General features: G+C 36.9%; 222 protein-coding genes, 4 tRNA genes and 1 pseudogene (2 of these 227 running past the window's edge). 120 read left to right on the plus strand and 107 right to left on the minus strand.

The genetic code is table 11. The features are described from left to right. From V9G42_02930 to folB, 3 genes are all read right to left on the minus strand, one after another. A protein-coding gene (locus V9G42_02930; protein MEI2758373.1) for a response regulator crosses the window boundary here: on the minus strand, positions 1 to 2459 show its 5' portion. Its footprint begins 901 nt before the window's first position; the window shows 2459 of its 3360 coding nt (coding positions 1-2459); its start codon is at positions 2457 to 2459; its stop codon lies beyond the left edge, outside the window. Between the two features lie 103 nt (positions 2460 to 2562). After that, positions 2563 to 2633: transfer RNA gene (locus V9G42_02935), tRNA-Cys, on the minus strand. Positions 2634 to 2735: 102 nt separating this feature from the next. Next, a complete protein-coding gene (gene folB / locus V9G42_02940) occupies positions 2736 to 3086 on the minus strand; it encodes a dihydroneopterin aldolase (protein ID MEI2758374.1) in 351 nt (116 codons plus the stop codon). 84 nt (positions 3087 to 3170) lie between these two features. On the opposite strand from folB, the gene V9G42_02945 reads away from it, so the two are divergent. Further along, on the plus strand, positions 3171 to 4706 hold the full coding sequence (locus tag V9G42_02945; GenBank protein MEI2758375.1) for an alpha-amylase family glycosyl hydrolase: 1536 nt from the start codon (positions 3171 to 3173) through the stop codon (positions 4704 to 4706). Between the two features lie 108 nt (positions 4707 to 4814). Here the strand turns inward: V9G42_02945 and gltX are convergent, their stop codons facing one another. From gltX to V9G42_02960, 3 genes are all read right to left on the minus strand, one after another. Further along, positions 4815 to 6353, minus strand: a complete 1539-nt coding sequence (gene gltX / locus V9G42_02950) for a glutamate--tRNA ligase (GenBank protein MEI2758376.1) — start codon at positions 6351 to 6353, stop codon at positions 4815 to 4817. 46 nt (positions 6354 to 6399) lie between these two features. Continuing rightward, complete coding sequence (locus V9G42_02955; GenBank protein ID MEI2758377.1) at positions 6400 to 8943, minus strand: M1 family metallopeptidase; 2544 nt, start codon at positions 8941 to 8943, stop codon at positions 6400 to 6402. A gap of 483 nt (positions 8944 to 9426) precedes the next feature. Then, the gene (locus V9G42_02960; GenBank protein MEI2758378.1) at positions 9427 to 9756 is read right to left on the minus strand and encodes a helix-turn-helix transcriptional regulator; all 330 of its coding nucleotides are present in this window, start codon (positions 9754 to 9756) and stop codon (positions 9427 to 9429) included. Between the two features lie 195 nt (positions 9757 to 9951). On the opposite strand from V9G42_02960, the gene V9G42_02965 reads away from it, so the two are divergent. Genes V9G42_02965 through V9G42_02975 form a run of 3 tightly spaced genes read left to right on the plus strand, consistent with a single transcriptional unit; the run spans position 9952 to position 11288 of the window. After that, complete coding sequence (locus V9G42_02965; GenBank protein MEI2758379.1) at positions 9952 to 10488, plus strand: hypothetical protein; 537 nt, start codon at positions 9952 to 9954, stop codon at positions 10486 to 10488. 35 nt (positions 10489 to 10523) lie between these two features. Next, a complete protein-coding gene (locus V9G42_02970; protein ID MEI2758380.1) occupies positions 10524 to 10772 on the plus strand; it encodes a hypothetical protein in 249 nt (82 codons plus the stop codon). Positions 10773 to 10793: 21 nt separating this feature from the next. Then, the gene (locus V9G42_02975; protein MEI2758381.1) at positions 10794 to 11288 is read left to right on the plus strand and encodes a hypothetical protein; all 495 of its coding nucleotides are present in this window, start codon (positions 10794 to 10796) and stop codon (positions 11286 to 11288) included. 22 nt (positions 11289 to 11310) lie between these two features. Here the strand turns inward: V9G42_02975 and V9G42_02980 are convergent, their stop codons facing one another. The 6 genes from V9G42_02980 to V9G42_03005 all read right to left on the minus strand — a co-directional run bounded on the left by V9G42_02980 (position 11311) and on the right by V9G42_03005 (position 15994). Continuing rightward, complete coding sequence (locus tag V9G42_02980; protein MEI2758382.1) at positions 11311 to 11958, minus strand: sigma-70 family RNA polymerase sigma factor; 648 nt, start codon at positions 11956 to 11958, stop codon at positions 11311 to 11313. Position 11959: 1 nt separating this feature from the next. After that, positions 11960 to 12340 (minus strand): hypothetical protein, encoded by a 381-nt coding sequence (locus V9G42_02985; protein MEI2758383.1) that lies wholly within the window; start codon positions 12338 to 12340, stop codon positions 11960 to 11962. A gap of 19 nt (positions 12341 to 12359) precedes the next feature. Beyond that, on the minus strand, positions 12360 to 13067 hold the full coding sequence (locus tag V9G42_02990; GenBank protein MEI2758384.1) for a hypothetical protein: 708 nt from the start codon (positions 13065 to 13067) through the stop codon (positions 12360 to 12362). Positions 13068 to 13251: 184 nt separating this feature from the next. Next, positions 13252 to 14691, minus strand: coding sequence for an aminotransferase class V-fold PLP-dependent enzyme (locus V9G42_02995; protein ID MEI2758385.1), 1440 nt, complete (start codon positions 14689 to 14691; stop codon positions 13252 to 13254). A 58-nt stretch (positions 14692 to 14749) separates the two neighbouring features. Continuing rightward, positions 14750 to 15187 (minus strand): carboxymuconolactone decarboxylase family protein, encoded by a 438-nt coding sequence (locus V9G42_03000; protein ID MEI2758386.1) that lies wholly within the window; start codon positions 15185 to 15187, stop codon positions 14750 to 14752. 288 nt (positions 15188 to 15475) lie between these two features. Continuing rightward, positions 15476 to 15994, minus strand: coding sequence for a hypothetical protein (locus V9G42_03005; protein MEI2758387.1), 519 nt, complete (start codon positions 15992 to 15994; stop codon positions 15476 to 15478). 207 nt (positions 15995 to 16201) lie between these two features. Here V9G42_03005 and V9G42_03010 point away from each other — a divergent pair. From V9G42_03010 to V9G42_03020, 3 genes are all read left to right on the plus strand, one after another. After that, positions 16202 to 16274 (plus strand) — tRNA-Phe (locus V9G42_03010). Further along, positions 16251 to 16709, plus strand: a complete 459-nt coding sequence (locus V9G42_03015; protein ID MEI2758388.1) for a response regulator — start codon at positions 16251 to 16253, stop codon at positions 16707 to 16709. Before V9G42_03010 ends, V9G42_03015 begins: the two co-directional genes overlap by 24 nt. Before the next feature lie 94 nt (positions 16710 to 16803). After that, positions 16804 to 18342: a glycine--tRNA ligase gene (locus tag V9G42_03020; protein MEI2758389.1), complete on the plus strand. Its 1539-nt coding sequence runs from the start codon at positions 16804 to 16806 to the stop codon at positions 18340 to 18342. Between the two features lie 10 nt (positions 18343 to 18352). On the opposite strand, the gene V9G42_03025 is transcribed toward V9G42_03020, so the two are convergent. Further along, the gene (locus V9G42_03025; GenBank protein MEI2758390.1) at positions 18353 to 18721 is read right to left on the minus strand and encodes a DUF2255 family protein; all 369 of its coding nucleotides are present in this window, start codon (positions 18719 to 18721) and stop codon (positions 18353 to 18355) included. Positions 18722 to 18822: 101 nt separating this feature from the next. On the opposite strand from V9G42_03025, the gene V9G42_03030 reads away from it, so the two are divergent. After that, positions 18823 to 20955 (plus strand): YfhO family protein, encoded by a 2133-nt coding sequence (locus V9G42_03030; GenBank protein MEI2758391.1) that lies wholly within the window; start codon positions 18823 to 18825, stop codon positions 20953 to 20955. Here the strand turns inward: V9G42_03030 and V9G42_03035 are convergent. Next, a complete protein-coding gene (locus tag V9G42_03035; GenBank protein MEI2758392.1) occupies positions 20905 to 22047 on the minus strand; it encodes a glycosyltransferase family 1 protein in 1143 nt (380 codons plus the stop codon). The two genes, V9G42_03030 and V9G42_03035, sit on opposite strands and share 51 nt — an antisense overlap. Positions 22048 to 22156: 109 nt before the next feature. Between V9G42_03035 and V9G42_03040 the strand changes: the two genes are divergently transcribed. Next, positions 22157 to 24463, plus strand: coding sequence for a two-component regulator propeller domain-containing protein (locus V9G42_03040; GenBank protein MEI2758393.1), 2307 nt, complete (start codon positions 22157 to 22159; stop codon positions 24461 to 24463). Here V9G42_03040 and V9G42_03045 read toward each other — a convergent pair. The 7 genes from V9G42_03045 to V9G42_03075 all read right to left on the minus strand — a co-directional run bounded on the left by V9G42_03045 (position 24441) and on the right by V9G42_03075 (position 34547). Continuing rightward, positions 24441 to 25088 carry a hypothetical protein gene (locus V9G42_03045; GenBank protein ID MEI2758394.1) on the minus strand — a complete coding sequence of 216 codons (648 nt, stop codon included), beginning with the start codon at positions 25086 to 25088 and terminating at the stop codon, positions 24441 to 24443. The two genes, V9G42_03040 and V9G42_03045, sit on opposite strands and share 23 nt — an antisense overlap. A gap of 25 nt (positions 25089 to 25113) precedes the next feature. After that, entirely contained in the window at positions 25114 to 25959 is an 846-nt protein-coding gene (locus V9G42_03050; protein ID MEI2758395.1) for a hypothetical protein, read from the minus strand. Between the two features lie 267 nt (positions 25960 to 26226). Further along, positions 26227 to 27603: a tyrosine phenol-lyase gene (locus tag V9G42_03055; protein MEI2758396.1), complete on the minus strand. Its 1377-nt coding sequence runs from the start codon at positions 27601 to 27603 to the stop codon at positions 26227 to 26229. Positions 27604 to 27977: 374 nt separating this feature from the next. Beyond that, positions 27978 to 28544 (minus strand): gliding motility lipoprotein GldD, encoded by a 567-nt coding sequence (gene gldD / locus V9G42_03060; GenBank protein MEI2758397.1) that lies wholly within the window; start codon positions 28542 to 28544, stop codon positions 27978 to 27980. Beyond that, entirely contained in the window at positions 28541 to 29851 is a 1311-nt protein-coding gene (gldE, locus tag V9G42_03065; GenBank protein ID MEI2758398.1) for a gliding motility-associated protein GldE, read from the minus strand. The genes gldD and gldE overlap by 4 nt, the downstream gene beginning before the upstream one ends. An 82-nt stretch (positions 29852 to 29933) precedes the next feature. Continuing rightward, positions 29934 to 30374 carry a single-stranded DNA-binding protein gene (ssb, locus tag V9G42_03070; protein MEI2758399.1) on the minus strand — a complete coding sequence of 147 codons (441 nt, stop codon included), beginning with the start codon at positions 30372 to 30374 and terminating at the stop codon, positions 29934 to 29936. Positions 30375 to 30488: 114 nt separating this feature from the next. Beyond that, the gene (locus V9G42_03075) at positions 30489 to 34547 is read right to left on the minus strand and encodes a fibronectin type III domain-containing protein (protein ID MEI2758400.1); all 4059 of its coding nucleotides are present in this window, start codon (positions 34545 to 34547) and stop codon (positions 30489 to 30491) included. 80 nt (positions 34548 to 34627) lie between these two features. On the opposite strand from V9G42_03075, the gene V9G42_03080 reads away from it, so the two are divergent. Next, on the plus strand, positions 34628 to 35938 hold the full coding sequence (locus V9G42_03080) for a serine hydrolase (GenBank protein MEI2758401.1): 1311 nt from the start codon (positions 34628 to 34630) through the stop codon (positions 35936 to 35938). A 3-nt stretch (positions 35939 to 35941) separates the two neighbouring features. Here V9G42_03080 and V9G42_03085 read toward each other — a convergent pair whose 3' ends face one another. Together V9G42_03085 and V9G42_03090 are read right to left on the minus strand one after the other, a co-directional pair. Continuing rightward, entirely contained in the window at positions 35942 to 36121 is a 180-nt protein-coding gene (locus V9G42_03085; protein ID MEI2758402.1) for a hypothetical protein, read from the minus strand. A gap of 501 nt (positions 36122 to 36622) precedes the next feature. Next, positions 36623 to 37405, minus strand: a complete 783-nt coding sequence (locus tag V9G42_03090; GenBank protein ID MEI2758403.1) for a hypothetical protein — start codon at positions 37403 to 37405, stop codon at positions 36623 to 36625. 75 nt (positions 37406 to 37480) lie between these two features. On the opposite strand from V9G42_03090, the gene hemW reads away from it, so the two are divergent. From hemW to V9G42_03120, 6 genes are all read left to right on the plus strand, one after another. Further along, positions 37481 to 38608: a radical SAM family heme chaperone HemW gene (gene hemW, locus V9G42_03095; protein ID MEI2758404.1), complete on the plus strand. Its 1128-nt coding sequence runs from the start codon at positions 37481 to 37483 to the stop codon at positions 38606 to 38608. 5 nt (positions 38609 to 38613) lie between these two features. Beyond that, positions 38614 to 39366 carry a cyclase family protein gene (locus V9G42_03100; protein MEI2758405.1) on the plus strand — a complete coding sequence of 251 codons (753 nt, stop codon included), beginning with the start codon at positions 38614 to 38616 and terminating at the stop codon, positions 39364 to 39366. 11 nt (positions 39367 to 39377) lie between these two features. Beyond that, complete coding sequence (locus tag V9G42_03105; protein MEI2758406.1) at positions 39378 to 39962, plus strand: DUF502 domain-containing protein; 585 nt, start codon at positions 39378 to 39380, stop codon at positions 39960 to 39962. A 10-nt stretch (positions 39963 to 39972) separates the two neighbouring features. After that, positions 39973 to 41571, plus strand: coding sequence for a hypothetical protein (locus V9G42_03110; GenBank protein ID MEI2758407.1), 1599 nt, complete (start codon positions 39973 to 39975; stop codon positions 41569 to 41571). Positions 41572 to 41679: 108 nt separating this feature from the next. Next, positions 41680 to 42750: an MraY family glycosyltransferase gene (locus tag V9G42_03115; GenBank protein ID MEI2758408.1), complete on the plus strand. Its 1071-nt coding sequence runs from the start codon at positions 41680 to 41682 to the stop codon at positions 42748 to 42750. Positions 42751 to 42897: 147 nt separating this feature from the next. Continuing rightward, on the plus strand, positions 42898 to 44457 hold the full coding sequence (locus V9G42_03120) for a transglycosylase SLT domain-containing protein (GenBank protein MEI2758409.1): 1560 nt from the start codon (positions 42898 to 42900) through the stop codon (positions 44455 to 44457). Positions 44458 to 44475: 18 nt separating this feature from the next. On the opposite strand, the gene V9G42_03125 is transcribed toward V9G42_03120, so the two are convergent. Then, on the minus strand, positions 44476 to 45018 hold the full coding sequence (locus tag V9G42_03125) for a CvpA family protein (protein MEI2758410.1): 543 nt from the start codon (positions 45016 to 45018) through the stop codon (positions 44476 to 44478). A gap of 75 nt (positions 45019 to 45093) precedes the next feature. After that, positions 45094 to 46017 carry a PfkB family carbohydrate kinase gene (locus tag V9G42_03130; protein MEI2758411.1) on the minus strand — a complete coding sequence of 308 codons (924 nt, stop codon included), beginning with the start codon at positions 46015 to 46017 and terminating at the stop codon, positions 45094 to 45096. A 168-nt stretch (positions 46018 to 46185) separates the two neighbouring features. Between V9G42_03130 and V9G42_03135 the strand changes: the two genes are divergently transcribed. Further along, a complete protein-coding gene (locus V9G42_03135) occupies positions 46186 to 46728 on the plus strand; it encodes a DUF937 domain-containing protein (protein ID MEI2758412.1) in 543 nt (180 codons plus the stop codon). 157 nt (positions 46729 to 46885) lie between these two features. Here the strand turns inward: V9G42_03135 and V9G42_03140 are convergent, their stop codons facing one another. Together V9G42_03140 and V9G42_03145 are read right to left on the minus strand one after the other, a co-directional pair. Next, a complete protein-coding gene (locus V9G42_03140; protein MEI2758413.1) occupies positions 46886 to 47320 on the minus strand; it encodes a hotdog fold thioesterase in 435 nt (144 codons plus the stop codon). Further along, positions 47320 to 47976: a hypothetical protein gene (locus V9G42_03145; GenBank protein MEI2758414.1), complete on the minus strand. Its 657-nt coding sequence runs from the start codon at positions 47974 to 47976 to the stop codon at positions 47320 to 47322. Before V9G42_03145 ends, V9G42_03140 begins: the two co-directional genes overlap by 1 nt. A gap of 199 nt (positions 47977 to 48175) precedes the next feature. On the opposite strand from V9G42_03145, the gene odhB reads away from it, so the two are divergent. After that, positions 48176 to 49399: a 2-oxoglutarate dehydrogenase complex dihydrolipoyllysine-residue succinyltransferase gene (odhB, locus tag V9G42_03150; GenBank protein MEI2758415.1), complete on the plus strand. Its 1224-nt coding sequence runs from the start codon at positions 48176 to 48178 to the stop codon at positions 49397 to 49399. Between the two features lie 76 nt (positions 49400 to 49475). Here odhB and V9G42_03155 read toward each other — a convergent pair whose 3' ends face one another. After that, positions 49476 to 51635 (minus strand): S46 family peptidase, encoded by a 2160-nt coding sequence (locus V9G42_03155; GenBank protein MEI2758416.1) that lies wholly within the window; start codon positions 51633 to 51635, stop codon positions 49476 to 49478. Positions 51636 to 51932: 297 nt separating this feature from the next. On the opposite strand from V9G42_03155, the gene V9G42_03160 reads away from it, so the two are divergent. Both V9G42_03160 and V9G42_03165 read left to right on the plus strand, forming a co-directional pair. After that, a complete protein-coding gene (locus tag V9G42_03160; GenBank protein MEI2758417.1) occupies positions 51933 to 52403 on the plus strand; it encodes a hypothetical protein in 471 nt (156 codons plus the stop codon). Between the two features lie 105 nt (positions 52404 to 52508). Further along, positions 52509 to 54665, plus strand: a complete 2157-nt coding sequence (locus V9G42_03165) for a cation:proton antiporter (protein MEI2758418.1) — start codon at positions 52509 to 52511, stop codon at positions 54663 to 54665. Positions 54666 to 54679: 14 nt separating this feature from the next. On the opposite strand, the gene V9G42_03170 is transcribed toward V9G42_03165, so the two are convergent. Continuing rightward, on the minus strand, positions 54680 to 55186 hold the full coding sequence (locus tag V9G42_03170) for a DUF2480 family protein (GenBank protein MEI2758419.1): 507 nt from the start codon (positions 55184 to 55186) through the stop codon (positions 54680 to 54682). 2 nt (positions 55187 to 55188) lie between these two features. Then, positions 55189 to 55503 carry an SUF system Fe-S cluster assembly protein gene (locus tag V9G42_03175; protein ID MEI2758420.1) on the minus strand — a complete coding sequence of 105 codons (315 nt, stop codon included), beginning with the start codon at positions 55501 to 55503 and terminating at the stop codon, positions 55189 to 55191. A 162-nt stretch (positions 55504 to 55665) separates the two neighbouring features. Here V9G42_03175 and V9G42_03180 point away from each other — a divergent pair, with 162 nt between their 5' ends. Continuing rightward, positions 55666 to 56070: a DUF1573 domain-containing protein gene (locus V9G42_03180; GenBank protein ID MEI2758421.1), complete on the plus strand. Its 405-nt coding sequence runs from the start codon at positions 55666 to 55668 to the stop codon at positions 56068 to 56070. A gap of 15 nt (positions 56071 to 56085) precedes the next feature. Here V9G42_03180 and prfB read toward each other — a convergent pair. The 5 genes from prfB to V9G42_03205 all read right to left on the minus strand — a co-directional run bounded on the left by prfB (position 56086) and on the right by V9G42_03205 (position 60954). Beyond that, positions 56086 to 57175 (minus strand): peptide chain release factor 2 gene (gene prfB, locus V9G42_03185; protein MEI2758422.1). Its coding sequence is split into 2 segments (ribosomal slippage): positions 56086 to 57114 and positions 57116 to 57175, totalling 1089 coding nucleotides; the frame shifts between segments, so codons are not numbered across the junction. Between the two features lie 44 nt (positions 57176 to 57219). Next, the gene (locus tag V9G42_03190) at positions 57220 to 57594 is read right to left on the minus strand and encodes a hypothetical protein (GenBank protein MEI2758423.1); all 375 of its coding nucleotides are present in this window, start codon (positions 57592 to 57594) and stop codon (positions 57220 to 57222) included. After that, positions 57591 to 57824: an AtpZ/AtpI family protein gene (locus V9G42_03195; GenBank protein MEI2758424.1), complete on the minus strand. Its 234-nt coding sequence runs from the start codon at positions 57822 to 57824 to the stop codon at positions 57591 to 57593. The genes V9G42_03190 and V9G42_03195 overlap by 4 nt, the downstream gene beginning before the upstream one ends. Next, positions 57781 to 58212, minus strand: a complete 432-nt coding sequence (locus tag V9G42_03200; protein ID MEI2758425.1) for a polymer-forming cytoskeletal protein — start codon at positions 58210 to 58212, stop codon at positions 57781 to 57783. Before V9G42_03200 ends, V9G42_03195 begins: the two co-directional genes overlap by 44 nt. Positions 58213 to 58278: 66 nt before the next feature. Further along, positions 58279 to 60954: a hypothetical protein gene (locus tag V9G42_03205; protein MEI2758426.1), complete on the minus strand. Its 2676-nt coding sequence runs from the start codon at positions 60952 to 60954 to the stop codon at positions 58279 to 58281. Positions 60955 to 61077: 123 nt separating this feature from the next. On the opposite strand from V9G42_03205, the gene V9G42_03210 reads away from it, so the two are divergent. Next, entirely contained in the window at positions 61078 to 61956 is an 879-nt protein-coding gene (locus V9G42_03210) for a M23 family metallopeptidase (GenBank protein ID MEI2758427.1), read from the plus strand. On the opposite strand, the gene mutY is transcribed toward V9G42_03210, so the two are convergent. Beyond that, positions 61957 to 63009 carry an A/G-specific adenine glycosylase gene (gene mutY / locus V9G42_03215; protein ID MEI2758428.1) on the minus strand — a complete coding sequence of 351 codons (1053 nt, stop codon included), beginning with the start codon at positions 63007 to 63009 and terminating at the stop codon, positions 61957 to 61959. Between the two features lie 103 nt (positions 63010 to 63112). Here mutY and panC point away from each other — a divergent pair, with 103 nt between their 5' ends. Further along, on the plus strand, positions 63113 to 63955 hold the full coding sequence (gene panC, locus V9G42_03220) for a pantoate--beta-alanine ligase (protein ID MEI2758429.1): 843 nt from the start codon (positions 63113 to 63115) through the stop codon (positions 63953 to 63955). Positions 63956 to 63959: 4 nt separating this feature from the next. Here panC and V9G42_03225 read toward each other — a convergent pair whose 3' ends face one another. Continuing rightward, positions 63960 to 64835 (minus strand): class I SAM-dependent methyltransferase, encoded by an 876-nt coding sequence (locus V9G42_03225; GenBank protein MEI2758430.1) that lies wholly within the window; start codon positions 64833 to 64835, stop codon positions 63960 to 63962. An 89-nt stretch (positions 64836 to 64924) separates the two neighbouring features. On the opposite strand from V9G42_03225, the gene V9G42_03230 reads away from it, so the two are divergent. Next, complete coding sequence (locus V9G42_03230; protein MEI2758431.1) at positions 64925 to 66058, plus strand: hybrid sensor histidine kinase/response regulator; 1134 nt, start codon at positions 64925 to 64927, stop codon at positions 66056 to 66058. A 3-nt stretch (positions 66059 to 66061) separates the two neighbouring features. Here V9G42_03230 and V9G42_03235 read toward each other — a convergent pair whose 3' ends face one another. Continuing rightward, positions 66062 to 68455, minus strand: coding sequence for a heavy metal translocating P-type ATPase metal-binding domain-containing protein (locus V9G42_03235; GenBank protein ID MEI2758432.1), 2394 nt, complete (start codon positions 68453 to 68455; stop codon positions 66062 to 66064). Positions 68456 to 68590: 135 nt separating this feature from the next. Between V9G42_03235 and V9G42_03240 the strand changes: the two genes are divergently transcribed. The 3 genes from V9G42_03240 (at position 68591) to V9G42_03250 (ending at position 71572) form a co-directional block, all read left to right on the plus strand. Then, on the plus strand, positions 68591 to 69967 hold the full coding sequence (locus V9G42_03240) for an MBL fold metallo-hydrolase (protein ID MEI2758433.1): 1377 nt from the start codon (positions 68591 to 68593) through the stop codon (positions 69965 to 69967). A 293-nt stretch (positions 69968 to 70260) separates the two neighbouring features. Further along, on the plus strand, positions 70261 to 71082 hold the full coding sequence (locus V9G42_03245; GenBank protein MEI2758434.1) for a universal stress protein: 822 nt from the start codon (positions 70261 to 70263) through the stop codon (positions 71080 to 71082). Between the two features lie 76 nt (positions 71083 to 71158). Then, positions 71159 to 71572, plus strand: coding sequence for a hypothetical protein (locus tag V9G42_03250; GenBank protein MEI2758435.1), 414 nt, complete (start codon positions 71159 to 71161; stop codon positions 71570 to 71572). A gap of 119 nt (positions 71573 to 71691) precedes the next feature. Here V9G42_03250 and V9G42_03255 read toward each other — a convergent pair whose 3' ends face one another. Genes V9G42_03255 through V9G42_03270 form a run of 4 tightly spaced genes read right to left on the minus strand, consistent with a single transcriptional unit; the run spans position 71692 to position 74386 of the window. Then, positions 71692 to 72687: a beta-ketoacyl-ACP synthase III gene (locus V9G42_03255; GenBank protein MEI2758436.1), complete on the minus strand. Its 996-nt coding sequence runs from the start codon at positions 72685 to 72687 to the stop codon at positions 71692 to 71694. Between the two features lie 9 nt (positions 72688 to 72696). Then, on the minus strand, positions 72697 to 73662 hold the full coding sequence (gene plsX, locus V9G42_03260) for a phosphate acyltransferase PlsX (protein MEI2758437.1): 966 nt from the start codon (positions 73660 to 73662) through the stop codon (positions 72697 to 72699). A gap of 18 nt (positions 73663 to 73680) precedes the next feature. Further along, a complete protein-coding gene (rpmF, locus tag V9G42_03265; protein ID MEI2758438.1) occupies positions 73681 to 73866 on the minus strand; it encodes a 50S ribosomal protein L32 in 186 nt (61 codons plus the stop codon). Between the two features lie 19 nt (positions 73867 to 73885). Beyond that, complete coding sequence (locus V9G42_03270; GenBank protein MEI2758439.1) at positions 73886 to 74386, minus strand: DUF177 domain-containing protein; 501 nt, start codon at positions 74384 to 74386, stop codon at positions 73886 to 73888. A gap of 388 nt (positions 74387 to 74774) precedes the next feature. Between V9G42_03270 and V9G42_03275 the strand changes: the two genes are divergently transcribed. The 3 genes from V9G42_03275 (at position 74775) to V9G42_03285 (ending at position 77722) form a co-directional block, all read left to right on the plus strand. After that, the gene (locus tag V9G42_03275; GenBank protein ID MEI2758440.1) at positions 74775 to 76136 is read left to right on the plus strand and encodes a 7TM diverse intracellular signaling domain-containing protein; all 1362 of its coding nucleotides are present in this window, start codon (positions 74775 to 74777) and stop codon (positions 76134 to 76136) included. A gap of 9 nt (positions 76137 to 76145) precedes the next feature. Beyond that, positions 76146 to 76811: a response regulator transcription factor gene (locus V9G42_03280; protein MEI2758441.1), complete on the plus strand. Its 666-nt coding sequence runs from the start codon at positions 76146 to 76148 to the stop codon at positions 76809 to 76811. 290 nt (positions 76812 to 77101) lie between these two features. Next, complete coding sequence (locus tag V9G42_03285) at positions 77102 to 77722, plus strand: hypothetical protein (protein ID MEI2758442.1); 621 nt, start codon at positions 77102 to 77104, stop codon at positions 77720 to 77722. A gap of 396 nt (positions 77723 to 78118) precedes the next feature. On the opposite strand, the gene V9G42_03290 is transcribed toward V9G42_03285, so the two are convergent. After that, on the minus strand, positions 78119 to 78361 hold the full coding sequence (locus V9G42_03290; GenBank protein ID MEI2758443.1) for a hypothetical protein: 243 nt from the start codon (positions 78359 to 78361) through the stop codon (positions 78119 to 78121). Positions 78362 to 78721: 360 nt separating this feature from the next. Between V9G42_03290 and V9G42_03295 the strand changes: the two genes are divergently transcribed. The 5 genes from V9G42_03295 (at position 78722) to V9G42_03315 (ending at position 87202) form a co-directional block, all read left to right on the plus strand. Continuing rightward, positions 78722 to 78895, plus strand: a complete 174-nt coding sequence (locus tag V9G42_03295) for a hypothetical protein (GenBank protein ID MEI2758444.1) — start codon at positions 78722 to 78724, stop codon at positions 78893 to 78895. Positions 78896 to 79272: 377 nt separating this feature from the next. Further along, complete coding sequence (locus V9G42_03300; protein MEI2758445.1) at positions 79273 to 80688, plus strand: T9SS type A sorting domain-containing protein; 1416 nt, start codon at positions 79273 to 79275, stop codon at positions 80686 to 80688. 12 nt (positions 80689 to 80700) lie between these two features. Beyond that, on the plus strand, positions 80701 to 84321 hold the full coding sequence (locus tag V9G42_03305; protein MEI2758446.1) for a tail fiber domain-containing protein: 3621 nt from the start codon (positions 80701 to 80703) through the stop codon (positions 84319 to 84321). A 222-nt stretch (positions 84322 to 84543) separates the two neighbouring features. After that, positions 84544 to 85980 (plus strand): DUF1800 domain-containing protein, encoded by a 1437-nt coding sequence (locus tag V9G42_03310; protein MEI2758447.1) that lies wholly within the window; start codon positions 84544 to 84546, stop codon positions 85978 to 85980. Between the two features lie 22 nt (positions 85981 to 86002). Next, positions 86003 to 87202 (plus strand): DUF1501 domain-containing protein, encoded by a 1200-nt coding sequence (locus V9G42_03315; protein ID MEI2758448.1) that lies wholly within the window; start codon positions 86003 to 86005, stop codon positions 87200 to 87202. A 55-nt stretch (positions 87203 to 87257) separates the two neighbouring features. On the opposite strand, the gene V9G42_03320 is transcribed toward V9G42_03315, so the two are convergent. The 3 genes from V9G42_03320 to rfbA are packed head-to-tail and all read right to left on the minus strand — an operon-like array spanning position 87258 to position 90070. Next, on the minus strand, positions 87258 to 88232 hold the full coding sequence (locus V9G42_03320) for a polyprenyl synthetase family protein (protein MEI2758449.1): 975 nt from the start codon (positions 88230 to 88232) through the stop codon (positions 87258 to 87260). A gap of 9 nt (positions 88233 to 88241) precedes the next feature. Further along, positions 88242 to 89186 carry an NAD-dependent epimerase/dehydratase family protein gene (locus V9G42_03325; protein MEI2758450.1) on the minus strand — a complete coding sequence of 315 codons (945 nt, stop codon included), beginning with the start codon at positions 89184 to 89186 and terminating at the stop codon, positions 88242 to 88244. 14 nt (positions 89187 to 89200) lie between these two features. Further along, entirely contained in the window at positions 89201 to 90070 is an 870-nt protein-coding gene (rfbA, locus tag V9G42_03330; protein ID MEI2758451.1) for a glucose-1-phosphate thymidylyltransferase RfbA, read from the minus strand. A gap of 260 nt (positions 90071 to 90330) precedes the next feature. Between rfbA and V9G42_03335 the strand changes: the two genes are divergently transcribed. Further along, positions 90331 to 90471, plus strand: coding sequence for a hypothetical protein (locus V9G42_03335; GenBank protein ID MEI2758452.1), 141 nt, complete (start codon positions 90331 to 90333; stop codon positions 90469 to 90471). A gap of 10 nt (positions 90472 to 90481) precedes the next feature. Here the strand turns inward: V9G42_03335 and V9G42_03340 are convergent, their stop codons facing one another. The 3 genes from V9G42_03340 to V9G42_03350 are packed head-to-tail and all read right to left on the minus strand — an operon-like array spanning position 90482 to position 92792. Continuing rightward, on the minus strand, positions 90482 to 90934 hold the full coding sequence (locus tag V9G42_03340; GenBank protein ID MEI2758453.1) for a regulatory protein RecX: 453 nt from the start codon (positions 90932 to 90934) through the stop codon (positions 90482 to 90484). 2 nt (positions 90935 to 90936) lie between these two features. Continuing rightward, entirely contained in the window at positions 90937 to 92364 is a 1428-nt protein-coding gene (pyk, locus tag V9G42_03345; protein ID MEI2758454.1) for a pyruvate kinase, read from the minus strand. Between the two features lie 2 nt (positions 92365 to 92366). Further along, positions 92367 to 92792, minus strand: a complete 426-nt coding sequence (locus V9G42_03350; protein MEI2758455.1) for an IPExxxVDY family protein — start codon at positions 92790 to 92792, stop codon at positions 92367 to 92369. Between the two features lie 61 nt (positions 92793 to 92853). Here V9G42_03350 and V9G42_03355 point away from each other — a divergent pair, with 61 nt between their 5' ends. Continuing rightward, a complete protein-coding gene (locus V9G42_03355) occupies positions 92854 to 93303 on the plus strand; it encodes a nucleoside deaminase (protein ID MEI2758456.1) in 450 nt (149 codons plus the stop codon). Here V9G42_03355 and V9G42_03360 read toward each other — a convergent pair. From V9G42_03360 to V9G42_03370, 3 genes are read right to left on the minus strand one after another with little or no spacing between them, the layout of a single operon-like run. Beyond that, positions 93300 to 93689 carry a response regulator gene (locus V9G42_03360; GenBank protein ID MEI2758457.1) on the minus strand — a complete coding sequence of 130 codons (390 nt, stop codon included), beginning with the start codon at positions 93687 to 93689 and terminating at the stop codon, positions 93300 to 93302. The two genes, V9G42_03355 and V9G42_03360, sit on opposite strands and share 4 nt — an antisense overlap. A 4-nt stretch (positions 93690 to 93693) precedes the next feature. Next, positions 93694 to 94215 carry a HAMP domain-containing sensor histidine kinase gene (locus V9G42_03365; protein MEI2758458.1) on the minus strand — a complete coding sequence of 174 codons (522 nt, stop codon included), beginning with the start codon at positions 94213 to 94215 and terminating at the stop codon, positions 93694 to 93696. Beyond that, the gene (locus V9G42_03370; protein ID MEI2758459.1) at positions 94212 to 94565 is read right to left on the minus strand and encodes a hypothetical protein; all 354 of its coding nucleotides are present in this window, start codon (positions 94563 to 94565) and stop codon (positions 94212 to 94214) included. Before V9G42_03370 ends, V9G42_03365 begins: the two co-directional genes overlap by 4 nt. Positions 94566 to 94842: 277 nt before the next feature. Here V9G42_03370 and V9G42_03375 point away from each other — a divergent pair, with 277 nt between their 5' ends. From V9G42_03375 to V9G42_03415, 9 genes are all read left to right on the plus strand, one after another. After that, on the plus strand, positions 94843 to 95259 hold the full coding sequence (locus V9G42_03375) for a BrxA/BrxB family bacilliredoxin (protein ID MEI2758460.1): 417 nt from the start codon (positions 94843 to 94845) through the stop codon (positions 95257 to 95259). A 111-nt stretch (positions 95260 to 95370) separates the two neighbouring features. Next, positions 95371 to 96909: a YifB family Mg chelatase-like AAA ATPase gene (locus tag V9G42_03380; GenBank protein ID MEI2758461.1), complete on the plus strand. Its 1539-nt coding sequence runs from the start codon at positions 95371 to 95373 to the stop codon at positions 96907 to 96909. Between the two features lie 163 nt (positions 96910 to 97072). Continuing rightward, positions 97073 to 97146 (plus strand) — tRNA-Asn (locus tag V9G42_03385). Positions 97147 to 97574: 428 nt separating this feature from the next. Further along, positions 97575 to 99128 (plus strand): Fic family protein, encoded by a 1554-nt coding sequence (locus tag V9G42_03390; protein ID MEI2758462.1) that lies wholly within the window; start codon positions 97575 to 97577, stop codon positions 99126 to 99128. 208 nt (positions 99129 to 99336) lie between these two features. Further along, complete coding sequence (locus V9G42_03395) at positions 99337 to 99888, plus strand: LemA family protein (protein ID MEI2758463.1); 552 nt, start codon at positions 99337 to 99339, stop codon at positions 99886 to 99888. Positions 99889 to 99899: 11 nt separating this feature from the next. After that, positions 99900 to 102014, plus strand: coding sequence for a DUF2207 domain-containing protein (locus V9G42_03400; GenBank protein MEI2758464.1), 2115 nt, complete (start codon positions 99900 to 99902; stop codon positions 102012 to 102014). A 167-nt stretch (positions 102015 to 102181) separates the two neighbouring features. Next, positions 102182 to 102982 (plus strand): T9SS type A sorting domain-containing protein, encoded by an 801-nt coding sequence (locus V9G42_03405; protein MEI2758465.1) that lies wholly within the window; start codon positions 102182 to 102184, stop codon positions 102980 to 102982. A 58-nt stretch (positions 102983 to 103040) separates the two neighbouring features. Further along, positions 103041 to 103268: a zf-TFIIB domain-containing protein gene (locus V9G42_03410; GenBank protein ID MEI2758466.1), complete on the plus strand. Its 228-nt coding sequence runs from the start codon at positions 103041 to 103043 to the stop codon at positions 103266 to 103268. Positions 103269 to 103374: 106 nt separating this feature from the next. Next, positions 103375 to 103782 carry a hypothetical protein gene (locus V9G42_03415; protein ID MEI2758467.1) on the plus strand — a complete coding sequence of 136 codons (408 nt, stop codon included), beginning with the start codon at positions 103375 to 103377 and terminating at the stop codon, positions 103780 to 103782. An 11-nt stretch (positions 103783 to 103793) separates the two neighbouring features. On the opposite strand, the gene V9G42_03420 is transcribed toward V9G42_03415, so the two are convergent. Next, entirely contained in the window at positions 103794 to 104780 is a 987-nt protein-coding gene (locus V9G42_03420) for an OmpA family protein (GenBank protein ID MEI2758468.1), read from the minus strand. Positions 104781 to 104943: 163 nt separating this feature from the next. On the opposite strand from V9G42_03420, the gene V9G42_03425 reads away from it, so the two are divergent. Together V9G42_03425 and V9G42_03430 are read left to right on the plus strand one after the other, a co-directional pair. Continuing rightward, positions 104944 to 105657, plus strand: a complete 714-nt coding sequence (locus V9G42_03425) for a hypothetical protein (protein ID MEI2758469.1) — start codon at positions 104944 to 104946, stop codon at positions 105655 to 105657. 141 nt (positions 105658 to 105798) lie between these two features. Next, positions 105799 to 109266 carry a hypothetical protein gene (locus V9G42_03430; protein ID MEI2758470.1) on the plus strand — a complete coding sequence of 1156 codons (3468 nt, stop codon included), beginning with the start codon at positions 105799 to 105801 and terminating at the stop codon, positions 109264 to 109266. Positions 109267 to 109271: 5 nt separating this feature from the next. On the opposite strand, the gene V9G42_03435 is transcribed toward V9G42_03430, so the two are convergent. Further along, positions 109272 to 110207 (minus strand): hypothetical protein, encoded by a 936-nt coding sequence (locus tag V9G42_03435; protein MEI2758471.1) that lies wholly within the window; start codon positions 110205 to 110207, stop codon positions 109272 to 109274. 206 nt (positions 110208 to 110413) lie between these two features. Between V9G42_03435 and V9G42_03440 the strand changes: the two genes are divergently transcribed. The 5 genes from V9G42_03440 to V9G42_03460 are packed head-to-tail and all read left to right on the plus strand — an operon-like array spanning position 110414 to position 114657. After that, positions 110414 to 111097 (plus strand): ComF family protein, encoded by a 684-nt coding sequence (locus V9G42_03440; protein ID MEI2758472.1) that lies wholly within the window; start codon positions 110414 to 110416, stop codon positions 111095 to 111097. 30 nt (positions 111098 to 111127) lie between these two features. Continuing rightward, positions 111128 to 111637, plus strand: a complete 510-nt coding sequence (locus V9G42_03445; protein MEI2758473.1) for a GAF domain-containing protein — start codon at positions 111128 to 111130, stop codon at positions 111635 to 111637. Further along, positions 111624 to 113243, plus strand: coding sequence for an Ig-like domain-containing domain (locus V9G42_03450; protein MEI2758474.1), 1620 nt, complete (start codon positions 111624 to 111626; stop codon positions 113241 to 113243). The genes V9G42_03445 and V9G42_03450 overlap by 14 nt, the downstream gene beginning before the upstream one ends. Continuing rightward, on the plus strand, positions 113240 to 113659 hold the full coding sequence (locus V9G42_03455; GenBank protein ID MEI2758475.1) for a RidA family protein: 420 nt from the start codon (positions 113240 to 113242) through the stop codon (positions 113657 to 113659). Before V9G42_03450 ends, V9G42_03455 begins: the two co-directional genes overlap by 4 nt. 2 nt (positions 113660 to 113661) lie before the next feature. Beyond that, complete coding sequence (locus V9G42_03460) at positions 113662 to 114657, plus strand: NAD-dependent epimerase/dehydratase family protein (GenBank protein MEI2758476.1); 996 nt, start codon at positions 113662 to 113664, stop codon at positions 114655 to 114657. Here V9G42_03460 and V9G42_03465 read toward each other — a convergent pair. Beyond that, on the minus strand, positions 114638 to 115126 hold the full coding sequence (locus V9G42_03465; GenBank protein MEI2758477.1) for a DinB family protein: 489 nt from the start codon (positions 115124 to 115126) through the stop codon (positions 114638 to 114640). The two genes, V9G42_03460 and V9G42_03465, sit on opposite strands and share 20 nt — an antisense overlap. Positions 115127 to 115202: 76 nt before the next feature. Here V9G42_03465 and V9G42_03470 point away from each other — a divergent pair, with 76 nt between their 5' ends. After that, a complete protein-coding gene (locus V9G42_03470) occupies positions 115203 to 115721 on the plus strand; it encodes a DinB family protein (GenBank protein ID MEI2758478.1) in 519 nt (172 codons plus the stop codon). Between the two features lie 8 nt (positions 115722 to 115729). On the opposite strand, the gene V9G42_03475 is transcribed toward V9G42_03470, so the two are convergent. Next, positions 115730 to 116887 carry a HAMP domain-containing sensor histidine kinase gene (locus V9G42_03475; GenBank protein ID MEI2758479.1) on the minus strand — a complete coding sequence of 386 codons (1158 nt, stop codon included), beginning with the start codon at positions 116885 to 116887 and terminating at the stop codon, positions 115730 to 115732. A 181-nt stretch (positions 116888 to 117068) separates the two neighbouring features. Between V9G42_03475 and V9G42_03480 the strand changes: the two genes are divergently transcribed. From V9G42_03480 to V9G42_03530, 11 genes are all read left to right on the plus strand, one after another. Beyond that, the gene (locus tag V9G42_03480; GenBank protein ID MEI2758480.1) at positions 117069 to 117596 is read left to right on the plus strand and encodes a sigma-70 family RNA polymerase sigma factor; all 528 of its coding nucleotides are present in this window, start codon (positions 117069 to 117071) and stop codon (positions 117594 to 117596) included. A 21-nt stretch (positions 117597 to 117617) separates the two neighbouring features. Further along, positions 117618 to 118532, plus strand: coding sequence for a gliding motility-associated C-terminal domain-containing protein (locus tag V9G42_03485; protein ID MEI2758481.1), 915 nt, complete (start codon positions 117618 to 117620; stop codon positions 118530 to 118532). Positions 118533 to 118568: 36 nt separating this feature from the next. Next, entirely contained in the window at positions 118569 to 121856 is a 3288-nt protein-coding gene (locus V9G42_03490; GenBank protein ID MEI2758482.1) for a gliding motility-associated C-terminal domain-containing protein, read from the plus strand. 79 nt (positions 121857 to 121935) lie between these two features. Beyond that, positions 121936 to 122889 (plus strand): methylenetetrahydrofolate reductase [NAD(P)H], encoded by a 954-nt coding sequence (gene metF / locus V9G42_03495; GenBank protein MEI2758483.1) that lies wholly within the window; start codon positions 121936 to 121938, stop codon positions 122887 to 122889. A 72-nt stretch (positions 122890 to 122961) separates the two neighbouring features. Next, the gene (locus V9G42_03500) at positions 122962 to 123849 is read left to right on the plus strand and encodes a MerR family transcriptional regulator (protein ID MEI2758484.1); all 888 of its coding nucleotides are present in this window, start codon (positions 122962 to 122964) and stop codon (positions 123847 to 123849) included. Between the two features lie 63 nt (positions 123850 to 123912). Next, positions 123913 to 125304, plus strand: a complete 1392-nt coding sequence (locus V9G42_03505; GenBank protein ID MEI2758485.1) for an MBL fold metallo-hydrolase — start codon at positions 123913 to 123915, stop codon at positions 125302 to 125304. Beyond that, positions 125301 to 125600, plus strand: coding sequence for a thioredoxin family protein (locus V9G42_03510; GenBank protein ID MEI2758486.1), 300 nt, complete (start codon positions 125301 to 125303; stop codon positions 125598 to 125600). Before V9G42_03505 ends, V9G42_03510 begins: the two co-directional genes overlap by 4 nt. 97 nt (positions 125601 to 125697) lie before the next feature. Further along, entirely contained in the window at positions 125698 to 127992 is a 2295-nt protein-coding gene (rnr, locus tag V9G42_03515) for a ribonuclease R (GenBank protein MEI2758487.1), read from the plus strand. 71 nt (positions 127993 to 128063) lie between these two features. Next, a complete protein-coding gene (locus tag V9G42_03520) occupies positions 128064 to 129110 on the plus strand; it encodes a hypothetical protein (GenBank protein MEI2758488.1) in 1047 nt (348 codons plus the stop codon). A 24-nt stretch (positions 129111 to 129134) separates the two neighbouring features. After that, positions 129135 to 129878, plus strand: coding sequence for an ABC transporter permease (locus V9G42_03525; GenBank protein ID MEI2758489.1), 744 nt, complete (start codon positions 129135 to 129137; stop codon positions 129876 to 129878). After that, positions 129875 to 130627 carry an ATP-binding cassette domain-containing protein gene (locus tag V9G42_03530; protein ID MEI2758490.1) on the plus strand — a complete coding sequence of 251 codons (753 nt, stop codon included), beginning with the start codon at positions 129875 to 129877 and terminating at the stop codon, positions 130625 to 130627. Before V9G42_03525 ends, V9G42_03530 begins: the two co-directional genes overlap by 4 nt. A 9-nt stretch (positions 130628 to 130636) precedes the next feature. Here V9G42_03530 and V9G42_03535 read toward each other — a convergent pair whose 3' ends face one another. Next, positions 130637 to 131935 (minus strand): hypothetical protein, encoded by a 1299-nt coding sequence (locus V9G42_03535; GenBank protein MEI2758491.1) that lies wholly within the window; start codon positions 131933 to 131935, stop codon positions 130637 to 130639. Between the two features lie 1001 nt (positions 131936 to 132936). Between V9G42_03535 and V9G42_03540 the strand changes: the two genes are divergently transcribed. The 9 genes from V9G42_03540 (at position 132937) to V9G42_03580 (ending at position 140614) form a co-directional block, all read left to right on the plus strand. Beyond that, positions 132937 to 133134, plus strand: coding sequence for a T9SS type A sorting domain-containing protein (locus tag V9G42_03540; protein ID MEI2758492.1), 198 nt, complete (start codon positions 132937 to 132939; stop codon positions 133132 to 133134). A gap of 100 nt (positions 133135 to 133234) precedes the next feature. Then, positions 133235 to 134674 (plus strand): aldehyde dehydrogenase, encoded by a 1440-nt coding sequence (locus V9G42_03545; protein MEI2758493.1) that lies wholly within the window; start codon positions 133235 to 133237, stop codon positions 134672 to 134674. Between the two features lie 21 nt (positions 134675 to 134695). Beyond that, positions 134696 to 135046, plus strand: a complete 351-nt coding sequence (gene panD, locus V9G42_03550) for an aspartate 1-decarboxylase (protein MEI2758494.1) — start codon at positions 134696 to 134698, stop codon at positions 135044 to 135046. A gap of 13 nt (positions 135047 to 135059) precedes the next feature. Beyond that, a complete protein-coding gene (locus tag V9G42_03555; GenBank protein ID MEI2758495.1) occupies positions 135060 to 136073 on the plus strand; it encodes a lysylphosphatidylglycerol synthase transmembrane domain-containing protein in 1014 nt (337 codons plus the stop codon). Beyond that, positions 136063 to 136551, plus strand: coding sequence for a D-glycero-beta-D-manno-heptose 1-phosphate adenylyltransferase (gene rfaE2 / locus V9G42_03560; GenBank protein ID MEI2758496.1), 489 nt, complete (start codon positions 136063 to 136065; stop codon positions 136549 to 136551). The genes V9G42_03555 and rfaE2 overlap by 11 nt, the downstream gene beginning before the upstream one ends. 68 nt (positions 136552 to 136619) lie before the next feature. Then, the gene (locus V9G42_03565; GenBank protein MEI2758497.1) at positions 136620 to 137039 is read left to right on the plus strand and encodes a hypothetical protein; all 420 of its coding nucleotides are present in this window, start codon (positions 136620 to 136622) and stop codon (positions 137037 to 137039) included. 35 nt (positions 137040 to 137074) lie between these two features. Next, complete coding sequence (gene radA, locus V9G42_03570; protein MEI2758498.1) at positions 137075 to 138439, plus strand: DNA repair protein RadA; 1365 nt, start codon at positions 137075 to 137077, stop codon at positions 138437 to 138439. A gap of 81 nt (positions 138440 to 138520) precedes the next feature. Further along, entirely contained in the window at positions 138521 to 139531 is a 1011-nt protein-coding gene (locus V9G42_03575) for a hypothetical protein (protein ID MEI2758499.1), read from the plus strand. A gap of 54 nt (positions 139532 to 139585) precedes the next feature. Beyond that, positions 139586 to 140614, plus strand: a complete 1029-nt coding sequence (locus V9G42_03580; protein ID MEI2758500.1) for a dipeptide epimerase — start codon at positions 139586 to 139588, stop codon at positions 140612 to 140614. On the opposite strand, the gene V9G42_03585 is transcribed toward V9G42_03580, so the two are convergent. After that, complete coding sequence (locus V9G42_03585) at positions 140595 to 141098, minus strand: N-acetyltransferase family protein (GenBank protein MEI2758501.1); 504 nt, start codon at positions 141096 to 141098, stop codon at positions 140595 to 140597. The two genes, V9G42_03580 and V9G42_03585, sit on opposite strands and share 20 nt — an antisense overlap. Before the next feature lie 290 nt (positions 141099 to 141388). On the opposite strand from V9G42_03585, the gene V9G42_03590 reads away from it, so the two are divergent. Next, complete coding sequence (locus tag V9G42_03590; GenBank protein MEI2758502.1) at positions 141389 to 141589, plus strand: hypothetical protein; 201 nt, start codon at positions 141389 to 141391, stop codon at positions 141587 to 141589. A gap of 155 nt (positions 141590 to 141744) precedes the next feature. On the opposite strand, the gene V9G42_03595 is transcribed toward V9G42_03590, so the two are convergent. Then, on the minus strand, positions 141745 to 141984 hold the full coding sequence (locus tag V9G42_03595) for an SBBP repeat-containing protein (GenBank protein MEI2758503.1): 240 nt from the start codon (positions 141982 to 141984) through the stop codon (positions 141745 to 141747). Between the two features lie 17 nt (positions 141985 to 142001). Beyond that, positions 142002 to 142820, minus strand: coding sequence for a T9SS type A sorting domain-containing protein (locus V9G42_03600; protein ID MEI2758504.1), 819 nt, complete (start codon positions 142818 to 142820; stop codon positions 142002 to 142004). Between the two features lie 208 nt (positions 142821 to 143028). On the opposite strand from V9G42_03600, the gene V9G42_03605 reads away from it, so the two are divergent. Continuing rightward, positions 143029 to 143388, plus strand: a complete 360-nt coding sequence (locus V9G42_03605; GenBank protein ID MEI2758505.1) for a helix-turn-helix domain-containing protein — start codon at positions 143029 to 143031, stop codon at positions 143386 to 143388. A 100-nt stretch (positions 143389 to 143488) separates the two neighbouring features. Here the strand turns inward: V9G42_03605 and V9G42_03610 are convergent, their stop codons facing one another. The 9 genes from V9G42_03610 to V9G42_03650 all read right to left on the minus strand — a co-directional run bounded on the left by V9G42_03610 (position 143489) and on the right by V9G42_03650 (position 149902). Next, positions 143489 to 143752 (minus strand): T9SS type A sorting domain-containing protein, encoded by a 264-nt coding sequence (locus tag V9G42_03610; GenBank protein MEI2758506.1) that lies wholly within the window; start codon positions 143750 to 143752, stop codon positions 143489 to 143491. After that, positions 143719 to 144384 (minus strand): hypothetical protein, encoded by a 666-nt coding sequence (locus V9G42_03615; GenBank protein ID MEI2758507.1) that lies wholly within the window; start codon positions 144382 to 144384, stop codon positions 143719 to 143721. Before V9G42_03615 ends, V9G42_03610 begins: the two co-directional genes overlap by 34 nt. A gap of 331 nt (positions 144385 to 144715) precedes the next feature. Continuing rightward, the gene (locus tag V9G42_03620) at positions 144716 to 144877 is read right to left on the minus strand and encodes a hypothetical protein (protein ID MEI2758508.1); all 162 of its coding nucleotides are present in this window, start codon (positions 144875 to 144877) and stop codon (positions 144716 to 144718) included. A 69-nt stretch (positions 144878 to 144946) separates the two neighbouring features. Next, positions 144947 to 145885 (minus strand): T9SS type A sorting domain-containing protein, encoded by a 939-nt coding sequence (locus tag V9G42_03625; protein ID MEI2758509.1) that lies wholly within the window; start codon positions 145883 to 145885, stop codon positions 144947 to 144949. Then, entirely contained in the window at positions 145885 to 146103 is a 219-nt protein-coding gene (locus tag V9G42_03630; protein MEI2758510.1) for a hypothetical protein, read from the minus strand. The genes V9G42_03625 and V9G42_03630 overlap by 1 nt, the downstream gene beginning before the upstream one ends. A 40-nt stretch (positions 146104 to 146143) precedes the next feature. Then, positions 146144 to 146872 carry a T9SS type A sorting domain-containing protein gene (locus V9G42_03635; GenBank protein ID MEI2758511.1) on the minus strand — a complete coding sequence of 243 codons (729 nt, stop codon included), beginning with the start codon at positions 146870 to 146872 and terminating at the stop codon, positions 146144 to 146146. 50 nt (positions 146873 to 146922) lie between these two features. Further along, positions 146923 to 147780: an SBBP repeat-containing protein gene (locus V9G42_03640; protein ID MEI2758512.1), complete on the minus strand. Its 858-nt coding sequence runs from the start codon at positions 147778 to 147780 to the stop codon at positions 146923 to 146925. 247 nt (positions 147781 to 148027) lie between these two features. Then, the gene (locus tag V9G42_03645) at positions 148028 to 148216 is read right to left on the minus strand and encodes a hypothetical protein (GenBank protein MEI2758513.1); all 189 of its coding nucleotides are present in this window, start codon (positions 148214 to 148216) and stop codon (positions 148028 to 148030) included. Positions 148217 to 148255: 39 nt separating this feature from the next. After that, entirely contained in the window at positions 148256 to 149902 is a 1647-nt protein-coding gene (locus V9G42_03650; GenBank protein MEI2758514.1) for an SBBP repeat-containing protein, read from the minus strand. 616 nt (positions 149903 to 150518) lie between these two features. Here V9G42_03650 and V9G42_03655 point away from each other — a divergent pair. Further along, positions 150519 to 150695, plus strand: coding sequence for a hypothetical protein (locus V9G42_03655; protein ID MEI2758515.1), 177 nt, complete (start codon positions 150519 to 150521; stop codon positions 150693 to 150695). A 43-nt stretch (positions 150696 to 150738) separates the two neighbouring features. Here the strand turns inward: V9G42_03655 and V9G42_03660 are convergent, their stop codons facing one another. The 5 genes from V9G42_03660 to trpS form a co-directional block, all read right to left on the minus strand. After that, the gene (locus V9G42_03660; protein ID MEI2758516.1) at positions 150739 to 152241 is read right to left on the minus strand and encodes a hypothetical protein; all 1503 of its coding nucleotides are present in this window, start codon (positions 152239 to 152241) and stop codon (positions 150739 to 150741) included. A 110-nt stretch (positions 152242 to 152351) separates the two neighbouring features. Continuing rightward, a complete protein-coding gene (gene rnc, locus V9G42_03665) occupies positions 152352 to 153071 on the minus strand; it encodes a ribonuclease III (protein MEI2758517.1) in 720 nt (239 codons plus the stop codon). 6 nt (positions 153072 to 153077) lie between these two features. Beyond that, complete coding sequence (gene fabF, locus V9G42_03670) at positions 153078 to 154331, minus strand: beta-ketoacyl-ACP synthase II (GenBank protein ID MEI2758518.1); 1254 nt, start codon at positions 154329 to 154331, stop codon at positions 153078 to 153080. Between the two features lie 11 nt (positions 154332 to 154342). Further along, entirely contained in the window at positions 154343 to 154579 is a 237-nt protein-coding gene (locus tag V9G42_03675) for an acyl carrier protein (protein ID MEI2758519.1), read from the minus strand. 157 nt (positions 154580 to 154736) lie between these two features. After that, positions 154737 to 155732: a tryptophan--tRNA ligase gene (gene trpS, locus V9G42_03680; protein ID MEI2758520.1), complete on the minus strand. Its 996-nt coding sequence runs from the start codon at positions 155730 to 155732 to the stop codon at positions 154737 to 154739. A gap of 94 nt (positions 155733 to 155826) precedes the next feature. On the opposite strand from trpS, the gene V9G42_03685 reads away from it, so the two are divergent. From V9G42_03685 to V9G42_03695, 3 genes are all read left to right on the plus strand, one after another. Beyond that, positions 155827 to 157098 (plus strand): replication-associated recombination protein A, encoded by a 1272-nt coding sequence (locus V9G42_03685; protein ID MEI2758521.1) that lies wholly within the window; start codon positions 155827 to 155829, stop codon positions 157096 to 157098. Between the two features lie 202 nt (positions 157099 to 157300). Next, positions 157301 to 158575 carry a cell envelope integrity protein CreD gene (creD, locus tag V9G42_03690; GenBank protein ID MEI2758522.1) on the plus strand — a complete coding sequence of 425 codons (1275 nt, stop codon included), beginning with the start codon at positions 157301 to 157303 and terminating at the stop codon, positions 158573 to 158575. Beyond that, positions 158559 to 158936 (plus strand): YraN family protein, encoded by a 378-nt coding sequence (locus V9G42_03695; GenBank protein ID MEI2758523.1) that lies wholly within the window; start codon positions 158559 to 158561, stop codon positions 158934 to 158936. Before creD ends, V9G42_03695 begins: the two co-directional genes overlap by 17 nt. 1 nt (position 158937) lies before the next feature. Here the strand turns inward: V9G42_03695 and V9G42_03700 are convergent, their stop codons facing one another. Then, positions 158938 to 159564 (minus strand): Crp/Fnr family transcriptional regulator, encoded by a 627-nt coding sequence (locus tag V9G42_03700; GenBank protein ID MEI2758524.1) that lies wholly within the window; start codon positions 159562 to 159564, stop codon positions 158938 to 158940. A 32-nt stretch (positions 159565 to 159596) separates the two neighbouring features. Further along, positions 159597 to 159929, minus strand: coding sequence for a hypothetical protein (locus V9G42_03705; protein MEI2758525.1), 333 nt, complete (start codon positions 159927 to 159929; stop codon positions 159597 to 159599). Positions 159930 to 160061: 132 nt separating this feature from the next. Between V9G42_03705 and V9G42_03710 the strand changes: the two genes are divergently transcribed. From V9G42_03710 to V9G42_03730, 5 genes are all read left to right on the plus strand, one after another. Then, positions 160062 to 161003, plus strand: a complete 942-nt coding sequence (locus tag V9G42_03710; protein MEI2758526.1) for a DNRLRE domain-containing protein — start codon at positions 160062 to 160064, stop codon at positions 161001 to 161003. A gap of 278 nt (positions 161004 to 161281) precedes the next feature. After that, on the plus strand, positions 161282 to 162061 hold the full coding sequence (locus V9G42_03715; GenBank protein ID MEI2758527.1) for a segregation/condensation protein A: 780 nt from the start codon (positions 161282 to 161284) through the stop codon (positions 162059 to 162061). Further along, entirely contained in the window at positions 162045 to 163106 is a 1062-nt protein-coding gene (locus V9G42_03720) for a lysylphosphatidylglycerol synthase transmembrane domain-containing protein (protein ID MEI2758528.1), read from the plus strand. Before V9G42_03715 ends, V9G42_03720 begins: the two co-directional genes overlap by 17 nt. A gap of 4 nt (positions 163107 to 163110) precedes the next feature. Next, positions 163111 to 163323 carry a hypothetical protein gene (locus V9G42_03725; protein MEI2758529.1) on the plus strand — a complete coding sequence of 71 codons (213 nt, stop codon included), beginning with the start codon at positions 163111 to 163113 and terminating at the stop codon, positions 163321 to 163323. Positions 163324 to 163351: 28 nt separating this feature from the next. Further along, positions 163352 to 164143 (plus strand): dienelactone hydrolase family protein, encoded by a 792-nt coding sequence (locus tag V9G42_03730; protein MEI2758530.1) that lies wholly within the window; start codon positions 163352 to 163354, stop codon positions 164141 to 164143. A 1-nt stretch (position 164144) separates the two neighbouring features. Here V9G42_03730 and V9G42_03735 read toward each other — a convergent pair whose 3' ends face one another. After that, complete coding sequence (locus tag V9G42_03735; GenBank protein ID MEI2758531.1) at positions 164145 to 164933, minus strand: class I SAM-dependent methyltransferase; 789 nt, start codon at positions 164931 to 164933, stop codon at positions 164145 to 164147. 85 nt (positions 164934 to 165018) lie between these two features. Between V9G42_03735 and V9G42_03740 the strand changes: the two genes are divergently transcribed. Beyond that, complete coding sequence (locus tag V9G42_03740; protein ID MEI2758532.1) at positions 165019 to 166077, plus strand: response regulator; 1059 nt, start codon at positions 165019 to 165021, stop codon at positions 166075 to 166077. Positions 166078 to 166111: 34 nt separating this feature from the next. Here the strand turns inward: V9G42_03740 and V9G42_03745 are convergent, their stop codons facing one another. Continuing rightward, entirely contained in the window at positions 166112 to 166816 is a 705-nt protein-coding gene (locus V9G42_03745) for a toxin-antitoxin system YwqK family antitoxin (protein MEI2758533.1), read from the minus strand. Between the two features lie 108 nt (positions 166817 to 166924). Here V9G42_03745 and prfA point away from each other — a divergent pair, with 108 nt between their 5' ends. The 11 genes and pseudogenes from prfA (at position 166925) to katG (ending at position 176942) form a co-directional block, all read left to right on the plus strand. Beyond that, positions 166925 to 167998 carry a peptide chain release factor 1 gene (gene prfA / locus V9G42_03750; GenBank protein MEI2758534.1) on the plus strand — a complete coding sequence of 358 codons (1074 nt, stop codon included), beginning with the start codon at positions 166925 to 166927 and terminating at the stop codon, positions 167996 to 167998. Positions 167999 to 168001: 3 nt separating this feature from the next. Continuing rightward, complete coding sequence (gene pyrF / locus V9G42_03755) at positions 168002 to 168823, plus strand: orotidine-5'-phosphate decarboxylase (protein ID MEI2758535.1); 822 nt, start codon at positions 168002 to 168004, stop codon at positions 168821 to 168823. Next, a pseudogene (locus tag V9G42_03760) lies at positions 168823 to 169556 on the plus strand (DUF4184 family protein). Before pyrF ends, V9G42_03760 begins: the two are co-directional and overlap by 1 nt. Next, positions 169553 to 170827 carry a DUF2851 family protein gene (locus V9G42_03765; protein ID MEI2758536.1) on the plus strand — a complete coding sequence of 425 codons (1275 nt, stop codon included), beginning with the start codon at positions 169553 to 169555 and terminating at the stop codon, positions 170825 to 170827. Before V9G42_03760 ends, V9G42_03765 begins: the two are co-directional and overlap by 4 nt. Beyond that, the gene (locus V9G42_03770; GenBank protein MEI2758537.1) at positions 170817 to 171041 is read left to right on the plus strand and encodes a PspC domain-containing protein; all 225 of its coding nucleotides are present in this window, start codon (positions 170817 to 170819) and stop codon (positions 171039 to 171041) included. The genes V9G42_03765 and V9G42_03770 overlap by 11 nt, the downstream gene beginning before the upstream one ends. 35 nt (positions 171042 to 171076) lie before the next feature. After that, the gene (locus tag V9G42_03775) at positions 171077 to 171451 is read left to right on the plus strand and encodes an ArsC/Spx/MgsR family protein (GenBank protein ID MEI2758538.1); all 375 of its coding nucleotides are present in this window, start codon (positions 171077 to 171079) and stop codon (positions 171449 to 171451) included. A 71-nt stretch (positions 171452 to 171522) separates the two neighbouring features. Next, the gene (locus V9G42_03780) at positions 171523 to 173367 is read left to right on the plus strand and encodes a M1 family metallopeptidase (protein MEI2758539.1); all 1845 of its coding nucleotides are present in this window, start codon (positions 171523 to 171525) and stop codon (positions 173365 to 173367) included. Between the two features lie 178 nt (positions 173368 to 173545). Beyond that, a tRNA-Arg gene (locus V9G42_03785) sits at positions 173546 to 173617 on the plus strand. Positions 173618 to 173703: 86 nt separating this feature from the next. Beyond that, complete coding sequence (locus V9G42_03790; GenBank protein ID MEI2758540.1) at positions 173704 to 173946, plus strand: GIY-YIG nuclease family protein; 243 nt, start codon at positions 173704 to 173706, stop codon at positions 173944 to 173946. A gap of 378 nt (positions 173947 to 174324) precedes the next feature. Then, positions 174325 to 174738, plus strand: a complete 414-nt coding sequence (locus tag V9G42_03795; GenBank protein MEI2758541.1) for a Fur family transcriptional regulator — start codon at positions 174325 to 174327, stop codon at positions 174736 to 174738. Positions 174739 to 174758: 20 nt separating this feature from the next. Continuing rightward, a complete protein-coding gene (gene katG, locus V9G42_03800; protein ID MEI2758542.1) occupies positions 174759 to 176942 on the plus strand; it encodes a catalase/peroxidase HPI in 2184 nt (727 codons plus the stop codon). An 81-nt stretch (positions 176943 to 177023) separates the two neighbouring features. Here the strand turns inward: katG and V9G42_03805 are convergent, their stop codons facing one another. Next, positions 177024 to 179621 carry a lamin tail domain-containing protein gene (locus V9G42_03805; GenBank protein MEI2758543.1) on the minus strand — a complete coding sequence of 866 codons (2598 nt, stop codon included), beginning with the start codon at positions 179619 to 179621 and terminating at the stop codon, positions 177024 to 177026. Between the two features lie 117 nt (positions 179622 to 179738). Here V9G42_03805 and V9G42_03810 point away from each other — a divergent pair, with 117 nt between their 5' ends. Beyond that, positions 179739 to 180728, plus strand: coding sequence for an aspartate-semialdehyde dehydrogenase (locus V9G42_03810; protein MEI2758544.1), 990 nt, complete (start codon positions 179739 to 179741; stop codon positions 180726 to 180728). Between the two features lie 48 nt (positions 180729 to 180776). Here the strand turns inward: V9G42_03810 and V9G42_03815 are convergent, their stop codons facing one another. Next, a complete protein-coding gene (locus V9G42_03815; GenBank protein MEI2758545.1) occupies positions 180777 to 181457 on the minus strand; it encodes a zinc metallopeptidase in 681 nt (226 codons plus the stop codon). Between the two features lie 127 nt (positions 181458 to 181584). Then, positions 181585 to 182676 (minus strand): ABC transporter permease, encoded by a 1092-nt coding sequence (locus V9G42_03820; GenBank protein ID MEI2758546.1) that lies wholly within the window; start codon positions 182674 to 182676, stop codon positions 181585 to 181587. Between the two features lie 100 nt (positions 182677 to 182776). On the opposite strand from V9G42_03820, the gene V9G42_03825 reads away from it, so the two are divergent. Then, positions 182777 to 183328: a SiaB family protein kinase gene (locus tag V9G42_03825; GenBank protein MEI2758547.1), complete on the plus strand. Its 552-nt coding sequence runs from the start codon at positions 182777 to 182779 to the stop codon at positions 183326 to 183328. A 10-nt stretch (positions 183329 to 183338) separates the two neighbouring features. Beyond that, complete coding sequence (locus tag V9G42_03830) at positions 183339 to 183722, plus strand: DUF1987 domain-containing protein (GenBank protein ID MEI2758548.1); 384 nt, start codon at positions 183339 to 183341, stop codon at positions 183720 to 183722. On the opposite strand, the gene V9G42_03835 is transcribed toward V9G42_03830, so the two are convergent. Together V9G42_03835 and V9G42_03840 are read right to left on the minus strand one after the other, a co-directional pair. Beyond that, positions 183723 to 185567, minus strand: a complete 1845-nt coding sequence (locus tag V9G42_03835) for a M1 family metallopeptidase (protein ID MEI2758549.1) — start codon at positions 185565 to 185567, stop codon at positions 183723 to 183725. A gap of 7 nt (positions 185568 to 185574) precedes the next feature. Beyond that, on the minus strand, positions 185575 to 186024 hold the full coding sequence (locus V9G42_03840; GenBank protein ID MEI2758550.1) for a GNAT family N-acetyltransferase: 450 nt from the start codon (positions 186022 to 186024) through the stop codon (positions 185575 to 185577). A 139-nt stretch (positions 186025 to 186163) separates the two neighbouring features. Here V9G42_03840 and V9G42_03845 point away from each other — a divergent pair, with 139 nt between their 5' ends. Beyond that, positions 186164 to 187192, plus strand: coding sequence for a DUF4271 domain-containing protein (locus tag V9G42_03845; GenBank protein ID MEI2758551.1), 1029 nt, complete (start codon positions 186164 to 186166; stop codon positions 187190 to 187192). Positions 187193 to 187215: 23 nt separating this feature from the next. Continuing rightward, entirely contained in the window at positions 187216 to 187971 is a 756-nt protein-coding gene (locus V9G42_03850; protein ID MEI2758552.1) for a uroporphyrinogen-III synthase, read from the plus strand. A gap of 6 nt (positions 187972 to 187977) precedes the next feature. Here V9G42_03850 and V9G42_03855 read toward each other — a convergent pair whose 3' ends face one another. The 4 genes from V9G42_03855 to V9G42_03870 form a co-directional block, all read right to left on the minus strand. Then, positions 187978 to 189201 (minus strand): tetratricopeptide repeat protein, encoded by a 1224-nt coding sequence (locus tag V9G42_03855; GenBank protein ID MEI2758553.1) that lies wholly within the window; start codon positions 189199 to 189201, stop codon positions 187978 to 187980. Beyond that, positions 189146 to 189742 carry a sigma-70 family RNA polymerase sigma factor gene (locus V9G42_03860; protein ID MEI2758554.1) on the minus strand — a complete coding sequence of 199 codons (597 nt, stop codon included), beginning with the start codon at positions 189740 to 189742 and terminating at the stop codon, positions 189146 to 189148. The genes V9G42_03855 and V9G42_03860 overlap by 56 nt, the downstream gene beginning before the upstream one ends. A gap of 83 nt (positions 189743 to 189825) precedes the next feature. Continuing rightward, positions 189826 to 190104 (minus strand): hypothetical protein, encoded by a 279-nt coding sequence (locus tag V9G42_03865; protein ID MEI2758555.1) that lies wholly within the window; start codon positions 190102 to 190104, stop codon positions 189826 to 189828. A gap of 66 nt (positions 190105 to 190170) precedes the next feature. Then, positions 190171 to 191205, minus strand: coding sequence for a hypothetical protein (locus V9G42_03870; protein MEI2758556.1), 1035 nt, complete (start codon positions 191203 to 191205; stop codon positions 190171 to 190173). Between the two features lie 163 nt (positions 191206 to 191368). On the opposite strand from V9G42_03870, the gene dinB reads away from it, so the two are divergent. From dinB to secDF, 4 genes are all read left to right on the plus strand, one after another. After that, complete coding sequence (dinB, locus tag V9G42_03875; protein MEI2758557.1) at positions 191369 to 192577, plus strand: DNA polymerase IV; 1209 nt, start codon at positions 191369 to 191371, stop codon at positions 192575 to 192577. A 261-nt stretch (positions 192578 to 192838) separates the two neighbouring features. After that, complete coding sequence (locus tag V9G42_03880) at positions 192839 to 195019, plus strand: PHP domain-containing protein (protein MEI2758558.1); 2181 nt, start codon at positions 192839 to 192841, stop codon at positions 195017 to 195019. After that, positions 194988 to 195761 (plus strand): hypothetical protein, encoded by a 774-nt coding sequence (locus V9G42_03885; GenBank protein MEI2758559.1) that lies wholly within the window; start codon positions 194988 to 194990, stop codon positions 195759 to 195761. The genes V9G42_03880 and V9G42_03885 overlap by 32 nt, the downstream gene beginning before the upstream one ends. 370 nt (positions 195762 to 196131) lie before the next feature. Then, positions 196132 to 199149 carry a protein translocase subunit SecDF gene (secDF, locus tag V9G42_03890; protein ID MEI2758560.1) on the plus strand — a complete coding sequence of 1006 codons (3018 nt, stop codon included), beginning with the start codon at positions 196132 to 196134 and terminating at the stop codon, positions 199147 to 199149. 179 nt (positions 199150 to 199328) lie between these two features. Here the strand turns inward: secDF and V9G42_03895 are convergent, their stop codons facing one another. Next, on the minus strand, positions 199329 to 200561 hold the full coding sequence (locus V9G42_03895; protein ID MEI2758561.1) for an FtsX-like permease family protein: 1233 nt from the start codon (positions 200559 to 200561) through the stop codon (positions 199329 to 199331). A 141-nt stretch (positions 200562 to 200702) separates the two neighbouring features. Here V9G42_03895 and V9G42_03900 point away from each other — a divergent pair, with 141 nt between their 5' ends. Genes V9G42_03900 through V9G42_03910 form a run of 3 tightly spaced genes read left to right on the plus strand, consistent with a single transcriptional unit; the run spans position 200703 to position 204142 of the window. After that, the gene (locus V9G42_03900) at positions 200703 to 201830 is read left to right on the plus strand and encodes a DegT/DnrJ/EryC1/StrS family aminotransferase (protein ID MEI2758562.1); all 1128 of its coding nucleotides are present in this window, start codon (positions 200703 to 200705) and stop codon (positions 201828 to 201830) included. Between the two features lie 30 nt (positions 201831 to 201860). Beyond that, entirely contained in the window at positions 201861 to 203174 is a 1314-nt protein-coding gene (locus tag V9G42_03905; GenBank protein ID MEI2758563.1) for a UDP-glucose/GDP-mannose dehydrogenase family protein, read from the plus strand. Then, positions 203171 to 204142, plus strand: a complete 972-nt coding sequence (locus tag V9G42_03910; GenBank protein MEI2758564.1) for a UDP-glucuronic acid decarboxylase family protein — start codon at positions 203171 to 203173, stop codon at positions 204140 to 204142. Before V9G42_03905 ends, V9G42_03910 begins: the two co-directional genes overlap by 4 nt. Before the next feature lie 90 nt (positions 204143 to 204232). On the opposite strand, the gene V9G42_03915 is transcribed toward V9G42_03910, so the two are convergent. Genes V9G42_03915 through V9G42_03925 form a run of 3 tightly spaced genes read right to left on the minus strand, consistent with a single transcriptional unit; the run spans position 204233 to position 206708 of the window. Continuing rightward, positions 204233 to 205192, minus strand: coding sequence for an MlaD family protein (locus tag V9G42_03915; GenBank protein ID MEI2758565.1), 960 nt, complete (start codon positions 205190 to 205192; stop codon positions 204233 to 204235). Beyond that, positions 205189 to 205938, minus strand: coding sequence for an ATP-binding cassette domain-containing protein (locus tag V9G42_03920; GenBank protein MEI2758566.1), 750 nt, complete (start codon positions 205936 to 205938; stop codon positions 205189 to 205191). The genes V9G42_03915 and V9G42_03920 overlap by 4 nt, the downstream gene beginning before the upstream one ends. After that, complete coding sequence (locus tag V9G42_03925) at positions 205938 to 206708, minus strand: ABC transporter permease (GenBank protein MEI2758567.1); 771 nt, start codon at positions 206706 to 206708, stop codon at positions 205938 to 205940. Before V9G42_03925 ends, V9G42_03920 begins: the two co-directional genes overlap by 1 nt. Before the next feature lie 150 nt (positions 206709 to 206858). Here V9G42_03925 and V9G42_03930 point away from each other — a divergent pair, with 150 nt between their 5' ends. The 7 genes from V9G42_03930 (at position 206859) to V9G42_03960 (ending at position 212935) form a co-directional block, all read left to right on the plus strand. Next, on the plus strand, positions 206859 to 208421 hold the full coding sequence (locus V9G42_03930) for a methylmalonyl-CoA mutase family protein (protein MEI2758568.1): 1563 nt from the start codon (positions 206859 to 206861) through the stop codon (positions 208419 to 208421). Positions 208422 to 208686: 265 nt separating this feature from the next. Next, entirely contained in the window at positions 208687 to 208893 is a 207-nt protein-coding gene (locus V9G42_03935; GenBank protein MEI2758569.1) for a hypothetical protein, read from the plus strand. Positions 208894 to 208972: 79 nt separating this feature from the next. After that, positions 208973 to 209935, plus strand: coding sequence for a transporter (locus V9G42_03940; GenBank protein ID MEI2758570.1), 963 nt, complete (start codon positions 208973 to 208975; stop codon positions 209933 to 209935). 28 nt (positions 209936 to 209963) lie between these two features. Next, positions 209964 to 210716 carry an MbnP family protein gene (locus tag V9G42_03945; protein MEI2758571.1) on the plus strand — a complete coding sequence of 251 codons (753 nt, stop codon included), beginning with the start codon at positions 209964 to 209966 and terminating at the stop codon, positions 210714 to 210716. Between the two features lie 32 nt (positions 210717 to 210748). Beyond that, the gene (locus V9G42_03950; GenBank protein ID MEI2758572.1) at positions 210749 to 211504 is read left to right on the plus strand and encodes an MbnP family protein; all 756 of its coding nucleotides are present in this window, start codon (positions 210749 to 210751) and stop codon (positions 211502 to 211504) included. Then, entirely contained in the window at positions 211501 to 212511 is a 1011-nt protein-coding gene (locus tag V9G42_03955; GenBank protein MEI2758573.1) for a cytochrome c peroxidase, read from the plus strand. The genes V9G42_03950 and V9G42_03955 overlap by 4 nt, the downstream gene beginning before the upstream one ends. A 10-nt stretch (positions 212512 to 212521) precedes the next feature. Next, positions 212522 to 212935 (plus strand): hypothetical protein, encoded by a 414-nt coding sequence (locus tag V9G42_03960; protein MEI2758574.1) that lies wholly within the window; start codon positions 212522 to 212524, stop codon positions 212933 to 212935. Between the two features lie 10 nt (positions 212936 to 212945). Here the strand turns inward: V9G42_03960 and V9G42_03965 are convergent, their stop codons facing one another. Together V9G42_03965 and V9G42_03970 are read right to left on the minus strand one after the other, a co-directional pair. After that, on the minus strand, positions 212946 to 214571 hold the full coding sequence (locus tag V9G42_03965; GenBank protein MEI2758575.1) for an NAD+ synthase: 1626 nt from the start codon (positions 214569 to 214571) through the stop codon (positions 212946 to 212948). Positions 214572 to 214676: 105 nt separating this feature from the next. After that, on the minus strand, positions 214677 to 215267 hold the full coding sequence (locus V9G42_03970) for a porin family protein (protein ID MEI2758576.1): 591 nt from the start codon (positions 215265 to 215267) through the stop codon (positions 214677 to 214679). A gap of 32 nt (positions 215268 to 215299) precedes the next feature. Here V9G42_03970 and V9G42_03975 point away from each other — a divergent pair, with 32 nt between their 5' ends. Both V9G42_03975 and gldC read left to right on the plus strand, forming a co-directional pair. After that, positions 215300 to 216319: a hypothetical protein gene (locus V9G42_03975; GenBank protein ID MEI2758577.1), complete on the plus strand. Its 1020-nt coding sequence runs from the start codon at positions 215300 to 215302 to the stop codon at positions 216317 to 216319. A 29-nt stretch (positions 216320 to 216348) separates the two neighbouring features. After that, positions 216349 to 216678: a gliding motility protein GldC gene (gldC, locus tag V9G42_03980; protein MEI2758578.1), complete on the plus strand. Its 330-nt coding sequence runs from the start codon at positions 216349 to 216351 to the stop codon at positions 216676 to 216678. Between the two features lie 321 nt (positions 216679 to 216999). Here the strand turns inward: gldC and V9G42_03985 are convergent, their stop codons facing one another. From V9G42_03985 to V9G42_04020, 8 genes are all read right to left on the minus strand, one after another. Next, positions 217000 to 217407 (minus strand): VOC family protein, encoded by a 408-nt coding sequence (locus tag V9G42_03985; protein ID MEI2758579.1) that lies wholly within the window; start codon positions 217405 to 217407, stop codon positions 217000 to 217002. 89 nt (positions 217408 to 217496) lie between these two features. Next, on the minus strand, positions 217497 to 217907 hold the full coding sequence (gene arfB, locus V9G42_03990) for an alternative ribosome rescue aminoacyl-tRNA hydrolase ArfB (GenBank protein ID MEI2758580.1): 411 nt from the start codon (positions 217905 to 217907) through the stop codon (positions 217497 to 217499). Then, complete coding sequence (locus V9G42_03995; protein ID MEI2758581.1) at positions 217907 to 218689, minus strand: amidohydrolase; 783 nt, start codon at positions 218687 to 218689, stop codon at positions 217907 to 217909. Before V9G42_03995 ends, arfB begins: the two co-directional genes overlap by 1 nt. Positions 218690 to 218740: 51 nt before the next feature. Beyond that, positions 218741 to 219910: a methionine aminotransferase gene (locus V9G42_04000; protein ID MEI2758582.1), complete on the minus strand. Its 1170-nt coding sequence runs from the start codon at positions 219908 to 219910 to the stop codon at positions 218741 to 218743. Between the two features lie 562 nt (positions 219911 to 220472). Then, entirely contained in the window at positions 220473 to 221021 is a 549-nt protein-coding gene (locus V9G42_04005; protein ID MEI2758583.1) for a zinc ribbon domain-containing protein, read from the minus strand. A gap of 181 nt (positions 221022 to 221202) precedes the next feature. Further along, a complete protein-coding gene (locus tag V9G42_04010) occupies positions 221203 to 222108 on the minus strand; it encodes a hypothetical protein (GenBank protein MEI2758584.1) in 906 nt (301 codons plus the stop codon). 1 nt (position 222109) lies between these two features. Beyond that, the gene (locus V9G42_04015) at positions 222110 to 223360 is read right to left on the minus strand and encodes a hypothetical protein (protein MEI2758585.1); all 1251 of its coding nucleotides are present in this window, start codon (positions 223358 to 223360) and stop codon (positions 222110 to 222112) included. Between the two features lie 2 nt (positions 223361 to 223362). Next, complete coding sequence (locus tag V9G42_04020) at positions 223363 to 223761, minus strand: hypothetical protein (GenBank protein MEI2758586.1); 399 nt, start codon at positions 223759 to 223761, stop codon at positions 223363 to 223365. A 216-nt stretch (positions 223762 to 223977) separates the two neighbouring features. Here V9G42_04020 and V9G42_04025 point away from each other — a divergent pair, with 216 nt between their 5' ends. Together V9G42_04025 and V9G42_04030 are read left to right on the plus strand one after the other, a co-directional pair. Beyond that, positions 223978 to 224181, plus strand: coding sequence for a hypothetical protein (locus V9G42_04025; protein ID MEI2758587.1), 204 nt, complete (start codon positions 223978 to 223980; stop codon positions 224179 to 224181). Positions 224182 to 224253: 72 nt separating this feature from the next. After that, complete coding sequence (locus tag V9G42_04030) at positions 224254 to 226008, plus strand: chloride channel protein (GenBank protein ID MEI2758588.1); 1755 nt, start codon at positions 224254 to 224256, stop codon at positions 226006 to 226008. Between the two features lie 58 nt (positions 226009 to 226066). On the opposite strand, the gene V9G42_04035 is transcribed toward V9G42_04030, so the two are convergent. From V9G42_04035 to purD, 6 genes are all read right to left on the minus strand, one after another. Beyond that, positions 226067 to 226450, minus strand: a complete 384-nt coding sequence (locus tag V9G42_04035) for a hypothetical protein (protein MEI2758589.1) — start codon at positions 226448 to 226450, stop codon at positions 226067 to 226069. 64 nt (positions 226451 to 226514) lie between these two features. After that, a complete protein-coding gene (locus tag V9G42_04040; protein ID MEI2758590.1) occupies positions 226515 to 227762 on the minus strand; it encodes an aminotransferase class I/II-fold pyridoxal phosphate-dependent enzyme in 1248 nt (415 codons plus the stop codon). 577 nt (positions 227763 to 228339) lie between these two features. After that, a complete protein-coding gene (gene raiA, locus V9G42_04045) occupies positions 228340 to 228639 on the minus strand; it encodes a ribosome-associated translation inhibitor RaiA (GenBank protein ID MEI2758591.1) in 300 nt (99 codons plus the stop codon). A 114-nt stretch (positions 228640 to 228753) separates the two neighbouring features. Continuing rightward, entirely contained in the window at positions 228754 to 229641 is an 888-nt protein-coding gene (locus V9G42_04050; protein ID MEI2758592.1) for a tyrosine-type recombinase/integrase, read from the minus strand. A gap of 95 nt (positions 229642 to 229736) precedes the next feature. Beyond that, positions 229737 to 229940: a 30S ribosomal protein S21 gene (gene rpsU, locus V9G42_04055; protein MEI2758593.1), complete on the minus strand. Its 204-nt coding sequence runs from the start codon at positions 229938 to 229940 to the stop codon at positions 229737 to 229739. A gap of 175 nt (positions 229941 to 230115) precedes the next feature. After that, positions 230116 to 230686, minus strand: the final stretch of a protein-coding gene (gene purD / locus V9G42_04060) for a phosphoribosylamine--glycine ligase (GenBank protein MEI2758594.1). The gene runs 704 nt beyond the window's last position; only the last 571 of its 1275 coding nucleotides appear in the window; its start codon lies beyond the right edge, outside the window; the stop codon is at positions 230116 to 230118.

Below are 230686 nucleotides of genomic sequence, written 5' to 3' on the forward strand. Positions count from 1 at the left end.
TCTGCTTGTGTGATGACTTTCTTTACAGGATTGTCATTTGTACTTTCACAGGATGCAAAAAATGGAATAAACACAGTAAACGTACTTCCTTTACCCGGGGTACTCTGTAAAACAATTTCACCACCGAGAATTTGAACAATTTCGCGACTGATGGTTAGACCCAACCCTGTTCCACCATATTTTCTACTTGTACTGTTATCAACCTGCTTAAATGATTCAAATACCTGTTTCTGTTTATCAACAGGAATTCCAATTCCTGTATCTGTTACACTTATTGCAATAATATCTTCTTCAAATTGGAGATTATGAATCCTGCAATCTTCTGTTGTTGCTTTTCTGAAATCAAGACTAACCAGCCCGTTTTTATCGGTAAACTTCAAAGCATTGGAAATAAGATTTTTTATTACCTGCTCCAAACGCAACTTGTCGCTAACCATTTCCGGATAGCAGTCATCCCACACTTTTACCTCAAAGTTTATCTGCTTTTCGTTTGCATACTCTTTAAATAACAGGTTAATATCGTTAGCAACAGTTTCGATATTCATTTTTTCAAATACAAACTCCAGTTTACCGCTTTCAATTTTTGAAATGTCAAGAATATCATTGATAAGCATTAATAAATCGGCCCCCGACTTGTGTATGACACTTGCATGTTCAATTTGTTTGTCGGTGAGATTTTTATTTTTATTTCCTGCAAGTAGTTTTGCAAGAATCAAAATGCTATTTAGTGGTGTGCGAAGCTCATGCGACATATTTGCAAGAAATGCCGATTTAAACTTATTGGTTTGCTCAAGCTGTGTTGCTTTAAAGGCAAGGGATTGACGTGCTTCTTCAACGGCAAGGCTTCTTTCTTCGAGCAGATGTGCTTTAATTTCAAGATTTGCATTGGCAGCTTTCAGTTCTTCCTGTTGCTTTTCCAATTCTTTTTGTGACACTTCCAGCTCTTCAGATTTAATTCTCAGGTTATGATTTACCTGTGCCAACTCTTGTTTTTGTGTCACCAACTCTTCTGATTGAATGATACTTTCTTCAAGCAATTCTCGAGTGAGAGCATTGGAGTACACGGCATAGATACTTGCTGATACGGGTTCAATAAGACGATGTAAATAGTTTATTCCTGAAGCACTGAGTTTGTTTAACGAAGCAATTTCCATAGCACCAATTACACGACCGGATGCAAATAGTGGCATGACAAAAACAGAACAAGGCATGGACTTGTTTTGGTTGTCTTTACCAACTTCAAAAAGTAAACTGGTTTCTAATTTTTCGTTATTTTCAATACATTTCTTTACCAACTGATGTTTGATCCATTCTAAATGCAAATCGCTAAGGTTTTGGCTCCTGCAATACATTCCTTTTAAATCAACCTCAGGCAGAAACTCTTCTTTAAGTTCTATAAGAAAAACGGTTCCATGACATGCTCCTGCATATTCAACCACCTCTTTAATCAGGTTGTTGCAAAGTACATGCATGTCGAAGGTATAATCTTTATTTAAAACACTAATTCGCTCAAGACCTTCTGAAATCCATTTTTGCGAAGCATCTTCATCACTGGCAGCCTTTAATTTGCAACGCATGTCAAGAAGTGCTTTCCCCTGAACATCATTTTCGCTTAAGGGCACAAAGTGATAATCAAAATTTCCATGACCAATATTGTTGGCAAACTCTGCTGTACGATTTAATCCGCTTACATGTGCTTTAAGTGCATCTATCATTTCGCCAACAGCATTTTTTGGTGTTTTAATATTCAATTCAGGAAGTTCGCCTTTTCCTAATTGCAACAAATAGCGTCTGATTTTCATCAGTGGGTTTACAACTTGTTTGTTCAAAAACAAAGTAATAATGATGATGAAGTTGATAATTACCATTGCCAACCCTAAAACAACAGCCATCAGTATTATAAAAGACTGAATCATTTCTTTTTGCTTAGCAGTAGTTTCAGCACGCTTTTTTATGTTGAAGTCGCTAAGTAAGGCAGTAATTTCCTGTACTTGTGGAGTAATTTGTGTTTCTAAAATCTCTACATTATTTTCTGTACTAAAACGAGCCTTTTCTATCAACTGAGATTCAAAATAAATTAAGCGGTCGTATTTTTCGAATAGGCCGATTAATGCAAGCTGTTCTTTTTGTTGCCACGATTCTGAAAGGCGTTTAAGTTCCTTTTTTAGTGCAGGATATTGTGTTTCGTTAATAAACAGAAGCTCACTGATGGCAGAGGTTTTGTTTTTGCGAAAAGCCACATTGGTTGCCTGAAGCCATGAATTATTTACTAATTGTGCAAGATCGGAAATTGCTGATTGAGATGGGGTGGTTACTTCTGCAATTTCAATAGTGATATTTTTGCTTTTGTCAATAATATAGGTGCTAATAAAGGCGTTGGCTAAGGTGATAACAATAAGCATGATAAAAATGAAATAAAGCTTTTTATCAATTTTAAAAGACCATTTATTGGATTGCATTGCTCCGGTTATAAAAAATATTTAAAAATTATACGAGGAGGAGGTGCAAATGGTTACCCTAATGAATCAAAAAATCCCGCTGACAAAGGCGGGATTTTGAGTGAGGTCGCGAGCAGATTCGAACTGCTGTACAAGGTTTTGCAGACCTCTGCCTAGCCACTCGGCCACGCGACCATATTTACTGGCGGCAAATGTAAAAATATTTTGCTTGCAGCAACAGGAATGAAAATAATGAAATAAATGGTCTTAAACGATAAAAGAGATAAACCGGTTACATTAAATTTCAATAACAAATATAGCCTCACGTATAAAACCCTGTACAGGAGGATTGTATTTGGTTATAGCCACTTTTATTTTACTGCAGATTGTAAAACGCTCTTTCATTTTTTGTGCAATGCGGTTGCCAACATGTTCTATAAGTTTTGAAGGAATTGACATTTGTGTTTTAACCATTTCATTGACTTCGACATAATCAATTGTCTGTGTCAGATTATCGGAGTTTGCGGCATTACTCAGGTCGGCATAAAAAGTTATATCCACACAATAACGGCTGCCAATTGCTGTTTCTTGCGGAAGGCAGCCATGATAGGCATAACATTCAATTCCGGATAAAATAAGCTGGTACATAATACAAAATTTTGGGTACAAAAGTAAGTCATTGATAAATGATTCTTTTTATTTAATATCGCCTTTTATTTATGAAATATAAAAATGAAAATTCGTCTTGTTTTATTATTCACCATTATAAACCTTAATCTGCTAATGGCTCAGCAGCCCATAACTTTAAATGTGTCTCAGCCTGATCAAAACTGGCCTAATAGTGTTACTTACCATATTTTTGTCCGTTCGTTTTCTGATGGCAACGGTGACGGAATTGGCGACCTAAAAGGTATTACAGCCAGATGGGAGTATCTTAGAAAATTAGGTGCAGAAGCAATTTTAATCAGCCCTATATTTGCTTCACCATCGTACCATAAATATGATGTAACAGATTACTATAAATTATCACCGGAATATGGGAATATTGAATCGTTTCAATATTTTATTAAAGATGCCCATGCCGAAGGATTTAAGGTGATTTTAGATATACCGCTAAATCATTGCAGCAGCAAACACCCCTGGTTTTTAGAAGCAGCAAAAAACCCGGCAAGTGCAATGCGAAACTATTTTGTGTGGAGTAACAATCCACCTGCAACCGAAAAAGATAAATGGTATTTGCCAAAAGATGAAAAAGGTAATATCATTGGAAAAACATACTACTATGGTTTTTTCAGCCCTGAAATGCCTGACTGGAACTACGACAATGCACAGGTAGTTGAAGAGTCTCAAAAAATATTAAAATTTTGGATTGATTTGGGAGTAGATGGATTCAGGTTGGATGCCGCACAGCATATTTTTAAAGATCACAATAAAAATATTGGCTTTTGGAATATGATTTCGGCTTATATAAAAAGTATTAACAAGCACGCCTTTTTAGTAGGCGAAGTGGACAACTCCTCTGATGTGGTAGCACCATATCTTAAGCCACTCGATGCATGTTTTGATTTTGATTTGTCACGTGAGATTGTACAGTCATTGAAGAATGAGAATGCAAGCAATTTTCCTGTGAGAATGGAAAAAATAATCACACACTATAGTGTTGCAAACAAAGATTATAGAGATGTTATTTTTCTTACCAATCACGATCAGAACAGATTGATGAGTGAAGTTGGAAATAATTTAGACAAGGCAAAACTAGCTGCCAATATTTTATTTACACTCCCGGGAATTCCATACATTTATTATGGAGAAGAAATAGGGATGAAAGGAGAAAAGCCAGATGAGTTTATTCGGGAGCCCATGTTATTTGCTCCTGAAAAAGAAGATGAAATGCGGCCAAATTGGATGAAACCAAAATACAGCACAGATAAAACAGTTGAACCGGCAATTGTACAGATAAAAGAAGATCAGTCGCTATGGAATCATTATTCAAGACTCATTTCTTTGCGCAAAGACAACAGAGCATTGTATTTTGGTCAATTTGAAAACTCATCTTTGAGCAGTAAAAGTATAATAGCATATTACCGCATTTATAATCAAATGCGTGTTTTAATTATTAACAATGTAAGTGCCACAGCCGTTACGCTCACTAAAGAAGAGAAAGACAACTCGCTTGTAAATTCAATTTATCAGACTTCAAAACAAACAATTGTTAAAGGTAACAAAATAACACTGGCACCATACAGTACAATCATACTCACCAATTGAAAGCTAATTAAAACCAATATAAACCCGTGAATTGAAGTAGTATGTAGAGGGTATAGTGAAGTCAAACCTTTCAAAACTATGCTGATGTTTTACAGGTAGAATCGGGTACTAAACCAACTTCAATGCAGATTCTAATCTTTTAATCACCTCGTTTTTACCTAACAGGTCAATCATTGGAAAAAGATCTACGCCTTGTGCTTGTCCGCTAATAAAAACACGAAAGAGTTGAAGCACTTCACCGGGTTTGATATTGTTTTTTTCTGCAGTAGCTTTAAAAATCTGCTCGGTATGCTGACTGCTCCAGTCCTGTAAAGCCATAAATTCATCAGAAAGTGTTTTGAAAAAGGAAATAAAATCCGGTTTCCATTTTTTAGCAATAACGGCCTGATCAAATTCTACCGGTGCTATAAAAAGATAAATCCCTTTTTCGAGCATTTCTTTCTCAAACTGAACACGAGGTTTTAGTAATGCCACACATGCTGAAAGAAAATTATCTGACAGACGCACATCATCAGCACTGAATCCGGTGCGTGATGCAACTGAGGGTTTAATACGTTTTACAATGGCTTCGACAGGTTGTTGCAATAACCATTGTGTGTTGTACCATTTTGCTTTTTCAGGATCGAAACGAGCACCTGCTTTGTGAACATGATCTATAGAAAATGCAGCAATGAGTTGGTTAATATTAAAAATTTCCTGCTCGGTTCCGGGATTCCATCCCAACATGGCAAGCATGTTAACAAATGCTTCGGGGTAGTAGCCATTTTCGCGGTAACCACTCGAAACTTCACCTGTTACAGGATCTTTCCATTCAAGAGGAAAGACTGGAAATCCTAACCTGTCTCCATCGCGCTTACTTAGTTTTCCTTTACCATCAGGTTTCAGCAACAAAGGCAGGTGCGCATAGTGGGGCATTTGCGCAGTTAGACCAAGATAACGATAAATTAAAATATGAGCAGGTGCAGAAGGCAACCACTCTTCACCTCTTATGGCATGGGTTATTTCCATCAGGTAGTCATCTACAATATGTGCTAAATGATAAGTAGGCATACCATCACTTTTAAGCAGCACTTTATCATCTACTAAATTAGAATCAAAACTAACTTCACCACGAATGAGGTCGGTAAAAGTTATAGTTTCATTTTCCGGAACTTTTAGTCTTATAACATAAGGAACATTGTTTGATAGTCGTTCATTAACTTCTTTGATTGTTAGAGCCAATGAATTATTAAGTTTCATTCTTGTTGCACTGCCATAAGAAAATGTTTCTTTTTTTTGTTCGGCAGTTTGACGTTGTTGTTCTAACTGTTCTGCAGTATCAAAAGCATAATAGGCTTTGCCCGATTCAACAAGTTGTAAAGCGTAGCTTCTGTAAATTTCTTTCCGCTCACTCTGTCTGTAGGGTTCATGTTTTCCACCAACAGAAACACCTTCGTCAATAGTAATGCCACACCAGTTCAGTGCATCAATGATATATTGTTCGGCACCGGAAACAAAACGATTCTGATCGGTATCTTCTATTCGTAATAAAAAATCGCCTCCATGTTTCTTAGCAAAAAGCCAGGCATAAAGCGCTGTGCGTACACCACCCATGTGTAACGGGCCGGTTGGGCTGGGGGCAAATCGTGTTCTTATTCTTCGCTGCATAAACTAAATTCTGCTGCAAAGATAATCGAGTAAAAGATTGTGTAGTTTATTTCTTTAGTGAAGTTATACTTGAAGTGAGTTTTTCTTCAATTTTTTTGTAACGACTTAACTGATCAAAATATTCGGGCTTTGTTTCTAACTCTTTTATCTTGTTGGTAACAAATTTTCTGAGTTTACTCAGTGTGTTGGAAGTTTGCATATTCACAAACTTTGAGTTGCTGTTTTTTGCAGCGTCAGTCAAAGCGTCAACCCCTTTTTCAGTTACAACTGGTGAACTGTGTTCGAGGAAGATTCCAAGGTTTTGAATTATTCCCATCTTGCCAAATCCCGAAGCTTTATTTAAGGCTTTTAACATGTAATCGTAATTTTCATCGCTGCCATACTGAGCATAAAGTCCTGAAAGTGTATAAAGAAGGTTATTATTAATATCGTACTCATATTTTTTTAGTGTGGACAACTGCTTAGGATTTTTAGTGATGTAATGTTCTAATGCAGTAGTCATTACATTGTATGAAGAATCGTTTATGGCAATATTATCTAACGAAGAATCATCAAAATATTTATATAAAGTTGACAGTGCAGATTCTCTGACATGTGCTTTGGCATCATTAGTTACCATTTGTTGTAACTTGCTTTTTACTGCACTATCGGCTTTAGCTGCTGCACCTATATTTCTCAAAGCAAGTGTTCTGATGGAAGGGCTTTTATCGTCTAATGCACGGATAATAATTTTTGCTTCTGCGCTATTGCCTTCATATCCTTTTACCAATGCATCAATTGCTTCGTAACGATCAAGAAACAATGGTGCATGTTGGTACTGATACATCCATTCATTATTGGTGTGATTGTCTTTTTTTGCACATAGCAATTGTTTTTCTGCATCAACATTAATCAATTGTGGCTTGCTGTCACAATCAAAAAATAAATATTCTTTTTGTTGAGTAAGTGTCACAGATTCATGTCTTACTTTTCCATTTTCATAAATATCAATAATCAAAGGCAGTTTATATAGCGGTGTTTCCTGTAGGTCTTGTTTCTGTTCGATGATGACGGTTTGTTTTTTCAGTGTATCGTTCCATTGATAGCTGATGTCAAGAATAGGGTGACCCTTAGCAAAAAACCACTGATTGAAAAACCAGTTGAGGTCTTGGCCTGTAACAGATTCAAATGCCAAGCGTAGATTATGAGCTTCAACAGGACTGAACTTATTGTCGTTTAAATATTTTTTTAAAGAAGCAAAAAATGCATCATCTCCAACATATTTACGAAGCATGTGCAGCACACTACCCCCCTTGGAATAGCTGTGCCTGTCAAACATATCTTCACGCGAATTGTAATGAAAGCGAATAAGATTTACCTGTTTGTATTTTGCTTCGGAGAGATACTGGTTTAAATCATCCATGCCGCCTTTATCAGCTTCTTCTCGGCCATATTTATACTCATCCCACAAGTATTCACCATATGTGGCAAAAGATTCGTTTAATGGAATATTGCTCCATGATTCGCAGGTAACATAATCGCCAAACCAGTGATGAAAAATTTCATGTGCTATTGTACCTTCATTAGTGCCATCAAGCAGTTCGCGTTTGGTGCGGTGTAAATACTCACCATAAAGAATGGCAGAAGTGTTTTCCATGGCACCGCTAACGTAATCGTGAACAACAACATTCGATAGTTTTTCCCAGGGATAGTCAACGCCTAATTTGCGAGAGTAGAAATCGAGTATTTCAGGGGTGTTTCCAAAAATGTCCCTTGCATATTTTTCATATTCTGGATCTACATAATAGTTAACATCAATATTGCGCCAGCGATCTTTAACCACCTTAAAATTACTCACAGCCATCATGGTCAGATAGGGTGCAGCAGGCAATGATTGCTTCCAGGTATCAGTTCGTGTACCGTCTGCATTTTTAACGGAGGAGGTCATCAATCCATTGCTTAGTGTTACCAATGAACTGTCAACCGTAATGCTGATTTCCTGCGTCATATTTTGGTTAGGAGAATCAATTGTAGGAAACCAAACGGAGTTGCTTTGTGTTTCGCCTTGTGTCCATACCTGCCGTGGTTTGTTGGGGTCTTTGCCATCGGCATTGATAAAATAAAGCCCTTTATCACTCATAATGGCAGCGCTGCCTCCAATGCTTTTCAACTCATCTGGCTTTGATATGTAGTCAACATATACGGTGTAGGTTTCTGCTCTGTTGTAAAAGCGGTCGAGGTTGATGGTTAAAGAATCGTTTTGATAGGAATAGTTTAATTTTTTTCTCCCGGTGTCTGTTATCAAACTAACATCATTAATGTCCATACCACGGGCATTTAGTATCAATGTGTTTACGTTGGCAAAATAAGGTTTGGCAGTTACTTCGGCAATGCCATATAGGTATTTCTTTTGCCAGTCGAAGCGCACATTAAGTTTGGTATGCTGAAGATCGTTAACTATGGTGTTGCTGGCACGATAACCCTCAAAAGCAGGTTTAACTTCTATCTTAGGCAGGTTGTGTACTTCGGAGGCAGACTTTTGAGTAGTTTTGCAGGAGGATAAGACAGCGAGGGTCATTACCCAAACCCATAGTTTTTTAATTGAAGTCATTGAATATAAAAAATTTTCGGTGTAAAACAATAAAAATTTTAGTGCGAATATGGTTAATTTTGAGTTAAAGCAAAAATGACTTTTTTAGGGAAGCAAATGTTAAAAAAGAATAAGCACAATAGAATGTTCTATTTGTTGGTTGATTTTTACAAAAATATGTTGAAGATTTAACAGACTATGATGTAGGATGTAAAAGCATTGATTGTATTTTTATGAATCTTAAATCAAAAGAACTAAATAGCAATGTCTATTTTTAAAAAGAAGGAACAACGTTTTTCAAAATAATTTTAGAAAACCTGTTTGGTGTTTAAGTAATAAAAATATAACTTGATGCAAAAGAATTCTTTCTACTAAAATTAAAAAATGGAAGTGAGTATTTTTTATTTTAAACTTTCGAAATCAAATAGGGGTATCTTTAATTATCAATGATATTAATTTCAATTAAAAAAAATTGATAATCTTGAAACATCTTAAAAACAGGCTTTAAAATGGTTGCTTCTTATTAAGTTTCTTCAAATCTTCTGTATCAACGGTAATGTGTAAAGTGCCATTATTGAAGTTAGCCATTACAATACTATTATGATTATGGGCGATGCTTTTAATAGGTAAAAAAAGTAGTTCTCCTACTTCCACATTTAAAACTTCTGCAATAATAAATAGAACATTTAAAGTAATTTGTGTTTTATTGTTTTCTATGCGGTTATAAGCAGTTGGAGTAAGTGATAATGCTTTTGCAACTTCAGCTTGTGAAATTTGCTTGGCAACACGTATTGCCTTTATGTTGTTGGCAACCAATTTGTTTTTATCTTTCATGATTAGCGCAAAAATATGCAAATAATTCATTTTATTGCAAATAATGCAGCATTATAGTTAATTGAAATTTTTAGCACGTATGTTTGTTGATAGCTACTGATAAAAGAAAAAATTTCATCGTTTTAAATATGTATGATGGAGTCAAACAAAATCAGATAGAATAATTAATATAGAAAATCAAGTAATAAATAAAATATGAAAAAAATCACATCGTATACTTTTGTAACAGTTTGTTTTTTGTTTTTGACTTTCTCTTGTAATAAGGAAAATAACGATATCAATATATCTAAGAAAGAATGCTTAAAATATATTAGACAAGATATATCTAATGGAAAATACTACCCTAATGAAAAGAATAAATATGATTACAGTTCTGCTAATTATTTTAACTTTTTAACTGAAAATCGCGAATTAATTAATGGAAAGAAAAGTAATGACCCAAGCAACAGAGATGGTATAACTTTGGATGACTATAAAAATGCTATAATTGAGTTTTATGCAGATAAAGGACATGATGCAAATGAAATAAATGAGAGGTTTGTTTATAGTGAAACTCTATTAAGTCAATATCCAAGTTTTAACTATTCAGAAATGTTGGAATCTTATGTTGAACAGAATATTATTCCGTCAGAAGAAAAGGATATCATCATTGATTATGTTGATTATTTTTTTAGTCAAGATGATTATGAAACTCTTCTAAATGTTACAAGCACATATATTTATATTATGTAAACAACAGCGACTTTTCGGAATTTCAGAAAAGAGGAATGTTAACAATTTTTGATATCTTTGTTGAAAATCAAAGATTATATTCAGCAAATGAGCAATTCTCATTTTTACCATTAGTTAATGGAAATCCTCCTATACCAGGTGGGAGACCTAGTAAGGATACAGAATGTGGTGGGCGTATAATTTTAGGTATAGTGGGTGGAGCTATTACAGGAAATGGCATTGGAGCTGTAATTGGTTTTGGTTATGCTTTATTTGAAGATTGGGTGAGTGGTTGTATGGATTAAGTTAATTAATTGAGCACAAAAATGAAATCAATAGTATTTTTATTTCTTAAAAGTTTTATTTTTCTTTCAATACTTTATTTAATTGGTTATTTTTTAGTTTTTCCTGTTTCTTCAATTAACAAAATAGAATTAATGAAGTGGGTATTTTTACCTACAACTTTTCTTTCAACCATTTTGCTATTATTTCATATTTTAATATCAAAAAGAGTGGGAATTACAAATAACTTTTCTTCAAAACAAGAAGGTGTATTATATAAGGAAGTTAATTTGAAAGAATTGTCAGACAAAATCCAAAACAAAACAAATTGGAAATTAATTCATATCGATGGAGGGAAACTTATTTTTAAAAGCCGATTTGATTCATTTAAATCATTTGGCGAATTAATTGTTATTAGTAAAACTCAAAATAAAACTAATATATCCAGTAAACCATTATTCTGGACTACATTGTTTGATATGGGAAAAAATTTTCAAAATGTTGAGCAGATTAAAACATTTGCGCATATACAGGATTAAAATTAACGGCCCAAAAAAACGGTTACAACTCATCAATAATTTTCATCACGCGGTCTGTCATGGCATTACAGTAAACGGCATTAAACTCAAACAACTCTTCTGCTGCATACGATTTTTCAATTTCAGCACGCAGCATAGATTTTGAACGATTGAGTCGTACCTTTACATTGGCAGCACTGATTTGCAACAGTGCAGCAGTTTCTGCAACGTTGAGTCCGTTAATCTCGCGCAAAGCAAAAACCATTCTGTAATCTTCAGGAAGTTTTTTCAATGCTTCTTCTATAATGTTTCCCAGTTCGTGGTTTAGTATTTTTTGAGTAGTGTCGTTGTTGGAATGAGTAAACATTGGTTTTGAATTATCGTTCACGTCTTGTTGTATTTCGTTTTTAAATCCAGCTTTTTCTTTTTTGCGAAAACAGTTGTTCAGCATAATGCGGATTATCCAGGTCTTAAAATTCGAACGTCCTTCAAACAGAGACAGATTTTTATATGCATCTACAAATGTATCCTGCATAAGATCTTCCGTATCTTCGTGATTATAATTGTAGGAGCGTCCAATTTTATAAAGTGTGGGATTAAATCGCCTTACAATAATTTCGTAAAGCGATTTCTCTCCTTTTAATATACGTTCCGCAATTTGTGTTTCGGATAGTTCATTATAAAGTTCCATATTATTGTTTTACAAATTTAGCTAGTTGAGCCATTGAGAAAGCCGATATTGCCATGACCAAATCTCGTACGGCAACATCTACATAATTGAAACCTAAAAGCAAGGTTAGTGCAATAAGTGTTAGCCATGCTGCTACTATTTGCCCACCAATAGCAGGCTTTTTAAATACAATAATACCTGCTACTATTTCAATTACACCTACAATCATCATAAAAGCAGCAGGTGTTAGAGGCAGCATTCCGGCTATTGTTGGGTTGATATATTGTGGCCAATTGGTAAGCAGGTTTGTAAATTTATCTGCACCGGCTACTATCGGAACAACTACAAAGGTGTATTTAAGCAAATTGAAAGTTTGTGTGAGCGATGAATTATTAGTTGTCATAATGATTGTTTTTTAATGATTAGAATTTCTCAGGAAATTGTAATGCTATTCCTTTTGCCAGGTCATCTGCCATATCAAGCATGTGTTGGTTGGCCTGGTCATAGTGAATGATGGCATTGTTGTAGTCTTTATTGAGTAGGTCAACAGCATAGGTAGTAGTTTGTTCAATATGCATTTCCATCATGTGTTGCATATCATGCGGAGGCCAGTTGGCCGGATTGGCGGTAGAAAGAAAGTTGGCAATATCATTAGCATTGACTTTCCAGTTGGCAATAGCTTTGTTAAGGGCAGGCTGGTCATTATTATTTGCGGCTTCAAGAACAGGAACAGCTAAGTTTATGTGTGTTGTAAGCAAAGCGGAAAGTGAGTCACCGGCAGCCTGACCATAATATGGAACAATTGCAGCACCAATTTCTTTTTGATTTTCTAATAAACGATTCAAAGTGGAAGATAGCCCGGAAGGATTGTTGTAGTAGGCATCAACGGTTGCATAGGTAAATTGCATATGGTCATTCCAAAGTTTGCGCATACCATCTTGAAGGCTGTAGTATTGCGTGCTTTCTAAAGGATTGGAATCGTTATCTTTTTTACAAGACGTAAGCATAGTGCCAAGGCAAAGAAAGAGTAGAAATATAGCGTTTGTTTTTAAATTAAACCTTGTTTTGTTCTTCTGTGAAGCCTTCACAATTTCAAGGGAGTTCTTTTGTTGTAATGATGTTTTTTTCATTTTTTACTATTTTTTAATGTTTATACTCTATTAGAGTAAATGAAAAAACAAAAGGTTACAAAAAATTACAGAAAAGCAGATTTATAGTGAATGAAGAACAAAACTCTTCTTTATGCAAAGGCGTTTTTCTTTGCAATTTTAGTGTTATTCTTTCTTTACGTATTTACATGAAAAATGCGTTTTTTCACGCAGAGTTTGATAGCATATTTTCTAAACACCGGTCAATCATAGCAAGTGCTTCGTCAACAGTTTCTTTTTTTGTTCGGAATGCTAAAATTGCAATTCTAATTACAAAGTGGTTGTCAATCATTGACGAACTTAAAAACACAGAACCGTCTTTATGTATTGCTTCCATCAGCAGTTTGTTCTTTTCATCAGTATCAGATGTAAATGGATACCAAAAATAACTTACAGATAAATCCGGTTCTGGGCCCAAACAAAATCCTCTTTCTGCTAATTTTATTCTAAAGTATTGTACTAGAAAAAGTTTCTCTTCAAGACAGGCTATAAAAGGTTCTATACCGTGAAACTTTAACGGCAGCCAAACCCTGAGGCCCCGAAAATGTTTGGTGAGTTCCGGTGATAAGTTTGCTGGACTTTGAATAAGCTCTTCGTTTTGCCCATCTTGCATATAGTTTGCAGTGTAGTAATGTGAGTGTAAAACAGAAAGACTGTTTTTTACCAAAACCGCACCAACACCATAAGGAAGAAACAAACCTTTATGCGGGTCAACAATTAATGAATCGGCACGTTCTATTCCTTTAAATAATTTTTTCTTAGACGTTAGTATAAAAAAACCACCATAGGCAGCATCAACATGAAACCATAATCTGTGATTGCTTGCAATATCTGCAATACTATTCAACGGGTCTATAGTACCTGTATCGGTAGTTCCAGCAGTGGCAACAATTAAAAAAGGGTTGAGTCCATCAGCTTTATCTTTTTCAATCAATAAATTAAGTTCATCAGGAATAATCCTGAACATGTCATCTAAAGGGAGATAACGAATAATTACATCTTCAAGTCCAATAATGCGTAATGCTTTTTGTGTGGAATGATGTACTTGTTCGCTTAGGTAAACCACACTTTTATAAACAATTTCGTTTTTAATTTTAAACTGATCTCTTGCTGCAGTAAATGCAATTAAAGTAGAGACGGAGCCACCTGAAGACAAACATCCAACTGCATTTTCGGGAAATGAAAAAACATTTTTTATCCAATTAATTACTTCATTTTCCATTGTAGCTGCACCGGGCGAAGCAAAATAGGCGCTGGCAAATGGATTGGTAACTGCTGCAATAAAATCTGCTAAGGCAGAAGTATAAATTCCTCCACCGGGAATGTAGCCCAAATGTTTGGGCGATGCAGCATTGATGCCACTTTCTGCAACTTCACTCTGATAAAGGTTCAGTAAATTTTGCAAAGTTGATGGTTGGTTATTGATGGATAAATCTCCAACAGTTTTTTCCTGATAACCTTTTATGGTATGCAGTGTTGAAATAAAATTATTAGTATATTCTGCAGTCTGATTTAATAACGATGCTCTTTCTGCTTCAGAAATATCAAGTTGGCTGCTGATTTTATTAAGTTTGTTTAATTCATCAATAATAGATTGGGTGCTCATCTGAAACAGGAAATGTTAAGTTGTTTTAATCAGGTATCAATTGTGGTTTAAAAAATACTTAGTCCAAAGCTGTTCTTGACGTTATTGCAATTCTGTTCCATGCATTAATGGTTACAATGGTCATTATTACTGCGGCCATTTCTTTATCTGTTAAATGTTTTTTTGCTTCTTCAAAAACAGAATCGCTTACAGGATGATTTGCTATTAAAGTCATGGCTTCTGTAAGTGCTAAAACGGCACGTTCTTTTTTAGTAAATAAATCGGTTTCGTGCCAACTATTGAGTAGAAACAATCGTTGTGCACTTTCACCGTATTTCAAGGCATCGCGCACATGCATGTTAATGCAATAAGCACAACCATTGATTTGTGAGGCACGTGTTTTTATTAACTCAAAAAGTATTTTATCTAATCCACTTGCTGCCAGATATTTTTCAAGGTTAAGCATTGCATCAAATGCTTTCGGGTCGGCTTTTGATAAGTTGAAACGTTCTTTCATTGTATTATGATTTTAACTGTAAAAATTATGAATAAGGTTTAACAAATTTTTTTATAGTTTGGTTTTTATTATTATCGCTAACACAAAAATAATAAACACCTTTTTAAAGATATCTTATAACTATTTCCATTGAATCGGTTTCGTTAGTTTGTCTTGCTAAAATACCACAACTGCAATAGTTATAAGCAAACAATGTTTTTTTATCATCTTGAAGGGAGTAATCAGCGATATAAATCTGTCTCTTCCTTTACAAACCAAAGTTAGTTTAGGCATGCATTTACTGCTTGTTTATTCAATCAATTTTCCAATCCCAATGCCCAAGTGCAGTCCAATACTGAAATGAACATCATGCCTGTCAAGCGCACATTCAACTATTGGCCCAAGGTGAATGTTTTTAATATCGAAATGATAGCCTGCTTCTAAATGCAGAGAAACATCGGCATGGTTGGGCTCAGAGTCTTCAAATAAAACTCCCGGTGTAATACTGAGTTCAACACGATGTGCCGGACTGTATCCTGCAACAATACCAATCATATTATGTCCATGGCGGTCAAATATTCTTTCGTATTCGGCACCAATGGAAAAATTTGAATGTTTGATGTTGCGGCTGAAATGAAAATGAAAGCCATAGTTTAAAGTTTTGTCTTTAGTAAAGTAAACGGCAGAATTACCAATACCTATTTCCGCTTTGTGAGGTTGATGCTCATGTTCAGGCTCAGTAGAAATGCAAAATCCGGGTAACGCCATTATTATAAAAACTAATAAAGTCAATAGGGTAAAAAGTCGCTCTTTCTTAAAAAAAATCATGCATGGTTTTGTTTGTGTGGGATAAAAATCTGCTGCAAAAATATATTAAAAGCAAAGTAATTTTTATCGGGCACCTCCTTGAGGAAAATCAGGTTCAAAGTTAATAGTTCTACAAAATTTTAATTCAAATACCATTGAAATGGATGTGAACAAAAAAACAAAAATTTTTTCTATTCATTATTTTTTTACTTTTGCGCACTTATTAACGGTGACATAGCTCAGTTGGTAGAGCAAAGGACTGAAAATCCTTGTGTCGGTGGTTCGATTCCACCTGTCACCACTAACATTTTCAGGAAAAGATTCAATGAAATCATCTTCTCCTTCTAGATTGCAACACGTTCTGTTGATTGATGATAATGAAATAGATAATTTCATCAACGAGCGTATTATCACCTCTTCAGGGTTTAGCGAGGTATGTACTGTAAAAACCTCTGCCGATGAAGCTATTGAATACCTGAATATCATTGCCAAAGACAGTAAGGTACCGTTGCCACAGGTAATTTTCCTTGATTTGAACATGCCTGTAAAAGACGGTTTTGCTTTTCTTGACGAGTTTAATTCGCTTGCAGAAAATATCCGTCAGTCATGTCGCATCATAGTGCTGTCATCATCCATTAGCCCGGACGATATTAACCGCGCCTCTGCCAACCCTTATGTCATCCGTTATCTGAATAAGCCATTGGCTGAAAAATATCTTGAAGCAATAGACCTTTAGGATTTTTTATTACAGAATTTACCTCATTCAGTATTGCGTTTAAAATTTTCCGATAAAGTTTTACAATAATCTATTCCATGTACCTTTGCCGCCTATGGCTACAACTGACGAATTATTCAAAAATATCATATCACATGCCAAGGAGTATGGATTTATTTTTCCCTCAAGTGAAATCTATGACGGACTGAGTGCCGTTTATGATTATGGTCAATATGGCGTGGAGCTGAAAAAAAATCTGCGCGACTACTGGTGGAAAGCTATGGTGCAGACAAACCCTGATATTGTTGGAATAGATGCAGCCATTTTTATGCATCCTACAATATGGAAAGCTTCGGGACACGTTGATGCATTTAATGATCCGTTGATTGACAATAAAGATTCTAAAAAACGCTACCGTGCCGATGTGCTGATTGAAGAATATGTTGCAAAAATTGAAGATAAAATACGTAAGGAGGTAGAAAAAGCAGCTAAGCGTTTTGAAAATTTTGATGAGGCCATGTTTCTGTCAACCAATGCACGTGTACTAGAATACCGTCAGCAGGTTGATAAGATAAATGCCCGTTTTAAAGAAGCCTTAGAAGCCGGTAATCTTACAGAGGTTAGGCAGATTATTATTGATTTAGAGATTGTTTGTCCTGTCAGCGGATCGCGTAACTGGACAGAAGTGCGACAGTTTAACCTGATGTTCTCAACACAATTGGGAAGTGTAACAGACGATTCTGCAACCATTTATCTGCGACCTGAAACAGCACAGGGAATTTTTGTAAACTTTTTAAATGTTCAGAAAACGGGCAGGATGAAAATTCCTTTCGGTATAGCACAAACAGGTAAGGCTTTTAGAAATGAAATTGTAGCAAGACAGTTTATTTTCCGTATGCGTGAATTTGAGCAAATGGAAATGCAGTACTTCGTAAAGCCCGGCACCGAAATGGAATGGTACAACTACTGGAAAGAAAAGCGGTTTAACTGGCATCTTTCTCTTGGCCTTGGTGCTAATCGCTTTCGCTTTCATGACCATCTCAAGTTGGCACACTATGCTAATGCTGCCTGTGATATAGAGTTTTGTTTTCCTTTTGGTTTCAAAGAACTTGAAGGTATTCACTCACGTACGGATTTTGACTTGTCTAATCATGAAAAATATTCCGGAAAAAAATTACGATACTTCGATACAGAGCAAAACACATCGTTTGTTCCTTACGTGGTGGAAACCAGTATTGGGCTCGACAGACTGTTTCTTGCGATGCTTAGTACAGCGTACAATGAAGAAACACTTGCTGATGGTTCGCAACGTACAGTATTAAACTTCCCACCATTTTTAGCCCCCATAAAATGTGCTGTTTTACCTCTGTTGAAGAAAGACGGACTGCCCGAAGTGGCTCAAAAAATATTTAATACACTCAGACTTTCTTATCAATGTCATTACGATGAAAAAGATGCTATTGGTAAACGTTACCGCAGACACGATGCCATTGGAACACCTTTCTGCATTACGGTTGACCATCAGACATTAACTGATAGTACAGTTACACTTCGTCACCGCGATAGTATGGCGCAGGAACGTATTGGAATTAATGAATTGAAAGCGATTTTAGATAAAGAACTTGCTTTGGAAAATATTCTGGCTAAACTGTAAGTCTGTTTTTTTATTCTATTAAAAACTCAACTGTAAAGTCATGATAATCGGGTTGTGAAATACCATGAGCATAAGAAGTATTTTCAGGTTGTGTGTATTTTGAAAGATAAGCCAAATCAATTTTCTGATGAATGTCATCATCTTTTTCAATTTTTTTGACTGTAACATTCAGGATGGTGTTGTTAAGGTTTAATTGACCTGCACCATTCTTTAAAATTTCATTAAACCATCCAGTTTTACTTTTGTTCCAACTGCGTGAAAAGAAACGGCCTGCTACTGTTACCATCCAAATGTCTGTAAATGACTTTCTGTTAATACCACTTTTAATTCCTATTAAGGTATAATGCTGGAGGTAATCGGTAAGAAGTTTGACAGACATGTACAAAGTTTGATGACAAACGTAATTTTTTAAATCGGAAAAATAGCTGCTATTATCAATTTATCTTTTTAACATCACTAATTCCTTTTATTTTTACGCCCGTGATAAATTTTTTAAAGAAGTATCCTTTTGTGTTGCTGTTGCTGATAGCCCTTGTGGGTTACTATCAGGTTGCATTTTTTCAGAATACGTTGAAGTGGGATGTCACCGATCAGTATTATCCGTGGCGCATGTTTGTGGTGCAGTGTCTGCGAAATGGTATTTTACCTTTTTGGAATCCATACGAACAGTTTGGTTACCCGATGCATGCTGACCCGCAAAGTGGGGTATGGTATCCTGTTGTCTGGCTTATGTCGTTGTTTGGACCCTATACACTTTACAGTGTGCAAATAGAATTTATGTTGCATATCATTGGTGGAGGCATTGGTATGTTGTTTTTATTACAACGTTTCCATATCAATCCGTTTATCGCATTCATCAATTCCATTGCTTATATGTTTTGTGGTTTGTTTGTAGGCAATGCGCAACATCTGACTTTTACCATTGCTGCCTGTTGGTTACCTTTTGTCATTCTTGCTTTTAAGAACATGGCAGAGCATAATCACTGGCGTTTTGCATTGCATTTTGCTTTGTTTGGCTACTTGTTGGTGTCGGGAGGATATCCTGCTTTTGCCATCATTTTATTTTATATTCTGTTAACCGTATCAGTATTTCTTTTTATTCGTAATCGTCAGAGCAAACATTGGATGAAACGCTTTCTCCTGCATAGCATACTTGCTGTTGTTCTGTTATTGTTGTGTTCATCGGGTATTTTGTACAGTGTTTTTCAAAGTTCAGATTATCTTGCGCGTGCAGAAGGGCTCTCATTTAAAGTAGCATCGTTTGGTCCTTTTTCACCTCAGTCACTCATATCTCTTATGTTTCCACTGGCATCTGCACGCGACAGCGAATTTTTCGGAACAGACATCAGTATGTCTTCAGTTTTTATTGGGATGTTGCCGTTGGCAGGATTTTTACTTTTTATCATCAGACCTAAATCGCGCTCTGCATGGCTTATTCTTGCAGCAACTATTATCATGCTGTTGGCTTCTTTTGGAAGTTATACGCCTGTTTTTGGCTGGCTTTACAATACTTTTCCCATGCTTGATTTATTCCGGTTCCCCTCGGTTTATAGATTATTTTTTATTATAGGAATTATGTTGCTTTCTGGCATGGCACTCTCTGCACCCGATGCTTTCAGCCGCCTTAAACTACCATTAGCCACCTTAGGAGGCATTGCCGCAGTAACAACTGTTTTTTTCTGGATAAAGAATACGCAGGACTGGAACTTTAAACCTTGGCATGATGCTTTCAACAACATTTCGTTTACGCAGGCAATAGCACTTCAGGGTTTTATTCAATTGCTGTTTATTGTGATGATGTTGCTGGCATTATTAATTAAAGATAGGGCAAAAATTTTGATGTCCATGATAATATTGTCTGCCGCCAATGTAATTGCTGCTGCACAATTAAACATTCCAGTGACGGTGACCTACAATCTAAAAACCTCCGAAGTAGCAAAAGAAGTAAAAGAAAAAGCAGTTGCAGACTTTCCTGTTCCTGAAGTGCGACCTGTTTTACTCAACAACGACTCAGGAGGGTGGGTAAGTCCTTTTTGGCGAAACTTAAATCTATTTAAAAAACAACCTGCATGGGATGGATATAATTCTTTTCAGTTGAAAAATTATGTAAACTTTGTTGATGATGAATCGCTCAGGCAAAGGCAGATTGCCAACAACTGGATTTATTTTTCAGACACAGTTATTGCTTATTCAGAAGAACCCATTATAGTTGCTCCTGCATCTTTGCATAATGTTAGTTATGTACCTGCAAACAAAGCAGGCTACTTGAATATTCAACCAACATCTGACAAGAAAATTTCTGTAAAAAAATTTATTCCCGGAAAGATAATTGTTGATGCAGAGGCCAAGGCGCCCTCGGCTTTAACACTGATGCAGCAGTACTATCACGGATGGAAAATTTATGACAATGGAAAAGAAGTTAAGCCCATTATTACCGATTATTTGTTTATGACCATTCCTTTAACACAAGGTAGTCATCAGATAGAATACTGCTATGAAAACAAACCGATATATTATACTTTGTTGCTTTCGGGAGTTACACTTTTTGCATTAATAGGTTTTTCACTTTTTGCCTTTTTCAGCAAGAACAAGTTGCAGACTATGCCAAGTTAGTGCAGCAGTTTTATCCCATGAAAACTCTTGTTGCCTGATTTCACCTTTTTGCCTTAGTTGTTCGGCAACTTCCTGATGTTGCAATACCTGCTCCAAAGCACCGGTAATGGCATTTACGTTGTGTGGGTCAACGCATATTGCTGCATTACCTGCAATTTCAGGAAGACAACTTACATTGGAAGTAATTACAGGAACACCACAGCGCATGGCTTCAATCATCGGAATGCCAAAACCTTCAAAAAACGAAACATACATCATTGCTTCTGCAGATGCAGTAAGTTGTGCCAAGGCTTTTGCCGAAAGTCGTCCGGTAAAAATTATATCGTCTTCAATTTTTGTTTCAGAAAGTGCCAGTTGCAAATCACTTTCCATTTTATTTCTATCGGAGACAAACACAAACTTTAATTCTCCGCCAAACTGTTTTTTGTATTGTCCAAAGGCACGCACCATGTTCGCTGTGTTTTTACGTTGATGCAGCGAGCCTGTATATAATATAAAGCGGCATCCTGTGGTATATTGGTTACGCACCAGCTCTTGTTCTTTTGCTGAAAGCGGCTTGTACATGTCATGAATGCCGTTATAGAGCACGTCTGTTTTTTCAATGTTAATATTATAGGTGTTTACAATATCCTGACGTGAAAATTCAGATACAGTACCTACTCTCTGCGCTTGTTGTGCTGCTATGCGCGACCACTTACTGTAATAACGTGCTACCTGTGCCGGCATATATTGTGGAAAATGTTCAAAGTTTAAATCGTGAATTACTGCTACCTGTGGTACAGTTGCTTTGCTGCAAATAAAACTCTCGGGGCTGAAGAATAAATCCGGTTTATACTTTTTAAGTGCTCTGTGAAGGCTTATTTCAAACCAAGTGTACCATAACCATGGATGCCGGGCCTGTGGATAAACAACAACAGGCAGAATGTTATTGCTGAAGACAAATTCAGAATGGAACTTACGATCGAAAAAAAAGATAAAATGATGCTCCGGGTGCTGTGTGACAATACGCTTCAGGGTCTCGAATGCAAACCATCCTGTTCCATCCAACTTTTCTTTAAGCAACATTCTGGTGTTTACCGCTATCAGCGCCATTACGATTATTTATATTTTTGTAGTGCAAAAGTATTTTAAATAGAAACTCATAGCAGGCCATAAAATAAATTCCCTCATGTTGAGTTATATATTCCGTATCCCGAACCATATGTACAAACAGCTGTCTATTGTCCTTTTTCTGCTACTATCAGCAATACAATCCCATTCGCAAAATCTGCCTTTAGGCTCATGGCGCGAGCACCTTTCTTTCACACAGTCACAGTTTGTGGCGAATACAGCCCAGCGTGTTTATTGTGCCACCGATCAGGCTGTGTATTTTATTGATAAATCAGATAACAGTGTTCAACGCTATTCAAAAATAAATGGACTTTCTGATGTCGGCATCAGACTGATGGATTACAGCCATTCAGAAAATGTGGTTTTTGTGGGCTATGTAAATTCCAATATTGACCTGATATCAAGTACGGGCATCATAAATGTTTCTGATGTTGAAAGAAGAACAGCTACCGGTGATAAAACCATTAACGATGTAACGTTTAATTCAAAGTTTGCATACCTGGCAACAGGTTTTGGTGTTCTGGCTCTCGATTTAATAAAGGCTGAAATAAAAGAGACCTACGTTGTTGGAACCACCGGAAATGAAGTTCCTGTTTATTCGGTTACTACTGATGGTACCTATATTTATGCTGCCATTGCAGGCGGAATTCTCAGAGGAGAAATAAGCAATCCATCACTCAATAATTTTGCAGAATGGCAAATGGTTTATCCAAATACTTTTACCGGAGTTACATTTAATAAGATGTGCTGGCTCAATGGTAATCTGGCTGTTAATTTTCATTCTGCCACAGCGGATAGTGTAGTTATCGTTAACACAACAACTTTTGCAACAGGAACCACATTGCTTAGTGGAGGCTTTGAGCTGCGACAGTTAAAAACCGAAAATAACCGCCTTTATGCAGTGAATAATTATTCTGTTAATGAATGGGATAATAATTTTCAATCATTACGACAGATATATGGTAGTGCTAACTATCAGAACACAGATATGTTTGGCATAGCTACAGGAAGTGGCAATCAACTTTACATTGCTGATCGTAACAATGGGTTGGTAAACTATACAGACAATAACAACATAACATTTACCGTTCCAAACAGCCCGGCATCGCCCAATGCAAGTTTTGTATTTCACAATGGCACATCATTGGTGACTACACATGGCACCAACCGCTGGAGCGACAGTTATGGTACTGATGGATATTCAACTTTTGATGGTGTACAGTGGAAAACATGGAATGTAAAAACTATTACCAATTCAAATGTTGATCTCAATCAAATGCTCGATTTGCAATCCGTAGTCAGGGAGCCCGGAAATCCAGGGCACTTTTTTCTGGGTTCGCGCATCAATGGTGTTTTTGAATTTGATAATAATGTTCCGGTGAAGATGTACAATAAAGACAATAGCAGTTTAAAAGGAGCATTTGGAAATCCGGGACAAACAAAAATTGGCGGTTTAGCGTATGATGCTGCTGGAAATCTTTGGGTAGTTAATTCAGGGGTAAACACACCATTAAATGTAATGAGTAAAGATGGTGTTTGGCAGGCAATCAATCTACAGGCTGTTATTCCATCAGGAGTAAATATATTTTTTGGAGATATTTTATGCGATTCTTATGGTCAGATATGGACAACCTTAATCAGCAATGGTTTGATTGTATATGATCCTGTGGCGCAAGCCTCAGCAAGAATTTCTCAGGAGACCGGTGGATTAAATGTAAATGATGTTCGTTGTATAGTAGAAGATAAAGAAGGGCAGATCTGGCTTGGAACATCAGAGGGTATTGCTGTTATTTATTCTCCCGGAAATGCAACAGGGAGCACAGCTGTTAAAGCACAAAAAATTCTGATAACTATTGATGGTATTACACAGTATCTTTTAGACAAAGAAATTATTACTGCAATTGCAGTTGATGGAGCCAACAGAAAATGGATTGGCACCAATGGTGGAGGCGTCTTTTTGCTTTCTGCTGATGGCACAAAGCAAATTCAGAACTTTAATACTTCAAACAGCCCTTTGTTTTCAAACACAATTACTTCAATTGCCATTGATCCGGTTACAGGCGAAGTTTTTATCGGTACCGATAAAGGATTGATTTCTTATGTTGGCGATGCAACACAAGGTGCAGAATCGTGCTCAGGATTAAAAGTATTTCCCAACCCGGTGAAAGAAAATTATAATGGTCCTATTGCAGTGCGTGGCGTTACAGCAAATGGTAATATTAAAATTACTGATATTGCAGGAAATGTAGTTTATGAAACAACAGCTAAAGGTGGAATTGCTACTTGGGATGGTAACAACTTTGAAGGCAAGCGGGCACATACAGGAGTGTATTTGGTTTTTGCCACCGATGAAAAAGGTGACAACACGTGTGTAACTAAACTTTTTTTGGTGAATTAATTACCGATTTTTCTGTTGTTGTGGACTTTTTAATAAGGAAAAAACAATAAGCAAAAATCAGATATGCAGTTATGTTAGCTACATCATGAATCCACCATACTGCATCGCCTATAGTTGTACCAATAAAAGAGTCAATAAACACACTGCAAAAAGTGTATATAAATACCCCTATTAGCAATGTAAAAACAGGATTATTGAGTTTGTTTCCTACACCTTCAATCCATTTTAGCGATGCCCATGCTGCTAAAACAGCAACGATTGATAAATAGCCAAAAGAATAAGTTCCTCGATAAGCACCATTATCACTTACTAATGGCAGAATGATAAATACCAGTACATAGCAAACAAAAAGCAATAGGTAAATTAGTTTAAAAAGCTTCTTTAGATTGTTAAATAGTCCTGATGATTCAATTATGAAAACCATGAGTAATGCTTCTGCCAGAGTATAAATATCCACAGCCAACAGTACATAGGAGCGGTTTGTTTTATAAAATGTCCAGCCAAAAATATCAGTTGCTGCACCATACAAAAGCAACAAAATTAAAAGCCGGAATTGTAGTCCGGCTTTCTTAAATATCATTACTCCGAATAATGCCACCAGCACTTCAATGCAGGTTGCAAGCATCCGAGTAAAAAAAGAATCCATTTAATCATGATGAGGGGGGCCAATGTCGTTCGAGAATTTTATTATCAACTACTACATTTGCTCCGGATTTGTCAACAGCAAAAATAATAATTCTTAGTTTACTGTCTTCGCCATCTTTGTCCAAACCAAAGTAATAGCGGATACCTCCAAAATTATTTTCGCCATTGGTTGCCTCATACAACCGGGTTAAAAAGTCCTCAGATGAAAATAAGGCATAAGGCCATTTAACGGTACCATCACCAAAGGTTTCATTAAAAAAAGAGGTGTAGGCACTCATGTTTTCTTTGATTTTTCCATACTTATAAACAGATGCCGCTGTGGGAATTGTTTTTCTGTATTGTGAAAGATAGTTTGTTATGGCTTCGGGTGTCAGTAAATCATAGGCATGTTTTAAAGTGTCGTTTATCAGGTAAATATCAGCATTGTCTGTTGTGGCAAAATTTGCAGGTTGATCAACATCATAATTAAACTTACATGCTGCCAGCATTTTTACATCTTTAAAAAGAGTGGCGGGTTCATTATCACTGAATCCATAAAATATGTATCCGTTGGCTTCCGGGTCTTCTTCTGTCATTTGCAACAATGCTTCTGCGGAGAAGGCACCACCGATGGGCAAGCTCTTAAGTTCTGAAGCAATGGTACTGTTGTTTATGGTTTCCAAATAGTTTTTTATCAGCGAAACAGCTTCGACAACTGTCATTAAATGCTCGTTAGGCAGCGCAGGTGCTGCTGCCATTTGTTTGGCAGCAGCAACTGCAGTTTCTTTTTTTTCTTCGGGGTTACTACAAGAGGTTACAAGCAGGGTAAGTGTTAGGGCTGCTGTAAAAAATCCGATAATTCTGTTATTCATGTTTTTGGTTTTAGTTAGACAGTAAAAAAGAGCGGTTTATTTTCTGTCAGGATAACTTAAATATCGGTTTGTGGTTGTAAATTTTAGTTAATTAAAAGTTGGATTATTTTTTTCAAATATACTTTTGAAAAAGCTTAATCCAACAATAATTGTACAAAATGCAATATGGTGGTACAAAATGTAAAAAATAGTTTGTTTTCTGTAGTTACTTCAAAATAAAAAGGAGGCAAAACGCCTCCTTTAGAAATCAATAATTACAAAAAACACTTATCTTTTTTTGAACCTTGCCTGAAAGAAACGCAGATAAGTAGGTTCATAAATCATTTCTAATCCTTTTATTTTTTCACGATTTTTATAGACACGTTCAATTGATTCTGAAATCACATCCATGTGTGCCTGTGTATAAACCCTTCTCGGAATGGTTAGCCGCACCAATTCCAATTCAGGGAAGTAGTGGTCGCCTGTTTTTTTATTTCTACCAGCAGAAACAATACCTCTTTCCATTGTTCGCACACCGCTGTCTTCATAAATTTCAGCAGCTAATGCCTGAGCAGGAAACTGTGTTTGTTTAAGGTGTGGTAAAAACTTTTTAGCGTCAATAAAAATTCCATGCCCTCCCACAGGATTTACAATTGGAATATTCATTTCATTGAGTTTATCTCCCAGATACAGTACCTGTCCGATTCGTGCCCTGATATGATCATCACTAACAGATTCAATAATTCCTGTTGCCATTGCTTCCATATCACGTCCGGCTAATCCGCCATAGGTATGCAGGCCTTCATATACAACAACAAGATTACTTGCTTCTTCAAACTTTTTATCATCGTTTAAAGCCAGAAATCCTCCGATGTTAACCAATGCATCTTTCTTTCCACTGAAGGTTGCTCCATCGGTCAGGCTGCAGATTTCTTTTACAATGGTTGCAATGCTTTTTCTTTTATAACCGTCTTCACGTTGTTGTATAAAATAAGCATTCTCTGCAATGCGTGTCATATCTAGCATAACCTTAATGCCTAGCTTTGATGTATATTTTCTAAGCTCTTTAATATTAGCCATAGAAATTGGCTGACCACCTGCCATGTTAACTGTAGTTGCTACACAGACATAAGGAATTTTGTTCGCACCAAATTTTTTAACTAGTTTATCTAGTTTGTTTATATCAATATTTCCTTTAAAAGGATGTAGGTTGGAGCTGTCATGTGCTTCATCAATAATGACATCATAAAATGTTGCACCTGCAAGTTCCTGGTGAAGACGAGTTGTAGTAAAATACATGTTACCGGGAACTATATCGCCTTTTTTAATCATTATCTGCGACAGAATATTTTCTGCACCGCGACCCTGATGCGTAGGGATAAGATGTTTAAATCCATAATATTTTTTTACTACTTCTTCTAAACGGTAAAAGTTTTTACTGCCGGCATAAGCTTCGTCACCGAGCATCATTCCTGCCCATTGCTGATCGCTCATGGCAGAAGTTCCGCTGTCTGTCAACAAATCAATATATACATCTTCAGATTTAAGAAGAAACGTGTTATAACCGGCCTGCTGTAATGCTTTTTTACGCTGTTGTGGTGTTGTCATTTTCAACAGCTCAACCATTTTTATTTTAAAGGGTTCTGCCCATGAATGTTTTGGCATAATAAATTATTTTTTGTAAGTTGTGTTTTTAAATAACTTTTGAATTTATTTAAACAATAAAAAATTCGCTTGCAATAGTAAAATAAAGCTAAAAACTAAAAATTGACTTTCATTGGTAAAATCCAATAAAAACTTCATTTTAAGCTGTTAAGAATATGATTAAAATCAGTTTAATGAAAAATGCAGCTTAAATACTTTGTTCTAAAATGAAAATCAGAAGAATTACAGAAATAAAAATAACAATTAAACCTTCTGTGTTTTTTTTGTCTGACTACTCCATTTCGGACAATCACATTTTTTTTTAAAAATACGACAAGAAGATTGAAACAAAATTAGCGTTGCTGTCAATAAAAGAAGTGTGTAACGATATTTTTTTAATTGTTCCATTGTAAAGTATTTATCAGTTGCAAAACATCTTTGCGTATAAACTCCAATGATGGCTGCAACGAATCTGCATTTGGAATAGTATTAAAATACAACGACCCTCTTAAAAAATGCTGAAAGCTGTCGGTAACATAAAATTGCAAGTTGCTAGCTGCATTTCCACCGATATCATAAACTACTCCATAAACTTTATTTTTTGTATTGATAAAGGTTTCGTCAATGCCATTTGCTTTTATGGTATGCTTGTAGGCAAAGCCTCTGGAGTCTTCAGACATTTGGGTAAGGTTTTTTTTTAAAGGCTTATAGGTAAGATAAAGCTGCGCACCAAATTTTGGATAGAGAATATATTTCCAACAAGGCTCAGCAAATCGGTTTGTATCAGGCAAAACATAACTGTAGTCGGGTGTTTCAAAACGATAAGGACAAGAGTTGTCTGTAAACAAAGCGTATTTTTTTTCAGGCATATCTATACGAAAAAAACCGCGCGGCTTTGGTGCAGGTGTTTTGCTGCAAGATGTTAGTATGCCCAAAAGTAAGAAACACATTAACTTTTTCATTCCTGTTCTTGTATAATCTGCAATTTAACACGTTTTATTTTCCGCCTGTCAGCGGATTCAATAGTAAAACGCAGGTTTTTGAATGATATTACTTCGCCAATACGTGGTATGGTGTGATTGATTTCCAACAACAATCCGGCAAGAGTGTCTTTTTCACCTTCTATTTCATCAAACATTGTCATATCTATTTCAAGAATACGACATACCTCATTCAGTGAAGTTTTTGCCTCGAATACGTAGGTTTGTTCATCAATTTTGGTGTAAACAGGTTCTTCATCATCAAACTCATCTTTTATCTCTCCAACTATTTCTTCAAGTACATCTTCTAGTGTAATAAGCCCTTGTGTTGCACCAAACTCATCAACAATAATGGCCATGTGTATTTTGCGTTGTTGAAATTCTTGCAATAAGTCATTTATCTTTTTGTTTTCAGGAACAAAGTATGTTTTACGGATAAGAAGTGGCCAGTCGAAGTTTTCTTTTTTAATGTGTGCCAATAAATCTTTTATATGCAACACCCCTTTGATATTGTCAATAGACGATTCATAAACAGGTACTCTTGAATATCCTGCATCAATAACACGTTGCAATAACTCTTTAAATGGTGTTTGTAAGCCGAAAGCAATCATATCGGGAAGCGGACGCATTATTTGTTTAACATCAATATTTCCGAAGTTAACAATACCTTTGAGAATACGTTTTTCTTCCGGTGGAGATTCAATATCACTGGTAATTTCAATGGCATGTGTTAATTCATCCAAACTTACGTTAGTACGTTTGCGTTTAAGATGTTTATCAAAAAGTGATGTTGATTTTACTAATGGAACACTAAATGGTGTCAGTATTTTTCCAATTATATAAACAGGGTAAGCCATAAAGGAAAGAATACGCAGGTTGTTATGTGCAGCATAAACCTTTGGTAACACTTCGCTAAACATGGTGATGAGAAAAGTTACACTGAAAACTTGTACAAAAAAGATGAGAATGGGATTTTCACCCAGCAACTGTGTGTTTGAAAAAATGAGAGAAGAAAAAATGATTAATGAAATGTTTACACAGGTATTGGAAATTAAAATTGTAGCAAGCAGTTTTTTAGGCTGATCGAGTAATTGTAGAATTATTTTATTGATGTATGTTGGTTTTTCATCTCTCAGGTACTGAAGTTGTGCAGGACGCAGCGAGAAAAATGCGACTTCGCTTCCTGAAAAAAGAGCAGAAAGCAAAAGCATTATAAGAATAACAATCAGATCACCGGTAAATGAATAGGATGAAAAATTGGTAAGTAACAAGCTACTGACGACAGGCATGTTGAGGGGTTGAATACAATGTAATTTCCTGCAAATATAGGATGAAGTGGCTTAGTTGGGTATTAAAAGCCATGCAATGCAGTTAAAATGGCAAATCATCATTTAATTCAGAATGACTTGCATCAGATGCAGGATGTTCAGTTGTTGATGTTTTGTCAGTAGTGCCTGTTGAGGGATTTCCGTTTTCATCAGTTTTGCGACCTAGTAATGTCATGCTGTCGCCAATGACTTCAGTAATGTATTTTTTATTGCCGTCTTTGTCATCCCAGTTGCGTGTGCGTAGTTTTCCTTCAATATAGACTAAGCTGCCTTTTTTCAAAAACTTTTCTGCAGTCTCTGCAAGCTGTCGCCACAACACCACATTATGCCATTCTGTTTGTGTAACTCTCTGCCCGTCCTTGTTCTTATAAACTTCAGATGTTGCCAATGGAAACTTTGCTACACTTATGTTGCCATCTATATGACGCATTTCCGGGTCTTTTCCTAAGTTGCCTACTAAAATTACTTTATTAACTCCTGACATGATTGCTTTTATTTAACTGCGTAACGAATGTGTATTTGTTTATGCTTACAAATATAGCAATTTGGACATAAAAAAACCCCGCTTATGCAGGGTCTTTTTTTAGGATTGTATTTCTTATCTTGATTTCACAATTTTCTGCACCTGATACTTTCCATCAGTATGAATAGCCAACATGTAAATTCCTGCAGGAACATCCATGTTGATTTCTGACGTCTGATTTAAGGTGATTACAGAACGATAAACAATCTTGCCTAGCATATCCAAAACCTGAATTTCTGCATTACCTTCTTTTTCTGATAGAACAAAGATATTTAACTGATCAGTAAATGGATTTGGTGATATACTGATGTTGTTTAACACTTCAGAAATAGCGCCCTCGCCCTGCTCACGACAAGATGTTACTGTGAGTTGGGCTGATTTTGTTTTGTCGCAACCAAAGGCTGTTTCTGTAACCTTGTATTGTCCTGCTAATGTTGCAGTATAGGTTTGTGCTGTAGCTCCCGGAATTAATACACTGTTTCTGTACCATTGGTAGGTTACTCCTGTAAAATTATTTGCAGTAAAAACTTGTGCTGCTCCATTACAGATAGTTGCACTTGTAGGTGTAATTACGGGTGCAGGATTGTTGATGACGTCTAAAACAGCAATGTTACTTGTCACCGCACAGGAGCCATTTATAGAAACTTCAACTTTATACTGACCTTCAGAAGTAACATTGATGATCTGACTGTTTCCTGGACGTAGTACATTGTTTCTAAACCAGCGATATGTGTAACCTGCTCCGCTATTAGCAGTAAAGGTCATTGGTGTTCCGCTGCAAACTGTAGAAGTTCCTGCAGGGCTAACAGAAGCAGAAACACTATTTTCAGTTAACACTGCAGCAGGTGATGTTCCACTGCCACAGGGTGAATTAATAAATACCGTATAACTACCGCCTGATGTTGCAGAATATGTTGAACTTGTTGCACCGGAAATGATGTTGCCGTTTTTATACCACTGATGTGTAAAACCTATTCCTGATGATGCACTCAATAACATTGAACCTCCAGTACAAATTATCTGATTGCCCGATGGATTTATCTGTGCATTAAAACTTCCTATACTTACAATGATAGCATTGCTGTTTGTGTTGCCGCAACTTGCACTAACATTACAAGAATAGTTTCCTGAAACATTGGCAGTAAAACTTGTTGATGTGGCACCAGATATGTTATTGCCATTATTTTTCCACTGATAGTTATATCCGGGAATAGGATTGTTTACATACATTGTTACGGTTCCCTGATTACAGAGCGTTGTTGGGTCGTTGGTAGAGATAGAAGCTGAAACAGAAGAAGCAGTATTTACAGCAATAGTTTTTGATTTAGAGCAACCATTGGCAGTTTCAACAACTCTGTACGAGCCATTAGATGTTGCTGTATAATTCTGTGATGTTGCACCATTTATGTCCACACTGTTTTTCTGCCATTGATACTGTACACCGGTAAAGGTATTTGCTGTGAGCACTACTGAACCGGGGCTACAGAAAGAAGTAGGTGTAGTATGAGAAATTGAAGGTGTAGGGTTATTTATTTGATTTCCTACAACAGTGTTTGTTGTTACAGTACATGACCCTGATGTGATGACACAATAATAAGTTCCGGATGAACCAATGTTAATAGAAGAAGCTGTGCTTGAAAGCAGTACATTGTTTCTATACCATTTGTAAGTAAATCCGGGACCGGAAGTAGCATTTAAAGTTGCATTAGAGCCTGCACAAAAGCTTACCGTTCCTGATGGAGCAATTTGTCCTGTCATTGCACCTATGCTTACACTAACTATTGCAGATGTGCTGCTGCAGAGGTTTGAATTTGTAACCACTACTGCGTAGTTGCCAGTTACGGTGGCATTGTATGTGGAGTTGTTGGCACCTGAAATCACATTACCATTATTGAGCCATTGATATGTTAGTCCTGTTCCTGAATTTGCAGAAAGAACAACAGGTCCTGCACAAACATTAATGGTGCCGGTAGGGGTAGTTACTGCTGTTGGTGTATCACATAATGTGGTAAATGGAACAGTGCTACTCCAAGGAGAAACGGTTAACCCGCATACCAGTTGTACCTGCCATTGATAATTAGTGTTGGGCTGTAAACCTGTTAACGTATATGGAGTAGATACATTAGTTAAAATTGTCCATGTTGAATTGCTTGCTTTTTTATACTGAAGGTTATAAGAACCGCCACCACTACCGGGAGAGCTGTTTAGCACAGCTGAGGTTGACGAGATGGATGTTGTATAGTTATTTTGTGGCGTGTTGCATGGTTGTGCTGTTGTAGAGAAAGGTATTGATGCAGAAAAACCTGAAGTTGTTCCACCTGCACAAACAGTTTCTACCTGCCATTCATAGTTACTACTTGCTGTCAAAGAATAAGCGGTGTAGCTTGTTGATGTTGTATTTGCTGTAGTCCATGTTGCATTACCAACTAAACGATGGCGAACATTGTAGCTTAATGCGCCACCAACTGCTGTCCAGCTAAATGTTGCAAAAGTTGAATTTATATTTGTTGTTGAAGTGCCTGTAGGAATACTGCAGGTAAACGGAAGTGTGGTAAATGTTGTTGAAATCGTAAATATAGAAGAACCCCCTGTACAAACGGTCTGCACCTGCCACTCATAGTTGCTTCCCGCTGTCAGACCTGTAGCTGTATAAGGTGAAGCAGTTGCAGTAGCTGTAGTCCATGTTGAAGTACCAACAACACGATAGCGCAACACATAACTTGATGCACTTACTGCTGCTGTCCAGTTAAAAACAGCAGAGGTGTTCGTTACAGTAGTGGTGTTCATTCCCGGAGGAGGCATACATGCCATACCAATACATGCAGTCAAACATGCGCCACTGTTATATTTATTAATGATTACAGCTTGTGGCTGTGAACCAAATCCTAAAGAAAGATTGATACCTACGGAATTCAAATGACAATAACTCATTATAGTTCCACCTCCCGAAGGAATTGGTGCGCCACTACAGCTTCCTTCATAACCATAACCTGCTGCGGGACCACAACCATCAATGGCAGTGTTGTTTCCATTCCACACACAAGCATGTGTATGTCGCGAACCCATTAAATGACCTTGTTCGTGAGTAACAACCATTACGCTCCATGAGTAAGTAGGGAAATTGCTATAAGATGAGTTGATACCGCTATAACATTTACTTGAGTTGATGTTTGATGCACAAATGCCACTGAAACCTGCAGCTATACCACCACCACCACCATAGCCAAGCAGGTGACCCAGGTCGCCATTGAAACTTGTACGGTATGTCTGGAATTGACTCAGGTAATTTGAAGATGTTGTTCCTGTATAAGGACTAACCACATCCCAAACATATACCTCACTCAACTCTACAGGAATGTTATCGTTGGTATAGATGATGGCACTTTGATTGAAAATTCCAGTAACATAATTTGCAGCATCTGTAATACTTCCTTTTCCCTGAAAAATATTGTAATTTACTTCCCAATACAACCTGATACAGTTTACCATCATACCTCTGTTGGCAGGCAACTGCAATTCTTGAGGTGTATAAGTTCCGTTGTCGGCAAGTGTTGCACATTCCATTGCAGGTCTGGAAGTCAGGTCTGCATCGTTATAAATTACATGTAGGTTAGAACGATTGTTTTCCAAACGGCCAATAACGAAATTTCCTGCCGATGGAGTAGAAATCAATGCCATCACTTCATTATCAAAAATGCTGATGGCTGCTATGGAATTGTTATCACCATTAATAATTCCCTGATAATGTAAACCGGGAGTATAGTTCACAGCCCCGCCATTACTGCCTGCTGATGTAACACTAAAATCAGGAGTAAAAATGTTTGCTTTATACAAATCAACCTGAATAGTATTATTGTTGATAGGAATTCGCAATGATAAATAGTCAGGCTGCTGACTCATTAAAGAAGCAATAGCAGACTTGTTCAACTCAACAAAAGTTGCTTTGGTTGCAGTAGCTGCATGTTGTCTTTTCAGTTGTTCATTGTCCGGACTAACAGTAAATAGGTTCTCCGTTGCAAACACAGCCTGCTGTTGCTTGGCAGAAAATATTTTTTGTGCTACAGGTTTAAGATTCTGTGCCCACAACATCATGGGCAGACAAATTAATAGTAATAAGTAAAATCGTTTGTTCATAAATTTGAGGATTATAAGGTTTCAAATATATTATATTTTACTTATTTTCAAAATATCTTTGTAATAAATGTTGCTTTCAGATGAATAATTTAATAAAAAGAGGCATACTGATAATTTGGCTGCTGTTTTCAAAATCACTTTTTGCACAGAATCTATATTTTCCACCATTAACCGGAAACAATTGGGACACACTATCACCTTCGGCTTTAAACTGGTGTCAACCACGTATTGACTCATTATACCAGTTTCTACAAGACAGACATACAAAAGGATTTATCATTCTTAAAGATGGAAAGATTGTTCTTGAAAAATATTTCGGCAGCTATACTGTTGACTCTATTCATTACTGGGCATCGGCAGGAAAAAGCCTCACTGCTTTTCTCACAGGAGTAGCTCAGGAAAAAGGTTTCGTAAATATTCAATCATCTGTATCGCAATATCTCGGCACCGGATGGACAAGTGCACCAGCTGCCAAAGAAAGCCTCATCACATTACGACATTTACTTACTATGACAAGTGGATTGGATGATTCGCCACCACCACCATGCGATGTAAACGATTCATCAAAAGCATGTCTTAACTACCTTGCTGATGCGGGAACACGATGGGCATATCATTCCGGTGCATATAAACATCTTCAAGATGTAATCAGCGTAACAAGTGGCGTGTCTTACAATGCTTTTACCACAAATTTTTTGAGTTCTAAAATTGGCATGGGTGGACTATGGTATGATGCAGTGTTTTACAGTAAGACAAGAGGCATGGCTCGTTTTGGTTTGCTAACATTAAGTAAAGGAATCTGGAATAATGATACCATAATGAAAGACACAGCATATATTTCTGCTATGAGTAATACTTCACAAAATTTAAATAACTCTTATGGTTATCTGTGGTGGCTTAACGGCAAATCTTCGTTTATGATACCCCAGGTGCAAATAGTTTTTCCGGGAATGTTGTTACCCTCTGCTCCTCCGGACTTGTTTGCTGCATTGGGAAAAAACGATCAAAAAATTTATGTTGTGCCATCAGAAAACCTGGTGGTTGTACGCATGGGAGACTCGGCTTATAGCAGTCAGTCTGCTGTTACCGTTTTTGATAATGAACTATGGACTTATATTGACAGTTTATCATTTTGTCCGACTTCGGTCAACGAAATAAATACAAACAGCCTGGCGTGGTTTTATCCCAACCCTGCAAACAATTTTTTACAGCTTGATGCAGAAACATCAACATATTTTATTTACAACATACATGGTCAATGTTGTTTGCAAGGCAAAATTAGTTCAAATAGAAAAGTTGATATTTCAATGTTAAATGAAGGACTTTATTTTTTAGAAATACAGACTAGGAATAACCGTCTGCAGCAGTTTAAATTTATTAGAAAAAAATAGCTGCTATAACTGCCACAGACCTGTTTTGCGAAGATGATTTTCCAAAACATCCAATCGTGCACTCCCTGTAACACCCATCAGGTCTTTTAGTTGAGAAAGTTTTAGCTTCCATGTTTTTGATAAAGCTATCAGCTCTTTTTTATTGAAGGGATTGATGGTTTTCTTTTTAACAGATTGTTTCATATTAAACCTTTAGATGCAGGTTGTACTGTAAAAATTATGCCAAGGTTACAGCAGCATTGTATTTGCCCGGGGCTATTCATTGCTGTTTCACGAAAGAAAAAACTCAATATGTTGATTTAGCTGCCACAAAAAGTAACAAGGTTAGTTTTAAAATAATATTGCATAAAAATTTAAATACCTTTTGGGTAAAATATATCTGTAATTAAAAATTCAGCAACTTTGATATTAGCTGGAAAGTAAAATTAAAGGAGAGTCGCTACTCCTGCCGCAAATAAAGAGGACACAGAAAAAAAAGTTTACAAAGTGAAGCTAAGAAAAATAGCAAATAAAAATTCATTGTTCTTATGATAGAAGGATGCTTCATAACCTGTCAACAACGATTTTTTATAATATGGACAATTTATTTCACCATCCGGATAACTTCATTTAAAAAGATTAAATATTTTGTTTGATAAAATCTCACAAAGGAGATTTTTTAAATACCAGCATCACTATATTCCCCTACTTACCATTAGCAACATCTTCTTTTCCGGCCTTAACTATTTCGCCATATTGAATTTCGTCACCGCTAAAAGATTTTAGTTTTATTCGGTAGTAGTTTGTTGTGGCTGCATCGGTCCTGTCAACAAAAGAATAGTAGTTTATCTGATTGTTACGGTTGGCTTTTACCAATCCGGCTTCGCTGAAATCGGTACCATTGGCAGAGCGTTCTACAATAAAGTAGTTATGGTTTTCTGTAGTCTTGCACTTCCACACAATGCTGGATGTGTTTGCATGTTGAATAACTTTCAATTCAGGGTCGTCATCTTTGGATATTGCAATGATTTTGACAGCATCATCCGTCAGCCTCCAGGCACGGTCAACACCTAAAGATTTTAGTACAATGTTTACTTTCAGAACAGGCGATTTCTCACCTTCAACCTCGTATTTAAAAATTTTACTTTCTGCCATATCAGTTCCTTTAACAACGAACGATTTTGCAATGGCTTCGTTTTGCATAATGTAGATAATACACTGGTCACCGGCATTGAGCTTACCATCTGCCATTAAAGTTACTTCTACCTGATAGCGATAGTTTCCTTTTTCATTACACAATCTGTTGTTTGAAGTAAATATAGCAGAGTCGTTACGCACTTCCCAATATTCTGCATTAATAACACCACCTGAAACTTTAAAAGTCTCATTTTTTTTAAAGTTTACAGTATAAATTACCTTATCACCTGCCAGAAGACATGTAGTTATCATCATTAACAGCAGTGTTCCAATAGACTTTTTCAATTTCATGAGTCCGATTTTTTCTTTATACAAATATTGAGGAATAGGGCTGTATGTTTATGCTACTTTTGTCATACTTTTCAAATGGCAGGTGTTTATATCCATATTCCGTTTTGCAGAAAGGCTTGTACCTACTGCGACTTTCATTTTTCGACTCAGATAAAGAACAAAAGTGCTTTTGTAGAAGCCTTGTTACGTGAGATAGTGCTGCAAGCAGGTTATATTGATGAACCTGTTACTACAATATATTTCGGTGGAGGAACACCCTCATTACTCACAGGAGTGGAGATTGACTGCATCATTGAAAAGTTGAACAGTGTATTTAAACTTGATGTTAAAGAAATTACTTTAGAGGCTAACCCCGATAATCTGACAACAGCCTATTTAAAAGAGTTGCAGAAAACAGCTGTTAACAGACTGAGTGTTGGTGTGCAGTCGTTTGAAGAGCATCGTCTGCAATGGATGAACAGAAGTCATAATGCACAACAGGCAGTTACAGCTATTGAAAATGCAATGCAAATGGGATTTAACGTAAGTGCCGATTTGATTTTTGCATTACCTGAAATGTCAACAGATGAATGGCAAAAGCAGTTACAGAAGATGATTGGTTTAAGACCACAACATATTTCTGCATATAGTTTAACACTTGAGGAAAGAACGGTTTATCATCATCAGGTTGCGAAGAAAAAAATCAGAGAGTTAGATGATGTTATATCAGAAGAGCAGTTTTTATTGGCGCATCAGCAGTTAAGTAATGCGGGATATCATCACTATGAAATATCGAACTACGCAAGTACCGGACACGTTGCAATTCACAACAGCAGTTATTGGAAAAGTGAGGTATATTTAGGTCTTGGTCCATCAGCACATAGTTTTAATGGAAAAACACGTAAATGGAATATCAGCAACAACACAGCTTATATAAAATCAGTGAATAAAGGAGTCATTCCTTTTGAAAGTGAGATGCTGACAGAAGCCGACAGATACAATGAATTTGTGATGACAGGCCTGAGAACTGCCATAGGTATTAATAGAAAGCTATGGGACGAATTGGTGCCTGTAATGTACAAAGCGGATTTACTGACGGAAATGAATGAGCTGATTAGTCAGAAATTTTTAGTTCATGACGGTTCTCGTATATTTATACCCTTTCAGCATTGGTACAAAGCCGATCAGTTAATCAGCAAATTGTTTGCAATGGAAAATAGATAAGAGAAATGATTACGCATTTAAAAATCGGTGACGAAGAATATACTGCAAAGCTAAATGAGCCCATAGATATTTCTATTTCATTGCACCCGGGCAATGATAATGTTAATGCATGGTATGCTCCTCCACCGGAAATTGTTCCTGTTCGCATGGATAGTTGGGTAGGCGAAGTTGCACAGGGCGCGGCAGTAAATTTCAGAAATGTGTTTTTTAATCCACATGCACATGGCACACATACAGAGTGTGTAGGTCACATCACTAAGGAATGGGTTTCGTTAAATAGCGTTTTAAAACAATTTTTCTTTCCTGCAAAGCTGGTTACTGTGCTTCCGATAATTTCTGATGGTGATATGATTATCACTAAGGAAGATATAGTACAGGCTTGGAACAACTGTGGTGCCGAGGCATTAGTCATTCGTACATTGCCTAATGACAACAGTAAGCAAAGCAGACAATATTCAAATACCAATCCGCCTTACCTGCATCATGAGGCAGCAGCGTGGATGGCAGAACAAAACATCAAGCACCTGCTACTTGACCTGCCCTCTGTTGACCGCGAGCAGGACGGAGGAAAACTACTTGCCCACAATGCATTTTGGAATACGGCAAAAGAGATTCGTTATGATTGTACTATTTCGGAAATGATTTTTGTGCCCGACCATATTGCTGATGGACTATATTTGCTCAATATTCAGATTACTGCATTGGAGAATGATGCAAGCCCTTCCAAACCACTATTGTTTCAATTGACTAAAAAATAAAATGTGTTGAAATGAAAAAACTACTTAATTATTTCTTTCAGGGATTGTTGGTTGTTATACCTATTGCTGTTACCATTTTTGTAATTTATAAAATCATTACCTGGATTGACAACCTGCTGCCGTTTCAGATTCCGGTCAAGTTGCCCGGCATTGGCGAAGTGAGTATTCCCGGTCTGGGAATTCTTACTATTGTTATTGCGGTTACTGCCTTTGGCTATCTGGCAAAATTTTTTGTTGCCAATCCGTTCTTTGTTTTGCTTGAACGTATCCTTGAGCGTACTCCGTTGTTAAAAATTATTTACACTTCAGTAAAAGATCTGATTGAAGCGTTTGTGGGAGAGAAAAAGCGGTTTAACCAGCCTGTGTTGGTAACGGTAAATAAAGAGTCGGGTGTACAGCGCATTGGATTCATCACACAAAAAGATTTATCGGTGCTTGGCATAAGCAGTCATAAAATGGCTGTTTATCTTCCTTTCTCTTATGGTTTTAACGGACAGTTGTTGATAGTGCCTGCAGAGAATGTAGAGAAGATTGATGCATCAGGCACAGAGATGATGAAGTTTGTAATTTCAGGAGGTGTAACAGAAGTAGATTAAACAAAGAGCTATGAATATTTTTCGGTTTGCATTATTTACCATAATGTTAGTTGTAATGTGGGCAGGTGTTTGTGCTCAGGATTATTTTATTCCGATAAACAGAGAATGGAACCTACGATATGAACCATTTCTTCAAACAACAAAGAGTAATAAAGTACATACATCAATTAAGCCTTATCGCCATGATGAAATTATTGCGGTTGCAAACATTGATTCTATTGATACCGCTAACTTCCCGATTAATCGTTTTTCAAAAACCCTGGTCGGGCGAAAAATTTTTAAAGAACATTTAGTACAAATCAAGGATGATGATTTTCTGATTCATGCCGATTTTATTTTTGAAGGTCGTCTGGGAAAAGACCTGCCAGAAGCAGAAACATTGTTTACCAATTCAAGAGGATTCTGGCTTGGCGGAACTGCAGGAAAGAGGTTTTCTTTCTCCACCACATTTTTCGAAAATCAGGCAAGGTTTCCTGCTTACATTGATACTTTTGTTACACGATTCAACATTATTCCCGGTGAGGGGCGTATAAAAAAACAGTATGGCAGCTATGATTATTCCAACGTTACAGGAACTATTTCATATACTATTAACAGACATTTTAATGTGCAGTTTGGTCACGATAAAAATTTTATTGGTGATGGTTATCGCTCACTGCTTTTATCTGATAATGCCAACAGCTATCCGTTTCTGAAAATATCCACTACGGCATGGAAGGTTAAGTATGTAAATCTGTTTACCGTACTCACAGACCTTCAGTTTCCAGCACCTAATGATATTGCTTTCAAAAAAAAATATGCATCATTTCATTATCTCGATCTTAACATTGGTAAACATGCCTCAATCGGAATTTTAGAAAGTGTTGTTTGGTCGGGCGACTCGGCACGTGGGCAAGGTTTTGATATTAACTACATGAATCCTTTTGTATTTATCCGTCCTGTGGAGTTTTCAATAGGCTCTCCCGATAATATGATGCTGGGTTTTAATTTGAAAGTAAAGCTATTTTCCAAACTGGTGTTTTATGGTCAGTTGATGTTGGATGAGTTTAAACTATCGGAAATAAGAGATGGCAATGGATGGTTTGCTAATAAACAAGCTTTTCAGCTGGGATTAAAGAGTTACGATTTACCAATTAAAAATCTTGATGTGCTAACGGAGTTTAACTACGTAAGGCCGTTTACTTATTCGCACCGGACAACGTTTACAAACTATGCGCATTTCAATCAGTCGCTGGCACATCCTTTAGGATCAAACTTCATTGAGTCGGTATCTTTGATTAACTACAGGTATAAAAATTATATTTTCCGTTTTCAGTTTAACTATGCTGAAACTGCAAGCGATACAGGAAATTCAAATCTGGGGAATGACATTTTTAAGAATTATGAGACCTACACTTTTGCTTACGGCAACAGAATGCTTCAGGGGCAACGTCATAGCCTGATTTATAGCGACATCAGAGCAGGATATGTAATTAACCCACGTACCAATTTGTGCTTCGAATTGGGTTATACCTATCGGAGAATGACAACGTCCGGAGAAGTAGCTACCACAAACTGGGTTTATGCAAGTATCAGGACAGCACTTTTTAACCGCTATCATGATTTTTAATTACACCAATAATTAAGAGGGTTTTACCTGAAAAAAGTATCTATTGACAAAATAATACTTTTGTACTGATTTAACACCGATACATTTGAGCCAAACAGATTACGCACCATGATTAATATTGCTTTTAGTTGTATTACCGCTTTTATTATTACCTTCCTTGCCATACCGTCAATCATAAAGGTTGCCGTAATTAAAAACCTTTTTGATGAACCTGGTGGGCGAAAAGTGCATAGGGCAAGCGTTCCTACTTTGGGAGGGTTAGCCATTTTTGCCGGAGTAGTTTTTGCATTCACATTCTGGTCAGCAGGATTTAACCTTCAGGATACTCAGTACATTATTGCAGCATTAATAGTCATGTTTTTTATTGGAATAAAAGACGATATTGTGGAGTTGCCTGCTATGAAAAAACTTTACGGACAGATTGTTGCTGCTGTCATTATTGTATTGTTTGCCAACATTCGCATAACCGGTCTTTATGGTATTTTTGGAATAGATCAGGTGCCATACTGGTTCAGTCTTTTGTTTTCGATGTTTACCATTCTGCTCATCATCAATGCTTTTAACCTAATTGATGGTGTTGACGGACTGGCTGCCGGTATTGGCGCTATTGCCGCATTTACCTATGGCATTTATTTCTACAATTATAATGAGATAGCCCTTTGTATTCTGTCGTTTTCTCTATTCAGTTCGCTATTGGCCTTTTTGGTATATAATTTTTCTCCTGCCAATATTTTTATGGGCGATACAGGTTCATTAATCATAGGTTTGATTTTGTCTATCCTCACAATTAAATTTATAGAAATGAGTTTTGCTCCACGTCCTGCAAATTTCCCATTTCAGAGTAGCCCGGCTATGGCAGTTGCTATTTTGGTGTTGCCTTTATTTGATTTGCTCAGGGTATTTATTGTAAGGATATTAAACAAGCGTTCACCGTTTCAAGCCGACAGACTGCATATACACCACTTGTTGCTCGATATGGGATTAAATCACCGAGAAGTTTCTATTACACTTTACTTGGTAAACATTGGCTTTATACTTGTGGCATTGGCCTTACGCAGCTTTGGTGCAATGGCATTGTTATTTATTATATCAGCCTTAGCCTTGATTCTGAGCTTAGTACCCTACTATTTAAAATATCAGACTGGTCGTACCAGAACATTTCCGAGTTCGACCAAGTAGGGCGTTGATACCATATTTGCCTCACTTACATGAAAAATTGATATAATTATGTAAGCATTTCCCCAAAAAGTAAACATTTTTTTTATTTTCGTCCGAACTTGAATAACAGGCAATTTTCCGGACTCTCTGCCTGCTAAATTAATTATCATGCGACTAAAAAAACTGGTTTACTCCATTGCTCTTTTATTGCCGTTCATAGGTAATGCACAGGTAGTTGATAACACACAACCCAATTCCGGTGATCCTATTGCTGCCATGCTCGACAGCTTAGTGTCTATTCGTAACGTTGTGCGACTGAGCGAAACAAACTTTCAGCAGCCTCCTGTTTTTAGTGAAAACGATGCCGTACTTTCTGATGCTTTTATTCAGGAAAGGATTTCAAAAATTTCGACACCCATACCTTTAACCTACAATTATCAGGTAAAAAATTATATAAAGCTTTATGCTTCACAACGGGCACAGTTGACATCACGGGTACTTGGTTTGTCCCGATTATACTTTCCGTATTTTGAACAAATGCTTGACAAGTACAATCTTCCTGTTGAATTAAAATATCTGGCAATTGTTGAATCGGCACTAAACCCAACAGCAGTATCGTCAGCAGGTGCAACAGGTATATGGCAGTTTATGTTTAACACCGGAAAAATGTATGGGCTGAACATTAACTCTTATATTGATGAACGAAGAGATGTGCGTTTGGCAACCGATGCTGCATGCCGCTATTTTCAGGATATGTATGCTATTTATGGCGATTGGTTGCTGGTAATAGCATCTTACAACTGTGGACCGGGTAATGTTAACCGTGCCATAGCACGTGCAGGTGGTAGCAAAAACTTTTGGGAGATCAGTCGTTTTCTTCCGGCAGAAACCAGAGGTTATGTTCCTGCTTTTATTGGTGCTACCTATGTAATGTATTATGCCAATGAATATAACATTACTCCCATAGCACCTACATTCACCTATTTTAATGTTGATACGGTTGGTGTGAAAAATAAAATCTCGTTTCGTCAGTTAAGTCAAACACTAAACATACCTTATGATGTGATTGCATTTTTAAATCCAATTTATAAACGCAATATGATTCCCGGTGAGGGCAACAGACTTTATCTTCCAACAGAAAAGATAAGCATGTATTTAGCAAACGAAGAGAGTCTTTATGCTGCTAGCGGCACAGAGTTGCAACCATCATCATTTGCTATAGCCGATGATGTTGGCTATGTGCAGGTGAAACAACATGTAAAAGTTCGTAAGGGGGAAAATTTATACACTTTTGCCAGAAGAAATGATTGCTCTGCAAAGCAGGTAAAGAAATGGAATGGTTTAAGGTCAAACTATATTAAGGCAGGACAGAAACTGGTTGTTTATGCAACTATAAAGCAAAAATCTACACCAGTTGAGAATACCACTTCAACTGCTGCTAATGATAAAGCAGACTCGGTAAATGAAAATAACACAGTTAAGGCAGATTCTGCATCTCAAACAGAAACAGATGCGGTTACTACTGAGAACAAAACAACGCAAGTAAGCCAGGCACAAAGTGCTGCATCAAAATATATTATCCACTTAGTTCAGCCGGGTGACACACTTTGGAACATTGCAAAGCGCTATGATGGTATTACTGTTGAACTACTCAAAGAGGTAAATAATTTTACGCCACAATCAACACTGAAAGTTGGAAGTAAATTAAAAATTCCTACGGCAGGTTAATTTTGTTTTAGTGTATTATTAATGATTAGCATTTTCAATGTGCTGACGAAATTCGTTTTTAATATCCTGTAGCGCAGGAGTCAGAAAAGTTGATGTTTTTAGGACAGGTTCGTAGAGTTTAGATTCTTTTTTAGTCTGCGTATTGATAAAGTTGAGATGTGGTTCAAGTGATTTGAGTAGCCATAGGAATACGCTCAACACCAAAGCATATTTCAGTAAGCCAAAAACTCCTCCTATAATTTTATTGAAAAGATTAAGGTCACCTGCTTTGAGAATACCTTCGAGCAAGCGGGCATAAAGAATAAACACGGCCATAATTATTCCAGTCACAATAAAGAAGCCTACCCAAGCAGGCAGGGCGCTGTCTTTGTTTACCAGTTGAAATATCCAGCCTTGTACCAACCCCGAAAATTTGAAAGCAACATAAAGTCCTGCAATGAGTCCAAGAATCATGGCAATCTCATAAATAATGCCGCGCGTGAAACCTTTATATGCACCCCAGAGTAATGGCACTGCTAAAAACAAATCAAGAATATTCATGCTATCGAATAGTACGCTCAAAGTAAGCGATGCCGCTGTAAACTATATACAGCATCAGCAGAAAATACCAAACAATAAATTGTTGAAAGGTGTTGATTAAACCAAGGTAATATCAAACTGAACCAATTCAATAAATTCCTGAATGCGTTCGTTGAGTTCATCACTATCTAAATTCATTATTCTTTCTGTACCGAATTTTTCTACGCAAAAAGAAGCCATTGCAGAACCGTAGATGATGGCACGCTTCATACTGCTGAAAGAGATGTCGCGTGTTTTGGCAAGATAGCCAATGAAGCCCCCCGCAAAAGTATCACCTGCGCCAGTGGGGTCAAACACATCTTCTAATGGAAGTGCAGGAGCAAAAAATACTTCGTTGTTGTGAAAGAGAAGGGCACCATGTTCGCCCTTTTTAATGATAAGATATTTTGGACCCATGGTTAAAATCTTCTTAGCAGCTTTTACCAAGGAATATTCGTTGGTGAGTTGTCGTGCTTCGGCATCGTTGATGGTGAGCACATCTATCATTGAAATGTTCTTTAGCAAATCGTCCATTGCCATATCCATCCAAAAGTTCATGGTGTCCATGACAATAAGTTTTGGACGTTTGTGCAAACGCTCTATTACCTGCAACTGAATTTTAGGCATAAGGTTGCCAAGCATAAGGAATTCGCAGTCCTGATAGCTTTCGGGTATAATGGGGTCGAAGTTGGCAAGGACGTTGAGTTGGGTGTCTAACGTGTCACGGCTGTTCATGTCTGTATGATAACGGCCACTCCAAAAGAAAGATTTTTCACCCTCAATAATCTGCAGACCTTCTGTGCGGATGTTGTGGTTGTTGAAATCCTGAATGGTGCTTTGGGGAAAGTCATCGCCAACAACACCAACAAGATTTATTTTAGGGGCAAAGTAGGATGCTGCAAGTGAGGCATAGGTGGCAGCACCACCAATAATTTTATCTGTTTTTCCAAAAGGCGTTTCTATTGCATCGAAGGCAACTGTTCCAACAACAAGTAATGACATGATATGAGTTTGAAAATTTTGCGCAAAGCTAATACTATTATTCGTTTTTGAGATTTTGTTCTTTAATCAGGTTTTGCAGCCATGAAATTACAGCAACTGAAAATCTTCATTAAAAAAATAAACAGATATATCTATCTTTAAGCCTTAATCTTTTAAAATATAAAAATCATGTTAGAACAATTATTTAATCTGGTAAAAGAAAATGCCGGAGAGGCTATCATCAACAATCAGGCAATACCGAACGAACAAAACGATGCAGCCATTAATCAGGCTACGGAAGGAATTATTAGTGGATTGAAATCGCAATTGGCATCGGGCAATATTAGTGAGGTTGCGCAACTATTAGGTGGACAAAATAATGCAGCAACTGCAGGGGTTACGAATGCAATTTCATCGCAGGTGTCACAGGGGATGATGGAAAAATTTGGTTTGTCAGGCAACAGCGCAGGTTCTATAGTGTCGTCACTTATTCCTGTTGTGCTAAGTAAGTTGATTTCGAAAACGAATGATCCAAACGATAAGAGTTTTGATCTGAATGGTATTTTTAATCATCTTAGTAATGGGAAAACACAAGGTATGGATTTATCGAGTATATTGGGTTCTGTGACAGGTAATAATGGCGGAGGCGGAATAGGCAATGTACTTGGTTCTGTGATGGGCGGAGATAAAAACGCTGCACTAGGTGGACTGATGGATATTTTTAAGAAATAGGAAAATAAATATCTCAGTATCAAAATTCATAAAAAATCCCTTCAGTTCTATCAAATTGATTTTGCTGAAGGGATTTTTAATTCTAAACTTTTAAAGCTTCAGCGCAACAATTCTTAAATCGAACTTTCTAACTTTAATACATTTTAAGTTTCTATACTCAAACCGATAAATGCAAGCGTCCAACGGCAATGGTCATTCTGCTGATGCAAACGGGTTGATTTTTTTCGTTTAGAATTTCTATTGTCCAGACCTGTGTTTTTTTTCCAAGATGAAAGGGTTTTGCAGTGCCGTAAACGAAGCCTTCTTTTACGGGTCGCACGTGGTTGGCATTGATTTCCATGCCAACAGCAACGTATGTGTTGTCTTTTAATGTTAGAAATGCACCAATGCTTGCCAACGATTCTGCAAGTGCGCAAGAGGCACCTCCATGTAATATACCCATGGGTTGACAAGTACGGTGGTCAACAGACATTTTTCCTTTAACAACATTGTTGTCAATGGAAGTTATTTCGATGCCTAGGTAACCAAGCATGGTATTGCTTTCTAATTTTTTTACATCTTGCAATGTATAGTTGCCAAAAATAGAATTCATTATTTGCTTTTTTTAGATGGAAAAACTGTGCGATAAATTTCATCTACAAAAATTTTAAGGCGCAGAATGTAGAGTGGTGACGATAAGTTATCGGTGAGTTGTTTGTTATTTTTAAGCATTATACGATAGCCCACGCCAAAACCCACGCCCACCCAACGGATGACTTTATAGTGTCCTGTTATGGCAGGTTCAAATAAAATAATGTTTCCTTGTCTGGCTTTGTTATTGGCTTTTATTCCATCGGGATATTCGTAGTAGCTTGTGCCAAAGCCAAAGTGCATCGGGACATTTATTTGCCATGGGTCGTTCCTGTAAATAACATATTCAATGCCTGTAGTAAAATAGTTGCTGCGGACTTCGCCACGATAGAATTTATTTGGTTTTATCTGCAAGCTGTCCACTACATCGGTAAATAGTTTCATATAACCCATACTGAATTTTACACGCTTGCCAAAATCCAACCCTGTTTTAAAACCAATGGCATTGGCACCACGACTGCGAACAAAAGAGTTATATCCATCTAACTGAAAAAACGGTTTGGGTTTTTGTTGAAATAAATAAGTAAGCGTGTCGCGCAGTTGAGCATGCACATTGACACTGCATGAAAGCAGTGCAACAATTGTGATTAGCACATATTTTATTTTTTTTGAAGACATTGTACCGACAGAACAAAAATATAAAGGGACACAGTTTAATTTAGGAATAATTAATTTGCTTACTAACAATTTTAAATGAATTACAAAACTGACGGAGGTCAGTGAGTAAGAAAGTAAAAGTATGTTTAACTTTTATAACTTTGCAAGCAATGAATAATTTTTGCAGAATGAAAAAGCAACGAAAATTAAATATTAAACAATGAAAGTAGAAATTAAAGTTCCGAGCCCGGGTGAGAGTATTACAGAAGTGCAGATAGCACGTTGGATAAAAAAAGATGGCGATTATGTTGAGCGTGATGAAGAGATTGCAGAGATTGATTCGGATAAGGCAACACTATCACTGGTAGCGGAAGCAGATGGTGTTTTGAAAACACTTGTTGGCGAAGGAGAGAATATTGCTGTTGGCTCTATTGTTTGTACCATAGACACAGATGCAAAACCTGTTACAAATGCAAAAGTTAGTAAAGAAGAAAAGCCTAAGGAAGATAAACCAAAAGAAGTAAAACCTGCTGTAGCTGCTAAGTCAGAAGGATATGCTTCAGGTACTCCGTCTGTTGCTGCAGCTAAGATGATGAAAGAAAATAATTTAAAAAGTGAAAATGTGCAGGCAACGGGCAAAGGTGGACGTATTACAAAAGGTGATGTGTTACAAACATTACAAACACCTGCTGCGGTACAAACAGTACCACAGTCACGAGAGCAACGAAGAGAAAAAATGACAATGTTGCGTACAAAACTTTCGCAGCGCCTGGTTGCCGTAAAACAAGAGACAGCAATGCTTACAACTTTTAACGAAGTTGATATGAGCGCTATTATGAACATCAGAAAACAATACAAAGATGTTTTTAAAGAAAAGCATGGTGTAGGGTTAGGCTTTATGTCTTTTTTTACAAAAGCTGTTTGTGAAGCGTTAAAGTCTTTTCCGGCAGTGAATGCACAAATTGACGGTGAAGAAATTTTATATCACAACTATTGTGATGTAGGCATTGCAGTGAGTGCACCCAAAGGGTTGATGGTTCCGATTATTCGCAGTGCAGAAACATTGTCACTTGCACAAATAGAACAACAGGTGATAGACCTGGCCACCAAAGCCCGCGACAGTAAACTGACTATTGATGAAATGACGGGAGGAACTTTTACCATAACTAATGGTGGTGTGTTTGGCTCTATGCTGTCAACACCGATTATTAATCCACCACAGAGTGCAATTTTAGGAATGCATAACATTGTTGAACGTCCTGTTGCAGTGAATGGAGAAATAGTTATTCGGCCTGTTATGTATGTTGCATTATCGTACGATCATAGAATTATTGATGGCAGAGAGTCTGTTGGATTTTTAGTAAAAGTTAAGCAGATGCTTGAAGAACCTGTAAAAATGTTGTTTGAAGGCAATGACCCAATTAAAGTATTACTACATTTGTAACCACTTTTCTTTTACCAATAAACAAAAAGAGGCTGCCTGAATAAGGCAGCCTCTGCTATTTTATTTTGTGTTGTATTTATTCAACAACTTTCATTTCGTCAACAATGTGTTTGGCTCCACCAAATTTGTCAATACAAAACAACACATATCTGATATCCACACAGATGGTGCGTTTGTATTCTTCATCATATTTAATATCACCGCTCATAGCCTCCCAGTTGCCATCGAATGCAAGTCCGATGATTTCGCCATTGCCATTGATAACAGGACTTCCGCTGTTGCCACCTGTAATGTCGTTGTTTGTAAGAAAACAGGTATTTAATGTTCCGTTGCTGCCATAGCGACCATAATCTTTTTTGTTGTACAGTTCAACTATCTTTTCAGGAACTTTAAACTCTGTATTGCTGTTATCCATTTTTTGCATCACACCTTCTATGGTTGTAAAATAACTGTACTTAACAGCATCGGCAGGATCGTAAGCGCGCACAGAGCCATAACTTAAACGCATGGTACTGTTGGCATCGGGATATAATTTTTTCTCAGGCATCATTTCACGCAAACCTTCAATATATAACCTGTTGTTGGCAGCCAATGCCAAATCAATGGTACGAATAGGAGCACGGAAGTTGTCATCATAAAAGTTCAATTGTGTACTTATGAGTTTAAATGCAGGATCGTTTTTAAGTTTCTTTGCCGAAGGATTTTCTAAGAAAGCAAGCACCTTGGTTTTATCTGAAAAAATACTCTTTGCAAAAACTGCAGCTGCCATTTTATTGTAATCGTCTTTGTATTTTTTTGCCATTTCTGCAAAGATGGACGCCTGCTGATCTTTTGCAATATCATTGGCAAACGCTTTAACCAAAACAGCAAAAACTTTTTGGTCAACACCGGCATCATACTCTTCAAAATAATCATCAACTCTTGATTTAAGCATTGCTGCTTTTGCTTTTATGTCATCTGTATTAGGTTCTTTTTCGTTAAGTGCTTTGTCTAAAGCAGAAAACGAAAACGCATAACGCAAAATTTCTGTTCCCATTAATGCCTCTGAAGTGTAAACACGAAGTTTAGCATATTTTCTTGCGTTGTCATATGATTGTTGTAGGTTACCCATTACAAATCCATAGTGCAATCTTCTTTTTTTATCAGCGTTAACCCATGTAGTGAATTGATTTTCGAGGTTGCGTTTTTGCTCAACAACTTTCATTCTTTTTAACTGCTTCTGCTGACCGATAAAATATTTCCAGTAGTTACTTACCTGATTGCGTTTTGCCTGATATTTAATTCTTATGGCATCATTATCTGCCATAGCATTGTTGATGACATCTAATCTTTTGGTGCGAAGTTTCACTAATGATGGACTTGTAATATCAAGACCATTTTCAATGCTGTATGATGTAGCATAACGATCGGTTCTTCCCGGATAGCCCATAATCATTGCAAAATCACCTTCTTTAACTCCTTTAATACTTACAGGAAAATAGTATTTAGATTTTAGTGGAATATTTTCTTTAGCAAACTTAGCCGGTTTTCCATCGGGTGAGGTGTAAATACGAAACATAGAAAAATCACCTGTCTGACGTGGCCACATCCAGTTATCGGTGTCGCCACCAAAGTTTCCAATGCTCATGGGAGGAGTTCCAACCAAACGTACATCTTCATATTTTTCGTAAACGAATAAATAATATTCATTGCCACCATACATAGCACGAACATCTGCAGTATAAAACGCATTATCTGCAGTTGCTTCTTTAGTCAGTTTAGAAAATATTCCGGGCAATTTAGCTTGCAAATCTGCTTCGGAAAGGGTGTCACTGAGTTCGGCTTTTACTTTTTGAGTAACATCTTCCATGCGGATAAGGAACTTTACAGAAAGTCCTGGAGCAGGAAGTTCTTTATCGCGGGCAGTTGCCCAAAAGCCATTCGTCAAATAATCATGATCCAAACTACTCAGTGATTGAATGTAGTCAAGTCCGCAGTGATGGTTGGTAAGTATTAATCCATCGGGAGAGACAATTTCGCCTGTACAACCACCACCAAAGTGAATGATTCCGTCTTTCATTGAAGATTTGTTGATGTTATAAATATCATCAGCCGTGAGCTTAAAGCCCATCTTTTGCATGTCTGCCTCATTAAGTTGTTTTAATGTTGACAGCAGCCACATGCCTTCATCGGCACGTAACAATGTAGTAAAAAACAGCGCACAAGCCGTAAAAAACAGTCGTAATTTATAATTCATAATTTAAAAGATTTTATGTGGCGAATATCTGTATTTTTATTCTTATAATAGTTAAAAACTTGTTAATGACAGAGGAATAAAATCCGTTCACAAGTTTATTCTGTTTTATGCCGATATTTTAACAATCAAATTTTGACAAAAGCCGATGATTTTTTTCAAAAGCCACGAATCGTTTATTCGTAATTTTATCATGTTGAAAAAGGCAGACGTAAAACTTAATAAAGTAACATCTGAGTTATTTATTTGGATTTGATTGATTAAATTTGACAACAAAAGAAAAAGTAAAATCCCGGTTATATGAATAATCTAAAAATATTTTTTATTGCAAGTGCAGGAATGTTTGTTTTATCATGTTGTGGAACAAAGCAAAGTAATAACTCAAGTGTAGAGAAAGTGAGCAAGGCTGTAAATGATGAGCCTGTACAGTACGACCCCGATGAAACTATAGAACTGGATAATGGTCAGAAGTGGAAGGTCAATGAAGAGATGAAGCCTTTTGTTGAGGAAGGCAAAAAAATATTGAATGAATATATACGGAATGAAGATAGTGACTATACCGGCTTAGCTGCAGCACTCAGTGAGCAAGATAATAAGTTGATTGAAAGTTGTACAATGGAGGGAAAAAGTCATGAGGAGTTACATAAGTGGCTACATCCACATTTAGATATAATATCAGACCTTGAGAGCACAAAAGATACAACACAAGCAAAAAAGTTGGTGGAACAACTTAGGGCTTCTTATGTTGATTTTGAAAAATACTTTCAGTAAGTACAGAATGTAAGTATTGTTTTTTATTTACTTGTAATTCGGTAATGTTGCCGGTTTTACTAAGTGAATAGTCAAGAAATTATAAATAATTGGATAATAACATAAATGACAGAGTTTTTTAATCAACTACTTCACGAAATTGAGCGACCACTTACCAATCCGGTACTGATTTTTTCTTTGATTTTATTTATCATACTGCTTTCTCCTATTTTGCTGAGACGATTGAATATTCCCGGTATCATCGGACTCATCATTGCAGGAGTAATTATCGGGCCACATGGTTTATACATTCTCGAAAAAAATTCAGCCATCAATCTGTTTTCAACAATAGGTTTGCTGTATATTATGTTTATAGCAGGCCTGGAGCTTGACCTGAATGAATTTAAATCACACCGCAACAAAAGTTTGGTGTTTGGTTTTTTTACCTTTATCATCCCTTTGGGTATTGGCTTTCCTGTTTGTCATTATTTTTTGAATTATGATTTTAATGCAAGCTTTCTGACTGCAAGTATGTTTGCAACACATACACTTGTGGCCTATCCCATTGTCAGCAAGTTTGGTGTATCAAAAAATCAGGCTGTTGCCATTACTGTTGGTGGAACCATTTTAACAGACACTGCTGTACTGATTATTCTGGCAGTTATCATGGGCAATAGTCAGGGTAATTTAAATCAGGAATTCTGGATTCGTTTAGGTGCATCGCTGATTATTTTTTCTGCAATTATGTTTATTGTTGTACCTCGTATTGCCAAATGGTTTTTCAGAAAACTGGAAAGTGAAAAACACTCACATTATATTTTTGTACTATCTGTAGTGTTTTTTGCAGCCTTTCTTGCAGAGGTTGCAGGCGTTGAACCGATAATAGGAGCCTTCGTTGCAGGTTTGGCATTGAATAAACTGATCCCCCACTCATCAGCACTGATGAACAGAATAGAGTTTATTGGAAACTCTTTGTTTATTCCATTTTTCCTGATCAGTGTAGGTATGCTGGTTGATGTAAGCGTTATCATGAATGGCCCTACTGCACTCATCATTGCAGCTACATTGACAATTGTTGCGGTAACCGGCAAGTGGCTTGCAGCTTTTCTGACACAAGTTATTTTTAAATTTTCATCATCGCAGCGACAGCTTATTTTTGGCCTTAGCAATGCACATGCAGCTGCTACACTTGCTGTTATTTTAGTGGGGTATAAAGCAGGCATTCTTGATGAGAATATTCTTAATGGTACAATTATCCTTATTTTGATTACATGTATCATTGCTTCATTTGCAACAGAACGAGCCGCAAAAAAAATTATAGTAGAAACAGAAGACGACAGTAGTGATCTTTTTAAAAACAATAGTGCCTCAAACGAACATATTTTGATTCCTGTTGCCAACGTAGGCAAAATGGAAAGGTTGTTGGACTTTGCAATTTTAATAAAGGATAAAAAATCTGTTAACCCGGTGTCAGTACTTTCAGTAGTTTCTGACAATAGCGAGGCCGAAAAAAATATTTTGAAAGCAAAAAGTAAATTAGAAGGTTTTGTTAGACAAGCATCAGGAACAGAAACAAAGGTTAATGTAATTACTACAATTGACCACAATGCAGCAAGTGGAATTACGCGTTGCTCAAGAGAGATAATGGCCGACATCATTGTTTTAGGATGGCCACAGCGTTCAGGGTTTCTTGATAAACTTTTTGGTGTGAAAATTGAAAGTATTTTAAACAATACTGATAAGACAACTTTAATTTGCTTTCTTGAAAAACCTCTTGAACTTCATAAGCGAATAGTACTTGCTGTGCCACCTCTTGCAGAGCATGAAAACGGGTTTGGTTTATGGCTTACTAAATTCGCAAAATTGGCGCATGAACTCAGTATTCCGATACATGCCCATTGTAATGAAGCTACTGAAAAGTCAATGAAGAAGTTTCTTAACAAACAGAAGTTGTCTGCATCACTAAATGTTAGTTTGTTTAACGACTGGGATGACTTTCTGGTACTGGCACGAAATATTCATGCCGATGATTTCATAGTACTTGTTTCTGCCAGGCGAGGTGCAACTTCTTATACGAGTATATTGGATGGACTCCCTTTAAAAATAGAAAAACATTTTAGCGACAACAGTCGTGTGATAATTTACCCACAACAATATGACGGTAATATTAATCTGGAAAACTACAGCGAAGTTTCAACAGAAACCTTAAACAGAGGTATTGAAGTGGTTCAGAAAATAGGAAAAGAAATTGGTTCTATGCTGAAGAAGAAAAATCAGGAGTAGTGATTAATGCTTTATTATTTCGATTTATAAACCGGAACGGTAGAACAAGGTTCGCCAAACATAATACTTCTAACAACAGGTTTTAATTTTTGTGTCAGCAGCATATAGACAGCAGGAGAAAAATTTTCTTCGCCACAGCCTTTTATAACAATACGTTTGTTGCGATAGTTTTCAATATTTATTTTTTCTATTGCATCATTGGTTAACTTTTCCTTGAGTTGAATGGTGTTACCAAAAAAGATGGTGGAGGCATGCAGGTGTAATGCTTCGCTAACGAGCATATATGCCCAGGTTGGAATAATGGCGTCAACAGAGCAGTAAACAGCAACGGCAGCTCCGTCATACTGCTGCCAATTGTGTTGTCTGATATGCTCTCTGAAATCTTTTTCTTTAAGAATTAATTCTTCAAATAACCATCCTTTAATGTCAAGTTCGGCTAATGTAGTGACAGGTATAAAATCTTTTGGATCTATCTGTAAAATTCCACTGTCGGCCACACGGTTTTTAATTTCCTGTTCCATGATTACCACATTCCAAGTTCCATACGTGCCTCTTCGCTCATCATATCTTTATCCCATGGCGGATCAAAAGTCAGTTCAACTTTTGCATCATTTACATCAGGAATACTTTTTATTTTTTGCTCAACTTCCAAAGGCAATGATTCTGCAACAGGGCAAGCAGGTGAAGTCAGGGTCATCTTTACGTGAACATCATTACCTTCAATAATCTTTACTTCGTAAATCAGTCCCAGTTCATAAATGTCAACCGGAATTTCCGGATCGTAACAGGTCTTTATTGTTTCAATAACCCTGTCATATAATTCTTTTGGCTCTTCCATAAGTGCAAATTTAATGGATTTATTGTTGTCTTGATTTTATTGCTGATTTAGCCCGATTATACATTCATAAAAATATTCAAAGTAAATTCATGCAATACATCAATAATTATCTCATATTTGAAACAATATAAACAGATAATAGATTAATAAAAAACAAATATTATGAAACAATTTTTGATCGTTCTCTTTACAGTTGGTCTTTCATTATCATCATCGGCACAGCAAAAAACAGTTTTGGAAGCCAATGAAAAAGCTGCTATAATCAGTTTTGAAAAAACAGAATATAATTTCGGAAAGATTAAAGAAGGAGACAAAGCAGAACATGTTTTTCTTTTTAAAAACACCGGCAACACACCTTTGATTGTAACAGACGTGACCGTTACCTGCGGATGTACTGCTGCCGAAAAGCCCGATGCACCCATTATGCCCGGCAAAGACGGAAAAATTAAAATTGTTTTTAACTCTGCCGGTAAAGTTGGATCTCAAAACCGTACGATAACGGTTAGCACGAATGCAAAAAATAAAATTACATATTTGAAAATGATGGGAGAAGTGAGTGAAAAATAATTTCTGTTAGAACAGTTAAACTCTTTCACCAAACTCCATCAAAAAAGCTTTCATAAATTCATGGAGTTCGCCATCCATCACAGCTTGTACGTTTGAAGTTTCACAATCTGTACGTAGGTCTTTCACCATTTTATATGGATGAAAAACATAGCTTCTTATTTGAGAGCCCCACTCAATTTTTTTCTTACCTGCTTCTGTTGCTGCTTTAGCTTCATTACGTTTGCGGAGTTCAAGTTCGTAAAGTTGTGAACGCAACATTTGCATGGCGCGCTCTCGGTTACCGCTTTGCGATCTTTCTACCTGACACACAACAACAATGCCTGTGGGCAAGTGTTTGAGTTGAACTTTTGTTTCAACTTTATTTACGTTTTGTCCGCCTGCACCTCCTGAACGGGAAGTCTGCATTTCAATATCGGCATCTTTTATTTCTATTGAAATAGTATCGTCAATCAGCGGATAGGCAAACACACTGGCGAAAGAGGTATGACGTTTTGCATTGGAATCAAATGGAGAAATGCGCACCAAACGATGTACACCATTTTCGCTTTTTAAATAGCCATATGCAAAATCGCCTTCTATTTCTAAGGTTACAGATTTTATTCCTGCAACATCACCATCTTGTCTGTCAATTTCGTTTATGCGGTAATTCATACGTTCAGCCCAGCGTATATACATACGCATGAGCATAGATGCCCAGTCGCAACTTTCTGTTCCTCCGGCCCCTGCATTTATTGTGAGTACTGCACTCAATGCATCTTCTTCACCACTGAGCATGTTTTTAAATTCAAGCTCTTCTAATGATTTTTGAACAGATGTATATTGTTCTTCTACTTCCTGTTCTGAAGCATCGCCAGTTTTTGAAAAATCGAATAATACACCCAAATCATCAACCGCTTGCTGTACGGAAGCAAATGTGTCTGTCCAGTTTTTTTTTAGCTTGATGGATTTTAATATCTGCTCTGCCCTTGTCGGGTTGTTCCAGAAATCAGGTGCATGGGTAAGTTGTTCTTCTTCTTTTATTTTCAGGAGTTTGACATCAATGTCAAAGATGCCCCCTCAAAGCGTCAACGCGCTCTTTACATTCTGTTAATTGTTCTTGTGTCATACGGGCTGCGAATTTACGAATTATTGCTTTCAGGTATTTACAAACTATGTTGTTTTCATCAGTTTATAAGCCTTGGCAACATCAAAAATCATAAATATAAAATAGGCCATCAAAAAACTAACTGCAAAGGGTATAGCTGTATCAGGGTTTAAAAACATATAGCTTACAATAATTGTAAGCATCAGAAAAAGTTTTAATGCCGTAGATGCCATAAAAAAACGGATGGACTCATTGCCTTTACTCTTGGTTAGTCGCAAATAATGAATAACAGAAAAAAGTGCAAAGAAGAATATTCCGCATTTCCACCATGATGGATAGAAACGAGAAGCCAGAAAATCTTTCATCAAATAATAAAGTAGAATGTACAGCAGGGTTATGCCGGCAAGTTGTAAAATGTAGGTGATGAAACCTTTGCTCATTTTTTCTTATGTAAAAAATCTTTAAGTGTTAAATAAAGTGCAGATGCAACTGCAATTAAAGCAAAAGTAACAGTAAATACAGGAATTTTGTTTTGGCAATATTTGTCTAAACGGTAGCCTCCATAAGTACCAATAAACATGATAGCGCCCATTTGAAATCCCATGGACGCATACTTGGTATAATCTTTAAGCTGATTTTTCCTGGAGTTTAGCTTCTGATCTTTCGACATTTTTTATGTCTTTAACCATAGGCCCCATATTACAGTTGCCTGTAAAACTTGCCCCAACCTCAACAACTAATTTACCTGTGTTAATGTCGCCATTAATTTTTGCAGTAGCCTTTAGAAACAACATTTCAGTAACGGTAGAAGTTCCTTTTATTGTTCCTGAAACATCTGCATTCTGGCAAACAATGTCTCCATCCACTACTCCGGTTGTGCCAACAACCACTTTAGCTTTTGAAAATACTGAGCCTACGATGTGTCCGTCAATACGCAAGTCGCCATTCGACTTGATTTCACCTTCTATTGAAGTTCCGGCAGCAATTAAGTTTATTGAGCCTGATGTAGTTTCACCGGGTTTAACGGTGGTGGTTTTGTTCTTCAAATTTTCAAACATGGTAAAAACTTTTAATTATGTATTGCGGCAAAGATAAAAAATAAAAGTTATTAACAAAATCAAAAATTACGGATAATTAATACGGTAGAAATCAAGGTATTTACTCAAATCCTTATCTGTAATGAACTTGTTGAAATTTTTTTCTGTAATTGGAAAAAGGGTAAATGCATTTTTATCCATTCCTTCAAAAATGGTTTGGTCAGAATCCAGACCCTGAATATATTCCTTGCTTTGGGTGTGGTCTGGAAAAGAACGTACCATCATATAGTTCTTGTCATCAATTCTTAATTCAGATACATTCAGTTTTTTCTCTTTATAATTTCGCTGGTTAAACTGATTTATTTTTTCTTTCAACGTTGTGGTATAAGGCAGCTCAGCTGAGAAAATAATGAGTACATTATGTGGTTTGTCAGGCATAAACTCATAAATTGAGTTCAGCATTTTATTGCCTTCAGCAGTTTGTGTTGTTGCCGACTCACTGATGGTGGTATCTATTGGAGTAACGTTGTTCATTTTATCGAGGATTGCTTTTGCCAATATGCTTACTGAATCTCTTGGGTATGCAGCAACTATTTTTTTGAGTGAAGTTTCAAATTGTGGGCGAGGCTGCGTATATCCAATAGCAAGAGCCTGAAGATAGGCAAACTTTGGAGCTAATGTGCCTCCGGGAAACAATGAGTCTGCTGCTGATTTACGCTCTATAACATCGTTGTATTGACGATTGAGAAATGCCTTGTAGGTGTTTTCGTAAAACACCTGCATGATAGCGGTTTTGCGCTGTGCATCTTTAAAGTAATTTGGATTGGTTATGATACGGGCATATTCCGAATCGCCATATTCATTCAGTATAATGTTTTTATAGTGTTCGGCTTTTTGTTCATCAAAAAGGGCAAGGTAACAACGATACAGATTGTAATAAGCCGGTAGCTGATATTTATTACCCGGATAGCGTTTCATCATTTCTTCCAAATCATCTGCAGCAGGCTTAGGTTGTCCTAATGCTTCTTTATAAATGATTCCTGTATTATAGTATGCTTCTAAAATTTTTGCATTACTTTCTTCTTTTTGTTGAGCCGTTTTTGGAATGTTGTTAAAATAAGCTTTTCTTCGGGCATCACTGTTCAACTGTCTGATGCTGTCGTTTAGTGCTTTTTGTGCCTGCTCTAAACTGTCGGCTCGTGCTTGTGCTTCGGCTTCTTCTTCACTGCCAAAAGTTGCAATGGATTCTTTACTACTTCTGCGCCAGTTATCTTCGAGTTTTCTGTTACCCCATTTTTTGGCAAACTCCGAAAAACCAAAACTAATGGCACTCTGATTATAAAAATACCATGAGCTGCCTGTAGAATTACCGGGCATGCCATCTTTTCCGGGTTGATTTTGAAATTGGCTAAACTGCATGTTTGACTGCTCTTCCTGCTCTTTGGCTTTGGCCGCTTCCTCCTCTTGTTTTTTACGCAATGACTCGGCCTCTTCTTCAGCAATGATATTGTCAATTCGTGAATATTGTTCTGTTTCTGAAAGTGCTCCCAAGGTTAGTAAACTATCCTCATGTGAAATTATATTCAGGTTTTTTATCAATCGCGACAGATTGTTTTTTTTATTCTGAATCAATGCATAATCCGGATAGTCAGAAGCAATGTTGGTAGCCGCGCTGTCATAATATAATTGTGCTGCACGGAAGTCAAGTTTGCGGAAACTTATTTCTCCCATTTCCAGGTATGATATGCCTTTTTGATTGGTGTTGTTGGTACTTGATGCTACGGACTTCTTTAAAAACTGAAATGCCTCAGTAGTATCTTTTTCTCGCATAGAAATTCCACTCAAAGCATAATAAATCTGATCAAGATAATCTTTGTTTTTTTCATCCTTCAACATCTTGTTCAGCTCATCTTTTACCTGTTGTGCATCGGCACTGTTTATATCAAATGAACGTGCTCTGTTGATTTTTGCATTAAAGGCCATTTCATACTCGGGATTCATCTTGATTACCTTACGAAAAATTGCAAAAGCTTTATCGTTCGAATCAACTTTCTGATATATCTGTGCAAGAATATAATTGTAACGGATTTGGTCAGCTCTCTTGGTAGCCAGTTCCGCAGCCTTGGTTAATTGTTCAATAGCTTTGGGGTAGTTTTCTTTTTTCAGATAAAAATCTGAAGCAACAGCAGCAAAGAGAGGTTTGTATTTTGAAGGTAATTGTTTTTCATTTTTTAAATAGTCGAGCATATATTCTGCATCAGCCATTTTGCCTAACTGCATTTGCGTTTGCATCTGCCAGATTAAGCCATCAAATCTTTTTGGATTGTCTTTATACGTAGAAGCAACATATTGAAAGGTCTCTAATGCAGTCCAGAAATCATGTTTAAGAAATTGTGCTTTCCCGATTATCATGTAGTTGTCCGGTATCCAGCGACAGCGTTCTTTGCCATTAATAAACATAGAGTGTCGTTGAATAACAATAGAGCTTTTCTTGATAGCTTCATCCATGTCCGGATAAATGGTTTTGGCTTTATCGTCAGTAGAATATTTAAAAACATCAAGCACACGGTCGTAATGATCAATATGTGTTGCTGCTAAAGTTTTTGTGCCTTCTTTCACTCTTTCGCGAGCATTAAAATAGCCGTTGTAATGTGCAGTAAGGTTATGATAAGCCCTGTTAATTACAGTGTTCTTTTGTGTTGAACATGCTGATAGAAACAGTGTAAGGATGATAAAATATTTTACGTGATTGGATGATTTCAAAACAATATGAATGTTGCGATATATATTAACTTTTTCCAGCGAAAATTATTGCTCGTTTAATTATTACGATATTTGCGCCATTAAGAAGGCAAACATAACAATACTTTTTTGTTTAAACAACGCATGGCCAAGGCATCAGGCAAAGAAAGAGTTAAACTGAGTACCAAACTCCGCAACAAATTCCGGTTAGTTATTATGAATGACGAAACCCTGGAAGAAAAGGCCTCTTTGCTGCTTTCACCCATCAATGTGGTGGTAGTGGTGGGCATTATTATCATTACCCTCATAACAGCCACAACCTATATTATTGCCTTTACTCCACTGCGTGAATATATTCCGGGATATACAGACGTTAAAGTTAAAAGGGCAGCTATCGAAAGTCTTATCCGTACCGATTCATTGCAAAAACAGGTGTCAGCACAAGATTTATACATTCAGAATCTGCAAAATCTTATAACCGGTCAATCACAAAAAACAGTTTCGCTGGATACCGTTTCGGTACCACAGCTTTATGACACTATTAAGCAATTGCTTCATTCCGAAGAGGATTCTTTGTTACGAAGCCAAATAGAATCACCGCAGGATTACAGTTTAACGTTGAACGCAGGAACAACCAAAGGATCTATTGCCAACTTTTACTTTTTTGCTCCATTAAAAGGGGCAATAACAACACGATTTAATCCAACAGAAAAGCACTTTGGTGTTGACGTAGTTGCCGGTCCCGATGCTGTTATAAAAAGTGCTATGGATGGAACGGTGGTCATTGCAGAATGGACTTCACAGGCCGGCTATGTCATAGCCATTCAACACAGCAACAATATGTTTTCTGTTTACAAACATAATTCTGCACTGCTTAAAAAGGTGGGTAATGTGGTGAAAGCCGGTGAAGTTATTGCTATTGTAGGCAACTCGGGCGAATTGAGCAACGGGCCGCATTTGCATTTTGAACTTTGGTACAATGGTGCACCTGTTGACCCTACAGATTATATTGCTTTTGAATAATTACAAAAGATTAAAGTAGTTATTTTCAGAAAGTATTTTTTCAATCAGCCGTGGGTGTGGGTAATTATTTTTGAAATCATCGGCACGAACAGCTTTTAGTTGAGGAAATTTTTTTAGTGATATGCGTTTATCCAATTGTGCAACAATGTATGATGCATGAATGTGTTGATGTGTCAGTTTATGTATATGAAGTCTGCCTGATTCATATTTTTTAATACCATAGTTTTTTATAAAATTGCTGATAGAGGCCGATGATATTTTTGTTTTGGTTTCATGTAAAGGAAATTCATAAAGATTTTTCCAGATGTCGTTGCCATTGCGTTGTCTGATATAAAATTGGTCTTTATAAATTATAATTACATAACAAAAGTGACGCTCTTTGATTTTAAGCTTCTTGCTTTTTATTGGAAAATTAAGTTGTTGCTTTTGCTGATACGCCAAACAATGACTATGCAAAGGACATATTTCGCACTTTGGATTTCGTGGTGTACAAACCAATGCACCAAGTTCCATCATTGCCTGATTGTGTAAGCCGGGAAATTTTTTGTTGCCAATACTATTGGCTAATTGCTGAAATACTTTTTTTCCTTGGGTGCTATTAGGAGTTGTTTTTTCTGCAAACAATCGTGACAATACACGAGCAACATTACCATCAACAGCAAAAACAGGCTCATTAAAGGCAATTGAAGCGATAGCTGCTGCGGTATAATCACCTACACCTTTTAGTTTTTTAAGATCAAAGTAGTTTGAAGGAAAGTTGCCGTGAAGTATTTTGGTAATATGTTGTGCTGTGGCCAAAAGATTTCGCCCTCTTGAATAATAGCCTAATCCCTGCCATAATTTAAGCACTTCGGTTTCAGATGCTTTAGCAAGATGTTTCACTGTTGGAAATACTTCTAAAAAGCGTTTATAATAAGGCAGGCCTTGTTCTACCCTTGTCTGCTGAAGTATAACTTCGCTCAGCCAAATTTTATAAGCATCGTTAGTACTTCGAAAAGGCAACTCGCGCTTGTTGCGTACATACCATAAAATAAGTTTGTTTGAAATATTCATTTGCTTTGGCAAAGAAAGTCATTATAAAAAATAATTAAGGTTTAAATTTAACAGACAATTCTGTAACAGCTAAATTTACTTATCATTGCCCTCGCTTATGGTTATGAAATTAGTTAAGGACATACATTCACTTTCTCAACTTATTAATAGTAAGAAGCAAGAGAAAATCAGCATTGGTTTTGTACCAACTATGGGCGCATTACACGAAGGACATGTTTCGTTGATTAAACAATCGCTGCTTGAAAACAATTTTACAATAACCAGCATATTTGTAAATCCATTACAGTTTAATAATCCTGATGATTTAAAAAAATATCCACGTACATTAGATTCAGATATTCAAATGCTCGAACTGGCAGGTTGTAATGCCTTGTTTGTACCGGAAGCATCAGAAGTTTACAGTAAAGATGAAAAACCTTTACAATTTGATTTGCACAATCTTGCAAATGTTATGGAAGGCAAATTTCGTCCGGGACATTTTACCGGAGTGATAACTATTGTTCACAAACTGTTTTTATGGATTAAACCTGATTTTGCTTATTTCGGAGAAAAGGATTTCCAGCAACTTGCCGTAATCAGAAAAATGGCTGATGCATTGCATCCAGATATTGTAGTAAAAGGCTGCCCTACAATTCGTGAAACCAATGGTCTTGCCATGAGTTCGCGCAATGTCAGATTAAGCAAATCAGTTCGCAATGATGCAAGTATAATTTACAAGGCAATGCAACATGCCAGACAACTGAAAAACGTAATGCCTGTTGACGAAGTTTGTTTGAAAGTAAGAAGTATGATTGAAGAAGTAGCTCCTTTTAAAGTAGAGTATGTTGAAATTGCAGATGCTGTAAACTTACAGTCGCTACAACAATGGTCGGACTCACAGTCGCCACGAATTTTTATTGCCGTTTTTGCTAATGATGTCAGACTGATTGATAATGCAGCGTTGTAAATAGCTACACCGTGCAATGTCGAGCAAAGACACCTAACGGAAGTCGTGCTCCGGTAGTGCTTTGCAGAAAAATTTCACCTGTTTGTCGTTTAATGCTTTTACTAAAATGCTCGTCAAGCAGATTATCCAGAATTATTGATGAGAAACCAAGTGAATAGGTATTGAGAACAAGAAAATGGTTTTCTTCAAGCAACAGTTTAACGTTGGCAAGCATTTCATTAATTTCATCTTCTAATTTCCAGTTTTCACCATTTGGTCCATGGCCATAGGCAGGTGGATCTAAAATAATACCATGATATTTTTTACCGCGTTTTACTTCTCGTTTTACAAATGTCATGGCATCTTCAACTAACCAGCGTATGTTATCCAACCCACTCAGCGTCATGTTTTCTTTTGCCCAGGTTACAACCTGTTTTATAGAATCTAAATGAATAATATCGGCACCGGCAGCTTTAGCAGCAAGGGTTGATGCTCCGGTATAGGCGAAAAGATTAAGTAATTTAGGTTGCACTATATCTAGTTTCTTAACGGAATTGTAAATAAAATCCCAATTTACTGCTTGTTCAGGAAAAACACCTACATGTTTAAATGAGGTCAGTGCTAGTCTAAGTCGAATTTGTTTTTCATCAGGCAATGCATAGGAAATATGCCAGCGGTCGGGCATCTCTTTAATTTTTTTCCATGTACCTGACGAGCTGTTTTTTGCTTCAAACTTAACATGGGCTTTTTTTAACCAATCGGCTTCTTTTAATTGTCTGTTCCACACGGCTTGTGGTTCGGGTCTGATGGTAATGTACTGACCAAAACGCTCTAACTTTTCAAAGTTTCCGCTGTCAAGGAGTTCATAATCTTTAAAATTTTTCGGTGAAAGTAATTCCATGCAGAAGTTCATTTAAATACCTAAAAGTGATGTATTGGCAACCTTTTTATTCAGACTGCGTAAAAAGAAGGCAATATTAAGTCTAAAAAATGATAATTAACACATCAGAGCTGTCGGGTCGTAGCATACAAACCACAGCTAAAGTACCGTTAAAAATTCTATTAGTTGATGATATTCCGGCCAACTTGTTAACTCTCGAAGGTATTCTTGAAGATGAAAGCAGGATTCTGATAAAAGCTTTTTCCGGTAATGAGGCTTTAAAATTACTGATGGAAGAACCTATTGATTTGATCTTATTAGACATTCAAATGCCTGACATGGATGGCGTTGAGGTGGCACAATTGCTTCGTGCCAATCCAAAAACAAAGCATATTCCCATCATTTTTGTTTCTGCCATTGCCAAGAGTGAACGCCCCACACTCGAAGAGTTTGAAATAGGCTCGTTTGATTTTATTCCAAAGCCATTAGATATTGAAGAAACACAGAAAATAGTTTCAATCTTTGAATTTGGATGCCGCTATAAATTAAAATACAGAGAGCAGGAAGAAAAGTTGAAAAAACTGAACGAGCATCTTGATAAATTTCTTTACATCCTTTCGCATGACTTAAACGCACCATTGCGTGCCATTGAGAATTTAGTACAGTGGCTTGAAGAAGATTTGCAGTCGCAGATTTCGGATGAGAGTAAAGAAAATATTGGGCTGCTTAGAAACAGAGTAACTAAGATGAAATTGCTTCTTGATGGATTGTTGCGTTATGCGCGTTCAGCCAATACAAAACATCATCAGGATATTTTTTCGCCTGAAAAAATAATCAGGCAAATCACATCGGAACTACTTGGCGATAGAAAAATTTCACTAAATATCAATTCTTCAGTTTTGGAAATGAATACTGACAGGGCAGCATTGCAGCTTGTGTTGAAAGAGTTGATTCAAAATGCAATTTCTTTTAATCCTTCCGATAAGAATACCATTGATATTTCTGTTTCAGAGAAAAGCAATTCTTATGAGTTTGTTATTGCAGATAACGGACCGGGAATTAAGCCACAACAACAAAAAACAATTTTCGAACTTTTTCAAACACTTCCATCATCAGGCATGCCATCATCGGGTGTAGGTCTTAGTATAGTGAAGAAAGTGGTTGAAGAATATGGTGGAACGGTGTGGTTTTCACCAGCTGTAAAATGTGGTACTGAGGTTTGTTTTAGCTGGAAAAAATCCTGAGGTTTAAAACCCTGATTGCCGCGCTTTAATTGTACTTGCACCAACTGTAAAAAGTACAAGACTGATAGTGCTAATAGGCATTAAAATTGCTGCAAACAATGGCGAAATTGTTCCACTGACAGCAAAGGCTAATCCAACAAAATTATAGAGTAAAGAAATAATAAAGCTAACTATAATTATAGTTACAGCTGATTTGGATAACTGAATCAGTTCAGGCAGCTGACGTAAGGCAGCAGCATCCATAATAGTATCGCTTGCAGGAGTAAAGTTATTGGTATTGTCGGTAACAGAAATACCCGTGTTAGCTGCAAGCAGCGCACCGGCATCATTCAAGCCATCACCAATCATCAACACATTTTTCTTACGGTTTATTAATTCAAGAATGTAGTTTCTTTTATCTTCAGGTTTTTGATTAAATCGTAATTCGGCATTTCCCAAAAGGTTAATCAGGTTTTTTCTTTCACTTTCATTATCACCGGTAAGTACAACTAAATCGAGTTTATTGTTCAGTTTTTGCGTTATGTTATTCAATCCATCACGATAAATATTGCTGAAAACAAATTTGCCTTTTTTAAAACCATCAATATTGACAAAAACTGCCGTTGCATTTTTTTCACCTTCATTGGGCACTCCTGCCCATACAGCTGTTCCGGCTTTAATTTTTTTATTATTTACTACTGCGCATATTCCTTTACCGGTAACTTCTTCAAAATTGTTGCATGGATAATATTTATCGGAATGCAAATATTGATGCAGTAATTTACTTAAAGGATGTGATGATTGCCTGAAGAGTGATGACAGTATTTTTTTGTCCTCATCATCTAGCAGATGACCAAGATAACTTATTTCAGAAGCATTGTTCTTAGTCAGTGTTCCCGTCTTATCAAAAACAATAGTGTCGGCATCAGCAATTTTTTCGAGTACACGATAATTGCGCATGTAGATTTTATTTCTACCAAGAATGCGGAGGATGTTTCCATACGTAAACGGTGCAGATAAAGCCAATGCACAGGGACAGGCAATTACAAGTACAGCTGTAAACGCATTAATTGCTTTGTGTATGTCGGTGTTCCACCAATAGAAAGCAGCAGCTGTTGAAATGGAAAAAGTTACTACTATAAACCAACGACTGATGGCGTTCACTAACTTTTCAAACCTGCTTATATCCTGTTTATCCCAATTGCGATTCCACAGTTGTACTAAATAGCTTTGTGAAACTTCTTTCATCACCTGAAGTTCAATCATGGCACCTGTCTGTTTGCCACCGGCATAAATATATTCACCGGCTGCATGTGAAACAGGTAACGACTCACCGGTTACAAAATGATAATCTACAGAAGCATTGCCTTTTAGTAAAACACAGTCTGCCGGAATAATTTCATTGTTTCTTATCAGAATTCTGTCATTAACTTTCAAATCATTGATTTGTATTTCTTTTTCAAATCCATTTTTTAGAGACGTTACTGCTATTGGAAAGTAAGATTTAAAATCTCTGTCAAATGCTAAACTGTCAAAAGTAAAATCCTGAAACCAGCGACCAATGAGCATAAAAAAGACAAGGCCACTACCGCTGTCAAAAAATCCCGAACCGGTTTGTGTAATAATTTCAAATGCACTTCTCAAGAAAATTACTGATATACCAATAGCAATTGGCAAATCTATCGAAGTGGTTTTTTGCTTAAGTGCTTGCCATGATTTAATGAAAAATTCGTTTGCACTGTAAAAGAACACAGGTAGTGAAAGCAATAAAATCAAATAACTGAATAGTGTTTGCAGTGAAGTATCAATATTGTTTCCGGAAGAAAAATATTCAGGGAAACTAAGCATCATAATATTTCCTGAACAAAAACCGGCAACACCAATTCTGATGATTCGGCTCCGATTAACTTTTTTTGTTTTTTTCTTTTCAATAGCATCAAGTTGCAACGCAGGTTCATACCCTGTGTGCGAAAGTTTTTCTGCTATTTTTCGTAGTGAGGTTTTGTGATGATTATAAACCAAACGTAATTCTTTCCGGACAAAATCTACTCTTGAAGAAAGGACACCTTCATCGGCTTTCTGAAAATTTTCGAGCAACCAGATACAACTGCTGCAATGCATGGCAGGAATGTAAAATGTGATGATAGTTTCATTTTTATCTCTGTAACTTATCAGTTGATTTTCGATGGAAGGCTCATCTAAAAAGGCAAATCGTTTTTGAACAATGTCAGACTGTTTGGTTCCGGGATTATCATTCAGGCTGTAATAATTACACAAATTGTTTTCACGCAGAATTTCATAAACCAGCTTGCATCCGGTACAACAAAAAATTTTCTCATCGCTTGTAATAACCTGTTCATCACAGTCGTCACCACAATGATAACATTTCACCTTATTAACTGTATCTGTATTGCGCATAGCCTCCAGCCTAATTTGCCTGACAATATTACAATTGATGAAGAATGTGGGTGTTGATATTAATTCTTGGTAGGAATGACTAAAATCATTTCAGTTCTTACAATGAAATAAAATATTTGCCACATTCAACTCACTATGCAAATTAAGCAATTTTATAATCAGGGTCATTCGCAATTCAGCTATATTATTTCAAGCGGAAAAGAAGCTGTAGTTGTTGATCCTGTAAGAGACGTAGAGCACTATTTGCAATTTCTTACAGATAAGCAGCTTACTTTAAAATATATTTTCGAAACGCACATACATGCCGATTTTGTTTCCGGCCATCTGGAGCTTGCCGATAAAACCGGTGCAACCATTGTTTATGGACCGCAGGTGCGTGTGGCTTATCCTTCATACAGTGCTAGGCATAATGAGAGTTTTAATCTTGAAGGATGCAGCATTAAAGTTTTACATACACCGGGGCATACAATGGAGTCAGTTTGTTATTTACTGAATAATAACATTGGACAGCCTATTGCAATTTTCACAGGTGATACTTTGTTTGTTGGAGACGTTGGCCGCCCTGATTTGATGAGTGGTAATAAGAATGCTGTTGAGTTGTCAGAGTATTTATATCACTCTATTAACGATATTATTAAAACATTGCCCGATGAACTTGTGATTTATCCCGGGCATGGTGCCGGTTCATTCTGTGGTAAAAATCCGGGCAAAGAAAGGTTTTCTACTATTGGCGAGCAGAAGAAGAGAAATTATGCACTAAAGGATGTTTCACTCGAGAAATTTACTCAAGAAATAACAACCGGTCTGAATGTGCCACCGGAATATTTTTTTAAGGTTATGAGCATTAATATTATGGGTTGCCGACCTATGAAAGAAGTGTTTCGTAACAATTTGAATTTTCTATCACCTGTAAATTTCAAAGCAGAAACACAACGTGCTATAATTGTGGATACAAGAAATGAGTTAGAGTTTTCGAAAACTTTTATTCGAGGTTCTGTAAACATTGGCCTTGATGGCTCGTTTGCAACATGGGCAGGTATTTTACTCGATCCTGACTATCCGGTTTTATTGGTCTGTGACAATGGTAAAGAAAGAGAAGCTATCGGGGCATTAGCGCAGATAGGAATAGAAAATGTGAGAGGTATTTTGCATGGAGGAATAAATGCATGGAAAGATGCAGGAGAACCGGTGGACAGCATTGATAATATTGATGCAGAAGATTTTTATTTTTTGTTTGAAAATGAAGGTTATATTCTGGTAGATTTAAGAAGTCATCAGAATTTTAATGCGCAACATATAAAAAGAAGTCTGAGTATTCCATTAGATGAATTACCACACCGTTTGAATGAGTTTAGTCCGGACGCTAAATATTTGTTGGTGTGTAAGGGTGGGTACCATAGTATGATAGCAGCATCAATTCTCAAACGTAATGGGATAAATCAGGTAATAAATATTTCAGGAGGGTTTGATGCTGTAAGTGCATTTCAACCACAATATGTAGAGTCGGTATAGGATGAACAGCAGTTTGTTAGCAATATAATCAGTGTTTGATACAGAAACCGACCTTTATTTTCATGAATTTAAAATTATGACAAAAGTCGCTTAATAGATTGCTTAAAGTCATTTTTAGAGTTTTATTAAAGAGATATTTTTACATCGTTAATTAAAAGGAAAGCAATAAAATTCCGGTTTGGAAATACCCTTCCGGGTTGAAATAAAAGATTTGATTTAGTGTTAGGGTTGCAAAACCGGTATGCTTCGGCTACCGGTTTTTGCTTAATAGGTGTATCGAAAAAAGCAAAAGAATGAAAAAGATTGTTGTTACTACTGATTTTTCGGAATGTTCCGAAAATGCTTTGATTTATTCTTTGTCGCTGTGCAAAGAGTTGAATGCATCATTGTATTTGCTTCATGTTTTTCATATACCGGTGCCTGCGACAGACATGCCTTATATTTCTGTTTCTTCTGAAGAGGAAGAAAAGAATATTGAATTACGATTGGAAGAATTAATTACCCGTGTAAAATATAAAACAGGTTATGAGGGGGTTATTCACACTATAACTGATTTTAATTTTACTGTTGATGGTATTCTGAGTGTTGTTCGTGATACAAATCCGGATTTGTTGGTGATGGGACAGCGGGGTAACACAACATTGGCAGACAGACTGTTTGGAAGTACGGCAACAGCAATTATTAATCTTGCAACTTGCCCTTTATTGCTTATTCCCGAAAAATGTCAGTTCAATAGAATAAAGAAGATTGCAATCGCCTGCGATAAAAAAACAATTGACAATATAAATAAAGTTCACCATGTTATTGAAATGAATACTGCAATGAAACCGGAAGTGCTTCTGTTTAATGTTGTGCAGAACGAAGGGGAGGAAAACAGATTTAATAGAGAGGATTTTTCTGAACTGATCGGAAAGGGTGTAAAATTATTTTTCCCTATACACCATGACATACATGAGGGTATTTTGCAATTTGTAAATGATATTGATGCTGATTGGTTGTGTATGTTTCCACATCGTCATAATATTTTTGAGCAGTGGTTTACCAGACTTAATTCAGGCAACATTTCTCAACAAGTTAAAATACCATTATTGTTAGTTAACGAATTGGTGCAGTAAAGACATTGCAAAAGGGCATATATAAGAACGATTATTTTAAACACAATAGAGAGACGTTTACGATCCAATTTAAAACATGAAGCACAGGTTGACTATTCAGGCAGAAGATACTATTTTGGATTTTCAAAAAAAATTTAACAGAATTTACCCGTTTCTTAAAATTGAATTTTTTGAAAAGGCACATATAGATAAACAAGGGAGTCATAAAAAGGAAATGATTGCATCAAACATGTTGTTTCGCGGGTTGATTGGACGAGGAAAAACACATACAATAAACTTCAATGACGATTTTAGTATTAACGATTTTGAGATGTTATTGAAAAACCAGTGCCGGTTGTATGCACAAGTATTTCGTAAATCAGGAAAGATTTGGCTTGAAACAACAGCAACAGATTATTGGACATTGGAGCAACAAAACGAAGAGGGTAAAAGCCTGGCCAAGCACTTTAAAATTGATTCGGAAAATATAAATGACATTGACCCTTATTAATTAGGGCAAAACAATTTGCTTTCTCTGTATCTGTAGAATTATTGGAGACGGACAATAGTTCAATAACAAATGAAATTAAGACAATATGCCTTATATAAAATTAAGTGTTTGACTATTCTTTAGCTATTATAAGCCCATTTAAGATAAACGGCACCCCATGTAAAACCACCGCCAAAAGCAGCAAGAATCAGATTATCGCCTTTGTGTAATTGCTTTTCCCATTCCCATAAACAGAGGGGTAATGTGCCATTGGTAGTATTACCATATTTCTGAATGTTAAGCATTACTTTTTCCATGCCAATGCCCATGCGGCTGGCAGTAGCATCAATAATTCTTTTGTTTGCCTGATGTGGTACAAGCCATGCAATATCATCAGCACTCAGGTTGTTTCGTTCCATTATTTCTGCACTTACATCAGCCATACCTTTAACAGCAAATTTAAATACAGTTTGTCCTTCCTGATAAACAAAATGTTCTTTTGCATCAATAGTTGCATGTGTTGGCGGTTTTACACTGCCACCTGCTTTCTGATGTAGAAAATGTCTTCCGCTGCCATCGCTTTTTAAAACAGCATCGTAAATGCCGTAACCGTTGGTGTCCGGTTCCAGTAATACTGCACCACCACCATCACCAAAAATGATACATGTGGCACGGTCGCTATAATCAATAATTGCCGACATTTTATCGGCACCTACAACAACAACTTTTTTATACTGTCCGCTTTCAACAAATTTTGAAGCGGTAGTCAATGCAAATAGAAATCCGGAACAGGCAGCCTGAATGTCGTAGCCAAAAGCATTTTTAGCTCCTACCTTATCGCAAATAATATTTGCAGTGGCAGGAAAAACCAAATCAGGAGTGGTAGTAGCACAAATCAACAAGTCAATTTCATCAGCCTGTATGCCGCGTTTTTTTAATAATCCGTTTACCGATTCAACACCAATTTTAGAGGTGCCTTCACCGGCATCTTTTAATATTCTACGTTCTTTAATTCCTGTTCTTGTTTGAATCCACTCATCGTTGGTTTCAACCATGGTTTCCAGTTCTTTGTTTGTGAGAACAAATTCCGGCACCCAGGCATGAACAGCGGTGATGGCAGCTCTGATTTTTTCCATCAAAAAAAATTATAGTGTTTGATTAACTACGTTGTTTTGAAAAAAAGTTGCGATTTTTTCTGCAAGATGAGCTTCGGTAACTTCTTTGGCAAGCAATATCATGTTTTTGATGGCTTTTGATTTTGAAATGCCGTGTGCAATAATTACATTTCCGTTTACACCAAGCACCGGTGTGCCACCATAATTTTCATAATCAAAGCGGTCGAAGTATGCATCTTTTATGCCGCGTTTTTTAAGTAGCGTATAAAGTGATTCGGCTTCTTTAAGCATTACATTGCCCGTGAAACCATCACATACTATGACATCAGCTTTGTTGTTGAACAAGTCGCGCCCTTCAACGTTACCGATAAAATTTATTTCTTTAGTATTTTTAAGTAACTGATGTGCCTGCTGCGAAAGCAGGTTTCCTTTTTCTTCCTCTTCACCAATGTTCATCAATGCCACTCGTGGTGATGCAATATGATAAACATGTTCTGCAAGCAGAGAACCCAGCAATCCGAATTGTTGCAATACTTCGGGCTTACAATCAGCATTGGCACCAACATCGAGTAATATTCCTGTTGATCCGTCTTCCTGTGGTAATATGGTTGAGATAGCAGGTCGTTGAATGCCGTTAATAGCTTTAACACTGAACATGCTGCCAACTAACATAGCGCCTGAATTTCCGGCACTGGCAAAGACATCAATCTTTTTTTGTTTTAGCAGGCCAAAACCAATGGCCATACCTGAGTTGGGTTTTTGAGAAAAAGCACGGGTTGCACTGTCAGACATTTCAATCACCTCTGTAGCATTTACAATTGTAAATGACTTAGGATTGACCCCCTGTCCTTCAATTATCTCTGTAATTTTTTTCTCATCACCTATTAAAACCAGGTGTACTTCCTGAGGTGAAAGGTCTTTTAATGCTGCAATAGCACCTAAGGTTGTTTCAAGTGGAGCATAATCTCCACCCATAATATCAACTCCTATCCTTATCATAAAGGAATACAGGGATTAAACGGCTTTTTCTAAAACTACCTTGCCTTTGTAGTACATTTTGCCGTCATGCCAGTAGGCACGATGATATAAATGTGTTTCTCCTGTGGTAGGGCAAACGGCAATTGTTGGTGCTTCTGCTTTGTAATGTGTTCTGCGCTTATCTCTTCTCGACTTGGAGTGTTTGTGTTTTGGATTTGGCATGATGTTTAATTATTTAATATCAATTGTTACTTACATTTTTTAAAATATCCCATCGCGGGTCGTTTGTGTTTTCATTCTTCACCATATACTTTTCCAGTGTACGAAGGGTTTCTTCATTGCAGCCATTGTTTGGATGTGTCACTTTTATGGGTATAGCTAATGAAACTACATCATAAAAATGCTGTGCCAGATGAATATCGTGGGCATTGTCGGCTAAAATGATGTTGTCATCATCCACTTCTTTGTCTTCGCCAGAAGTTTTAACAATAATAACCTTTGTTATATCTAACGGCATTTCGAATTCTTCGAGGCAGCGATGGCACTGTACGTGTACAGAGCCTTTAGCTTTAATGTCCAGAACCACAATGGTGGCGCTTTTGTTTACGGTAAGATGAATAAGAACATGTGCTCCCTGAACAATAGGGTGTTCAAACATGTCGAAAAAGTCCTGATTCAGCAAGTAATCAAACTCATGTATCCCCTCTTTTAAACCGGCATAATGCAGGTTGTATTTCGACATCTTTTCCACTATGTACGCCCTATTTTGGAAACGAATGGGCAAAAATATAAAAAATCGCTATTCCAACACCTTGTTTTTGTTAATTGTTATTTAAGGCTATTGATTGTCAGGGGGTAGAACCTTCTAAGTATTAACAAAATATGTCTATAAAGGCTATGGATTAGCATAAGAAGTCAATAAGAAGAATTTGATGGGAATAATCATTATTCTCTGGATTTTTAAGACGAAAAACTTCCATTGCCATACTCAAAATGCCATTAGTACAAAAAGGTATAGTAATACACCATTTTAATGTTAACATTGTCATAGCAATCATTTATTAAGCCGAAAATGATTGTGTAGTCAGAAATAAACCACGTTAATTAAATAGGCTCAAAATTTCCGAAAAATGGATTTTTTGTTCTATACAGAAGAAAGTAAATTGTTTGGACTAACCATCTTTGTTGCTATAGTTACGTTCCAGATTGTGTATGTATTTGTGCAATGGATTATCAAACACAGAAGGGATTACTTGTATTATATTGCCTACTTGTTTTTTGTCATCGTTTTTGGATTAAGCCAATACGACAATTATTTAAATTTTTATCTTTTTTCAGCAATAAAGGAGAAGTATTATGAATATGTAAACCTTTCGGTACCGCTGTTTTGCATACTGCTTTATTTCAGATTTATGCGTGAGTTTCTTAACTTAATACAAAGGCGACCCGATATTAATGCAGTGGTAAAGAATCTTGAATTCTTTCTGATTGCCTATTCATTTCTGAGTTTGTTTTTTATCTGGCTTTCATTTGATATGGTTGTCTGGCAAATGATATTTAATATTGTTGCTTTAACTACAATTGCAGCCGGATTATTTATAATAATTAACTTTTTAAAGAAAAGTATTCCACTCGACAGATTTGCCTTGACCGGTGCATCATTGATTGCAGTGGGGTCGTTATTTGATATTATTCTTAACTTTCTTGAGTATAGAGGGTTTTATATTCCATTTGATAAACATCTGCCATTAATGATTTGTGTTATTGGCGAACTCACAACATTTACATTGGGACTGGCATTTAAAACACAGTTGGTCGAAAGTGAAAAACTATTTGCAGAGAAAGAATTCCTGACCGAAAAAAGTGAAAAACAACAGTTACAGTTAGACATTTTAAAGCTTAGGAATAATTTAGCGCGCGAACTTCACGATGATATTGGCGCACAATTATCACTTACCAGAATGTTGATGAGCAGGGCACGTGCTGTTGGTAATGAAAGAGTGGTTGATCAATCTATGCAGCTTCTTGAAGAGTCTATAAACAAACTGCGGTTGGTTACTAACGAATTAGAAAATTCAACATTGCAAAATGATGGCTTTCAGAAAGCAACTGAAAATTTACTCAGCACCATTTCAGAGTTTCAACCTATTCAATGTAACTTCTATACCAAAGGTGTCGAAAAACGATTGCATCTTGATGTTGAATATCAACTGTTCCGAATCACGCAGGAACTTATCAATAACACTTTAAAATATGCCAATGCTTCAATTATCAGTATCATTGTTTTGGGCGATAGAGATAAGTTTTATTTTATTTATGAAGACAATGGTTTGGGCTTTGATTTGAAAAATACCGGTCGTGGCAAAGGCTTGAATAATATTTTACAACGGGTAAAAGAGTTAGGTACCAAGACAGAATTTATTGCACATCCCGGTGGTGGCATGCGCTGCGAATTTAAAATTAACTATGAACAATCACTGCAAACAGCATAATTGTTTAAGATGGAACTAAGCAACCTAAAGATATTAATTGCTGACGACCATACACTTTTTGCCGAAGGTCTCACCTATCTTTTGAAGGAGGAGTTGCCAATAGAAAGTATTGAAGCGGTTTATAATGGAAAATCGGCAATTGGGAAAGTATTGAATACGGATTATGATATTATTATCATGGATGTCAATATGCCATTTTTAAACGGTATAGAAGCTTGTACAGAGATAAAGAGATTCAGAACAAAAACCAAAGTTGTTTTTGTGAGTATGAAAGCCGATATGCTGACAGTTGCACAGGCATTAAAAGCAGGTGCCGATGCTTATATATTAAAAGGAAACGATCACAATGACTTTAAAACAGCATTTAAGCAGATTTACAACAATGAAATTTTCTTAAGTGAGCAAATTAAACATTACTTTCAGAGTGATAGTCCTAATCAAATCCGCAAAAGTTCAATTGACTGTATAGATTATTCCAACAAGCTGATTTCTGTACGCGAAAAAGAAATTATTAAATTGGTTTGTGACGGTTTAACGAGTGATAAAATTGCTGAAGTGCTTTCTATCTCAGCCAGAACAGTTGATACACACAGAAACAATATCCTTAACAAACTCAAACTAAACAACATTGCAGCATTGGTTCGCTTTGCCTTAGAGAATAAGCTGGTGGATTAATTTTTTCTGTAAGATATAAAATCAATATTTAGCACTTAAAATAAAAAAATACGAAGTTTTACGTATTGCATCAGGGCGCTTGCGGACTTACCTTTACACTATCAATTTAACAACAACAAACACAAAGGAAGATAACAGGGCTAATACAATTCAACAGAACAAAACAAACAACATGATTTAATTTTTACACTGATTTATAAAATAAAAAAGTTGAATTAACAAAGAGAGCAGTTGTTCTCTAACAAAAATAGTTAACCAACAAAATGTCTAACAGTTAAAAATTAGTCAAGATGAAAAAGCTGATTATTGTATTAAGTGTAGCAGCAACCGCAGCAATTACCGGTTGCAGCAAAGACGATCTCACCAGCCCAAAGGCTCTACAAAACAAAAACACCACAGCGGCAACAACTGATGTTAGTGCAACAGACCAACGCCTCATTAATTCCGGCAGTGTTTTGGTGCCTGCACCCAATCAGGGTTATGTAAAAGTATTTCTTTTCGGAGCCGCTAAACTCTCTGCTGACCATCCCGAAACATTTGTTGATATCAACAAAAGAGATGTATCTCAGCGAGCATTTGATGCCAGTTTCAAAGCTATGTATGTAAAATTCAATGAGCGCTGGATATATGTTCCAGGAGTTATTCCAAACTATGGTGTAGAAGGCAAACTAACTTATAGATTTTCATCAACACAAGCTGTTGACCCTGATACACCAAATCAAATACTTTCATGGCACCGCTTTACACTCACCATTCGTAACCTTGACAACAAACCATACACAGGCAGGTTGATTTCTTTAAGCAACATTAAAGTATTGATTATACCCGCAAAGAGTGACCCCGGTGGACACGACCCTGATTTTAAAAATTATGAAGCCACCATGACCCATTTTGGCTTACCGCTTGATTAATGCTGAAGTTTTCTAAATAAACGAGGCGGCTGCATTCGCAGCCGCCTCGTTTGTTTTATTACTATTGGTTCACTTTTTTCATTGAATACCATTTTGGTGTTTACCTATTTGAATAATCCTGTTGATTTTTATAAGCGTGAATAATGCCAAGAATAATAATTTGATTTTTATTTTCGTCAATATGATAATGGATATGATACGGAAATTGTCTTAATAAAAGCGTTCTTACCTCTTTATATTTAATCTGAAAACCAAGTGGAGTTCGAGCAATGTGGGTTTTAGCTTCACGGATGCGAAACAAAAACAGATTAGCCAGTTCTGGATTAATGTTCTAGTAATAATCTGTAGCGTTAACGATATCAGCCCTTACAGCAGGTCTGTTTACAACAAAATAACTCACAGGTTTTTTTCAATATCATCAATGGTTCTATTAAAATCGGTTACATCCATATTATTTTTATAGTAGTCGTTTAGACGCTCGTCAATAATTTGTTTTAGCCAAGTCGCAAGTTCTACTACGTTTTCCGCTTCTTCTTTTTGTAAATCGCTGTACTTAGATTTCAATATTTGCCATTCCTCTATAGGAATAAATACGCCTGTGGTGTTGCCTTTGTTATCGTGAATAAATTGTAGTGTCATTGTTTTTTTGTTTGTGAGTATTTCCTCGTTTTATTTTTTATCTTTCAGGTATTAACTAATATAGCCTAACGCGTTATTTCGGTAGCTTAGATATATCTTCCAAATAGTAAACTATTTCTTTCCCCCAATACAATTTTGAATATATAAGTGTTCTTCAACTTTTTATTGAATCTCATAGCTGACTTTATATATATTAAAACAATTTGTAAACAAATTGACATAAAAAGATACAAAACAAATGAATCTTATAAAAGAAACAAATACTTTTTCCAGCCAAACAAATTCCTCCTTAAATTTATATGGAAGAACGTTTAGTAAAACATCTTACAACTTATTTTTTAGTGCTTGATGAATTTCATTTTGAGTATAACATTTCATCATTCTTACTTCTGCGAACTTTCAAAGTCTCCCACATTTCAGGGGACATTGAATGGACAAAACGAAGCACTTGCCAGCGACCCATTGCATACACAGTTGGCCAAACATCTTGCTGCACGCAAATTGATACATGCAGGAAAAGTTACAGAAGCCTGAATGCTATTGCTGGTGTAATTTTATAGTAAGATAGTGTTCAATAAAAAAAAGATCCCATAGCATTTATTTTTAAAATTTAAACCTTTACTTTTACAACTTGGTAATACTAAATAACCATGCCATGTTAGAAAATAAACTCTGTTTGCCTTTATCGGGGAGTAGGCTGCGCTTTTCTACATACACAGCCGCTTTCGCCATACCACATCGTTTCCGTTTCGCAAAGTGAGTTAGAAGTAAACGGCACCATAACCACCAAACAACTCATCATAGAAAACGAAAACCAAAAACAAGATGTAACAGCCATGCTCAACGAACTAAAAAATGAAAATAGCCCAACTGAAAGAACAAATTAATCAAATAACAAAAAATTAAAGGTGATGAAAAAACTTATACTACTAATTTTAACTTTTGCTTGCACGTTTTGTAATGCACAAACATCAGAGATTAACCGAACAAATCACTGGTATTTTGGTGAAGGTATTGGCATTGATTACAGCAGTGGTTCACCCGTACTTGATACATCAAGTTCTATGTTTCAGCGTGAAGCTTGTGCTGTAATGAGTGATACAGCAGGCAATTTATTGTTTTATACCGATGGTGATACCATTTGGAATAAAAATCACATAGTAATGAATAATGGTTTTGGATTGGGCTGCGAAAGCAGTACCAATGGCGCGGTGATAGTACCTAATCCCGGTAATGACAGTATATATTATTTATTTACTGTTGACTGTTGGGAGAATATTGGGAATCATGGCTTACGGTATTCTGTTATAAATGTAAATGCAAATGGGGGAACAGGAGCCATATTACAAAAAAACATACAGCTTTTTTCACCAAGCAGCGAACAACTTGCCGTAACACGTCATTGTAATGGAATAGATTATTGGGTAGTAATGCATCATTATAATCAAAATAAATTTTATTCCTACTTAGTTACCCCTTCCGGTGTTAATGCTATACCAACAATATCTGTTGTCGGTGATACTTTACCGGTACAAAATTTCATTGGTAATATGGGTAGTATGTGCTTTTCCCCGAATGGGAAAAAGCTATGCTTTGTTAATGGGTATATAGGAGCAAGACTTTTTAATTTTAATTTATTAACCGGAGAAATTGATAATATGATTGTTTTATCTACCGTTAGATATGAATACGGATGTGCTTTTTCACCAGATAATTCAAAATTATATGTTACTTTTTCGGGCTATCCTACACCCGGAAGATATATTTCACAATATGATTTAACCAGTAATGATTCATTACTGATTACATCCTCAAAAAATATTGTATTTTTAGTAAGCTATGTACATGCTCCGCTTGAAGGGTTACAATTAACAGAACAAGGCTATATAAAAGTGGCTTTTTATTATCGGGATTCAATAGGAGTAATCCTAAACCCGAATGCTTATGGTGCTGCATGTAATTATCAAACATTTCCACTAACCTTTAATGGAAGATTATGTAAAGAACAATTTCCAAATTTTAACACCAACTATTATAATTCAAACCCTTATTCCTGTGGTATTGGTATTGCAGAAACAGAGAATACAAGCATAAAGTTTTTTCCAAACCCTGTTTCCGATAGGCTTACCGTAACCAATTTAAATAGAAATTATGATAGTATGCTTATTTATTCTATTGATGGCAGGTATGTTTTATTTAAGCCTATAGATAATAAAGAGATTGCTGAAATAGATACTCGTCAGCTTTCATCGGGTATTTACTTTATCCAATTGTCGTCAAAGAGTTCAACAATGAAACCAATAAAATTTGTTAAGTTAAATTTTTAAAGTCCAATTAATTTGAAAAATAAAAATTTGTTTAAACAATTATTGGTTATATCGTCAATATTGTTTGCATCACAGAGCGATGCACAGTTTGTGATAACTCCCGGAACTAGTAATGAGTTTATGGGGACAGACCCCATAATAAGAGGAGTAGGAATAGGACCATTTCCAAACACTCAAACAACTAACTCTGCTCTACATGTAAATACTTCCTATATGCTTACAAGTAGTAATTATCCAAATATTAATTTTGGCGAAGTATTCCGCACTACGTGTGTGGCAGATATAAGCACCTTTTGGCGCATGGAGCGGATGAAAGAAGAAAATGCCGTAGAGTACGGCATGTTATATACCTTAGGTGCGGCAGAAGAGACAGAGCTGTTTTTCAGTCCTTCCAATGAGAGCGGAATACATTTTTACGTACAGGCAAGTTATGAGGATAGAGAGGCAGATATTTATGGTGATTTGCGGTTTAATACCGGGGCTCATGTAACAGGTTATCCGCCCGGCATAGCCACCCCGCGCATGAGAATATTGGGCAGTAATGGTTTTGTAGGCATAGGTGATTATAGAACGTTTTCACCAAATTATCTGCTGCATCAGCATAATAATGATGATGGCGGCACATTTCATCAGTTTACCACCGTTCAAACAGGCATAGCACCAAATGAAGGATTCAGAATAGGACTTGATGCCAATGCCAATGGTGAGTTAAACCTGATGAATAACACCTCAGACATGCACTTTTTAACCAACTCAACACCGCGTGCTACTATTCTTGGTACAAATGGGTTTACCGGAATTGGTAATTATACCACTTTCACACCCCGAAGTTTATTGCATCAGCATGATAATAATAACGCAAATGTATTTCATCAGTTTACAAACGGAAATACAGGTAGCGGAAACAATACCAGCGGATTCAGAATGGGAATTGAATTTGTTGGCGGGCTTACAAATCGTTCTGATGTATGGTTTAGGAACTGGCAAAATAACGGACAATTTAATTTTGCTTCAAATGACAATGCAGGCGCACAGCAAAGGCGAATTCAAATTCAAAACCAGGTTTATCTTAACAACGAAGTTACAAGAGTGAAAATCATTGAAAATGATTTTTTTAATCTTGCTTATGCTGATAGTCCTCCTCTCTCTCTTTTGCATATAGGGCATCATTGGCTACCTAATGCTGGAGGCCACCGCCTGTGGATGGACGTGGGAAGTTATACCTGCGCAAGCAGCGATCAGTTGTATGTAGGATTGAAAGAAGCAACAAATAGTGATAACAATCCCTGGACTGCTCATATGGATGCTGTTATTAACTGGGGCGATAACATACAAGGACAAGAGGGCGCGGATAACTTAAGAGTGATACTTACTACGCCTCAGGTAGCAAATAACGGTGATGCAGGAACTGTAGAAGGTCTTGAAGTTATGAGACTCACACCACTGGGAAGAATAGGAATTGGAAATTTTGATAATGTTAATGGCTCAGGAATCCAACCTTTACGCAGATTAGAAATTTATGATGAGCATGTCCAGAATATTAATTTTCCAACCGCTATCCAATTTATTCCTGCGCCCCAGTTGAGGCTTACATTTACTCCAAATGTGAATGTAAACCTAGGGATAAATACAGATTTTCAAACTATGCCTACTGGCGATCTTTTTATTAATCCTCGCAATGCAGGGGTAAATCGTTTTGTAGGCATTAATACTTCTACACCCCTGAACACGCTCGAAATAAATTCCACAGCAGGCGTTTCACCATTCCCTTCGGGCTTACGGTTTACCAATCTTAATTCAGCCTCCGCAAATGATATTACTCCCAATGGCAAAGTGCTTACAGTCGATGGTTCTGGTCATGTGGTGATGACTGATGGTGGCACAGGCACTGTCAACAGCATCTGCACCACACAGGATATTATAGCCCGGTTTGACAATACGGGAAATGTTATTCAATGCAGCGATATTTACAACAATGCAGCTTCTACTTCTAATAACAGAATAGGTTTTTTTACTACCAATCCACGTTATAAATTTCAATGTGAGGGGACATCTTTTTTTACAACAAACCAAGTTACACCACTTACTCCAAACTATGGCCTACAACACCCAAATTCACCTGTTATAATTGACTCAAAAAGTAATGAAGGCCTTTCTATTTTACACACAGCTAATGGATATAATAAAGATTTAATGCGAATTTATGGTGATAACAATATGCAATATCATATTCGAATGGTAGGCACACCCACAGGAATGAATGTAGCCAACAGCTTAACAATAGAACATGAGGATAACGGTGGAAACATTGAAAGTTGGTTAGCTTTTGATCCCGGTACAAACACTTGTGTAATGCAAGGAAATTATAGTGGTTCTATACCCGGCAATCATTCAAAATTATATGTGGAGGCGCAGAACCCAATCCCGACCTCCTCAGGAAACAACATGTTTGATGCAATAAGAGCGGTTAACACAAATACTGTCACTGTTTCAACAACAAGGTTAACAGGAGTAAATGCCGAATGTGTTGGAACACGCTTGACTGCAGGTCAACCTATTTATAATATTGGTGGGGCGTTCAAGGGTTCGGGAGCAAATTCATCCTCTTCATCTAATGCGTTTAATTATGGTGTTTCAGGAGAAGCTTTTGGAAACAATTCAATGGTTAATAACTATGGCGGATTTTTTCGAAGTTTAGGAACAGGTTATAGCAACTGTGGTGTTTATAGTATAGCACAAAATGTAAGTCAGCTTAGCTATGGTATTTATACTGCAGCAAGAGGTGGTACTTCAGTTAATTATGGCATTTACGCACTTTCACTTAGCAATAATTGTATTAATGGAAATTGCTCAAGTGCAGCAGGATTTTTTAATGGAAGAGTTTACGCCACCAATAATTATTACCATACCAGTGATTCTACATTAAAACAGAACATTGTTCCTGCACCACAAAGCGATACTTTGCTCAACAATTTATCAATTTATAAATTTAATTACGACACACTCAATAATTATGGTCTTTCATTAGAAGGCGGTACTCATTATGGTGTAATTGCACAGGAAGTACAACAAGTATTGCCACAATTAGTAAAGAATTTCTTGCAGCCTGCCGAGTATGATTCATCAGGTGCAATAATCAGTCAACAGAAAGATATTCTTGCAGTAAACTACACGGAGTTTATACCGCTGCTGATAGCAGGATATAAAAGTCAGGCTAAGGAGATAGACACCTTAACCAGCCAATTAACTACATTGCAAAGCAGGCTCGATTCGTTGGTTATGGCGGTAGCCTCATGCTGCAATGCGCCCTTGTTAAATCAAAACAATAGCAGCAATCAACAAACCATAGAGCTGGATAACACACCGGCAATCATATTGGGCAATGACCCCAATCCATTTGCAGAAAACACCACCATCAGTTGGAACATTCCACAACAGGATACAAAAACAATAAATGCCATGCTTGTTTTTTACAATCAGAACGGCAGCATATTAAAGTCGGTTAAAATACATCAGGCAGGAGCAGGCTCGCTGTTGGTTTATGGCAGCAATCTTTCATCGGGTCAATACAGCTATTCGTTGGTGGTCAATAATAAAACCATTAAAACCAAACAAATGGTAAAGGTAAAATAGTGCGTTTTAAAAACAAACGAGGGCGGCTGCATTCGCAGCCGCATTCTATTTTTTAATTCAATAGGATTATGCACATAACAGCATAATGTAAAAAAATTAACAGATCTAATGTTTCAAATATTTTTTTAACTCTGATAATATCATTTTAGAACGCTACCATTTATTTTTGTTCAGACTAAACCTTCTTTACAATATCTTGTCAAATACTAAGTTTGGTTTGTTATGACGGAAAACGAAAATTTTAAAAATCTTAAGCATCTTTATAACCGTGCGGGTTTTGGATTACACTATTCTGAATTGCAAAAACTGTGTCGCACAAAGCTGAATAAAGTTGTTTCTGACATGATTGAAAAAGCAAAGGTTGATATGCCATTAACAACTATTGCTCCGGATCATATTAAATCAGTGATGCTTAAAAATGCAGGACTTACAAAGAAAGAAGGCTTATCACCGGAGCAACTAAAGGAGAGGCAAAAACTTTTAGTGAGTCTGAACAAGCAACTTAAAAACTTGAATACAGAATGGGTCTTCCGCATGATGGATACAGACAGTCCGCTGCGTGAAAAAATGACCTTGTTTTGGAACAATCACTTTGCCTGCCGCGAAGAAGGTAACCCATATTTTGCACAAGTGCTCAACAATATTCAGCGCAAAAATGCATTAGGCGATTTTAAAATATTGTTGATTGAAGTGTCGAAGTCTGCATCCATGTTGAATTTCTTGAATAATCAGCAAAATAAAAAAGGCAGACCTAATGAAAATTTTGCTCGCGAGTTAATGGAGTTGTTTACACTTGGTCGTGGTAACTATTCAGAAAAAGATATCAAGGAGTCGGCACGGGCGTTTACCGGTTGGTCACATGATGCAGCAGGAAACTTTGAGTTCAACCCCAAAAATCATGACAACGGAATAAAAGCGTTTTTTGGAAAAGAAGGTAACTTCAGTGGTGAAGATATTATTGATATGATTTTGCAAAAACCCGAAGCTGCTATTTTCATTGCTAGAAAAGCGTATCGCTTTTTTGTTAACGATGTGCCAAACGAAACACATGTGCAGGAATTGGGAAATCATTTTTTCAAAAACAAATACAATATTTCTGCGCTGATGAATAAAATGTTTACCTCAGAATGGTTTTATGCTCCTGAAAACACAGGTAATAAAATTAAATCTCCTGTAGAGCTAATTGTGGGACTAAGTCGTCAGTTTAATGTTACCTACAAAAGGCAGGAAATTATCTTGCAACTGCAAAGAGGATTAGGTCAAACTTTATTTTACCCACCTAATGTGGCAGGTTGGGCAGGTGGTCGTAACTGGATTGACAGTTCATCATTGATGTTACGATTAACTATTCCATCTCAGATTCTTAACGATGGCAGTATTAATTTTTCAGCTAAAACCGACCCTGATGATGAAAACATTGTTGCAATGAAACAAATGGATGATGCGGCATTGGAAGCAAAAAAGGGAAGTTCAAGAATAGAAATTAACTGGGAAAAATTTTGGGCAGAATTTCCGGAAGGTTATACAATACAGCAAATAGCAGACTATATTCTGCAATGTAAGCCAAGCTCACAGTTGAATGAAATCATCAAAAATTCTGTGGACAAGAAGAATACAATTATAAAAACCGTATGCACTCCCGAGTATCAATTATGCTGAAACAGAAAAATAAATAGTTATAATGAAAAGAAGAGACTTTTTAAAGCAATCGGTTTTTGCAAGTGCCGGCAGTATGTTGATACCTGCATTTTTAAAGCCATTTGAACTTATTGCAAAAGCAAATTTAAGCGGTCATAAAAATCTTGTTGTCATACAACTTTCCGGTGGCAATGACGGGCTAAACACTATTGTGCCTTATGGCAATGATGTGTATTATCAGTTGCGCAACACCATTGCCATTCCACAATCGGAAATCATTAAACTAAATTCCATGCAGGGGTTGAATCCGGCATTATCCCCACTAAAAGAAATTTATGATCAGGGTTGGATGAGTATCATCAATAATGTCGGCTATCCGAATCCAAATCGCTCGCATTTTAGGTCAATGGATATCTGGCAAACAGCAAGCGACTCCAATCAGTTTCTTTCTACAGGATGGATTGGACGCTATTTAGATTCAAATTGTCAGATGTGTAAAAACCCATACAATGCAGTTGAAGTGGACGATACCCTATCGTTAGCTTTGAAAGGAGATACAAAAAAAGGTATTGCACTTCAGGATCCTGATAAATTGTTTCGCACCACCAACACACCGTTTTTTGGTAAGTTGATTGAACATGACAAGGAACATCTTGACGAAGATAATCTTGGTTACTTGTATAAGACCATGATTGAGACATATTCTTCTGCTGGCTACATAAAAGAAACTACAAAGAATTACAGCAATAGCTTTGTGTATCCCGAATCGGCATTTGCCAAGAAATTAAAGACCGTTGCACGTTTTATTTTATCAGGACTTGACACAAGGGTTTATTATGTTTCGCTTAGTGGATTTGATACTCATGTAAACCAAATGGCACAACAGAAAAAATTATTTACTCAGTTTTCTGAAGGGATGAATGCATTTGTAAAAGAATTAAATAATAATAAAAGACTTGATGATACATTAGTGATTGCATTTTCGGAATTTGGCCGAAGAGTTGCACAAAATGCAAGTCGCGGAACAGACCATGGGACTGCAAATGTTATGATGTTGTTTGGAGGTCAGTTAAAGAAGCAGGGAATATATAATGATGCACCTGATTTGAATGATCTTGATGCAGGTGATTTAAAATATAAAGTAGATTTCAGAGAAGTGTATGCTACAGTGTTGAACAAATGGCTCAATGTGGACAATAAACTGATTCTTGCTGACTCATCTGGAACAATGGATTTTATTTGATGACGGAAGAAATTACAGGTAGGAAAACAGAAATTGTTTATGGAACATGCTTTTTTTAATGCTCTCTTATCAATAACTTTTCACAAAACAATTTTAATTCAAGAACATTTTTTGCCTGCACATTTAAACCGGTAAGTTGATTCAACCCTTTTTGATAGTATGCCTGAATTGTCTGCATTGTTTTCTGGTGCAATTCTAAGTTATTAAACACCTGCATCACCGCTGTAATTTTTTCGTAATTGGATAAATTGTGTGAGTTATAAAGTGCCAGAAAATCAAGATGCTCTTTGCCATTAAGCAGCCGGCATGCTTCTGAAAAAAGAAATGTTTTTTTACCTTCAATAATATCGCCACCCGGGCGTTTGCCGAATTTAGCATCATCACCAAATGCATCTAATAAGTCATCCTGTATCTGAAAAGCAATCCCGATATTTTTCCCAAATTCATACAAGCGTAGTTTATCTTCTTCAGAGGCATTAGCAATTATAGCACCAGTTGCCAGGCAACATGCCGGCAGTACAGCAGTTTTTAAAGTAATCATGCCAATATAATCTTCAGGAGTAATTTCACGTAAACGTCCGAAATCCATGTCATGCTGCTGTCCTTCGCAAACCTGCATGGCGGTTTTGTAAAATAATTGCATCACCGATCTAAGCACAGCATCATCAACCTGCATAATGTACTCACTGGCTTTTACAAAAAGTGCATCACCGGAAAGTATGGCAATATCTGTACTCCATTTTTCATGTACTGTTGGCCTGTTTCTTCGCAACGTTGCTTTATCCATGATGTCATCATGCAGCAGGGTAAAATTGTGAAACAACTCAATACCTATGGCAGCTTTCATTGCTTTCTGATAATTTGTTTCAAACAAGCTTGCACCTATGAGAACCAATAAGGGTCGCATGCGTTTGCCACCAAGCTCAACTATATATTCCATTGGCTCATATAGATTGGCCGGCTCATGACCAAAGCGCAGCGACTTTAATTCGCGCTCAATTTCGCGTTGCAGAAAGTCAATACTTTCCATTAAAACAAATTACTTTTTCTTTTTATTTCTGAAAACCTCAATCACTCTTTCCATTCCTATTTCAAGAGGTGTTAGTTCGCGGTTGAGTAATATTTTCATTTTGCCAATATCAGGACATCTGCGTGTCATATCACCTTCTTTTAAAGCAGGTAAATGCACAATGTTTGATTTTGAATTCAGAATTTTTTTAATCAACTGCGCCAATTCCAGAATTGAGGTTTCATGATCGTTGCCCACGTTGATGACATCATTTACAAAACGATGTGTGTAGAATGCATTTAAGCATGCCTCAACATTATCATCAACATAACAGAAGGTTCGTGTTTGTGAGCCATCACCATAGATAGTAATATCTTTATCGCTCAATGCAGCTTCAATAAATTTCGACATTACGAAGTCTGTACTTTGCTTAGGTCCATAAGTATTGAAGAATCGAAAAATGGTAAAGTCAAGATCAAACTCCTGTTTGTAGGCACGGAGGTAGGCTTCGCCAAGATTTTTTACAATGGCATAAGGAAGTCTTGAGTTTAAAGGTGTTGTTGTTTCATTTTGCGGATACTCAACAGGCTCGCCATAAACCTCGCTGCTGCTGCTGAAGTAAACACGTTTTACCCCAGTATTCTTTGATAAGTCAAGAATGTTTTTTAATCCGGTAAGGTCTTTTAATACCCATGATGGATGATCGAGTGTGCGTTTTACACCCACTACAGCTGCATAGTGAAAAACATAATCAAATGCATAGGCATAGAATATGGATGATATATCGCTGAAATCATTCACATCAGCTTTAATAAATTTAACATTGTTATGTTTTGATGCCGGAACTTTTCGCATTGATCCGGTTAAAAGATTGTCAACTACAACAACAAAGTTGTCGGCATTGTCTGCTAGTTTTTCTGCTAAGGCACTTCCTACAAATCCTGCTCCACCTGTTACTAAAATTTTACTTTTCATATATTATGTTTCGCTTATAAATTTTGATCTATTATTTTTATGAGGTAATTACCATAGCCGCTTTTTGTCAATGGCTCTGCTACTTTAAGTAATTGTTCTTTATCTATAAATTTCATCCGATAGGCCACTTCTTCTATGCAGCCAATCTTTAAACCTTGTCTTTCTTCAATAACATTCACAAAGTTACCTGCTTGCAGCAATGAATTAAATGTACCGGTATCGAGCCAGGCTGTACCGCGCTCCAGCAGTTGCACTTTTAATTTACCTTGTTGCAGATAGTGTTTGTTTACGTCAGTAATCTCATATTCGCCACGTGCACTTGGCTTTAAATTTTTGGCAACTTCAATAACCGAATTATCATAAAAATACAATCCGGGGACGGCAAAGTTCGATTTGGGTTTTTGAGGTTTCTCTTCTATGGAAAGTGCTTTGTAATTGGCATCAAACTCAACTACGCCATATCGCTCCGGGTCTGAAACGTGGTAGGCAAAAACCAACCCTCCGTTTATTTTATTGTTGCCGGCAAGAATACGTCCCAAGCCCTGACCATAAAAAATATTGTCGCCAAGAACCAACGCTGCACTGTCACTGCCAATAAACTTTTCTCCAATCACAAAAGCCTGTGCCAATCCATTTGGAACTGCCTGTTCTGCATATTCAAAACGGCAGCCAATCTGCTCTCCACTGCCTAAAAGTTTTTTAAAGTGAGGCAAGTCATGTGGGGTGCTGATGATTAAAATCTCTCTTATTCCGGCCATCATCAATACGGATAGCGGATAATAAATCATAGGTTTATCATATACCGGCATAAGCTGTTTGCTCATGGCCAATGTAAGTGGGTGCAGACGTGTGCCGCTACCTCCGGCTAAAACAATTCCCTTCATCGTATGGTTGCAAAAGTGTACTTGTACGTAAAATTACGTCAGGTGGTTTCTAGAAATTTAAGGCTGTAAAGGTAATAATGTTATAAAATAACAGAAATACAGTCCTTGTGCATAGGTAATATTATTTCTTTAAGGCAAATAGGAAATAATAAATTCCGGAAAATACCGACCTGCTGATATACAGTGGTTTGTCTATTTAAATTTTTTGGTATAAAATTTGAAATAAGGGATAGTAAGTATAACATATAATACTCCATATTATGAAAAAATCAATTGCTAAAAAGACCAAAAAAGCAAAAAAATTAATTGCAAAACCCGCAGCCATTGTTGCATTTCTTCGCGATTTATTTGCTGAAGAACTTGATGTCCTTAACCGTAAAAACATAGCCATGCACAACTAAACTGCATGGCTTATTTTTCTTTTAAAATACATTTCCAAACTTCATCGGCTTCAAATCCGCGAGCGATGAGTTGTTGTGCAACCTTATAATTTTTTTTGATAGCGTTGTTTTCTTTTGTTTTCCTCTTGTAAACTTCCATTTGCTCATTTAAAACTTTCAAATAGTCATCATCAGCAATGGATTTCAGTGCCTGCCTGATACAGTAGTCTGACACTTTTTTTAGTTTCAATGCTTGTTTGATTTTATTTTTTCCCCAGTGTTTTATTCTGAATTTTCCTCCGGCATAGGCAATGGCAAATCGCTCTTCGTTAAGATAACCTTCTGTAACCATCATTGCAATGGATTCTTCAACATCTTTTTTAAATAATCCTAATGAATAAAGTTTTTCGCGTAATTCCTGCTGGCTTCGCTCTTGGTAAACACAATACCTGCGGGCTTTGTTCAACACATCGCTGCTAACCATTTTTAGTCCACAACATTAATCTTTAAAGTATTTACCCGTGAACGCTTTTTTAGTGGTGTGCTGGCAACATGTATCACCACATCTCCTGCACCAACATAGCCATCTTCTTTTAAAATGTTTTTAATATCGTCAATAGTCTGGTCAGTACTTTCAAATTTATTATAATACATACCCCTCACACCCCAAACCAAATTCAATGTATTGAGAATGGGTTTATGGTCGGTAAAAATAAAAAGTCCTGCCTTAGGTCGCTGACTTGAAATTCTGAAAGCGGTATATCCAGAATGTGTCATGGCAGCAATTGCCTTGGCTCCAGATTGATTGGCTAATTCCGCGGCATGATAACACAAGGTGTCCGAAATAAATGTTTTAGAATTTTTATCAGGTTGATTCATGCGGTAATAAATTTCCTGATCGTGTTCTATGGCCTGAATGATTTTTCTCATGGAATTTACTGTTTCAACAGGAAATTTTCCAACGGAGGTTTCTGCGCTCAGCATCAAGGCATCGGCACCATCGTAAACAGCATTGCCCACATCGTTGGCTTCGGCACGTGTAGGTCTGAAATTGGTAATCATGCTCTCCATCATTTGTGTGGCAATGATTACCGGAATGCCTGCAGCACGACATTTCTTTACAATCTTTTTCTGAATGATAGGTACCTGTGCCAGGTCAATCTCTACACCCAAATCACCTCGGGCTACCATAACACCATCAGCAACTTCGATAATCTCATTGATATTACGTACGGCTTCGGGCTTTTCAATTTTTGCAATAACCCTCATGGAATTGCCGCAGTCCTTGATAATTTTTTTAAGGTCAAGGATATCCTGAGCCGTTCTGGTAAATGATAAGCCAATCCATTCAATATTATTTTCAATGGCAAAGTCTATATCAGCACGGTCTTTTTCAGTTATTGAAGGAATGCTGATATTGGTAAACGGTAGGTTAACACCTTTTTTCGACATCAGCACACCTCCATTTATCACTTGAGTAACAACATCCTGTTCGGGGGTGACTTGTTTTACCTCTAACTTGAGCTTTCCATCATCAATAAGAATGATATCGCCTTTCTTTACATCACTGGCAAAGTCTTTATAACGGATAGTAGCTTTTGTAGCATTGCCTTCAATCTCTTTAGTTGTGAGAACAAATTGCTGTTTATCGGCAAGCTCGCACTGCCCGCCTTCAATATCACCAATGCGCAATTTAGGTCCTTGCAGATCGAGAAGAAGTGCAATGTTTAGTCGTTTTTCTTCATTGATTTCGCGTACATTATTTACAATTGCTTTTAAAAAAGTATGATCTCCATGCGAAGCATTGATGCGCATAACATCGGCACCTGCCTGAATAAGTTTATAAATGGCGTCTTTAGAATTGGTGGCCGGACCCAGGGTGGTAATAATTTTAGTTTTATTAAAATGTTGCATAATCAGTCGAAGATAAAATTGTCAGCCGACTTAAGTTCTTCAACACGAAGTTGACTAACGGCAGAGACCATTTCTATTTGTTTTATTTTGTTGCAAATTTCGTTAAAGTCAAAATAAGCTCCATAATTTTTTACTATCATAAAAAAATCAAAAGCAGGCTTTTCAGGAATAAGTGTAGCCTGAATACTTTTGTTGCCGAGTACATAAAACTCTTCGCCAAAACGATTGATGGCTTTGTAAAAAGAAAAGGCTGCTTCTGCACCAGGCTTGCCAAGGTACAAGGTGTGGTCTTCCTTTCTTGCAAAAGAAAGTTTTAAGGCACGGTTAATTTCAAAGCAAAGACGATAGTCTTTATACGGACATACAATTCCGGCAAGCAAAAAATCAAGCTCACTAGAGTTATCAAACTTTATAATCTTCTTTGCCAAGAGAAACAGATTGCGTAATTAAAATGAATATTTTCGCTGCTAAATTAGTTTAATTTGCAGTATGAGCATAATTCAGCAAGGTGATGATTATTTTATGCAGGAAGCATTAAAGGAAGCAAGAAAAGCTTTTGATAGTGATGAAGTTCCTGTTGGTGCGGTAATTGTTCATGCAGGACGAATTATTGCCCGCGCACATAATATGACAGAAAAGTTGAATGATGTTACAGCACATTCAGAAATGCTTTGCTTTACTTCTGCAGCAGCTTTTTTAAACTCAAAATATCTGACCGACTGTGTACTATATGTAACGCTTGAACCTTGTGTGATGTGTGCAGGAGCATCCTTCTGGACACAGATACCTCAGATAGTTTTTGGTGCTGCCGATTCTAAACGCGGCTATCAGCGTTGTGAACCTAATCTGTTGCATCCTTCAACAAAAATAAAAGGAGGGGTACTAGAAGATGCCTGCAGCAACTTATTAAAAGAATTTTTCAAAAAAAAAAGAATCTAGAAATTAATTGCCTGCAACATGGAGTTGGTTAATGGTTTATTTAAAAACCTTCTCACATAACGGCATTTGTTGGCACGATTCAGGTCTTTAAAACTATCGGAGCTCGACAATAAAACAATCTTGCATTTCTTACGAACCGATTCAGAAAGTTTTTCGAACTCATTCAGAAACTGAAAACCATCCATTTCAGGCATAACAATATCTAAGAAAATAATTTCGGGCAACTGATCTATTGGTGTTGCTTTGATAAAATCAAGTGCTTTACGGGCATCAGCATAAACATTCAACTGATCACAAAAAGACTCCGATGTAATGATTTGTTTTATCATTACCTGTTCGGATTCACTATCATCTACAACTAAAACAGAGTGGTATTTATTAGCCATAAGCTTATTCAAAATAGTTATTTAATGGTTTGGTGTTTAATTTATTGGGTATCTCAATGGTGAAAGCTGTTCCGGTATTTAAAACAGATTCAACAGCAATGTTTCCACCTAATTTTTCAATAATTTCTTTAGCCATATATAAGCCAATTCCTCTACCGGGTTCGGGTTGCTTTTCTTTTTGAAAGAGATTGAAAATTTTCCCTACTTCATCAGGTGCAATGCCTAATCCGTTATCCTGAATATTGATGATGGCTTTTTGTTCATCACAATAGACATGTAATCGCATTGAAGAGGGGTCACCTGTAATTTTTCTATATTTTATTCCGTTTGAAATTAAATTATTGAATACAACTTCAAGCAATTTGTTATTGCCCGAAAAAGGAGCTTTCATATCTACTTTAATGTCGAAATTTACTTTATCAATTCCTTCTGTATAGCGCAATCTGTCAATTGACTGACGAATAACTTCGTTAAAGTCAACAGAATGAAAATTGCCTTCCGGAATTGCAGTAACCGTTCTGATCATCTTGATTGATGTTGCTCTGTTGAATTTGTTGCAGCCACTAATGCTTCTTCAATACAGTGGCCATAAATTCCAATATAACCAGCTTCGGGATATGGAATTACAGAGAAGTGAAAGATGTATTCAAGATATTTGACTGTAGCATCATGTGGCACAGGTGTTTTTACATTAAAAATATCAGGATAAATAGCTTTTACCTGATTGTTTATAGGAGCATTTAACTTGCATTGCCAATAACTTAATAAAGGCATTGCTGCTACATTGTGATAAATAATTTTTCCGCTGTAATCTAATTTTATTACAGGAAACATGTTGTTTTCGTACTTTGAAGTAGAGGTTTTGTGTTCTGCCATTGTGGAGATTTCTTTAAATTAAACAGTAGTTTAACGACAGTTTTTCAGAAATGCTTCACTGCTATGGATGATTCTGCTTACAGATGTAAGAATTTGCTCAGATTATTCGACTTTTTATTCATTTAAAATTAAATCTACCTCGAAAATGAAGTAATTCAAAGAAAAAAAGGGTGTAAAAAATATTGTAAGAAACTTAAACAAAGCGCTGTAAAATCTGTTAATAGTACCAAATAATAAGTAAGAGTATTTATATACTTTTGCAAAAAATAATTTAAAAATGCCATATCCGGAACAATTATGCGCACCTATGCGTCAGGAATTAACCCAAGTAGGTTTTGAGGAATTAAAAACCATGTCAGATGTTGAATCAACAATACCAAACAGCAAAGGAACAGTGTTGTTAGTGGTAAACTCAGTATGCGGATGCGCTGCAGGTACAGCACGTCCGGGAGTGACACTTTCATTAAAAGGTGATAAAAAGCCGGGAAAATTGGTTACAGTATTTGCCGGACAAGATGTTGAGGCAACAGCACAAGCCAGAAAATACACTTTGCCATATCCGCCTTCTTCGCCTTGTATTGCTTTATTTAAAGACGGAGAGTTGATGCATTTTGTGGAACGTCATCATATTGAAGGTCGTTCGGCTGAAATGATTGCAGAAAATCTGAAAGCAGCTTACGAAGAATTTTGCTGATGGATTTCTTCAAAGAAATCAGTATAAACGTACCTGTTTAATTTTATTATAGTTATTATTGGCTACTTTTGTTTATCGAATAGAAAACAGAAGTAGCCTTTAATATTAAATATGCTTGTTAAAACCTATGGTTGTGCCGTATATGGCATCAATGCAACACCTATCACTGTTGAAGTAAATGTTGATCAGGGAACTAAATTTTTTCATGTTGGATTGCCTGATAATGCTGTAAAAGAAAGCCATCAGCGTATTGAAGCGGCATTGAAAAATACAGGCTATAAGATGCCGGGAAAAAAAGTGGTGGTAAATATGGCTCCTGCCGATATCCGTAAAGAAGGCTCGGCTTATGATTTAACAATTGCCATGGGAATACTCTCTGCCAGTCAGCAGATAGTAGCGGAAGAGATAGAGCAGTACATCATTATGGGTGAGTTGTCATTAGATGGTAGTCTTCAACCCATTAAAGGGGCATTGCCTATTGCCATTGAGGCACGCAAACATGGGTTTAAAGGATTTTTTCTGCCACAACAAAATGCAAGAGAGGCTGCCATTGTTGACTCACTGCAGGTTTATGGGGTGAGTAACATTAAAGAGGTTATTGATTTTTTCACAGGTGAAGCTATTTTACAGCCTGTTGTGATTAATACACGCGATGAGTTTTATTCTGCACAAACAAAAAGTGAGTTTGATTTTAGTGATGTTAAGGGTCAGGAAAATATTAAACGTTCTCTGGAAATTGCAGCAGCAGGCGGACACAATGTGATTTTAATAGGACCACCAGGTGCAGGTAAAACGATGCTGGCAAAGCGCTTGCCAACCATACTGCCACCGCTGACACTGCACGAAGCATTAGAGACAACTAAAATACATTCTGTTGCCGGTAAAATGGGAAAGCAGGCATCGTTGGTTTCCATACGCCCGTTTCGTTCGCCACACCATACTATCAGCGATGTAGCTCTTGTAGGCGGAGGAGGCATTCCACAGCCTGGAGAGATTTCGCTCGCGCACAATGGTGTTTTATTCCTGGATGAGTTACCCGAATTTAAACGCACTGTTCTGGAAGTGATGCGTCAGCCGTTGGAAGAACGGAGAGTCACCATTTCCAGAGCCAAATTTTCGGTAGAATATCCTGCCAGTTTTATGCTTGTAGCTTCTATGAATCCCTGCCCTTGTGGTTTTTTTAATCATCCGGAAAAAGAATGTGTCTGCGCTCCGGGAGTGGTTCAACGATACTTAAATAAAATTTCAGGACCTTTGCTCGACAGAATAGATTTGCACGTAGAGGTTACCCCTGTTTCATTTTCAGAGTTGTCTAAACAGCGTGTTTCAGAAAAAAGTGAATCTATCAGACTACGCGTGGTAGAAGCCCGGCAGCGTCAAGCCGAGCGGTATGATGGTCAAGAGGGTATCTATTGCAATGCACAAATGAGCAGTAAAATGCTGCATGACATTTGCCGTATTACAGACGAGGGTAATCAATTGCTCAAAACGGCTATGGAAAAATTAGGCCTTTCGGCCAGAGCCTACGACAGAATTTTAAAAGTATCGCGCACCATTGCTGATTTAGCTGATAGCTCTGATATAAAAACCGAGCATCTGGCAGAGGCTATACATTTTCGCAGCCTCGACCGCGAAGGCTGGGCAGGATAAAAAAACGGGTTAAAATTTTTTTTTAACCAAAAAACGCTATTTTTGCCGTCCCTTTACAAACGTGTTCGTGATTACACGTGCTTTAGTTCCGATTGTTTTCGGAATGGTTTGAGTTAAGAAAAACATTTTTCTGTCTTAGGGCAGAAATTCTTAAGAGGTAGATTCCTCCTTAGCTCAGCTGGTTAGAGCACATGACTGTTAATCATGGGGTCCCTGGTTCGAGCCCAGGAGGGGGAGCAAAGCCGAAGGTAACACCTTCGGCTTTTTTATTTATAGCTATGGTATATTCAGTTTACATTCTTTACTCTACCAAACTTGGCGTGCATTATATAGGCACAAGAGATGATTGGAGTCCACATTGGCTGATTGGGCATTGATGCCTGTGATGCGTTTATGTAGTTGTAACGTTTTGTGAAGCGTTTTGCTATCGTGCGGGTTACCCAGAAAAGAAACTGCTGCAACAATAATGTTTCCTTTTTGTGTAGTGGCAATGAAACAGAAAACTATGCAGTAGAGGAAGGAACTCAATTCTTTGATAATGTAAAAGGGTTTTGGCAGAAGGTTTTTAATGACTACCAATTCGATATTGCTCTACTGAATTTTTAAAATATTCTGCTTTGCCACTCATTTCATTTTGGAATATTTTTTCTCTTTTGCGCATATCTATGGAAAAAAATATCCAAAAACAAGCCTATAGTGGAAAATATTTTCTAACTTTACACCATAATGCCTTTTTAATGGAAAATATTTTACCAATACACCTTCAAGAGATAATTTTTGGTTCATCAGAATCAAAGGTTTCCAAACAGATTTCTAAATTGCTGAAAGAGGGCAAAATCAGGAAGATTGCCCCTCGTATCTATTCATCAAACTTCACAGAACCAGTTGATGAAATAGTAAGCAGAAATCTGTTTCAGATACTCGGTAAACTTTATCCCGGTGCAATCCTGAGCCACCGCTCGGCATTTGAATTTAAACCGACAAAAGCAGGTCATATCTTTTTGACTTATACCTACACCAAGAAGGTAACCCTTGCAGGCATCACACTTCGATTCTTGGAAGGTCACAAACCAATTGAGGGTGACAATCCCATCTCAGGTGAATTATATGCATCACAAAAGCCAAGAGCATTTTTGGAAAACTTGCAACAGTCAAAGAAAACAGGACCTATTTCAAAGTGTTTGACCTTGCCTGAGATTGAAGAAAAGTTGGAACAAATTATCAGGGTGAATGGTGAAGAAGAAATCAATAAAGTAAGAGACAGTGCAAAAGCAATTGCATCAAAACTCAAAATGGAAAAAGAGTTTAAACGGTTAAACAAAATGATAAGTGCATTGCTCTCTACTCATACTTCAAAAATACTTTCCTCACCTCTTGCTATCGCAAGAGCTTTCGGTGCTCCTTATGATCCTGGCAGGATGAAATTGTTTGAAGAACTTTTTCGTGAACTGCAAAAGCGGGAATTTAAAAACCGACCAGACAGAAATACAACAGCAAAGTCCTTTCGGAACTTTGCATTTTTTGAAAGTTACTTTTCTAACTACATCGAGGGAACTGTTTTTGAAGTTGATGAAGCGAAACAAATTATTGAAACAAACAAACCACTTGCAGCAAGAAATGAGGACAGCCATGATATTTTAGGAACCTACCATATAGTTTCCAACAGAAAGGAAATGTCCACTACTCCCAATACATCAGATGATTTTCTGACAATGGTTTTGTATCGGCATAAAATTTTACTGAGTGCAAGAGAGAATAAAAATCCCGGTCAGTTCAAAGACAAAAACAACTTTGCTGGCAATATTGCATTCGTAGATTTTAATTTGGTAAAAGGCACACTCATGCAGAGTTTTGATTTCTACAAAGGATTATCACATCCATTTTCTAAAGCTGCTTACATGATGTTTGTGATGAGTGAAGTGCATCCGTTTTTAGATGGTAATGGAAGAATTGCACGGGTAATGATGAATGCAGAATTGGTAAAAGCAGGTCAATCAAAAATTATCATCCCAACAATTTACAGGGAAGATTACATGGGAGCATTAAGAAGATTGACAAGACAAGGAGACCCCGACCCATACATTAGGATGCTTCAGAGAGCACATGAGTTCAGTGAAAATATTTTTGGTGATGATATGAATGAAATGCAGGAATATTTAATTCAGACAAATGCATTCTTAGAACACACAGAAGCCAAACTCAAAATCATCACTCGATAAAGAAGCGGTGTTCGTTCCTCACGATTCTATTTAGTCCCACCAATCAGCCCACAAGCACGGCTTGTGAATTGTGTATCGTCCTGAAAAAGTTTACAGTTTAATTGATTAATACTGTTTGTCAGAAATTCCAACATATTTAGTCTTTTTAGCATTTCTGTCACCACATTAGTATCTGAATATTTTTTCTACTTTTACAAAAACTACTTATATGATGATAATTGGCATAGTTGGTGGCATCCTGTTACTGCTTATAGTTTTCTTTATTTCTGTTTTTAATGAACTCACCAAAGAGCGCGTACTTGTGCAGGAAGCATGGAGTGGCATAGGTGCATTTCTGCAACAACGGCTAGATGCTATTCCAAATCTTGTAGAAATAGTAAAAGGATATGCCGGACATGAGAATAAAACACTTACTGATGTAATTCGTGCACGTAATGAATCCATCTCGGCATTAACACCGGAAGCGCAGGTTGAAGCAGCAAAAAATCTGAGCGCTGCCATGCTCAACTTTAAAGCTCTTGCTGAGAACTACCCCGATCTGAAAGCCAATCAGAATTTTATAAGGTTACAGGAACAGCTTGCAGATTTAGAAGAGAAAATTAATCAAAACCGCAGGTATTATAATGGTACTGTACGGGAATATAACCAGAGTATTGCAGTGTTTCCTAAAAATATTGTTGCCGGAATGTTTGGTTTTAAATCCTCATTATTTTTTACAGAAGATACAGAAGCAGCCAAGGCTCCTAAAATTTCATTTTAAAAATTGTTGATGTGAAAGTTACTAAACTGACATTAGCACTTTTGCTTCTTGCAGTATCATCAGTTCATGCAATAAGCTTTACTAAATATTCCAATAAACTCTTTACACAGGAGGAATATAACACACTCATTGAGAAGGCAGCTTTAGATGTAGCTAAAGAGATGCTTTTTCCTGAACGAAACTTCAAAGAAGTTTATGTAAATCATCAACAGGAAATAATAGAACGTTCAACTCCTGTTATTCTTAAAAAATTTTTGTGGCTTGAAAAGGGTTATAGCACCTGGCCTGTAGCAGAATCAGTTGCCGGTAAAAGAAGAAAAGAAACATACAGCAGAGAAATACAAAGAGGGGTACGTGATGCATTATATGCAGATCAAGTTTTTCTAAACAAGATTTTTACCATCAATGAAAGTGACAGAATCATTTCTTTTCATTCAGACATTAAAGTTTCAAAAAATGGTAAACTAACAGTTGTTGAGACAATAAAAATTTACAATGGACAAGGTGGCAGCAACGATGAAATAAAGCGTGGCATAGTGCGTAGTTTCCCAACACGCTATACAACAGCAATGGGATTTGTATCTACTGTGCCATTTGATTTTATTGAAGCTACACGTGATGGTAGCCCCGAAAACTATAAAAAAGAAAAAGCAGAAAATGGTGTACGCATCTACTTTGGAAAAGCCGATGAGTTTCTTGAAAGAGGTTACTATACCTATGTTTTGACTTATGAAACTGCCAAGCAGATAATTTTTCATAAAGAAAATGATGAGTTGTACTGGAATGTTAACGGTACAGGATGGAGTTTTGAATCAGGCAAAGTAAGTTGTAGAATTGTTTTTCCGGAGCAAGCAAAAATTCTTGAAAACAATTGTTACACCGGTGTACAAGGCTCTGTGGAAAAATCATGTAATTTTAAAATAACTGCGCCTAGTGTTGTTGAATTCAGTACACAACAATTGCTAAACAGCAATGAAGGTTTGACCGTTTCAACAACTATTGCAAAAGGTGTATTAATTGCCCCTGACACAACAGAAAAAGTGTTTGAAGCAATTAAAGACAACTTTATACTTCCTGCAATAATAGCTGCCTTGCTTTTTTTAATAGGCATGAATTACCGAGCATGGCTCAAAGTAGGTCGAGACCCTAAGGCAGGATCTGTTTTTCCACAGTTTGAGCCACCACAAAATTTTTCTCCTGCAGATTGTGGTTTCTTAACAACAAAGAGTTACAAGTCGCATCACTTTGCCGCATCATTAGTTGATTGTGCCGTGAATAGGTTGGTTGATATTGAAGTCAAAGAGGAAGGTATGATTTTTAAATCTCCGGTTTACTATTTCAATAAACCTGTTTCTGTAGCAACAGAAAGTGATATTCTGAATTTAAGAAAGCAATGGTATGGTTATGATATACAAAGTCTATATGGACAAAAGGCAGAAAAAGGAACTTACAACTCAACCATTGCAGCGGTTTATAATGGGTTAGAGAAACATTTAAAAGATAGAATGGAGTTTACCAAAGGTAAGTCGGGCAGTTTTAAAAACCTGTTCACTTTAAATTTTAGCTATGTTGGCTGGGGAATACTTTTTTTAGTTTTATGTGTTGTCGGAACGATAGTTTATTTTATACTTTTTAATGGAACACCTCTTTTGGTTTTATCATCTATTGGTTTAATACTTGCAGGTATTGTTATTCAAATTTTGTTTGCCCGGTGGTTACAGGCATATTCTATTGAAGGTCGAAAAATATTAGATCATGTTCTTGGTTTTAGAATGTATTTGGAAACTACGGAGCAGAAAAAGTTTGATACAATGAATCCACCTGATTTAACAATTCAACTTTTTGAAAAGTATTTGCCTTATGCCATTGCTTTGGAATGTGAAAACCAATGGTCAGAAAAGTTTGAAACCATAATAAACAATACCGTTGAAGGAGGCTACCAACCGGCATATTTCAATATGCATGGCAGCAATTTAAATATGCGCACTTTTACTTCGGGTCTTTCAAGCGGTATCAGCAACACTATTGCTTCTGCATCAACACCACCAAGCAGCAGTGGTGGTGGTAGCGGAGGCGGGGGTTCTTCCGGTGGTGGCGGAGGTGGAGGTGGTGGCGGAGGTTGGTAACCTCATGTTATTATTCAACCTAATATAGTTGAAAAGTTTAAAGTATTTTCTTTTGAAAAAGGATTGTTCTGTTTAACTTGCATTTATTAAAAGCAGTTAAAACCTCATTAGTATTCATTTTACAGATTAAACTTTTTAAGAGTTAATAATTAATTCAAAAACAGATTATGAAAAACAGATTACAAATTAAATCAGCATTAGTAGTTTTATTATCGGTAATAGGCATCTTAAAACTTAATGCCCAATGTAGCTATATTCCTGCAACAACATCGGCAACCGACACCATTTCTTATATGTTTTCTGGTGGCTCATTTCAAAGTTATGGTTGTGCACCTATTGACCCTACCTATTGGTTGTCGGGCAATGGAATTACAGTAACTATCAATTATGTGAACCCGCAGAATTTTCCTAAATTCAGAGTATGGGGTATGAATAATGATGACTCTGCAATGGTGGCCGTTAACGGAAGCTACTATCCGTTAAATGCAGCAACTGCATCATACAGTGCAAAAGTAGTGTGTGGCATTTCTCCGGGTCCTGACGGAATTATTTTTGCTAATGGAAAAGTTGTAGGTGCAAATAATAATCAGGTAGGAAATTATTCCTATTCGGACGTGCAGCTAAACACCACTAATGTGAATACCATAGTAGTAACAGGAATAAGCGGTGCAGGATGGGGCTTTGCCGGTTCAGCAGTTTATTGTCCTTACGTTTCAGGTGTTTCAGAAGAAGAGGATTCAAAAGTCAGTGTTTATCCGAATCCTGCTTCTGATTTATTAATGATTGAAGCGGAGAATAATAATATTAATACGTTATTAATTTACGATGTTTTAGGTAATATTTGTTTAGAAAAAACTTTTACCAAAAAAGCATTGATTAATGTTAGTACATTCACACATGGTATATATTTTTATGAGTTGAGAGGTAATAAGGAAACATTCAAATATGGAAAATTTTTAAGACAATAAACATTTGAATGTTTTTGTTGTTGTAATACATTAGCTTTGCTGATAATAATAGAAAAATATGAAATGTCCTAATTGTACAACAACAGACTTAATCATGTCAGAACGCCAGGGAGTAGAAATTGATTACTGCCCTTCATGCAGAGGTGTTTGGCTCGACAGAGGAGAGTTGGATAAAATTATTGATAAGGCTTCTGCTAATGATGCCGGCAGCACCACTTATGACAAGCCTAAACACTTCGATTCTAAATACAGAAAGAAACATTGGCTACACGATTTGTTTGATTAATAAGTTAATCAGAAAAGTACAATTTTTTCAAATAATTGTTAGTTTAGATTTCAAAAAAATCACAACTGGAGTTTCAGATATTGACACTACATAAAAATAATACACAATGAATTTTAAGCCATTTTTTCTGCTGTTAATATTGGTAATTACACAGAGTTGTACGTTAGGAAAGATTGATCAGCAAAAAGGTGTTGACCTTACAACACAACTGCTGAACGATTTAAAAAACGAAAACTATACTGATATTGATAAATATTATATGGATTCGTTTAATGCCAGCGAGCCAACAGAAACTAAAATTGAAAAGTTTAAAAGACTTAGTGATGTAATGGGTCCAATAGTTTCTTTCGAAATGTTATTGGCTGAAGTAAAGAAAGACCCTGTTAGTAATGTCAATCAGTTATTCATTAAATACAAAGTTGTTTGTACAAAAGTGACTGCACTTCAATCATTCATTTTGGTAAATGATGAAGGGCAGCCTAAAATTATTTTTCAGAATATTGAGAATCTCTGAAAAAAGGAAACTTAGTTTTCGCCAATGACTTTAAATAGCTCGTCTAATTTGGGAGTTAAAATAATCTCTATGCGTCTGTTTTTTCTACGTGCTTCAGCAGTGTTTCCCGTATCAACAGGCAAATAAGGCCCTCTGCCGGCAGGGGTTAATCGTGTCGGATCAATATTTGAATTTTTGGTTAGAATACGAACCACACTTGTCGCCCGCAACACACTCAAATCCCAATTGTCTTTCATAGTTCCACCGGAAATGGGTACATTGTCAGTATGACCTTCAATCAACACGTTGATGTCTTTATTTTTTTCAAGCACTTTGCCCAATTCCTTCAATGCTTCCTCACCTTTTTTGTCAACCACAGTACTTCCGGAAGCAAACAACAATTTCTCTTCCATGCTGACATATACTTTCCCATTCTTTTTAGTGATGGTAAGTCCATTGTTTTCAAAGCCAACAAGGGCATCGCTCACCGCTTTTCGCAATGCATTCACATCTTCGTCTTTCTTATTCAATACAGCTTCAAGTTCATTAACTTTCGATTCGCGTTTTTTAAGTTCTTCGGTCAATTCATTCAGCTTCTTCTCTTTTGTAGTCAGCTCATCCTGTTTTTTTATCAGCTCATCCTGTGTCATTTGCAACTGACCAATTACCTTTTTTGTCTCATCATTCTTATCTTTCATCATCCTGTCGTTGTTGCGTAGCAGCTTTTCATACGAGTCGTTCAACTCATTGTAAAGTGATGTGAGTCTGCGTTGTGCAGTACCCAAGGTAGTGGTGTCTGTTTCTAATTTTTCTTTTTCGCGTCTTAAATCTGCAACAGATGATGTTAGCTCCTTATTTTGGGTAGAATAATTGGTGTTTTCACTACGTAGCTTGCTGTTCTCCTCATCGCAGGTAGCTTTTCTCATTTTCATCTCATCATATTGTCTTGCCGGAACACATGAAGCCAATGCAGTAATGACTGTAATCACACCTATTAGATTTAAAAATTTCTTGTTCATTTTCGTTGTGTTTAAATTTATTGAAACTTTGTTTCTGAATATTAAGTAAAATTATAATATAGTGCCCAAAATTAAGCGTTTGGCGCTTTAGGTATTTAGAAAGAATAAGTACATTGGGTATAATTTTTGAACAATTAAAATAGGCAAAAAAAGTTTAATCATTATGGCAACACTAAATGACAATTGGATTACAGAAGAACATATAGACTTTGAGTACAAAAAGTATATGTTGCTTGCGTATTTACAACACGTTTCAGAGAGCTTTACAGAAAACAAACTCTATCCGCCATTAAGTGAACTGATGAAACACTATCGTAATGTAACAGCATTGCGCGATAATAAAAAGCAATTTTACGACAGTTTCCCCGAGCGGCTTTCTTCTGCCGATTTCAACAACTTTAAACTTATGTACGAAAAAATTGTTGAAGATGACAGTCTGATGCAGGAAGTAGAGAGTATCATTTTGTTCAGTATTCCACAGTTTGAAAAGCATATTTCTGAAGGGAAAAAAATTTATGATTTTATTGAATCGAAAATTAAAGTGAGTCCGGTGGGTATTATTCCACTGCAGATTAATGAAGGTTATTTTTTTCTCTCAACAACGCAAAACCGCGAAACAAGAGTGTATGAATATCAGATAACCATTTTCGAAAATCCGGATGAAAAGTATCGTGCGCTTTGCACACAGTATATCTGTTCGTACGAAAAAAATCTGTCGCAGAATTTTGAAAATATCAAGAGTGATTTATTGGCTATTCGCAAAGCATTTCCAAATCCGGCAACTTATAGTATAGAGTCTGAGTTAATGTTGCCCTTGGAAGAAACTTTTCTGCCTTTGGCAAAACGAACGCTGATGAAGTTTGTGAACGGACATTAATCTGAACGTATAGTTGGCTATAAAAGAAAGTATTGTACTTATTACAGATACAAGAAAAGATTTAAGGCTATTTGTTCAATATAGTGACACAACTTGTCGTTAACAAGCAGTTGCATTTGCTATTTTTAGCACTTCAAAAGTATGATTCGACTGCCGCTTGTTTTTTTTCTTTTTCTGAGTGTTACATTCTGCTATGGACAGTCGCTGAGTAATTTACGAACCAAAACTATTGCTGTTAACACAGATACAATACATCTTGATTCGCTTTCAGTAGTGCCCGGTTCTTTTCATATAGTTGATTCTGTTGTATGGGACAAATCGTGTATGAAAGTCCTTTATGAAAAAGGGATTTTGATTATTAGTAAAGAATGCAACCCGAAGATTTCAGATTCTTTAAAAATATCCTATCGTGTTTTTCCGGTCAATTTCAGTCAGGCTCATAGCAACAGGAGTTTGAGTATTATTAAACAAAAATATTCAGGACAGTACAATCCCTTTGCTTATGACAACGCTGAAAACAACTCACAAAGTATTTTCAATTTTGATGGGTTAAACAAAGGCGGAAGTATTTCAAGAGGTATCAGCTTTGGCAACAATCAGGATGTTATTGTCAACTCCGGGCTAAATCTTCAATTGTCTGGAACATTAAGCGACAGGGTAGAAATCCTTGCTGCAATTACCGACAACAATATTCCCATTCAACCTGAGGGGAACACACAACAATTGCAGGAATTCGATAAAGTTTTTGTTCAGCTGTCGCGCGATAGTACACGATTGATTGCCGGAGATTTTGAAATTTCCAGGCCGTATGGGTATTTTATGAATATGTATAAAAAAGCACAGGGTGCAATGGTCTCTTCGTCATTTTTTATTGATGAAAAAAGTAAGTGGGTTATGAAAACTACCGATGCCGCAGCCATTTCAAAAGGAAAGTTTGCACGCAATGTATTTAATGGTATGGAAGCCAATCAAGGCCCTTATAGACTTACAGGGGCAGAGAATGAAACCTACATTATTGTTTTGAGTGGTACAGAAAAAATTTATCTAAACGGTGTTTTGCTGACAAGAGGTAAAGAAAACGATTATGTGATTGACTACAATACGGCACAAATAACATTTTCTGCAAGGCGGTTAATCACTAAAGATTCAAGAATAGTGGCAGAGTTTCAATACTCAGATAAAAATTATGTGCGTACACTGCTTTATTCTTCCAACACTTTTGAGTCAAAGTGGGCAAAGTTTCATGTCAACTATTTTACGGAGCAGGATAATAAAAACCAACCATTATTTCAGGATTTGAATGAGGATAAAAGACAAGTGTTAGCCAATGCCGGTGACAATTTGCAGAATGCTTACTTCCTAAATGCCGACAGCGTTGGGTTTAACCGCAATGAAGTTTTATATCAAAAAGATTCTGTAACAATTGATAGTATTCAATACATTTATTTTACCTATTCCATAGATTCAACAGGGGCGTTCTATCGGTTAGGATTCAGCAATGTAGGGCAAGGCAGAGGTAATTACCGTTTGCTAAATAGCAATGTAAATGGAAAAGTATATGAATGGATTGCTCCGGTAAATGGTCAGCCACAGGGCGACTACGAACCGGTGAGATTGTTGATAGCACCAAGACGACAACAATTATTGACAGCAGGAGGAGACGTTGCTCTCAGTAAAAACACGAACGTTTCTGTTGAAGGCGCCTTCAGTAAAAATGATGTTAATCTGTTTTCCCGAAAAGATAAATCTAACGATGTGGGATATGCATTACATGCCGCTGTAAATCATTCAATGCCTGTTTCTAAACAAGATAGTTCATGGAAATGGGTCTCTGTAGTTTCTGCTGAATTAACGGATAGAAGATTCAGACCACTGGAAAATTACAGAGATGTTGAGTTTGTTCGTGACTGGAATTTGACTTCTTCTTTTGATACATTGAATGAAACATTTCTGTCAATTAAAACAGGATTGGAAAAGAACGTTGCACAGAATGTTTTTTATCAACTGAAATATTTTGCAAAAGGAAATCAGTACAAAGGTTTAATGAATATTGTAAGCACCAATTACAGTTGGAAAAAATATTTTATACAGTATAAAGGCAGCTTGCTGAATACGACAGGTGCACAGTCAAATACTGTTTTTTTAAGAAGCTATACGGATGCCGGAAAAAACTTTAATAAACTTAAAGTAGGATACAGACAGGAGAATGAACGTAACAGAAAAAGTGCCTCCATTGGCGATAGTCTGATGCAAAACAGTTTTGGACATGACAAGGCAGGTGTTTATTTAGCATCAGCAGATACAGGAAAGTGGACTTACAAAACCGAAATATCACGCAGATGGGACTACCTGCCAAGTGTTAATGAACTTAAACTTTCAACTACTGCCGATCAGGCCGATGCCGATGTTGCATTTCTGGCAGGCAGAGAAATGAGAATTACTTTAGGGAGTACGTACAGAACCATTCAGGTAAACAGAAAAGAAATAACATCTCAAAAAAAAGATGAAAGCTTTCTGGGTAAGTTAGGCATAGCATTGCAGTTTTTAAGAGGAGGAATCACAAGCAATACTTATTATGAGGCAGGTGCCGGTCAGGAACAAAGACAAGCCTACTCCTTTATTAAAGTTGCAGCCGGTGCTGGTGTGTTTGAATGGAACGACTATAACGGTAACGGAATTGCAGAACTGAATGAGTTTGAAGTAGCTGCATTTCAGGATAGAGCAGAGTATATAAAAATATTTACGCCAACAAACGACTATGTCAGAATTCAGACCAATCAGCTAAGTGAAGTTATTAATATCAATCCTTCGGTATTTATAAAAAATAAACAAGGTAAAATCAGACTGATAAACAGGTTTGCAATGCAGTCGGCAATTCGATTTGATAACAAGCTGCTTTCCGGAAAGTGGGCAGAAGGGCTAAATCCTTTTGGCTATAACATTAACGACACTTCATTACTCATCACCAACTCTACTTTGCGAAACACATTGTTTTTTAATCGAAGTTCATCGGTATTTGCTGCCGATTTTAACTATGATAATATCAGTAATAAAAGTCTGCTTGCCAATGGCACTGAAGGTAGAAATCTGACTTCATGGTTATTGAACACACGAACATACTTTAAGAGGGTGTATGGTCTCACAACAGCTTTAAAGTATGAAACAAAGCAAAACAGTTCGGTTTTTACAAACAGGAACTATGAAATTGCAGGATATTCCATTGAACCACGCTTTAGCGTTCAACCTGGAACAGTTTTCAGAACTACGCTTATCTATAAATATCAGGACAAACAAAATGTAATTGAATTGGCAAATGAACATGCAACAATTACTACCATTGGTGCAGAGTGTAAATACAGCAGTTTTAAAAATGGGGTAGCATCTTTAGGAGTCAATATAGTCAATATAGGATATAATGCCGATGTCAATTCGCCATTAGCTTTTGAAATGCTTGAAGGGCTTAAGAAAGGAAGAAACTATACATGGGACATAAGTCTTCAGAAAAATCTTACAGGCAACCTTCAAATAAATATAGGCTATAACGGACGCAAGCCACAGGGTGATAAAATTATTCACACTGCCAATGTACAGGCAAGAGCAATTTTTTAAAAAAATTATTTCAAAACAACAGGAGTAGCAGCAATCAGGCTGCCTTCGCAATAAGCTTCAACAGTATATTTTCCGGGGGTGAAAGCAGTTCCTTTTTCCCAGTAAACACACATATTCATTTCGCGATTTTCGTAGTCAAAAGATTCTTTTAGTGAATAAAGCGAAGATTGACCGGCAATGTTGAAAGTTTCTGTGTTGTTGGTCATCACCACACCATCCGGGCTAAGTATTCTGATGTAAATATCTTTAGACCCTGATGTAGCAACAGTATTTTCAAGAATTGTAAAACAGGTCTTTATTTTTTGTGCCGATGATGCTTTGTTGGTTTCTAACTCCTTACCACTGCTTTTATATTTTACACCGGATGCTTTAATGGAAGTTGTTCTGAGTACTGATGCAGCAGCAACTCTTTTTGTGAGCGTTGAATTTTCAAGTGCTAAAGCAGTAGATTTATTTTTCTCTACCGTAATCATGTCATTAAGCGACTCATTTTGTGAAGCTAATGCAACATTGGCATTTCGCATGGAGTCTAATTGTGCAACATATACCTGATTCATTAATCTCAATCGTTCTAATTCTTCGCGTGCAGACTTCAATTGTGCCGCATCACCAGACTCAATCATTCTTCTGATTTGAGCCATTTTGCTCTTAATCTCTTCATCCTTACTTAGTAACTGTGCCTGCAAGCTGGAGTTTTCCTGGTTTATTTTTTCAAATTCGGCTTTAACCTGTTGCAACTCTGCTGACAAGGCATCGCGTTCTGCAGAAGTATTGTCGAGTGTCCGGGTAACCTCTTCTAAATGACTCTTTTTATCAAAAAACTGATACAGTAACAATCCGTTTACACCCAATAAAATGGTAATAACTATAAATACGAGTGCTCTGCGTGAGTTTTGCTCACGGTTATCGGCTTTGATATTTTCATTCACGGAATCTTCCATTTATCTGAAATGGGTTTTTAAACGGTGCAAAATAATGTAATTAGTTTTTATAAGCAAGAAAATATTATGAAATATTGTCTGTTTCTACGTAAAATGGCATTTTGGAGTTTCTGTACAAGGCATCAAATTTCGGATTTTTATAAGGCTGACCTTACATTTTTTAAAAAATAAGCCTATATTTACTACTTGCTTTAAAACCGCCAATTGTGATAAAAGATTTCTTTAAGTTGTTTTTTCCTGACAATTGTCCGGGCTGTGGACAAAGCTTTTTGAGAGGTGAAAAGTATGTTTGCCTGCAATGTTTGTATGGGCTTCATAAAACACAGTATCATAATGACCCTGAAAATCCCATTGCAAAAAATTTCTGGGGTAAGACGGATTTTGTAGCTGTCACAGCAGTTTATTTTTTTCAGAAAGGTCAGGTCCTACAGCGACTATTACATCAGCTCAAATACAATGGATGCAAAGAAATAGGCTTGATGTTAGGCAAGCAAATGGCCATAGAATTGTTTCAGGCTTCAGCATTCAGGGATGCAGATATTATTATTCCTGTCCCGCTTCACCCCGGAAAATTTTTGCAAAGAGGCTTCAATCAAAGTGAGATGATTGCTCTTGGTATGGCTGAATATTGGCAGAAAGAGGTTCATACAGAATCCTTAAAACGAAAAAAATATACACAATCGCAAACACATAAAGCCCGCTATGAAAGGTTTGAAAATACAGAAAGTGTATTTGAGCTTGACGATATAAAACCTTATGAAGGCAAACATGTTTTGTTAGTTGACGATGTAATCTCTACAGGCTCAACCATCATTTCATGTGCAGAAGCATTTTCAGGAATTAGCGGTTGTAAAATATCCATGGCTTCTGTTGCTGCACCTCATCGTTGAATTTCTGATATTTGCACAGAAGTTTTAAGAATGTCGGAGTCCATAGTTATTGATAGTGCACTAAGCAAGCAAGAAAAGTATGCACAGCTTTTACCTCAGGCAGAAGCATTGATTAAGGGAGAGATTGATGCTGTTGCCAATGCAGCTAATTTATGTGCCATGCTCAAGCAGGTTTTTGATTTTTTTTGGATAGGGATTTATTTTGTGAAACAGCATAAAGGAAAACAACAGTTGGTATTAGGCCCTTTTCAGGGGCCTGTTGCCTGTACACGTATTGAACTAGGAAAAGGAGTTTGCGGTACAGCATGGCAACAGAAGAAAACTATTGTAGTGCCTGATGTAGATAAATTTGAAGGACATATTGTATGTAGTTCACACAGTCGGTCTGAAATAGTAGTTCCTGTTCTGCAGCAAGATGATGTTGTTGCTGTAATAGACGTTGACAGTGAACAATTGAATCATTTTGATGAAACAGATAAATATTACCTTGAAAAAATAAGCTCACTTTATTCAGAAACATTTTCCTATGCCGCTGAATAAAAAAATTTCTTTAAAAAATACGTTTTTATGGTCTGCTGTACTTCTTTTATTAGGGGCATGTGCTTCTGTTGTTGCACCTACAGGTGGTAAAAAAGATGAAACAGCTCCAAAGTTAAAAGAGGTAGTTCCTCCAGAGCAAACAGTGAATTTTAGCAGTGAAAAAGTGGTCTTTACTTTTGATGAGTACATTCAGTTGCTTGACAAAGACAAGCAGTTGGTAATATCTCCTATTATCGAACCTGCACCAACTTTTGAGGTTAAAGGCAAAAAGCTGACTATAACCTTTAAGAAAAAATTGAAAGACAATACTACTTATACAATCAACTTCGGCAATGCCGTTGCCGACTTGCATGAGTCAAATCCATTAGCAGGATTCAGATATGTTTTTTCTACAGGTACCTATGTAGATACACTTTTTGTTAGAGGAAATGTTGTGTTTGCAGAGAATCTAAAAAGCGAAAAAGGAATTCTTGTTATGCTTTACACCTCAGAAGATGACTCGCTACCCTATAACAACATGCCAGCTTATTTTACCAGAACAGATGAAAGTGGTAATTTTTCAATAAAAAATATCGCTCACGGCCCATATAAAATCTTCGCACTCAAGGATGCAGACAATAATTATAAATACAATCAGTCTGATGAATGGATTGCCTTTGATAAAACACCTGTAATTGGGGGCGACTCAACACCGGTAAACTTAAGGATGTTTAAAGAAGTCGATAAGAAGATTTTTGTTAAAGAATCAAAAACAATTAACGCTTATGCATTTAGTGTTTTGATGAACAAACCTGTTGGAGTTTTAAATATTGAGCCTGTTCAAATGTCAGATAACATCAAATTAATAGACCGTAGTAAAACAAATGATACTTTGGTGGTGTGGTTGAAAGATTCTATCAACGATTCGTTGCATTATAAACTATTAAGTGAGAACAGTTGGACAGATACATTGACAATATCAAAACCGGTAAAGTCTCTCAGAGGTCAGATAAAACAAACTGTTAGTTTACTTTCAGGTACAAATATTTATCCGGGAAATGATGTGTTATTTAAAACAATTATTCCTGTTGCAGCAGTGAGTAAAGAAAAAGCTATGTTGATGCGTGACAGCACTGCATCACAACCATTTGAAATGACTTTTTCTGATTCTGCATCAACTACCATAACCATTAAAGCAGCAACTGCAGAAAAGAATAACTGGAAATTATCTTTGCTGCCCGGGGCTTTAACAGATATTTATGGCAACAAGAATGATACTGCTTTTCTAAACTTTCATACCAATTCATATACCGATTATGGAAGCATAAAAATAAAAGTAGATGGATTATCCGGATCAAACTATATACTTCAATTGGTTGACGAAAAAGACATGGTCATTTCCGAAAAAAATATTAGTGGTAATGGAAGTTACCTATTTGAAAAAATGCTTCCTGCAAAATGTAAGGTGCGTATTATAAATGATGCCGATGGTAACAAAGTTTTTACAACAGGAAATTATCTTTTAAAACAATTGCCCGAGCTTGTTTATTATTATAAAGAAACACTAACACTACGAGCTAATTGGGATATTGAAATAAGTTGGAGTATTAAAGAATTAAAACAATGACAGAACAACAACGAATAGATTCAGGGAAAGCACCGGAACCGGTAGGACTTTATCCACATGCAAGGCGTGTAGGAAATTTATTGTTTTTATCAGGTGTAGGTCCTCGCGAAAAAGGCAGCAAAAAAATTCCCGGAGTGGAGCAGGATGTATCCGGAAATATTGTGCAATATGATATAGCAGCACAATGTCATGCTGTATTTAAAAATGTAAGATATATACTGGAAGACTCGGGCAGCAGTTGGGATAAGATAATTGATATAACTGTTTTTCTGACAAACATGAAAGATGATTTTCCTATTTACAATAAACTATGGGCAGAATATTTTAAAGATAATCCACCATGTCGTACAACAGTGGAGATAAATTGTCTGCCAACACCAATAGCTATTGAGTTGAAAGTTATAGCAACCATCTGAGTATGTATCTTATTACAGGTGCTTCCGGCTTGGTTGGCTCACAGCTTGCCTTTGATTTGATTTCAATGGGCAAACCTGTTAAGATACTGATGCGAAAAACTTCTTCCACAGCATTAATCAAAAGAAAGTTTAAGTCAACACCTCATCTTTTCGATAAAATCCAAATTGTTTTCGGTGATGTGCTGGATATTTTCAGTATTGAAGATGCATTGCAGGATTGCACTCATGTGTTTCACTGTGCAGCAATGGTATCTTTTAATCCGCAAAAGCGGAAAGAAATGTATAAAGTAAATGCTGAAGGAACAGCAAACGTGGTCAATGCCTGTTTGGAAAAAGCAAATATTAAGTTGGGTTTTGTAAGCTCGGTTGCAACATTAGGTCGTGGCACACAGCAGATGATAAATGAAAACGACTGGTTTAATCAAAATGAAAAAAATAGCTTTTACGCAATAAGTAAATATGCGGCAGAAAGAGAAGTGTGGCGTGGCATAACGGAAGGATTAGATGCAGTCATCATTAATCCGTCAGTAATATTAGGTGACGGTAACTGGCGGTCAGATTCCTCATCATTGTTTAACACCATATACAGAGGATTGAAATTTTATACACAAGGTGTTTCAGGTTTTGTTGATGTGAAAGACGTTAGTCGCAGTTTGATAAGTCTGACTGAAAGTAAAATATCCGGAGAGCGTTTTATAATATCATCAGAAAATAAAACTTACGAATGGTTATTTAAAACAATGGCAAAGAGCCTGAATATAAATCCACCAACCATTAAAGCAGGAATATTTCTTTCTCAATTGGCCTGGCGACTAGAATGGGTTAAATCTGTGTTTACCGGTAAACCATCTTTAATAACCAATGAAACTGCCTATACGTCACAACAGATTTACAATTACGATAACAGTAAAATAATTGGAAAACTCGATTATCATTTTATTCCTGTTGAGGAAACTGTAGAGCGGGTTTGTAAATTGTTTATCGCACAAAAGCAATAAAATCCATAGGCTCAAAAGAGTTTAATCCAACCTGTCGAAGCATGGTTACTAACTGACCACGATGGTATGTGCTGTGATTAAAACAATGCATGATAATTTCTTCCAATGGTGTTTGATGATCTATCCCCTTAGTGTTTTTATAGGAAATAATTTTTTTGAGATCCTGATTATTCAGATTATCAATATAGTTTATCCAATCCTGAGAGCTTTCTGTTAAAAGCTTTGAAAACTCCATTAAGTTGCCTTTAAAATCTTTACTTGGTGGCCACGAATAGGGCTTGTTTTGAATACGCATTATCCAGGTGTGCTGTGAATCATAGATATGATAAATTGTTTTTCGCACCGTGCTGAAACTGCTTTTCATTTCTATATCTGCAGCAGCTTCTCCTGCACTCACAATGGCATTGGTAATTCTTTGGTTAGCCCATTTGTTATAATTGGCGTATCGGAGCAATAAATTTTCACTCATGATTTTTAAAATAATTTTGAATCAAATATAATATTAACAGAAATAGTATTATTTTTATTCCCAAAGATTATCAGTTATGATTATCAAACCACCATCACCGCAACAACTTTCGGAATATTATCGAGGTTACTTAAAATATCTTCCGGAAGAAGACATGCTGTTAACACTAAAAACAGCGACTGATGAAATGGAAAATATGCTGGAGCAAATTCCAATCAGTAAGGAAACGTTTAGTTATGCACCCGGAAAATGGATGTTGAAAGAAGTTGTAGGTCATCTGTGTGATACGGAAAGAATTTTAACTTATCGTGCTTTATGTTTTGCACGCAACGACAAAACTTCGTTGCCGGGTTTTGATGAAAATGAATATGTGACAAACGGAAATTTTAAAACCAGGTCAATGCAAAGCATAGGCATTGAATATCTAATTGTACGTGAAGCTTCGTTGGCATTATTTAATTCGCTTGACGAGGCCGATTTTGATAAAACAGGAACAGCCAATCAAACCAATTATTCTGTAAGACACATGCTTTATTTCTGCATTGTGCATCAACGTCATCATTTTAATATAATACGTGAAAGGTATTATCAATAGTCATCAGGCTAAACCTGTTTTTTTAGAACAATACGGAACGTTGTTCCTTTTTGAGGTTCAGAGTTTTTTACAAAAATGTGTCCGTTGTGATACTCTTCAACAATTCTTTTACTCAAAGAAAGACCTAATCCCCATCCACGGGTCTTAGAAGTGTAACCGGGCTTAAAAACAGTTTTAAATTTTGATTTGGGAATACCTTTGCCACTATCAGAAATATCTATATATATAAACTGTAGCTGATCGGTAATCAGAACATCAATTTTTCCTTCTCCATCCATAGCATCCACAGCATTTTTAATAAGATTTTCCAGCACCCACTCAAATAAAGGAATATTTAAAGGAGCAAGAACCTGATGTGGCTGTGCAGTGTTTAGACTAAAAATCACCTTACTTGATGTACGTGAACGTATGTAGGAAATAGCATTTTCAATAACCGAATAAACATCCTCTTTACGAAGCACCGGTGCTGACCCGATTTTTGAAAAACGTTCGGTTATGGTATTTAACCTTGCAACATCTTTTTCAAGCTCTGCCACATGATTCTGATCTTGTGCCGTTGACTTAAAATATTCAATCCAGGCCATAAGGCTGCTTAAGGGTGTCCCCAACTGATGTGCAGTTTCTTTAGCCATACCAACCCAAACCTGATTTTGTTCTGCTTTGCGTGAGGTGCTGAATGCCAAGTAGCTTACCAATAAAAACAAGGCAATTATTGCTAATTGAAAATACGGGTAGTAACGCAGTTGATATAACAAACCGGAGTCTTCGTAATAAATATAGTTTTTCTGATTGTTGGCAAAAGAGATTTCAATAGGCTCATGTCTTTTTTTCATTTGCAGGAGCATTTCCTGAACATATTGATTGTCATTGACTTTTGCTGTATCAAGATTAATGTGCGACAAAACATTTCCGTTTTCATCAGTTAAAATAGCAGGCACAGTGTTATTATCCTGTAAAACCATTAAAGAAAAACTGATATCACCGGCTTCTACAGAAATATTGGCAAGTTGCTTGGATGCTTCTGCCCAAAGTTGAACTTTTTTACGTTCTTCTTCGCTTAACTTTTTTACCAGATTATTGGTGTACCACAAAGACAATAGTCCTATGAGTATAGCCGAGGCTAAAAGCAAAAGCTTCCATTGTTGTTTTTGTGTGTAAATATTCACCCCTTTAAAATAAATCTTACTTACAGTTCAGGTAAAAGTCTTTCTATATTCGGATGAATTAATTGGATTACAGGTGCAATAATACTTCTTTTCTTTCAAAAAAACAGTAATTCTTTTTACAAAAATTAAAACCGATGCAACCCTTACCCCTACTTTTGCATCTTTAAAGATAATAGCAGTAATGCTCAATGAACAAATCATACAAGGTTGTAAAGACAGACAAGGCAAGGCGCAACGTCAGCTTTATGAACTTGTGGCAGGACGAATGATGGGAATTTGCCTCCGTTATTCCAAAGATGATGAAGAGGCCAAAGACTTGTTGCAGGAAGGGTTCATTAAAGTGTTTCAGCAGATTGACGCCTTTAGAGGCGAGGGTTCTTTTGAAGGTTGGATTAAAAAAATCTTTATCAACACTGCGTTAGAGAGTATAAGAAAAAAAAAATTACTTACACAACCGCTGGATGATGAAGAAGATGCAAGTGACAATTTTCTGATTCAGGAAAATAAATTAGAAGCCAAGGAGTTGCTTCAGATGATTAGAAAGTTGCCTGATGGATACAGAGTGGTTTTTAACCTTTATGCTATAGAAGGTTTTAACCACAAAGAAATTGCACAGCAGTTGAATATTACAGAAGGAACCTCAAAGTCGCAGTATGCCAGGGCAAGACAATTTTTGCAGAAAATGCTGACAGAAGAAAAAGTAAAATAAATATCCGCATAAGGATTAAAAATGAAAGAAGTTAAAAACATAGAACAGATATTTAAAGATGCGTTCAGCAACTTTGAAGCACCTGTTGATTCTTCTTTATGGCAAGGAATAGAAAAATCGCTGCCTGCAAATCCTGCTCCGCCATCTAAGGTTTCATTTTTGGCAAAACAGGCAGCATATCTCAAAATTACAGGAGCAGTTATTGCTGTTGCAACGGCAGTTACAGCGGTGTTGTATTTTTCAAATAAGAATGAAGAGGGTATTGTACAAAACGTAACACGTATAAATAACGAAACCACTAAAGCAGTTGAACCGGCAAAACAAAAAATTGAGGAGCTAAATACTGAAAAAGCCTCGAATACAGAAAAAATAAATTCTTCAGAAGAGCTAAAAACAAAAAAACCAGCAACAGTTGAGCCTGTTAAGGCTGATCAGTCAAATAATGTTGAAGAAAATAAATCTGTTCAGATTAATGCGCTACCGTCTTCGAAAGAGGAAGCTATGATACCGCAGCCACAGACAGATAAACAAATTATATATAGTCCCAAGACCAATACAACTGCTGAGCCAATAAAAGACACTGAGGTTAAGAAAACAGAAATGAAGAAGCCCGAAGCCAAAACATCAGTTAGTTCAGAAGGTAAAATATTACCTTTGCCCGGCCTTGGCAATATGGTTTTTACACCAAATGGCGATGGCATAGGCGATTGGTTTGAATTTGATGACAGCAATTTGAGCGAATTGTCAGTTAAGATTTATTCCCTGAAGGGATATAAATTGGTGAGTGAGTGGCACACACATGGTGGACGTTGGGATGGTAATCTTCAAAACGGAAATCCTGCCGAAGAAGGAATTTATTTAGTGATGATTCAGGCAAAAGGAATGGATCAGACAAATTATAAAAGCACAATAAAGCTGCAATTAAGAAGAAATTAAAATTAACAAAGTATAAAAACTAAACATCAAATTATCATGAGTAAACTTTTAGCCAGATTAACAGCATTGATGCTGGTAGCAACAATGTTTGTGCCTGTCAGCAGTAAGGCATCACACCTTGCTGCAGGTGATATTTATTACACCTATACAGGTACCCCTAACACGTTTTTAATAACACTACGTCTATACCGCGATTGTGCAGGTATAACTATGTCCTCATCAGAAACCGTATGTTATACCTCTGCAAGTTGTAATATCAGTCAGAGTATTACCGTAAACTTAGTTCCCGGTTCAGGACAACAAATTCCTCCATCTCCATGTGTGCCTTCAGCAGGTCCCACAACGTGTCAGGGCGGTACAGCTTATGGAATAGAAGAGTATCTTTATCAGGCTGTTCTGGTAATGCCTGCCCAGTGTATAGACTGGAAATTTCAATATGAAACTTGTTGCCGTAATGGTAATATCACAACATTAAATAATGCTGCGGCTATGGGTTTCTATCTTGAAACTACGATGAATAATCTTGATTATCCCACCAACAGTTCGCCACACTTTAATACAATACCTGTAACACAATTTTGTGTAAATAACCAGTTCTATTTCGATCAGGGAGCTACAGATCCTGATAACGATTCTATTACTTATACCCTAATTAATGCGCAGGATGCTAGCGGTTTTTGTCCTTGGACAGCATTCGATCTTCAATACAATGCTCCCTATTCTGGAGTATATCCAATTTCATCAGCCAATGGTGTAACTATGGATTTGTTGACCGGTGTAGTTGCCTTTTTGCCAAATTTATTGCAGAATGGTGTAATAGCAGTTCGTTGTTTTGAATACGACCGTGTAACAGGTTTATTAAAAACAATTGGTAAACGCGAAATACAAATCAACATCGTTTCAACTTGTACTGTGGTAACTCCCGGTTTCGACAGTGCACAGGTTGCAAGTGGTGTAAATATTGTAATTGATGGTATCAATAACGTTACCTGTGACGATACAACTTTTTATATTCAGGTAAATCCACCCGTACAGTGTGGTTCTATCGTTCCTTCTGATATTCGTTTCCTTGACCCAAGTGGACTTCCAAATCCTGTAACTTCAGCAGTAGGCGTTAACTGTGTTAACGGTCTTACAGATTCAGTTATGGTAACGGTGCTTAACCCGATTCCAACCGGTACATCTTATATATTTACTAAAATAGGTAATGATGGAAACACTTTCCTTAGTGAGTGTGGCTCGCCAATGAATGAGTTCGATACGTTAACCATTAATCTTTATGATTCAGTACCCTATACCTTTGATGTAACAGATACATTGGATTGTACTTTCGATTCCTTATTTATTATAAGTAATCAGCTGATTGACTGCTTTACTATTAGTGCAGACGGTTCTGATTTTACGTTAGTGGATGCCAACGGAACGCCAATTACGATTACAGGAGCAACTTGCTTGGGTACTAACGGTGGTCACTTTGGCACCTCCTTCCTGATTACTACAGTTCCTACAACCAATGCCGCAGGACCATTAACCTTAATAGTCAATACCGGTAGTGACTTAAACACTATAGCCAATGGTTGCGGAACCATGGTATTACAGGATGATACTCTTGGAACTATTCAGGTTCGGAATAATATTACATTGAGTTTAGGTCCGGATATTACAGTTTGTGCCAGCGATCCTGCACCTGTTTTAAATGCAGGAAATCACCCGGGTGCAACTTTTGACTGGTTGCTGAATGGTAATTCTACAGGACTAACATCACAAACCATAACTCCAACAACAAGTGGAACATATATAGTAAATGTTCAGTCATCAGTATCATGTTTCGGCAGCGATACAGTTGTAGTGAATCTTATTCCATCGCCTGCTGTGAATCTGGGTACAGACTTAACACTTTGTGCAAGTGATCCATTCCCAACATTAGATGCCGGTAATCCCGGTGCTACATACCAATGGTTTCTTAACGATACATTAATTGCTGGTGCAACTTCACAACAATTTACACCAACAATTGCCGGTACTTACTATGTTGAAGTTAGCACAGGTGCAACTTGTTTAGGACGTGACACAATTACTATTTCACAAGTACAACAACTAAGTGTTTCCTTAAATGATCTTTCTTATTGCAGCGGTAATGCTGTTACACTGCAATCAACATCAGCAAACAGCGGTGTAAATTATGCTTGGACATTGAATGGTAATCCTATTTCTGGTCAAACTGGAGCATCTGTTCCGGTTACCGGCTCAGGCGTTTACGCAGTAACAATTTCAACAGGATCTTGCACAGCTAATGACTCAGCTATTGTGACGGAAGTTGAACAGCCTACGGCTTCGTTATCTAATATTTCACAATGCGACAATGTAACACTTCCTGTTCTGAATCCGGGTTATGTACCTTCTGCCGGTGCTAACGCTGTTTTCAGCTGGACATTAAACAGCAACCCTGTTGGTGGTAATGATCAGACATTAAATACAGCTACAACCGGTGCAGGAAATTATAGTGTTACTATTACGAACACATCAAATGGATTTACTTGTACGGCTACTGCTTCAATGACGTTAACTATCAACCCTACACCAACTGTTGATATTGGAAATAATGTTACGCAGTGTGCAGGTGCTACTCCGGCAACCCTTGCAACAGTTAACACTGCCGGTAACACCTACCAGTGGTCGCTTAACAATAACATTATAGCAGGTGCTAACGATACAAGCATTACTGCAACATCTGCAGGTACCTATAGTGTTTTAGTTACAAGTGCAGGCGGATGTACCAATACAGATAACGTAGTTGTTTCTATCAATGCATTACCAACTCCTGAAATTCATGACGAATTACAGAAGTTAGACAGCGTACTTTTCTGCGCAACTCAAAACCCTGCTCCGGTTTTAAGCTTAACAAACAATGTGTTTATTCAAAGCTACAACTGGACATTGGATGGTAATAATTTATCTGCAAATGCTAACGTAACTGTAGCGGCTATTGGTGAATATCAGGTAACTGTTGTTGACTCTAATGGCTGCAGCAACACAGATGTTATCCGTGTAATTGAAGCACCATGCGACCTTGAAATATTTAACGTTATTACTCCAAATAACGATGGTAAGAACGATGTGTTTGAAGTTAAAAACCTAATGGATTTCAAGACACGTAAACTCACAGTTTTCAACCGTTGGGGCAAGAAAGTTTATAGTGCCGACCCATATAACAACGATTGGGATGGCGGTAATCAGGCTGCAGGAGTTTATTACTTCATTCTGGAGTATGATAATGGTATCAAATCAGGTGATAAAAAAGGATCGTTTAATATTATTCGATAAGTTGCCAAGAGTTTATAATTTTGCAGGAGCGTTCTTGAAAAGAACGCTCCTGTTTTTTTAATACTGTTGCATAAATTTTATGAAAGTAACCGATCATTTTAAAAAGTCTGACAAGACCTTATTTAGTATCGAAATTCTACCTCCGTTAAAAGGAAAAAGCATTCAATCTATTTTTAATGCAATAGATCCGTTGATGGAATTTAAACCTCCTTTTATAGATGTTACCTATCATCGCGAAGAGTTTGTATATAAAAAGCGAGAAGGTGGTTATCTCGAAAAAATTTCAATAAGAAAACGTCCGGGCACAGTTGGTATTTGTGCCGCCATTATGAATAACTATAAGGTGGATGCAGTTCCCCATATTATATGTGGAGGATTTACCCGCGAAGAAACCGAGAATGCATTAATTGACCTCAGCTTTTTGGGAATAGATAATGTTCTTTTACTCAGAGGTGATTCTGAAAAACATGAATCGCATTTTACACCAGAACCCGGTGGACATGCCTATGCTCTTGATTTGGTTGAACAAGTAGTGAGTATGAATTCCGGTACTTTTTTAGACGATGATCTAAAAGGGGTGGAACCGACAAAATTTTGTATCGGTGTGGCCGGTTATCCTGAGAAACATTTTGAAGCACCAAACCTGAATACAGATATCTCTTTTCTGAAGAAAAAAGTGGATGCAGGGGCACAGTATATAGTTACACAAATGTTTTATGACAATCAGAAATATTTTGATTTTGTAAACAGATGTCGCAATGCAGGTATAAATGTTCCTATAATACCCGGACTTAAGCCCATATCAACAAAAAAGCAAACTGCCATCTTGCCTAAAACTTTTTTTATTGATATACCGGATGATTTGATTCAGGAAATCGAAAATTGCAAAAGTGATGATGCAGTAAAACAAGCTGGTATAGAATGGGCTGTGGCACAAGCTAAAGAGCTCATTAAGTTTGGCGTTCCTTGTCTTCATTTTTATACAATGGGCAATCCGGAAAATATCAGAAAAATTGCATCACAATTATTCTAATGATTCAAGTATCCAAACAAAAGGCTAAAACTTTTAAACACAATAGGTGTTTATACCTCAAACCCCACTCAGTTGAACCGGTTTTCGATTAAAGACATAGAAATTCTTACAGGAATAAAACCACATACCATTCGTATTTGGGAGCAGCGTTATGGTATCATTAAGCCACAGCGTACGGCAACTAATATCCGCTATTACACAGAGAATGATTTAAAATTGATGCTCAATGTTTCTTTGTTGAATAAGATGGGTTTTAAGATTTCTAAAATAACGTGTCTTAAACCTAATGAAATCGAGCATAAAGTTTTATCGTTAGTAGAGCAAGCCAATGATGCAGATATTAATCTCAGCGCATTATTGAATTGTATGGTCAGGCTTGATGAGGACACGTTTGAACATCTATTAAATAAATATCTGGAAACAAACGGGCTGGAAATTACAATGACAAAAATCCTGTTTCCTTTTTTATACAGAATAGGATTGCTGTGGCAGACAGGCTCCATCACTCCTGCCTACGAACATTTTTTTACCAATCTTGTGCGACAGAAGATTATTGCTGCAATAGACAAGCAAGTCTTGTCACCATCTCCAGATGCTAAAAGATTTTTGCTCTTTCTGCCTCCAAACGAACCTCATGAATTAGGACTTTTATATGCACACTTTGTAATTAGACAACGTGGTCATAGGTCAGTCTATATGGGTCTTAACCTGCCAATTGATCATATCATTTGTGCTCACGAATGTTGTCAACCGGATTTTATTGTGACAACATTAACATCCTGCATAAAAATTAATGCCATAGAAGAATTTATTGTCCAGATTTCAAAAACATTTTCAAAAAGCAGAATATTACTTTCCGGTGCACAGGCGGTAAACCGAAGTTTGCATCTGCCACAAAATGTTCAGGTAATATCTGACTTTGATGACTTTATTCAATATATTGAAAACAGGGTTAATTAATCATTACTTTATTTCATTCATTATTTTAAAAAGTGTAGCTTTGTTTTAAATCCTAATATAAACATGTTTATTCAACAATTATATACAAGTTGTCTTGCCGAAGCAGCCTATTATATCGAATCAGATGGGCAAGCAGCAATAATAGATCCTATTCGAGAGACAACTCCTTATCTGTCTTTGTCTGAACAGCGACATGCACACATAACGCATATTTTTGAAACACACTTTCATGCCGACTTTATCAGTGGGCACATTGATTTAGCAAATAAGACAGGTGCAAAGATTGTTTATGGCCCCGATGCACACACCAACTATCCTGTACATAATGCTAAAGATGGAGAAGAATTTACTATTGGTAAGCTCACCATTAAAGCTATTCATACACCCGGACATACATTAGAATCAACCTGCTATTTGCTGCTTGATGAAAACAAGAATCCACATTGCATTTTTACAGGCGATACTTTGTTTGTTGGTGATGTTGGCAGACCCGACCTGCTTGATGGTAGTGGTATTTCAAAAGAGTTTTTAGCAGAAAAAATGTTTGATTCACTAAATACTAAAATAAAAAATTTACCGGATAGTGTCATTGTTTATCCTGCTCACGGCCCGGGCTCTGCATGTGGTAAAAACATTGGAAAAGAAACATGGAGTACCATAGGGCAGCAAAAGCAATCGAACTATTATTTGAAAGAAACAGACAAGACTTCATTTATAAAAAATCTGACTACAGGAATTCTTCCTCCACCCAATTATTTTTTTGAAGATGCCAGAATCAACAAACAAGGTTACTTGCCAATTGAAGAGGTAATTGTCAGAAATACAAAACCTTTAGCTTTAGAAGAATTTAAAAATTTAATTGCCAGCGGAACGTTGATTCTCGATACAAGAAATGCAGATGATTTTGAGAAGGGCTTTATTCCGGGTTCAGTAAATATAGGACTCAATGGACAGTATGCCAATTGGGTGGGGACGTTAATTGCAATTCAACAACCAATAGTGTTAGTTTCAGAAAACGGAAAAGAAGAAGAGAGTATTCTCCGTGCAGCACGTGTGGGTTACGAAAACATTGTTGGTTATCTTGAAGGAGGAATAGAAACTTGGAAAAACAATAAACAGGAGTTTCATACCATAAGCTCTGTTGATGCAACCACATTTACCACTTTGCTGAGAACAGGACAATACACTGCTTTGGATGTACGAAAGCCCGGTGAGTATGAGTCATCGCATGTAAAAGATTCAATCTTTGTTTCATTGAGCGATATTCCACAGCATTACGATAAGTTGGAGAAATCAAAAACATATCTGATTTTTTGTGGTGGAGGATATCGAAGTATGATAGCAGCATCATTGCTTAAAAAGAATGGTTTTGAAAACGTAATTAATGTATATGGAGGCTTTGGAAAGATTAAAGATTGCAACATATCATTAGAAACTTCACAACCTGTGATGTGAACACAGTTCAGGAAATAGCTGCATCCAATACCAGTGTATTGATAGATTTTTATGCAGATTGGTGCGAACCGTGCAAGTGGCTCAATCCGGTTTTGGAGGAGTTGAAACAGCAACTTCCCGATTTGAATATCCATAAAATCAATATTGACCGGTTTGCGGAAGAGGCTGCAACTTTTGAAATAATGAGTGTGCCTGTGCTAATACTTTTTGTTAATGGAAAACAGGTGTGGCGTATGAATGGATTTAAGTATGCAAAGGAATTAGCAAAAGAGTTAAAGGAGTTTATAAAAGCCTGAGCCCTTTCTTATTTTGCTGTTGAAAACATTTGTTATTTAGTTTGTATTACAACTAACATCTGTTTCACTAAAAGTAATTTTACAATCAAACGAAAACATGTCAAAGAAAAATATAAAATTCACAAAAACACAACTCGAAAAATTAAAGCAAGAACTGCTGCAAGTTTTTCTGCAACATCCACGTGCTACATTTAATCCCAAACAGGTTTGGCGCAAGGCAGAAATAAATTTGCCCGAAGAATATATTTCAGTAGTTCTGAATGCCGATAAACATTATTTAGATGAAACAATACAATCTTTAATTTTAGAATTGTATGAAAATGGAGAGCTACTTGAAGTTCAACAGTTTCGTTATAAATTATTGCCTACAGAAAGATTTATTGAAGGAAACATACAAGTAACGTCAAAAGGAGAAGGCTATGTGATGAATGAAGGATTTGAAGAAGACATTCAGATTCCATCACACCTCATGTCAAATGCATTGAATGGCGACAAAGTTAGAATTAGCTTATTAGCACATCGCGAAGGTAAAAGGCAGCAAGGGGAAGTGGTTGAAGTTATCAGTCGCAGCAGAATACAGTTTGCAGGTACCATACAACATTCCGGCAGTTATGCATTTGTGGTATGTGATGATCCTAAGATGCATGTAGATATTTTTATCCCCGGAAAACAACTCAACGGTGCACGTAATGGCGATAAGGTAATTGCAGAGATAACTTTATGGTCAGCCGATGCCAGCAACCCCGAAGGAAAAGTAATTCGGGTATTAGGTGCTCCAGGCGAACATACTGCAGAAATGAATGCCATCATAGTTGAGTATGGACTTCCGGAATCTTTTCCTGATGAAGTAGAAAAAGAGACATTAAAAATTTCTGACACAATTTCAAAAGAAGAAATTAAAAAACGGAAAGACTTCAGAAATGTTACCACTTTTACGATTGACCCCGTTGATGCAAAAGATTTTGATGATGCATTAAGCATTCAGCAATTGCCTAATGGCAACTGGGAAATGGGTGTTCATATTGCTGATGTTTCACATTTTTTAAAACCTGGAAGTGCAATGGATGAAGAAGCTTTTAACAGAGCAACTTCTATTTATTTAGTTGACAGAGTTATCCCTATGCTGCCCGAAAAACTGTCAAATATGGTTTGCTCGCTTCGTCCTAAAGAGGAGAAACTTTGTTTTTCAGCCGTTTTCGAAATGAATGATAAAGCAGAAGTTTTGAATGAGTGGTTTGGCAGAACAGTAATTTATTCCGATCATCGTTTTACCTATGAAGAAGCACAACAGGTTATAGAAACCGGGGAAGGCCCGTTTGTAAAAGAAATTGAGGTTTTTCATCGTTTGGCACAGCTACTTCGCAAAGAGCGCCACCGTAAGGGGGCAATAAGTTTTGAAAAAACAGAAGTAAAATTCAGGCTTGATGAAAAAGGAAATCCGGTAGGCATATTTCTTAAAGAGAGTAAAGACTCCAATAAACTGATAGAAGAGTTTATGTTGCTTGCCAACAGACATGTGGCAGAATTTATTGGCAAAGGCATTGCAAAAGGTAAAAAAGATAAAACGCAAAAAACTTTTGTTTATCGAATTCATGATGTGCCGGTTGAAGAGAAATTGAACGACTTTAAAACTTTTGCAGCACAGTTTGGCTATAGGATAAGTACTGCATCAGGAAAAGAGACTGCTCATTCACTCAACAAAATGTTGAAAGAGGTAGAAGGAAAAAAGGAACAAAGCATGATTGAGCAATTGGCAATCCGAAGTATGGCTAAAGCTATTTATTCTACAGAAAATATTGGTCATTATGGATTGGCGTTCGACTATTATACACACTTTACATCTCCCATCAGGCGCTATCCTGATGTGATGGTTCACCGATTGTTGGATTATTATTCTAATGGCGGAAAAAGTGTGTCGCAACAAGAGTATGAAGAAAAATGCCGTCATTGTACAGAGCGTGAAATTAATGCAGCCGATGCAGAACGTTCTTCAATTAAATACAAGCAGGTTCAATACCTTGCAGCACGAAAAGATGAAATTTTTAAAGGAGTAATTTCCGGTGTCACAGAATGGGGTCTTTATGTTGAGTTAGAAGAGAATAAGTGTGAAGGCATGATCAGGCTTCGTGACCTGAATGATGATTACTATGAATACGATCAGAAAAACTTTTGTATTGTGGGACATCGCTCCCGAAAAAAGTATTCGTTGGGCGATGAGCTGATGGTAGTGATAAAAAGCACAGACATTATTAAAAAACAAGTGGATTTTATTCTTTATGATAAGGATCGTTTACATGAAGTTTCCCCATTTAAACGCAGTGATAAAAAAAGATTTCCTTCGTCAGGCAAGTTTAGAGGTAATAAAAAGAGGGGTGAAAAAAGCAAAAGATAGGTTTTTCGGAAAATAATTTTAATCATCATATTTTCAAGCCACAGCATTATGACGTTTTTTAGATTTGTGCCATGCTAAAAAAGATAATTATTACGGCATGGATAATTTCCATGGCCACAGCCCTTCAGGCGCAGCAAAAGAAAAACTACCAGGTAGGTGTCATTTCCTTTTATAATTTGGAAAACCTGTTCGATACCATCAATCAACCCGATGTGAATGATGAAGAGTTTACCCCGACCGGTTCTAACAATTACACCGGAAAAGTATATCTTGATAAGTTAGGCAAACTTTCTGATGTACTATCTCTGATAGGTAAAGACGAGTCACCTGATGGTTTTTCTGTTTTAGGCTGTGCAGAAGTTGAGAATGAAAGCGTATTAAGGGATTTGGTTAATGAACCCAAACTAAAATCACGAAATCTGAAAATTGTGCATTATGACAGTCCTGACAAACGAGGCGTTGATGTAGGTCTGCTGTATAACCCAAAATATTTTACTCCTAAGTTCAGTGAGCCATTGTTTATTGACCTGCGTACTCCAGAAAATCCGGAATACTTTACCCGCGATATTCTCTATGTTTATGGGATGTATCTGGGAGAGCCTATACATATTCTTGTTGGACACTGGCCATCACGCAGAGGAGGCGAAGAAGCTTCTGCACCATCACGAGCTAAGGCTGCTTCCGTTTGCAAAAACAAAATAGACTCAATAACAAAATTAAATGCTGATGCTAAAATTATTCTAATGGGCGATTTGAATGATGACCCATTAAGTCCAAGTGTTACTAAAGTAATTGGGGCTGTAGGCAACAAAGACAAAGTAGAACGTGGAGGTATGTACAACCCCTGGGTTGATTTTTACACTAAAGGAATAGGTACACTTGCCTACAACGATGCCTGGAATCTTTTTGACCAGATAATGATATCATCAGGCTGGTTAAATAAAAATCAGCAGGGATTCTTTTTTAAGGATGCTCATATTTTCAAAAGAGAATTTATGCTACAGAAGAGCGGGCGCTATAAAGGTTATCCGCTCCGAACATTCGACTTCAGCAGATATATTGGCGGCTACAGTGATCACTTTCCTACTTACTTAGTATTTTTAAAAGAGGTAAAATAGGTTGTTTTAATAACTTCGCTACTGATGAAAGGTACATTATTTGAGATTGGACGCTATTTCGGTTTTATAAGAAACCTTTTTTATAAACCCGAAAAGTTATTAATTTATGTACGTCAGGTTTTTCGCGAAATGGTTAATCTGGGCATAGGATCATTATGGCTGGTGGCACTTACTTCTGCTTTTATGGGGGCCGTCATTACCATTCAAAGTGCCTATAATTTAGTAAACCCAATGGTGCCTTTGTGGGCTGTAGGTATTGTTGCACGCGATAGTATCATCATTGAATTTTCTCCAACTATCATTATGCTTGTACTTGCAGGAAAGGTAGGTAGCAGTGTGGCATCAGAAATTGGTACCATGCGTGTTACCGAGCAAATTGATGCACTTGAAATAATGGGTATAAACTCATCAGGATATTTAGTGCTTCCAAAAATTATTGCAGCATTATTAATATGTCCTGTGGTTGTTATCATCAGTATGATTGTTGGTATTACAGGCGGATGGGTTGCCGGTGATCTTTCCGGAGTAGTGCCATCTGCAGATTATTTAAAAGGAATACAAAATCAGTTCCTGCCATTCAATGTAACATTTGCTATGATTAAAACAGTAGTGTTTGCATTTATCATTACTTCTGTACCAGCCTATCATGGTTACTATACAAGTGGTGGAGCGCTTGAAGTAGGCCAGTCGAGTACAAAAGGTGTTGTTTACAGCAGCATTTTAATTCTGATTTTTGATTACTTATTAACCCAACTCATACTTGCATGATTACCGTAGAAAACATATCCAAATCTTTCGGTAACAAAAAAGTACTTGAAGATGTTACATGCGAATTTGATAAGGGCAAAATCAACCTGATAATTGGCGGTAGCGGACAAGGAAAAACTGTATTGATGAAATGTGCTGTAGGTTTGTTTGAAGTAGATAAAGGAAAAGTTTTATACGATGGCAGAAATTTTTCGGAGATGACTTTTGGTGAACGCAAACTCATTCGTCAGGAAATAGGAATGTTGTTTCAGGGAGGAGCATTGTTTGATTCATTAACCGTAGAGCAAAACGTTACTTTCCCTTTGAAAATGTTTACTAACATGACAACTGCAGAAAAGCGCGACCGTGCAAACTTTTGCCTGCATAGGGTAAACCTCGAAAATGTTAATCATCTTTTACCAAGCGCCATCAGCGGTGGTATGAAAAAACGTGTTGCCATAGCACGAGCCATTGCTATGAATCCAAGATATTTATTTTGCGATGAGCCCAACTCAGGTCTCGACCCTAAGACATCAATTCTCATTGACGAACTCATTAAAGAAATTACAGAAGAATACGACATTACTACTGTCATCAACACACACGACATGAATACGGTGATGAGCATGGGCGAGAAGATTATTTTTATCTATAATGGCAAAAAATTCTGGGAAGGAAATAATGAAGACATCATGCACTCTGAAAATAAAGAACTGAATGATTTTGTTTTTGCCTCACGCTGGATGCAGGCAGTAAAAAAACATTTCTGATAATTCCTGTCAGAATCTAACATCAATTCCTGCGCCAAGCATCAACACATCATTGTTTAATTCAGCCTTAACCACAGAAGGTGCCATAGCTTCAATAGCTACTGTTTTATCTTTCTTATAGAAAGCTTTTGCAACACCTAAATTCACTCTGAATTTTTCTGATAAGTCTATTGCAAAACCTGTGTTTACAGTAAGGTTGTTATACGGTGCTGTTTCAAAAGCACCAACGGTAGTGTAGTAGCCTGCCATATCATTAAAATCGAGCATGGTATAAACCGCACCTGCACTCCATGTTATATATTTTGACCACATCCACTCAAATCCTCCTCCAAAGTTCATAGCATCACCTGCAAGAGTATTTATTCTTTTCCCATCGGCACGTTTGCCCCAGTCTGCATGTTGTTGAAAGTAGTAGTTCATTTCTGCCGTTGCCCTGAAAGACTTGCTGAACTCGTAGCCAAAGCCTATGCCTGCCAACCCCGGAAGGTCGCGTCTGTTTTCGGCACCATCAGTAACTAACTCTGCCATGCCTCCTGATGATTGTTCCAGGTCGTCCACTTTTTGTTTGGTCTTAAAATTTAACTTGGTATTTGTTTCAAGCCTTATTGCAATATTTAGTTTCTCAATGGGCCGTGCATTTAAACTTATAACTGCTGCAATGCCGTTAGCGTTATCTTCCTGCTCCATGTTTACAGGAAGGTTGCCGAAATCGCCAATCAACTCTGTTCCTGCTTTTGTTTTGTTGGTGGCATTGATGTAGCGCACACCTAAGCCTGCAGAAAACTGCTCGTTTATTGCATAGCTGAATCCTGCGGTTCCAGTAAGATATAATGAAGATGCTTTAAGATATTGAGATCCTGTTCCAAGGTAGGCACCTTGAAAAGCACTGAGAAGCGACAGGCCAATGAGTTCTGTGTTTAAAGAGCCTTCGGGATAATTTGCTGTGGCACCACCACCTGAAATATATACACCGCCCCACAGTGCCCATTTGTTTTTGTTGTATGAAATAAACAGATTCGGCACAAAATAATCATTGCCATCTTGCTCTCTTTTTATTTCGCCCCAACCTAAATCGTAGGTGTGTGATGGCTTGCGCATGAAAATCTGATTGCCAAAACCTATATGCAACCCTTTCTCCAAACGAGTTAATGTTGCCGGACTATAAACTACCAAATCGCTACCTTTGATTGCAGCATTTCTGGCTCCTGTACGAATCCACTCCGGACTCATATTGCTCAGGTTGTCAATCTGTGCCTGTGTAATTCCTGCACTAATTATAAAAAGAATGCTGATGTATAATTTTCTCATTCGCTGTATTTTTATTTGAGTAAAAGTATTTTGCATTTAAATAGTCATTTGCTATATATCAGAAATTAATAAACAATTCTTTTTTAATAAGTGAAGGGTATGGGATTTGGAAATTTTTCAAAGTCCATAGGAATGGATGTTTCACATTTATTTGCCCTTTCAAAAACAAACTTTATATTTACAATCGAATTTTAAAATCCTCTGCCAAATGAAAAAGTTTTTACCCCTCCCCCGCAACAGCAGTTGCCCTTGCTGCATTAATATTTTTTGTTAGCACCCTTGCACATGCACAAATGCAGGCCACCCTACAAGCATCGAGTTGGAATTCCATGTACTACTTAAAGGGATTTTTAGGAGATAACACTATTATTGATAAAATAATTCTCAATTAGTGTTAAAAAGGTTAATATTATTTACAATTTTCGGATTAGAACTTACCTCTATTTCAAATAAATTATACTGTCAAGATAGTAGTAAAAAAAATCTTCAATAATCTGCGCGTTACTCATTTTATTATAACTATAAAATAATTCATCACTCACCTGTAATTGTATTTGTATTTGACAAACATAATTTTTATTTCGGGCCAGAATATTCTTTAATTTTAAAAAGAATTAAAGGAGACCCTGTTGATATATATGAAAAGGAATCATTCGGAATCAATTTTGGTTATAGATATTATTGGGTCGAGAAAGCAAAAAGGTTAAACGTTTTTAGTCAATTAAATTATGCGATTTTTAAAGTAAAATATAAAGAATATCAACATGGGCCTCCTTTTGTTACTGAACATAAAGATTTAATCATTGAAAATACCATTTCGCTAGGGGTTGACTATAATATTTGGAATAATTTCCATGTGTATTCTGGTGCGGGTATTGGTTCTTTTGCTGGTTTCTTTTTAATAACAGATGCCTTTTTACCTACAAGTTACATTGGGCTTGAGTATGTTTTTTAAAGTATTAAAGTTAGCTGCAAATTCTACATAATAACTAATTAGATTAGTGCCTGATGATTTTGTAAACGAAAAAAATTTGGTTTTATCCATTTGTGATAACAAAGGAAAGCTCATTCAGCAAAAAACATTACAGATGAATGAAGGTAATATAAAATTGAATTTGGAGCAGGAGGCTAAAGGAGTTTATAATGTTGTGCTAAGTAATAATAAAAAGAGTTATAACGGGAAGATAGTGTTTGAGTAGCAGCTCTCCCCCAAAAAAACACAAAGTAAAGAATTAAGAGCCTGTTTAATTTTTATTTTAAAACCACAAGCTGTTTTCTAATGACACCTATCTTCGTGTCATGAAATTGTTGAATTACATTAACGGACAGATGGTAGAACCCATAAGTCAGAAATGGATGGATAATACAGATCCATCTACCAACACAGTTTTTTCACAAATACCAGACAGTGATGAACGTGATGTACAAATGGCTGTAGATGCAGCAAAGCAGGCCTTTGTGGGATGGAGTACTATGCCTGTAAAAAAACGCTCTGACCTCTTGCTGAGAATAGCAGCACTGATTGAAAAAAACCTGCAACGATTTGCCGAAGCCGAAAGTCTTGACAACGGCAAACCTGTGTGGCTTGCCAAACAAGTGGACATTCCACGTGCATCTGCAAATTTTCATTTTTATGCTACTGCTGCATTGCATCTTGCTGCCGAAACACATGCCATGGAGAACACGGCAATTAATTATACTTTACGTCAGCCAATCGGAATTGCAGGATGTATTTCACCCTGGAACCTGCCTTTGTATTTGTTTACCTGGAAAATTGCGCCTGCATTAGCATCGGGAAATTGTGTGGTTGCAAAACCCAGTGAAATTACACCGGTAACGGCATTTTTGCTTAGTCAGTTTTGTATTGAAGCCGGACTTCCTGCCGGTGTATTAAATATTATTCACGGCACAGGTCCACGCGTTGGCAGCGCCATAGTTTCGCATCCCGATATTCCCGTAATTAGTTTTACTGGTGGCACCAAGACCGGGGCAGAAATTTCAAGAATTGCTGCTCCTATGTTTAAGAAATTGTCTCTTGAATTAGGAGGAAAAAATCCAAATATCATTTTTGCTGACTGCGATTTTGATCATGCAGTAGCTACTTCTATAAAATCTTCTTTCAGCAATCAGGGCGAAATTTGCCTTTGTGGTTCACGCATATTTATTCAGCGTAGTATTTATGATAAATTTAAAGAGGCATTTGTCAGCAAAATAAAGGGACTAAAAACAGGCGACCCAAAAGATGAAACAAATTTTTTAGGAGCAATAGTATCACAACCACATTTTGAAAAAATACTTTCATACATTGACCTTGCCAGAGAAGAAGGTGGTGTAATTTTAACCGGAGGCAAAGCCATACAGCCGGAAGGTCGCTGTAAAGAGGGTTTTTTTATTGAGCCTACAGTAATTGAAAACTTACCCTATAACTGCCGCACCAATCAGGAAGAAATTTTTGGACCTGTTGTCACACTCACACCGTTTGACACAGAAGAGGAGGTTTTGATGATGGCTAACAGCACCCCTTATGGACTGGCAGCCACCGTGTGGACAACCAACCTGACAAAGGCACATAAAGTGGCAGCAGCGTTGCATAGCGGCATTGTGTGGATAAACTGTTGGCTTTTACGCGATTTGCGGACACCATTTGGTGGAGTAAAACAGAGCGGCATTGGCCGCGAAGGTGGCTTTGAAGCCTTGAAATTTTTTACCGAAGAAAAAAACATCTGCATTAAACTCTAACATATTACTTTTGCCGCCATTATGCTTATAACTGTATTGAAATCGAAAATCCATAGGGCAAAGGTCACCCAGGCCGAGTTGCATTATGTGGGAAGTATTACCCTTGATGAAAACCTGATGGATGCTGCCGACCTGATTGAAAACGAACAGGTGCAGATACTTAATATTAATAATGGTGAAAGATTTGTTACCTATGTTATCAAAGGAGAACGCAACAGTGGTGTAGTTTGCCTTAACGGTCCTGCGGCACGCAGGGTGCAGTTAGGCGACATCGTCATTGTAGCATCCTATGCCATGATGGAAAAAGAAGAAGCCAAAAATTTTAAGCCTGTTTTGGTTTATCCTGATGAAAAAAATCAACCTGTAAAATAAATTCGGACAAAGGTTGAAGAAAAAAGTTATTTCAGTAATTAAGTATGCACTGTTTCTGGTTGCCGGAATAGGTATGCTTTGGCTTACATTCCGTAATCAGGATTTTACACAAGTAATTCAGAAAATTGAAAATGTGCATATCGGCTGGCTGCTGGCATCTGTTGTGGCTGCAATACTTGCACACCTAAGTAGAGCCATTCGATGGAATATGCTCATTACGCCTTTAGGCTATAAGCCAAAACTGATTAATACCTTTTGGGCATTGTGTGCAGGATATTTTGCTAATTTGGCTGTGCCACGTCTGGGCGAAATTACACGCTGCGGCATGCTCACTAAAGCCGAGCAAGTTCCGTTTAACGAATTGTTCGGAACAGTGATTGTGGAACGCATCATGGATGTTCTTATGTTGTTTTTGTTATTGCTTGCTGTTGCAGCATTGGAGTTTCATCTCATTGGTGGTTTTTTGTATGATACCATCGCTGCACCCTTGATGAGTAAATTTCAAAACTTAAACCTTCCTTTGGTAGCAGGTGCTTTAGTTATAGGCATCGTAGCAATTTTTGCCTATTTCTATTTCTCTAAACATTCCGGAAAGAGTAAAGCCATTTTCGAAAAAATAAACTTATTGCTTAAAGGGGTTGTTGATGGAATAAAATCAATAGCGAAAATGAAAAATAAGTCGCTGTTTATTTTCCACACCTTGTTTATTTGGGTGATGTATTTTTTTGCCTCCTATTTGTGTTTTTTTGCCTTGGATTCAACATCTATGCTCGATGCCAAAGCAGGACTCTTTATTCTCGTAATAGGTGGATTGGGAATGTCGGCACCTGTGCAAGGAGGTATCGGGGCTTTTCATTTCATCGTTTCTCGCGGACTCATGCTCTATGGCATTTCTGAAACTGAAGGCATTGTTTATGCAACCATTGTTCATGGATACCAAACCATATTAGTACTAGTTTTGGGTGCAATAGGATTCTTTGTTTTAATGGCAACAGGAAGAAGAATTAAAACCAACAATGGATTATAACGAGATAATCAGCAAGAAAATTTTTAATGAGCATGCCTTAATGCAGCAGCTAAGCATTTGGCGGTTACAAAATCAAAAGATTGTTTTTACCAATGGATGTTTTGACATACTGCATTTGGGGCATACACAATATTTATCTCATGCAAAAAACTATGGCGATAAATTAATTCTTGGCCTTAATTCCGATAAGTCCGGTGCATGTAAGAAAGGTCCGGGCAGACCGCTTAATAATGAAACAGCGCGAGCCATGGTACTTGCTTCGCTTCATGTAGTTGATGCGGTGATATTATTTGATGAGGAAACACCCTATAACCTGATAAAACTCGTTCAACCTGATGTGCTGGTAAAAGGAGCTGATTATGAAATCGAAAAAATTGTTGGCTACGATATAGTCACACAACGTGGAGGCAAGGTGGTAACTATAGATTTAACACAGGGATATTCCACTACATCCCTGCTCAATCGCATCAAACAATAAAAAATTTTAAATAAAGTTTCTGAATTTGATAGGTTTGTTGTAAATTTACCATTCAATTTATAGAACTTATGAAGCCGGCTACTATAAAAATTCCAATTGTTACCTTGTCATTACTACTCTTAATGGGTTGTGAAAGCAATCACTTCTTTAAATCAGAAAAAAAATTAAAGAGCGATATTGTTGGTACCTGGGACAGAGTATTGTTTGGGCCACAAAATGAAGAAACCTGGATTTTCGTAGATGGTACAATTAAAATCTATCAACCCAATCGTCATGGTGACACAGCTGATGTTGGCACATTTTCAATAGACGCTACATTAACATCACCCTTTTTAAAGATAGAAAATACTACTTACTTGAATCAAAATCCCGGTGGCGACACTTACAATCATAAGTGGTCAATAGTAAAGATTGATAATAAAGTATTGGAAATTGCTACGGATAGTCCATTAGGAGGAGTAGCACAGATTGAGTTTATAAAACAGTGATATCTTAGCGTCATCATTCTTTTTCAGACGCTGTAATGGCTAAAGTAAAATCGGTTTTTGTTTGTCAGAATTGTGGAGCACAGTCACCCAAGTGGATGGGCAAATGCTCGTCATGTGGTGAATGGAATTCGTATGTTGAAGAACTTATCACTTCCGGAAATTCTTCGGCACAGGTTAACTACAAACGCAGCAGCAAGCCTGAAAAAATTACAGAAATAGAGCTGCATCAGGAGCAGCGTATTGTTTTGCCCGATCAGGAATTAAACCGTGTTCTTGGTGGCGGACTGGTACGTGGCTCACTTATTCTTTTAGGGGGTGAACCCGGAATAGGGAAATCCACACTTCTACTTCAACTTGCTGTAAGATTAAAAAATCTGAAAACAGTTTATGTTTCCGGAGAAGAAAGCGGCCAGCAAATCCGTATGCGTGCCGAACGACTTAATTCAGGCCTGCACAATCAATGTTATCTTCTTACAGAAACATCACTTGAGATAATATTACAGCATCTCAATACATTAAAACCCGACCTGGTTATAATAGATTCAATACAAACCATGTTTCACTCTCAGATAGAATCTTCACCGGGAAGTGTATCGCAAATACGTGGATGCACAACAGAGTTGCTGCGTTTTGCAAAAGATAGTGGTTGTCCTGTATTTTTAGTCGGGCATATAACAAAAGAAGGTGTCATTGCAGGACCAAAAGTTTTGGAACATATTGTTGACACGGTGTTGCAGTTCGAAGGCGACAGACATCATATATATCGTTTGTTGCGGAGTCATAAAAATCGTTTTGGCTCTACAGCAGAAATTGGCATTTACGAAATGCAGGGTAATGGACTGGAAGAAGTATCAGACCCGTCACAGATTATGCTGTCGCAACGCGATGAAGCACTTAGTGGCATTGCCATTGCCTGCAATCTTGAAGGCATGCGCACCATGTTGATTGAAACACAGGCATTGGTAAGCAGTGCTGTTTATGGTGTACCTCAGCGCTCAACAACAGGCTTTGACCAAAGGCGACTTAATATGTTGCTTGCAGTACTTGAAAAAAGATGTGGGTTTAAGTTAGGTGCCAAAGATGTTTTTCTAAATATTACCGGAGGCTTAAAGGTGGATGATCCAGCAATTGATTTGGCTGTAATTTGTGCCATCCTTTCAAGCAATAACGATATTCCGCTTGAGCCACTAACATGCTTTACAGGTGAAGTGGGACTTTCGGGCGAAACACGTCCGGTAAGCCGTATTGAACAAAGAATAAAAGAAGCCGAAAAGCTTGGTTTCAAAAAAATTTATTTCCCTGCACAGAACCTTGCAGCCTTCGAAAAAGGTATGTTTAAGAACATTAAACTTTATCCGGTTGAACGGGTAGATGAAGTTTTTTCATTGCTTTTCGGATAATTTTTTCTGCAAAGACTTCTTTATTCAAAAAATCCATTATATTTTAGTAGGTAAATATTTCTTTATCTAAATAGAAAAACAATGAAAACCTTAATTTCAGTAGTTATAGCTATGGCTTCGTTTACCATTAGCGCATCAGCACAAAGCAACATAGAAATCGGCATGTCGGGTGGTGCTACCAATTATTTTGGTGATTTGGGTAACAATGAAGTATTGCAATCTACTTCAACACGACCCGGAGGTGCTATTACTGTTCGCAACTTTTTAAATAGCCCTGCTAAGACAGGTTATCAATATCAGCCATTATCTGTTGAAGCACGTTTTAGCTGGCATCGCATAGGCTATGATGAAACAAAATCTATTGGTGATAAAAAAGGTTACCAACTGCGTAATTACGGAAGGGGTTTAAGTTTCAGGACTGATGTTTATGGCTTGTCAACACATGTCAGCTATACATTGTATGCCAATAAAAGAAAACCATTATATGCACAGGGAGCAGCAATGTATTTCTATGCAGGTGTTGGCATATACTATGCACGTCCTAAAGCAGATTTATTTAATGGAAGCATTGACATCAACAACCGTTATTATTTTTGGAGTGATGGCACCATCAGAGATCAGGATGAGAAAAGCGGGCAAGGTAATGTAATAAAGCGTGATGGTAAGTTCGAAACTAATCTTGATGAATGGCGCACAGAAGGACAGGGTTACAATAGTGAATTGGGACAAAAAAACCCCTATAACTTAATGCATATCGGCTTTCCACTTGGAATGGGATGGCGCTGGGGTGTAACAAAGAATATTATCTTATCGGCAGAGTTGAGTTATATTAAATTTATTACCGATTATTTAGATGATGTTAGTGACCGCTATGCAACCTACGAAGAAATAAAAGCAAACTTTCCTGAAGAATATAAGCAAGACCTGGCAAAATATATCTCTGACCCTTCAGGTAAAGGCACCAATGGATTTGAAGGTGCTGCCACTTCGCAAAGAGGCAATACACGTAAGACTGATGGATACGCATTTCTTTCTCTTGAAGTTGCCTACAGGCTTGATTTTAACTGGGGAAAAATAAAATCATCTTTCTAAGAAAATTGCGATACACATTTTGCATCGTTTAATCATTGTTGCATTTTTGCAGCAATGCAAATAAACACCATTCCTTTTCAACTTCAGTTTAGGAAGCCATTTGTTTTGGCTTCAGGAATAAGAACACATACATCAGTCGTATATATTAAAGTAGTGCAAAATGATATTACCGGCTGGGGTGAAGCTGCTTTGCCACCCTATGTGAAGGAAACACAGGAAAGTGTGATACAATTTATTCAACAGCTGAAGATTCCGGAAATAACATCGGAACAAGAATTAAAAATGTTTCTGGGAAATTTATATAAATCATCGGGAAATTATTTTGCTAAAGCAGCTGTTAATGGATCTTTTCTTGACTGGTGGACAATTAAAAACAAGCAATCACTGTCTGAGTATTTTGGTATTGACAAAAATCTGCCAACACCTGATTGTTGTTATACCATTACCAAAGGGGATGATATAGAACAGGCGGTTAAACAAGCAGCAGATTTTAAATTGCTGAAAATAAAAGCCGGCTTTGATGGCGATGTTGAATTTATAAAGAAAATTGCAGCATTGAGCGGAAAGGCAATTTGTGTAGATGCTAATCAGGGCTGGATTAATGCAAGTGTTGCTTTGCAAAAAGCAGAACAACTGAAAAATCTGAATGTTGCTTTTATTGAGCAACCACTTCCGGCTGACGACTGGCAGGGTATGCTGCAATTAAAACAACAAATAGCATTTACTTTAATAGCGGATGAATCATTTCAGACCATTGGTGATTTGAAGCAGATTATGGATTGTTTTCATGGAGTTAATGTTAAGCTGATGAAATGTGGTGGAATATCAAAAGCTTTTGATATTGTTAAATCAGCACGACAGCTAAATGCTAAATTATTATTGGGTTGCATGAGTGAGAGTAGTTGTGGCATAGCAACAGCTGCCGCTATACAGCAATTGTTTGACTGGGTTGACCTTGACGGCCCATTATTAATCAACAATAATCCTTTTGCAGGAGTCAGATATAATGAAGGGAAAATTTTTATTGAAAACAATATTGGCACAGGAGCATTGCCTGTTGAATCTACTTTGCGGGTTCAGTAAATACAAGCTCCATTAAATGCACATCAACATAGTTTCCGAATTTAAAACCTACTTCTTTCATTATTCCAATGTAGCGAAAACCAAAAATGGTGTGCAAATGAATGCTGGCCTCATTACCTGATGCAATTCTTGAAAGCAGATAGTGTAAGCCTTTGCTTTTACCTTTAAGAATTAAAATGTCTAATAGTGCTTTACCAATTCCTTTACCACGATGATTCTTATGAACATAAACAGAAACCTCTGCGGTTCCATTATATGCACAACGGTCGCTCCATTGGGTAAGCGAAGCCCATCCACATAGCTTATCATCTTCTTCGGCAATTAATATGGGATGCTTTTCATCGTGATTTTTAAACCAAATTATTCTGTCTTCAATGCTTTTTACTTCTGTATCAAAGGTGGCAGTTGTATTTATAATAGCATCATTATAAACATCAGTAATAAATGGAATATCTTCTGTTGTTGCTAATCTGATTTCTATCATAAGTTGTGGAATAGCCATACAAAAATATAAACATTACGATATTTTTCAATAGAAGGTAATTATTAGATGATAAAAACTATGACAGAGCTAAAATTCTTACAAACGATTCTTAAAATGAAAATAGTCTTTGTTTTTGTTTTTTCAGAGATAAAATGATAAATTATTCTTTAAGAATCAGCAATTAATTTAGGAAATCTTACAATAGCAAGAATTGGATTTAGGAACAGAAAAAAATAAGTATAGCGGCAATTGATTTGCAATTACCCATACAAATTCAAAACAAATAAATTATGGACTTATTACTTGCAATCTTAATCTCAATGGGAATCAATGTAACCCCAAAAGACTTAACTAACAAAGAGTTTATGCTCAAAAATCAAAGTGCAATACAACATGCACAGGCTATTTTGAAAGAGCGTCAGACAGAGTCAACGCGCATTACATTTAAGGCTGCGCCACAGACAAACATTTTTAAGCAATCCAAAAATTAATTTCTGTAATATCTTTCACTGATATGAAAGCCGCCCCGATTGTTCGGGGCGGCTTTTTTATTTTAAAAATTTAGATTGGATTGAACTTTACTTCAACAGCACTTTGTTTTTGTAAACCAAGTTGCGTTCATTATCAAACATGCTGCATGAGGTCATTAATAATTTGTCCACTTTTTTCTTGGAATTCCACTATAACCTGTAGTATAAATATTACCAGCCTGGTCTATTGCGTTACTAAAAGCAATGTCAGCTTGTGTGCCCCCAAATTGCTTAGCCCATTGCAGGGTTTGTGAAGTAGAATCCGTAAACCTAACTATTAAGATAAGTGATATTACTATACTTTTTTTCATATTACCGAATTCTTTTCTTTTCAAAAGTATAATAATTTTTTTCATAAAAAATCACCATTGCGCTAATTGGTTTTGATAATCTTTTCATGATATTGATTTTTTGAGTTATCTGTAATTTGTATTATGTACATTCCGTTGGGAATATCTTTCATTGAAATAATAAAGTCATCAGAATTTATTTGCCTGTATTCTTTAAACACTGTTCCTGTTAAATCTGATAGCTGAATGTTATCAACATGATTTTTAATACTGATTCTTAAATTATCTGTTACAGGATTAGGGAATATTTTATATTGCTCTTTTGATATGGTATTAAGTCCTATTGTTGGGTCATAAAGCAAATTAATGTCTAATGGAAATTGACTTGCACTTCCCCAGCTAAAAGCTGGAGCAAAAGCACTATCATCCATTAGCATATCAAAATATTGGCAACCAAGACAATTGTTAATTGCAAAAAAATAATCGTTATCCATTCTCGCTATATTAAATACTCCTTGCTGAACAGGAAGATATGATGCATGAAAGAGCGATGTATCCCAACTTACAGTTATCGGATATTGATAGTTGAGAGCATAGATATATGCATTATGTCCAGGGAAATAAAAATAAGGAAGTGCAAAGGTTTTTGTGGTATCATTATCATAATTGAAGATGTATACATTGAATTTAGAATAATCAATAACTACTTTACCTTCACCTAAAAGGGTATCAGTAGGTAGTGTGCCATGTGCAGTCGTATCATAAACCAGCCAAATAGTATCCTTAGCACCTGTTGCATCTTCAAATGCAATGTGAAATTTCCATTGGGGTTGAGCCATTCCAATAGAAATATATATTGTAAGCACCAAAAAGAAAATAGTTTTAATAACTTGATTTTTCATATTTTTAAATTTTTCTTAAAACTAATAAACTATTGTGTTTCAAGAAAAATATTTTGTTTTTACTTTTTATCCTCTATTTTTACGCTTCAGAAATGAACATCTACTATGGAATATTCTATTCATATTCTGAATAAAATATTCAATTTTTGAATAAAATAGTCGTGAAAAGAATAATTAATTCATTTCATTCATAAAACTAAAATAAATCATGCATCAATTAGGGGAAAAAATCAGAAAAATCAGGCGTATTAAAAATTTAAGCCAGCTTGATGTAAGCGAAAAAATCGGACTTACGCAAAGCGAAATCAGTAAAATTGAAAACGAGGAAGTAGCTATTAGCGTTACCCTATTGCAGCGCTTTTCTAAATTTTTTGATATGCCTGTAGAAGACATTATTCATTATGATGAAAAGGTTTCGTATAACATTACTACGCATGAGCAAAAAGGTGGGGCAAACGGATTAGTGATTGGAAATAGCGATGCAGATGATTTGATAAAAATGATTGAAAAACAAAATGTAGAAATTGAAAAGCTGCGAGAGGAGTTAAAAAATATTAAAAATAAATAGCCTGCGGTCTTTTTAGAAGTATGTTAAATAAAAAGATGAATATGCTTTTTATTTAAAAAAAATTATTTCGTTTAAATCATTAAAATCTTTTTCATAAATTTTAGTGGTCAATGATTATTTTTTTAAATACAGTATTGAAATTAGCCGTTGTAAGCTTCAACATATAAAATCCATTGGGAATGTTTGATGTAATTAGTCTTTCTTTGTTTTTCATTGGTTTATTCAGCACACTTATTCCTTCTGATGTAAACAACTCGGCATTAAATAAAGAATATCCTGTTTCATCCATATCAATGATAAAATAACCATCAGCAGGAACAGGATAAATTTTTAATTTATTTTTCTCAACCTGCTGAACTCCCACAGGCTGCAATCCTGTCCAGGGGCGAAACTGGAAAGTCCTATCATTATATCAACTGGTCCCGAGAAAACATTATCCATAACCATGCTGTCTTTCATAAAACAGAATGTGCCTGATGCTGTATCTGTAACCAAAATAGCAAATCCCTGACCCGGGCAGGGCGTTATGTTGTGAGAATAGTACCAGTCTATGTGCAATTCGGCATTGGGCAGTGGCGACTGATCAGGAAACGGAAGCGAGTCTGACCTGAGCGTACTGACATCCCATTTGAATTTGGTTGGTGGATAGGTATTGGCCACAGTCAATTGAAATGAATAATAGCTAAGTGATGTATCTATTATCTCTACCTTATACATTAAGAAGCTTGTAACTGGTGATGCCGAAGCATTCAAATTAACAAAATCATAGGGTACAGGATATTCTCCAAAGATAGTATCTGCTAAAACCGGTCCTACGAAAGCTCCGGGAGAAAATCCATAATACAATGTATCTTTTTGCCCTATGGCATCTTCAATATAAATCGGGAAAACCCAACGCGGTTGTTGCGATGCACCCGGTATCTGATATACTGTTTGTGATGTTGAATAACCAACCTTCAGTATTAGCAAAAGAGATATTATAATACTCTTTTTCATTTCATTAAACTCTTCTTAATTCAAAAGTATAATATTTTTTCTGAAAAAAACGCCATTGCGCCAGAGAGGAATAATAAGTAAATTTTTTTTTCATTGTTCTAAAAATAAAATTTAAAACCCTGTAGTTGCCATAAGGCGAAATAGTAATGTTTTTGCTTTGCATTGGAACTGCTTTATTGCCATAAGCGATTTATCTTGTTTGACTATTGCTGATGACAACACTCTCAATCCCGAACTTTGCTGTCCGCAAATGTAATGCGGCTATCCATATATTCGTCAGCAGTTATAATTTCCGTCAATCAAATCCTGCTCAAGTTGTGTTATGCAGTTTTTATATCCAGATATTCAACTCATCAGAAATGGGAGTCCAGTTATACATATCATCCAATATGTGGAAATACAGTGTATCCGTTTTTACTGCAATAAGCAAAACTTCCGTTACATAATGGGGCTGAACTGGCGCCAACAGTACGCAAACTTGTTGAATCCTCATAATATTCACACTGTGCACTAGTGTTTAAATATGCGCTTATCATTAATAAAAGGCCTAAGTTTTTTTTGCTCATAGTTTCAAAATTTTAAAGTTTAATTTTTTTGAAGCATTGTATAAAGTAAGTGTATATAGCCCTCTGGTTATTTCACTTGAATCTATTTTTTTATTTATCAATTTTCCATTACAGATTATTACTCCACTCACATCTGTAATTGTATAATTAAAAATTTCATTACCTGTAAAATCAATGATGATTTCATTAAAAAAGGGAACTGGATATACTTTATAATCTTTGTTTTTAGCATTATATTCCTGAATACCAACTATTGTAAAATTGGGTTGAAAAACATAAACAGCAATATCGTTTAGGTCAATGGTATCTATCAACTGAGAATCAATTACCCGATCATAAGCCCTGGAGCTGCCATTTCCTGATGAATCCATCCATCCTCTATACCACCCGTTACCATATAATTCGTTTATGTTTGAAAAATAGATTGCATTATATTCACAAAAGCAACCAAAATCGGCAGTATCGGGTAAAAATGGGTTATTACGTTGTATATTTATTTTAGCTATGACAGGTGGTGTGTAATTGTAGAACCGGATTTTATAATCAAGAGGGTCATTGAAGAAATTGTAAAATGTAGCATAGACCGCTGTCAAGTCGCAATAGCGTATATCATATTTAGTGTACCAGTCATAAGCAAAGCCATCACTCATTTTGTTTTCAATGCGGGCGGTAAACACGCCCGGTTGTACAAAGGGACCTATATCCACTTCGTCAAAGGCGGTGTCAATATTTGGTGAAACTATTTTAGGGCAACTTGGAGGAGGGTTAATGTATAAATAACAAGAATCCATATAATGCCCAATGTAAACGGTATCTCTTGCGCCTGTGGCATCCTCAAAGGCAATGGTAAGCAGTTCGCTTGGCGTTACGCTGCCTTGCGATAATACTCTTTCTGAATAAACTGATAAGAGGATAATAATTAAATACTTTTTCATTATTCTATAATTTTAGAATAAAAAAAATTTAAAACCCTGTTGCCATAAGGCGAAATACTGAATCCGTTTTTACTACGGTAAGTAAAATTGCCCGAACACGTGGGTGCTGATACAGTCCCGTTTACACGCAGTGCAGTAGAATCTTTAATATACTCGCATTGGGCAAATAGTAATTTGCCTGTTAGCATTAGAACAATAATAATTTTAATTTTTCTCATAACGTTTGTTGATTTAAAGTTAAATAAAATTTAATTATATTTAATCGCTTTTAACGACCATAGCATTGCTGCTACTTTTATCGGTTAACACATTTAATAAATACGTACCACTTTTTTGACTTGCCATGTCGATTGTATTTATGCCCACTGGCAAAATGGTTCTTAAAATTACCTGGCCGGTAATGGAGCTAATTGTTACCGTTGCTTTTTCAATCACATTTATTTGTACAGTTTCAGTAAAAGGATTCGGAAATACTTTTATGAGTGTGTTTGTATAATTATCATATAAACCCGTAATAGGTTGGCTCCATTTAAAAATATAAGCATCACCCATCCCTGCTGAAGTCAAGTTATAGAGGTTATTTGAAGGATCAAAATCGCATGTCCCGCCAAACTCTCCAGCTACGTAGATTTTTTCATGTGCATCCAATTTTATTGACAATCCAATATTGTTTGAACCTTTTATTTGATTAGCCCAAATAAAATTACCTGCACTATCTAATTTACTTATAAATGTATTTACCCCACCGGTGCTAGTTAAATTGTAGATACTTGTTCCCGGATCAAAATCAACAGTATCGTTAAATGCACCAGTGGTATAAATGTTATTTACTGAGTCTATAACTATCCCCATACCCTCATCACTTCCTGTACTCCCCCAACTTTTTGCCCAAATCAAATTCCCTCCATTATCTAACTTAAATAAACAAACATCAGTCAAACCATTGCTTATTAAATTAAAAACATTTGCACTCGGATCAGCATCCAAGGTATCTATAAAATAACCTATACCATAAATATTATCTAAATTGTCTATGGTTAAATTACTTCCAATTGAATAGTTAGCCCCCCCAATTGTTTTGCCCAGGCAAAATTCCCTCCACTGTCTAATTCGCAGATGTAAATATCTGAGTAGCCATAGGATAATAAATCATAATTGATGACTGTATCCGGATTGAAATCGCATAAACCTTTAAACTCACCTACTAAAAGAATATCTCCGCTACTATTCAAATTAATAGAATTTACATAGTCTTCATCACCACCACCAAAAGTTTTTATCCAATTCAAATTACCACTACCATCCAGTTTAGCTATAAAAACATCACTAATTCCTTTTGAATGGCCCATAAGGCTATCATTTGTGATATCTATAAAGTGTAGGGTATCTGAAAAAATACCAGCCCAAAACACATTGCCATCGCTAACAACACAAGAAGTTCCTCTATCATATGAAAATTCACTGCCACTCACTACTTTTACCCAAATAAAATTACCCGCAGAATCTAATTTTAGCAAAAACGCACTTGAAGTACTTTGGGATTTTAATAAAGTAACTCCCGGGCCCGGATCAAAATCAACAGAGTCCCCAAAATAACCAGAAATGTAAATATTACTGTTATTATCGCATACGATCTCATAGCTACCATCTACACCTGGGCCTCCAATTAATTTATTCCAAAGAATAACGCCATTAGAATCTATTTTATAAATAAAACAATCCGGACTGGAAGCTTCAGTAAATCCAGTGACATAAATATTTCCTGCTTGGTCAATAGCATTACTAGTGGCTATGTCAACTTGAATGCCCCCAAACTGCTTAGCCCATTGCAGGGTTTGTGAAGTAGCAATAGAAAATGCAAAACCAAAACTATTAAAAAAAGAAAAAAGTCTCATGGTGTTACTGAGAATTTAAAGGTATAAAATTTTTTAACAGTCAAAGCTCCAAAACTTAATTCATAATATTTTCTTAAAAATACCCTGTGGAGGTACGGTTGCAAAATCAGCATCCATGAAAGAGGTTAAATTAGTAGGTGGATGGAGTTTATTGTATTCGATGTGCCGGGATCCCAATAATTACTGGAAGTGCCCGCAAGAGGATCAGCGGCTGGTGTTTGATCATAGATAATGTTGATCATTAAATTTAAAACCCTGTTGCCATAAGGTGAAATACTGTATCCATTTTTACTGCAATAGGTAAAATTGCTATGCATGAGGGTGCAGAGGCGCTTCCGATAACACGCAATGTAGTAGAATCTTCAATATACTCGCATTGGGCAAATAGTAATTTGCCTGTTAGCATTAGAACAATAATAATTTTAATTTTTCTCATAACGTTTGTTGATTTAAAGTTAAATAAAATTTAATTTTATTAATTGCTTTTAACAATAATAGCATTGCTGCTGCTTTTATCGGTTAACACATTTAATAAATACGTACCACTTTGTTGATTTGCTAGGGTGATAGTATTTATGCCCGCTGGTAAAATGGTTCTTAAAATTACCTGGCCGGTAATGGAGCTAATTGTTACCGTTGCTTTTTCAATCACATTTATTTGTACAGTTTCAGTAAAAGGATTTGGGAATACTTTAACGGATGAGTTTGTATAAGTATCATGTAAGCCGGTAAGAGGTTGGCTCCATTTAAAAAGATAAGCATCATAAGGGCCTAATGAATTAAGGGTATAAAAATTGCCTGACGGATCAAAATCGCAACTGTTGCTAAAATTACCTGCAACATATATATTCAGATTGTTATCTAAAGCAATGCTGTTACCCATGTTGTCGATGGTTCCAACTAATTGATTAGCCCAAATTAAATTACCGGCACTGTCTATTTTATTTACAAAAGTATCGCCAAAGGAGTTATTGCAAACTAAATTATAAACGCCCATTCCCGGATCAAAATCAACGGTATCAACAAACCGTCCGGTAGTATATATGTTGGCAGATGAATCAAGAGCTAAAGAGTTACACACATCAAGTCCTGTCCCTCCAAAGCTTAAAGCCCATTGCATATTACCACTGCTGTCTAACTTTAAAATAAAATTATCATAATTACCATTGCTTACCAGGTTATAAATACCTGAATTGGGGTCAGCATCCATTATACCTTCAAAAACCCCTGCTAAAAAAATATTGCCAGCTTTATCTATTACCAACTCGCAAGGCACTTCAAAATTTACACCACCAAATTGTTTAACCCAAATAAAGTTACCGCCAGAGTCTAATTTACAAACATACACATCCGTATTGCCTAAGGAAGTTAAATCAAAATTTACCGTTGAATCCGGGTTAAAATCGCAAATACCGGTAAAACCGCCTGTTGTAATAATATTATCGGCATCGTCTAAGGCAATTGATACAATGCCATCACTACCCAAGCCTCCCTGGGATTTTGTCCAAATAAAATTACCCGCAGTATCTAGTTTGGCTATAAAAATATCTATGAGTCCCTGAGATATTGCAACAGGAAAAGAGGTACTTTGTGCAGTATAAAAAAGAGTATCGTTAAAAACACCGCACCAGTAAATATAGGGTCCACTAACCTTACAAAATCTAGAACCATTCTCATAAAAAGCATGACACCCCATTTGTTTTACCCACACAAAATTGCCGCCAGAATCTAATTTTAATAAATATGCATCGCCCAAGCTCTGCGAAATAAGCGAACTAATACCTGTACCCGGATCAAAATCAACAGAATCATTAAAGACTCCACATACATATATGTTGCACAAACTATCAGTTGTTATGTGTATGCTTGCATCAACTCCCATGCCGCCAATTATTTTATTCCAAAGAATATTACCATTAGAATCTAATTTGCAAATAAAAATATTTATGCTGGAAGTATCAGTGTATCCTGTAATATAACTGTTTCCAGCTATATCAATTGTATTACTAAAAGCAATGTCAGATTTTGTCCCCCCAAATTGCTTAGCCCATTGCAGGGTTTGTGAAGTAGCAATAGAAAATTGCAAAACCAAAACTATTAAAAAAAGAAAAAAGTTTCTCATGGTGTTTACTTGAGAATTTAAAGGTATAAAATTTTTTTAACAGTCAAAGCTCCAAAACTCGATTCATAATACTTTCTTGTAAAAATACCCTGTGGTGGTACGGTTGCAAAATCAGCATCCATGAAAGTGGAATTCCAAGAAAAAAGTGGACAAAATATTAATGACCTCATGCAGCATGTTTGATTTTGTTGTTTAATAATTGTTGATGTTCTAAAATTTTGATATAAAAATAAAATTTAAAATCCCGTAGTTGCCATTAGGTGAAATTGGAGTTCCAGTATCCAACTGTTTTATTTCGGAAGAAATTATGCTAGAAGTTAAGACTCTTCCATCTCCTTGGATTCAGCATTTTTCTATTAACGTGAACAAACAACAGTATTAAGTTATAAAGCGTTCTTCATTATTATTTTTTTTCCAACATCTCTTATTTTTTCTTACAGGCGATTTTCAAGCTTGACAGTAGTTTATAACGTGGCTCTCCTCTGAAAGATGAAATAAGTCCTTACGGTTAGCTCAATTTTCTTACAAAAGAAAGAATGCCCATTTCGATGTCAGAAAATGTTGAGTAGCGGCAATTGATTTGCAATTACCCATACAAATTCAAATAAAAAACAATATGGACTTATTAATCTCAATTTTACTTTACTTAGGTGTTTATGCTACACCGGCTGATCTTCAAAATAAAGATTTTGTTGCTAAAAATTCTGAACAAATAAATAAAGCAGAAACGCTATCAAAAGATCCAAATTTTAAATGCGATGGAATTGTAATTGTCGGCAGTGGTAATTTGTAATTAACATCTCCAAAAGAATATCAAAGGCACTGACTTCAAAAGATCAGTGCCTTTTTAATTTTTCTAAAATGGCTAACCAAAGTTTTTCATAAGGAATAACTTCAAGCCCTTCTGTATTAAAAAATTTATTCCCGGCAACAGGCTTTAGTTTTTCCAGGGAGATGGCAGCTTGTTTCTGTGACTTAGTTTTTTGAAAGTTGTTCTTGAATAATGTGAGTAACATATTCAGAAAAATAGATGTACGCGGATAAATTCTCCTGTCAACATATTTTCTGATATAGGATTCCAGATAACTTGTTCTGTCATATAACTTGTCATAATCACCCATTTCAATCATCACTATTATCTGACCTATCATGATAATGATGTTGTTGTCTTCTTTATGAGTTGTGTAGTAGCTTATCTCATCTAAAAAACCCAACAGGTTTATACTTTCTTTTGGAAAATGTCCCGGTAAAATAAAATTCAGATAAGGTTCAAAATAATGCCAACGCTCTTTTACTTCCTGATTGGAGTTGATAAAATATTCACTTCGTGTTGCTTCGTAATAGATGTTGAGTGCTTGTTCAAAGTTTCCGGAGTGCATACAAAGTATAAAATAGTGCTCCAATGCATGCAGCCAGTCAGATGAGTTGGCACTTAGTTTACTTAAAAACACCCTTGCTTCTTCTTTACCTCTATCATACTGCCTGAGGTGGATGTAGGCCAACATTCTTGAAAGCGCAATAAAGCTTTTTTGAAAGTCGGAATAGTATTCGGGATGATTCAGATAAAACGTTTCGCGTTCGTTCAAAGCTTCTTCTACCAAGTCAAAATTACTGCTGAAATATCCATAAATAAACGCAATGTTGCCGTAATAGAAATTTGAATTGAATGTTTTAAGTTGCTGATGTATTTTTTTAGCTCTCAGATAATAGCGTTTTGCCTTGGCGGCATTTTTATATTGTGAAATATTGGAAGCTACCTGAAAAATATCCAATTCTCTTTGCATTAAAATCAATTCTGCTTCAAGTTCAAACTGTTTAATAGATTTTTTAAAGCTATTCCGGTAATGATAAAAATCGTCAGGTTTGTTTTTAATAGCCATTCTGTCGGCAAGCATCAGGTCGGTGAGGCAGCCAATCATACCATCGTTTGTAAAGGTTGCATAGTCTGCTGCTTTTTTAAAGAAATGGTCAGAAAAAAATGCAGAGGCATTTTGCTGACGTAAAATCATGGCAGCACCAAAATAGATGTATGCACGAAAAGAACTGCGTCCTAACATGGAGTTCATCAGTTTTTCGGGGTCTAAACCAAAAACAAGATTTACCAAACGATCTTCAAGTTCGGCTTTCAGTTGCTGATAGGCAGGATTTGTTGCAGTGCTTTGCAAAAGCTTTTCTGCAGCATCCTGATCGTTGTTGATGCTGCCTTTTGAAATCTCTTTATAAAACCAAAGCAGCTCAGGATAATTTTTATCTGCAAAATAAACATCAGGCACACCCAGAAAATCATGACGGTTTTTAGCAAAAAAATTAATTAATAATTTAATTTCCGAAAACTCCATCTTATGACTGATAAATCATTGCTTTATTTTCGTTCAAATATAGGTCATCAATAAATGATGTACCACAGCGTTGAAATTTAATTTTTCAGATGGCTTGTTAACAGTCTGAATTATATTTCAAGTTTTGTACAGGCTCTTTCTGCTGCAATCTGCTCAGCTTTTTTCTTTACAAAATCCATTCCTGTGGCAACTTCTTCTCCGTTAATCAGCAATCGCACACGGATTAATTTATCGGTGTTTTTTTCGTCTTCAATGGTTTCAAAGGCAACGGTGTTTTTAGTACGCTGCGACCAGTTAAGTATGCGGCTTTTAAAATTTATTTCTGTTGCTTCCAACGATTCCAAATCAACATGGTGGTTAATCATTCTCTCGAGAATAAACTGTCGGGCTTTGTCATAACCTCTGTCAATATAAATAGCACCAATGAGTGCTTCCAGTGCATCGCCATAAATGTTGCGAAACGAATCGGGGCCATGTGTTTTTTTTATGAAATGATTTATGCCAAGTTTGAAGGCAAGGTGTTTTAAGTTTTCGCGGCTGACAATCTTACTTCGCATCTCGGTCAAAAAACCTTCTTCTCTGAATGGAAATTTTTTAAAAAGCATTTCGGCTACAACGGCACCAAGCACAGCATCACCAAGATATTCTAATCGCTCGTTTGAGTGCTTTATACCATTAGTAACTTCTTTTGTTTGCGAACGGTGGCTGAACGCTAATTTGTACAACGATAATTTTATTGGATAGAAGCCAAGAATGTTATGCAGCGAAAAGTATGTTTTGCGATCGGCAGAAAATAAAATATTGATGGGAAAGAAGCTGTAAAATCTCACTGATTATCAGGGAGTGAATTTTTTAAAAATTACAGAGGCATTATGTCCGCCAAAGCCGAAAGTGTTGCTCAGCGCTGCTCTGATGTTGCGTTGTTGGGGTTTATGAAATGTAAAATTCAACCGTGGATCGAAAGCGGGATCGTCTGTAAAATGGTTGATGGTTGGTGGTACAATATTATTTTTTACTGCTAAAATAGATGCAATAGCTTCAATAGCACCGGCAGCACCTAAAAGGTGTCCTGTCATGGACTTGGTAGAGCTGATGTTTAGCTTAAATGCATCGTCACCAAAAAGTTTTAGTATGGCTTTAATTTCGCTTGGGTCGCCAACAGGTGTACTTGTACCGTGCACATTAATGTAGTCAATGTCGGCAGAAGTCATTCCTGCATCGTCAAGCGAAGATTTCATTACGTTATAAGCACCCAATCCTTCGGGATGTGTAGCTGTAAGATGATAGGCATCGGCACTCATGCCACCGCCAACCATTTCAGCATAAATTTTTGCTCCGCGAGCCTGCGCATGACTAAGCTCTTCGAGAACAATACAGCCGGCACCTTCACCAAGCACAAAACCATCGCGGTCTAAATCAAATGGACGTGATGCTGTTTGTGGTGAATCGTTTCTCTCGCTAAGTGCGTGCATGGCATTGAAACCGCCAATACCTGCTTCGTTAACAGAAGCTTCTGAGCCACCGGAAATAATAATATCGGCTTTGCCCAAACGCAGATAAGTAAATGCATCAATGAGTGCATTGGTTGATGATGCACATGCAGATACTGTAGTGTAGTTTGGACCACGATAGCCAAAACGCATAGAGATATGTCCAGATGCAATGTCGGCAATCATCTTAGGAATGAAAAAAGGATTGAAACGTGGTGTTCCGTCACCTTTGGCATAAGCAATAACCTCATCAAGAAAAGTACGAAGCCCGCCTATACCCGATCCCCAGATAACACCTACTCTGTCGTGATTAATGTTGGCATTTTCTAAGCCTGCATCTTTTACTCCCTGATCGGAAACAGCAATTGCATACTGCGAAAATGGGTCAAGCTTGCGTGCTTCTTTTTTCTCTAAATAAACCAACGGGTCAAAATTTTTAACCTCGCAGGCAAAGTGTGTTTTAAACTTTGAAGCATCAAATTTTGTAATCTGACAAGCACCACTTACACCGTTGAGTAATCCGTCCCAGTATTCTGAAACAGAGTTACCTAATGGTGTAAGGGCGCCTAATCCGGTTACTACGACTCTTTTGAGCTCCATGTAAGGGACGCTTATTTTACGTTAGCAGAAATATAATCTACAGCTTGTCCTACGGTTGAGATTTTCTCGGCCTGATCATCCGGAATAGCAATGTTAAACTCTTTTTCAAATTCCATAATCAGTTCAACAGTGTCGAGCGAATCAGCTCCTAAATCGTTTGTAAATGACGCTTCATTAGTTACTTCCCCTTCGTCAACACCTAATTTGTCAACAATAATGGCTTTTACTCTGGATGCAATGTCTGACATTTTATATAAAGTTTTGAATTAGAGCGCAAATTAAATGGTTTTGTAACTGATTTTCAAAAATATTTTCCCCAACATATTTAATTGTTGTTGCTTGAATCAGAGGCACATACAAACTTATAGGACTGACAACAATTTTTTAACTTTTCAAAATAGGGTACTAAAACCTTCGAATTCCGATGATTTGCCTTACCTCTTCTATGGTTTTTTGTGCACTTGCCTTAGCTTTTTCGCGCCCAAGGTGAACCACTTTTTTTACATAATCGTGGTTTTTTTCAATGTCAAGGATTTTTTGGGTAATGGGAGCCATAAAAGTCACCATGTCTTCGGCAAGTTGCTTTTTCAAATCACCGTAGCGGATGGTGCAATTATTAAACTCAGTTTCAAAATGGCTTATAGTGTCAGCGGATGATACCAATTTCATCAGACTAAAAAGATTTTCAATTGCTTCTGGTTTTGTGGAATTTGGTTCTTTGGGACCGCTGTCAGTTACAGCACGCATTATTTTTTTTCTGATAGTGGCTGCATCATCTTTCAAAAACAAGGCATTACCTTCACTTTCCGACTTACCCATTTTTCCTGCACCATCAAGTCCGGGTACTTTTACCAACGTCTTCCCAAAGTTAAATGCCATTGGCTCACTAAAATATTCTGTGTTATATAAACGGTTAAAACGATTTCCGAAGGTGCGGCTCATTTCAAGATGTTGCTCCTGGTCTTTGCCAACAGGAACTTTTGTTGCCTTGTGAATTAATATATCGGCAGCCATTAAAACAGGATAGGTTAATAGTCCGGCATTTATATTATCAGGGTGCTTTCTGATTTTTTCTTTAAATGAGGTTACTCTTTCCAACTCACCAACGTAAGCATTCATATTCAACAACAGATAAAGTTCTGCAGTTTCGGGCAAATCGCTTTGAATGTATATGGTACACACTTCCGGGTCTAAACCACATGCAAGATATTCTACTAAAGCCGCCTTTACATTTTGCTGAAGATTTGCTGGTGTAGGGTGTGTGGTGAGCGAATGATAATCGGCAATAAAGAAAAAGCAGCGATATTCATGCTGCATGGCTGTAAAATTTTTTATTGCACCAAAATAATTACCCAAGTGCAGGTTTCCTGTTGATCTTATTCCGCTTACTACTGTATCCATAGCCGCAAAAATAGATTAATTGTTTTAACAGGTTTTTATTTTAGCCTAACAACAAAGAATTATTGTTTAATTTGGGTTATAAAAATTGATTGCAATGATTCCATTAGCAGAGCGTATGCGGCCAAAAACGCTGAATGAATATATTGGTCAGGAACATCTGACACAGTCAGGAGCAGTTCTTGCAAAAGCCATTGAAAAAAACACCATCCCCAGCATGATATTATGGGGGCCACCGGGTGTAGGCAAAACGACTCTGGCTTTTATATTGGCTAACTCTTTAAACAGACAGTTCTATCATCTGAGTGCTATAAACAGTGGCGTTAAAGAAGTGCGTGCTGTAATTGAAACTGCACGGCAACATTTTGAAATAGCCCAACAGCCTTCCATATTATTTATTGATGAAATACATCGATTCAGCAAATCGCAACAGGACTCTTTACTTGGTGCCGTAGAGAAAGGAATTATTACACTCGTTGGAGCAACAACAGAAAATCCATCGTTTGAAGTAATTTCACCCTTGCTTTCACGCTGTCAGGTTTATATTTTAAAAGCACTCACTGCAGAACATCTTAGAGCAATATTATATGCTGCATTAGCAAATGACACAATTCTTAAAGAGCAGAAAGTTGTTATTAAAGAAGATGATGCATTGTTGCGTTTCAGTGGTGGCGATGCCAGAAAACTACTCAATCTTCTTGAATTGGTTATTCAGGTTAATCTTCAGGAAGAAATTTATATTGACAATAAAATGGTAGAACTAACCATTCATCAAAAGATGGCTCTTTATGATAAAACAGGCGAACAACATTATGATTTGATCTCTGCATTTATTAAAAGCATCAGAGGAAGCGACCCCAATGCAGCAGTTTATTGGCTTGCAAGGATGATTCATGGTGGCGAAGATCCGTTGTTTATTGCAAGGCGAATGCTCATTCTTGCTTCGGAAGATATTGGTAATGCAAATCCTAATGCCATGCTCATTGCCAATCAGTGTTTTGATGCAGCACATAAAATTGGCTTTCCAGAATGCAGAATCATTTTATCACAGGCTGCAATTTATCTTGCTTGTTCGCCAAAAAGCAATTCAAGTTATATGGCCATTGAAGAAGCTTTGGAATTAGTAGCCAAAACAGGCGACCTAGCTGTGCCACTGCATCTGCGAAATGCACCTACCAACCTGATGAAAGAAATTGGATACGGAAAAGATTATGCTTATGCGCATAATTATGATAATAATTTTGTAAAACTAAACTACCTTCCCGAGCAGTTAAAAGGTAAGAAAATTTATTCACCGGGAAAGAATAATCGCGAAGCAGAGTTTCAGCAATTTTTAAAAACACGATGGGAAAATGAGTATGATTATTGATTTAAAGTTAAATCCTGAATATACAAAGCCAATCAGTCAACAGAAACCGAAAAAAATAAATTGTTTAACAAAAGTTAAAATATCTGACCTATAAAATATCTTTGCTTAAATCCGTTTAAAAAAAACAACCAATCATCGTTTCATGGAAAATACTTCACACTCTTTTTTCGACCGGCTAAATCAATGGATAAAAAATTCTGTCATGGTGAAGCTTCTCAGCATGGGAATTTTAATTTTATTATTACTTATTCCATCAGAAATGGTGCAAAGTCTGATAAATGAGAGACAGCAAACACATGACAGCGCATTAGACGAAATTTCATCCAAGTGGGGTTTTGAACAACACCTCAGTGGTCCAGTAATTAATGTGCCATATCAAAGTTTTTTTGTTGATGCCGATGGAAAAAGGAAGTCACAAATTCAATATGCACATTTTTTACCGGAAGAATTAAAAATAGCAGGAACACTGGAGCCTGAAATGCGTCATCGCGGCATTTACGAAGCTGTAGTGTATAAGTCAGATGTGTCGCTAAAAGGATATTTTCATTTTCCTGATTTTTCAGAGTGGAATATTGCTCCGGCAGATATCATGTGGAAAGAGACTACACTGTCTTTGGGTATTTCTGATTTGCGAGGAATCAAACAACGTCTAACTATCAAACTGAATGGAAATGCTATTGAGTTTAATCCCGGAGTAGAAAATAATGATGTCCATGAATCGGGTGTGAGCATTCGCTTACCAATAGCAGATTCGCTCGATAAACCTGATTTTAAATTTGACATGTCTTTTAAACTCAATGGCAGCAAGGAAATGTATTTTATGCCATTAGGAAAGGAAACAACAGTTAACATAAAATCAGACTGGACAAATCCAAGTTTTGATGGGGCATTCCTTCCCGACACACATCACATCACCGATAAAGGCTTTGATGCAGAATGGAAAATATTTCACCTCAACAGAAACTACGGACAAAAATTCAGAGGTGTGCCAACAGGATTGAATGAATCAACATTTGGTGTTAAATTACTTATTCCTGTTGATAATTATCAGAAAACTTACCGCTCTGCCAAGTATGCTATTTTATTAATCACCTTATCGTTTACGCTTTTCTTCTTTATAGAAGTGCTTAACAGAAAACGCATACATCCGTTTCAGTACATTTTGGTTGGTGTTGCTTTATGTTTGTTTTATACCTTGTTATTATCTGTTTCGGAATATATCAGTTTCAATTTATCGTATCTGTTATCTGCCGCTGCTATTATTTTACTTATCAGCCTATATGCAAAAACAGTTTTTAACAACCTGCGATTAGCACTGTTGTTTAGTCTGGTATTGATAATTCTCTATGTATTTGTGTTTTCGATAATACAGTTGCAGGACTATGCATTGTTGTTAGGAAGTATAGGTTTGTTTATCGTGCTTGCATTGGTAATGTACTTGTCGCGCAAGATCAACTGGTATGGTACAGAAAAATAAAGGAGATCATAATCAACTTGGTCGCGAAGGTGAAGAGATGGCAGTTAGCTATCTGCTTTCTCAAGGGTATCAGATAGTAGAGCGTAACTGGCGTTTTGGCAAACTAGAAATTGATATAATTGCATCTAAAGCAAACCTGTTGTGCATTGTTGAAGTAAAGACAAGAACGGGAGATTATTTTGGCGAGCCGGAAGAAGGTGTTACCAAAGCTAAAGAACGGTTTTTAGCAACAGCTGCCGACCATTACATCATTTCAAAAAATTTAGATGTGGAAGTTCGCTATGATATTGTATCCATAGTTATATACAATGGCCGTCATGAATTGAAGTTTATTGAAGATGCTTTTTATCCTTATTCCTGAATTATTTCAGAAGTGTAATTTTATTTCGTCCCAGTTCCACACGACCATCAACTTCCAGTTGTTTCAACAGCCGCGAAACAACTACACGTGCAGTGCCTAATTCATTAGCCAATTGTTCATGAGTAATTGTGATTGTATTTAACTTTGAAAGTTCTGATTTTTTCTGCAACAGTAAAATCAATCGCTCATCAATTTTTTTGAAGGCAACAGCATTCACAACTTCAAGAAGCTCTTCAAAGCGTTTGTGATACAAGCGGAAAATAAAATCAAGCCATTCGTCATGCTCGCGAATGAGTGTTATTACTTTATCTATAGGAACGAATAAAATTTCTGTTTCATCTTCGGCAACAGCACTTACCTTACTTGTGTCCTGATGGATGCCGCCCAGAAAAGACATGATGCAGCTTTCGCCACTTTTTATATAGTAAAGTAAAATCTCTCTTCCTTCGTCATCATTGCGCATCACTCTGATGGAGCCGCTAAGCACAATAGGAATAGAGCGGATATATGCATTTTCATTTAATATTACATCACCGGCATTAAATTTTTTAGTTGTTCCGTAAGAAATCAACTTTTTGCGAAGCGCAGGCGATGATTTGAATTCAAGCGATTCGTTAATATTTTCCATATAGCAAAAGTAAACAATGTTGGTGCTTCAATTCAGCCTTCAATAAACAAGTATAATCCTATAAGCACTATAACAACGGCACCCGGTGTGAGTCCGTACATTGCAATGTCAAATAAAAACGGAATGGGATTTACAATAGATAGAAGACAACCAATAAAACCCATAACTGCACCTGCAGCCATCAGATAAATACCTTTGGTTTGTCGTTTTATGCAACACAGTTTTTTATACAATTCTGACGATTTTGTATCGGCATCAGCAATATTGTGCGATGAAAGCACCTGTTTTACCTCATCGGCAGAAGTGCAATGCGTAATAAGCCGGAGAAAATCATTATCAGTGTAAAGAGGCTGGCTGTTTGTCATATTTGTGTTAGTGTTTAATCAGGATAAATGCTAGGGGTAAGGGAAAATCAAAAATAATAAAAATAAATTAAAAAAATGCAGTAGGTTTCAAAAAAAGTCTTTACTTTGTTATCAATTACAAAAACCATTAGTATGAAAAGAACAATCACCCCACTTGTTGCATTATGCCTGATGGCATCAACATCCTTTGCACAAACAACCATAGTTTTACAACCCGGTCCTGCTGATGGTAAGGATGCAGAAATTTTCAGTTGTGTTAGTTGCGGATATGCCGGCAACAACTATGGTACAAAACGCGACCTCAATGCCATTGCCTGGACAAAAAATGGCAACAACTCCAATGTGCGCTCGCTCATTCAGTTTGATTTGAGTGGCATCCCTGCCAATGCATTTATCAATAGTGCAACACTATCTCTCTATTTTAATCCTACCTCAGAAGAAGGCAAACACTATTGCTTTCCACATAGCAATTCAAGTTATTTGGAACGCATCACTTCCAATTGGAATGAAACAACTGTGACATGGAACAATCAACCAACAACAACCTCACAGAACAGAGTTTCGTTAGGGGGCACTACATCTTCAACACAAAGTTTTACAAATATTAATGTAAAGCAGCTTATCATTGATTCAAGAAACAATCCTGCAACAAGTTTTGGATTTATGCTCAGACTGCAGCAAGAACATAAATTTAAAAAATTGATTTTTGCATCCAGTGATAATACTACGGAAGCCATCAGACCCAAACTTACTATTACCTACACTGTGCCTGCACCGATAAATGGCGGACATCCAATGGCACGATTGGATGGCGGACAAACTATTACATCACTAAATATATTTCCAAACCCTGTTTCAGAAATTGCTACCATTCAACTTCCTGACGAGGCCGGAAACGGTGTTGCTAAAGTTGAGGTTTTCAACATACTTGGTAAACTTTGTAACGGGATGGAAACTAATGTTAATGCAGACAGAATAGTAAAATTTGATGTATCAGACCTACAACAAGGAGTTTATGTTGTGAAAGTTTTTTGCAACGAAAAAGTTTATGCACAACGTATTGTAGTAGAGTAATTCTGTAATTTTTTCCGGCAGATTTATTGCTATTAGAATAAAACAATGTTTTTTTATTAATGAGCGTTGTGTGATTTGTTATTTGAACACAAAAGCATACGCCTCAATTAAATGCTCAGAATAAACAGTTTCTGATTTTTATTCATGTATATTCAAATAGGGGTTACATGGCTAGGTACTTGAAGTGGTAAACCACTCAAATAAATCATTTTTAACCACCCAAACTTAGCCTCTTTTTTTGTTTCTTTGACAAGAGAAAAAATCAGACATTTCTATCCATGTCATCAGAAAATTTTGAAGTTAAGCTACCTGCCTTTGAAGGGCCATTTGATTTGTTGTTGTTTTTTATTGAACGCGATGAGTTGGATATTCACAATATCCCCATTTCAAAAATTACAGAAGATTTTCTGAACTACATTCATAACCTAAATGCACTGAACATTGAGGTGGCAGCAGAGTTTATTTTAGTTGCAAGTACATTGATGCGTATAAAGGCAAAATTATTGCTACCACGTCCGCAGATTGATGAACAGGGAAATGAAATAGACCCACGTCATGATTTGGTGCAGCAATTACTTGAATACAAAAAGTATAAAGCGGCAGCAGAAGAATTCCGTTTTATGGAAGAAGAGCGTGCCATGAAATTTGTGCGTGGTAATCTGGCTAAGGAGGCGGCAAAGATTGCCGTAGTTGCCGACAGTGGTGGTTTTAGCAGTGAACTTCATCAGCTAACCATGTATAAACTTATTGCAGCCTATCAGCGTGTGTTACAAAGATTCGAATTGTCACAACTTGATTTACGCCACACCGTAGTACAATATCCTTTTACCTTAGAATCGGAAAAAGAAGGTATCATCAGGAAAATTAGTGCTAAAGCTAATGTAAGTTTTGAAGAACTGTTTGAGAGTTGTACCAGCAAGATACATGCAGTTTTTATTTTTCTTGCTCTGCTCGATTTGTTGCAGATTCATGAAGTAAGTATCAACGTTGGCGAAGGATTCAACAATTTTGTATTGCAAAAACCACAGGACTTGTTTACTCATGCAGATAGAGGGTAAAGATGTACTGCAAAGGCTGAATCCGAAGAAAATAATTTGGCCAATGCTCATTGGTCTGTCAGTGGCAGGTTGGCTGTTTTATGATAACTACGACAGCAAAGTTTTTACTCAAATAGACTGGACATGGCATAGTACCTTCTGGATGATTCTGGCAGGCTTTTCAGTTTTTGTACGCGATTTGGCCTACATGATTCGAATAAGAGTGCTCACAGATAATGAACTGACATGGTACAGAAGTTTTATTGTCATCATGCTATGGGAGTTTTCTTCTGCATTAGCACCCGGAATAATTGGGGGTGGATTTTTGTTTGCTATTTTCATTCTCAATCGTGAAGGAATAAACCTTGGCAAGAGTATTACCACCATAACCTTCACTTCTTTTCTTGATGGTGTTTTCTTAGCCGTGATGGCACCGGTTGTTTATTTGTTAGTAGGCAAGGAAGCTTTGTTTTCAGGAGTAAATGTCGGGCAATCATCATTAGGTACAAGTATTTTTTATTCTTTTTGGGTGGTATATTTTATCATTCTAGCGTATAAACTTTTTATTGCTTATGCACTTTTTATAAACCCATATCTGATAAAAAAAATACTTACAGGCATCTGCTCCTTTCCGGTTTTAAAACGTTTTAGAAAAGGCGCTATTGAAACTGGCGATCAACTTATCATCGCATCAAATGGATTAAAAGATAAAAACCTGAAATACTGGATGCTTTCATTGCTGGCAACATTTGCATCATGGACAGCAAGATATTCTATTGTCAATTGTTTGATTCATGCATTTCATGGGCAGACGGCATTGTCTGATTTGATAGTTTATGGAAAGCAGGTAATTATGGGAATAATAATTTTACTAAGCCCAACCCCTGGCGGTAGTGGCATTGCCGAACTGATGTTTACTGATTTTCTGGGTGAGTTTATTCACAAAGGATTGGCACCAACACTGGGTATTTTATGGCGGTTGATAAGTTATTATCCTTACCTTATTGTAGGTGCATTAATTTTGCCACGTTGGATTAGAGAGCGTATTGTAAAAAAAATATTTTAAGGTTATGAGTAATAAGCGAAGAATTTTTCTGATTGTCATTTCTGTTACTATTGGAATGGGTCTTTCAATAATCATTTTTTTAATGAAAAATAAAGGGAAAGCTTTAAGCAATATGGACTATCTATGGTTGGGAACAAACTTGTTTTTCTCATTACTTATTGTTGGAGGAATAGGTCTTTATTTCATGAAAAAGAAAGATAATGATCTGATGAAGTAAGAATTTAATTCAAATAAAAATCAAAACAATGAAAAAGCAAATTTTAGCAATAGCAGCAACAGTAATTTTCGGTTTAATGACATTTGCTGTGCAAGCACACAATGAAGGTAAACAGGTTACTTACCAAGCAGGAAACACTACTTGTAAAGGATATGTTGCCTACAATGCACACATTCCTAAAATGCCTGTTGTATTAGTCATACCTGAGTGGTGGGGCTGCAATGAATACGCTAAGATGCGTGCTGACATGCTTGCAGGTTTAGGTTACTTTGCTTTTGCTGTTGACATGTATGGTGATGGCTATATTGCACCAACCCCAAAAGAAGCAGGTGAACAGGCCACAAAATTTTATACTGACAATACTCTTGCAATGGAGCGCATTAACGCAGCTATTCAAAAACTAAAGGACTTTCCTATGGCTGATGTTGAGAACATGGCCATCATTGGATATTGTTTTGGTGGCAGTATGGCACTTAATGCAGCCCGCGTAAATTTACCGGTAAAGGCTGTTGTAAGTTTTCATGGCGGATTAAAAGGCGTTGCCAGTCCTGAAGTGATAAAACCAAAAATATTAATTTGTCATGGTGGTAGCGACAATTTTGTGCCTGCCGAAGAAGTGACAGCATTTAAGGCAGAGATGGATAAAGTAAAAGCAAGTTTTAGATTTATTGACTATCCCGGTGCAACACATGCATTCACCAATCCTGAAGCTACGGCCTTAGGAAAAAAATTTGAAATGCCAATTAGTTACAATGCTGAAGCAGATAAAAAATCATGGATTGATATGAAATCTTTTCTTGCAGAATATCTGAAAAAATAATTTATTGCTTTAAAGCACGTAATGCATATACAAGAGGTAATTTGTTTTCCATACCTCTTATCATAAAATGATTTTCACTGACTTCAACCATATTGTTCAGACAATTGTAGGGCGAGTAATCAAACTCACTAAAAGAATCAATTCTTAAACCGCTGTTTAATAGACTACTCATTACTTCACTAAGACTATGATTCCAGGTAACTGATGTGGTATTGATTTTTGCATCCTTATCGGCATAGGTTCCTTCTTCAGTTTCAATAATAGGCTCACTTTTAAAATAACTGTACTGTACATATTTAAAGTCATTGTCGAACATCCAAACAGCAGGATGAAATTCTGCTATTACAAAAACACCTCCCGGTTTAAGAAATGAGGCAATCAGATTAGCCCATTTTTGCATATCGGGCAGCCAGCCGATTACGCCATAAGAAGTAAAAATAATGTCAAATTTTTGATCTAAAACAGTGGCCAGGCTATACACATCACTACATATAAATTTACAATCTGTACCCGATTTTTTATTTAACGCTATTGCTGTTTCAATCGCTTTCTCCGAAAAATCAACAGCAGTGACCTTTGCGCCCAAACGTGCTAAGGAAATACTATCCTGTCCGAAGTGACACTGAAGGTGCAATATAGATTTGCCTCTAACATTGCCAAGCAAATTGAGTTCAATTTCATTCAAAGAATTTTTACCTTTAAGAAAGGTCTCATTGTTATAAAACTCTGAATTTACATGTACAATTGTACGGTCATTCCAGAGTTTTTTGTTTAAATTTAAATAATCCATAATGTAAAAATAGTAGTTATGTATAAATACCCATAAATTGTCCAATACATCTTATCTTTGCTCTGTAAATTAATCGAAAGGGATTATGTCGCACATTCTACTCATAGAGGATAATAGAGAAGTAAGAGAAAACACTGCTGAGATTCTTGAACTTGCAGGCTACACAGTTACTACTGCCAGCGATGGTAAAAAAGGTATTGAATCAGTACAGAAAAGCAGGCCTGCATTAATAATTTGTGACATTATGATGCCAGTGTTAGATGGATACGGTGTGCTGCATCTGTTGGGTAAAAATCCTGAAACTTCAACAATCCCATTTATTTTTCTGACAGCAAAAACAGAGCGTGGCGATTTTAGAAAAGGTATGGAAATGGGTGCAGACGACTACATCACAAAGCCATTCGATAAACTCGAACTGCTTAATGCCATTGAAAGCCGTTTAAAAAAGGTAGAAGCATTAAAGAAAGAATATTCAAAAGACCTTGAAGGGCTGACTAATTTTATAGGAGAAGTTGGTGGTAAAGACCACATGCAGGCATTTATTGAAAACAGAAAAATCAGAACCTACAAGAAGAAAGAAAACATCTACAAAGAGGGTGATTATCCACGAGGCATGTATTACATCAACCATGGGAAGGTAAAGCTTTATAAAAGCCATGCTTATGGAAAAGAGTTAATCACGAACCTGCTGAAAGAAGGCGATTTTTTTGGCTACACTTCTCTCATCGAAGAAGGTGATTATGTAGAAAGCGCACAAACACTTGAAGACACAGAAGTGGTATTCATCCCAAAGGAAGATTTTCTGAATCTCCTTTTTTCGAATCGTGAAATTGCAAAACGATTCCTGCTGATTTTAAATAAAAAGTTTAACGAACAACAAGATTATTTAATTGAGTTGGCATACAGCTCTGTGAGAAAGCGTGTGGCAGAAGCATTAATTTTACTCTCTGACAAATACAAAGCCAATCGTGATGAACGTTTCAGTATGTCAATTTCCAGAGAAGATTTAGCCAATATTGTAGGAACAGCTACAGAGTCACTCATCAGAACATTAAGCGACTTTAAAGAAGAAAAACTCATTGAGGTGAAAGACGGTAAGATTGTCTTAATTAATGAAAATAAATTAAAGGAATTGAAGAATTAAATGTTGACCATTAAGAAATACTTGATGTAATTTTTTATTTCTTAGCTGCCGTTTCCTTTAATATTTTTCCGTTTTTGTATAAAATAGTTTTAAGAGGTTTACCATCTTCGTAAACCCGCCATTCGCCTTCTTCATTGTTGTTTACGTAGTTGCCCTCACTTTGAATTTCGCCATTGGCATAAAAAATAGCAGGCCCGTTTAAATCACCATTCTTGTAAGTATATTGAATAGAAGGTTTGTCGTCTTGTTTAAACCAGATGGTAATGCCATCACGAATTCCATTTTTGTAAGATGCTTTTTCTTTCAGCTTACCGTTTTCGTAATAATCAAATCGCATTCCATCTAATTTTCCGTTATTATAATTTTCAGAGGTGATTAATGTAACACCATATTTGTAAACATTGCGCAGACCATGTAATATACCTTTACGATATGATTCCTCATCTTCAATGTAACCGTTTTCGTTGAAATGCAGATGTAATCCATTGCGTACATCAGCCTCAAATTCTTCAAGCAGTTCTATTTTTCCTTTTGTATCGTAAAAACGCCAAAGTCCTTCTTTCTTGCCATTTTGCATTTTACCAACGGCACGTGCCCTTCCATCCGGAAAGTTTATACGGCAATCAAATAATCCGGCCTTGTCGGGGTCGGGAGTCATTACACTATCTTGCTTAGAGTTTTGCGCTTCGGCAAATGATAATGACAATCCAAGAGTAATGGTTAAAAGTGTTTTAAACATAATGCTTAATGTTTTGGCTTGCAAATCTCGAAAAAAATGATGAAAAGCAGATTATAGCGGCATCAACGGCTAATGCTTATTTTTGCAGACATAATGACAACACAGGAAATATTAGAAAAATTAGAAGCATTAAAGCATCGTTTTGAAGAGATAGGTCAGCAGTTAAGCGACCCTTCGTCCACTAACGATATGAAACGCTTTCAGCAGTTAAGCCGGCAATATAAAGAGTTGCAAGAGGTGGTTGAAAACTATCAACGATATAAAAAGGTAATTGATAATTACAATCAGGCCTATCAGGTATTGAATACAGAAAAGGATGCAGACCTGAAGCAGATGGCAAAGGATGAAATGGAAATGTTGGATGCTGAAAAAAACACACTTGAAGATCAGATAAGACTTTTACTGATACCTAAAGACCCAATTGACGAGCGTAATGCTGTGGTCGAAATCCGTGCAGGTACAGGTGGTGATGAAGCCAGTATTTTTGCAGGAGACCTATATAGAATGTACAGTCGTTATTTTGAAAAGAAAGGATGGAAGGTTGATGTGATTGATGAGAACGAAGGCACAGCAGGTGGCTTCAAAGAAGTTATTATGGAAGTTAGTGGTGCAGATGTTTATGGCATCATGAAATATGAAAGCGGTGTTCATCGTGTACAGCGCGTACCTGATACTGAAACTATGGGTAGAGTACATACTTCTGCTGCTACAGTGGTAGTGTTGCCTGAAGCAGATGATGTAGATGTAGTAATTAATCCTGCAGACTTGGAATATCAGACAGCACGTTCCAGTGGAGCCGGTGGACAGAATGTAAATAAGGTAGAAACAAAAGTTCAGCTTACACATAAACCTTCGGGTATAATGGTTACCTGTCAGATTGAACGTTCGCAACATGGAAACCGTGAGAGGGCATTGCACATGCTTAAAACCAAATTGTATGAAATAGAGTTACAGAAACATGAGTCGGAAATTTCGGCCAGACGTAAAACAATGGTGTCAACAGGCGATCGCTCAGCAAAAATCAGAACATACAATTATCCGCAAAGCAGGGTAACAGACCATCGCATTGGTTTGTCATCTTATAATTTGTCGTCTTTTATGAATGGCGATATCCAGGATTTTATTGATGCATTGCAGTTAGCTGAGAATGCAGAGAAAATGAAAGAAGCTTCATTAAGTTAAATTATGAACTATCAGCAATTAGTAGGTGAAATAAAAAGAAAGCAATCTTTTCTCTGTGTGGGTTTGGATACAGACTTAAAGAAAATCCCTTCACATTTCAGAGAGAAAGCAGACGATCCTGTATTTGAGTTTAACAAAGCAATTATTGATGCCACATTAGATTATGCAATAGCATACAAACCAAACCTTGCATTTTACGAAGCATTGGGTGTTGAAGGATTGAAGAGCCTTGAAAAAACAATACAGTACATCAATGGCAGAGCATTTACAATTGCCGATGCAAAGCGAGGTGATATTGGCAACACCGCTGAAATGTATGCTCATGCTTTTTATAATCATTATGGTTTTGACTCCATCACACTTTCTCCATATATGGGTGCAGACACAGTTGAGCCATTCTTAAAACATAAAGATAAATGGAGCATCATTCTGGCACTGACATCAAATCCCGGTGCAGATGATTTTGAAATGCTAAAAGTGGATGATGATTATTTGTTTGAACGAATTTTAAAAAAATTCAACACGGCTACATCACAGCAAATAATGTTTGTTGTTGGTGCCACACGTCCGCAATATTTTGAAATTGTAAGAAAACATGCTCCGGATAATTTTCTGCTGGTACCCGGCATAGGTACACAAGGTGGTAGTCTTGAAGAAGTTTGTCGCTACGGGCTGAATTCCAATGTAGGACTAATAGTAAATTCTTCAAGACAGATAATTTATGCAGGTAGCGGACGTGATTTTGATAACAAAGCAGCTGAACAAGCAAAACAAATTCAACAACAGATGAAACAGATGCTTGTTGAATTTAAAATTACAGGCTGATGCCATTTACCTTAGCGCATCCTGCAATAATAATTCCTTTTTACAGACTCTTTAAAGAGCGGCTGTCGCTCACAGGCTTAGTCATTGGAAGTATGGTGCCCGATGTTGAATATTGCATCAACACGGTTACGCGTAGTGTCATCAGCCACACAGAAAAGGGTATCTGGATGTTTGATTTGCCCATTGCATTTTTTTGACGTTCTGTTATCATGGATTTGTTAAACAAATGCTCACCAATAATTTGCCCGCATGGATTCGTTACAGACTTTCTCCTTATGCCAATCAAAACTGGTTTCATTATTTCAGAAAGAATTTTTTGAATTATTTTTTCTGCCTTCTTGCCGGAATTGTTTTGCACCTGCTTTGGGATTCTGTTTCGCATAATACAGGTTATTTTGTAAGAAGTTCAGCATTTTTACAGGAGAATTTCATAGGTACATTAACCGTTTCGCGATTAATATGGCACATAAGTACCGCTGCCGGTCTTTACATAGTCATCAGATTTTTTCTCAGTTTTCCTGTCAGTAAGGTTGATACGGAAAGCAACAAACCGGATAAAAATTTCTGGCCATTGGTTTTCCTGGTTGCATCAGTTCTCACCATTATACACTGGCTGCCCTTTGTCAGACCGCAAGAACCACGTTTTATTCTTGTTGCATTTTCAGGAGCTATGATGGTTGGAGTTATTGTAGTAAGTTTTATCTTTAGGTTTTATAAAAAACAACTGTCATGAATGAAGCATTGCTTTATCATTTGTGGAAGTACAGACTTTTTAAGTCTATGCCGCTTACAACTATTGATGGTAAAACAATTGAAGTAATAAAACCCGGTGAACTCAATCCCGACTCAGGCCCCGATTTTTTTAATGCACGCTTAATTATTGACGGAACAGAGTGGGCAGGTAATGTTGAAATTGATCCTTCAAGTGCCGATTGGTACAATCACAAGCATCATATCAATAAAGCTTATTCTAAATTAATTCTGCACATTGTTTATGAGATGAATAAGCCATTGGATCATGGCTTTCCTGTTTTGGAGTTCAAAAAGTTTATTGATGTGAATGCTGTAAAAACGTATAATCAGTTACAAGAGTCATCGGCACCAGTTCCTTGCCACAAACAGATAAATTTGGTAAGCAACATAACCATCAACACCTGGTTAGAGAGGATGATTGTAGAGAGGCTTGAGCAAAAAACGTCTGCTATCTATGATATGCTACAAGCAAATAAATTTGATTGGGAAGAAACATTTTATTTTTTTCTTGCTCGTAATTTCGGATTTAAAATTAATGCCCTGCCATTTGAAATGCTTGCACGTTCAATTCCGATGACGGCTCTTGCACGTCACAAAAATAACTTGTTGCAGATTGAAGCTTTGCTGTTTGGTCAAGCCGGTTTTCTCAACAACAAACATCCTGATAAATATGTTGAATCTTTAAGCCGTGAACATCGCTTTCTTGCAGGCAAGTTTCAGTTGCAGGCAATGAACAATAGCTTATGGAAGTTTGCAAGAATGCATCCCCGAAATTTTCCTTCTGTAAGAATTGCACAGTTTGCTGCACTCATTCATAATAGCACACATCTTTTTTCAAAAATATTGGATGAAAAAGATGTTAAATCACTCATCCAACTTTTCAACATCACACCTTCTTCCTATTGGGACAGTCATTTCCATTTTGGTAAGGAATCTGCAGAAAGTAAAAAAACTTTTGGACGTGATTCTGCTGATAATATTATCATCAATACCATTGCACCATTTTTATTTCTTTATGGTAAAGTTAAGGATAACGAAAAATTAACCGAACGTGCATTATCTTTGCTCGAACATATCAAACCGGAGAATAATGTAATTATAAGACAATGGAAGAATGCAGGTATTACAGCAAAACATGCCTACCATACACAGGCATTGATTCAGTTAAAAAACTTGTACTGCAGCAAGAAAAAATGTTTGAATTGTGCAATAGGAGTTAAAATACTTAATAATAAGAACAATGATTATTGACAGCATTAAAAACTTTTTTGAAAAACAGGCATTCGGTATTTGTGAGTATTGGGGCGAACGCCTAAAAATCAGATCATCAGTCATCAGGTTATTTTTCATTTATCTTTCTTTTCTGACCATCGGTTCACCGGTAGTTGTGTATATGGTGCTTGGCTTCTGGATGAATCTCCGAAAACTCATTCACCGTCAACGTGGAGGTGTTTGGGATTTGTAGGGCAATTTTGAAGTAATAAATTTTGTTTTTAAAGTATGATAAGAATGTATATTAAGCCTACTTGCAGCACATGCCGTACTGCAATGCAAATGGTTAAAGAGTGTGCGGCAGAGGTAGAAATGGTAGAATATCTTATTGATACTCCTTCAGAAAAAGAATTGCTGGAGTTGACACAGCAGCTGGGGGTAAAACCATTTGACTTGGTCAGAACTAAAGAACCACTCTATAAAGAGAAGTATGAAGGGAAGAAAATTTCAGATAAACAATGGCTGAAAATTTTACATAAGAACCCAATTTTAATTGAACGACCCATAATTACTAACGGCACGCAAGCAGTAATTGGAAGACCACCATCATTGATTGTGGATTTCTTGAATAAGAAACAAAAGACCAAGAAGAAATCAAAATAGACTGTTAGAAAAAAATAATTTGTAAGAGAAGAATGCAATCCGTTATCCAGAGATTAATAATTGTCGTGTTGATGTTAAAGGCAGTCCAGGTGAATGCACAGCAGGACGAATTATTTATTCCCCGAAATATTCAAAAAGCTTATCAAAATAAAACCAGAAACTTGCAGGGAGAACCAGGAAGTAAGTTTTGGAAGAATTATGCTGAATATTATATAAGAGTAAGTTTTGACCCTAAAACATTAAAAATAAAAGGAGAGCAGGTAATTACTTATTACAACAACTCACCTGACACTTTAAAAAAATTAGTATTTCGAATTGCTCCTGACTTTTATAAAAAGGGAAATGAGCGCAATCGCATTATTGAAGCGGACGATGTTACCGATGGCGTAAAACTTACTAATTGTATCATTGATGCAAACAAAGTTGATGTTAACAATCCTTTGCAGGTAAAACACGATGGAACCATAATGGAAATTAAGGTTAAAGGTATTGAACCTCGTGGTGGAAGGACAACTGTTGAGATGGACTGGAATTATAAACTCAACCTGAACTCGCATGAACGAACAGGAGTAATTGATATAGGAAGTTATTTCATTGCTTATTTCTTTCCACGCATTACTGTTTATGATGATGTTGATGGATGGGATGAATTCCCTTACCTCGGACAACAAGAAACCTATTTCGACAATGCCAGCTTTAATGTTCACATAACCGTTCCAAGAAATTTTATGGTGTGGGCAACCGGTGATTTACAAAACCCGGCAGAAGTGCTGCATGAATCCGTACTTAACAAATGGACTATGGCACAACAGAGCAGCAAACCGGTATTTTTAATTGACAGTACAGATATTCGAAACAATACTATTACACAGCATAAAAAATTCAACACTTTTCAGTTTAAATGTACAACACCTGATTTTGTTTTTGCATTGAGCAATCATTATTTATGGCAAGCCAGAAACATGGTTGTTGACAGCCTGACGATGCGCAAGGCATTAATTTCAACAGCATTTAATCCCATTCATAAAGATTTTTTTGAGGTGAATGATTTCACTGCAAAGACTATTGAAGTGATGTGTTTTGATTTTCCCGGAGTGGCATATCCTTACAGTCATTTAACCGTAGTTGATGGCAGAGATCAGATGGAATATCCAATGATGATTAATGACAATCCAACATCAACACGATTTGATGGAATTACATTGACAACACATGAAGTTTTTCATCAGATTTTTCCTTTTCTGATGGCTACCAATCAAACCAAGTATGCATTTATGGATGAGGGTTGGGCCACACTGGGCGAATGGTACATCAGTCCGCTTATTGACAGTACGATTGTTGACGATTATGGTATGGATAGAATTAATTCTGATTTAGGTAAAGACTGGGATACACCCATGATTACCAATTCCACAGAGCTTTCAAAATCGTTATTCATCAACAGCTATCCAAAGCCTGCACTAACTTTTTTATATTTATGGGAGATGATGGGCGATTCATTATTCAAAAAATCATTGCAGCATTACATCATTACCTGGATGGATAAAAGCCCGACACCATGGGATTTCTTTTTCTGTATGAACCAAAGCTGTGGCATGAATTTAAACTGGTTTTGGAAGGCATGGTATTTTGAACAAGGCTACCCCGATCTGGCTATTTTAGATGCAAAACGACTTAATTACAGCTATACAGTTACAGTAAAATCTATTGGCAACAAACCTGTGCCTGTGCATCTCACAGCAACGTTTGCTGATGGAACCAAAAAGAAGTTTACACGAACAATAGATATTTGGAAGCGTAGAAAAATCACAGAAGTGATTATTGACACACAACAGGCAATTACAAAATTGGAATTGGGCGATGTTTATGATGCAGACATAGATAAAAGCAATAATGTATTTGTGCCGATAGAGTGAGGGGTTAAATTATTTTTGTGATTCGAAAAAATGGTCCCGTAGTTCAACGGATACCCGCCCGTACCGAACGGTACGTTCGGGCGGGGAACAGAAGTTTCCTGGCAATAAAATAAAACAGCAAAAGAATTTAAGCTAAAGTAAAGTGAGGAAATACTTTATTTTTGTGATTCGAAAAAATGGTCCCGTAGTTCAACGGAAAGAACGAGAGTTTCCTAAACTTTAAATGTAGGTTCGATTCCTGCCGGGACTACGAGATGTAAAAAAGAAGGCAGTTCCCTGCCCGACTGAAGTCATTCAGGCGGGGATTCTGCTCGGGACTACTAAATAAAATCATTCATGCCATACTATGTATATGTGCTAAAGAACAGCGTGACAAAGAAGCTATACAAGGGTCAGACACAAAATTTGGAGAGACGTCTTCAAGAACATTCGCAGTCAAAAACAAAAACTACAAGTCATCATGCAAAGGCATGGGAGTTGGTATATCATGAGATTTTTGAAACCAGAGAACTTGCAGTATCAAGAGAAAAATACTTTAAGTCAGCGGCAGGAAGAAGGTTTTTAGATAAGAAAGTTTGAATTGAAGGTTCAACGGATACCCGCCCGTACCGAACGGTACGTTCGGGCGGGGAACAGAAGTTTCCTAAACTTTTGATGGCAGTTCCCTGCCCGACTGAAGTCGTTCAGGCGGGGATTCCTGCCGGGACTACTAAATAAAATCATTCATGCCATACTATGTTTATGTTCTAAGAAACAATGTGACAAAAAAAATATACAAAGGTCAAACACAAAATCTGGAGAGACGTCTTCAAGAACATTCACAGTCAAAGATCAAAACTACAAGCCATGCAAGTGAAGGAGGCGAATATGCAGAAGAACGGAAATGAATATTACTTAAAGACGAATAATTTCTAAACGAGAATTATTATCTTTGCGGAATTGTTATAAGTCGTAAGTATGCAGATGCAACTTTTCAGAGAGCAGCTAAAATCCAAGGGGTTGAAAGTTACACCACAGCGTGTGGCTATTTATGAAGCCGTTGCAGAATTGCACAACCATCCCACTGCAGAAAATATTATTGAGTACATTAAATCAAATCATCCGAATATCTCTGTAGGTACAGTGTATAAAGTACTTGACTCATTAGTTGAGAATAACCTGTTGCGAAAAGTGAAAAACGAAAAAGACATTATGCGTTATGATGCAGTGCTGGCACATCATCATCATTTGTACTGCTCAGAAACAGAGCGTATAGAAGATTTTGAAGACCCGCAGTTGGATCAGTTCATCAGTGAATATTTTAAGAAAAAGAAGATAAAAAACTTCAAAGTGCAGGATATTAAATTACAGATTACAGGAACATTTAAATAAAAGAAAAACACACATAAATTATGGACAACACAAAAAGTGGCAAATGCCCGTTTCATCATGGAGCCAACACCGAGGCAAGTACTGATGTTATGAATTGGTGGCCCAAAGCATTGAACCTAGATATCCTGCACCAGCATGATACAAAGACAAACCCCAATGGAGAAAAATTTAACTACGCAGAAGAATTTAAAAAATTAGATTTAGAAGCGTTGAAAGCTGACCTGAAAAAGTTGATGACAGAAAGCCAGGAGTGGTGGCCTGCAGATCATGGAAGCTATTCGGGTATGTTTGCGCGTACAGCGTGGCACTTAGCAGGGACTTACAGAAAAGCTGATGGACGTGGTGGTGCTAACACCGGTAATCAAAGATTTGCTCCACTCAATTCATGGCCTGATAATGTAAACACCGATAAAGGAAGAAGATTACTTTGGCCTATCAAGAAAAAATATGGTAACAAAATTTCGTGGGGCGATCTGATTGTTTTAGCCGGTAATATGGCTTATGAAGTTGCCGGATTAAAAACATTTGGTTTCGGTGGTGGTCGAGAAGATATATGGCATCCTGAAAAAGATATTTACTGGGGATCGGAAAAACAATGGCTTGCACCAACAGGTAGTGAAGGCACACGTTATTCCGGTGAAAGAGATTTAGAAAATCCATTAGCAGCAGTAATGATGGGATTGATTTATGTTAACCCTGAAGGTGTTGATGGAAAACCCGACCCGCTAAAAACAGCGCAAGACATTCGTGTTACTTTCTCAAGAATGGCAATGAGTGATGAAGAGACCGTAGCACTTACTGCCGGTGGACATACTGTGGGCAAAGCACATGGTAATGGCAAAGCAGAAGTGTTGGGTGGTGTTCCTGAAGCTGCAGAGATTCAACATCAGGGATTAGGCTGGTTTAATCCTGATGGCTCAGGCAATAAAGATAAAACCATGGCCAGTGGTATTGAAGGTGCATGGACAACCGATCCAACGAAATGGGATAATGGATTTTTCGATTTGTTATTGAATTACGATTGGGCATTGACAAAAAGTCCTGCAGGTGCATGGCAGTATGAGCCAACCAATATGCCGGAAGAAAAGAAACCTGTTGATGCATTCAATCCTAATGTGCGCAGAAATCCTATGATGACAGATGCTGATATGGCATTGAAAATGGATCCTGAATTCAGAAAAATATCAGAGAGATTTTATAACGACTTCAATTACTTTTCTGAAACTTTTGCACGAGCATGGTTTAAACTTACCCATAGAGATTTGGGCCCTAAGTCACGTTACCTCGGTGCCGATGTGCCTAAAGAAGATTTGATTTGGCAAGACCCTATTCCTGCAGTTAATTACACATTGTCAGATGCGGAAGCAGATGATATAAAATCTAAAATTTTAAACTCAGGTTTAAGCAGGACAGAGTTGATTAATACTGCATGGGATTCTGCAAGAACATACCGTGGATCAGATTTCAGAGGTGGCGCCAATGGTGCAAGAATTCGTCTTGAGCCAATGAAAAACTGGGAAGGCAATGAGCCTAAACGCTTGCAAAAAGTTTTGGATAAACTCATTGAAATTCAAAAAGGATTAAGCAAGAAAGTGAGTATTGCAGATTTAATAGTGTTGGGTGGCAGCGCTGCCATTGAACAAGCTGCAAAAGATGGAGGAGTATCTGTAAAAGTTCCTTTTGCTTCGGGTCGTGGTGATGCAACATTAGAGCAGACCGATGTAGATTCTTTTTCTGATCTGGAACCTTTACATGATGGATACAGAAATTATCAGCAAAAAAATTATGCAGTTTCTTCAGAGGAATTATTATTAGACAGAACACAGTTGATGGGACTCACCGCTCCTGAAATGGTTGTTCTTGTTGGTGGCATGAGAGTTTTGGGAACCAACTTTGGTGGAAGCAAACATGGGGTGTTTACAGACAGAGAAGGTGCTTTAACTAATGACTTTTTTGTAAACCTTACTGATATGAAATACGAGTGGAAGCCGGTTTCTGAAAATCTGTTCAACATTGTTGATAGAAAAACAGGCACTACAAAATATACTGCAACAAGAGTAGATTTGGTTTTCGGCTCAAACTCAATTTTAAGATCATACTCAGAAGTGTATGCACAGGATGATAATAAAGAGAAATTTGTGAAAGATTTTGTGAAAGCCTGGGTAAAAGTGATGAATGCAGACAGATATGATTTGAAAAAATAAAATTGTTTAGTACTTCAAAAATGCGAACAGCCTCTTTTCAGAGGCTGTTCGCATTTTATTTTCGCTGCTAAGCTTCAACCACTAAAGTTTTGAGGCAACCACAAATGCTTTTTTATACTTTTTAGTCTTTCCTTCAGGGTTAAATGCTTCGGCATAAACGATATAAATTCCAACGGATGCTTTATCGTTTTTATCGGTAATTCCATCCCACATAAAACTATCTTCCGGTGCCAATAGTTTTGATTTAACTAAGTTGCGAACCAATTGCCCTGCTTCATTATAAATTTTTGCATTCAGTATATAGCCAGGTTCATTCATGCTGATGTTAAAAGTTATCACATCATTATATCCATCGTTGTCAGGAGAAAAAACTTCCGGTGTTATCACAAAATCTTTAACCGGTAATTGTTCGTTTAAGCTCTGTGAATTTTTATAGCCCGGTGTTGCATAACCAACTGCTTCTGCAGCCGAATGCCAGTTGGTTGAATCCTGTGTGCCTTTATTAAACCATATCCTTTCTAATGAAACACCATTCTGATCGTCAATGAGTGGAAAATGCCAGCGTTTATTGTAGTTGAGCTGATCAATTCTATTCAAAGCAAAATCTGTAATAACACAAACGCCCTTGTCATCATTAAAACCAGGCAGTGATGCTTTTAATAAATTATTTCCTATTGCATTGGCATAAATACTTTGCAATGAAGCAACATCAGAAGTGAGTGCTATGAATGCCTGAGGAAACAAAAGATATCCGTTATCACTAACGGTGTAATTTGTTGTTATCAGATTGTTATCATCTGTTGTTGCAACCTTAATGTTTTTAAGGTCAATTATTTTTGATGAGTTGTTATATAATTCCACAAAGTCATTACCTCCTGTTTTGGGATTAAATAAAATTTCGTTTATCAGAACATCACCTGCAGCAGCAGTTTCTGCAATACCAATTTTTAAACTAAGATTTCCTGTTATTTTATTTCCGGGGCAGTCAGCAATAGATGAGTTTAAATTAACATAATAAACTATTCCTGTTTGTAATGCATTGCTTAAAGTTAAAAAAGCATGGTTGTCTGAAAGAATAACTGATGCAGGCTGTCCTATGCCATTGTCAATAGTATAACTCGATGTCTGAGAGGCTATGACTGTGTCGGGGTTCTCGTTAAATGTTATTCTTATCAATGTTGTAGTCAGGGGATAAGCATCAAGTGCCTGTGGTGGTGTGGTGTCACTGCTAGTGCCTTTAACACTGTTTACTTTTGCGGGTGTTCCGCCTTGCGAATCTTCAGAAGCATGCCAGTTAAACCTTGAGTTACAAGTAAAATCAGCATCAATTCTTTCAATGGTGAAGCCTCCTGTTTTTTTGCTGTCATCATTGTAGTTGTCATCACTAAAAATCACTCTGTCTATCAATGTGCCATTGTTATCAGTCAGCCTCAGGTCATCACCTACATCATTATTTAACGATGGAAATGAACTTGTTCCTGTTGTATTACCATAAGGAATAAAAGATGTTGTGTCAGAATTTTTACAGATAATGATGTAGGTGCCCGGTTGTAATGTTACTGCGCCAATGCTTGCCACGGAGGTTGACCCGTCAGACAATGTCCAGCCATTGAGAGAAAGAATTTTATTGCTTCTGTTGTATAATTCCACAAACTCTGCATTGGGCAAAGGTGCCGATACAATGGGTTCAAAATATATTTCGTTAATTACAACATCAAAAGCCTGTGCTGTTACAGGTGCATTCCATGTAAAACCTATGGTGCTTCCTGCAGCAATTACATTACTATTAAGATCAGATACATTACTTACAGCAAGTGTGTATGCTGTTCCGCTGTTAAATGGAGTACTGAAAGTCAGATGTACTAAAGAAAAATCGCTTATATCACGTGCTGCAGTGGACGGTACACCCAATCCTTGTACTGAATAATTCGCTGTAGTTTGTGCTGTATTTAGGTCAATGGGTTCAGAAAATTTTACATCTAATGCAGTATTCGATAACGGTATTGCAGAAGTTAATGTTGGCGGTGTGACATCTGCAATATATGGAATCGAGAAATCGTCAAAGTAAAAACCTGTAGCATTCGATGAAGTATAAGTACAACTCACACCAAAATAATTTCCTGAGTTAATGGTTGCATCTGTGCCCGAAGACTGTAATGTGAAATTTGTTCCTGCAGAGGCATCGGCATAAATACTCCAAAGGCCTGCATTGTCTCTTGTAATTTTTACACTGATAGTTGAGGCAGCTGCAATAAATCCATTGGTGCCATGCGCTACCGATACAGATGTTGTGCCTGTTTGTTTAAAAATTTCGATAGCATCGTTGCTGCCTGTTTCCCCAAACTGAACATAATAGCCATTGAGTGCACCTTTTAAGTTTTGCTGATCGCTTACCAAATAAACTCTTGAATAGTTACTTGACGATGGTGCAAAGTTGAACTTAATATAAAATTGCCATGCTGTATTGTCAAGAGTGGGCATGCTTGTTGTTAATGCAAGATAGGAGGTTGCTGCACCGGTACTGTTAAGTTGCAATTGTTGCGATGCATTGACAATAAACTGACTGTTGTCGCCATTCCATGCAGGATTAGCAGTAAAATCACCATCAGAAAAATTGTCTGTTATTTGTGCAAGACCTAAAAAGGGAATCATTGCGAAAAAAAGTAGTAATCGTTTCATGCCAATAAAAAAGATTAGGCAGTGAAGATAAGCAAACCACATTATTTAAAATAATTAAATTGAAACAACACTAAGTAATGTGTTTTTTATTCATTTTTGAGGTAGGAATAAAATATTATGAAAGTAGCTGTAGTTGGTGCCACAGGTCTTGTAGGTAAAACCATGTTGCGTATTCTCGAAGAAAGGAAATTTCCTGTGACGGAGTTAATTCCTGTTGCAACGGCAAATTCTGCCGGTAAGAAAGTAATGTTTTCAGGAAGGGAATATACGGTAGTGACTTGTGAGGAGGCTGTTGCCATGAAAGCAGATATAGCCTTATTCTCTGCCGGAGGGACAACATCTTTAGAGTGGGCACCACGATTTGCGCAGGTTGGAACCACAGTTATTGACAACTCATCGGCATGGCGAATGAATGAAAAATGCCCGTTAGTAGTTCCTGAAATTAATGCTGATGTTTTAACCAAAGAAGATAAAATTATTGCCAACCCAAATTGTTCTACCATTCAGATGGTGATGGTGCTTAATCCGCTGCATAAAAAATATAAACTCCGGAGAATAGTTGTTTCTACCTATCAGTCAGTTTCCGGAACCGGAAAAAATGCTGTTGACCAGCTGATGAATGAGCGCAAAGGCATTTCAGGTGCTATGGCCTACCCATATAATATTGACATGAACGTGTTGCCGCATGTTGATTCCTTTTTAGAAAATGGATATACCAAGGAAGAAATGAAGATGGTAAATGAAACGCGAAAAATTTTACGTTCAGACGAAATAAAAGTAACAGCAACAACTGTTCGTGTACCTGTGGTTGGAGGTCATAGCGAAGCGGTAAATGCAGAGTTTGAAAAACAGTTTGAAATGAGTGAAGTAAAACAACTGTTAGCGCATGCAGCAGGTGTGACAGTTATTGACGACCCTGCACAACTTCAATACCCGATGCCCACATTTGCAGAAGGTAAAGATGATGTTTTTGTTGGGAGAATCAGGCGTGATGAGTCGCAACCACATACATTAAACCTTTGGGTGGTATCTGATAATCTCAGAAAAGGTGCTGCAACCAATGCGGTTCAGATTGCAGAATATATACTAAAGCAGAGTTTAATATAAATAAAAAGCCACCCCACAAAGGATGGCTTCTTTTTGAAAATTATTTTTTTAATTGCGTCTTCCGCCTAAATAAATCAAAATATAATACATCAGTGTAGCCAAGGCACCTAATGCAGCAACAACATAGGTCATGGCAGCCCACCACAAAGCATCTTTTGCTTTTGCATGCTCACTGCTTGTAACCATACGGCTGTCATTTAACCAAACCAATGCCCTGCGGCTTGCATCAAACTCAACAGGAAGTGTAATGAAACTAAACAACACTGTCATGGCAAACAATACAATACCTGCAAGTAAAAGCGATGGAAAAACATTGATGAGTAAAACACCACCAAGCAATACCCACTGCACATATTTAGAGGCAAAACTTACCACCGGCACCAATGCCGAGCGTACTTGTAGCATGGTGTAAGCTCTTGCATGTTGCACAGCATGACCACACTCGTGTGCAGCAACAGCAGCAGCAGCAGCATTACGTCCATAATATACAGGCTGACTCAGATTAACAGTTTTGTTAAGTGGATTGTAATGATCTGTTAACTGACCTTCAACAGAAATAACTTTTACATCATTTATACCGTTGTCGCGAAGCATTTTTTCTGCAATCTCCTGACCACTAAGTCCTGTCCCTAATGTTTCATGCGAGTATTTTTCGAACTTTCGTTTTAGCTGGGCGCTTACCAACCACCCCACAAGCATAAAAACTATTACTATAAGATATATTCCCATTAATTGATTTTTTTTATTTTATTAAAACTACTATTTCAGTTAAATGTTTTTAACAACAATCAAACAGTGTGCAAATATACACAACCTGCATTTTTGTCAGCATTTTTAATGATTATTATTGAATGAATTACTCCCAACGAAACGTTTTGGCAGCTACAATATAAATAATAACACCCCAGAGTAGTAATACCAAAAGCTTTGATAAGACGTCTATTAGCCCTGCACCTTCAAATGCAACTTCGCGAAGTGCATCATTAAGGTAGGTTAATGGCAGTGCTTTACAAAATGGTTGCAGCCATTTTGGAAAAACATCAATTGGAAAAAACGTGCCCGACAACAAAAACTGTGGCATGGTTATGATGTTGGCAATGGGTGGGATGGTGCTTTCGCTTTTAGCAATTCCTGAAACTACAAAACCAAAACCCATAAAAACTATGAGTCCGAAGGCACAAATAAGCATCATGGTAAGAAAAGTGCTTATGCCGTTAATGAGTGTAAAACCAAACGCAAACCTGCCTACACCTATGATAAAACAAGCACCGAGCAATGAAAATACCATACGGCTTAATGTTTCGCCCAGAACAATGTAAATGCGTTTTACAGGCGTAGCAAAAAACCGTTTAATGACTAAGGTTTGCCTGAGACTGAAAAAAACAAATGCAGTTCCAAAAACTCCTGTTGACAATAAGGCAAAGCCTAACTGACCGGGAAGTATAAAATCTATTTTCTTGTATTCGCGTCCTGCAATTTCTTCGCTTTTTAGTTGCGCCAATGGATGCGCCACATGGGCATCGTACAAATTTATTTTGCTTATAAGATTGTCTAAAATATTTTTAGAAAGTGCTCCGCCTTCAGGTGCAGCTGTGGAGCTAATAAGTTTTACTGTAAAATCTGTTTTGCCTTCCGAAATATTTTTTGTGATAACCAACATGCCATCAATTTTTCCCTGTTGAAGTTTTTTGCTTGCAGCAGTAGAATCGCCTTCAACCCAATTGATAACATCAATGTTTTTTGTAGCTTCATAAATTGGATTATGCTGATCGCTTGAAGGGGTCAGAAATAATTTGACTTTAAGCCCGGTACCCGATAAAAATCCAAAAACCAGAATAAAGGTTAGCGGAAAAACCAGCGTAAAAACCACAGCACTGGGGCTGCGTGTAATTGACCTGAAACTGGCTTTTGCAATTGCCAGCATAGCCTTTGTTTGTGAATATCTCATCTTGTTTATGTCAGAAATGCTGCAAATGTAGTTAAGTTGTTTTTTATGAATTAAAATAAAAAATGTACGTTTGCCGTAATAACAAAGGTTCGTCAATTCAATGAATCACACATTCTCACTGTTTCAGAGCATGGAACAAGATAAGATTATCCTTTCTTTTAAAGGAGATATTACTCAGGATTTGCTTGCATCTGTATATCAGATTATGGAGTCGAGAATGGATCAGGACAAGACTGATTCGAAGAGAAAGAAAAGATTTTATCACATTTTAGTCGAGTGTCTTCAGAATGTTTATCACCACATGGAAGATTTTAGAAATGTGAGTGAAGTAACTGAAATTTCTGACGGCTCTGCAATTTTTATCATTGCAAAAGCAAAAGGCGAAGGTTATAGAATTATTACAGGAAACTATATCAAGAAAGAAGAATCGGAAGATCTAAAATCAAAGCTTGAGAAAATTAATTCTATGAACACCGATGAATTGAGAACCTATTATCTTGAAACACTGAGTACCACAGAGCTTTCACAAAAAGGCGGTGCCGGTTTGGGAATGATTGATATTGCCCGCAAGTCGGGACATAAAATAGTTTACAGTTTTGACGGAGTAACCGATACTGTTAGTTTTTTTACCCTTGAAGTAACAATTAATTAAATCAAAGAAAATGGATAAGCTGATTATTGAACCTGGCATAAAAACACCTCACATTACATTTGATGCTGCCAATGGAAGTCTTGAAATTAAAGGTAAATCCATTCCGGAAAATTCTATAGAATTTTATAAGCCTGTTTACGATTGGCTCGATGCCTATACTGCACAGCCCAAAGATCAAACCTTGCTGACAGTACAGCTGGAATATTTTAACACCAGCTCGTCAAAGTGCCTGCTCGACTTGTTCAGGAAACTTGAAAACATTCATACTTCAGGTAAAGGCAAGGTAAATGTAAAGTGGCTTTATGAGGAAGATGACGAAGACATTATGGAAGCCGGTGATGACTATCAGACCATTGTAAAACTTCCTTTTAGTATCGAGAAAATTTCAGGATAATTATTTTCCTTCAAAAATTTCATCAATAGTTTTTACAGCAACTGCATGATAGCCCGGACGTGCAGAATGATAAATTTCTTCTATCCACGGTTTTAATGTTGAATCTGCTGCTGCTTTTCGATAAAGAGGTGCAATAAATTTTCTGCGTCCTACTGTGTTAAGAAAATTTTCCAATGCTTTATACGCTGGCTTGTAATGACAGGCAATGGAAATCATAAACCAGTCAAATGCAATTTCCGAATTTTGAATTTGAGTGAAGTGAAAATGATTATCTAAGGCAACAGCTTTTTCGTAGGTCATTTCAGGAGCAATAGTTCGCAGAAAATGAAGGTAGTGATGTGTTGTCCAACCTGCAGTGTCAGGCATGACTGTTGGCTGCTTGATAAATGCTTCGGCTGCTTTTTCAACCTGATCAAAATATTTGCTCTTGATGATAGGTAGACTTTTCGGTAATCCTGTACCATATACCCACTCGTCAACATTTACTTTTTGTTTTATCAGAGGATTTTCCTGTAGGAGATTCACATCCAGATAATATAGAAATTTTTTTGTTGTCATGGTTTGAAAGCGATGCTCTTCAAAATATTTTTTTAAAAAAGCATCCCAAACATCACGGCCGGCTGCCTGCTCGAGTGCAAGCAGAAAAAAACGCCCTTTTTCATAGGCAATATCACCAACGCCATCATCAGGATCACGGCCATTAAGGTTTATATAAAGTTTGGTGTCTGGATTGTTGCTACCCATTTCGGCAACAGTGTGCTTCAGTTCATTTTGTGAGAGTAAAGTCAACATGTCAGCATAATCTTTACCATAAATTTTTTCCATGATGCGCGATTCAAAGTAAACGGTAAAGCCTTCATTTAGCCAGAAGTCGTTCCATGTGGCATTGGTTACTAAATTACCACTCCATGAGTGTGCCAATTCATGCGCAATGAGGCTAACCAATGAGCGGTCACCGGTGATAATAGTAGGTGTTGCAAATGTGACACATGGATTTTCCATCCCACCGAACGGGAAAGAAGGTGGCAGAACTAAAACATCATATTGTTTCCAGGGATATTTTCCATAAAGCTGCTCTGCAGATGCAATCATTGCAGGCAAATCTGTAAACTCATGAAAAGCTTTGTCCAGCATAACAGGTTCTGCGTAAATGCCACAACGGTTGTCATAGGCTTTGTAAGAAAGGTCGCCAATACTCAATGCCATCAGATAGGAAGGTACAGCAAAAGGCATTTTAAAATTGTAAGTTCCTTTTTCTGTATTTTTTGGATTCATTGGGCAACTCATAACAGCCATCAATTTTTCGGGACAATGAATATTTGCAGTCCAAGTAAATTTTATTCCCGGTGTATCTTGTAATGGAATCCAGCTGCGCGCCAGTATGGCTTGCGATTGGGTATATAAAAAAGGGTGTTTTTTGCCGGCAGTTTGTTCAGGGTTTAACCATTGTAATGCACGTGCATCAGGTGATGTTTCATAATAAATGGTAACCTCTTTTGTGCTTGCTGCAACAGGAATGGCAAGTTCGCTGCCTAAAATCTCATCAGCAGGTTTCAAAATAAATTTAACAGGGGCATCATTGATTTTAACACTTTCTACTTTCAGATTATAGGTGTCTAAACGCAAGGTGTCTGCATTTGTAATATTTTTAATTTGTAAGGTTACGAAGCCTACTAGTTTTTTAGCAGAAAAATCAGCTTTAAGATTTAAGTCAAGATGTTGCACAACAATTTCTGCAGGGTTGGAATAAGAATGTTCATCTTTAACATATTCTCCACCTTCCTCTTTTGGCTTATCTGCAAACATGGTAATCGGTACTAGAATTAAAAATAAAATATTTTTCATTGTTCATTTATTTTGTTTTAATCATATAAATATGTGGAATATTATCTTCCAAAAATTCTTCACTAATGACTGTAAATCCAAATGATTCGTAAAATTTACAAAGGTAACTTTGTGCCATAATTTTTATTGGGCTGTCAGGGAATATGCTCTGACATTCTCCTAACGATTTTTCAACCACTAATTTTCCCAACCCTGTTCGCCTAATCTGTTGATGTGTTACAATGCGTCCTATAGAAGCTTCATCATATAAAACACCTGGAGGAATAATTCTGGCATAGCCAACAGATTGCTGATTGATTAAAGCCATAAGATGAAATGAAAGTAGATCTGTTTTGTCAATATCACTATAAGGACAATTTTGCTCCACAATAAAAACCTGCTGCCTGAGGTGTAAAAAATCATGCAGTTCATGTGCAGTAAGATCATTAAAAGGTTTAAACTTCCAGGAAATATTCATTCTGTGATGGCATGATACGGCAGCGAATATAAAGCACATTTTATGAATAGAAAAAGAAGTATTGCGATGGAATAAATTGTTAACAGCATTTTGATGATTAACACGCTTTGCATCAAAGTAATTAAATAACTTTGGCGCCATGTCATTGCCGCAACTTATTGTTACTGACAGCAGCCGAACTGGAAAGATTCCTTTTTCTCCTTTCAAAAGGACGCAGGAAGATTCTGTTCAGCAAACGAAGAAAGAGAAAATAGGCAACCAGGTTGTGAAACAGGGTCTCTCTCTAAAAACCGATAGCTTAAAAGTTAATGTCACCGGTATAGATACAGTAAGACCTTTAGCAAACGATAGTATTCAACAAGTGGGTGACACATCTGTTGCCGGCATGTTGAGATTATTTCGTTTTACTGATGAGGAAAATGATGAATTAAACAATACGGATCAGCCATTTATTTCGTCTTCTACCTATTTCAAACAGCATCAACTGGAGGTAAAATCTTCATCACCACAATTGTTTAATAAGATAGCTCCCGATTGGTTTACTGTAGTTCTATTTTTTCTGATTGCAGGTATTACAACCGTAAAAGTTTTTTATCAGAATATTTTCCGACAGTTAGTAGAAGCTGTATATAGTTTTGCTGTTACCAATCAGGTTGTGCGCGATGAAAATTTATTAGTTCAGCGTGCTTCTGTTTTACTGAATGTAATTTTCTATTGCAGTTCAGGTTTATTTTTTTATTGGATTAGTGTTCGCTACAACTGGAATCATCCAATTTTGAATGAAGGACTGTTGCGTTTTTTGTTTTTTGCATTCGTGACAGCAGTTTTTTTTACAGTTAAAATGTTGCTACTAAAACTTATAGGCACTGTTTTTAATCTCGATAAACCGGTGGCGGTTTTTATTTTTTCCATTTTTTTAACCAACAACTTATTAGGCGTTTTGCTAGTGCTGATTACTTCATTTATGGCATATTTATCGGGTGTGAGTTTGATAAATTACATATATCTGGTGATAGGAATCCTTGCTCTGGCATTTATTTTTTTATTGTACAGGGCTTTTTTGATTTCCCGTACTGTGCAAGGTTATTCTTTGTATTATTTAATTTTATACTTTTGCACCCTTGAAATTGTACCGATTGTATTGATAATAAAGCTTGCATCGGAGTAATTAAATAAGGTGATTAAAAACGCATGGCCGGAAATTCGAAAGTAAAGACAATACTCGTAACGCAACCCAAGCCGGAAACGGAAAAGAATCCGTACTTTGATCTTGCAAAAAAGTTCAATGTAAAAATTGACTTTCAGCCATTTATTCAGATTGAGGGTATTCCTGCAAAAGATTTTCGCAAAGACCGTGTTAATGTAGCAGAATTTCAGGCAGTGATTTTAACCAGTCGTCAGGCTGCTGATCATTATTTTAGAATGGCTTCAGAAATGCGTATGACTAATTTTGATGAAGTAAAATTTTTCTGTGTATCTGAGTCAACAGCTTTTTATCTTCAGAAATATATTACTTACCGCAAGCGCAAAGTTTTTTATGGCAACAACAGCATCAACGATTTGACTGATGTGTTGAAGAAACATAAGAAAGAAAAGTTTTTGCTTCCTTGCAGCGAAGTGATGAATCCCGACATCATAAATACTTTGAAGGAAGGCAACCTTAATTTTATAACTGCTGCCATTTACAGAACGGTAAGCAGCGATCTTTCTGATGTGAATATTGAATCATTTGATATGATTGTGTTCTTTAGTCCTTCCGGTGTACAGTCGCTGTTGAAGAATTTTCCTAAGTACAAACAAGGCAATACCAGAATTGCAACATTTGGTGTCTCCACATCTCAAACTGCTAAAGATGCTAAGTTAAAAGTAGAAATAGAAGCTCCTATTCCTCAGGCACCAAGTATGACAATGGCTATTGAGCAGTATCTGAAGAAAGCTAATAAATAAAATTTATTATTTAGTCTCATTCAGTTTTTGCTGCGCTTGTGTGGCATAAAATCCTTTTGAAGAAATTATTTTCTGTAATAACTCTTTTGCTTTATCCTGTTCACCTTTTTGCAGCAGCAGTAATGCCCTGTGCCAAGCCGATTCCTGATTAAATGTATTATTTGATTGTGCATCTAATCGGTCAAGGAAGTGTAGTGCTTTATCATACTGTTGATTTTCGCTGTAGGACATTGCCGTATAGAACAGTGCATTTACATCGCTATGATTGTCTGAAAGTAGTAGTTGTAACTTGTTAATTGCAGATGGGTATTTTTTGTTTTTGTAATCCACCAATGCTTCAGTCAAAAAGTCCTGATATTTAACTTCGCGAGGCTGCATATTATTAAGCCTTTTGGATTTTTCCATTTCTTTTTTCGATTCATAACTTGCAGGAATGCCATTGTCATCTCTGGCGATGTTTTTTTCTCGTTTGTATTGATTGGAGTAGTCATACACTTTTAGGCCTTCAATATTTTTTGTTGTCGGTATCACAGCAGCAACAACATCACCATCTACAGCCACAGATTCCGAAACTATTGGAGCAGCAACACCTGCTGATGTATGTTCATTAACTGCATCTTTTTCCTGAACAGATTCTGTCGCAGCAAAGGCTTTATCTTCTGCACTTGATTTTGCCACCATTGCATTATGTTCTTTAACTATATTTTTTGATGCCTGTTGGATTCTTTCTTCTGCAGGCGGTGGTGGTGGAGGTTGAATGGAAGACTCCTCTATTGCGGCATCACTATTGGTTGAAGGTGTTTGTGTGTTTATTTTCTGTTGTACAGCAGGTTTGTTAATTTGTTCAGCTGTATTTTCATGTTTATAAGAATAGTTAGAAATAATCCAGCCTGTTGCAATTAAAATTGCAACAGATGCTGCGGCATAGTACCATCGGTTTATAGATGATGTCTGTTTTGAAGTAGCGTAATATTTATCGGACACCTGCTTGCTGGTTTCGTCAAGTGGTTGCATTGTGGTTAACATGGCAAGGCCTTCGGCTGCATCGGAACATAGCTCGCAGTCTGTCAGGTGTTTTTCAACTATATGCTTTTCGGCATTTGTCATTTTTCCCTGCACATACTTTGTCAGGCGTTCTTTATCAACGCAGTCAGAGGTTTTAAATATTTCAATTTTACGACTTGACATGATTATTTTTCTCCATATAAATTCTGAGATTTCTTTTTCCATTCTGAATAAAACTCTTCACCTGTTTGAAATCAAAACCGGTAAGGTCTGTTATTTCATTATAACATTTTTCTTTCAGGAAAAATAATTCAATACATATTCTTTGTTCTTCATTCAATGTTTTTATTGCTTCTTCAAGCATCAGTAGTTCCGTTTCTTTTTCATGTGCATGATCAGTATTTTCAGGTTCAAATTCTGTTGATGAAGCAATTTCATCCAGGCTGTAATTGTCTGCTCTGTTTTTTGCAGCCTGTCTGCTGCGCAACTGCATCAGACAAAAGTTTTGGGCAACACGGTGTATCCAGTACGAAAATTTCTGCACGTCATGTTTTAACAAATCGGCATACAGTTTTTCAAATATCTGTAATACGGCATCTTTACTGTCGTCTGAATCTTTAAGGTATTTCATACAAACCCCAAACACCAGGTGCGAATAGCGGTTAAACAATACACCTACTGCCTGTTTGTCGCTATGTTTACGATAGTGTTGAATGAGCTCTTCATCACTAAGTGCATTTTTATCCTTACTCCGGATGAGCCACATAAATAGTTTTTACTTTCTGATATATGAAAGATGCGGTGAAGTAAAACATTCCACAAGCCATTTTAAAAAATAATTGAAAAAGTTTAAAGTACTACTTCCAGAATGGCATAAATAGGAATGTCTTTTCCTGCTTTTAGCTCCACATGATCGTTTGTTACTGCCCAAACGGTTGTTTCTACAGCACAGGTGCCTTCAGTGGTTTCAAACACAATTCGCACTTTTTGCTTGTAATCGTTTCCTAATGCCATTGCACCATCGAGTAAAATTTTTCGTCTTACACGATCAATTTCATTTGATAGCACTTCGTGCTGAACAAAATGGTAGTCAGATAAATCTTCTTTAGCAATGATGGTGAGTTCCATATTGAGTGATTTTTGATGTATCAGCGTTTTAGCGGCATATAAAAGTAGGCATTTATTCTAATATGTTCAATAAATTTTCAAAACGGCCATTTTTCCTGATTTTCCGGCCAACCAGACCTGTTTTTGTGAAGGTGTTGCACTGATGGTATAAAATGGTAAAATTTGATTTTCAATGTTTTTAATGTCTTTAATGTGATGCCGACTGTCAATTAAATACGTGCCGTTATGCCCGGTTACAATGATGTAGTTGTCTTTTTTTGTTTTTATTGTTTTAGCGCATGATACAAAAGCACCTTCCGGAAGTTTTATAGGTTGCCATGTTTTGCCACCATTGTTTGTCTGATACAAGGTTGGAGTAGTGTCTGATTGCAGATAGTTGCCTCCGCCAATTAAACCATTTGTCTTGTTTTCAAAATACATGGTGAAAATTCCTGTCATGGTACTGCCACTAAGCATAGGGGTGTTTTGTGGAAGGAATGATGCACCATCATTATCAGAGGTAAAAAGTCTTGAGGTGCTGCCACCGGTTGCAAAAATCAGTGTGTTTTGTTGCCAAAACAAGTTGGTATTGCTTGCGGCAAAACATCCTTCACCATTTTCTGCCGGCACAGTTACTTTAACCTCTTGCCATTTGTTGCCGCCATCGGTTGTTTTAATAATCATAAAATGCCCGTCAATGGGGTCGCTTATGGCAATGCCATGCAAAGAATCTTTAAAGGTCATGCTGTCAAAAAAAATTCCCTTGCTGAAATTGCTGTAAACACGTTGCCACTTGTTGCCATAGTTGTTGGTTCGGAAAAGATATGCCGGTGAGTCAATGCTCAATAACAATACCGTTGAATCATTTAATGCAGCCATTGACCGGAACTCAGGATATTTTCCATCAACGGCTATGGAGTCTATATACCAGTTGTTGCCACCATCTTTTGTGAAACCCCAAACACCTCTGTTTGCTGCAAACCACACTACACTGTCATTTATTGCCTGCATTGTGCGAATGCTTACCTGAACGGGTAATTGAATCGTTTTTAATTCTACCTGTTGTGCCTGCATTGATAGTGTAAAACATAAGCACCACAGTATGTGAAATATTTTTTGCATATTGTTTCAAATATAGTTGTTTTTGAATAGCCTGAATATTTTTACCACTCTTTAACTTTTTTGACTCACAGCTAATAACTTAAAAAAATAAAAATGCTGTTGCCAAACAAAGCAATTGCAAGACCGGCTATATTGCAGGCATCAGATTGTTTGTAATATAATCATGGCTGAGAACTTTAACCGTACCATAGCACACATGGACCTCGACTGTTTTTTTGTGTCGGTTTCGCGGCTGCTGCATCCGGAGTTGAACAACAAACCCGTTATTGTGGGTGGTGGTGAGCGTGGCGTAGTGGCAGCATGCAGTTACGAAACACGAAAATTTGGTGTGCACTCTGCCATGCCCATTAAGCAGGCAAAGCGCCTGTGTCCGGAAGCTATTATTGTTCGGGGCGACTATGATGCCTACAGCAAGCATTCTGATATGGTGAATGAAATTATTTGCGAAAGTGTGCCCTTGTATGAGCGCAGCAGTATTGACGAGTTTTATATGGACCTTACCGGCATGGATCGGTTCTTTGGCTGCTACAAACATGCTACAGAGCTTAGGCAACGCATCATGCGCGAAACAGGGCTGCCTATTTCTTTTGGTATGAGTGCCAACAAAACCGTAAGTAAAATTGCTACCGATGAAGCAAAGCCCAACAATCAGATGCAGGTGAACTGTGGCGAAGAGAAATTTTTTTTAGCTCCGCTGTCGGTACGAAAAATTCCTATGGTGGGCGAAAAGACCTACACACTGCTGCGCAGCATGGGTGTAGAGAAAGTAAAAACCGTACAGGAAATGCCTGTAGAACTGATGGAGCGTGTGCTGGGCGAAAACGGAACTACCATCTGGAAAAAGGCCAACGGCATTGACACCACACCCGTTGAGCCATATCATGAGCAGAAGAGCATGAGCACAGAAGAAACTTTTGAGCAGGACACTATTGACGTGCAGCGTCTGCAACACATCCTCATTGCCATGACGGAGAAACTATGCTTCCGCCTGCGCAGCGAGCATAAGGTCACCTCCTGCGTTGCTGTGAAAATACGCTACAGCAATTTCGACACACATACCATGCAATGCCGTATTCCCTACACCGGCTGCGACCACATCATCATCAAACATGTTAAAGATTTGTTCGGCAAACTGTTTAACCGCAGACTGCTCATTCGTCTGGTGGGCGTAAAGTTCAGCCACCTGGTGGGGGGCGGACATCAAATCAATCTGTTTGAAGACAGCGAAGAAATCATCAACCTCTATCAGGCTATGGACAACCTGCGCCTGCGCTTTGGCGAAGACAAAATTCAACGTGCCGCTGCTATGAATTTTTCGCTGCGCGGATTTAATCCGTTTAATGGATTGAGTAAAACACCGGAAAGCAAATAAAATCCGGAAGCGTGTTAAATAGTAAGAAGGGTGAATTAATTAGCTCAAATGTAAACATTCTGTTTACACGCATTTATCTTTTTTAAAAATAGCTTACCGAATAAAAAGATTATATTACAACCGTACAAATGATTGTAATGTAAGCATTGTTTTTGCTGTAATCAAACCCATCGTCTGTTTTTAAATAAATGTTGTTATCTCACCATGCACCTTTGTTGCCACACCTGCTTTTCTTTTAAGTACGGCATTTTCGACCCGGAAGTGCTGCTGCAAACAGCTGCACAAAAAGGCTTAGGCTCCTTGGCTATTACTGACATCAACAATACATCAGGCGTTGCTGATTTTTTTCGTATGGCTTCGCACTATAACATTCATCCTGTTGCCGGCATTGATTTCAGAAATGGCATGAATCAAGTATTTACCGGTATTGCCCGAAACAACGAAGGCTTTCATGAGTTGAACCGCTTTTTAACGCATCATTTAAACTCCGGTGAGCCTTTTCCGCAGCGTGCTCCTGCTTTTGAAAATGTGTTTGTAGTTTACTCCTGCTCACAATGGTCAACTGCTGACGAAAGCAATCAGCTCCTCAGTCATGAATTTATTGGAATACGACCGGAAGATTTGCTGCGGTTTGATTTTTCGTCAAAACAAAAAAACCTACATCAGTCAGTGGCTTTTGCTCCTGCTACATTTCGCCACAAAACAGACTTTAACACACACCGGCTGCTGCGGGCTATTGCCAACAATACCTTGCTGAGTAAGTTGCCTCAGACAGAACAGGCACCACAGCAGGAGGTAATGTATTCGGCTGACGAGATGCAACATATTTACAGGCACTACCCTCAGTTGCTTGCCAGGGCATCACAGCTTTTGGAACAATGTTATATTGATTTTGAATTTGGAAAAAACAAAAACAAAAAATATTTTTTGGGCAGTGCCAAACGTGATCATCACAAACTGATGAGCCTTTGTTATGAGGGCTTAAGTTATCGCTACCCAAATACTGACGACACCATTATTGACCGTTTTGAAAAAGAGATTCAGATGATTGGCGAGCTGGGTTATTCGTCCTACTTTCTCATCAATCACGACATTGTGCGCTATGCACAAAGCAAAAACTATTTTTATGTAGGTCGTGGCAGTGGTGCCAACAGCATGGTAGCCTACCTGCTGCGCATTACCGATGTTGACCCCATAGACCTCGACTTGTACTTCGAGCGGTTTATCAATCCGCAGCGCACCAGCCCTCCCGACTTCGACATTGATTTCAGCTGGAACGAACGCGATGATGTGATTGACTACATCTTTAACCGCAGCACTTTTGGCAGAGAGCATGTTGCCTTGCTGGCTACCTACAGCACCTTTCAGCGCGATGCAGCCATACGCGAGCTGGGAAAAGTTTTTGGGTTGCCCAAGGCAGAGATAGATTCTTTTTTTGAGCATGGCAATGAAAAAAAAGACCCTATCAGCCGTTTGGTTTTGCAGTATGCACAGCGCATCATAGACCTGCCTGCACACCTGAGCATTCATGCAGGAGGTATTCTCATCTCAGAAAAACCAATGACATATTACACTGCTTTAGACAATCCGCCCAAAGGATTTCCGCTTACACAGTTCAGCATGCTCGAAGCTGAAGATCTAGGCCTTTATAAATTTGATATCCTGTCGCAGCGTGGACTGGGAAAAGTAAAAGATGCTGTAATCATCATAGAGCAAAACCAAAAAATCAAAGTGGATATACACAACATCAAACGGTTTAAGGAAGATGAGGCTGTGAGACATAATCTTGAACAGGCAAACCTGATGGGATGTTTTTATGTGGAAAGCCCTGCCATGCGTATGTTGCTAAAGAAGCTAAAAGCAAAAACATATCTCGACTTAGTGGCCGCCAGTTCGATCATTCGTCCCGGGGTGGCACAAAGCGGCATGATGCGCGAATACATTATGCGGTTTCATGACATAAGCCGCAGAACCTACATACATCCGATGATGGAGGAGTTGATGCGCGAAACTTTTGGTGTGATGGTTTATCAGGAAGATGTGATTAAGGTAGCACATTATTTTGCAGGACTTACACTTACTGAGGCCGACATGCTGCGCAGAGGTATGAGTGGCAAATACCGTGGCCGTGCAGAGTTTGAGAAAGTGAAAGATGCTTTTTTTAAAGGCTGCGCACAAAAGGGACATGCGCCCGGCACTACTGCTGAGGTGTGGCGGCAGATTGAATCGTTTGCCGGATATGCCTTCAGCAAGGGGCACTCTGCCTCTTATGCCGTAGAGAGCTATCAGTGTATGTTTTTAAAGACGTATTTTCCACTTGAGTATATGGTGGCATGTATCAACAACGGTGGAGGGTTTTACGCAGCTGAGTTTTATGTGCATGAGGCCCGCCTGAACGGAGGCATTATTCTTGGCACCCGATGTAAACCACAGTGCTTATGAAACCACCATCAGCGGAAAAAATATTTATCTCGGATTTCATTTGGTGGGTGAGCTGGAAACAAAAACCGTTGAAAATATTTTGAAGGCAAGAACACAGGAAGGCTCTTTTACTTCGCTGGCAGGTTTTATGCAACGGGTAGAAATTTCATTGGAGCAGTTGCGGCTGCTCATACGCATAAATGCTTTACGTTTTACGGGCAGAACCAAGCAGCAATTGCTATGGGACATTCACGAAATTATTGGTCATGAGAAAAAAACCTGTACGGCAAGGCAATTATTTGAAGCCGAACAACAGCACTTTACACTACCCGAACTTCATAGCAGCCAAACAGACGACACCTGGGATGAAATAGAAATGCTGGGCTTTCCGTTATGCTCGCCATTTGAGTTGCTCACGGCAGAGCCGCTCCTATGCAATGAAATAAATTTTGTTGCACTGGCTTCGGAGTTGCCGCAGCATTGTGGCAGAACCGTTGCTATTGCAGGTTATTTTGTGACACGCAAACCCACACGCACCAAGCATGGACAGCCCATGGCGTTTGGTACTTTTTTAGACCACAACGGACAGTGGATTGACACCACACACTTTCCTAACGTAGTGAAGCAATATCCTTTTCGCGGAAAGGGTTGCTACCGCATCACCGGAAAGGTGGTGCAGGAGTTTGGTTTTTACAGCATAGATGTCACCTCCCTGAGTTTGTTGCCCTACAAAATAAGGTTTGCCGATGCTGTCGGCAATTGACCCCTAGAGTTCCCATCTTTGTGTGGACAAAAAAGATAAGCCCCTGTAGATTAATTTTAACGCATGAAAAGAGAAAGAACAACTTACAGCCGGGAGCTTAGAATCAAAGCTGTAGAACTAAGTGGAATTCCAAACCTCTTCTGAATTGATATGTAGGCTTAGATTTACAGTGATAAAATAAAACCTTTGTTACCGAACCAAATTTATTTTGTTACTGACAGGCAATAGTTTAACAGCGTGTTTTTGCACATTACGATGGTTTTGAAAATGTGCAGTATGCTGAAAAACAGAGATATATACCATGCCTTAGGTTTGTTAAAAACCTTTATATTTGCCGCTCTTAAAAAAATACCGAAAAAATCAATTATTCATGCAAAGTAAAGGCGCAATTAAATTTTTAGCCATTCTGGTATCCATCATCTGTCTGTTTCAGTTGTCGTTTACCATAGTAACAAACCGTATTGAAAGCAAGGCACATGAGGCAACTAATGGCAACCCCGAAGCATACAAAGCCTATATTGACTCTATCAGTCAGTTAACAGCTTATAATCTTGGCTTTAAAAAATACACCTATCAGGAATGTAAGGAACGTGAAATCAACCTGGGTCTTGACCTAAAGGGAGGTATGAACGTAACGATGGAAGTGAGCGTTACTGACCTGATTCGCAACATGGCCAACAACCCTAACGATCCAATGCTGGTAAAAGCTTTAGATGATGCACATCAGGCTCAGCGAACCAGTCAGAAAGGTTTGGTGCAACTGTTTGGTGAAGCTTTTGAGCGTAACAATCCGGGAGCCAAACTTGCTGCACTATACAGCACTATGGATTTGCAGAACAGAGTAAACTTCAACTCTACAAATGCCGAAGTAGTTAAAGTTATACAATCAGAAGCTGATGCTGCCATCAGTCGCACCTACAATATTCTTCGCACACGTATTGATAAATTCGGTGTAACACAACCCAACATTCAGCAATTGGGTGGCGGTCGTATATTGATTGAACTACCAGGAGTAAAAGAGCCTGATCGTGTGCGTAAACTGCTACAAGGAACTGCACAGCTTGAGTTTTGGGAAACCTATGATAATGCAGAAATATTTCCACAGTTAGAAGCAGTAAATAAGAAACTTGCTGCACTTGAAACACCTGTACCAACAGATTCTACTGCAAAATCAGATACAACTGTTGCTGCTACCGGTGATTCTTTAACTGCCGCTGCAGATACCGGTGCAATGAAAAAACCTGCACTACTCAGCAAATTAGAGAGCGATACAGCTGCTGCAAAAGACACTTCTTCCAGTGCACAGTTTGCAAAATTCTCTAAAGAGAACCCATTGTTTGCACTGCTTACTCCGGCAATTTTTACCAATGCACAAAACCAAAGCGAATACCGCAAAGGTCCGGTAGTAGGTTATGCTGCTATTAAAGACACCGGTAAGCTGCGTGAAATTCTGGAACGCCCCGAAATAAAAAATATTCTTCCACGCGATTTGCGTTTGTTATGGACAGCCAAGCCACCTACAAAAGAATCTAAGTTTTTAGAGTTAGTTGCCATTAAAGTAAAAAGCCGCGATGGCAAAGCACCAATGGACGGCTCTGTAATTACAGATGCCCGACAGGATTTTGGACAGTTTAACAGCTCACCGGAAATTTCTATGTCAATGAATCCTGAAGGTGCTAAGACCTGGAAAAGACTTACAGGCGAAAACGTTGGAAAGAGTATTGCTATTGTTCTTGATAATTATGTTTATTCTTTCCCGAATGTACAGGGAGAAATTGCAGGTGGTCGTTCTTCCATCACCGGAAACTTCGAAATCTCAGAAGCACAGGATTTGGCTAACATTCTAAAGGCAGGTAAACTTCCTGCTCCGGCACGAATTGTTGAAGAAGCCATTGTGGGTCCATCACTTGGTGAAGAGGCTATCCAAAACAGTTGGATGTCTTTTGCCGGTGCATTTGTAGTGATTCTGTTGTTTATGGGATTCTATTATATGCGTGCAGGTTGGGTAGCCAACATTGCATTGTTTGCCAACATTTTCTTTATCATGGGAGTGCTTGCATCGTTAGGTGCTGTTCTTACACTTCCGGGTATTGCGGGTATCGTCCTCACCATAGGTCTTTCTGTGGATGCCAACATTCTTATTTTTGAGCGTGTACGCGAAGAGTTAAAAGCAGGTAAAGGAATAAGGCTTGCTGTTTCTGATGGTTTTAAACATGCCATGCCTTCCATCCTTGACTCAAACATCACATTGCTCATTTTGGGTATAGTACTTTATATATTCGGTTCTGGACCGGTGCAAGGATTTGCTACTACATTGGTAATAGGTGTACTCACATCATTATTTTCTGCGGTGTTGCTTTCAAGACTCATTTTTGAAGGGATGCTTGATAAAAACAAGCCTATTTCTTTCGGTAATGAGTTCTCTAATAATATTTACAAAAACATTCACTTCAACTTTGTTGACAACAGAAAGAAATATTATATCCTATCCTCAATTGTCATCATTGCAGGTATCGTTTCTTTCGCAATAAAAGGATTGAATTACGGTGTTGATTTTGAAGGTGGACGCACCTACACCATTCAGATGGATAAAAGTCTTTCTACAGAAGACATCAGAATGGCATTGGAGCCTCAGTTGGTTGAAGCACCTGAAGTAAAATCAGTAGGTACTACAGATCGTTTTAAAATTACAACAGCCTATCTTATTCACGATACAGCATCCAATGTGGAGAATGTTATCGTTGACAAACTTTATAAAGGGTTGACACCACTTTATGGAACAGCACCTGATTTTGAAACTTTCAAAACAAAAAATATTATTTCATCTCAAAAAGTAGGACCAACTATTGCAGATGATATAAAGCAAAGCGCAGTTTGGGCTGTTTTGATTTCATGTGCCCTGATGTTCGTTTACATCTTTATCCGATTCAAAAAATGGCAATATGGACTTGGTGCTGTGGTTGCATTGTTCCATGATGTGTTAATTGTATTGTCATTCTTTACATTGCTCTCAGGTATTATTCCTGTAGCACTTGAAATAGATCAGCACTTTATTGCAGCTATCCTGACGGTAATGGGTTACACAATGACAGAGTCTGTAGTTGTATTTGACCGTATCCGCGAATATCTCGGACATCATCATACTGCCGATGATAAGCAAATTATTAACGAAGCATTGAATGCCACCTTAAGCCGAACCATCAACACTACATTAACTGTTTTCTTTGTATTGATTGTAATCTTTATTTTCGGTGGAGAAGTAATACGCAGCTTCATTTTTGCACTTCTCATCGGACGTATCATCGGAACTTATTCTTCACTCTGTATTTCAACACCAATTGTAATTGACCTTGGTGGAAATGCACATGAAGGGGTAGCGAAAAAATAATTTCTTAGAATAATTTAACTGGAAATGGCTGTCTAGAAAGGACAGCCATTTTTATTTCTTTTTAGGAATAATGATCGTTTCAATTAGAATGTATCTTGTTATTAAAATACGCGATTGTTTTTCTTGTGGGAATAAAAATACCGGTAGTTTAACAGTGTCATTTTTTTTAGTTAACCATTCTACACCTTTCCGGTTTCGGAATATTGCTTTTTTACCAAGTGTGTCGCAATAAAATAGGAAGCAAGTGCACCTATGCAAAATACTACTAAAAAGACGCTGATAAAATCGGTAACTTGCATTTGAACCGGATAGGCTTCCACAACAAACGAATCGGCATTACCTAATTTGATGAGATGAAAATGTTGTTGCATAAAACAAATGATGCCACCGGCAAACAAACCGCCAACCACACCCACAAGGGTAATTAAAATGCCCTCCATGAAAAATATTTTTTTAACCATTGTGAAACCGGCACCCAAATTTTTAAGAATAATAATATCTTTCTTTTTCTCTATCACAAGCATGGTTAGTGTTCCCAGAATATTAAAAATTCCGATGACCATAATAAAAGAGAGAATAAGAAAAACAGCCCATTTCTCTGAACTCAGAATTTTGTATAGAAACTCATGTTGTTGAACACGGTTCTTAACAGAAAAGTCATTTCCGGTAATTTCCTTTATTTTCTGAATTATGGCAGCTTCATCAACACCGGGTTTGAGCATAATCTCCATTGCTGATGCTTTCCCTTCTGCATCAATAAACTCCTGAACAAAAGACCTTGGTGCTAAAATATATTTAGAATCAAAATCCTGTTGAATGGCAAAAATTCCACCAACGGTAATGTTCATCTGTCTTAATGAATTTTCAACGTCACTTGGTGAAGTAAAATTTTTGTCAGGGAGATAAAGCATCAGAGGCTCATTGGTCGTGTTCATGTTTACAGAGAGTGCATAGGCAACACCACTTCCAATAATGGCAAAGTTGCGTTCACCGCTTTTCAGAATCGGCAAACCGGTAATCACGGCTTTGCTAAGTCCGTTTTTTTTCATCAGCTCGCTGTCCATGCCTTTTAATGTAACAATGTCTTGTTTTTCTCCATATCGGGCAAGGCAGTTTTCCTCTATGGTAAAAGCGGCATACTGAATTCCGTTTATTGCATTAATCGTTTCAAGATTAATGGCGTCTGTATTAAAAGTTTTTCCTTTTACAGCTGTAATTTTAATGTCAGGGTCGAAGGTGTCGTAAAGTGAAATTACCAGATTACCAAATCCGTTGAATACACTTAATACCACAATCAATGCCATAGTGCCTGTAAACACACCGGCAATAGAAACCAGACTAACCAAATTGACAATGTTATGCGATTTCTTGCCTATGAGGTAACGCGATGCTATTTTGATAATCAGATTCATGCTTGTGGGCTAAAGTCAGCAAGTTTAATCACTTTTACAACAACGATTTAAATTTGTCTGTACTTTTTAAAACCTTAGCATTGTGTTAATAGGCTATAACAAGGCTAAATAGTATCTTCGCTGCCTCAAATTTGTAATGTGATGAAAAAACTCCACATGGTTGACCTGATTAGTCAATATCAAAAAATAAAACCTGAAGTTGATAAAGCTATTTCTGACACAGTTACTTCATCGGCCTACATAAACGGACCTGAGGTTAAAGCTTTTCAGGCAGAGCTGGAAAAATATTTGAGTGTAGGTCATGTAATAAATTGTGCAAATGGAACAGATGCTTTGCAGATAGCCATGATGGCACTCAATCTTCAACCCGGTGATGAAGTGATAACAGCAAGTTTTACTTATGTGGCTACGGCAGAAGTAATAGCATTACTAAAATTAAAACCTGTTTTAGTGGAAGTTATTCCCGGTACATTCTCAATAGATCCGGCAGCTATCGAAAAAGCCATCACACCAAAAACAAAAGCAATTGTTCCGGTGCATTTATTTGGTCAATGTGCCGATATGGAACCCATTATGAAAATTGCTGCTAAGCACAAGCTTTACGTAATTGAAGATGTGGCACAAGCCATTGGTGCAGATTACACTTTCTCTGATGGCAGAAAACAAAAAGCCGGTACAATAGGAACCATTGGCTGCACTTCATTTTTTCCGAGTAAAAATTTAGGTTGTATGGGCGATGGCGGAGCACTTTTTACCAATGATGATACTCTGGCAAAGAAAATAAGAATGATTGCTAACCATGGTCAGTCTGTTCAGTATGTACATGATGAAATTGGTGTAAATTCAAGACTTGACAGTATTCAGGCAGCAATTTTAAGAGTAAAATTAAAACATCTTGACAGTTATGCTGCCGCACGACAAAAAGCAGCAGCATATTATGATAAGGCATTTAATGGCAATTCAAAAATAACAACACCCGAAAGAAGTAAAAACTCTACTCACGTTTTTCATCAATATACCTTGGTGCTTAATGGCGTTAACCGTGATGAGTTAAGGCAATATCTGGCAGAGAAGGAAATTCCGGCCATGATTTATTATCCTATTCCATTGCATATGCAAAAGGCTTATAAAGATGAACGTTATAAAGAAGGACAGTTTCCGGTAACAGAAAAACTTTGTGCTAATGTATTGTCATTACCAATGCATACGGAATTAGATGAAGAGCAATTGGAATATATTACGCGAGCAGTACTTGAATTTTGTAAATAGAAAATAGTTTTATCCGAATAGAATTTTAATATGAACATTGGAGTTGTAGGTACAGGTTATGTAGGTTTAGTTACCGGAACTTGTTTTGCCGAAATGGGCAATCATGTAGTTTGTGTAGATATAGATCAGGCAAAGGTTGATAGTATGAAACAAGGAAAAATTCCAATCTATGAACCACATCTTGATGTATTGTTCGAAAGAAATATCAGACAAAATCGTTTGTCGTTTACCACGCAGCTTGCAGATGCAGTTAAACATTCATCAATTATATTTCTTGCATTGCCCACGCCTCCCGGTGAAGATGGCTCTGCCGATTTATCCTATGTGCTTGGTGTTGCCGACCAATTAGGAAAAATGCTTGAAGGCTATAAAATAATCATTAACAAAAGCACCGTGCCTGTTGGTACTGCCGAAGCAGTAAGAGATGCAATAGCAAAAAATTATAAAGGAGAATTTGATGTCATCTCAAATCCTGAATTTTTGCGCGAAGGATTTGCAGTGGATGATTTTATGAAACCCGATCGTGTAGTTATCGGAACACGTTCAGAGAAAGCAAAGAAAGTTATGGGAGAGCTTTATGCTCCGTTTCTGCGTCAGGGAAATCCAATATATTTTATGGACGAGCGCAGTGCAGAATTAACAAAGTATGCAGCCAACTCATTTCTGGCAACAAAAATTACTTTTATGAATGAGGTTGCCAATCTTTGCGAAAAAGTAGGAGCCAATGTAGATGCAGTGCGTATAGGCATAGGCTCTGACGACAGAATAGGAAAACGGTTTTTGTTTGCCGGTATTGGATATGGTGGAAGTTGTTTCCCAAAAGATGTGCAGGCATTGGAACATACCTCAGGAAAGTATGGATATGACTTTAGTATTTTGCAATCGGTGATGACTGTAAACAACAAACAAAAAATGTTGCTTGCAGAAAAAGTATTGGAATATTATGGGGGCAATGTAAAAGGTAAACGTTTTGCGTTATGGGGTCTTGCATTTAAGCCCGACACCGATGATATTCGCGAAGCACCATCACTATATATTATTGACTTGCTTACAAAAGCAGGTGCCACAATAAGAGCATTCGACCCGGAGGCAATGGACAATGTAAAAAAACAGATTGGAGATAAAATTGAGTTTGCTAATGATGAGTACCATGCATTAGAAGGTGCCGATGCTTTGTTGATAGCTACAGAATGGAGTGCCTTCAGAACACCTGATTTTGATAAAATGCAATCAACGCTAAAAGGTAAAGTAATTTTTGACGGACGCAATTTGTACGAGCCGCAAAAGATGCAGGAAGCAGGTTATTATTACAATAGCATTGGCCGTCAAACGGTAAAACCATGACAAAAAGAATATTAATTACCGGTGCAGCCGGATTTTTAGGATCACACCTATGCGACCGTTTCATTCGCGAAGGTTATCATGTTGTTGGAATGGACAACTTAATCACCGGTGATTTAAACAATATTGCACATCTCTTTAAACTGCGTGAGTTCGATTTTTACCATCACGATGTTTCCAAGTTTGTGCATGTACCCGGTAAGATAGATTATATTCTGCATTTTGCATCACCTGCATCACCGATAGACTATCTTAAAATTCCTATTCAGACATTAAAAGTAGGCTCTTTAGGAACGCATAATTTACTTGGATTTGCATTAGCAAAAAAAGCACGCATATTAGTGGCCAGTACTTCTGAAGTTTATGGTGACCCATTGGTGCATCCACAAAGTGAAGACTATTGGGGAAATGTAAACCCTATTGGGCCGCGTGGTGTGTATGACGAAGCCAAAAGATTTCAGGAAGCCATAACCATGGCCTATCATACCTATCATAAATTAGAAACACGTATTGTAAGAATTTTTAACACCTATGGACCTCGTATGCGTCTGAATGATGGCCGTGCATTACCTGCATTTGTTGGTCAGGCATTGCGTGGTGAAGATCTTACCGTTTTTGGTGATGGCAGTCAGTCGCGCTCGTTTTGTTATGTTGACGATTTGATAGAAGGTATCTTCCGTTTGCTGCACAGCGATTATTCACAACCCGTTAATATTGGTAACCCTGTGGAGATAACTATAAAGCAATTTGCCGAAGAGATTATCAAACTTACAGGCACCACACAAAAAATAGTCTATAAACCATTGCCACAGGATGATCCTAAACAAAGACAGCCTGATATTACACGTGCTAAAGAAATATTGGGATGGACACCTAAGGTCTCGCGTGAAGAAGGTTTAAAGATTACTTACGAATATTTTAAGTCGCTGCCATCGGAAGAACTAAACAAATCAGCACACCGCTTTAGTTGATTTTTTTTAACATTCAATAGTGACAAAGGGCTAATTTCAATGATGCCTTTCAAATACAAAACTCGGCATAAAGTCATTTTGAAATAGAAATTATTTCTTCTTTTCTTTTTGTTTGAAATATTTTCGAAACAAGAAATTCTTCTGAATGGCTTTTAAATCTTCTTCAAGTAGAAAGGAGCTTTTCTTTAACTGATTTAAAGTTTCATTAAAATCATTTTTCATGATAGTGTCAGTAAGTAAGGCCTGTGCAGTGCCTTGCCCATTAACAAGAAGGCTGGAAAACTGATTGATGTTGTTGGTAGCTGCATTTAACGAATCGGAAAGTTGTTGTAGGTTAGTTAACAGTATGGTTAATTTATTTTCAGAAATACTGTCAGCTATAAGTTTACCTAAAACGCCTTTGCCATTTTGAACACCGTTTGTTATATCATTAATATCTTTTGTAAAATTATCAATGTTATTTGTGGCTGAATTGATTGACTGAATAGATTGTCTTAAATTTTTAATTACAGCTGAATCTGAGATAAGTGTAATAAGATTATTATTCTTATTAAACCGCTGTACCAATCCTTTAAGGTCGGAGGTAATGACGGCCAGATTATCGTTAGTTTCATTCAGTGTACGGATCATCTCATCAGATTCGACAGGACGTAATGACAATAAAACATCACCTTCTTCAATTGAAGGAGATGGCGCAGGTAGCGAGTTTATGTTGACAAGTTTATTACCCATCAATCCATCGGTTCCAATACTGGCAATGGCATTTTTTTTAATATAAGGAGCCATCTTCTTTTCAATAATCATTTTTACTGTTATGGCTGAATCACTTTCAAAAATGATCTTCTGAACTGTGCCGATGTCAATGCCACCATAACGCACATTGTGCCCGGGCATAAGTCCATTTACATTCTGAAACACTGCCCCTATCTCAATTGTTTTGCTGAAAACACTGCGTTTGCTTCCAATCATATAGAGTGTAATTACCAACACCAGCAGTCCCGACAGAACGAAGAGTCCTAATTTAATATTGTTTGTTTTCGTATCGCTCATGATGCAAATTCAAAAAATTGATTAATATTTTTATCAGATGATTTTTTTAATTCATCATACGTTCCTTCCGCATAGTTCTTGCCATCAAGAAGAACAATAATTTTGTTAGCTGTAAGTTTTGCTACTGACATGTCATGCGAAATTATTACTGAAGAAGTATGATATTTATTTTGTAGATCGAGCATGAGTTGTACAATTTCCCTACTTGTTATCGGGTCGAGACCTGTTGTAGGTTCGTCATAAAGAATAAGCTGCGGCTTCATAATCAGTGTGCGTGCAATTCCAATTCGTTTACGCATACCGCCTGATAATTCAGAAGGCATCATATTGATGGCATGAAGGAGACCTACGTTATCTAAAGATTCTTCAACAAGATACTTAACTTCAGAGGGTGTTAAGGAAATCCAGTGTCTTCGCATAGGGAATTCAAGGTTCTCTCGTACAGTCATTGAGTCGTACAATGCACTGTTCTGAAATAGAAAACCAATTTTAGTACGAATCTTATCTAACGATTCCTGATCTAATTCTAGTATGTTGGTGCCAAAGACATAGATATTTCCTTTATTAGGTTTCAATAGTCCAACAATACATTTTATCAATACAGATTTTCCTGAGCCTGATTTTCCCAATACAACAATATTTTCACCCTTGACTAACTCCAAATTAAAATTGTTTAACACTACATTACTGCCAAAAGCTATGCTAAGCCCCTTTATTTTAAGAATGATATTAGCGTTATCCGTCATCAGTTCAAGCCCAATAAATCAGTTATCTGAACAGCTATTAAATCAAGAATAAAAATAATTAATGAAGATACTACTACTGCAGAATTTGCAGCGTGTCCAACACCTTCTGTTCCTTTTTGAGAGTTATATCCTTTAAAACAGCCTACAAGTCCGATAGTTAAACCAAAAAAGAATGATTTAACTAAAGCAGGAATAAAATCACTGTACTCAAGTGAATTGAAAACCTTGTTATAAAATAATTTCCAACTTACCACATCTTTAAAATTAACACCAATATAGCAAGCATAAATAGCAATTAAATCTGCCAGAATAACCAATATGGGTAACATAAATGCAATACTTAGAACACGTGTAACAACTAGAAATTTAAAAGGATTTGTACCTGAAACTTCCATGGCATCAATCTGTTCAGTAACTTTCATGGAACCAAGTTCAGCTCCTATACTTGAGCCAATTTTGCCTGCACAGATCAATGCAGTTATTACAGGACCTATTTCCCGTACAATTGAAATAGCAATCATTGCAGGGAGCCATGATGTTGCACCAAATTCTGCTAATGTGGGTCGTGATTGTACGGTAAGAACAAGACCCATAATGAATGCCGTAATGCCTACTAGTGGTAATGACTTATAGCCGTTTATAAAGGCTTGTTTAAAAAGCTCTTCCCACTCATAGCGTGGCTTAAATCCATCTTTAAAAAAGCGAATTACAAAAGATGACAGCTGCCCTGTTTCATGTAAAATATCAGATATGCCTTTAGGTAACTTCATAACATAAATTCAAAGTATTAAAAATACTTTCATAAAGTAGCTAAGATAAAAAATAAATAGTAGCAATAGTGCTATAAAGAATAAAAATCTGTTAAGCAACCACATTTTGTAGCTTTTCAAATAATGGAGTTTTCTTAGCATCTTTGCATGATGGCACATAAAGAAATTCCACAACCTATACAAACCGATTCCGGTATTGAGATTAAACAGGTTTACACAAAGTGTAATCCTATGGACGAACTTCCGGCAAAGTTTCCTTTTACACGAGGCGTACAAGCCGATATGTATAGAAGCAAATTATGGACTATGCGGCAGTACGCTGGTTTTTCTACTGCCGAAGAATCCAACAAGCGCTATCACTATTTGCTGAAACAAGGAACCACAGGTTTGTCAGTTGCTTTTGATTTGCCTACACAAATTGGCTACGACTCCGATCATGAACTTTCAGAAGGCGAAGTTGGAAAATCGGGTGTGGCAATTGACTCTTTGCGCGATATGGAATTGCTGTTTGATGACATACAATTACAGAATATCACCACTTCTATGACCATCAATTCAACAGCTGCCGTTTTGTTGAGTATGTACATTGCTTTGGCAAAAAAACAAGGGGCAGACCTCTCTAAAATATCAGGAACAATACAAAATGATATTCTGAAAGAGTATGCAGCACGAGGCACCTACATTTATCCACCTAAACCAAGTATGCGCATCATTACTGACATTTTTGATTTCTGCAGTAAAGAAGTTCCAAAGTGGAATACAATTTCTGTTTCCGGTTACCATATTCGCGAAGCAGGAAGTACCGCTGTGCAGGAATTGGCATTTACTTTAGCTGATGGTAAAGCCTATTTAAAAGCAGCTATTGATGCAGGATTAGATATCAACGTTTTTGCAAAACGAATTTCTTTCTTCTTCAATGCACACAATAATTTCTTTGAAGAGATAGCCAAGTTTCGTGCAGCACGAAGAATGTGGGCAACTATAACTAAAGAGCTTGGTGCCACTGACCCAAAAGCTATGATGCTCCGTTTTCATACACAAACCGGAGGTAGTACCTTAACAGCACAGCAACCACAGAATAACATTATGCGTGTCACCATGCAGGCACTAAGTGCAGTGCTTGGTGGAACACAGTCCTTGCATACCAATGGTTTTGATGAAGCACTGTCGTTGCCAACAGAAAATGCAGCACGCATTGCACTGCGAACACAACAGGTTATTGCTTATGAGAGTGGAGTCACACAAACTGTAGATCCTCTTGGCGGGTCTTTTTATATTGAATCGCTAACGGATGACGTAGAAGCAAAAGCCTGGGATTACATCAGAAAAATTGATGACATGGGAGGTGCTGTTGCAGCTATTGAAGCAGGCTATATCCAAAATGAAATTGCAGAGTCATCTTATAATTATCAAAATGCAATTCAAACAGGCGAAAAAGTTATTGTTGGCGTAAATAAGTTTCAGGTTGAAGAACCGGTTTTTGATGATATCTTTTCTGTTGATGACACCATCAGAAAAGTGCAAATACAGAAGCTTGTACAATTGCGCTCAGAAAGAAATAATGAAAAAGTTAATCAGGCATTAGGCAATTTAGAATCAGCTGCAAAAGATAATACCAACTTGATGCCATTTATTATTCAATGTGTTGAACAATATGCTTCCCTTGGTGAAATTTCTGATACTTTGAGGAATGTGTTTGGCGAGTATAGATAATGTTGTTGCATTAACAGAAGTTGCTGGTTGATGTGACAATTTGATTCATAGAAAAGTGATTTTTCTCATAAATCTTATTTACCAATTTACTAATTTTGCAATTGTGAAAAGAACCATTTTATTTATTCTTACATCTGCTTTTCTTTGTAGTATATTCTGTCAAAGCATAATTTTTGCGCACTATATCTTAAATAAGACTTACTATGCTACCGTACTGTGTGAAAATAAGTCCAAGAAGGAAATGCATTGTAATGGTCATTGTCGATTGGCAAAAGAACTAAAACAGCAAGAAAAATCGGCAGAAATTCCTTTTACTTCATTTAAGGAGAAAAATGAAATTGTGCAGTATATTGAATTAGAAGAACCTTTTAGCTTCTCTGAATTTTTTGTCGATCAAAATTTCGTGGTTTTTAAATCATTCCTCGAACCCGAAGGATATTTTCAGACAATATTCCATCCACCAGCTGTATAATTTATTCTTCAATTTTTTATTTCGAAACCTCAGCATTTAGATTGATGGTTTCTTACGTTGAATACATAAATTATTAATTATGAGAAAAATAATATTTATATTATTGGCTCTAATACCATATTATGCACAGTCATGTGACTTTTGCAATGGTTATCTAGGGTTAAATCCGCATTTCAAAAAGAACAGTGTTTCATTAAGAAACCAAAGTAGGTTCTTCCAGGGAACTGAAATGTCGGCAGCAGAACTTGAAGGCATGGGTTTATCCAAAAAAGATTTTTTTGAAACCAGGATAAATTATGAGCTATTTGCACAATATTACCCCACCCAAAAACTACAACTTATTTTATCTGTACCATATGTAGTTAATCGTGATGGTATGAGTGATAAAGCTGCAGATGCTATGGGTATGGTGCATCATAATCTAAATCATGAATCAAAAGAAACTACAAATACCTATCAGGGTATTGGTGATGTAGTGTTGGTTTCACACTATCAAGTATTCAATATAAATGCTGCAGAAGAAAATAAAGTCGGTCAACGATTGATGGTGGGTCCGGGTATAAAATTACCTACCGGAATTTGTGATGTGCCCGAAGGTAGTGAATCACATACTTTTGTACACCAACCCGGTACAGGTAGCTGGGATCCTATGATAAGTATGATTTATCTTGCGAAGTACAAGCGTTCGGGTTTAATGGCAAACCTATCATATATGGTTACAACAAAAAACAAACAAAACTTTCGCTCTGGAAATAAACTAAATACTAATGTTACAGGTTTTTATCAGATTACTTCTAAAAGGTTTAACATCTATCCTAACATCGGATTTTACTGGGAACATGCAGCCAAAGATATTTACTTGAGTGAAAAACAAGGAAACAGTGGTGGTAACATTTCTTACCTGCATAACGGAATCGACATCTATTATAAACGATTTGCTCTGAATGCTGCGTTTCAGCTACCAATACTCAAAGCACTCAATGGAAATCAGGCAGAAATTTGTTTTAAAGTACTGACAGGTTTTTCTTTTACATTTAACTAAAAAAACAACAAATATTAAATTAAAAAAAATGAAAAAAAATACAACGATAATTGCTTCAATTGCAATTGCAATAATAGGGTTTTGCATTTCCGGATGTAAAAAAGATAAAGACAACAAGCCAACAGAGCGAGAGCTGTCCTTTCATTTACACACCTTGGTTGGAAACACGATTGCTAACTATAATGATGTTTTTTCTGACAACACAGGAAGAAAATTTAAAATAGATGATTGCCGATATTATATTAGTAACATTGTACTCATTAAAGATGACGGAACAGATTATCCACTGACAAATGTGGTGCTGCTGGCCAACCCCAGCGTTCAGGAGTACAACCTCGGAAAAGTGCCGGTAGGAAAGTATAAGGGCTTTCGTTTTTTAATGGGATTAGATTCTGTAACCAATCATGCTGATCCGGCTTCTTATCCGTCAACAAATCCTTTGAGCTATCAGAACCCTACAATTCACTGGGGGTGGAACAATGGGTATATATTCATGGAGTTTCAAGGAAAATTCGACTCTACTATTGCTGCCATTGGCACACCGGATGCCGATTTCTTTTACCATGTAGGCATGGATAACCTAAAACGTACTATTGATTTTAGTGCATCAGCCTTTGAAGTTTCTTCAAATAGCGATTACGAAATAGGCATTCTTTTCGACCTGAAGAAAGTACTCAATAATGTGGATATGCGCACCGAGTTTGGAACACATACTATGGATAATATGGCACTGGCAATGAAAATAGCCAATAACTGGCAAGGTGCTTACAGCATGGAATAATTTTCTATTTTCGGGGTATAAAAATTTTTATCATGAATATTTTCAAGTCTGTTTTGTTTGTTGCTGTGATATTTTGTTTTAGCTCTTGCAAAAAAGATGATACAGATGAGAATAACATACCCAACACCGACACTATTGGTGAGCTGAGTTTTACTTTCAGGCAATATATAGGAAACGACAGAATTGTTTACAATCAGGTTTACAGTGATACTTCCGGGCGCCAGTTTAAAATTACCAACCTGCGTTATTATATTTCAAACATTGTCTTGATAAAAGCCAACGGTCAGGAGTTGCCCCTTAGTGGAAAAGTATTGTTGGTTGACAATGAAAAAGAGCAGTATTCTCTTGGTGAAGTACCTGTTGGAGATTATTCCGGATTTCGTTTTTTAGTTGGCATTGATTCAGCAATCAATCATGGCGACCCTGCACTTTATGATGCATCAAATCCATTAAGTTACCAGCCTGTAAGTATGCATTGGGGTTGGAGTTTTGGATATATTTTTATGAAAGTAGAAGGCAATGTTGACACAGACACTGTTCCTACTGGAAATTTAAATGGAATAATGTCATACGATATTGGCAGCGATCCATTAGTGAGAGTAATAAATTTCAATCACATATTTTCAGTGAAAGGTGATGTCAATACAATTTCGGTTAAATATAATTTTTTAAAAACGCTCTCAGGTGTTGATCTTGCAACAGAAAGTATAACACATACCAACCCGGGAAGAGCATTGGCCGAAAGGATAGCAGATAACTGGCTTATTTCGTACACGGTTGAACCATGACAAATACTAAGTATTTTAGAATATTATCTTTTGCAGCAATATCATTTTGGATAATTGGTTTTGCATCATGCCGCAAAGATGATGCTATTGACACCGGGAATGATGTGTTAGAATTGGAAGTGCCATTAGGATTTCCTTATCCACCAATTCCTGAAGATAATCTGCCTACAAAAAACAGAATTGCATTAGGCAAAATGTTGTTTTTTGATCCGATACTCTCTCGCGACAGCACAATATCTTGTTCAAGTTGTCATCATTCCGATAAAAAATTTACGGATGGACTTCAAGTAGCAGAAGGAATTGAGGGAAGAACAACCTTGCGCAACTCCATGACAATTCTCAATACTGCCTATCAGCCAAATATGTTTTGGGATGGTGGCTCACCAACATTAGAAACACAGGTGTCTGCGCCCATAGAAGCGCATGAGGAAATGGATTTTAATGTAATGAAAGTTGTTGAAAGGTTGAATAGTCATCCTGTTTATCCGGCCTTGTTTAGAAAAGCATATAACAGCGGACCATCGGCTTTTACACTAACACGGGCCATAGCAAATTTTGAACGAACACTCTTTACAGGCAAATCAAAGTATGATGAGTTTCAGTATGAGAAAAAAAGTGATGCTTTGTCAGTTTCAGAAAAAAGAGGCATGGATTTATTTTTTGGTGAACGGGCAGAGTGTTTTCATTGTCATGGAGGATTTAATTTTACAGACTTTAGTTTTAAAAACAATGGCCTACATGAAGTATATGCTGACTCAGGCAGGGCACGTATAACCACGCTGCATGATGATGTAGGGAAATTTAAAGTGCCTTCACTGCGCAATGTTGCACTCACTGCTCCATATATGCACGATGGCAGTGTTGCTACTCTTGAAGATGTTGTTGAACATTATAATTCAGGAGGTAAACCAAATTTTAATAAAAGCTTTCTCATCAGACCTCTGAATCTTTCTGCACAGGAAAAAGAAGACCTCGTAAATTTTATGAAAGCATTAAATGATGAATAAATTATTCGAAATGAAAAATATCTCAAAGCTCATCGCACTAAGTTTTCTTGTATTCTCAATAACATCTTGCGAAAAAGATGATGGCTGTGATGGAGGAACAGGAGGAAAAAATTCTTTAAAAGTTTATTTAAAGCATCACTCAAAAATTATTCCACCACATGCAAATTACCCTGATACACTTTTTATTAAGTACGGCAGCAGCGAACTTCCGGGTACCTCTCCATCTGATTTTGATAACTATGTAGTGAACAGCGATACTACCATTGACTTTTTTTCTGTTCCAAATTTAAAATGTGGAGATTATTACCTGTATGGTGTAGGCTGGGATGCAGCTATTTCGCAGCGAGTAAAAGGCGGAGTGCCGGTAACCATTCCTGATAATGATGCTGAGGTGTCTGTTAATGTGCCGGTAACTGAAGACTAATACACTTCTATCAAGAAAGATATTTGCCTACAATGGGCATGCGCCTTCCCAATCCAAATGCTTTGGATGAAATTCGCAATATAGGTGCAAACTGTTTGCGTTTGTATTCATTTCTGTTAACCATGCTGAGTATTCGGTTGACCAATGTTTCGTCATGCCCTTCGGAAATTAATTCTCTTGGGCCTTTACGCAGTTCTATATATTCAAATAATATTTTATCCAGCACATCGTATGCAGGCAAGGAGTCGCTGTCTTTTTGACCAGGACGTAATTCTGCACTAGGTGGCTTTGTTAAAATATTTTCAGGAATAATTTCTTTATCCCGATTGATATACCTGCACAATTCATAAACTTCTGTTTTATACAAATCGCCAATCACACTTAAGCCTCCGCACATATCGCCATACAAGGTTCCATAACCAACGGCAAGTTCACTTTTATTACTTGTATTAAGTAAAATATGACCGAATTTATTACTCATTGCCATCAGTAATGTTCCTCGTATGCGTGCCTGAATGTTTTCTTCAGTCACATCAAAAGGCTTATCACCAAACAAAGGCTTTAGCGTTTTTAAAAACGTTTCATACAATGGATTTATTTCCATTTTATCAACCATAATATTCAGGTTCCGACAAAGTTGTTCGGAGTCGGAGATTGAATGCCCGCTAGAAAATGCAGAAGGCAACATGATTGGTAAAATGTTTTCTGCACCCAAAGCATCGGCAGCCAACACCGTAACAATGGCACTGTCAACACCACCGGAAAGACCAAGCAACGCTTTCTTAAATCCCATTTTAGAAAAATAATCCTTTATCCCCATCAGTAATGCCTGATAAATTAATTCATATTTTTCGGTTTGCTTTTCAATAATGGGAGTAGTGTTTTTTGTATTGAGATAAATAAGTTCTTCTTTAAAATAAGACCCCTCATAAAGTAAATTACCCGTAGCATCATAGGCTAATGACCCACCATCAAAAATAATTTCAGTTTGTGCTCCTACATGGTTGACATAAAGCAATGGAATTTTATACTGTTTTACATTTCGTCTTAAAATCGCTTTTCGCTGATGTGCATGTTTATAATCAAATGGCGATGCTGCAATATTGATAATGAAAGAAGGGTTTTCTTTAATCAACTCTTCCATTGGAGAATGGATGTAGAGTGGGTCGTCTTCAACATTCCACAAGTCTTCGCAGATGGTTAAAGCAATTTTTTCTCCGTTAAGTTCTATACATTCAAACTTTCGCCCTGATTCAAAATAGCGGTATTCATCAAATACATCATAAGTGGGTAATAGTGATTTATGAATAACAGATTTTACTTTTCCTTTTTGAATGAACCAGGCCGAATTAAACAAACTTTTTCCTTCAGGCACTGCATTGCGCGAGGGACAACCAACAATGGCTGTTATGTTTTCACAATGTGCGGCAATTTTTTCAATGGACTGATAACAACGATTGATGAAATCGTCAAATTCAAGAAAGTCAAGTGGAGGATAGGCTGTAATAGTAAGTTCAGGAAATACAATTAGTGCTGCACCTTTTTTTTCAGCCTCTTTAATGGCATCAATTATTTTGGCAGTGTTTTGTTCAAAGTTGCCCACATGAAAGTTGAGTTGGGCAAGTGCTATATGCATAGTAATTTATTGTGAAGCAAAAGTATGTTAATGTTACCAATGCTGCAATGTATAAAAAAAGCCGTCTTTATTGATAGACGGCTTCGAAAATATATTATTTGAACTTTAAAACATTACCCCTAAATCAACAGCTAAAAAGTTTGAGGTTGCTTTTGAATGTTTTTCTTTTACTACATCCAAAAAACCATTATTGAAAGTTATACCAAAAAGTAAAGCTGTTTTTCCGCCTAGTGAATATTGTGTACCAATACCCGCAACTAAAGCCATATTTAATGGGTTGATATCAGATTTTTTAAAATCACCATCAGTTCTGATGTTAATACCTGTAGTAAAACCAACTTTACCGAAGTAAGTCATATAACCAATTTCATTGGTTTTTAGCTTTAAGGTTAAAGGGAGTTCAATATATTGTAACACAGTTTTCATTTTATAGGTATCCAAATATTTTAATTTGCCACCACGGTAGGTTACATCAATTCCAGTTTCAAAAGAATAGTTATTGGTAAAATTAATATCAGCAATCAGACCGTAGGCAAACCCTATTTTGCTGCCATCATTATCTAAATTATCGCTGGCTTTAAACCAGGCTACTGTTGGAGAAATTTTAAGCCCGAAATTAAATTTATTGTCCTGTGCTTTTGCAAATTGAAAAGCAGCCACAAAGGCTATTGCAATTAGTGATACTTTTGCTCTCATTATTTTATGTTTTTTAATTCGAGACAAAATTAATGAAATTTTTTACAGTCAGACATAATGTTTATCTTTTACTATCAACAGTGTTGATGTTGAGTTTTTCCTGTCAGAACAGACCAAATGCAGATAAACAGCCTACAGAAGCTATGACCACACATTTAAAGTTCGATGAGGTGTTGTTTTCTGCTGACAGCATCAGCCCACTGCATGTGGTAAACTGGAGTCAGCAATATCCCTATTTTTTCAATCTGTTTGTAAATAAAATAATACATCTGCCGCCAGCAGACAGTGCTGCACTAGCACTCAGTCTTCAAAAATTTGTTAGCGATAAAGATGTAAAAGACATTCATGCACGGGTAGAAAAAGTTTTTTCTTCTGCCGATAAAGATAAATTGTTTTCTGAAATAGAAGTTTTTTTAAGCAACTATAAAAATGAGTTAGGCACACAACCTGTAAAGCATCTGATTACATTTCTTTCTGCATTTAACTATGCTGTTATTACATCAGATAGTGCCATTGGTATTGGGCTCGACATGTACTTAGGTAGTGATTGTGAGTTTTATCCATCTATAGGAATTCCGCAATATGCCTATCAACACTTTTCAAAAGATTATATTTTATGTGATGTAATAAAAGGCTGGTATCAGAGTGAACATGATGTAGATGAAGAGAAGAACGAATTTTTAAGTCGTATGATTTATTATGGAAAGCAATGGTATTTTACTTCGGTTATGGCGCCTCAAATGCAAGACACTATTCTGACAGGATACAGTAAAAAACAGTTGGAGTGGTGCAACAATAACAGCAAACAAATGTGGGCATTCTTTATTGAAAACAAATTGTTTTATTCTACACGCGAAATGGAGTATATGAAATATATTGCCGAAGGGCAGACTACACAAGGTTTTCCCGAAGGCGCTCCATCACGCACAGCACAGTGGTTGGGATGGAAGATTGTAAGTGCCTATATGAAAAACAATCGTTCTACATTAAAAGAGCTGCTTGCCGAAAAAGATGCACAGAAAATTCTTGAAAAATCAGGATATAAACCTTAGTTAAATTTAAAATAGCAACAATCAAAAAGATGAAAAAATCAGAAATAAAATTTACAGTCAGCTTAGACGATAACAACAAGCCTGTGGCCTTGCATTGGAATGCCGAAGACAGTGGCATGCAGGGCGACAAAGAGTGTAAGGCCATGATGCTGGCATTGTTTGATAAGAAAGATCAAACCACCATGCGCATTGATTTATGGACACAGGAAATGATGGTTGAAGAGATGCAACAATTCTTTTTTGAAATGTATATGAGCATGGCCGATACCTATCAAAACGCCACAAACGACAAAGATCAGGCAGAAAAAATGCGTGGCTTTGCCCGTCAGTTTGGTAAGGAAGTGAGTTTGATAAAATAACTATTTTTTATTGATAGTAGCAACAAGAACAGTTCTTGAAAATAACCTTGTTGATTTTCATAATTGATAAAATTTGTTTCGCTTGATTTTGACTTCTATAGATAATAAACAAATAAGATGAAAAAGCTAATTGTAATTGCAGGTGTGATGCTTCTTTTGTTAATAGCAAGAAAAAAAACAGAAGCAGACAAGAGCATTTTCTGGTACATTCAGATGCCTATCTAAAAGCCACAAACAATAAAGATCAGGCAGAGAAAATGCATGGTTTTGCCTGTCAGGTTGATAAAACAGTAAGTCAATAATAAATAAAAGGAAAGTAAATTATCCTTTATTGGTAATCTTTTGGGCAAAAGCAATGATATGACCATCAGGGTCGGAAAAGTAACAAGCTCTGTCGCCCCAATCCCTATCAATAATTGGACTAATCAAATGTGCACCTGCATTTATTGCATTGTCAAACTCAAGTTCAATGTTTTCAGCATAATAATAAAGTTCGCATCTGGGTATTCCATTGCCTAGATTTGGATGAGGGGTTTTATCTGAAAGAATTTTTGCTATACCATAATTTGGCATCAATCCAAGTTTACAGTTAGGGGCAAGTATAAACTCTGTCATGCCCGGCACATTTAAGGCAGGCTCTTGCCTGAATAGCTTGGTATAAAAAACTGCACTTTCCTGCTGGTTCTTAACATAAAGAATGGTTTCAAAGAGTAAAAAGTGGTTCATCATGCTATGCTTTTTTCTTCTGTTGAGTGATTGTGTCGTATAGTATTTTGGTTTGAGAAAATGTGTCTAAGTATTAATACCATTTTTTGGTACTAGTCTGACTTTTTTTGACGGAGTTTTTTTATTTCAGAGGTCCTTCGTTTTTGAGTCAATCGGCTTTCTGTTGCCTGTAATGGTTTTGATGTGGCTATTCGCTTGACAGGCTTTTTCAAAGATTTTTCAATCAGAGCTTTGAATTTTTTTAATACATTTTCTTTATTGCCCAACTGACTGCGCGATTCGCTGCTCTGCAATTTAAGCAAACCGGCTTCATTGATTTTATTTGTCAACTTTTCTTTAATGAGTTGCTTTTGTTCTTCATTTAAACATTCTGACCCATTGATATCAAAAGCCAATTCAGCCTTGGTGGCTACTTTGTTGACATGCTGTCCGCCTTTGCCCGAACTGCGCGAAAAAGTGATGACTAACTCAGATAATAAACAATCGAAATTAATTTTACTCATTACAGTTTAATGGTAAAACTGTCGGCATCATTGATTACCGGAAAGCTATGTCTGGCATTTTCCAAAACATCAAAATCGAGTTTCACAGTTTCTATACTTTCAATGCCTGCCTTGGTCTTGCTTATTTTTTTACCAAATGGGTCAAGCACTATTGTGTCGCCCGTATATGTAATGTCATTGCCATCTTTTCCAATACGGTTAACACCCACAACAAACGATTGATTTTCGATAGCACGGGCAGTGAGCAATTGTTTCCAGGCAAAGCTGCGTTTCTCGGGCCAGTTGGCTACAACAATGGCACAGTCATATTCGTTCTGATTGCGCATCCACACCGGAAACCGAAGGTCGTAACAAACAAAAACAGAAAGACGCCATCCCTTGTATAATAGTATTAGTTTTTTGTTTCCGGGATGATAAAATTTTTGCTCACCTGCCATGGTAAACAAATGTCTTTTATCATAGTGTGCATGGGCACCACCGGGAGTCATCCAAACCAAGCGGTTATAATATCTGCCACCTTCTTCAACAATGAGGCTTCCGCAAACAACAGCATTTTTTGTTTCTGCCATTTTTTGCATCCACTGCATGGAAGGACCATCACTTTTCTCGGCCAGTGCTGCAGCATTCATGCTGAATCCTGTATTGAACATTTCGGGAAGTACAATCAAATCAGTGCTATTTGCCTTAATGCTTTTAAGCAGCGTGGTGAAATGTTTTAAGTTTTTTGCCTGATTTTCCCAGTGTAGTTTTGTCTGAACAGTTGTTACTCTTAGCGTACTCATGGTATGATATTGTTGGTTCAGGCAAAGTTATATTTTATTGGCACTAAAACACTACCTATTTTTTCCAACTTTAAGCAGTCGGGATGCAGCTCTTTCCAGTGTTTCATCGCTTTTGGCAAAACAAAACCGCAAAAGTTTATGGTCAGTACCGTTTCTGTAGAATGCAGAAACCGGAATGGAGGCAATGCCGTATTCTTTTGTCAGCTTTACAGCAAAGTCCATGTCCTTTTCATCGCTCAGTTTACTGTAATCAAGCAATTGAAAATACGAACCCGAACAGGCCAATGGTTTAAATGAAGTACCTTGAATCAGTTTTAAAAAATAGTCTCTTTTATCCTGATAAAATTTTTCTATTCCTGAATAGTTTTTGGCATCTTTCATAAATTCTGCATAGGCATATTGAATGGGTGTATTGGCACTAAAAACCATAAACTGATGTGCTTTTCTGAATTCAGCCATCAACTTTGACGGTGCAATGCAATATCCCATTTTCCATCCTGTGGTATGAAAAGTTTTGCCAAAGGAATAAACAATGAAACTACGCTCGGCCAATTTTGGAAACCGTGCCACACTTTGATGTTCGTAGCCATCAAAAATAACATGCTCATACACTTCATCACTCAAAACAAAAATGTCTGTCTTGGCGGTAATTTTTTCAAGCATCTGAAAATCTTTAACACTTAAAATAGCACCTGTAGGATTGTGTGGTGTGTTAATTATAATCATTCTGGTACGCTGATTCATGAGTTTTTTCACCTCATTCCAGTCAATATGAAAGTCGGGCAATTTTAACTCAGCATGTACAGGTTCGCCACCGGCAAGTACAACAGCAGGTGCATAGGAATCGTATGCAGGATCAAAAATAATTACCTCATCACCATCGCGCACTACAGATGCTATGGCTGTGTAAATTGCTTGTGTTCCTCCAGCAGTGACGGTAATCTCAGTTTCAGGATTGTATTTTGCGCTAAAGCGTGCTTCTATTTTAGCAGCAATTTCTTCGCGAAGCGGCATGATACCGGGCATGGGTGCATATTGATTCATGCCTTTTTTCATGTACTTGGTCACCAAGCTGATGAGTTCGGTCGAGATAGCAAAATCAGGAAAACCCTGTGATAGGTTAATGGCATCATATTCGTTGGCAAGTGCCGACATGACACTGAAAATACTGTTTCCGGTTTTAGGAAGTTTGGATTTTATTAATGCTTGATTTGGTGACATAAAAAGCGGCTATGCTTCAAATGTATATCAATTGCCGATAACAAAAAAGAATTCTGCTTTTTAAGTTCATGCTTTAGTGCTATTGTATTGAGTATAACAGCAAATTGTTTTAAACAACTTTCACTTTCACCAATTTTATTTAAAATTTTGTCAGTTGTAGAATTGAATTCTTTTGTTTATAGTTAGTCGTTTTAAAAAACTTCAATGATGTGATTTCAATATATTTGTTAGCTCAGTTAATGTTTGTTTTTTTGATTGAATGAAATTTTCATCATTTAATTTTTCGGTTTACGGTAAAAGAACCTATTTGGTACTTATCAGTGTATTGATTGGTGCATTGACCACTTTATGTGCAGCCTTATTAAAAGAACAAAAAAAGACAAGGCTTTTATAATGAAGCCGGAAAATAATTGACATTTGAAAACCAACAAAGAATTGCTTGCAAAGCAGGAAGGCATTATTCAAAAAAGCTTTCCTCTTCAAAAAGAAAACTTTAACTCCAAGTCAGGACGAAGGGATTTACATAGGAGCCCAAATTAGCGGCAGGTGTTTCTGTCCTTTGTTACTCATATTTGTCTGGAGTCACTGAAATCATAAACAAAAATTGTCCGCTTCTGTCTTTATAGGAGTAATTCATTGTTGTCTTATGGTCACGCTGAAACTGCATTTGAGGATTTGTCTTGACAGTATTAATAACTATCGGCTCAAGATTGTTTTTCAACTCGTTGGTATCAACTGAAACTTTGTCCATATTAACAAGAGTGTAATTGTATTGAAAAACATTCGGAGGGAGTGCTATTGCATTGTCAAGTCGTGTTTCTGCATCAACCATTATTGGACAAGTTTTGTTTAACTCACTTGCTATTTGCATCATCACTTTGTCGTATGAAGGTGTTTTGAATAAAAACTGTTGAACTGCAAACATTGTCCCAATACCAACAGCTATACCAATTATTCCTTTAACAGATAGCTTCTTTTTTGGAGTAGGTTGTTGAATAGCATTAGTTGTAATTTCTGATTGAACTTTAGGAAGTTCGTAACCGCAACGTGAGCAATATTTGGCAGTTACTAAATTGTCTGTGTCGCAGTGTGTGCATTTAATTTTTTCCATTCGGTTTGTTTTTATTAATCGTTGGCAGTTATGTTATATGATTGTCTGTTCGTCATTTCACCTGTCATGGACGCAAAGGAGCGCGACCTGTCAGTACAAATGTTGATGTGTACTTCGAGCCAGCTCTTGCAAAACTACTTGTTACAGGCTGGGTTTCTGTCTTTCACTATTTATATTAATGTCATTTAATAAATTGGTCAATGTGTTGTTTTGTATATTGTGGTAGGTCAGAGTTATACATACCATACCTCTTTACTTTCATTTCTTTGAACCATTTTCCAAGAACAGCTTTAATAATGTCTTCATCATCTTTGTAACTTGGTGATGGCGAAATTTCAAGCACTAATACTTCCAAATTATTTAAATCGCTTCGTTTAGCAATTAAACCAAAGTCTTGTTTATCTAGTTCTTGTTCCCAATTTTGATTTTTGCGTAAATTGAATTTTGAAATATTCTCTGGCAACAGGTAGGCATATCTATTTCCATTTTGGTCTTTAGAGTCGCGGTGATAAATGTAACCGTCTGTTAATATAACAAGTATATTGCGGTAATTCGGTTTGGTTTCAACGCAATAATCTTTTACATCATTTTTGAAAAACCTCCAAATATCTGAACCTATCCATTTGCTTTGTGATAGCGTTCCATTGTAAATTTTTGTTACACTCTCCGTAAAATTGTTAGTTAAATTATCGTGAACATCCTTTTTCTGTTTACTGCCCATATTGGATAAATCAACAGATAGTTTTTCTGCAAGCAAATTCACATTTGGGTCTTGTGGTTTAGGACTAAAAATTACTTTCAATTTCCCTTTAGCCATAAATGTTCCTCGCATTTCCATATCTTTTACAAACAACTCCGAAAAGTATTTTACAATAGCAATGTCTCTTTCAAAATGCTCTGGTTTTTCTGGATATTTTTTTGGGTCAATTCGGTCTGATAAGTCAAGCAGTAATGTAATATTTAGTTGGTCAGGCTGAACCACTACATTATTAGAAGTTTGCTCTACTTCATTTCTTGACTTATCATTATTTCCTGAACCGCAACTGAACAGAAGCAAAGACGAAAAAATTATTACGTAAATTCTCATATTAATTAGTGTGTATTGTTTCTAAACTATAAAGCGTAACCTTGACAAACTCGTGCGTTAGTTTGTCTGCTTCATCTAAATCGTTATGTGCTTTTCCACTTTGTTTCATCCAAGCCATCCAACCAGTAAGGAAACTAAAAATATCGTGTTCAAACTCTCTCGGTATGATTGAACTTTCAAGGACTTTATTTAGTTTATTTATCTCCTTATTGTTTTCATCAATGGTGTGTGTCATTTTATCAATTTGAACTTCAAAATCTTTTTGTTCTGCTTCTGCATCCTTAATTTGTTTTTCTTTTTCTTGTATAGCAACTTTCACTTTGTCCATTTTAGCATATGATTCCATTACAAAGTCAAATACAAAGCCCCAAATTACATAAACAATAAAACCTGCAAAAATGATAAGCCAAAAGTTGACAGATTGGAAAGCCATTGAAAAAGTGTAGTCGGGTATATTATTAAAACTATTGTCCTTTTTTATGTTGTAAATCTTTTCAGTAATATCATAAGCTAAAATACTATCAAAAATAAAAGTGATAAAAATTAGCATTGCAATCTTGATATACTTAGAATAGTTTTTTTGTTCTTGAAATTTATGAATCAAATAGCCTAAGCCTAAAAACACAAAGGGAATTGTCAGAATTAACGCAAGTTCTGTAACGCCATCATTCATCGCTTTTGATAGTGCTTTGGCATCAAAAATGGAATTGGCAACTCCAATTTCATTTAGTGAAAACTCTTTAAAAAATGCAGAGTAAGAAGCGGAACTATAAAATATGAAAAGATAAACTGTCAAAAACAGAAGAATAATCCCTCCTATAAAAAAACTTGCAGTTCCTGCATCATTGCCTGTTACCTCTTGTGGATTTTTTTTGATGTGTGATAATTCTTCTTTTAAGTTCTCAATTTTCTGCCTTACCCTTGGCAGATATTCTGTTTTTACTTTTTCAATTTTCTTTTTAAGTCGTTCAATATCACCTTTGTATTCTTCAATCTTGATCTTGTATGGTCTTTTGAGTTCATCTTGCTTTGCAATATCATCTTTTATCTCCTGTTTAAAGTCGTGATATATTTTTTGTAAACAAACTCTAAGTCCCGGGGTTGTACCTCCGAGACGACTTGCTTGCTGAAAACCGTAATCAGTATAGGTAATCTTAATCGTTTCTGTTGGTTTTGGAACTGAAACTTCCTCTTTTTTTTCGGTTGTTTCTTTTACAGCAAAAAGTCCTTTTTTTATTTGTGATAAATCCATAATTAAAGATTTTCTGAAACGATTTTAAATATTTCCTCTTTTGAAGTTCCTTTTTGTACTTCGTCTAATAAGAATTCAACTATGGAAGGGATATTATCTTTCTCAAAGCCAAATTTTCTGCAAAACATTGTCATTACTCGTTTTTCATTTTCGTCAATTTTTCCGTCAGCCCAAGCAATTCGTGCAAAGTCATAAAGGCTTTCAATTTTTTCAAGCACACTTTCGGGCGGAGAAAATTTTATAGTGTCTGGACGAACAACAACTTCGTCAATTTCTAACTTTGAAATGCCCTTTTCCTCACCGATTTTGTAAAGTATTTCTAATTCTGTTGTGTCCACTTCAGTGTCTGAAAGTGCCATATGGTAAAGGTTAAGGAAATGTCCTTTTAATGTTGTTTCCAAGTTCATTATTTTTTCGAGTTAATAATTTGTCTGAGCAATTTATACATTATTTGTTGTGTTGTTGCTAACGGTTTCGATTTCTGTCTATTCGTAAATTTGATGCACTGTCACCATAAACTTGCCACTAACGGCAGCCTGTGAAAAAAACAATTTCAAAAACATGTTCAAATATAGGGATAATGTTGAATGTTTAGATAATAAAAATTGACCATAGCCATGCCCATACTAACAGGAATAGGTCGGGAGCAAATCACTTTTTCAAACCTTGAAAGTCAGATGGCTCCAGACAACGAAATCCGTTTTATAAATGCGCTTGTTGAAGAGTACATTTCACCTGACAGGAGCGCAAAGGAGTGCGACTTACTATGCGAAGTCAAAATTTTGTCAGTTGTAGAATTGAAGTCTTTTGTTTATAGTTAGTCGTTTAAAAAACTTCAATGATGTGATTTCAATATATTTGTTAGCTCAGTTAATGTTTGTTTTTTTGATTGAATGAAATTTTCATCATTTAATTTTTCGGTTTACGGTAAAAGAACCTATTTGGTACTTATCAGTGTATTGATTGGTGCTTTGACCACTTTATGTGCAGCCTTATTAAAAAAGGGTGTAATGCTGATGGAGCACATTGCCGAGCATTTGGTTTTTGATTCAGGCTATAGTGAGTTGTTTTTAATTTTACCGGCAATAGGAATATTACTTACGGTTACATTCTGGAAACTGATGAAAATAAAGAATGAACGTAGGGGAATGACGGCAGTGATTTATAATATCTCCAAGCAGTCGAGTGTTGTTGCCAGGCACAAACTGTTTTCACAAATGATCAGCAGTATTTTTACAGTAGGTTTTGGTGGCTCGGCAGGTCTTGAAGCTCCAATTGCATCTACCGGCTCAGCTATAGGAAGCAATATTGCAAGTAAACTGAAATTTTCTACTAAAGAAAGAACATTGTTACTGGCCTGTGGTGCAGCTGCAGGTATTTCAGCTATTTTTAATGCACCTATTGCAGGAGTGGTGTTTGCACTTGAACTTTTGCTCATTGATATGCCGGTGCCTGTTGTGATACCTCTGTTGATCTCAAGTGCTACGGCTGCATTTTTATCGCGATATTTTAATCTCGGTCAGCCTTTTGTTCTCATAACTGACACATGGAATTCAAGTCACATACTCTATTATCTCGCTTTAGCTGCATTGGCAGCCATACTTTCTATTTACTGTATTAAAATATATTTTTTCATCAGCTCAGTATTTTCAAAAATTTTAAACGTGTTTGTTAAGGCATTAATTGGTGGAGCCTCACTTGGATTATTGATATTTTTATTTCCACCTCTTTATGGTGAAGGGTACGACAGTGTTCAATTGTTATTACACAATCAGTCCGATGAAATTTTTAAGAATATTACATTTTTTGAAGCCAATGCCTTGTGGCTGCCAATTCTTGCAGCGCTACTTATGTTTTTTCTTAAAACAGTAGCAACATCATTTACGGTTTTTGGTGGAGGTAATGGAGGAATGTTTGGGTCATCATTATTTACAGGAGCTATGCTGGGCTTTACATTTTCGCGAGTGATAAATATTTTTGGTTGGGCAGAGTTAAATGAAATAAATTTCACCGTAATTGGTATGGCATCATTACTTAGTGGTGTGCTTCAAACACCGCTCACAGCAATTTTTTTGATTGCCGAAATTACCGGAGGCTATGCTTTATTTGTTCCGTTGATGATTACTACATCAATAACGTATTTAGCCACACGATATGTAGAGCCACACTCTGTTTATACCAAACAATTGGCACTTAAAGGCGGACTTATTAATTTAAGTAAAGATAAACAGGTAATGAGTAAAATGAATTTAAGAGATTACTTAGAAACTGATTTGAAAACAATTAATATAAATGCCACTCTTGGCGATTTGATAAAAGCGATTCGTGAAAGTAAACGCAATATTTTTCCTGTGGTGGATACTTTGAATCACTTACAGGGAATTATTTTACTTGATGATGTAAAGAGTGTCATGTTTGATCAGTCGCAATATGGCATTGGTGTTAAAGATTTGATGCAAAGACCACCGTTGGTTTTAGACATTGATGAAGATATGGAACGTGTTTTAGAAAAATTTGAAGAGTATGACGCCTGGAATTTTCCAGTAGTTGAAAAAGGTGTTTATGCAGGCTTTGTGTCTAAGTCTAAGATATTTACTTTCTATAGGCAGCTTCTTATTCAGGAGTCTGATGTGCCTATGCACGATTAGTAATAGATTTAAATTAAAAAAGCCCCTGCAAAGGGGCTTTTTTATAGTTTTCAGAAGATTATTTTTTCTTCTTAGTAGCTGCTTTCTTCTTAGTAGCCGCTTTCTTTTTAGGAGCTGCTTTTTTCTTAGTAGCCGCTTTCTTTTTAGGAGCTGCTTTCTTCTTAGTAGCTGCCTTCTTTTTTGGAGCTGCTTTCTTTTTTGGAGCCGCTTTCTTAGCAGAAACTACTTTTTTCTTAGTAGCCGCTTTTTTCTTAGTGGCTTTCTTTTTAGGAGCTGCTTTTTTCTTAGTAGCCGCTTTCTTCTTAGGAGCTGCTTTTTTCTTAGTAGCAGCTTTCTTTTTTGGAGCAGCTTTTTTCTTTGCAGCTTTCTTTTTTGGAGCAGCTTTTTTAGCTTCTACCATTTCAGCACCTGAAGTGCTTTCAATCATTGAATTGTTCATCATGATGATTATTTATTTATTGGTTATTGATATTGTTATACTCAGCATTTGCTGATAAGTTACATTTTTAGTTTACGTCAACAATTTTCTCTGCCTTATATTCACCGTTTAATAATTTCGATTTTATTTTTCCGAAAGATTCAATTGTATATTTTACATCTTCTAATGTATGCACCGCTGTAGGTATTAACCTAAGCATAATAATACCTTTTGGTACCACAGGATACACAACCATTGAACAGAATATGTCATAGTTTTCACGTAAGTCATATATAAGCTTTGTAGCTTCAGGAATCGTTCCGTTAAGATAAACAGGTGTCACAGGTGATTGTGTTTTCCCAATAGTAAACCCTGCTTGCTTGAGTCCGTTTTGAAGTGCATTAACAATTTCCCAAAGTTTGTTTTTCAGCTGAGGCTGATTTTTAAGTAGCTCAAGTCTTTTTATTGCACCTTCTACTAAAGGCATTGGCAGGCTTTTGGCAAAAATCTGCGAACGCATGTTGTATTTAAAATATTCTATAATCTGAGCATCGCTGGCAATAAAACCACCAATGAGAGCCATGGATTTGGCAAAAGTTCCAAAATAAATATCTACACCATCCTGCACACCTTGTTCTTCACCAGTGCCGGCACCAGTTTTTCCCATAGTACCAAAACCATGTGCATCGTCCACAAATAGTCTGAAGTTGAACTTGCTTTTCAGGGCTACAATTTCTTTAAGCTTACCCTGATCGCCACTCATACCAAAAACACCTTCTGTTATAACTAATATGGCACCACCGGTTTCTTCTGCAAGTTTGGTGGCACGCTCAAGTTGCTTTACAAGATTGTCAATGTCGTTGTGTGGATAAACAAAACGTTTTCCCATGTGCAGGCGAACACCATCAATAATGCAGGCATGAGACTCGGAGTCATATACTATTATATCATGGCGGTCAACCAAACAGTCTATGGCGCTAACCATTCCCTGATATCCGTAGTTTAATAAGATAGCGTCCTCTTTTTGTTCGAATGCGGCAAGTTGTTGTTCTAATAATATATGTCTGTCGGTTTCACCACTCATCATACGGGCACCCATAGGTAATCCTAAACCATATTGGATAGATGCATCGCCATCTGTTTTACGAACTTCAGGATGATTGGCCAAACCCAGGTAATTGTTTAAACTCCAAACCAACTTTTCTTTTCCGCGAAAAATCATTCTATTCGAAATCTCACCTTCAAGTTTTGGAAAAGTAAAATAGCCGTGCGATTCTTTGGCATGCATGCCTAACGGACCACGGTTTTTACTAATCTTGTCAAACAAATCTGTCATAAAAATGCTAAAAAATTTTTTCGCTTTCGCTTTTTAAAATTGTTTCCGAAATATCAACACAATTTTATTTTTGATTACCATGCTACTTAATATTTTTCAACAGAAAAATGTTAACTGCTTTTTTGAAGATAAGAAAATTTTTTTTGGAAAAAAAGTAAACGAAGTAAAAAATAAAAAAACTTTTTGTTTTAAATTTTCAGAGGAGAAAATAAAAGTTGCTGTTGTAATTATTAAAAATTTTTTTTTAGCAAGCATTGATTTTTTATAATGATACGCAAATTTTTATGGAGCATGTTTGTTAATATGTAAACAACCTGAGCACAAAAAAAATTCTTAAAATGGTAATTGTGTGCAAAAGTTTTGATGAAAATCTGTGTTAATGCAAACAAAAAAACAATTCGGTTTTTGTGTTGATGAGTAAAAATTATTTGCGATTAAATTTTTAAAATACGCATTACTGTTTTTGGGATAATGATTCTTGAAAAGGTATTTAATTTTAATACTTAAAACAGATGTAATGCATTTATAAAACAAAAAAGCCGCTTCGTTATCGGAAGCGGCTGTAAGTATCTGCTCTTTAAGATCCTCTTTGTTTCTCTTTGTGTTTAGTGATTTGCCGTTTTAGTGCCTCTACCGATTTGTCGGCAGCCTGCTCAAAAGTGGCGCATTGCTCGCTTGCAAAAAGTACTTTACCGGGCGTGCTGATTTTAATTTCGGCTATTTTATTTTCCTGTGTCACGTTTTTGTCCAAACGTAAAAATACTTCACCGTCTATTATGTGCTCGTAAAACTGTTTTAGTTTGTCAACCTTTTCTTCTACAAAACGAATCAGGTTTTTGTCCGCATCAAAATGGATGGACTGCACTTTAATCTTCATACTCTATTTTGTTTTTAGTACAAAACCCAAGCATTGCCCTTTTGCTGGTGTTTTGTGGTTTTAAATATTCTTTGGGCATTCAAATATTCTGTTTTGAAAAGTAAATATACGAAATCAAGCTTTAGGATGTGCCTGTTTGTAGATGTTTTTTAGTTTATCAATAGTGTTGTGTGTATAGACCTGTGTTGCGGCAAGGCTGCTATGACCTAAAATTTCTTTGATTGCATTTATCTGTGCACCGCTGTTGAGCATTTCTGTTGCAAAGGTGTGGCGCAAAACGTGTGGACTTCTTTTTTTGTTGGTGGTCACCTGACTGAGCATTACATTAACTACCTTATAAACGAATTTGGGGTATAGTTTGTTACCATCATTTTTAATAAAAAAGTATTCCGACTTGATTTTTTCATCAATGATGTTGTTCCGCTCATTTAAATAGACAGCTATAGCCTCTTTCATTTCCGGTGTTATGGGAATGATTCGCTCTTTATTTCTTTTACCCAAAACTTTTAATGTCAGATTGTAGAGGTCAACATTATTATCTTTTAACCCTATCAGTTCGGCAAGACGCATACCTGTCTGATAAAACATATTTATAATTAGCTTGTCGCGAATACCTTCAAACCCTTCTTTAAACGCTACACCATCCAGTAGCTGATCCATTTTTTGCCGGTCAACAATTACAGGAAGTTTCTTGGCAGTTTTTGGCGAAACAATTTTCAGCATTGGATTTTGGCTGATGGTTTTTTCGCGCATCAAAAATTTGAAATAGGTTTTTAATGATGAGATTTTGCGGTTAACGGTTCGTGAATCTATTTTCCGGTCTAATAAAGAAACTATCCAACTACGAATAAAAAAATGGGTAATCTCCTCGGGTTTCTGTGCCTGATAGGTTTGGCCCATAAAATGAAAAAACTGCTTAAGGTCTATACCATAAGCAGTTAAAGTATGTTGCGAAAAACGTTTTTCGTATTGTAGAAACCGCAGGAATTTTGCGTAAGGCATATTATTGTTTATGCCAAATATAAAGGCATATTCAATAGGTGCAGTTCATAATAAGGCTTCCACAAAATGAATTATAAAAAGCCTTTTGTTAAGAATTACATTGCGCCTTCGGCCTCTAGGCGCTGAAGTTTTGTGCGGTGTATTGCTTTTTTAACTTCTGTTCTGCGGGCAACAGATGGTTTTTCATATGCCTGACGTGAACGCAGTTGTTTTACAACACCTGTTTTTTCAAACTTCTTTTTAAACTTCTTTAAAGCCTTATCCAAAGGCTCATTGTCTTTAATTTGAACAATAATCATATTATAAATACAAAATGTTTTGGGAGCGCAAATGTAAGTAAATAATTGGCATAATAATCAATACAATAGAAAATTTTTAAGAAAGTACTCCTCTGGCTGACTTTTGCCTTAACTATTGATTATTAAGGCGATGGATAAGATTTTATTACAGGGTTTATAATAAAACAAGCATAAATTACAATAAATCTTTGCCAATATCTTTCCTATAATAGGCATTTTCGTAGGTGATTTCAGTTAATTGCCCATAGACTTTTTCGCGAGCTTCTGCCAGATTATTTCCCAATGCATTTACAGCAAGTACACGCCCGCCATTGGATAGCACTTTACCATCCTTTAAGATTGTTCCTGCATGAAAAACCGTTGCACCTTTAACTTTTTCAAGACCTGAAATGGCTTTTCCTTTTTCATAGGTTTCGGGATAGCCGCCAGCAACCATCATAACTGTAAAAGAAGTTCTGTCATCTGTTTTTAGCTGAACTTGGTGTAGTTTTTTTTGTGCTACACTATTCATCAACTCAATAAAATCTGTTTTTATTCTTGGAAAAACAGATTCTGTTTCCGGGTCGCCCATACGGCAATTGTATTCAATAACAAATGGGTCACTATTCACATTCATCAATCCGATAAACAGAAATCCGGTGTAAGAAATGTTTTCCTTTTTTAATCCGGTTATTGTTGGTCTTATGATTTTGTCTTCTACTTTTTGCATAAATGCAGCATCGGCAAAAGGAACCGGTGAAACGGAA

This window comes from Bacteroidia bacterium (genome assembly GCA_037045145.1).
Classification (GTDB): Bacteria; Bacteroidota; Bacteroidia; order AKYH767-A; family OLB10; genus OLB10.

Bases quoted from the DNA above. Each gene is read 5' to 3' on its own strand.
- folB (MEI2758374.1), bottom strand. From the start codon at position 3,086: ATGTACCAGCTTATTTTATCCGGAATTGAATGTTATGCCTATCATGGC.
- V9G42_02945 (MEI2758375.1), top strand. From the start codon at position 3,171: ATGAAAATTCGTCTTGTTTTATTATTCACCATTATAAACCTTAATCTG.
- gltX (MEI2758376.1), bottom strand. From the start codon at position 6,353: ATGCAGCGAAGAATAAGAACACGATTTGCCCCCAGCCCAACCGGCCCG.
- V9G42_02955 (MEI2758377.1), bottom strand. From the start codon at position 8,943: ATGACTTCAATTAAAAAACTATGGGTTTGGGTAATGACCCTCGCTGTC.
- V9G42_02960 (MEI2758378.1), bottom strand. From the start codon at position 9,756: ATGAAAGATAAAAACAAATTGGTTGCCAACAACATAAAGGCAATACGT.
- V9G42_02965 (MEI2758379.1), top strand. From the start codon at position 9,952: ATGAAAAAAATCACATCGTATACTTTTGTAACAGTTTGTTTTTTGTTT.
- V9G42_02970 (MEI2758380.1), top strand. From the start codon at position 10,524: ATGTTAACAATTTTTGATATCTTTGTTGAAAATCAAAGATTATATTCA.
- V9G42_02975 (MEI2758381.1), top strand. From the start codon at position 10,794: ATGAAATCAATAGTATTTTTATTTCTTAAAAGTTTTATTTTTCTTTCA.
- V9G42_02980 (MEI2758382.1), bottom strand. From the start codon at position 11,958: ATGGAACTTTATAATGAACTATCCGAAACACAAATTGCGGAACGTATA.
- V9G42_02985 (MEI2758383.1), bottom strand. From the start codon at position 12,340: ATGACAACTAATAATTCATCGCTCACACAAACTTTCAATTTGCTTAAA.
- V9G42_02990 (MEI2758384.1), bottom strand. From the start codon at position 13,067: ATGAAAAAAACATCATTACAACAAAAGAACTCCCTTGAAATTGTGAAG.
- V9G42_02995 (MEI2758385.1), bottom strand. From the start codon at position 14,691: ATGAGCACCCAATCTATTATTGATGAATTAAACAAACTTAATAAAATC.
- V9G42_03000 (MEI2758386.1), bottom strand. From the start codon at position 15,187: ATGAAAGAACGTTTCAACTTATCAAAAGCCGACCCGAAAGCATTTGAT.
- V9G42_03005 (MEI2758387.1), bottom strand. From the start codon at position 15,994: ATGATTTTTTTTAAGAAAGAGCGACTTTTTACCCTATTGACTTTATTA.
- V9G42_03020 (MEI2758389.1), top strand. From the start codon at position 16,804: ATGGCTACAACTGACGAATTATTCAAAAATATCATATCACATGCCAAG.
- V9G42_03025 (MEI2758390.1), bottom strand. From the start codon at position 18,721: ATGTCTGTCAAACTTCTTACCGATTACCTCCAGCATTATACCTTAATA.
- V9G42_03035 (MEI2758392.1), bottom strand. From the start codon at position 22,047: ATGGCGCTGATAGCGGTAAACACCAGAATGTTGCTTAAAGAAAAGTTG.
- V9G42_03040 (MEI2758393.1), top strand. From the start codon at position 22,157: ATGTACAAACAGCTGTCTATTGTCCTTTTTCTGCTACTATCAGCAATA.
- V9G42_03045 (MEI2758394.1), bottom strand. From the start codon at position 25,088: ATGCTTGCAACCTGCATTGAAGTGCTGGTGGCATTATTCGGAGTAATG.
- V9G42_03050 (MEI2758395.1), bottom strand. From the start codon at position 25,959: ATGAATAACAGAATTATCGGATTTTTTACAGCAGCCCTAACACTTACC.
- V9G42_03055 (MEI2758396.1), bottom strand. From the start codon at position 27,603: ATGCCAAAACATTCATGGGCAGAACCCTTTAAAATAAAAATGGTTGAG.
- gldD (MEI2758397.1), bottom strand. From the start codon at position 28,544: ATGAAAAAGTTAATGTGTTTCTTACTTTTGGGCATACTAACATCTTGC.
- gldE (MEI2758398.1), bottom strand. From the start codon at position 29,851: ATGCCTGTCGTCAGTAGCTTGTTACTTACCAATTTTTCATCCTATTCA.
- ssb (MEI2758399.1), bottom strand. From the start codon at position 30,374: ATGTCAGGAGTTAATAAAGTAATTTTAGTAGGCAACTTAGGAAAAGAC.
- V9G42_03075 (MEI2758400.1), bottom strand. From the start codon at position 34,547: ATGAACAAACGATTTTACTTATTACTATTAATTTGTCTGCCCATGATG.
- V9G42_03080 (MEI2758401.1), top strand. From the start codon at position 34,628: ATGAATAATTTAATAAAAAGAGGCATACTGATAATTTGGCTGCTGTTT.
- V9G42_03085 (MEI2758402.1), bottom strand. From the start codon at position 36,121: ATGAAACAATCTGTTAAAAAGAAAACCATCAATCCCTTCAATAAAAAA.
- V9G42_03090 (MEI2758403.1), bottom strand. From the start codon at position 37,405: ATGAAATTGAAAAAGTCTATTGGAACACTGCTGTTAATGATGATAACT.
- hemW (MEI2758404.1), top strand. From the start codon at position 37,481: ATGGCAGGTGTTTATATCCATATTCCGTTTTGCAGAAAGGCTTGTACC.
- V9G42_03100 (MEI2758405.1), top strand. From the start codon at position 38,614: ATGATTACGCATTTAAAAATCGGTGACGAAGAATATACTGCAAAGCTA.
- V9G42_03105 (MEI2758406.1), top strand. From the start codon at position 39,378: ATGAAAAAACTACTTAATTATTTCTTTCAGGGATTGTTGGTTGTTATA.
- V9G42_03110 (MEI2758407.1), top strand. From the start codon at position 39,973: ATGAATATTTTTCGGTTTGCATTATTTACCATAATGTTAGTTGTAATG.
- V9G42_03115 (MEI2758408.1), top strand. From the start codon at position 41,680: ATGATTAATATTGCTTTTAGTTGTATTACCGCTTTTATTATTACCTTC.
- V9G42_03120 (MEI2758409.1), top strand. From the start codon at position 42,898: ATGCGACTAAAAAAACTGGTTTACTCCATTGCTCTTTTATTGCCGTTC.
- V9G42_03130 (MEI2758411.1), bottom strand. From the start codon at position 46,017: ATGTCATTACTTGTTGTTGGAACAGTTGCCTTCGATGCAATAGAAACG.
- V9G42_03135 (MEI2758412.1), top strand. From the start codon at position 46,186: ATGTTAGAACAATTATTTAATCTGGTAAAAGAAAATGCCGGAGAGGCT.
- V9G42_03140 (MEI2758413.1), bottom strand. From the start codon at position 47,320: ATGAATTCTATTTTTGGCAACTATACATTGCAAGATGTAAAAAAATTA.
- V9G42_03145 (MEI2758414.1), bottom strand. From the start codon at position 47,976: ATGTCTTCAAAAAAAATAAAATATGTGCTAATCACAATTGTTGCACTG.
- odhB (MEI2758415.1), top strand. From the start codon at position 48,176: ATGAAAGTAGAAATTAAAGTTCCGAGCCCGGGTGAGAGTATTACAGAA.
- V9G42_03155 (MEI2758416.1), bottom strand. From the start codon at position 51,635: ATGAATTATAAATTACGACTGTTTTTTACGGCTTGTGCGCTGTTTTTT.
- V9G42_03160 (MEI2758417.1), top strand. From the start codon at position 51,933: ATGAATAATCTAAAAATATTTTTTATTGCAAGTGCAGGAATGTTTGTT.
- V9G42_03165 (MEI2758418.1), top strand. From the start codon at position 52,509: ATGACAGAGTTTTTTAATCAACTACTTCACGAAATTGAGCGACCACTT.
- V9G42_03170 (MEI2758419.1), bottom strand. From the start codon at position 55,186: ATGGAACAGGAAATTAAAAACCGTGTGGCCGACAGTGGAATTTTACAG.
- V9G42_03175 (MEI2758420.1), bottom strand. From the start codon at position 55,503: ATGGAAGAGCCAAAAGAATTATATGACAGGGTTATTGAAACAATAAAG.
- V9G42_03180 (MEI2758421.1), top strand. From the start codon at position 55,666: ATGAAACAATTTTTGATCGTTCTCTTTACAGTTGGTCTTTCATTATCA.
- V9G42_03190 (MEI2758423.1), bottom strand. From the start codon at position 57,594: ATGAGCAAAGGTTTCATCACCTACATTTTACAACTTGCCGGCATAACC.
- V9G42_03195 (MEI2758424.1), bottom strand. From the start codon at position 57,824: ATGTCGAAAGATCAGAAGCTAAACTCCAGGAAAAATCAGCTTAAAGAT.
- V9G42_03200 (MEI2758425.1), bottom strand. From the start codon at position 58,212: ATGTTTGAAAATTTGAAGAACAAAACCACCACCGTTAAACCCGGTGAA.
- V9G42_03210 (MEI2758427.1), top strand. From the start codon at position 61,078: ATGGCCAAGGCATCAGGCAAAGAAAGAGTTAAACTGAGTACCAAACTC.
- mutY (MEI2758428.1), bottom strand. From the start codon at position 63,009: ATGAATATTTCAAACAAACTTATTTTATGGTATGTACGCAACAAGCGC.
- panC (MEI2758429.1), top strand. From the start codon at position 63,113: ATGAAATTAGTTAAGGACATACATTCACTTTCTCAACTTATTAATAGT.
- V9G42_03225 (MEI2758430.1), bottom strand. From the start codon at position 64,835: ATGGAATTACTTTCACCGAAAAATTTTAAAGATTATGAACTCCTTGAC.
- V9G42_03230 (MEI2758431.1), top strand. From the start codon at position 64,925: ATGATAATTAACACATCAGAGCTGTCGGGTCGTAGCATACAAACCACA.
- V9G42_03235 (MEI2758432.1), bottom strand. From the start codon at position 68,455: ATGCGCAATACAGATACAGTTAATAAGGTGAAATGTTATCATTGTGGT.
- V9G42_03240 (MEI2758433.1), top strand. From the start codon at position 68,591: ATGCAAATTAAGCAATTTTATAATCAGGGTCATTCGCAATTCAGCTAT.
- V9G42_03245 (MEI2758434.1), top strand. From the start codon at position 70,261: ATGAAAAAGATTGTTGTTACTACTGATTTTTCGGAATGTTCCGAAAAT.
- V9G42_03250 (MEI2758435.1), top strand. From the start codon at position 71,159: ATGAAGCACAGGTTGACTATTCAGGCAGAAGATACTATTTTGGATTTT.
- V9G42_03255 (MEI2758436.1), bottom strand. From the start codon at position 72,687: ATGGAAAAAATCAGAGCTGCCATCACCGCTGTTCATGCCTGGGTGCCG.
- rpmF (MEI2758438.1), bottom strand. From the start codon at position 73,866: ATGCCAAATCCAAAACACAAACACTCCAAGTCGAGAAGAGATAAGCGC.
- V9G42_03270 (MEI2758439.1), bottom strand. From the start codon at position 74,386: ATGTCGAAATACAACCTGCATTATGCCGGTTTAAAAGAGGGGATACAT.
- V9G42_03275 (MEI2758440.1), top strand. From the start codon at position 74,775: ATGGATTTTTTGTTCTATACAGAAGAAAGTAAATTGTTTGGACTAACC.
- V9G42_03280 (MEI2758441.1), top strand. From the start codon at position 76,146: ATGGAACTAAGCAACCTAAAGATATTAATTGCTGACGACCATACACTT.
- V9G42_03285 (MEI2758442.1), top strand. From the start codon at position 77,102: ATGAAAAAGCTGATTATTGTATTAAGTGTAGCAGCAACCGCAGCAATT.
- V9G42_03290 (MEI2758443.1), bottom strand. From the start codon at position 78,361: ATGACACTACAATTTATTCACGATAACAAAGGCAACACCACAGGCGTA.
- V9G42_03300 (MEI2758445.1), top strand. From the start codon at position 79,273: ATGAAAAAACTTATACTACTAATTTTAACTTTTGCTTGCACGTTTTGT.
- V9G42_03310 (MEI2758447.1), top strand. From the start codon at position 84,544: ATGACGGAAAACGAAAATTTTAAAAATCTTAAGCATCTTTATAACCGT.
- V9G42_03315 (MEI2758448.1), top strand. From the start codon at position 86,003: ATGAAAAGAAGAGACTTTTTAAAGCAATCGGTTTTTGCAAGTGCCGGC.
- V9G42_03320 (MEI2758449.1), bottom strand. From the start codon at position 88,232: ATGGAAAGTATTGACTTTCTGCAACGCGAAATTGAGCGCGAATTAAAG.
- V9G42_03325 (MEI2758450.1), bottom strand. From the start codon at position 89,186: ATGAAAAGTAAAATTTTAGTAACAGGTGGAGCAGGATTTGTAGGAAGT.
- rfbA (MEI2758451.1), bottom strand. From the start codon at position 90,070: ATGAAGGGAATTGTTTTAGCCGGAGGTAGCGGCACACGTCTGCACCCA.
- V9G42_03335 (MEI2758452.1), top strand. From the start codon at position 90,331: ATGAAAAAATCAATTGCTAAAAAGACCAAAAAAGCAAAAAAATTAATT.
- V9G42_03340 (MEI2758453.1), bottom strand. From the start codon at position 90,934: ATGGTTAGCAGCGATGTGTTGAACAAAGCCCGCAGGTATTGTGTTTAC.
- pyk (MEI2758454.1), bottom strand. From the start codon at position 92,364: ATGCAACATTTTAATAAAACTAAAATTATTACCACCCTGGGTCCGGCC.
- V9G42_03355 (MEI2758456.1), top strand. From the start codon at position 92,854: ATGAGCATAATTCAGCAAGGTGATGATTATTTTATGCAGGAAGCATTA.
- V9G42_03360 (MEI2758457.1), bottom strand. From the start codon at position 93,689: ATGGCTAATAAATACCACTCTGTTTTAGTTGTAGATGATAGTGAATCC.
- V9G42_03365 (MEI2758458.1), bottom strand. From the start codon at position 94,215: ATGATCAGAACGGTTACTGCAATTCCGGAAGGCAATTTTCATTCTGTT.
- V9G42_03370 (MEI2758459.1), bottom strand. From the start codon at position 94,565: ATGGCAGAACACAAAACCTCTACTTCAAAGTACGAAAACAACATGTTT.
- V9G42_03375 (MEI2758460.1), top strand. From the start codon at position 94,843: ATGCCATATCCGGAACAATTATGCGCACCTATGCGTCAGGAATTAACC.
- V9G42_03380 (MEI2758461.1), top strand. From the start codon at position 95,371: ATGCTTGTTAAAACCTATGGTTGTGCCGTATATGGCATCAATGCAACA.
- V9G42_03390 (MEI2758462.1), top strand. From the start codon at position 97,575: ATGGAAAAAAATATCCAAAAACAAGCCTATAGTGGAAAATATTTTCTA.
- V9G42_03395 (MEI2758463.1), top strand. From the start codon at position 99,337: ATGATGATAATTGGCATAGTTGGTGGCATCCTGTTACTGCTTATAGTT.
- V9G42_03405 (MEI2758465.1), top strand. From the start codon at position 102,182: ATGAAAAACAGATTACAAATTAAATCAGCATTAGTAGTTTTATTATCG.
- V9G42_03410 (MEI2758466.1), top strand. From the start codon at position 103,041: ATGAAATGTCCTAATTGTACAACAACAGACTTAATCATGTCAGAACGC.
- V9G42_03415 (MEI2758467.1), top strand. From the start codon at position 103,375: ATGAATTTTAAGCCATTTTTTCTGCTGTTAATATTGGTAATTACACAG.
- V9G42_03420 (MEI2758468.1), bottom strand. From the start codon at position 104,780: ATGAACAAGAAATTTTTAAATCTAATAGGTGTGATTACAGTCATTACT.
- V9G42_03425 (MEI2758469.1), top strand. From the start codon at position 104,944: ATGGCAACACTAAATGACAATTGGATTACAGAAGAACATATAGACTTT.
- V9G42_03430 (MEI2758470.1), top strand. From the start codon at position 105,799: ATGATTCGACTGCCGCTTGTTTTTTTTCTTTTTCTGAGTGTTACATTC.
- V9G42_03435 (MEI2758471.1), bottom strand. From the start codon at position 110,207: ATGGAAGATTCCGTGAATGAAAATATCAAAGCCGATAACCGTGAGCAA.
- V9G42_03445 (MEI2758473.1), top strand. From the start codon at position 111,128: ATGTCGGAGTCCATAGTTATTGATAGTGCACTAAGCAAGCAAGAAAAG.
- V9G42_03450 (MEI2758474.1), top strand. From the start codon at position 111,624: ATGCCGCTGAATAAAAAAATTTCTTTAAAAAATACGTTTTTATGGTCT.
- V9G42_03455 (MEI2758475.1), top strand. From the start codon at position 113,240: ATGACAGAACAACAACGAATAGATTCAGGGAAAGCACCGGAACCGGTA.
- V9G42_03460 (MEI2758476.1), top strand. From the start codon at position 113,662: ATGTATCTTATTACAGGTGCTTCCGGCTTGGTTGGCTCACAGCTTGCC.
- V9G42_03465 (MEI2758477.1), bottom strand. From the start codon at position 115,126: ATGAGTGAAAATTTATTGCTCCGATACGCCAATTATAACAAATGGGCT.
- V9G42_03470 (MEI2758478.1), top strand. From the start codon at position 115,203: ATGATTATCAAACCACCATCACCGCAACAACTTTCGGAATATTATCGA.
- V9G42_03480 (MEI2758480.1), top strand. From the start codon at position 117,069: ATGCTCAATGAACAAATCATACAAGGTTGTAAAGACAGACAAGGCAAG.
- V9G42_03485 (MEI2758481.1), top strand. From the start codon at position 117,618: ATGAAAGAAGTTAAAAACATAGAACAGATATTTAAAGATGCGTTCAGC.
- V9G42_03490 (MEI2758482.1), top strand. From the start codon at position 118,569: ATGAGTAAACTTTTAGCCAGATTAACAGCATTGATGCTGGTAGCAACA.
- metF (MEI2758483.1), top strand. From the start codon at position 121,936: ATGAAAGTAACCGATCATTTTAAAAAGTCTGACAAGACCTTATTTAGT.
- V9G42_03505 (MEI2758485.1), top strand. From the start codon at position 123,913: ATGTTTATTCAACAATTATATACAAGTTGTCTTGCCGAAGCAGCCTAT.
- rnr (MEI2758487.1), top strand. From the start codon at position 125,698: ATGTCAAAGAAAAATATAAAATTCACAAAAACACAACTCGAAAAATTA.
- V9G42_03520 (MEI2758488.1), top strand. From the start codon at position 128,064: ATGCTAAAAAAGATAATTATTACGGCATGGATAATTTCCATGGCCACA.
- V9G42_03525 (MEI2758489.1), top strand. From the start codon at position 129,135: ATGAAAGGTACATTATTTGAGATTGGACGCTATTTCGGTTTTATAAGA.
- V9G42_03530 (MEI2758490.1), top strand. From the start codon at position 129,875: ATGATTACCGTAGAAAACATATCCAAATCTTTCGGTAACAAAAAAGTA.
- V9G42_03535 (MEI2758491.1), bottom strand. From the start codon at position 131,935: ATGAGAAAATTATACATCAGCATTCTTTTTATAATTAGTGCAGGAATT.
- V9G42_03545 (MEI2758493.1), top strand. From the start codon at position 133,235: ATGAAATTGTTGAATTACATTAACGGACAGATGGTAGAACCCATAAGT.
- panD (MEI2758494.1), top strand. From the start codon at position 134,696: ATGCTTATAACTGTATTGAAATCGAAAATCCATAGGGCAAAGGTCACC.
- rfaE2 (MEI2758496.1), top strand. From the start codon at position 136,063: ATGGATTATAACGAGATAATCAGCAAGAAAATTTTTAATGAGCATGCC.
- V9G42_03565 (MEI2758497.1), top strand. From the start codon at position 136,620: ATGAAGCCGGCTACTATAAAAATTCCAATTGTTACCTTGTCATTACTA.
- radA (MEI2758498.1), top strand. From the start codon at position 137,075: ATGGCTAAAGTAAAATCGGTTTTTGTTTGTCAGAATTGTGGAGCACAG.
- V9G42_03575 (MEI2758499.1), top strand. From the start codon at position 138,521: ATGAAAACCTTAATTTCAGTAGTTATAGCTATGGCTTCGTTTACCATT.
- V9G42_03580 (MEI2758500.1), top strand. From the start codon at position 139,586: ATGCAAATAAACACCATTCCTTTTCAACTTCAGTTTAGGAAGCCATTT.
- V9G42_03585 (MEI2758501.1), bottom strand. From the start codon at position 141,098: ATGATAGAAATCAGATTAGCAACAACAGAAGATATTCCATTTATTACT.
- V9G42_03590 (MEI2758502.1), top strand. From the start codon at position 141,389: ATGGACTTATTACTTGCAATCTTAATCTCAATGGGAATCAATGTAACC.
- V9G42_03595 (MEI2758503.1), bottom strand. From the start codon at position 141,984: ATGAAAAAAATTATTATACTTTTGAAAAGAAAAGAATTCGGTAATATG.
- V9G42_03600 (MEI2758504.1), bottom strand. From the start codon at position 142,820: ATGAAAAATCAAGTTATTAAAACTATTTTCTTTTTGGTGCTTACAATA.
- V9G42_03605 (MEI2758505.1), top strand. From the start codon at position 143,029: ATGCATCAATTAGGGGAAAAAATCAGAAAAATCAGGCGTATTAAAAAT.
- V9G42_03615 (MEI2758507.1), bottom strand. From the start codon at position 144,384: ATGAAAAAGAGTATTATAATATCTCTTTTGCTAATACTGAAGGTTGGT.
- V9G42_03620 (MEI2758508.1), bottom strand. From the start codon at position 144,877: ATGAGGATTCAACAAGTTTGCGTACTGTTGGCGCCAGTTCAGCCCCAT.
- V9G42_03625 (MEI2758509.1), bottom strand. From the start codon at position 145,885: ATGAAAAAGTATTTAATTATTATCCTCTTATCAGTTTATTCAGAAAGA.
- V9G42_03630 (MEI2758510.1), bottom strand. From the start codon at position 146,103: ATGAGAAAAATTAAAATTATTATTGTTCTAATGCTAACAGGCAAATTA.
- V9G42_03640 (MEI2758512.1), bottom strand. From the start codon at position 147,780: ATGAGACTTTTTTCTTTTTTTAATAGTTTTGGTTTTGCATTTTCTATT.
- V9G42_03645 (MEI2758513.1), bottom strand. From the start codon at position 148,216: ATGAGAAAAATTAAAATTATTATTGTTCTAATGCTAACAGGCAAATTA.
- V9G42_03650 (MEI2758514.1), bottom strand. From the start codon at position 149,902: ATGAGAAACTTTTTTCTTTTTTTAATAGTTTTGGTTTTGCAATTTTCT.
- V9G42_03655 (MEI2758515.1), top strand. From the start codon at position 150,519: ATGGACTTATTAATCTCAATTTTACTTTACTTAGGTGTTTATGCTACA.
- V9G42_03660 (MEI2758516.1), bottom strand. From the start codon at position 152,241: ATGGAGTTTTCGGAAATTAAATTATTAATTAATTTTTTTGCTAAAAAC.
- fabF (MEI2758518.1), bottom strand. From the start codon at position 154,331: ATGGAGCTCAAAAGAGTCGTAGTAACCGGATTAGGCGCCCTTACACCA.
- V9G42_03675 (MEI2758519.1), bottom strand. From the start codon at position 154,579: ATGTCAGACATTGCATCCAGAGTAAAAGCCATTATTGTTGACAAATTA.
- trpS (MEI2758520.1), bottom strand. From the start codon at position 155,732: ATGGATACAGTAGTAAGCGGAATAAGATCAACAGGAAACCTGCACTTG.
- V9G42_03685 (MEI2758521.1), top strand. From the start codon at position 155,827: ATGATTCCATTAGCAGAGCGTATGCGGCCAAAAACGCTGAATGAATAT.
- creD (MEI2758522.1), top strand. From the start codon at position 157,301: ATGGTGAAGCTTCTCAGCATGGGAATTTTAATTTTATTATTACTTATT.
- V9G42_03695 (MEI2758523.1), top strand. From the start codon at position 158,559: ATGGTACAGAAAAATAAAGGAGATCATAATCAACTTGGTCGCGAAGGT.
- V9G42_03700 (MEI2758524.1), bottom strand. From the start codon at position 159,564: ATGGAAAATATTAACGAATCGCTTGAATTCAAATCATCGCCTGCGCTT.
- V9G42_03705 (MEI2758525.1), bottom strand. From the start codon at position 159,929: ATGACAAACAGCCAGCCTCTTTACACTGATAATGATTTTCTCCGGCTT.
- V9G42_03710 (MEI2758526.1), top strand. From the start codon at position 160,062: ATGAAAAGAACAATCACCCCACTTGTTGCATTATGCCTGATGGCATCA.
- V9G42_03715 (MEI2758527.1), top strand. From the start codon at position 161,282: ATGTCATCAGAAAATTTTGAAGTTAAGCTACCTGCCTTTGAAGGGCCA.
- V9G42_03720 (MEI2758528.1), top strand. From the start codon at position 162,045: ATGCAGATAGAGGGTAAAGATGTACTGCAAAGGCTGAATCCGAAGAAA.
- V9G42_03725 (MEI2758529.1), top strand. From the start codon at position 163,111: ATGAGTAATAAGCGAAGAATTTTTCTGATTGTCATTTCTGTTACTATT.
- V9G42_03730 (MEI2758530.1), top strand. From the start codon at position 163,352: ATGAAAAAGCAAATTTTAGCAATAGCAGCAACAGTAATTTTCGGTTTA.
- V9G42_03735 (MEI2758531.1), bottom strand. From the start codon at position 164,933: ATGGATTATTTAAATTTAAACAAAAAACTCTGGAATGACCGTACAATT.
- V9G42_03740 (MEI2758532.1), top strand. From the start codon at position 165,019: ATGTCGCACATTCTACTCATAGAGGATAATAGAGAAGTAAGAGAAAAC.
- V9G42_03745 (MEI2758533.1), bottom strand. From the start codon at position 166,816: ATGTTTAAAACACTTTTAACCATTACTCTTGGATTGTCATTATCATTT.
- pyrF (MEI2758535.1), top strand. From the start codon at position 168,002: ATGAACTATCAGCAATTAGTAGGTGAAATAAAAAGAAAGCAATCTTTT.
- V9G42_03765 (MEI2758536.1), top strand. From the start codon at position 169,553: ATGAATGAAGCATTGCTTTATCATTTGTGGAAGTACAGACTTTTTAAG.
- V9G42_03770 (MEI2758537.1), top strand. From the start codon at position 170,817: ATGATTATTGACAGCATTAAAAACTTTTTTGAAAAACAGGCATTCGGT.
- V9G42_03775 (MEI2758538.1), top strand. From the start codon at position 171,077: ATGATAAGAATGTATATTAAGCCTACTTGCAGCACATGCCGTACTGCA.
- V9G42_03780 (MEI2758539.1), top strand. From the start codon at position 171,523: ATGTTAAAGGCAGTCCAGGTGAATGCACAGCAGGACGAATTATTTATT.
- V9G42_03790 (MEI2758540.1), top strand. From the start codon at position 173,704: ATGCCATACTATGTATATGTGCTAAAGAACAGCGTGACAAAGAAGCTA.
- V9G42_03795 (MEI2758541.1), top strand. From the start codon at position 174,325: ATGCAGATGCAACTTTTCAGAGAGCAGCTAAAATCCAAGGGGTTGAAA.
- katG (MEI2758542.1), top strand. From the start codon at position 174,759: ATGGACAACACAAAAAGTGGCAAATGCCCGTTTCATCATGGAGCCAAC.
- V9G42_03805 (MEI2758543.1), bottom strand. From the start codon at position 179,621: ATGAAACGATTACTACTTTTTTTCGCAATGATTCCCTTTTTAGGTCTT.
- V9G42_03810 (MEI2758544.1), top strand. From the start codon at position 179,739: ATGAAAGTAGCTGTAGTTGGTGCCACAGGTCTTGTAGGTAAAACCATG.
- V9G42_03815 (MEI2758545.1), bottom strand. From the start codon at position 181,457: ATGGGAATATATCTTATAGTAATAGTTTTTATGCTTGTGGGGTGGTTG.
- V9G42_03820 (MEI2758546.1), bottom strand. From the start codon at position 182,676: ATGAGATATTCACAAACAAAGGCTATGCTGGCAATTGCAAAAGCCAGT.
- V9G42_03825 (MEI2758547.1), top strand. From the start codon at position 182,777: ATGAATCACACATTCTCACTGTTTCAGAGCATGGAACAAGATAAGATT.
- V9G42_03830 (MEI2758548.1), top strand. From the start codon at position 183,339: ATGGATAAGCTGATTATTGAACCTGGCATAAAAACACCTCACATTACA.
- V9G42_03835 (MEI2758549.1), bottom strand. From the start codon at position 185,567: ATGAAAAATATTTTATTTTTAATTCTAGTACCGATTACCATGTTTGCA.
- V9G42_03840 (MEI2758550.1), bottom strand. From the start codon at position 186,024: ATGAATATTTCCTGGAAGTTTAAACCTTTTAATGATCTTACTGCACAT.
- V9G42_03845 (MEI2758551.1), top strand. From the start codon at position 186,164: ATGTCATTGCCGCAACTTATTGTTACTGACAGCAGCCGAACTGGAAAG.
- V9G42_03850 (MEI2758552.1), top strand. From the start codon at position 187,216: ATGGCCGGAAATTCGAAAGTAAAGACAATACTCGTAACGCAACCCAAG.
- V9G42_03855 (MEI2758553.1), bottom strand. From the start codon at position 189,201: ATGGAAAAAGAAATCTCAGAATTTATATGGAGAAAAATAATCATGTCA.
- V9G42_03860 (MEI2758554.1), bottom strand. From the start codon at position 189,742: ATGTGGCTCATCCGGAGTAAGGATAAAAATGCACTTAGTGATGAAGAG.
- V9G42_03865 (MEI2758555.1), bottom strand. From the start codon at position 190,104: ATGGAACTCACCATCATTGCTAAAGAAGATTTATCTGACTACCATTTT.
- V9G42_03870 (MEI2758556.1), bottom strand. From the start codon at position 191,205: ATGCAAAAAATATTTCACATACTGTGGTGCTTATGTTTTACACTATCA.
- dinB (MEI2758557.1), top strand. From the start codon at position 191,369: ATGGCTGAGAACTTTAACCGTACCATAGCACACATGGACCTCGACTGT.
- secDF (MEI2758560.1), top strand. From the start codon at position 196,132: ATGCAAAGTAAAGGCGCAATTAAATTTTTAGCCATTCTGGTATCCATC.
- V9G42_03895 (MEI2758561.1), bottom strand. From the start codon at position 200,561: ATGAATCTGATTATCAAAATAGCATCGCGTTACCTCATAGGCAAGAAA.
- V9G42_03900 (MEI2758562.1), top strand. From the start codon at position 200,703: ATGAAAAAACTCCACATGGTTGACCTGATTAGTCAATATCAAAAAATA.
- V9G42_03905 (MEI2758563.1), top strand. From the start codon at position 201,861: ATGAACATTGGAGTTGTAGGTACAGGTTATGTAGGTTTAGTTACCGGA.
- V9G42_03910 (MEI2758564.1), top strand. From the start codon at position 203,171: ATGACAAAAAGAATATTAATTACCGGTGCAGCCGGATTTTTAGGATCA.
- V9G42_03915 (MEI2758565.1), bottom strand. From the start codon at position 205,192: ATGAGCGATACGAAAACAAACAATATTAAATTAGGACTCTTCGTTCTG.
- V9G42_03920 (MEI2758566.1), bottom strand. From the start codon at position 205,938: ATGACGGATAACGCTAATATCATTCTTAAAATAAAGGGGCTTAGCATA.
- V9G42_03925 (MEI2758567.1), bottom strand. From the start codon at position 206,708: ATGAAGTTACCTAAAGGCATATCTGATATTTTACATGAAACAGGGCAG.
- V9G42_03930 (MEI2758568.1), top strand. From the start codon at position 206,859: ATGGCACATAAAGAAATTCCACAACCTATACAAACCGATTCCGGTATT.
- V9G42_03940 (MEI2758570.1), top strand. From the start codon at position 208,973: ATGAGAAAAATAATATTTATATTATTGGCTCTAATACCATATTATGCA.
- V9G42_03945 (MEI2758571.1), top strand. From the start codon at position 209,964: ATGAAAAAAAATACAACGATAATTGCTTCAATTGCAATTGCAATAATA.
- V9G42_03950 (MEI2758572.1), top strand. From the start codon at position 210,749: ATGAATATTTTCAAGTCTGTTTTGTTTGTTGCTGTGATATTTTGTTTT.
- V9G42_03955 (MEI2758573.1), top strand. From the start codon at position 211,501: ATGACAAATACTAAGTATTTTAGAATATTATCTTTTGCAGCAATATCA.
- V9G42_03960 (MEI2758574.1), top strand. From the start codon at position 212,522: ATGAAAAATATCTCAAAGCTCATCGCACTAAGTTTTCTTGTATTCTCA.
- V9G42_03965 (MEI2758575.1), bottom strand. From the start codon at position 214,571: ATGCATATAGCACTTGCCCAACTCAACTTTCATGTGGGCAACTTTGAA.
- V9G42_03970 (MEI2758576.1), bottom strand. From the start codon at position 215,267: ATGAGAGCAAAAGTATCACTAATTGCAATAGCCTTTGTGGCTGCTTTT.
- V9G42_03975 (MEI2758577.1), top strand. From the start codon at position 215,300: ATGAAATTTTTTACAGTCAGACATAATGTTTATCTTTTACTATCAACA.
- gldC (MEI2758578.1), top strand. From the start codon at position 216,349: ATGAAAAAATCAGAAATAAAATTTACAGTCAGCTTAGACGATAACAAC.
- V9G42_03985 (MEI2758579.1), bottom strand. From the start codon at position 217,407: ATGATGAACCACTTTTTACTCTTTGAAACCATTCTTTATGTTAAGAAC.
- arfB (MEI2758580.1), bottom strand. From the start codon at position 217,907: ATGAGTAAAATTAATTTCGATTGTTTATTATCTGAGTTAGTCATCACT.
- V9G42_03995 (MEI2758581.1), bottom strand. From the start codon at position 218,689: ATGAGTACGCTAAGAGTAACAACTGTTCAGACAAAACTACACTGGGAA.
- V9G42_04000 (MEI2758582.1), bottom strand. From the start codon at position 219,910: ATGTCACCAAATCAAGCATTAATAAAATCCAAACTTCCTAAAACCGGA.
- V9G42_04005 (MEI2758583.1), bottom strand. From the start codon at position 221,021: ATGGAAAAAATTAAATGCACACACTGCGACACAGACAATTTAGTAACT.
- V9G42_04010 (MEI2758584.1), bottom strand. From the start codon at position 222,108: ATGAGAATTTACGTAATAATTTTTTCGTCTTTGCTTCTGTTCAGTTGC.
- V9G42_04015 (MEI2758585.1), bottom strand. From the start codon at position 223,360: ATGGATTTATCACAAATAAAAAAAGGACTTTTTGCTGTAAAAGAAACA.
- V9G42_04025 (MEI2758587.1), top strand. From the start codon at position 223,978: ATGCCCATACTAACAGGAATAGGTCGGGAGCAAATCACTTTTTCAAAC.
- V9G42_04030 (MEI2758588.1), top strand. From the start codon at position 224,254: ATGAAATTTTCATCATTTAATTTTTCGGTTTACGGTAAAAGAACCTAT.
- V9G42_04035 (MEI2758589.1), bottom strand. From the start codon at position 226,450: ATGATGAACAATTCAATGATTGAAAGCACTTCAGGTGCTGAAATGGTA.
- V9G42_04040 (MEI2758590.1), bottom strand. From the start codon at position 227,762: ATGACAGATTTGTTTGACAAGATTAGTAAAAACCGTGGTCCGTTAGGC.
- raiA (MEI2758591.1), bottom strand. From the start codon at position 228,639: ATGAAGATTAAAGTGCAGTCCATCCATTTTGATGCGGACAAAAACCTG.
- V9G42_04050 (MEI2758592.1), bottom strand. From the start codon at position 229,641: ATGCCTTACGCAAAATTCCTGCGGTTTCTACAATACGAAAAACGTTTT.
- rpsU (MEI2758593.1), bottom strand. From the start codon at position 229,940: ATGATTATTGTTCAAATTAAAGACAATGAGCCTTTGGATAAGGCTTTA.